At 67.7% G+C, this 226,470-nt stretch carries 214 protein-coding genes, 2 tRNA genes and 2 pseudogenes (2 of these 218 cut by a window edge); 101 read left to right on the forward strand and 117 right to left on the reverse strand.

Annotation, left to right across the window (positions count from 1 at the left end; genetic code table 11):
• On the reverse strand, positions 1-134 hold the 5' portion of the coding sequence (locus tag AC5Y31_RS07500) for a hypothetical protein (RefSeq protein ID WP_499979723.1). 340 nt of this gene lie to the left of the window's left edge; 134 of the gene's 474 nt are visible here — the first part of the coding sequence; its start codon is at positions 132-134; the stop codon falls past the left edge of the window.
• 225 nt (positions 135-359) lie between these two features.
• Between AC5Y31_RS07500 and AC5Y31_RS07505 the strand changes: the two genes are divergently transcribed.
• Genes AC5Y31_RS07505 through AC5Y31_RS07515 form a run of 3 tightly spaced genes read left to right on the forward strand, consistent with a single transcriptional unit; the run spans position 360 to position 2,985 of the window.
• Positions 360-674, forward strand: a complete 315-nt coding sequence (locus AC5Y31_RS07505; protein ID WP_499979347.1) for a DUF2563 family protein — start codon at positions 360-362, stop codon at positions 672-674.
• The gene (locus AC5Y31_RS07510; RefSeq protein ID WP_499979349.1) at positions 656-2,509 is read left to right on the forward strand and encodes a TNT domain-containing protein; all 1,854 of its coding nucleotides are present in this window, start codon (positions 656-658) and stop codon (positions 2,507-2,509) included. Before AC5Y31_RS07505 ends, AC5Y31_RS07510 begins: the two co-directional genes overlap by 19 nt.
• The gene (locus tag AC5Y31_RS07515; RefSeq protein WP_499979351.1) at positions 2,509-2,985 is read left to right on the forward strand and encodes an Imm61 family immunity protein; all 477 of its coding nucleotides are present in this window, start codon (positions 2,509-2,511) and stop codon (positions 2,983-2,985) included. The genes AC5Y31_RS07510 and AC5Y31_RS07515 overlap by 1 nt, the downstream gene beginning before the upstream one ends.
• A gap of 57 nt (positions 2,986-3,042) precedes the next feature.
• Here the strand turns inward: AC5Y31_RS07515 and AC5Y31_RS07520 are convergent, their stop codons facing one another.
• The 3 genes from AC5Y31_RS07520 to AC5Y31_RS07530 form a co-directional block, all read right to left on the reverse strand.
• Positions 3,043-4,590: an acyl-CoA synthetase gene (locus tag AC5Y31_RS07520; protein ID WP_499979353.1), complete on the reverse strand. Its 1,548-nt coding sequence runs from the start codon at positions 4,588-4,590 to the stop codon at positions 3,043-3,045.
• Between the two features lie 21 nt (positions 4,591-4,611).
• Positions 4,612-5,025: a hypothetical protein gene (locus AC5Y31_RS07525; protein ID WP_499979355.1), complete on the reverse strand. Its 414-nt coding sequence runs from the start codon at positions 5,023-5,025 to the stop codon at positions 4,612-4,614.
• Between the two features lie 128 nt (positions 5,026-5,153).
• Positions 5,154-6,185 carry an LLM class F420-dependent oxidoreductase gene (locus AC5Y31_RS07530; protein WP_499979359.1) on the reverse strand — a complete coding sequence of 344 codons (1,032 nt, stop codon included), beginning with the start codon at positions 6,183-6,185 and terminating at the stop codon, positions 5,154-5,156.
• Between the two features lie 58 nt (positions 6,186-6,243).
• On the opposite strand from AC5Y31_RS07530, the gene AC5Y31_RS07535 reads away from it, so the two are divergent.
• From AC5Y31_RS07535 to AC5Y31_RS07550, 4 genes are all read left to right on the forward strand, one after another.
• On the forward strand, positions 6,244-7,236 hold the full coding sequence (locus tag AC5Y31_RS07535; protein WP_499979362.1) for a Zn-ribbon domain-containing OB-fold protein: 993 nt from the start codon (positions 6,244-6,246) through the stop codon (positions 7,234-7,236).
• 8 nt (positions 7,237-7,244) lie between these two features.
• A complete protein-coding gene (locus AC5Y31_RS07540; protein WP_499979364.1) occupies positions 7,245-8,309 on the forward strand; it encodes a thiolase family protein in 1,065 nt (354 codons plus the stop codon).
• 90 nt (positions 8,310-8,399) lie between these two features.
• Positions 8,400-9,575 carry a thiolase family protein gene (locus tag AC5Y31_RS07545; protein ID WP_499979367.1) on the forward strand — a complete coding sequence of 392 codons (1,176 nt, stop codon included), beginning with the start codon at positions 8,400-8,402 and terminating at the stop codon, positions 9,573-9,575.
• A 181-nt stretch (positions 9,576-9,756) separates the two neighbouring features.
• Positions 9,757-10,167, forward strand: a complete 411-nt coding sequence (locus tag AC5Y31_RS07550) for a nuclear transport factor 2 family protein (RefSeq protein WP_065024243.1) — start codon at positions 9,757-9,759, stop codon at positions 10,165-10,167.
• Between the two features lie 13 nt (positions 10,168-10,180).
• On the opposite strand, the gene AC5Y31_RS07555 is transcribed toward AC5Y31_RS07550, so the two are convergent.
• Positions 10,181-10,714, reverse strand: coding sequence for a gamma carbonic anhydrase family protein (locus tag AC5Y31_RS07555; RefSeq protein WP_065024242.1), 534 nt, complete (start codon positions 10,712-10,714; stop codon positions 10,181-10,183).
• Positions 10,715-10,826: 112 nt separating this feature from the next.
• Between AC5Y31_RS07555 and AC5Y31_RS07560 the strand changes: the two genes are divergently transcribed.
• Positions 10,827-11,984: a 3-ketosteroid-9-alpha-monooxygenase, oxygenase component gene (locus tag AC5Y31_RS07560; protein WP_301633268.1), complete on the forward strand. Its 1,158-nt coding sequence runs from the start codon at positions 10,827-10,829 to the stop codon at positions 11,982-11,984.
• 7 nt (positions 11,985-11,991) lie between these two features.
• Positions 11,992-12,474 carry a hypothetical protein gene (locus AC5Y31_RS07565; protein WP_065024240.1) on the forward strand — a complete coding sequence of 161 codons (483 nt, stop codon included), beginning with the start codon at positions 11,992-11,994 and terminating at the stop codon, positions 12,472-12,474.
• 86 nt (positions 12,475-12,560) lie between these two features.
• Here the strand turns inward: AC5Y31_RS07565 and AC5Y31_RS07570 are convergent, their stop codons facing one another.
• The 3 genes from AC5Y31_RS07570 to AC5Y31_RS07580 are packed head-to-tail and all read right to left on the reverse strand — an operon-like array spanning position 12,561 to position 15,627.
• Positions 12,561-13,715, reverse strand: a complete 1,155-nt coding sequence (locus tag AC5Y31_RS07570; protein WP_499979377.1) for a sulfotransferase family protein — start codon at positions 13,713-13,715, stop codon at positions 12,561-12,563.
• On the reverse strand, positions 13,715-14,497 hold the full coding sequence (locus AC5Y31_RS07575; protein WP_499979726.1) for an SDR family oxidoreductase: 783 nt from the start codon (positions 14,495-14,497) through the stop codon (positions 13,715-13,717). The genes AC5Y31_RS07570 and AC5Y31_RS07575 overlap by 1 nt, the downstream gene beginning before the upstream one ends.
• Before the next feature lie 2 nt (positions 14,498-14,499).
• Positions 14,500-15,627 (reverse strand): hypothetical protein, encoded by a 1,128-nt coding sequence (locus AC5Y31_RS07580; RefSeq protein WP_499979381.1) that lies wholly within the window; start codon positions 15,625-15,627, stop codon positions 14,500-14,502.
• A 97-nt stretch (positions 15,628-15,724) separates the two neighbouring features.
• Here AC5Y31_RS07580 and AC5Y31_RS07585 point away from each other — a divergent pair, with 97 nt between their 5' ends.
• From AC5Y31_RS07585 to AC5Y31_RS07600, 4 genes are read left to right on the forward strand one after another with little or no spacing between them, the layout of a single operon-like run.
• Positions 15,725-16,645 (forward strand): IclR family transcriptional regulator, encoded by a 921-nt coding sequence (locus AC5Y31_RS07585; protein WP_499979382.1) that lies wholly within the window; start codon positions 15,725-15,727, stop codon positions 16,643-16,645.
• Positions 16,642-17,109, forward strand: a complete 468-nt coding sequence (locus tag AC5Y31_RS07590; RefSeq protein ID WP_499979384.1) for a nuclear transport factor 2 family protein — start codon at positions 16,642-16,644, stop codon at positions 17,107-17,109. Before AC5Y31_RS07585 ends, AC5Y31_RS07590 begins: the two co-directional genes overlap by 4 nt.
• Positions 17,106-18,035, forward strand: coding sequence for a TIGR03619 family F420-dependent LLM class oxidoreductase (locus AC5Y31_RS07595; RefSeq protein WP_499979386.1), 930 nt, complete (start codon positions 17,106-17,108; stop codon positions 18,033-18,035). The genes AC5Y31_RS07590 and AC5Y31_RS07595 overlap by 4 nt, the downstream gene beginning before the upstream one ends.
• A gap of 8 nt (positions 18,036-18,043) precedes the next feature.
• Positions 18,044-18,760: an EthD domain-containing protein gene (locus AC5Y31_RS07600; RefSeq protein WP_499979389.1), complete on the forward strand. Its 717-nt coding sequence runs from the start codon at positions 18,044-18,046 to the stop codon at positions 18,758-18,760.
• Here AC5Y31_RS07600 and AC5Y31_RS07605 read toward each other — a convergent pair.
• The 6 genes from AC5Y31_RS07605 to AC5Y31_RS07630 all read right to left on the reverse strand — a co-directional run bounded on the left by AC5Y31_RS07605 (position 18,735) and on the right by AC5Y31_RS07630 (position 25,331).
• Entirely contained in the window at positions 18,735-19,004 is a 270-nt protein-coding gene (locus tag AC5Y31_RS07605; protein WP_499979391.1) for a hypothetical protein, read from the reverse strand. The genes AC5Y31_RS07600 and AC5Y31_RS07605 overlap by 26 nt on opposite strands.
• Positions 19,005-19,025: 21 nt before the next feature.
• A complete protein-coding gene (locus AC5Y31_RS07610; protein WP_499979394.1) occupies positions 19,026-21,122 on the reverse strand; it encodes a RecQ family ATP-dependent DNA helicase in 2,097 nt (698 codons plus the stop codon).
• Between the two features lie 30 nt (positions 21,123-21,152).
• A complete protein-coding gene (gene dmpG, locus AC5Y31_RS07615; protein WP_065024230.1) occupies positions 21,153-22,184 on the reverse strand; it encodes a 4-hydroxy-2-oxovalerate aldolase in 1,032 nt (343 codons plus the stop codon).
• Between the two features lie 5 nt (positions 22,185-22,189).
• A complete protein-coding gene (locus tag AC5Y31_RS07620; RefSeq protein WP_499979401.1) occupies positions 22,190-23,119 on the reverse strand; it encodes an acetaldehyde dehydrogenase (acetylating) in 930 nt (309 codons plus the stop codon).
• Between the two features lie 10 nt (positions 23,120-23,129).
• Entirely contained in the window at positions 23,130-23,915 is a 786-nt protein-coding gene (locus tag AC5Y31_RS07625) for a 2-keto-4-pentenoate hydratase (protein WP_499979405.1), read from the reverse strand.
• 159 nt (positions 23,916-24,074) lie between these two features.
• Complete coding sequence (locus tag AC5Y31_RS07630; protein ID WP_065024227.1) at positions 24,075-25,331, reverse strand: cytochrome P450; 1,257 nt, start codon at positions 25,329-25,331, stop codon at positions 24,075-24,077.
• 262 nt (positions 25,332-25,593) lie between these two features.
• Between AC5Y31_RS07630 and kstD the strand changes: the two genes are divergently transcribed.
• The 3 genes from kstD to AC5Y31_RS07645 all read left to right on the forward strand — a co-directional run bounded on the left by kstD (position 25,594) and on the right by AC5Y31_RS07645 (position 29,742).
• Entirely contained in the window at positions 25,594-27,288 is a 1,695-nt protein-coding gene (gene kstD, locus AC5Y31_RS07635; protein WP_064856254.1) for a 3-oxosteroid 1-dehydrogenase, read from the forward strand.
• 3 nt (positions 27,289-27,291) lie between these two features.
• Entirely contained in the window at positions 27,292-28,152 is an 861-nt protein-coding gene (gene chsH3 / locus AC5Y31_RS07640; protein ID WP_065024226.1) for an enoyl-CoA hydratase ChsH3, read from the forward strand.
• A 150-nt stretch (positions 28,153-28,302) separates the two neighbouring features.
• Complete coding sequence (locus AC5Y31_RS07645; RefSeq protein WP_065024225.1) at positions 28,303-29,742, forward strand: PPE family protein; 1,440 nt, start codon at positions 28,303-28,305, stop codon at positions 29,740-29,742.
• Between the two features lie 11 nt (positions 29,743-29,753).
• On the opposite strand, the gene ltp2 is transcribed toward AC5Y31_RS07645, so the two are convergent.
• The 7 genes and pseudogenes from ltp2 to AC5Y31_RS07680 all read right to left on the reverse strand — a co-directional run bounded on the left by ltp2 (position 29,754) and on the right by AC5Y31_RS07680 (position 37,062).
• On the reverse strand, positions 29,754-30,911 hold the full coding sequence (ltp2, locus tag AC5Y31_RS07650) for a 17-hydroxy-3-oxo-4-pregnene-20-carboxyl-CoA lyase (protein WP_065024224.1): 1,158 nt from the start codon (positions 30,909-30,911) through the stop codon (positions 29,754-29,756).
• Complete coding sequence (locus tag AC5Y31_RS07655; protein WP_065024223.1) at positions 30,911-31,324, reverse strand: MaoC family dehydratase; 414 nt, start codon at positions 31,322-31,324, stop codon at positions 30,911-30,913. The genes ltp2 and AC5Y31_RS07655 overlap by 1 nt, the downstream gene beginning before the upstream one ends.
• A complete protein-coding gene (locus AC5Y31_RS07660; RefSeq protein ID WP_499979410.1) occupies positions 31,321-32,283 on the reverse strand; it encodes a bifunctional MaoC family dehydratase N-terminal/OB-fold nucleic acid binding domain-containing protein in 963 nt (320 codons plus the stop codon). Before AC5Y31_RS07660 ends, AC5Y31_RS07655 begins: the two co-directional genes overlap by 4 nt.
• Positions 32,284-32,311: 28 nt before the next feature.
• Positions 32,312-33,475: an acyl-CoA dehydrogenase FadE29 gene (gene fadE29, locus AC5Y31_RS07665; protein WP_499979729.1), complete on the reverse strand. Its 1,164-nt coding sequence runs from the start codon at positions 33,473-33,475 to the stop codon at positions 32,312-32,314.
• A gap of 57 nt (positions 33,476-33,532) precedes the next feature.
• A pseudogene (locus AC5Y31_RS07670) lies at positions 33,533-34,522 on the reverse strand (acyl-CoA dehydrogenase family protein); the annotation flags it as partial.
• A gap of 15 nt (positions 34,523-34,537) precedes the next feature.
• A complete protein-coding gene (locus AC5Y31_RS07675) occupies positions 34,538-35,785 on the reverse strand; it encodes a cytochrome P450 (protein ID WP_499979412.1) in 1,248 nt (415 codons plus the stop codon).
• Between the two features lie 32 nt (positions 35,786-35,817).
• Complete coding sequence (locus AC5Y31_RS07680) at positions 35,818-37,062, reverse strand: cytochrome P450 (RefSeq protein WP_499979414.1); 1,245 nt, start codon at positions 37,060-37,062, stop codon at positions 35,818-35,820.
• Positions 37,063-37,180: 118 nt separating this feature from the next.
• On the opposite strand from AC5Y31_RS07680, the gene AC5Y31_RS07685 reads away from it, so the two are divergent.
• The 7 genes from AC5Y31_RS07685 to AC5Y31_RS07715 all read left to right on the forward strand — a co-directional run bounded on the left by AC5Y31_RS07685 (position 37,181) and on the right by AC5Y31_RS07715 (position 43,369).
• On the forward strand, positions 37,181-38,332 hold the full coding sequence (locus tag AC5Y31_RS07685; protein ID WP_499979415.1) for a steroid 3-ketoacyl-CoA thiolase: 1,152 nt from the start codon (positions 37,181-37,183) through the stop codon (positions 38,330-38,332).
• A complete protein-coding gene (locus AC5Y31_RS07690; protein ID WP_065287629.1) occupies positions 38,332-38,745 on the forward strand; it encodes a DUF8021 domain-containing protein in 414 nt (137 codons plus the stop codon). The genes AC5Y31_RS07685 and AC5Y31_RS07690 overlap by 1 nt, the downstream gene beginning before the upstream one ends.
• A 69-nt stretch (positions 38,746-38,814) precedes the next feature.
• Positions 38,815-39,231 carry a nitroreductase family deazaflavin-dependent oxidoreductase gene (locus AC5Y31_RS07695; protein ID WP_499979731.1) on the forward strand — a complete coding sequence of 139 codons (417 nt, stop codon included), beginning with the start codon at positions 38,815-38,817 and terminating at the stop codon, positions 39,229-39,231.
• A gap of 658 nt (positions 39,232-39,889) precedes the next feature.
• On the forward strand, positions 39,890-41,062 hold the full coding sequence (locus tag AC5Y31_RS07700) for an acyl-CoA dehydrogenase family protein (protein ID WP_065287627.1): 1,173 nt from the start codon (positions 39,890-39,892) through the stop codon (positions 41,060-41,062).
• A 13-nt stretch (positions 41,063-41,075) separates the two neighbouring features.
• Positions 41,076-42,209 carry an acyl-CoA dehydrogenase family protein gene (locus AC5Y31_RS07705; RefSeq protein ID WP_065287626.1) on the forward strand — a complete coding sequence of 378 codons (1,134 nt, stop codon included), beginning with the start codon at positions 41,076-41,078 and terminating at the stop codon, positions 42,207-42,209.
• Between the two features lie 113 nt (positions 42,210-42,322).
• Positions 42,323-42,979: a TetR/AcrR family transcriptional regulator gene (locus AC5Y31_RS07710; protein WP_084013999.1), complete on the forward strand. Its 657-nt coding sequence runs from the start codon at positions 42,323-42,325 to the stop codon at positions 42,977-42,979.
• A gap of 99 nt (positions 42,980-43,078) precedes the next feature.
• The gene (locus tag AC5Y31_RS07715) at positions 43,079-43,369 is read left to right on the forward strand and encodes a DUF732 domain-containing protein (protein WP_065287624.1); all 291 of its coding nucleotides are present in this window, start codon (positions 43,079-43,081) and stop codon (positions 43,367-43,369) included.
• A 54-nt stretch (positions 43,370-43,423) separates the two neighbouring features.
• Here the strand turns inward: AC5Y31_RS07715 and AC5Y31_RS07720 are convergent, their stop codons facing one another.
• The 17 genes from AC5Y31_RS07720 to AC5Y31_RS07800 all read right to left on the reverse strand — a co-directional run bounded on the left by AC5Y31_RS07720 (position 43,424) and on the right by AC5Y31_RS07800 (position 59,100).
• Positions 43,424-43,996 (reverse strand): hypothetical protein, encoded by a 573-nt coding sequence (locus AC5Y31_RS07720; protein WP_131813809.1) that lies wholly within the window; start codon positions 43,994-43,996, stop codon positions 43,424-43,426.
• A 38-nt stretch (positions 43,997-44,034) separates the two neighbouring features.
• Complete coding sequence (locus AC5Y31_RS07725) at positions 44,035-44,430, reverse strand: hypothetical protein (protein ID WP_065287622.1); 396 nt, start codon at positions 44,428-44,430, stop codon at positions 44,035-44,037.
• The gene (locus tag AC5Y31_RS07730) at positions 44,427-45,023 is read right to left on the reverse strand and encodes a hypothetical protein (RefSeq protein ID WP_205634574.1); all 597 of its coding nucleotides are present in this window, start codon (positions 45,021-45,023) and stop codon (positions 44,427-44,429) included. The genes AC5Y31_RS07725 and AC5Y31_RS07730 overlap by 4 nt, the downstream gene beginning before the upstream one ends.
• Before the next feature lie 26 nt (positions 45,024-45,049).
• Positions 45,050-45,712, reverse strand: coding sequence for a hypothetical protein (locus tag AC5Y31_RS07735; protein WP_084013997.1), 663 nt, complete (start codon positions 45,710-45,712; stop codon positions 45,050-45,052).
• A gap of 33 nt (positions 45,713-45,745) precedes the next feature.
• Entirely contained in the window at positions 45,746-46,375 is a 630-nt protein-coding gene (locus tag AC5Y31_RS07740) for a hypothetical protein (protein ID WP_499979418.1), read from the reverse strand.
• A gap of 60 nt (positions 46,376-46,435) precedes the next feature.
• A complete protein-coding gene (locus AC5Y31_RS07745; RefSeq protein ID WP_065287619.1) occupies positions 46,436-47,389 on the reverse strand; it encodes an MlaD family protein in 954 nt (317 codons plus the stop codon).
• Positions 47,386-48,381: an MlaD family protein gene (locus AC5Y31_RS07750; RefSeq protein WP_084013996.1), complete on the reverse strand. Its 996-nt coding sequence runs from the start codon at positions 48,379-48,381 to the stop codon at positions 47,386-47,388. The genes AC5Y31_RS07745 and AC5Y31_RS07750 overlap by 4 nt, the downstream gene beginning before the upstream one ends.
• A complete protein-coding gene (locus AC5Y31_RS07755; protein WP_084013995.1) occupies positions 48,378-49,475 on the reverse strand; it encodes an MlaD family protein in 1,098 nt (365 codons plus the stop codon). Before AC5Y31_RS07755 ends, AC5Y31_RS07750 begins: the two co-directional genes overlap by 4 nt.
• Positions 49,475-50,434 (reverse strand): MlaD family protein, encoded by a 960-nt coding sequence (locus AC5Y31_RS07760; protein WP_065287618.1) that lies wholly within the window; start codon positions 50,432-50,434, stop codon positions 49,475-49,477. The genes AC5Y31_RS07755 and AC5Y31_RS07760 overlap by 1 nt, the downstream gene beginning before the upstream one ends.
• Positions 50,431-51,489, reverse strand: a complete 1,059-nt coding sequence (locus AC5Y31_RS07765; RefSeq protein WP_065287617.1) for an MlaD family protein — start codon at positions 51,487-51,489, stop codon at positions 50,431-50,433. Before AC5Y31_RS07765 ends, AC5Y31_RS07760 begins: the two co-directional genes overlap by 4 nt.
• A complete protein-coding gene (locus AC5Y31_RS07770) occupies positions 51,486-52,466 on the reverse strand; it encodes an MlaD family protein (protein ID WP_065287616.1) in 981 nt (326 codons plus the stop codon). The genes AC5Y31_RS07765 and AC5Y31_RS07770 overlap by 4 nt, the downstream gene beginning before the upstream one ends.
• 73 nt (positions 52,467-52,539) lie before the next feature.
• Positions 52,540-53,409, reverse strand: a complete 870-nt coding sequence (locus AC5Y31_RS07775; protein WP_084013994.1) for an MlaE family ABC transporter permease — start codon at positions 53,407-53,409, stop codon at positions 52,540-52,542.
• Positions 53,409-54,275 carry an ABC transporter permease gene (locus AC5Y31_RS07780; protein WP_065287615.1) on the reverse strand — a complete coding sequence of 289 codons (867 nt, stop codon included), beginning with the start codon at positions 54,273-54,275 and terminating at the stop codon, positions 53,409-53,411. The genes AC5Y31_RS07775 and AC5Y31_RS07780 overlap by 1 nt, the downstream gene beginning before the upstream one ends.
• 308 nt (positions 54,276-54,583) lie before the next feature.
• On the reverse strand, positions 54,584-55,627 hold the full coding sequence (locus AC5Y31_RS07785; protein WP_499979421.1) for a TIGR03617 family F420-dependent LLM class oxidoreductase: 1,044 nt from the start codon (positions 55,625-55,627) through the stop codon (positions 54,584-54,586).
• A gap of 46 nt (positions 55,628-55,673) precedes the next feature.
• Positions 55,674-57,233 (reverse strand): aldehyde dehydrogenase family protein, encoded by a 1,560-nt coding sequence (locus AC5Y31_RS07790; protein WP_084013993.1) that lies wholly within the window; start codon positions 57,231-57,233, stop codon positions 55,674-55,676.
• A gap of 13 nt (positions 57,234-57,246) precedes the next feature.
• Positions 57,247-58,353, reverse strand: coding sequence for an NDMA-dependent alcohol dehydrogenase (locus AC5Y31_RS07795; protein WP_499979423.1), 1,107 nt, complete (start codon positions 58,351-58,353; stop codon positions 57,247-57,249).
• 54 nt (positions 58,354-58,407) lie between these two features.
• Positions 58,408-59,100, reverse strand: a complete 693-nt coding sequence (locus tag AC5Y31_RS07800; RefSeq protein ID WP_131813808.1) for a TetR/AcrR family transcriptional regulator — start codon at positions 59,098-59,100, stop codon at positions 58,408-58,410.
• A gap of 89 nt (positions 59,101-59,189) precedes the next feature.
• Here AC5Y31_RS07800 and AC5Y31_RS07805 point away from each other — a divergent pair, with 89 nt between their 5' ends.
• The 6 genes from AC5Y31_RS07805 to AC5Y31_RS07830 all read left to right on the forward strand — a co-directional run bounded on the left by AC5Y31_RS07805 (position 59,190) and on the right by AC5Y31_RS07830 (position 65,768).
• Positions 59,190-59,939, forward strand: coding sequence for an SDR family NAD(P)-dependent oxidoreductase (locus tag AC5Y31_RS07805; RefSeq protein ID WP_065287650.1), 750 nt, complete (start codon positions 59,190-59,192; stop codon positions 59,937-59,939).
• Between the two features lie 2 nt (positions 59,940-59,941).
• Positions 59,942-60,718: an enoyl-CoA hydratase/isomerase family protein gene (locus AC5Y31_RS07810; RefSeq protein WP_065287611.1), complete on the forward strand. Its 777-nt coding sequence runs from the start codon at positions 59,942-59,944 to the stop codon at positions 60,716-60,718.
• A 364-nt stretch (positions 60,719-61,082) separates the two neighbouring features.
• On the forward strand, positions 61,083-62,240 hold the full coding sequence (locus AC5Y31_RS07815; RefSeq protein WP_499979426.1) for a thiolase family protein: 1,158 nt from the start codon (positions 61,083-61,085) through the stop codon (positions 62,238-62,240).
• Positions 62,240-63,802 (forward strand): AMP-binding protein, encoded by a 1,563-nt coding sequence (locus tag AC5Y31_RS07820; RefSeq protein WP_065287609.1) that lies wholly within the window; start codon positions 62,240-62,242, stop codon positions 63,800-63,802. The genes AC5Y31_RS07815 and AC5Y31_RS07820 overlap by 1 nt, the downstream gene beginning before the upstream one ends.
• Positions 63,803-63,807: 5 nt before the next feature.
• Positions 63,808-64,950, forward strand: coding sequence for an acyl-CoA dehydrogenase family protein (locus tag AC5Y31_RS07825; RefSeq protein ID WP_065287649.1), 1,143 nt, complete (start codon positions 63,808-63,810; stop codon positions 64,948-64,950).
• Positions 64,951-64,985: 35 nt separating this feature from the next.
• On the forward strand, positions 64,986-65,768 hold the full coding sequence (locus AC5Y31_RS07830; RefSeq protein ID WP_065287608.1) for an alpha/beta hydrolase: 783 nt from the start codon (positions 64,986-64,988) through the stop codon (positions 65,766-65,768).
• Between the two features lie 11 nt (positions 65,769-65,779).
• Here AC5Y31_RS07830 and AC5Y31_RS07835 read toward each other — a convergent pair whose 3' ends face one another.
• Positions 65,780-67,276, reverse strand: a complete 1,497-nt coding sequence (locus AC5Y31_RS07835) for a flavin-containing monooxygenase (RefSeq protein ID WP_499979428.1) — start codon at positions 67,274-67,276, stop codon at positions 65,780-65,782.
• Between the two features lie 85 nt (positions 67,277-67,361).
• Here AC5Y31_RS07835 and AC5Y31_RS07840 point away from each other — a divergent pair, with 85 nt between their 5' ends.
• Both AC5Y31_RS07840 and AC5Y31_RS07845 read left to right on the forward strand, forming a co-directional pair.
• On the forward strand, positions 67,362-68,279 hold the full coding sequence (locus AC5Y31_RS07840) for an alpha/beta hydrolase fold domain-containing protein (protein WP_499979431.1): 918 nt from the start codon (positions 67,362-67,364) through the stop codon (positions 68,277-68,279).
• Positions 68,279-69,424 (forward strand): acyl-CoA dehydrogenase family protein, encoded by a 1,146-nt coding sequence (locus AC5Y31_RS07845; RefSeq protein WP_499979433.1) that lies wholly within the window; start codon positions 68,279-68,281, stop codon positions 69,422-69,424. Before AC5Y31_RS07840 ends, AC5Y31_RS07845 begins: the two co-directional genes overlap by 1 nt.
• Positions 69,425-69,443: 19 nt before the next feature.
• On the opposite strand, the gene AC5Y31_RS07850 is transcribed toward AC5Y31_RS07845, so the two are convergent.
• Entirely contained in the window at positions 69,444-70,349 is a 906-nt protein-coding gene (locus AC5Y31_RS07850; RefSeq protein WP_499979435.1) for an SDR family oxidoreductase, read from the reverse strand.
• A gap of 15 nt (positions 70,350-70,364) precedes the next feature.
• Positions 70,365-71,141: an SDR family oxidoreductase gene (locus AC5Y31_RS07855; RefSeq protein WP_029248849.1), complete on the reverse strand. Its 777-nt coding sequence runs from the start codon at positions 71,139-71,141 to the stop codon at positions 70,365-70,367.
• A 77-nt stretch (positions 71,142-71,218) separates the two neighbouring features.
• Here AC5Y31_RS07855 and echA20 point away from each other — a divergent pair, with 77 nt between their 5' ends.
• From echA20 to ipdC, 4 genes are read left to right on the forward strand one after another with little or no spacing between them, the layout of a single operon-like run.
• Positions 71,219-71,974: a (7aS)-7a-methyl-1,5-dioxo-2,3,5,6,7,7a-hexahydro-1H-indene-carboxyl-CoA hydrolase gene (echA20, locus tag AC5Y31_RS07860; protein WP_019735388.1), complete on the forward strand. Its 756-nt coding sequence runs from the start codon at positions 71,219-71,221 to the stop codon at positions 71,972-71,974.
• A complete protein-coding gene (gene ipdA / locus AC5Y31_RS07865; protein WP_019735387.1) occupies positions 71,971-72,864 on the forward strand; it encodes a cholesterol ring-cleaving hydrolase subunit IpdA in 894 nt (297 codons plus the stop codon). The genes echA20 and ipdA overlap by 4 nt, the downstream gene beginning before the upstream one ends.
• Positions 72,861-73,613 carry a cholesterol ring-cleaving hydrolase subunit IpdB gene (ipdB, locus tag AC5Y31_RS07870; protein WP_065287602.1) on the forward strand — a complete coding sequence of 251 codons (753 nt, stop codon included), beginning with the start codon at positions 72,861-72,863 and terminating at the stop codon, positions 73,611-73,613. Before ipdA ends, ipdB begins: the two co-directional genes overlap by 4 nt.
• Positions 73,610-74,680 carry a (3aS,4S,5R,7aS)-5-hydroxy-7a-methyl-1-oxo-octahydro-1H-indene-4-carboxyl-CoA dehydrogenase gene (gene ipdC / locus AC5Y31_RS07875; RefSeq protein ID WP_499979441.1) on the forward strand — a complete coding sequence of 357 codons (1,071 nt, stop codon included), beginning with the start codon at positions 73,610-73,612 and terminating at the stop codon, positions 74,678-74,680. The genes ipdB and ipdC overlap by 4 nt, the downstream gene beginning before the upstream one ends.
• A 64-nt stretch (positions 74,681-74,744) precedes the next feature.
• Here ipdC and AC5Y31_RS07880 read toward each other — a convergent pair whose 3' ends face one another.
• Together AC5Y31_RS07880 and AC5Y31_RS07885 are read right to left on the reverse strand one after the other, a co-directional pair.
• Positions 74,745-75,134, reverse strand: coding sequence for a VOC family protein (locus AC5Y31_RS07880; protein ID WP_499979442.1), 390 nt, complete (start codon positions 75,132-75,134; stop codon positions 74,745-74,747).
• 19 nt (positions 75,135-75,153) lie between these two features.
• The gene (locus tag AC5Y31_RS07885) at positions 75,154-75,840 is read right to left on the reverse strand and encodes a DUF899 domain-containing protein (protein ID WP_499979444.1); all 687 of its coding nucleotides are present in this window, start codon (positions 75,838-75,840) and stop codon (positions 75,154-75,156) included.
• Between the two features lie 82 nt (positions 75,841-75,922).
• On the opposite strand from AC5Y31_RS07885, the gene AC5Y31_RS07890 reads away from it, so the two are divergent.
• A complete protein-coding gene (locus AC5Y31_RS07890) occupies positions 75,923-76,549 on the forward strand; it encodes a TetR/AcrR family transcriptional regulator (protein WP_499979445.1) in 627 nt (208 codons plus the stop codon).
• 10 nt (positions 76,550-76,559) lie between these two features.
• Here the strand turns inward: AC5Y31_RS07890 and AC5Y31_RS07895 are convergent, their stop codons facing one another.
• The 5 genes from AC5Y31_RS07895 to ipdE1 are packed head-to-tail and all read right to left on the reverse strand — an operon-like array spanning position 76,560 to position 80,933.
• Positions 76,560-77,216 carry a TetR/AcrR family transcriptional regulator gene (locus AC5Y31_RS07895; RefSeq protein WP_499979446.1) on the reverse strand — a complete coding sequence of 219 codons (657 nt, stop codon included), beginning with the start codon at positions 77,214-77,216 and terminating at the stop codon, positions 76,560-76,562.
• A 23-nt stretch (positions 77,217-77,239) separates the two neighbouring features.
• On the reverse strand, positions 77,240-78,394 hold the full coding sequence (gene fadA6 / locus AC5Y31_RS07900) for a steroid 3-ketoacyl-CoA thiolase FadA6 (RefSeq protein WP_499979737.1): 1,155 nt from the start codon (positions 78,392-78,394) through the stop codon (positions 77,240-77,242).
• 1 nt (position 78,395) lies between these two features.
• Positions 78,396-78,983, reverse strand: a complete 588-nt coding sequence (kstR2, locus tag AC5Y31_RS07905; protein ID WP_499979448.1) for a TetR family transcriptional regulator KstR2 — start codon at positions 78,981-78,983, stop codon at positions 78,396-78,398.
• A gap of 4 nt (positions 78,984-78,987) precedes the next feature.
• Positions 78,988-79,788 (reverse strand): (5R,7aS)-5-hydroxy-7a-methyl-1-oxo-2,3,5,6,7,7a-hexahydro-1H-indene-carboxyl-CoA reductase, encoded by an 801-nt coding sequence (ipdF, locus tag AC5Y31_RS07910; protein ID WP_499979449.1) that lies wholly within the window; start codon positions 79,786-79,788, stop codon positions 78,988-78,990.
• Complete coding sequence (gene ipdE1, locus AC5Y31_RS07915; protein WP_499979452.1) at positions 79,785-80,933, reverse strand: acyl-CoA dehydrogenase IpdE1; 1,149 nt, start codon at positions 80,931-80,933, stop codon at positions 79,785-79,787. Before ipdE1 ends, ipdF begins: the two co-directional genes overlap by 4 nt.
• 62 nt (positions 80,934-80,995) lie before the next feature.
• Here ipdE1 and fadD3 point away from each other — a divergent pair, with 62 nt between their 5' ends.
• From fadD3 to AC5Y31_RS07960, 9 genes are all read left to right on the forward strand, one after another.
• On the forward strand, positions 80,996-82,522 hold the full coding sequence (gene fadD3, locus AC5Y31_RS07920; protein WP_499979454.1) for a 3-((3aS,4S,7aS)-7a-methyl-1,5-dioxo-octahydro-1H-inden-4-yl)propanoate--CoA ligase FadD3: 1,527 nt from the start codon (positions 80,996-80,998) through the stop codon (positions 82,520-82,522).
• A complete protein-coding gene (locus AC5Y31_RS07925; protein WP_499979456.1) occupies positions 82,523-83,656 on the forward strand; it encodes an acyl-CoA dehydrogenase family protein in 1,134 nt (377 codons plus the stop codon).
• Positions 83,653-84,609, forward strand: coding sequence for an acyl-CoA dehydrogenase family protein (locus tag AC5Y31_RS07930; RefSeq protein ID WP_499979460.1), 957 nt, complete (start codon positions 83,653-83,655; stop codon positions 84,607-84,609). The genes AC5Y31_RS07925 and AC5Y31_RS07930 overlap by 4 nt, the downstream gene beginning before the upstream one ends.
• A complete protein-coding gene (ipdE2, locus tag AC5Y31_RS07935; protein WP_499979462.1) occupies positions 84,610-85,569 on the forward strand; it encodes an acyl-CoA dehydrogenase IpdE2 in 960 nt (319 codons plus the stop codon).
• 20 nt (positions 85,570-85,589) lie between these two features.
• Positions 85,590-86,576, forward strand: coding sequence for a linear amide C-N hydrolase (locus tag AC5Y31_RS07940; protein ID WP_499979463.1), 987 nt, complete (start codon positions 85,590-85,592; stop codon positions 86,574-86,576).
• Between the two features lie 62 nt (positions 86,577-86,638).
• Entirely contained in the window at positions 86,639-87,778 is a 1,140-nt protein-coding gene (locus AC5Y31_RS07945) for an alpha/beta hydrolase family protein (protein WP_499979741.1), read from the forward strand.
• On the forward strand, positions 87,775-88,941 hold the full coding sequence (locus AC5Y31_RS07950) for a pyridoxal phosphate-dependent aminotransferase (protein ID WP_499979465.1): 1,167 nt from the start codon (positions 87,775-87,777) through the stop codon (positions 88,939-88,941). The genes AC5Y31_RS07945 and AC5Y31_RS07950 overlap by 4 nt, the downstream gene beginning before the upstream one ends.
• Positions 88,942-88,980: 39 nt before the next feature.
• On the forward strand, positions 88,981-89,376 hold the full coding sequence (locus AC5Y31_RS07955) for a heme-binding protein (RefSeq protein WP_064856151.1): 396 nt from the start codon (positions 88,981-88,983) through the stop codon (positions 89,374-89,376).
• A gap of 7 nt (positions 89,377-89,383) precedes the next feature.
• Positions 89,384-90,628 carry a hypothetical protein gene (locus tag AC5Y31_RS07960; RefSeq protein ID WP_499979468.1) on the forward strand — a complete coding sequence of 415 codons (1,245 nt, stop codon included), beginning with the start codon at positions 89,384-89,386 and terminating at the stop codon, positions 90,626-90,628.
• Positions 90,629-90,707: 79 nt separating this feature from the next.
• On the opposite strand, the gene hsaB is transcribed toward AC5Y31_RS07960, so the two are convergent.
• The 3 genes from hsaB to hsaA are packed head-to-tail and all read right to left on the reverse strand — an operon-like array spanning position 90,708 to position 93,398.
• Entirely contained in the window at positions 90,708-91,259 is a 552-nt protein-coding gene (gene hsaB / locus AC5Y31_RS07965) for a 3-hydroxy-9,10-secoandrosta-1,3,5(10)-triene-9,17-dione monooxygenase reductase subunit (RefSeq protein ID WP_207511680.1), read from the reverse strand.
• A 29-nt stretch (positions 91,260-91,288) separates the two neighbouring features.
• On the reverse strand, positions 91,289-92,191 hold the full coding sequence (gene hsaC, locus AC5Y31_RS07970) for an iron-dependent extradiol dioxygenase HsaC (RefSeq protein WP_499979470.1): 903 nt from the start codon (positions 92,189-92,191) through the stop codon (positions 91,289-91,291).
• A 16-nt stretch (positions 92,192-92,207) separates the two neighbouring features.
• A complete protein-coding gene (gene hsaA, locus AC5Y31_RS07975) occupies positions 92,208-93,398 on the reverse strand; it encodes a 3-hydroxy-9,10-secoandrosta-1,3,5(10)-triene-9,17-dione monooxygenase oxygenase subunit (RefSeq protein WP_499979472.1) in 1,191 nt (396 codons plus the stop codon).
• A gap of 172 nt (positions 93,399-93,570) precedes the next feature.
• Between hsaA and AC5Y31_RS07980 the strand changes: the two genes are divergently transcribed.
• From AC5Y31_RS07980 to AC5Y31_RS07990, 3 genes are all read left to right on the forward strand, one after another.
• Positions 93,571-94,659 (forward strand): 2Fe-2S iron-sulfur cluster-binding protein, encoded by a 1,089-nt coding sequence (locus tag AC5Y31_RS07980; protein ID WP_499979743.1) that lies wholly within the window; start codon positions 93,571-93,573, stop codon positions 94,657-94,659.
• Between the two features lie 23 nt (positions 94,660-94,682).
• On the forward strand, positions 94,683-95,240 hold the full coding sequence (locus tag AC5Y31_RS07985) for a hypothetical protein (RefSeq protein WP_499979474.1): 558 nt from the start codon (positions 94,683-94,685) through the stop codon (positions 95,238-95,240).
• 118 nt (positions 95,241-95,358) lie between these two features.
• A complete protein-coding gene (locus AC5Y31_RS07990) occupies positions 95,359-95,574 on the forward strand; it encodes a hypothetical protein (protein ID WP_065024749.1) in 216 nt (71 codons plus the stop codon).
• Positions 95,575-95,588: 14 nt separating this feature from the next.
• On the opposite strand, the gene treZ is transcribed toward AC5Y31_RS07990, so the two are convergent.
• From treZ to glgX, 3 genes are read right to left on the reverse strand one after another with little or no spacing between them, the layout of a single operon-like run.
• Positions 95,589-97,310, reverse strand: coding sequence for a malto-oligosyltrehalose trehalohydrolase (gene treZ / locus AC5Y31_RS07995; protein ID WP_499979476.1), 1,722 nt, complete (start codon positions 97,308-97,310; stop codon positions 95,589-95,591).
• A complete protein-coding gene (treY, locus tag AC5Y31_RS08000) occupies positions 97,303-99,600 on the reverse strand; it encodes a malto-oligosyltrehalose synthase (RefSeq protein WP_499979478.1) in 2,298 nt (765 codons plus the stop codon). Before treY ends, treZ begins: the two co-directional genes overlap by 8 nt.
• Before the next feature lie 4 nt (positions 99,601-99,604).
• Positions 99,605-101,812: a glycogen debranching protein GlgX gene (gene glgX / locus AC5Y31_RS08005; RefSeq protein WP_065024746.1), complete on the reverse strand. Its 2,208-nt coding sequence runs from the start codon at positions 101,810-101,812 to the stop codon at positions 99,605-99,607.
• Positions 101,813-101,983: 171 nt separating this feature from the next.
• On the opposite strand from glgX, the gene malQ reads away from it, so the two are divergent.
• The 3 genes from malQ to AC5Y31_RS08020 are packed head-to-tail and all read left to right on the forward strand — an operon-like array spanning position 101,984 to position 107,163.
• Complete coding sequence (gene malQ, locus AC5Y31_RS08010) at positions 101,984-103,984, forward strand: 4-alpha-glucanotransferase (RefSeq protein ID WP_499979480.1); 2,001 nt, start codon at positions 101,984-101,986, stop codon at positions 103,982-103,984.
• Between the two features lie 30 nt (positions 103,985-104,014).
• Complete coding sequence (treS, locus tag AC5Y31_RS08015; RefSeq protein ID WP_499979481.1) at positions 104,015-105,814, forward strand: maltose alpha-D-glucosyltransferase; 1,800 nt, start codon at positions 104,015-104,017, stop codon at positions 105,812-105,814.
• Positions 105,811-107,163, forward strand: a complete 1,353-nt coding sequence (locus tag AC5Y31_RS08020; RefSeq protein ID WP_499979482.1) for a maltokinase N-terminal cap-like domain-containing protein — start codon at positions 105,811-105,813, stop codon at positions 107,161-107,163. The genes treS and AC5Y31_RS08020 overlap by 4 nt, the downstream gene beginning before the upstream one ends.
• A gap of 39 nt (positions 107,164-107,202) precedes the next feature.
• Here the strand turns inward: AC5Y31_RS08020 and glgB are convergent, their stop codons facing one another.
• Genes glgB through AC5Y31_RS08035 form a run of 3 tightly spaced genes read right to left on the reverse strand, consistent with a single transcriptional unit; the run spans position 107,203 to position 113,686 of the window.
• Entirely contained in the window at positions 107,203-109,443 is a 2,241-nt protein-coding gene (gene glgB, locus AC5Y31_RS08025; protein WP_499979484.1) for a 1,4-alpha-glucan branching protein GlgB, read from the reverse strand.
• A 7-nt stretch (positions 109,444-109,450) separates the two neighbouring features.
• Complete coding sequence (locus tag AC5Y31_RS08030; RefSeq protein ID WP_499979485.1) at positions 109,451-111,517, reverse strand: alpha-1,4-glucan--maltose-1-phosphate maltosyltransferase; 2,067 nt, start codon at positions 111,515-111,517, stop codon at positions 109,451-109,453.
• A 57-nt stretch (positions 111,518-111,574) separates the two neighbouring features.
• The gene (locus AC5Y31_RS08035) at positions 111,575-113,686 is read right to left on the reverse strand and encodes an acyl-CoA dehydrogenase family protein (protein WP_499979487.1); all 2,112 of its coding nucleotides are present in this window, start codon (positions 113,684-113,686) and stop codon (positions 111,575-111,577) included.
• Between the two features lie 283 nt (positions 113,687-113,969).
• On the opposite strand from AC5Y31_RS08035, the gene kstR reads away from it, so the two are divergent.
• The 4 genes from kstR to AC5Y31_RS08055 are packed head-to-tail and all read left to right on the forward strand — an operon-like array spanning position 113,970 to position 118,004.
• Positions 113,970-114,575 (forward strand): cholesterol catabolism transcriptional regulator KstR, encoded by a 606-nt coding sequence (kstR, locus tag AC5Y31_RS08040; protein ID WP_301633164.1) that lies wholly within the window; start codon positions 113,970-113,972, stop codon positions 114,573-114,575.
• Positions 114,576-114,607: 32 nt separating this feature from the next.
• Positions 114,608-115,843 carry an MFS transporter gene (locus tag AC5Y31_RS08045; RefSeq protein ID WP_499979488.1) on the forward strand — a complete coding sequence of 412 codons (1,236 nt, stop codon included), beginning with the start codon at positions 114,608-114,610 and terminating at the stop codon, positions 115,841-115,843.
• Positions 115,843-116,763: an MBL fold metallo-hydrolase gene (locus AC5Y31_RS08050; protein WP_499979490.1), complete on the forward strand. Its 921-nt coding sequence runs from the start codon at positions 115,843-115,845 to the stop codon at positions 116,761-116,763. Before AC5Y31_RS08045 ends, AC5Y31_RS08050 begins: the two co-directional genes overlap by 1 nt.
• Positions 116,760-118,004, forward strand: a complete 1,245-nt coding sequence (locus AC5Y31_RS08055; RefSeq protein ID WP_499979746.1) for an SLC13 family permease — start codon at positions 116,760-116,762, stop codon at positions 118,002-118,004. The genes AC5Y31_RS08050 and AC5Y31_RS08055 overlap by 4 nt, the downstream gene beginning before the upstream one ends.
• A gap of 51 nt (positions 118,005-118,055) precedes the next feature.
• Here AC5Y31_RS08055 and AC5Y31_RS08060 read toward each other — a convergent pair whose 3' ends face one another.
• The 3 genes from AC5Y31_RS08060 to cysS are packed head-to-tail and all read right to left on the reverse strand — an operon-like array spanning position 118,056 to position 121,303.
• Positions 118,056-118,952 (reverse strand): glycerophosphodiester phosphodiesterase family protein, encoded by an 897-nt coding sequence (locus tag AC5Y31_RS08060; protein WP_499979752.1) that lies wholly within the window; start codon positions 118,950-118,952, stop codon positions 118,056-118,058.
• Entirely contained in the window at positions 118,952-119,893 is a 942-nt protein-coding gene (gene rlmB, locus AC5Y31_RS08065; RefSeq protein ID WP_499979492.1) for a 23S rRNA (guanosine(2251)-2'-O)-methyltransferase RlmB, read from the reverse strand. Before rlmB ends, AC5Y31_RS08060 begins: the two co-directional genes overlap by 1 nt.
• The gene (gene cysS, locus AC5Y31_RS08070) at positions 119,894-121,303 is read right to left on the reverse strand and encodes a cysteine--tRNA ligase (protein WP_499979496.1); all 1,410 of its coding nucleotides are present in this window, start codon (positions 121,301-121,303) and stop codon (positions 119,894-119,896) included.
• A 148-nt stretch (positions 121,304-121,451) separates the two neighbouring features.
• Between cysS and AC5Y31_RS08075 the strand changes: the two genes are divergently transcribed.
• On the forward strand, positions 121,452-122,261 hold the full coding sequence (locus tag AC5Y31_RS08075; RefSeq protein ID WP_499979499.1) for a hypothetical protein: 810 nt from the start codon (positions 121,452-121,454) through the stop codon (positions 122,259-122,261).
• 15 nt (positions 122,262-122,276) lie between these two features.
• On the opposite strand, the gene ispF is transcribed toward AC5Y31_RS08075, so the two are convergent.
• From ispF to carD, 3 genes are read right to left on the reverse strand one after another with little or no spacing between them, the layout of a single operon-like run.
• Complete coding sequence (gene ispF / locus AC5Y31_RS08080; RefSeq protein ID WP_499979501.1) at positions 122,277-122,753, reverse strand: 2-C-methyl-D-erythritol 2,4-cyclodiphosphate synthase; 477 nt, start codon at positions 122,751-122,753, stop codon at positions 122,277-122,279.
• Positions 122,750-123,415: a 2-C-methyl-D-erythritol 4-phosphate cytidylyltransferase gene (gene ispD, locus AC5Y31_RS08085; RefSeq protein ID WP_499979503.1), complete on the reverse strand. Its 666-nt coding sequence runs from the start codon at positions 123,413-123,415 to the stop codon at positions 122,750-122,752. The genes ispF and ispD overlap by 4 nt, the downstream gene beginning before the upstream one ends.
• Positions 123,416-123,431: 16 nt before the next feature.
• Complete coding sequence (carD, locus tag AC5Y31_RS08090; RefSeq protein WP_013830798.1) at positions 123,432-123,920, reverse strand: RNA polymerase-binding transcription factor CarD; 489 nt, start codon at positions 123,918-123,920, stop codon at positions 123,432-123,434.
• A gap of 259 nt (positions 123,921-124,179) precedes the next feature.
• On the opposite strand from carD, the gene AC5Y31_RS08095 reads away from it, so the two are divergent.
• Both AC5Y31_RS08095 and radA read left to right on the forward strand, forming a co-directional pair.
• Positions 124,180-124,716 carry a copper chaperone PCu(A)C domain-containing protein gene (locus AC5Y31_RS08095; RefSeq protein WP_065024732.1) on the forward strand — a complete coding sequence of 179 codons (537 nt, stop codon included), beginning with the start codon at positions 124,180-124,182 and terminating at the stop codon, positions 124,714-124,716.
• Positions 124,717-124,767: 51 nt separating this feature from the next.
• Positions 124,768-126,183, forward strand: a complete 1,416-nt coding sequence (gene radA / locus AC5Y31_RS08100; protein ID WP_065024731.1) for a DNA repair protein RadA — start codon at positions 124,768-124,770, stop codon at positions 126,181-126,183.
• 6 nt (positions 126,184-126,189) lie between these two features.
• Here radA and AC5Y31_RS08105 read toward each other — a convergent pair whose 3' ends face one another.
• Both AC5Y31_RS08105 and AC5Y31_RS08110 read right to left on the reverse strand, forming a co-directional pair.
• Positions 126,190-126,951 carry a hypothetical protein gene (locus AC5Y31_RS08105; protein ID WP_499979512.1) on the reverse strand — a complete coding sequence of 254 codons (762 nt, stop codon included), beginning with the start codon at positions 126,949-126,951 and terminating at the stop codon, positions 126,190-126,192.
• Between the two features lie 79 nt (positions 126,952-127,030).
• Positions 127,031-127,648, reverse strand: coding sequence for a carbonic anhydrase (locus tag AC5Y31_RS08110; RefSeq protein ID WP_065024770.1), 618 nt, complete (start codon positions 127,646-127,648; stop codon positions 127,031-127,033).
• A gap of 25 nt (positions 127,649-127,673) precedes the next feature.
• On the opposite strand from AC5Y31_RS08110, the gene AC5Y31_RS08115 reads away from it, so the two are divergent.
• A complete protein-coding gene (locus tag AC5Y31_RS08115; protein WP_499979514.1) occupies positions 127,674-128,570 on the forward strand; it encodes an HhH-GPD family protein in 897 nt (298 codons plus the stop codon).
• Here the strand turns inward: AC5Y31_RS08115 and AC5Y31_RS08120 are convergent.
• The gene (locus tag AC5Y31_RS08120) at positions 128,537-129,298 is read right to left on the reverse strand and encodes an alpha/beta fold hydrolase (RefSeq protein WP_499979515.1); all 762 of its coding nucleotides are present in this window, start codon (positions 129,296-129,298) and stop codon (positions 128,537-128,539) included. The genes AC5Y31_RS08115 and AC5Y31_RS08120 overlap by 34 nt on opposite strands.
• A 24-nt stretch (positions 129,299-129,322) precedes the next feature.
• Between AC5Y31_RS08120 and mhuD the strand changes: the two genes are divergently transcribed.
• Together mhuD and AC5Y31_RS08130 are read left to right on the forward strand one after the other, a co-directional pair.
• On the forward strand, positions 129,323-129,640 hold the full coding sequence (gene mhuD, locus AC5Y31_RS08125; RefSeq protein WP_064856072.1) for a mycobilin-forming heme oxygenase MhuD: 318 nt from the start codon (positions 129,323-129,325) through the stop codon (positions 129,638-129,640).
• A gap of 4 nt (positions 129,641-129,644) precedes the next feature.
• Positions 129,645-130,988: a serine hydrolase gene (locus tag AC5Y31_RS08130; protein ID WP_499979519.1), complete on the forward strand. Its 1,344-nt coding sequence runs from the start codon at positions 129,645-129,647 to the stop codon at positions 130,986-130,988.
• A 67-nt stretch (positions 130,989-131,055) separates the two neighbouring features.
• Here AC5Y31_RS08130 and clpC1 read toward each other — a convergent pair whose 3' ends face one another.
• The 14 genes from clpC1 to ftsH all read right to left on the reverse strand — a co-directional run bounded on the left by clpC1 (position 131,056) and on the right by ftsH (position 145,846).
• The gene (gene clpC1, locus AC5Y31_RS08135) at positions 131,056-133,575 is read right to left on the reverse strand and encodes an ATP-dependent protease ATP-binding subunit ClpC (protein WP_065024724.1); all 2,520 of its coding nucleotides are present in this window, start codon (positions 133,573-133,575) and stop codon (positions 131,056-131,058) included.
• Positions 133,576-133,841: 266 nt separating this feature from the next.
• The gene (gene lsr2 / locus AC5Y31_RS08140; protein WP_064856070.1) at positions 133,842-134,177 is read right to left on the reverse strand and encodes a histone-like nucleoid-structuring protein Lsr2; all 336 of its coding nucleotides are present in this window, start codon (positions 134,175-134,177) and stop codon (positions 133,842-133,844) included.
• Positions 134,178-134,293: 116 nt separating this feature from the next.
• Complete coding sequence (gene lysS / locus AC5Y31_RS08145) at positions 134,294-135,820, reverse strand: lysine--tRNA ligase (protein ID WP_499979525.1); 1,527 nt, start codon at positions 135,818-135,820, stop codon at positions 134,294-134,296.
• A 30-nt stretch (positions 135,821-135,850) separates the two neighbouring features.
• Positions 135,851-136,660, reverse strand: a complete 810-nt coding sequence (locus AC5Y31_RS08150) for a type III pantothenate kinase (RefSeq protein WP_301633128.1) — start codon at positions 136,658-136,660, stop codon at positions 135,851-135,853.
• A 2-nt stretch (positions 136,661-136,662) separates the two neighbouring features.
• Positions 136,663-137,079, reverse strand: coding sequence for an aspartate 1-decarboxylase (gene panD / locus AC5Y31_RS08155; RefSeq protein ID WP_064856067.1), 417 nt, complete (start codon positions 137,077-137,079; stop codon positions 136,663-136,665).
• Positions 137,079-138,020, reverse strand: a complete 942-nt coding sequence (panC, locus tag AC5Y31_RS08160) for a pantoate--beta-alanine ligase (RefSeq protein ID WP_499979527.1) — start codon at positions 138,018-138,020, stop codon at positions 137,079-137,081. The genes panD and panC overlap by 1 nt, the downstream gene beginning before the upstream one ends.
• Entirely contained in the window at positions 138,017-138,910 is an 894-nt protein-coding gene (locus AC5Y31_RS08165; protein WP_065024720.1) for a Rossmann-like and DUF2520 domain-containing protein, read from the reverse strand. Before AC5Y31_RS08165 ends, panC begins: the two co-directional genes overlap by 4 nt.
• Positions 138,911-139,034: 124 nt before the next feature.
• A complete protein-coding gene (locus AC5Y31_RS08170; RefSeq protein ID WP_499979528.1) occupies positions 139,035-140,528 on the reverse strand; it encodes a DUF6779 domain-containing protein in 1,494 nt (497 codons plus the stop codon).
• 102 nt (positions 140,529-140,630) lie between these two features.
• On the reverse strand, positions 140,631-141,116 hold the full coding sequence (locus AC5Y31_RS08175) for a DUF3180 domain-containing protein (RefSeq protein ID WP_499979529.1): 486 nt from the start codon (positions 141,114-141,116) through the stop codon (positions 140,631-140,633).
• On the reverse strand, positions 141,116-141,664 hold the full coding sequence (gene folK, locus AC5Y31_RS08180) for a 2-amino-4-hydroxy-6-hydroxymethyldihydropteridine diphosphokinase (protein ID WP_301633117.1): 549 nt from the start codon (positions 141,662-141,664) through the stop codon (positions 141,116-141,118). The genes AC5Y31_RS08175 and folK overlap by 1 nt, the downstream gene beginning before the upstream one ends.
• Positions 141,661-142,050, reverse strand: a complete 390-nt coding sequence (gene folB / locus AC5Y31_RS08185; protein WP_301633115.1) for a dihydroneopterin aldolase — start codon at positions 142,048-142,050, stop codon at positions 141,661-141,663. The genes folK and folB overlap by 4 nt, the downstream gene beginning before the upstream one ends.
• Positions 142,043-142,891, reverse strand: a complete 849-nt coding sequence (gene folP, locus AC5Y31_RS08190; protein WP_301633113.1) for a dihydropteroate synthase — start codon at positions 142,889-142,891, stop codon at positions 142,043-142,045. Before folP ends, folB begins: the two co-directional genes overlap by 8 nt.
• The gene (folE, locus tag AC5Y31_RS08195) at positions 142,888-143,466 is read right to left on the reverse strand and encodes a GTP cyclohydrolase I FolE (RefSeq protein WP_065024714.1); all 579 of its coding nucleotides are present in this window, start codon (positions 143,464-143,466) and stop codon (positions 142,888-142,890) included. Before folE ends, folP begins: the two co-directional genes overlap by 4 nt.
• A 16-nt stretch (positions 143,467-143,482) precedes the next feature.
• A complete protein-coding gene (gene ftsH / locus AC5Y31_RS08200) occupies positions 143,483-145,846 on the reverse strand; it encodes an ATP-dependent zinc metalloprotease FtsH (RefSeq protein ID WP_301633110.1) in 2,364 nt (787 codons plus the stop codon).
• Between the two features lie 193 nt (positions 145,847-146,039).
• On the opposite strand from ftsH, the gene AC5Y31_RS08205 reads away from it, so the two are divergent.
• The 3 genes from AC5Y31_RS08205 to AC5Y31_RS08215 are packed head-to-tail and all read left to right on the forward strand — an operon-like array spanning position 146,040 to position 149,211.
• Positions 146,040-147,002 carry an alpha/beta fold hydrolase gene (locus AC5Y31_RS08205; protein ID WP_499979531.1) on the forward strand — a complete coding sequence of 321 codons (963 nt, stop codon included), beginning with the start codon at positions 146,040-146,042 and terminating at the stop codon, positions 147,000-147,002.
• Positions 146,999-148,195 carry an LLM class flavin-dependent oxidoreductase gene (locus tag AC5Y31_RS08210; protein ID WP_499979533.1) on the forward strand — a complete coding sequence of 399 codons (1,197 nt, stop codon included), beginning with the start codon at positions 146,999-147,001 and terminating at the stop codon, positions 148,193-148,195. Before AC5Y31_RS08205 ends, AC5Y31_RS08210 begins: the two co-directional genes overlap by 4 nt.
• Positions 148,195-149,211, forward strand: coding sequence for a zinc-binding dehydrogenase (locus AC5Y31_RS08215; RefSeq protein ID WP_301633105.1), 1,017 nt, complete (start codon positions 148,195-148,197; stop codon positions 149,209-149,211). The genes AC5Y31_RS08210 and AC5Y31_RS08215 overlap by 1 nt, the downstream gene beginning before the upstream one ends.
• A 6-nt stretch (positions 149,212-149,217) precedes the next feature.
• Here the strand turns inward: AC5Y31_RS08215 and AC5Y31_RS08220 are convergent, their stop codons facing one another.
• Positions 149,218-150,072, reverse strand: coding sequence for an SCO6745 family protein (locus tag AC5Y31_RS08220; protein ID WP_499979535.1), 855 nt, complete (start codon positions 150,070-150,072; stop codon positions 149,218-149,220).
• A 61-nt stretch (positions 150,073-150,133) separates the two neighbouring features.
• On the opposite strand from AC5Y31_RS08220, the gene AC5Y31_RS08225 reads away from it, so the two are divergent.
• Positions 150,134-150,877: an SIMPL domain-containing protein gene (locus AC5Y31_RS08225; protein ID WP_499979537.1), complete on the forward strand. Its 744-nt coding sequence runs from the start codon at positions 150,134-150,136 to the stop codon at positions 150,875-150,877.
• Positions 150,878-150,956: 79 nt separating this feature from the next.
• On the opposite strand, the gene hpt is transcribed toward AC5Y31_RS08225, so the two are convergent.
• The 4 genes from hpt to dacB are packed head-to-tail and all read right to left on the reverse strand — an operon-like array spanning position 150,957 to position 154,964.
• Positions 150,957-151,601 carry a hypoxanthine phosphoribosyltransferase gene (gene hpt, locus AC5Y31_RS08230; protein ID WP_109470771.1) on the reverse strand — a complete coding sequence of 215 codons (645 nt, stop codon included), beginning with the start codon at positions 151,599-151,601 and terminating at the stop codon, positions 150,957-150,959.
• A 17-nt stretch (positions 151,602-151,618) separates the two neighbouring features.
• Positions 151,619-152,578, reverse strand: a complete 960-nt coding sequence (gene tilS / locus AC5Y31_RS08235) for a tRNA lysidine(34) synthetase TilS (RefSeq protein WP_499979539.1) — start codon at positions 152,576-152,578, stop codon at positions 151,619-151,621.
• Positions 152,557-153,591: a zinc-dependent metalloprotease gene (locus AC5Y31_RS08240; protein WP_301633097.1), complete on the reverse strand. Its 1,035-nt coding sequence runs from the start codon at positions 153,589-153,591 to the stop codon at positions 152,557-152,559. The genes tilS and AC5Y31_RS08240 overlap by 22 nt, the downstream gene beginning before the upstream one ends.
• Positions 153,588-154,964: a D-alanyl-D-alanine carboxypeptidase/D-alanyl-D-alanine endopeptidase gene (gene dacB, locus AC5Y31_RS08245; protein ID WP_499979540.1), complete on the reverse strand. Its 1,377-nt coding sequence runs from the start codon at positions 154,962-154,964 to the stop codon at positions 153,588-153,590. The genes AC5Y31_RS08240 and dacB overlap by 4 nt, the downstream gene beginning before the upstream one ends.
• Before the next feature lie 232 nt (positions 154,965-155,196).
• Here dacB and AC5Y31_RS08250 point away from each other — a divergent pair, with 232 nt between their 5' ends.
• Positions 155,197-157,245 (forward strand): transposase, encoded by a 2,049-nt coding sequence (locus AC5Y31_RS08250; protein ID WP_499979542.1) that lies wholly within the window; start codon positions 155,197-155,199, stop codon positions 157,243-157,245.
• A gap of 9 nt (positions 157,246-157,254) precedes the next feature.
• Positions 157,255-157,743 (forward strand): inorganic diphosphatase, encoded by a 489-nt coding sequence (locus AC5Y31_RS08255; RefSeq protein ID WP_065024704.1) that lies wholly within the window; start codon positions 157,255-157,257, stop codon positions 157,741-157,743.
• Here the strand turns inward: AC5Y31_RS08255 and AC5Y31_RS08260 are convergent.
• On the reverse strand, positions 157,737-158,492 hold the full coding sequence (locus AC5Y31_RS08260) for a TetR/AcrR family transcriptional regulator (protein WP_499979543.1): 756 nt from the start codon (positions 158,490-158,492) through the stop codon (positions 157,737-157,739). The genes AC5Y31_RS08255 and AC5Y31_RS08260 overlap by 7 nt on opposite strands.
• 106 nt (positions 158,493-158,598) lie before the next feature.
• Between AC5Y31_RS08260 and AC5Y31_RS08265 the strand changes: the two genes are divergently transcribed.
• Positions 158,599-159,036 carry a nitroreductase/quinone reductase family protein gene (locus AC5Y31_RS08265; RefSeq protein ID WP_065024702.1) on the forward strand — a complete coding sequence of 146 codons (438 nt, stop codon included), beginning with the start codon at positions 158,599-158,601 and terminating at the stop codon, positions 159,034-159,036.
• Here AC5Y31_RS08265 and AC5Y31_RS08270 read toward each other — a convergent pair.
• The gene (locus tag AC5Y31_RS08270; protein ID WP_065024701.1) at positions 159,025-160,035 is read right to left on the reverse strand and encodes a TerC/Alx family metal homeostasis membrane protein; all 1,011 of its coding nucleotides are present in this window, start codon (positions 160,033-160,035) and stop codon (positions 159,025-159,027) included. The two genes, AC5Y31_RS08265 and AC5Y31_RS08270, sit on opposite strands and share 12 nt — an antisense overlap.
• A 102-nt stretch (positions 160,036-160,137) precedes the next feature.
• Here AC5Y31_RS08270 and AC5Y31_RS08275 point away from each other — a divergent pair, with 102 nt between their 5' ends.
• The 4 genes from AC5Y31_RS08275 to AC5Y31_RS08290 all read left to right on the forward strand — a co-directional run bounded on the left by AC5Y31_RS08275 (position 160,138) and on the right by AC5Y31_RS08290 (position 162,745).
• Positions 160,138-161,409 carry a hypothetical protein gene (locus AC5Y31_RS08275; RefSeq protein WP_499979754.1) on the forward strand — a complete coding sequence of 424 codons (1,272 nt, stop codon included), beginning with the start codon at positions 160,138-160,140 and terminating at the stop codon, positions 161,407-161,409.
• A gap of 8 nt (positions 161,410-161,417) precedes the next feature.
• On the forward strand, positions 161,418-162,143 hold the full coding sequence (ppgS, locus tag AC5Y31_RS08280; RefSeq protein WP_301633086.1) for a polyprenyl-phospho-N-acetylgalactosaminyl synthase PpgS: 726 nt from the start codon (positions 161,418-161,420) through the stop codon (positions 162,141-162,143).
• Entirely contained in the window at positions 162,140-162,499 is a 360-nt protein-coding gene (locus AC5Y31_RS08285; protein ID WP_065024699.1) for a DUF2304 domain-containing protein, read from the forward strand. Before ppgS ends, AC5Y31_RS08285 begins: the two co-directional genes overlap by 4 nt.
• Positions 162,500-162,571: 72 nt before the next feature.
• Entirely contained in the window at positions 162,572-162,745 is a 174-nt protein-coding gene (locus tag AC5Y31_RS08290) for an Rv1535 domain-containing protein (protein WP_165607336.1), read from the forward strand.
• A 12-nt stretch (positions 162,746-162,757) separates the two neighbouring features.
• Here the strand turns inward: AC5Y31_RS08290 and AC5Y31_RS08295 are convergent, their stop codons facing one another.
• Together AC5Y31_RS08295 and AC5Y31_RS08300 are read right to left on the reverse strand one after the other, a co-directional pair.
• Complete coding sequence (locus AC5Y31_RS08295; RefSeq protein ID WP_499979548.1) at positions 162,758-167,293, reverse strand: HAD-IC family P-type ATPase; 4,536 nt, start codon at positions 167,291-167,293, stop codon at positions 162,758-162,760.
• A gap of 146 nt (positions 167,294-167,439) precedes the next feature.
• Positions 167,440-168,384 (reverse strand): NAD-dependent epimerase/dehydratase family protein, encoded by a 945-nt coding sequence (locus AC5Y31_RS08300; RefSeq protein WP_499979549.1) that lies wholly within the window; start codon positions 168,382-168,384, stop codon positions 167,440-167,442.
• 44 nt (positions 168,385-168,428) lie between these two features.
• Here AC5Y31_RS08300 and AC5Y31_RS08305 point away from each other — a divergent pair, with 44 nt between their 5' ends.
• The 6 genes from AC5Y31_RS08305 (at position 168,429) to AC5Y31_RS08330 (ending at position 175,549) form a co-directional block, all read left to right on the forward strand.
• Positions 168,429-170,210 carry a hypothetical protein gene (locus tag AC5Y31_RS08305; protein ID WP_499979756.1) on the forward strand — a complete coding sequence of 594 codons (1,782 nt, stop codon included), beginning with the start codon at positions 168,429-168,431 and terminating at the stop codon, positions 170,208-170,210.
• Between the two features lie 110 nt (positions 170,211-170,320).
• Complete coding sequence (locus tag AC5Y31_RS08310) at positions 170,321-171,625, forward strand: PPE family protein, SVP subgroup (protein WP_499979551.1); 1,305 nt, start codon at positions 170,321-170,323, stop codon at positions 171,623-171,625.
• Between the two features lie 23 nt (positions 171,626-171,648).
• A complete protein-coding gene (locus AC5Y31_RS08315) occupies positions 171,649-171,948 on the forward strand; it encodes a PE family protein (protein WP_301633076.1) in 300 nt (99 codons plus the stop codon).
• A 14-nt stretch (positions 171,949-171,962) separates the two neighbouring features.
• Positions 171,963-173,258, forward strand: a complete 1,296-nt coding sequence (locus AC5Y31_RS08320; protein WP_301633074.1) for a PPE family protein, SVP subgroup — start codon at positions 171,963-171,965, stop codon at positions 173,256-173,258.
• A 30-nt stretch (positions 173,259-173,288) separates the two neighbouring features.
• A complete protein-coding gene (locus AC5Y31_RS08325; protein ID WP_499979553.1) occupies positions 173,289-174,050 on the forward strand; it encodes a response regulator transcription factor in 762 nt (253 codons plus the stop codon).
• Positions 174,047-175,549, forward strand: a complete 1,503-nt coding sequence (locus AC5Y31_RS08330; protein ID WP_499979555.1) for a sensor histidine kinase — start codon at positions 174,047-174,049, stop codon at positions 175,547-175,549. Before AC5Y31_RS08325 ends, AC5Y31_RS08330 begins: the two co-directional genes overlap by 4 nt.
• Here AC5Y31_RS08330 and AC5Y31_RS08335 read toward each other — a convergent pair.
• Both AC5Y31_RS08335 and AC5Y31_RS08340 read right to left on the reverse strand, forming a co-directional pair.
• Positions 175,537-175,612 (reverse strand) — tRNA-Thr (locus AC5Y31_RS08335). The two genes, AC5Y31_RS08330 and AC5Y31_RS08335, sit on opposite strands and share 13 nt — an antisense overlap.
• Positions 175,613-175,643: 31 nt before the next feature.
• Entirely contained in the window at positions 175,644-176,867 is a 1,224-nt protein-coding gene (locus AC5Y31_RS08340; RefSeq protein WP_499979557.1) for a DNA polymerase III subunit delta', read from the reverse strand.
• Between the two features lie 27 nt (positions 176,868-176,894).
• On the opposite strand from AC5Y31_RS08340, the gene AC5Y31_RS08345 reads away from it, so the two are divergent.
• Positions 176,895-178,562: an adenylate/guanylate cyclase domain-containing protein gene (locus AC5Y31_RS08345; protein WP_499979759.1), complete on the forward strand. Its 1,668-nt coding sequence runs from the start codon at positions 176,895-176,897 to the stop codon at positions 178,560-178,562.
• A gap of 1 nt (position 178,563) precedes the next feature.
• Here the strand turns inward: AC5Y31_RS08345 and topA are convergent, their stop codons facing one another.
• From topA to AC5Y31_RS08360, 3 genes are all read right to left on the reverse strand, one after another.
• The gene (gene topA / locus AC5Y31_RS08350) at positions 178,564-181,350 is read right to left on the reverse strand and encodes a type I DNA topoisomerase (RefSeq protein ID WP_499979762.1); all 2,787 of its coding nucleotides are present in this window, start codon (positions 181,348-181,350) and stop codon (positions 178,564-178,566) included.
• Between the two features lie 132 nt (positions 181,351-181,482).
• Complete coding sequence (locus tag AC5Y31_RS08355; protein WP_301632978.1) at positions 181,483-182,094, reverse strand: hypothetical protein; 612 nt, start codon at positions 182,092-182,094, stop codon at positions 181,483-181,485.
• A 135-nt stretch (positions 182,095-182,229) separates the two neighbouring features.
• On the reverse strand, positions 182,230-182,433 hold the full coding sequence (locus AC5Y31_RS08360; protein WP_005138711.1) for a cold-shock protein: 204 nt from the start codon (positions 182,431-182,433) through the stop codon (positions 182,230-182,232).
• Positions 182,434-182,756: 323 nt separating this feature from the next.
• Between AC5Y31_RS08360 and AC5Y31_RS08365 the strand changes: the two genes are divergently transcribed.
• The gene (locus AC5Y31_RS08365) at positions 182,757-185,114 is read left to right on the forward strand and encodes a DEAD/DEAH box helicase (RefSeq protein WP_065024592.1); all 2,358 of its coding nucleotides are present in this window, start codon (positions 182,757-182,759) and stop codon (positions 185,112-185,114) included.
• A 351-nt stretch (positions 185,115-185,465) separates the two neighbouring features.
• Entirely contained in the window at positions 185,466-186,500 is a 1,035-nt protein-coding gene (locus AC5Y31_RS08370) for a PAS domain-containing protein (protein WP_065024591.1), read from the forward strand.
• Between the two features lie 58 nt (positions 186,501-186,558).
• Here the strand turns inward: AC5Y31_RS08370 and AC5Y31_RS08375 are convergent, their stop codons facing one another.
• The 6 genes from AC5Y31_RS08375 to AC5Y31_RS08400 all read right to left on the reverse strand — a co-directional run bounded on the left by AC5Y31_RS08375 (position 186,559) and on the right by AC5Y31_RS08400 (position 189,062).
• A complete protein-coding gene (locus AC5Y31_RS08375) occupies positions 186,559-186,876 on the reverse strand; it encodes an Rv3654c family TadE-like protein (RefSeq protein WP_234787394.1) in 318 nt (105 codons plus the stop codon).
• Positions 186,877-186,892: 16 nt separating this feature from the next.
• Positions 186,893-187,195 (reverse strand): TadE family type IV pilus minor pilin, encoded by a 303-nt coding sequence (locus tag AC5Y31_RS08380; protein ID WP_499979765.1) that lies wholly within the window; start codon positions 187,193-187,195, stop codon positions 186,893-186,895.
• 51 nt (positions 187,196-187,246) lie between these two features.
• Entirely contained in the window at positions 187,247-187,438 is a 192-nt protein-coding gene (locus AC5Y31_RS08385) for a DUF4244 domain-containing protein (protein WP_109470760.1), read from the reverse strand.
• A gap of 93 nt (positions 187,439-187,531) precedes the next feature.
• A complete protein-coding gene (locus AC5Y31_RS08390) occupies positions 187,532-188,107 on the reverse strand; it encodes a type II secretion system F family protein (RefSeq protein ID WP_499979561.1) in 576 nt (191 codons plus the stop codon).
• Positions 188,104-188,889, reverse strand: coding sequence for a type II secretion system F family protein (locus tag AC5Y31_RS08395; protein WP_499979563.1), 786 nt, complete (start codon positions 188,887-188,889; stop codon positions 188,104-188,106). The genes AC5Y31_RS08390 and AC5Y31_RS08395 overlap by 4 nt, the downstream gene beginning before the upstream one ends.
• Entirely contained in the window at positions 188,886-189,062 is a 177-nt protein-coding gene (locus AC5Y31_RS08400; protein WP_207511661.1) for a hypothetical protein, read from the reverse strand. The genes AC5Y31_RS08395 and AC5Y31_RS08400 overlap by 4 nt, the downstream gene beginning before the upstream one ends.
• A gap of 172 nt (positions 189,063-189,234) precedes the next feature.
• Here AC5Y31_RS08400 and AC5Y31_RS08405 point away from each other — a divergent pair, with 172 nt between their 5' ends.
• The 5 genes from AC5Y31_RS08405 (at position 189,235) to AC5Y31_RS08425 (ending at position 195,104) form a co-directional block, all read left to right on the forward strand.
• Positions 189,235-189,936, forward strand: coding sequence for a hypothetical protein (locus AC5Y31_RS08405; RefSeq protein WP_046284843.1), 702 nt, complete (start codon positions 189,235-189,237; stop codon positions 189,934-189,936).
• Between the two features lie 64 nt (positions 189,937-190,000).
• Entirely contained in the window at positions 190,001-191,254 is a 1,254-nt protein-coding gene (locus AC5Y31_RS08410) for an ImmA/IrrE family metallo-endopeptidase (RefSeq protein ID WP_052741218.1), read from the forward strand.
• A 22-nt stretch (positions 191,255-191,276) separates the two neighbouring features.
• On the forward strand, positions 191,277-192,482 hold the full coding sequence (locus AC5Y31_RS08415; protein ID WP_109401152.1) for a tyrosine-type recombinase/integrase: 1,206 nt from the start codon (positions 191,277-191,279) through the stop codon (positions 192,480-192,482).
• Entirely contained in the window at positions 192,466-194,694 is a 2,229-nt protein-coding gene (locus tag AC5Y31_RS08420) for a tyrosine-type recombinase/integrase (protein ID WP_046284844.1), read from the forward strand. Before AC5Y31_RS08415 ends, AC5Y31_RS08420 begins: the two co-directional genes overlap by 17 nt.
• Complete coding sequence (locus tag AC5Y31_RS08425; RefSeq protein WP_046284845.1) at positions 194,691-195,104, forward strand: hypothetical protein; 414 nt, start codon at positions 194,691-194,693, stop codon at positions 195,102-195,104. Before AC5Y31_RS08420 ends, AC5Y31_RS08425 begins: the two co-directional genes overlap by 4 nt.
• A gap of 112 nt (positions 195,105-195,216) precedes the next feature.
• On the opposite strand, the gene AC5Y31_RS08430 is transcribed toward AC5Y31_RS08425, so the two are convergent.
• The 3 genes from AC5Y31_RS08430 to AC5Y31_RS08440 form a co-directional block, all read right to left on the reverse strand.
• Complete coding sequence (locus tag AC5Y31_RS08430) at positions 195,217-198,333, reverse strand: MMPL/RND family transporter (protein WP_082108291.1); 3,117 nt, start codon at positions 198,331-198,333, stop codon at positions 195,217-195,219.
• A 69-nt stretch (positions 198,334-198,402) separates the two neighbouring features.
• Positions 198,403-198,837 carry a DUF6188 family protein gene (locus AC5Y31_RS08435; RefSeq protein ID WP_046284846.1) on the reverse strand — a complete coding sequence of 145 codons (435 nt, stop codon included), beginning with the start codon at positions 198,835-198,837 and terminating at the stop codon, positions 198,403-198,405.
• Positions 198,838-198,927: 90 nt separating this feature from the next.
• Complete coding sequence (locus tag AC5Y31_RS08440; protein ID WP_046284847.1) at positions 198,928-199,386, reverse strand: PaaI family thioesterase; 459 nt, start codon at positions 199,384-199,386, stop codon at positions 198,928-198,930.
• A gap of 206 nt (positions 199,387-199,592) precedes the next feature.
• On the opposite strand from AC5Y31_RS08440, the gene AC5Y31_RS08445 reads away from it, so the two are divergent.
• Positions 199,593-200,282 carry a TetR/AcrR family transcriptional regulator gene (locus AC5Y31_RS08445; RefSeq protein ID WP_046284848.1) on the forward strand — a complete coding sequence of 230 codons (690 nt, stop codon included), beginning with the start codon at positions 199,593-199,595 and terminating at the stop codon, positions 200,280-200,282.
• Between the two features lie 181 nt (positions 200,283-200,463).
• Here AC5Y31_RS08445 and AC5Y31_RS08450 read toward each other — a convergent pair.
• Positions 200,464-201,450, reverse strand: a pseudogene (locus AC5Y31_RS08450) (TadA family conjugal transfer-associated ATPase); the annotation flags it as partial.
• On the reverse strand, positions 201,447-202,529 hold the full coding sequence (gene ssd / locus AC5Y31_RS08455; protein WP_499979567.1) for a septum site-determining protein Ssd: 1,083 nt from the start codon (positions 202,527-202,529) through the stop codon (positions 201,447-201,449). The pseudogene AC5Y31_RS08450 and the gene ssd, both read right to left, overlap by 4 nt.
• 457 nt (positions 202,530-202,986) lie before the next feature.
• On the opposite strand from ssd, the gene AC5Y31_RS08460 reads away from it, so the two are divergent.
• Positions 202,987-203,805 (forward strand): HAD-IB family hydrolase, encoded by an 819-nt coding sequence (locus AC5Y31_RS08460; protein WP_065024600.1) that lies wholly within the window; start codon positions 202,987-202,989, stop codon positions 203,803-203,805.
• A gap of 418 nt (positions 203,806-204,223) precedes the next feature.
• Here AC5Y31_RS08460 and AC5Y31_RS08465 read toward each other — a convergent pair whose 3' ends face one another.
• A complete protein-coding gene (locus AC5Y31_RS08465; RefSeq protein ID WP_301632942.1) occupies positions 204,224-204,970 on the reverse strand; it encodes an oxidoreductase in 747 nt (248 codons plus the stop codon).
• 39 nt (positions 204,971-205,009) lie between these two features.
• Between AC5Y31_RS08465 and acs the strand changes: the two genes are divergently transcribed.
• The gene (gene acs / locus AC5Y31_RS08470; protein ID WP_499979568.1) at positions 205,010-206,974 is read left to right on the forward strand and encodes an acetate--CoA ligase; all 1,965 of its coding nucleotides are present in this window, start codon (positions 205,010-205,012) and stop codon (positions 206,972-206,974) included.
• A 4-nt stretch (positions 206,975-206,978) separates the two neighbouring features.
• Here acs and AC5Y31_RS08475 read toward each other — a convergent pair whose 3' ends face one another.
• Complete coding sequence (locus AC5Y31_RS08475) at positions 206,979-207,695, reverse strand: chymotrypsin family serine protease (RefSeq protein ID WP_499979570.1); 717 nt, start codon at positions 207,693-207,695, stop codon at positions 206,979-206,981.
• Between the two features lie 158 nt (positions 207,696-207,853).
• On the opposite strand from AC5Y31_RS08475, the gene AC5Y31_RS08480 reads away from it, so the two are divergent.
• Together AC5Y31_RS08480 and AC5Y31_RS08485 are read left to right on the forward strand one after the other, a co-directional pair.
• Positions 207,854-208,411 (forward strand): phage holin family protein, encoded by a 558-nt coding sequence (locus AC5Y31_RS08480; RefSeq protein ID WP_065024585.1) that lies wholly within the window; start codon positions 207,854-207,856, stop codon positions 208,409-208,411.
• The gene (locus tag AC5Y31_RS08485) at positions 208,411-209,361 is read left to right on the forward strand and encodes an alpha/beta fold hydrolase (RefSeq protein ID WP_499979572.1); all 951 of its coding nucleotides are present in this window, start codon (positions 208,411-208,413) and stop codon (positions 209,359-209,361) included. The genes AC5Y31_RS08480 and AC5Y31_RS08485 overlap by 1 nt, the downstream gene beginning before the upstream one ends.
• A 55-nt stretch (positions 209,362-209,416) precedes the next feature.
• Here AC5Y31_RS08485 and marP read toward each other — a convergent pair whose 3' ends face one another.
• From marP to nth, 4 genes are all read right to left on the reverse strand, one after another.
• Positions 209,417-210,610, reverse strand: coding sequence for an acid resistance serine protease MarP (marP, locus tag AC5Y31_RS08490; protein ID WP_065024583.1), 1,194 nt, complete (start codon positions 210,608-210,610; stop codon positions 209,417-209,419).
• A complete protein-coding gene (locus tag AC5Y31_RS08495; RefSeq protein ID WP_234787396.1) occupies positions 210,607-211,299 on the reverse strand; it encodes an NUDIX hydrolase in 693 nt (230 codons plus the stop codon). Before AC5Y31_RS08495 ends, marP begins: the two co-directional genes overlap by 4 nt.
• Before the next feature lie 106 nt (positions 211,300-211,405).
• Positions 211,406-212,026: a TlpA family protein disulfide reductase gene (locus AC5Y31_RS08500; RefSeq protein ID WP_499979573.1), complete on the reverse strand. Its 621-nt coding sequence runs from the start codon at positions 212,024-212,026 to the stop codon at positions 211,406-211,408.
• Positions 212,027-212,048: 22 nt separating this feature from the next.
• Positions 212,049-212,729, reverse strand: coding sequence for an endonuclease III (gene nth / locus AC5Y31_RS08505; protein ID WP_499979772.1), 681 nt, complete (start codon positions 212,727-212,729; stop codon positions 212,049-212,051).
• A 132-nt stretch (positions 212,730-212,861) separates the two neighbouring features.
• Between nth and AC5Y31_RS08510 the strand changes: the two genes are divergently transcribed.
• Positions 212,862-213,002, forward strand: coding sequence for a hypothetical protein (locus AC5Y31_RS08510; RefSeq protein WP_165606145.1), 141 nt, complete (start codon positions 212,862-212,864; stop codon positions 213,000-213,002).
• A gap of 105 nt (positions 213,003-213,107) precedes the next feature.
• A complete protein-coding gene (crp, locus tag AC5Y31_RS08515) occupies positions 213,108-213,782 on the forward strand; it encodes a cAMP-activated global transcriptional regulator CRP (RefSeq protein ID WP_013830875.1) in 675 nt (224 codons plus the stop codon).
• A 96-nt stretch (positions 213,783-213,878) separates the two neighbouring features.
• On the opposite strand, the gene AC5Y31_RS08520 is transcribed toward crp, so the two are convergent.
• From AC5Y31_RS08520 to sp36, 3 genes are read right to left on the reverse strand one after another with little or no spacing between them, the layout of a single operon-like run.
• Positions 213,879-214,658, reverse strand: a complete 780-nt coding sequence (locus tag AC5Y31_RS08520; protein ID WP_499979574.1) for an MBL fold metallo-hydrolase — start codon at positions 214,656-214,658, stop codon at positions 213,879-213,881.
• A gap of 2 nt (positions 214,659-214,660) precedes the next feature.
• Complete coding sequence (locus tag AC5Y31_RS08525; protein WP_499979576.1) at positions 214,661-215,116, reverse strand: RidA family protein; 456 nt, start codon at positions 215,114-215,116, stop codon at positions 214,661-214,663.
• The gene (sp36, locus tag AC5Y31_RS08530) at positions 215,113-215,274 is read right to left on the reverse strand and encodes a Sp36 family protein (RefSeq protein WP_019737648.1); all 162 of its coding nucleotides are present in this window, start codon (positions 215,272-215,274) and stop codon (positions 215,113-215,115) included. Before sp36 ends, AC5Y31_RS08525 begins: the two co-directional genes overlap by 4 nt.
• 47 nt (positions 215,275-215,321) lie before the next feature.
• Here sp36 and bagA point away from each other — a divergent pair, with 47 nt between their 5' ends.
• Both bagA and bagB read left to right on the forward strand, forming a co-directional pair.
• Entirely contained in the window at positions 215,322-216,344 is a 1,023-nt protein-coding gene (gene bagA / locus AC5Y31_RS08535) for an ATPase BagA (protein ID WP_065024577.1), read from the forward strand.
• A complete protein-coding gene (gene bagB, locus AC5Y31_RS08540; RefSeq protein ID WP_065024576.1) occupies positions 216,341-217,483 on the forward strand; it encodes an ATPase BagB in 1,143 nt (380 codons plus the stop codon). Before bagA ends, bagB begins: the two co-directional genes overlap by 4 nt.
• 12 nt (positions 217,484-217,495) lie before the next feature.
• On the opposite strand, the gene AC5Y31_RS08545 is transcribed toward bagB, so the two are convergent.
• A complete protein-coding gene (locus AC5Y31_RS08545) occupies positions 217,496-217,867 on the reverse strand; it encodes a WhiB family transcriptional regulator (RefSeq protein WP_065024575.1) in 372 nt (123 codons plus the stop codon).
• 332 nt (positions 217,868-218,199) lie between these two features.
• Here AC5Y31_RS08545 and ponA2 point away from each other — a divergent pair, with 332 nt between their 5' ends.
• The 5 genes from ponA2 to AC5Y31_RS08570 all read left to right on the forward strand — a co-directional run bounded on the left by ponA2 (position 218,200) and on the right by AC5Y31_RS08570 (position 223,593).
• Positions 218,200-220,614 (forward strand): transglycosylase/D,D-transpeptidase PonA2, encoded by a 2,415-nt coding sequence (ponA2, locus tag AC5Y31_RS08550; RefSeq protein WP_065024574.1) that lies wholly within the window; start codon positions 218,200-218,202, stop codon positions 220,612-220,614.
• A 38-nt stretch (positions 220,615-220,652) separates the two neighbouring features.
• Positions 220,653-221,618 carry a metallophosphoesterase gene (locus AC5Y31_RS08555; RefSeq protein ID WP_065024573.1) on the forward strand — a complete coding sequence of 322 codons (966 nt, stop codon included), beginning with the start codon at positions 220,653-220,655 and terminating at the stop codon, positions 221,616-221,618.
• Positions 221,615-222,721 (forward strand): L-cysteine desulfhydrase Cds1, encoded by a 1,107-nt coding sequence (gene cds1, locus AC5Y31_RS08560; protein WP_065024572.1) that lies wholly within the window; start codon positions 221,615-221,617, stop codon positions 222,719-222,721. Before AC5Y31_RS08555 ends, cds1 begins: the two co-directional genes overlap by 4 nt.
• Before the next feature lie 360 nt (positions 222,722-223,081).
• Positions 223,082-223,155 (forward strand) — tRNA-Pro (locus AC5Y31_RS08565).
• A gap of 180 nt (positions 223,156-223,335) precedes the next feature.
• Complete coding sequence (locus tag AC5Y31_RS08570; protein ID WP_065024571.1) at positions 223,336-223,593, forward strand: DUF3297 family protein; 258 nt, start codon at positions 223,336-223,338, stop codon at positions 223,591-223,593.
• A 226-nt stretch (positions 223,594-223,819) separates the two neighbouring features.
• Here the strand turns inward: AC5Y31_RS08570 and AC5Y31_RS08575 are convergent, their stop codons facing one another.
• Complete coding sequence (locus AC5Y31_RS08575) at positions 223,820-225,622, reverse strand: glycoside hydrolase family 15 protein (protein ID WP_499979583.1); 1,803 nt, start codon at positions 225,620-225,622, stop codon at positions 223,820-223,822.
• 6 nt (positions 225,623-225,628) lie between these two features.
• Positions 225,629-226,093 (reverse strand): GatB/YqeY domain-containing protein, encoded by a 465-nt coding sequence (locus AC5Y31_RS08580; RefSeq protein ID WP_065024569.1) that lies wholly within the window; start codon positions 226,091-226,093, stop codon positions 225,629-225,631.
• A gap of 25 nt (positions 226,094-226,118) precedes the next feature.
• On the opposite strand from AC5Y31_RS08580, the gene AC5Y31_RS08585 reads away from it, so the two are divergent.
• Positions 226,119-226,470, forward strand: the 5' portion of a protein-coding gene (locus AC5Y31_RS08585) for a DUF7847 domain-containing protein (protein WP_499979586.1). Its footprint extends 869 nt past the window's final position; 352 of the gene's 1,221 nt are visible here — the first part of the coding sequence; it begins with the start codon at positions 226,119-226,121; its stop codon lies beyond the right edge, outside the window.

A 226,470-nucleotide genomic window follows, 5' to 3' on the forward strand; every position in this document is an offset into this window, starting at 1 on the left:
GACCCCGATCCAGACCGGGTGAGCGCCACGATCAACGCCGCTGCAGCTAGGACTACGGCCACGCCGGCCAGCGTCACTGTCAGCCAGTTGCGGGATCGGACTGGTGCGGGCGGTGCGGGCCAGGGCTGTGTCATGGTCACTTCACGGATGGTAACTCCGAGTGCCGATTCTTCGCTTACATCATCGTTTCCCAAATGCGGCCACAGGTCCAAACAATGGGCCGTCGTACTGCGACTGCCCTGGCCGCCCGCAGTCGAGGAGACCGGCGACAAACGCACTCGTAGACGATCGCAAACTGAATTGACGCCGAAGGGCCGCCCTGTCAGGGTTGATAATGTCCGATCTGAGAGGGGTTCGGGATGTTCGTCGATCCGGCGATGCCGCGGTCAGGGGCGGTGGATGCGCGCGACGCCAGCGAACACGCCCATGCCGGGGCGGCCCGGCTGAACCAAACCGCCGTGGCATCAAACATTTTCGGAGGGCTCGGCGCCGCAGACGTCTTCCGCAACGCGATCTCCGCAGCGCACACCGAGCACATCACCACCCTCACCGACCACCGCCGGACCCTGGCCGAAGTCGGCGACAAGGCCCACCATGCCGCGCGCGAGTTCACCGGTATGGATCAGCACAACGCGGCCCAGCTTCGTGCGGTGCGGTGCAACTCCAGCACATAAACCTGGCGCTGTTGATCGAAGCCGCCGGCGGTGACCCGTGGCAGGTCAACAACACCGTGCAAAGCGGTAATCCGGCCGCCGTCGACGAGTTGGCGCAGGCCTTTCACGACGCCGGGTCATGTACCGCCGAATCCAGTGCCGCGTTTGCCCAAGCCCGCCAACGATTCCAGGCCGCCTGGAACCGCGAGAACGGCGAACACCCCATCAACGACTCGGCCGAAGTGCAGCGCGCCACCAGCAGCTTGCATCTGCAACAAACCCAACTCACCGCGATCGGCACCGATCTGGAATCCATCGCCGCTGCGCTCGCCGCGGCCCAGAAGTCCGCGGCCGCGAAGATCCACGCCCTCGAGATCCAGCTTCAAGACATCGACAACCGCATCGGGATGTACCAGCAGGCTGACCTGGACACCTCCGAGCTGGAACAGATAGCGATCGATGACACCGCCGGCATCCTGCATCAGATCGAAAAGCTCCGCGACGACTACGCCGGGATACTTCAAGCTTCGACGACCAAGCTGCTGTCCCATGGCTATGACGCAGAACCGCTGCGCGGGCCCCTGGACCCCGCGCCGACCGCTCCGGCCGACCAGTCCGCATTCGAGGAGTTCTTGCGCGCCAACGACCAAGCGGTACTCGATGCGATGGCCCGGGTGCGGGCCGCCCAAAAGGAACTCGATGACGCCGCTGCCAAGGCATATGCCCATGGCGCCGGCAGCGATGATGCTCAAGAGTCGACGAAGCGGCTGCCGGCATTGAAGAAGAACATTGCCGACGCCCTCGATGACCTGGGCAAGATCCCCGACTACTCGAGCATTGATCCCGCCTCCGTACACCTGGGTCCCGACGGCGCCGTGTCGTTCGCCTACACCCTCGAGGGCCAGAAGATGGTGGTGACGGGCACTCTCAAAAACGGCACCGGCGAGATCTACGACCAGGGCGCCGCCAGCGGTAGTAGCGCCTACTTCACCTACCAAGACGGCAAGCTGGTCGCCTCCCGGTTCCTCGACCCCGGCCGGGTCACCCCTGACGACGCGCTGCTGCAGAACGTCATCTTCACCGCGGTGGGTGCCGGACCCGCTGTCACCGCCGGCAAGGCCGGCGTCGAAGCCGGCTGGCAGGGCATGCGGTCGTTATTCGCCCGCGAAGCCCTGGAAGCCGGCGGCGGCACTGCCGCCGGCCTGAGCGCCGACAATGTGCTGCCACGGGCGATCACCCAAGCCGAAATCCGCGCTCAGGCCGCCGCCGACGATCTCGCGATTCACCATCCGGGAGTACACAGCCCGGTTACCACCAGTGGCGACCACATCCCACCGGCAATCACCCACGACCATGTCCCGCACAGCGGCCCACACGCGCCGGCCCCGGCAGCCGAAGTCCATCCGCTACCCGCGGAGTCACCGCTATTTGACGGCTACCACCCAATCGAACCCGGACCGCAATTCACCGACTCGGCCGGGCACCTGATCTACCCCAACGACAGCCTGGTCAGCAAGCCATACGCGATACCCGGCACCGTCGTCCCGGACGCGGACTTAGCCGCCGGAACCGAACTCGGACGCTTCGGCTCTGAATACGGCGGTTACATGGCTCCGGAAGGGACCCCCTTCGCGCAGTTGTCGCTGCCGCCGGAAAGCGCGACAAGGCCGTATCTTCGGTATGTCGTCGACGATCCCGCAGCGCTGCCACCCGGTTGGCACATCGAGCAGTCACAAACGGCGCCATGGTTCCACCAACCCGGTGGCGGTACACAATTCCGAATAATTAATGAATTCGGAGATACCGGAAGTGTTGAGGAACTGATCCGTTCCGGATTTCTGAGGAGGCAACAATAATGACAGACATGTCGCGCCTAACCCAGCATTGGCTGCGTTGGGCACCAATGTTTAGCGGCGGCAACGTGTCGGTTTCGACGACTTGTGACGACTGCCAAATCGCCTTCAGGTCCGATGATTATTCGGTCCATCTGCGCCCAGAGTCTTCTTGGTGGATAGCGGACACAGTAGATGATCGTGGCCGGCGAACGAACGGCGCGGCCAAGTTTTCGAATTTCGATCTAGCGGAGAAGTACCTGATTTGGGACTGGGGAACAACAGCGCGTCCGAGCCTTGCATCCGGGCCATTGGGAACAGACCTCTATCGACTGGGTTACGCTCCCGGCATCAAGGTCACGCGGGTCGACCGCGGCTATGAAATCTGTTCAAACGGCGACCGGGTCATATCGTCCGCGGTGAATGCGACGATTTTCAGTCATCTAATAACGAAATCGGCAGAGGAAATTGAACAGATGGTAAGTGAGGGCGCCAATTAACGCGGTCTCCCCTGCTGCCAGTGCAGCGGCCTCGTTCGCACAGTACCGACACACCCCCTAAATCTTCGCGCCCCGCCCCTCCCAGTACGGGTCCCGCAATTTCCGCTTGTACAGCTTGCCGTTGGGGTCGCGCGGCATCTCGGCGATGTAGTCAATGGACTTGGGCAACTTGAACTTCGCCAGCCGCGCGCTCGCGTACTCCATCAGCTCGGCGGTCAGCGCGTCATCACCGACCACACCCTCGGCGGGCTGCACGACGGCCTTGATGGCCTCGCCCCAGTCCTCGTCGGGCACCCCGAACACCGCGACGTCGAGCACCTTGGGGTGCATGATCAGCTCGTTCTCGATCTCGGCCGGATAGACGTTGACCCCGCCGGAGATGATCATGTTCGTCTTGCGGTCCTGCAGGAACAGGTAGCCCTCTTCGTCGAGGTAGCCGACGTCGCCGACGGTGAACAGGTCACCGGCGCGATTCTCCTCGGTCTTCTTCTTGTCGTTGTGATAGGCGAAGCTGGATCCGCCCATCTGCATGTAAACGGTGCCGACCTCACCAGCCGGCAACTCGTTGCCGTCGTCGTCGAGCACCTTGACCACCGAATACGGCCAGGCCTTGCCGACCGAGCCGGGGTGGACCAGCCACTCCTCGCCGCTGATCTTGGTGCCGCCGCCCTCGGTGGCGGCGTAGTACTCGGTGATCACCGGGCCCCACCAGTCCAGCATCTGCCGCTTGACCTCAGGCGGGCACGGCGCCGCGCCGTGGATGACATTGCGCAGCGACGACACGTCGTAGCGGCCCCGCACCTCGGCCGGCAACGCCAGCAGCCGACGGAACTGGGTGGGCACCATGTGACTGTGGGTCACCTTGTGGTCAGCAATGAGGCGCAGCATCTCCTCGGGGTCCCACTTGTCCATCAGCACCACCTTGTGGCCCAGCTGAATGGAGATAGCCGAAAAGTTCAGCACCGCAGTGTGATAGAGCGGGGAGCCGCAGATGTGCACGTGGTTGTCGAACGGCGCCAGGTCATACAGCGCGAAGAAGCCCGCGGAGGCCACCGGCACCGCGTCGGGGTCGGCGCCGGTCAGCGGACGCTTGACACCCTTGGGCTTGCCGGTGGTGCCCGAGGTGTAGAGCATCGCCGCACCCATGGTGCGCACGTCGGGCCGGCCCTCTTCGGCCGCGCCCAGCGCCGACAGCGCGGTGAAGCCGTCGATGTCGCCCACGGCGAAGCGGCGGTCGGTGGCCAGGCCGGCCTCGTCGGCGGCGATCTTCGACGCTTCGGCGAACCGTTCGTGGGCGACAAGGGCTTTGGCGCCGCTGTCGGCGAGGATGTAGCCGATCTCCGGGCCGGTCAGGTGCCAGTTGATGGCGACGATGTACAGCCCGGTCTGCATGGCGGCGAAGTACACCGCGAGCGTGTCGACGATGTTGGGCAGCACCATCACCAGCACGTCGCCGGGCTCCAGGCCCAGCGCCTGCAGGCCGCGGCCGTAGCGGTCGGCGCGGGCGGCCAGCTCACCGTAGGTCAGCTCACCCCCCAGGACGTCGACCACCGCAGCGGCGTCGGGATTGTCACGGGCGATGTTCCACAGGCCGGCTTCGCTCATCCGGCCAATCTAGAACGTGTTCTAGTCCGCTTGCAAGGCGAGGTCCCGGATCGCCCGCAACATGAAGTTGGTGGCCACGACGTGCAACCGGGTGCCGATGACCAGGGCACGGTACGCGCGGCCATGGAGTCCGGGGAAGGCCGCATAGCTGCGGGCGCGCACCAGGGTGCCGCCCCCGGGCGCGTCGGCGAGTTCGAATACCAGCCGGTAGCGCGAGAACCGATGCCGCCCAACCAGAACGATTCGCTGCTGTTCGGTGCTCTCGGCGACCGCGAAGCCAGCGCGGGGTTGCGGGCCGAGCAGAACCACCAGCGGATTGCGTTCGGTGCTGCGGAGCAGGGACGTCGTGTACCGCTGCAGCGCGGCCCATACCGGCCTTCGTGGGGCATCGACCTCCACCGTGTGCGTGTCGATAAACGGCAGTTCGTCGTCCATGTTGCGTCCTCCCGCGGTCAAGTCGGGTAGTCAACCCCTCACTGCGGTAGACGATCCAGCGCCGTCGGTTGTGACAGCACACCGTTTCAGTGGCCAACTAACGGCTGCTCGGCTGAGCCGCGCCGACCTCAGATCAGCGACGCCAGCTGCTGAACCTGCGCGGTGTCACGCGCGGTGACCACCATCATCGTCACGCCGGCGGCCTCCCACACCTTGATCTGCTTACGCACGTAGTCGATGTCACCGACGATCACGGCGTCGTCGACCAGTTCGTCGGGAATGATCTTGGCCGCCTCGTCTTTACGGTCGCTGCGGAACAGCTTGGTCACGTCGTCGACGACATCGGAGTAGCCCATCCGGCGGTAGACCTCGGCGTGGAAGTTGGTGTCCTCCGACCCCATCCCGCCCATGTACAGCGCCAGGTACGGCTTGATCCCGGCGAACGCCGCGGCGCGGTCCTCGGTGATGACCACCTGGGCGGTCGCGCAGATCTCGAAGTCCTCGCGGGTACGCCGCGCGCCGGGACGGGCGAAGCCCTCATCGAGCCACTCGTTGTACATGCCGGCCAGCCGCGGCGCGTAGAAGATCGGCAGCCAGCCGTCGGCGATCTCGGCGGCCAGCGCGATGTTCTTCGGGCCTTCGGCACCCAGCATCACCGGGATGTCGGCGCGCCGCGGGTGAGTGATCGGCTTCAACGCCTTGCCCAGCCCGGTGGTGCCCTCCCCGGAAAGCGGCAGCGGGTAGTGCGGGCCGGCGCTGGTCACCGGGGCCTCGCGGGCCCACACCTGACGCAAGATGTCGATGTATTCGCGGGTGCGGGCCAGCGGTTTTCCGAAGCGCTGGCCGTACCAACCCTCCACCACCTGCGGGCCCGAGACGCCGAGCCCGAGGATGTGTCGGCCGCCGGAGAGGTGATCCAGCGTCAACGCAGCCATCGCACACGCGGTCGGGGTGCGCGCCGACAGCTGCACCACCGAGGTGCCCAGCCGCACGCGGGAAGTCGACGAACCCCACCACGCCAACGGCGTGTAGGCGTCCGAGCCCCAGGCCTCGGCGGTGAAGACGGCGTCGAAGCCGGCTTCCTCGGCGGCGCCGACGAGTTCGGCGTGGTAGGCCGGCGGCTGTGCGCCCCAATAGCCCAGCTGCAGTCCCAGCTTCATCCTTGGCTCCTTGCTCGCATGCTTGCCACCATTGTTAGAACCTGTTCTACTCGATGCCGTGACTGCCAGCCAACGCCACCGCGCGCAGATCGATGAGCACGAGCCGCCCCTTTCCGCGCCGCTGAAGTTGTCCTTCGACTACACACGTTCAGTCGGCCCCACCCTCGGCGCATTCTTCACCGCTCTGCGTGAGCGCCGCGTCGTCGGCGTCCGAGGTTCCGACGGTCGGGTGTACGTGCCGCCTGCCGAGTACGACCCGGTCAGCTACGAACAGCTCACGGAGATCGTACCGGTGTCCAGTGTCGGCACCGTGGTGTCGTGGACCTGGCAGCCGACCCCGCTGGAGGGCCAGCCGCTGGACACCCCGTTCGCCTGGGCGCTGATCAAGCTCGACGGCGCCGACGTGCCGTTGCTGCATGCGGTCGCGGCGGAGAGTCCCAAAGCGATCGGCACCGGCACCCGGGTGCGCGTGCACTGGGCCGACGAGACCGTCGGAGCGATCACCGACATCGCCTACTTCGAGATCGGTGAGGACGCAGAGCCCGAAGCCGACACCCCCGATGGGCGTGATCCGGTGACCATGGTGGTGATCCCGTCCAGTCTGGAGATCCAGCACACCGCCTCGCTACCGGAGAGCGCGTACCTGCGCGCCCTGCAGGAGGGCAAGCTGCTCGGGGCGCGCACCGGCACCGAGGGCAAGCTGTATTTCCCGCCCAAAGAAGCAGATCCGGCCACCGGCCTGCCGTTGGACAACTTCGTCGAGCTGCCCGATAAGGGCACAGTGACGACGTTCGCCATCATCAACATCCCGTTCGCCGGGCAACGCATCAAGCCGCCGTACGTGGCGGCCTATGTGCTACTCGACGGTGCCGACATCCCGTTCCTGCACTTGGTTTCCGACATCGACGCCCACGAGGTGCGGATGGGGATGCGGGTCGAGGCGGTGTGGAAGCCCCGCGAGGAGTGGGGCCTGGGCATCGACAACATCGAATACTTCCGGCCTACCGGCGAGCCGGACGCCGACTACGACACCTACAAGCACCACCTGTGAGGGGCAGCATGACGCAACGCGATGTCGCGGTGGTGGGGTTCGCCCACGCCCCGCACGTTCGCCGCACCGACGGCACGACCAACGGCGTCGAGATGTTGATGCCGTGTTTCGCTCAGCTCTACGCCGAGCTGGGTATCGCCCAGACCGACATCGGCTTCTGGTGCTCCGGTTCATCGGATTACCTTGCCGGACGGGCCTTCTCGTTCATCTCGGCGATCGACTCGATCGGCGCGGTTCCGCCGATCAACGAGTCGCATGTGGAGATGGACGGCGCCTGGGCGCTGTATGAGGCCTACATCAAGGTGTTGACCGGCGAGGTCGACACCGCGCTGGCCTACGGGTTCGGCAAGTCCTCGGCCGGGCAGCTGCGCCGGATTCTCGCCTTGCAGACCGACCCCTACACCGTCGCTCCGCTGTGGCCCGACTCGGTCTCGATCGCCGGGCTGCAAGCCCGCCTCGGTCTCGACGGTGGCCAGTGGACCGCCGAGCAGATGGCCCGGGTGGCGCTGGATTCGTTCGTCGTCGCCGACCGGGTGGACTCGGTCGAGTCATCCACCAGCCTCGATGAACTGTTGGATCGCCCGTTCTTCGCCGAACCCCTGCGCCGGCACGACATCGCGCCGATCACAGACGGCGCCGCGGCGATCGTGCTGGCCTCCGGCGACAAGGCCCGTGAGCTGTGCGAGAACCCGGCCTGGATCACCGGTTTCGAGCACCGGATCGAGTCGCCGGTGCTGGGCAGCCGGGATCTGACCCGTTCGCCGTCGACCACTGTCTCGGCGCGCGCGGCCAGCGGCGACGACATGCCCTCGGTGGACGTCGCCGAGATCCATGCCCCGTTCACCCACCAGCACTTGATCCTGACCGAGGCGATGCGACTGCCGTCGAGGGCCAAAGTGAACCCGTCCGGCGGTGCCCTGGCGGCCAATCCGATGTTCGTCGCCGGTTTGGAGCGCATCGGCTTTGCCGCGCAGCACATCTTCAATGGTTCGGCCGGCCGGGTACTGGCCCACGCCACCAGCGGGCCTGCGCTGCAACAGAATCTGGTCGCGGTGATGGAAGGACGCAACTGATGCGCGCCACGACGATGCAGTGGGGGTGCCCCCAGCCGCGCAGCGGCGAGGGGGACGGAGCTTGCGGAGCGATGAGGAGGAGTGGGGCCAATGGGTAGCGCACTCGCTGCGGTGCTGGGCACCGGGCAGACCAAGTACGTCGCCAAGCGCCAGGACGTGTCGATGAACGGCCTGGTACGCGAAGCCATCGACCGCGCCCTGGCCGACTCGGGCTCGACGTTCGACGACATCGACGCGGTAGTGGTCGGCAAGGCGCCGGACTTCTTCGAAGGCGTCATGATGCCCGAGCTGTTCATGGCCGACGCCGTGGGCGCCACCGGCAAGCCGCTGATCCGGGTGCACACCGCCGGTTCGGTGGGCGGGTCGACCGCGATCGTGGCGGCCAGCCTGGTCAAGTCCGGCAAGTACCGGCGAGTGCTGGCGATGGCTTGGGAGAAGCAGTCGGAGTCCAACGCCATGTGGGCGCTGAGCATCCCGGTGCCGTTCACCAAGCCGGTCGGCGCAGGCGCCGGCGGTTACTTCGCCCCGCATGTGCGCGCCTACATCCGCCGTTCCGGCGCGCCGACCGACATCGGTGCCATAGTCGCGGTCAAGGACCGGCTCAACGGCGCCCGTAATCCGCTCGCTCACCTGCACCAGCCCGACATCACCGTGGAGAAGGTGATGGCGTCCCAGATGCTGTGGGACCCCATCCGTTTCGACGAGACCTGCCCGTCGTCGGACGGTGCCTGCGCGATCGTGATCGGCGACGAGTCCGCCGCACAAGCCCGAGTCGACGCGGGCCAGCCGGTGGCCTGGATTCACGCCACCGCGCTGCGCACCGAACCGCTGGCCTACTCCGGCCGCGATCAGGTCAATCCGCAGGCGGGCCGCGACGCTGCGGCCGCGTTGTGGAAGGAAGCCGGGATCACCAGCCCGATCGACGAGATCGACGCCGCGGAGATCTACGTTCCGTTCTCCTGGTTCGAGCCGATGTGGCTGGAGAACCTGGGATTTGCGGCACCCGGCGAGGGCTGGAAGCTCACCCAGGCCGGCGAGACCGCGATCGGCGGGAGGCTGCCGGTGAACGCCTCCGGCGGGGTGCTGTCCTCCAACCCGATCGGCGCGTCGGGAATGATCCGCTTCGCCGAGTCGGCGATCCAGGTGATGGGCAAGGCCGGTGACCACCAGGTCCCGAACGCCCGAAAGGCCTTGGGGCACGCCTACGGCGGCGGTTCGCAGTACTACTCGATGTGGGTCGTCAGCGCCGACAAGCCCGACGGTTAGCGAGGCTCGACGAAGGAGAGCCGAAGCTGGACCGTCGCATCAAGCCCGACGGTTAGCGAGGCTCGACGAAGGAGAGCCGAAGCTGGACCGTCGCATCAAGCCCGACGGTTAGCGAGGCTCGACGAAGGAGAGCCGAAGCTGGACCGTCGCATCGAGCCCGCCAAGTGAGAGGACTACCCGCATGAACGCAGATCACCCCGCCCACGTAGCAGGTAAGCGCTCCCGTGACGCGGTAATCGCCCGCGATAAGGAAGCGTGGCTGGCCAACTTCGCCGACGACGCGATCGTGCAAGACCCGATCGGGCCGTCGCACTTCGACCCTGAGGGCAAGGGCCACCGGGGCCGGGACGAGATCTCGGCGTTCTGGGACAAGGCGATCGCCAGCACCGACAAGATCGAGTTCAACTTCTCCGACACCTTCCAGTGCGGCGATGAGGAAGCCAACACCGGAAACATCACGATCACCATGGGCGGCCACCAGATCGTCACCGAGGGTGTGTTCACCTACCGGGCCAACGAAAAGGGTGAGCTCGTCGCGCTGCGCGCCTACTGGGAGTTGGACCGCGCCGCCAAGTCCGCACGCAAAATCTAGGCGCTGGAGCCGGTCACTCCTGCGTGACCGGCTCAAGCCCGTCGCGGTAGCGCTGCGCGAGGTCCTGGTAGTACTTCGGGTTCACGTTGATCCACATCTCGGCGCCGGTTCCGGCAACTGGACCTTTGACGACGGCGGGCGCACCGGCGACCAAAACCCCGTCGGGGATCGTGGTACCGGCGAGCACGGTGGCACCGGCCGCGATCAGGCTGCGGCTGCCGATGACCGCACCGTCGAGCACGGTGGCGTGGTTGCCGATCAGCGCCTCGGCACCCACGTGCGCGCCGTGGATCAGGCACATGTGCGCCACCGTCGCGCCGGGTCCGATGTCCACCGGTACCCCCGGCGGCACGTGCAGCACCGAACCGTCCTGCACGTTGGCGCCTTCGCGCACCACGATGGGGGCATCGTCGCCGCGCAGCACGGCACCGAACCACACCGAGGCGCCGGCCTCAATGGTGACGTCGCCGATCAGCGTGGCGGTCGGGGCGACGAAAGCGGTGGGGTCGATCCGCGGGGAACGTCCGTTGAAGGAGAAGAGCTGCATTGTCCAGATATATCCCAGGGCCGAAAGACCCCGAACCAGCAGGCTTTATTGCGCAACCGGGTGGAAAAACTGTAACGTGTTCTAGTTAGAAGCAACGGGTTGGAGGCAACAGGTGAGCACTGACAACGCCGACGTCGGCGTCCGCGAGATCGACACGGGGACACTGCCGGACCGCTACGCCCGGGGCTGGCACTGCCTGGGGCCGGTGAAGGAGTTCCAGGACGGCAAGCCGCATGCGATCCACGCGTTCGGCGCCAAGCTGGTGGTGTTCGGTGACTCGCACGGTGACCTGCACGTACTCGATGCCTACTGCCGGCACATGGGCGGCGACCTGAGCCGCGGCACCATCAAGGGCGACGAGGTCGCCTGCCCGTTCCACGACTGGCGCTGGGGCGGCGACGGCCGCTGCAAGCTGGTCCCCTACTCCAAGCGGACCCCGCGGGTGGCACGCACCCGCTCGTTCCCGACCGATGTGCGCGGCGGCCTGCTGTTCATGTGGCACGACCCGGAGGGCAACCCGCCGCCGGACGAGGTGCGCATCCCGGAGATCCCGGAGTGGGGCAGCGACGACTGGACCGACTGGCGCTGGAATTCGATGGTGATCGACTCCAACTGCCGCGACATCATCGACAACGTCACCGACTTCGCGCACTTCTTCTACATCCACTACGGCCTGCCCACCTCGTTCAAGAACGTCTTCGAGGGCCACATCGCCTCCCAGTACCTGCACAACATCGGGCGACCCGACGTCCCGGGTCTGGGCACCAGCTACGGCGGCGCAGAACTGGACTCGGAGGCCTCCTACTTCGGACCGTCGTTCATGATCAACTGGCTGCACAACAGCTACAGCGGCTTCAAGTCCGAGTCGATCCTGATCAACTGCCACTACCCGATCAGCCAGGACCAGTTCCGGTTGATGTGGGGCGTCATCGTGCAGAAGCCCAAGGGCCTGGACGAGGCGACCACCGAGAAGCTCGCCGACGTGATGACCGACGGTGTCAGCAAGGGCTTCCTGCAGGACGTCGAGATCTGGACCCACAAGAGCCGGATCGAGAACCCGCTGCTGGTCGAGGAGGACGGTGCGGTCTACCAGCTGCGCCGCTGGTACTCGCAGTTCTACGTCGACGTCGCCGACGTCACCCCGGAGATGACCGATCGCTTCGAGATCGAGATCGACGCGACGGTGGCCAACGAGAAGTGGAACGCCGAGGTCGAAGCGAACCTGCGCGAGCAGGCCGACGCCGACGCCGAATCGGTGAAGGCCGAGTAACACCGCCATGGCCCAGGAGGTGCCGGACGTCCCCGAGGTTGAAGCTCTGGCTCGGTCCATGCTGGTGCTGTACGGCCCGCACGACGACCACGACGAGCACGGCGATGAGCCGACCGCCGATTCCGGACCCGACACCCGCTACGCGCGGCAACCGCTGTTCCCGGTCGACCCGGCACGCTACGAGGCGATACGTGCTGCGACCGAACGGGATTCGGAGCGCTACCTGCACTCGGGCTTGGTGCCGGTGGAGTGCCGGCACTGTCGGGCCACGGTCGAGGTGAAAAAGCTCGGTCCCGGGTATACCTCGGTGCAGTGGAATTCGGCTTCGCTGAACCAGTGCGCGTATTTCGCGGCCGAACGCGATGCCGGCCATGACAGCAGCCGTAATCGCGGCTGTCCGAACCTGGCCAAGAGCATTCGGCACGCGGTCGCCGAAGGGCATCTGGAGGAAAGGTCCAGTGCTCCACCGCCCGGCGACGCCATCGACTAAGCGCACCGTCCCTACCCCGCGAACAGACGCGAAAGCCCCCAAATCGAGCAGGATTTGGGGGCTTTCGCGTCTGCTCGACGAGAAATCTACAGCCCGGCGAAGCGCTCCTGCACCTGCTCGGTGGTCAGGCCGTAATCCTCCAGCGCGTAATGGTGTTTGGGCGCGCGCGGCCCGGTCTTGCTCGCGGCGTAGTCATCCGCCATGGCCTGTCGTGCCTCCTCCGACAACGGAAGGCCGAAGCGCTCGTAGATGCCCGCCGCGGCGGCCACCGGATCGGCGACGAACTCGTGATAGTCAAGATCGCAGAACTGCGCCGGATCGTATTTGGCGCGTTGGGAATTGAACAGCTCCAGTCCACGGGCCCAAGTCTCCATCTCGTCCGCGCCGATCTGCGCGCCGACGAAGGTGTTGGACTGGCCTTCGGTGGTGTGCTGAGCCAACGAGCACATGGACGCCAGGATGGTCGCAGGCGGCCGGTGGCACTGCACGATGAGCGCATCCGGGTAGACCGCCATGATCGCGTCGAGTGCGAACAGGTGGCTGGGGTTCTTGAGCACCCAGCGCTTGCCCGGGTCGTTGAGCCCGATCAGCTGCAGGTTACGGCGATGCCGCCGGTACGACGGCGTCCAGTCCCGCTCGGACAGCCACCGCGAGTAGCTCGGCAGGTGTGCCAGCGTCTCGTAAGACACCGAGTGCAGCGACTGGCGCAGCAACTGCCAGCACTCCTCCAGACCGTCGGCGGTCATGAAGTGCAGCCCGGTGTAGTCCGGGTTCTCCTCGTGGTGCCGGGCGAACTGGGCCTGCATCTGCTGGTACACCGGGTTGGAGTCCCAGGTGTCGCGGGGCGGGCGAGGCTGTGGGAACTCGGCCAGCCACATCTGAAGGCCCTGGTGCGCAGGGTCGGCACCCAGCAGCCGGTGCAGCGCGGTGGTGCCGGTCCGGGGCAACCCGGTGACAAATATCGGCCGCTCGACGGCGACGTCGGCGTATTCGGGATGCTGGTTCCAGCCGGCTTGCGAGAGCAGCCGGGCCACCAGCGCGCCGCGCAGGAAGAACCGGTTCATCTTGCTGCCCAGCTCCGTCAGGTCGGCCTCACTGCGGTAGGAGTCCAGCAGAACGCCGAGTGCTTCGCGGTAGTCGTCGTCGTCCGGACCGAAGTCATCAAGGCCGACCATCTTGGTGGCCGAGGCGTGCAGATCCTCGACGGTGCCGACATCGATACGGCCGCTGTGCTCGGTCATCAGTTGTGGTACTCCCCGCAGTTGACGTCGATAACCTGGCCGCTGATGCCGCTGGCCAGATCGCTGGCCAGGAAAAGCACCGCTGAGGCCACCTCGTCCTCGGTGGGCAGGCGTTTGAGATCGGAGTTCGCCGCGGTGGCGGCGTAGATCTGCTCGACGGTGGTGCCGTACTTGCCGGCCTGGTGGGCGAAGTAGCCCTGCAAAGTGTCACCCCAGATGTATCCGGGCGCAACCGAGTTGACCCGGATACCCTGCTCACCCAGTTCGGATGCCAACGACTGCGACATAGCCAGCAGCGCGGCCTTGGCCATCTTGTAGGCGCCGTACTTGGGCTGCGAGTGCCGGATCACCATCGAGTTCAGGTTGACGATCGAGCCGTTGGCCGCGGCCAGAGCCGGCGTGAAGCCCTGGGTAAGGCGCAGCGCGCCGAGCCCACTGAGCTCGATGGCGTCGCGGATGTGCTGAAACGTGGTCTGTGCCAAAGGCTTCATCGACGGCACCCGGAAGGCGTTGTTGATCAAGACGTCGATGTGGTCGAACTCAGCCGAGGCTGCCTGCACCAGGTTCGCCACCTGGTCGTCCTCGGTGATGTCGGCCGGGACCACCAGGGCGCGACGCCCGGCGGCCCTGACCTGCTTGGCCACCTCTTCCAGGCGATCGGCGCTGCGCGCGACCAGCACCAGGTCGGCACCCTCGGCCGCGAACCGATTGGCCATCGTGCTGCCGAGCCCCGGCCCGACCCCGCTGATCACCACGACTTTGCCGTTGAGCATTCCGGTCATCTTCACCCCAGCATTCTGTTAGCGATCTGCTGCTGCCGCTGCGCGATACGCGCACGCCAAGCCTCTTGCGTGATCTTGTTGTCGTTGTAATAGGGCAGTGCCGACGCCACCTTGTCGGCGTCGACGAGTTCGACGGTCGGGCCGTCGGCCTCGGTCAGCTGTCGAGACACCCGCTGCCAGCGGAACTGCAGGAAGCCGCGGCGATGCCCCAGGGTTTCGACCCAGTTGGTGACGCCGGGGTCGGTGTCGGAGACCACGATGCGGATCTTCCCATCCGGATCGGCTTGTGCCTGAGTGCCATTCAGCGACGTCTGGTGGTTGATGTAGTCCAGCGAGATGTACCACAGGCTGCCCAGCTGGAACCCCAGGTAGGGCGCATCGGTCACCGGCAGCGTGATCACCAGTGCCTCGCCGGGCTGCAACTCGTAATGCCCGGCCGACGAGTACTGCGTGGCCAGGCCACCCGGGGTGAGCCGCGGTGCCACCATCGTGTTGACCGGCAGGTTCAGATAGAACCACTGCGGGAAGGCCAGCCAGGTCTTGATGCGGTTGATCAGTTGCTTTCCCGCTGCCGCATAACGCTTCTCGACGAGCTGACGGGTCAGGGGCGGCGGAGCGGTGCCTTCGGTGTCGGTCCGGGCGATCGAGAGCGTGCCGCGCTGGGCGGCCCAGTCGTTGTAGACCTCGCGGATCACCAGTTGCGCCGGCGTCTTCGGCTGGAAGCGCCAGGTGAAGGTGCCGTCGGCGGCGACATCGAGTTCGCGATCATCGAAGGCGGCCTCACTGGCCGGGACGTTGTCGTCGGTGTACTCGCCGCCGAGCAGCTGGAAGCTCAGGTCGGTCGTGGTCCCGCGCCGGCCGGTGACCACATAGTCGTTGCCGGGGCGCACGACGGTGCCGAAGTACAGCGTGTCGGGGTTGTCCAGGCCCATCTTGGTGAACGGCCCAGTGCCCGACAGCAAGAACGGGTGGTCGCGCTCGGTGTTGAAGGCGGCGTGCACACACGCCTCCACCCCGCCGGCCAGGTATTGCAGGCCCTCGAGCAGGTCGGCCTCGGTCTCGATGTGCGGGGCCGCAGCAACCAGCTTCTCCGCCTCGGCGATCGCGGCCGAAAGTGGCTCGGAATACATCGCGCCAGCACCTCACTCATCGTTCAGTCGGTCCATTATTGAACCGAATCGGTAGATATCTTGAACCGACTTTAGACTGTCGCGGTACCATGCGGCAATGCCGGAACCCCTGCAATCCGCGCGGTCGTCGCCTCCGGCCGACCGGGTGGTGACCATCCTGGACTTTCTGGCCCGCCACCCCGACCAGCGCTTCGGCCTGTCCGAGCTGGCTCGCCGGACCGGCGTGTCCAAGTCGACCTGCCTGGGAATCGCCACCTCGCTGACCGATGCGGGCTACCTGTTGCGCGACGATCCGGACAAGACCTACCGGCTCGGGCCCGGGCTGATTTCGCTCGGGCGGGCCGCTCAGCAATCGCTGCGAGTCGGCCTCGAAGCCCGCGAGCAACTCCTGCGCCTTTCCGAGGACTTCGCCACCTCCGCTGCGCTGAGCGCGGTGGTCGACGACCGGATCACGGTGCTGGAGCTGGTGGCGGCGCCCAACGCGCACCTGGGCGTGCAGGCCGGCCAGAGCTATCCGTTTGCCCCGCCGGTCGGGCTGATGTTCGTGCTCTGGGACGACCACGCCCTGCAGGACTGGCTGGCCCGGCAGCCCACCATCCCGCTGCGCTCCGAGAGCGAGCGCCTGCAACGCGTGGTCGCCGAATGCCGGGCGGACGGCTACCTGGTCGAGCGGCTGACCCCGGGCGGGCAACGCCTCTACTCCCTGATGGCAGGCCTGTCCAGCGACCTGCCGGACGAATTGCGTGCCCTGCTCGGCGAATTGGTCTCCGATATCGGCGAACGGGTGTATCTGCGTGGCGAAGCCGGCGCCCGGGGCCGCCACGACATCAGCGTCATCTCGGCGCCGGTCTACGACGATCACCAACGCCAGGCGATGGTCGTGTCGCTGCATGCTCAGCGGGCGCTCACCGACACCGAGATCACCCGGTGGGCCCGCGGCCTGCTGCGCGCCGCCGACGCGCTTACCGCGCAACTCGGCGGCACCAAGCCGAAACCGCTGTTAGGTTCGGCGCCATGACTGCGTCCGTCTTGTCCGTTGCCGACCAGCTGGAGCTGTCCGGACTCGTGCACCGCTACGCCGGATACGTCGACGCCCGCCGCTTCGACGATCTGGGCGAATTGTTCACCGCCAACGCAGAACTGATCCTGCCGAAGCCGCCGGAACACCTGGAGCCGTGCGTGCGCCACAACGGACCCGCCGGGGTGCTCGACGCGATGTCCGCGTTGGCCGGAGTCACCCGGACCCAGCACGGCATCCTCGGCGAGTTCTACACCGGTGGCGCCCCGGGCGATGTCGCGAGCGGATCCATCACCGGGGTAGCGCATCACTGGGTCGACAGCGGCGGGCAGATCACCGATCATGTCTGGTACCTGCGCTACAGCGATGTCTACCGCCGCGGTGGGCAGGGCTGGCGGATCGCGGTGCGCACGCTGTCGATCGACGCTATCGAAACCCGGCCGGCCCGGCAGGTGCGATCATGAGCACGCCCCAGATCTCGCTGCAGCTCAAGACTTTCACCGACGATCCCGGCCACGACTGGCACAGCACCCTGGCGCTGGGCGCCGCGATGGATGCCGCCGGGGTGGATCGCGTCGTCGTCTCCGACCATGTGGTGTTCGGTGAGAACCCGGAGGCCTACGCCGATCCCCGGCTCGGCGGGATGGCCGGCGGTCGCCAACCGACCGGACCCGACGGCCAATGGCTGGACCCGCTGATCGTGCTGACCGCACTGGCGGCCACCACCACCCGCATCCGGCTCGGCACCGCGATCCTGCTGGCGGCGCTGCGTCGCCCGGCGGTGCTGGCCAAGCAGTTGGCTACCCTGGATGTGCTGTCGGGCGGACGACTCGACCTCGGTGTGGGCGTCGGCTGGCAGCGTGAGGAGTACGAAGCCGCGGGACTGCCGTTCGAGCGCCGCGGCCGACTGCTGGATCACACCCTGGAGGTGTGCCAGACACTCTGGACCGAGCAGCGCAGCAGCTACCACTCACCGGAGCTGTCCTTCGAGAACATCCATCAGATGCCCAAACCGAGTCGGGCAGAAGGTGTTCCGATCTGGGTCAGCGGCACCGTCAACGACGCCGTGGCACGCCGGCTGACCCGGTTCGGCACCGGTTGGATTCCGTGGGGACCGGCGATCCAGGACCCGGCCGGCGCCATCACCGAGATGAAGGACCGCATCGCCGGCCACGGTGGCGACCCGACCGGCTTGCAGGTGCTGGGACACGCGAAGACCGTCAAGCGCGCAGACGGTTCCCTGGATGCCGCGACCACCGTGGCCTCGGCGCCGGCGTTGGTGGCCGCCGGCGTCACCGATGTGCGGGTCACCTGCTCACTGCCGCGCGACGCCAACCGGGCCACCGAGGTGCTGAGCGAACTCGTCGAGGCGTTCCGCGCCGCAACCTAGGAGCATTGATGGAAAAGGTCATAATCGTTGCCCGGACAGCCGATTTCAGCGAGGAATGGTGCCGCAAACTGCGCGGGCCGGTCGCCGCGGAACTGCTGGATCTGGGGCTTCCGGGGCTGGCGGTCAACGTGCGTGACGAGCCGGTGCGCGACGCCATGATGACCCTGACGACACTGGATCCGCCGGCCGCCGCGGTCATCAGCCTGTGGACCGAGCAGTATTACGGCACCCAGGCCCGGGCCGCCATCGCGCTGATCGAGGCCGAATCCGACTCGGCGCCAGCGTATCTGGTGACCGAATCGACACCCATGGCACCACCGGACCCCGGTGACGGCACGCGCACTCCGGGATTGGCCAACGTGGCCCTGCTGCGCCGGCCCGCCGAGTTGGACCACGCCACCTGGCTGCACCGCTGGCACATCGACCACACCCAGGTGGCGATCGACACCCAGGCGACCTTCGGCTACACCCAGAACGTCGTGGTCCGCGCGCTCACCGAGCATGCGCCGGCGATCGACGGCATCGTGGAGGAACTGTTCCCCGACGAAGCGGTGTCGGATCCGTACGCGTTCTACGGCGCGGCCGACGAGGCCGATCTCACCGACCGGGTGGGGCGGATGATCGCCAGCGTCAGCGCGTTCGGCGCGCACCAGAACATCGACACGGTGCCCACCAGCCGCTATCTGTTGCGGTCACCGTTCACACGCACTGCTGCGACAACCTGATCAACGCCTCGCGCACGTGCGGGTGCCGTTCCAGGTACGACAGCGTTGGATTCGGCGCGCCGGGGTCTTCCTGCCGTCCCTTCGCGTCCAGCTCGGCCCGAACGTCCGGGTGCCGGTTCAAATACGCGTCGATCGAGTTGCCGAACGTCTGCTCGCACTGTTGCGGTGCGGCGTTCGCTGCCGGGGCCAGGGCCAGCGCCGCACCCACCAGGGCCGCGGCGGTGGCTCGAATGATTGCGTTCATCACTCGACGGTACCCGCGTTGTCAGTTCCCGCTGGCCAGCGCGAACGGCAGCACCTGCGGGGCACCGGCGGCGCGCAGCACCCGCGCCGCCATCGTCAGCGTCCACCCGGTGTCGGCGACGTCGTCGACCAGCAGCACCGGGCCGATACCCGCCGGCAGTTCGGCGGGCGGCTGCCAACAGCCGTGCAGGGCCGCGACCCGGTAGGCCGAGTTCGCTGCGGTGCTCGCCCGCCGCCCCGGTGCATAACGCAACGTGTCCAAGCGGGTCAGTCGGCCCAGCTCGGCCAGCCGGTCCACCAGCGACTCGATCAGCTTCGGATGGGTGGCCGAATCCAGCCCCAGCACCGCGGCCGGCCTGCTCTGCCAGTCCCAGCCCGCCAGCACCGCGACCGCCGCGCGAACCACCTCCTCGGGGACCTCCTGATCCGGCCCGTCGAGCAGCCGCCGCAGCCGGGCACCCCAGCCCAGGTCGGTGAGCCGGCCGATCACCCGGCCCGGCTCCGGCCCGTCGGTGATCCGGCCGGACAGGTCGATCCCGAGTTTCGCCAGCCCGGACGGCCACTGGCGGCGCGGGGTCAGCTCCACTCCGGGACGCATCAGCCGCTCCCGGGTGGCCGCGGCGGCGGCCGCATCCACGTCGGCGTCAAACCGCGGCCCGGCGCAGTTGTCGCACCGCCCGCAGCGTTCCCCGGCGCGCAGTTGCGGGTCGTTGAGCTGGACGCGCAGGAACGCCATCCGGCATTCGGCGGTGCTCTGATAATCGAGCATCGCCTGCTGTTCGGCCCGGCGCAGCTCGGCGAGGTTGCGGTAACGCTGCTCGTCGTAGGTCCACGGCTCCCCGGTACCCAGCCAGCCGCCCTTGACCCGGCGCACCGCGCCGTCGACGTCGAGGACCTTGAGCACCATCTCCAGTCGCGACCGATTCAAGTCGACCAGCGGTTCCAGCGCGGGTGTCGACAGCGGCCGTTCGGCCGAGAGCTCGCCGATCACCTTGCGCACCAACGCTTCCGGCGGGAACGCCAGGGACGCGAAGTAACGCCAGATGTCCTGATCTTCCGGGCCGGGCAGCAGGATGACTTCCGCGCTGGCCGTGGAGCGCCCCGCCCGTCCCACCTGCTGGTAGTAGGCGATCGGCGAGGATGGCGCACCCAGGTGGATGACGAACCCGAGGTCCGGCTTGTCGAAGCCCATCCCCAGCGCCGAGGTGGCGATCAGCGCTTTGACCCGGTTGGCCAGCAGATCCGCCTCCAGTTGTTCCCGGTCGGCCGCTTCGGTGGAACCGGTGTAGGCCGCGACCGCGAACCCCTGCGCACGCAGATCGGCGGCGACATCGTGGGCCTGGGCCACGGTGAGCGTGTACACGATCCCGGACCCCGGCAGTGCTTCCAGGTGCGCACCGATCCAGGCGGCCCGCTGCGCCGGACCACCGGCGTGCACCACCGACAGCCGCAGCGACTCGCGATCCAGGCCGCCGCGCAGCACCAGCGTGTCGCCACCACCCACCCCGAGTTGGCCGGCGACATCGTCGACCACCCGATCATTGGCGGTCGCCGTGGTCGCCAGCACCGGGATGCCGGCGCCCAGCTCGGCGATCAGCGTGCGGATGCGCCGGTAGTCCGGCCGGAAATCGTGGCCCCAATCCGAGACGCAGTGCGCCTCGTCGACCACCACCAGCCCGGCCCGGGCCGCCAGCGCCGGCAGCACCTCATCGCGAAAATCCGGGTTGTTGAGCCGCTCCGGGCTCACCAGCAGCACGTCGAGATCACCGGCGACCACCCTGGCCTGCACCTCGGCCCACTCGGTCACGTTGGAGGAGTTGATGGTGGCCGCATGCACCCCGGCCCGTTCCGCGGCGGCGACCTGGTTGCGCATCAACGCCAACAGCGGCGACACGATGACCGTCGGCCCCTCGCCACACCGGCGCAGCAGCTTCGCGGCGATGAAGTACACCGCCGATTTGCCCCAGCCGGTGCGCTGCACCACCAGGGCGCGGCGACGCCTGACCACCAGCGCGTCGATCGCTGCCCATTGGTCGTCGCGCAGGCGCGCATCGGGGCCGGCCAGCTGCTCCAGGATCGCCTGGGCGTCGTCGCGCGTCGGGGTGGTCGAGGAAGACACAAGCCTCATCGTGCCCGAGGGCTCCGACAGCTACTCGGCGGCAGCCCGCTCCCGCTGGATTTCCAGGGCGATGTCGATGAGTTGGTCTTCCTGGCCGCCGATCAGCTTGCGCTGGCCGGCCCGGTGCAGCAGCTCATGGGCGGGCACGCCGTAGCGCTCACCCTGGCGCACCGCGTGCTTGAGGAAGCTGGAGTACACCCCCGAGTAGCCCATGATCAGCGCGTTGCGGTCCAGCACGCACTCAGCCGGCATCGCCGGGCGCACCACCTCCTCGGCGGCATCAGCGATGTCGAAGAAGTCGATACCGGTCTTGATCCCGACCTTGTCGAACACCCCGATCAACGCCTCCACCGGGGCATTGCCCGCCCCCGCGCCGAACCGGCGCACCGAGCCGTCGATCTGCTTGGCACCAGCGCGCACCGCCTCCAAAGAGTTGGCCACCCCCAGCCCGAGGTTCTCATGGCCATGAAAACCCACCTGCGCGTCATCACCGAGCTCGGCGACCAGCGCCTGGACCCGATCACGCACCCCTTCGAGCACCAGCGCACCGGCCGAATCCACCACATACACACACTGGCAGCCCGCATCGGCCATGATGCGGGCCTGGGCGGCCAGCTTCTCCGGGGACACGGTGTGAGCCATCATCAAAAACCCGACGGTCTCCAAGCCGAGTTCGCGAGCCAGCCCGAAGTGCTGGATCGACACGTCGGCCTCGGTGCAGTGCGTAGCGATCCGGCAGATCACACCGCCATTGCCCTGCGCGGTCTTCATGTCTTCCTTGGTGGCCACCCCGGGCAGCATCAAAAACGCGATCTTGGCGTCCTTGGCGGTCTGCGCCGCCAGGGCGATCAACTCCTGATCGGGAGTCTTGGAAAATCCGTAGTTGAAACTGGATCCGCCCAGCCCGTCGCCATGGGTCACCTCGATCACAGGCACGCCGGCAGCATCGATCGCCGCCACGATCGCGGCGACCTCCTCAGGCGTGAACTGGTGGCGCTTGTGATGGCTGCCATCACGCAGGCTGGTGTCGGTGATCCGAACGTCGAAAATGTGATCAGACATAGCAGCTACACCCCTTGAGCCTTGGCGGTGGCCATCTCGCGGGCGATCTCCTCGCCCACCTTGGTGGCGGCCGCGGTCATGATGTCCAGGTTGCCCGCATACGGGGGCAGGTAATCGCCGGCGCCCTCGACCTCGACGAACGTCGTGACCACCGCACGCCCACCCGAGTTCAGCGACGGCTCGTCGAACTGCGGCTCGTTGAGCAACCGGTAACCCGGCACATAGGTCTGCACCTGCTCGACAACGCTGAGGATCGACTTGGTGATCGCATCCCGGTCGATGTCCTCGGGGATCTGGCAGAAGATGGTGTCGCGCATGATCATCGGCGGATCCGCCGGATTCAGGATGATGATCGCCTTGCCCTTTTGCGCCCCACCGATCGTCTCCACCCCACGCGAGGTGGTCTTAGTGAACTCATCGATATTGGCCCGGGTGCCCGGCCCCGCCGACACGCTCGCGACGCTGGCCACGATCTCCGCGTAGGGCACGGTGCCGCCCTGCTCGGCCACCGCACGCGTCACCGCGTACACGATCGGGATGGTGGCCTGCCCACCACAGGTGATCATGTTGACGTTCGGAGCGTCCACATGGGCGTGCAGATTCGCCGGCGGGATCACTGCCGGACCCACCGCAGCCGGAGTCAAATCGATCGCCCGGATCCCAGCCGCCTCATACTTAGGCGCGTACGCCTTGTGCACATAAGCGCTGGTAGCCTCAAAAACGAAGTCCGGCAACTCATCCTGGGCCAGCAGCCAATCCGCCCCCTCGGCCGAGGTCTCCAGTCCGAGCTTGCGGGCTCGGGCCAGGCCCTCAGACTCAGGATCGATGCCGATCATCCAGCGCGGCTCCAACCACTCCGAGCGCAACAATTTGTACAACAAGTCGGTGCTGATGTTGCCCGACCCGACGATCGCGACTGACGCTTTGTCGGCCATGAGCGCTCCTCTATTCGAAAACCAGCCGGACCGAACCCAGTCCGGAGAAATCGGCGACACAGTCGTCGCCGGCGTGCACGTCGATGGCCCGGGTGGCGGTGCCGGGCAACACGATGTCGCCGGCCTGCAGCCGCACCCCGAAACTCTCCACCTTGCGGGCCAACCACGCCACCGCGGTGACCGGATTACCCAGCACCGCGTCACTGCGGCCCTCGGCGACCACCTCGCCGTTCTTGGTCAACGAGGCGTCGATCCGCTTGATATCGATGTCGCCCGGCTTGACCCGCTGTTTGCCGAGGACGAACCCGGCCGAGGAGGCGTTGTCGGCGATGGTGTCGCAGAGCTTGATCTTCCAGTCGGTGATCCGGCTGTCGATCAACTCAATCGCCGGGGCGAACGCCTCGGTGGCGGCGAGCACGTGCTCCTCGGTGCAGTCCGCGCCCGGCAGGTCCTCGGCGAGGATGAACGCCACCTCGACCTCGACCCGCGGGTACAGGTAGTTCGCCGCTTTGATCGGTTTGTCCTCGAACACCTGCATCTCGTTGAGCATGTGCCCGTAGTCCGGCTCGTCGACGCCCATCATCTGCTGCATCGCCTCGCTGGACAGGCCGACCTTGTGGCCGACCACCCGGGCGCCCTCGGCGATCCGCTGGCGAATGTTGATCAGCTGGATCTCGTAGGCGTCGACGACGTCGATGTCGGGATGCGCCGCCGTCAGAGGGGAGATCGGTACGCGGCTGCGCTCCGCTTGCGCCAATTCGGCGGCGAGTTCGTCGCGGATCTGGGCGCTGAGCATCTTTGAAGAGTCCCCTCGGGTGTTGGGATGCGGGTAAAACCGAGCCGCTGACCGAATTCTATAACGTGTTCTAACTTTCAGCTCGGGCGGTCTCGGGCGGTCCGGTGGCGACGGAGGGCCGGCGGCATGGTCGCCGCCGGCCCCCCACCGAAGCGTGAACTAGGACTTGCCGGTGTAGTCGACCTGCCAGTGCTTGATCCCGTTGAGCCAGCCCGAGCGTAGCCGCTGGGGGCTTTCCAGCGGCTTGAGGTCGGGGATGTGGTCGGCGATGGCGTTGAAGATCAGACCGATCGTCATCCGGGCCAGGTGGGTGCCGATGCAGTAGTGCGCACCGGTGCCGCCGAAGCCGACGTGCGGGTTGGGGTCACGCAGGATGTTGAACTGCTGCGGGTTGTCGAACACCTCGGGGTCGAAGTTGGCAGCGCGGTAGAACATCACCACCCGCTGGCCCTCCTTGATCAAGGTGCCATTGAGCTCGTGGTCCCGAGTGGCGGTGCGCTGGAACGACGTCACCGGGGTGGCCCAGCGCACGACCTCGTCGGCGGTGGTCTCCGGGCGCTCCTTTTTGAACAGCTCCCACTGGTCGGGGTTCTCGGTGAAGGCCATCATGCCCTGGGTGATGGAGTTACGGGTGGTCTCGCTGCCCGCCACCGCCAGCAGGATGATGAAGTAGCCCAGCTCGTCGTCGTTGAGCTTCTCGCCGTCGATGTCGGCCTCGATCAGCGTGGTGACGATGTCCTTGCCCGGGTTCTGGCGCTTCATCTCGGCCAGCTGCAGGCCGTAGGTGATGATCTCCAGCGCCGACGCCGCCGGGTCGTAGTGAGCGTATTCCGGGTCGTCGTACGAGGTCATCTGGTTGGTCCACTCGAACAACTTGCCGCGGTCCTCCTGCGGCACCCCCATCAGACCGGCGATCGCCTGCAGCGGCAGCTCGGAGGCCACCTCCACCACGAAGTCACCGGATCCCTTGGCCAGCGCCTCTTTGGCGATGCCCTGCGCGCGCTGCTCCAGCTCCTCGTGCAGCGGCAGGATGTGACGCGGGGTGAAGCCGCGCGAGATGATCCGGCGCTGGCGGGTGTGCCGCGGCGCGTCCTGGTTGAGCATGATGATCCGCTGCGCCTCGATCGCGTCGCGGGTGATGTCGTCGTTGAACCGCGGGATGGCGGTGTTGATCTCACTGGAGAACACGTCGTCGAGGCGGGAGACCTCTTTGACGTCCTCGTGGCGGGTGATCGCCCAGTAGCCGCCGTCGTTGAAGCCGCCGACACCTTCCGGCTGCTCGATCCACTTGATCGGCTCGCTCGTGCGCAGCGCCGCCAGCTCCTCGTCCGGAATCCGCTCGGCGTAGATCTCCGGATCGGTCGGGTCGAAACCCGCGGGAACATTGAAGGCGGAAGGGACAGTGGGGCTGGCCACGGCGAAGACTCCTAACTCAGGGCATGTGCAGCACGATGCATGCTCGTGCCAGTAAAACATGCCTTCGCTGCAGAAGAAAGGCGAGAACGCGTCCGCGCGGGCCGCAAAATTGAAACGCGTTCTACCAGGTCCGCAACTCCGCCTGACCTGGTCGGTCCCGGCGCCCTACCCGCAGGGTAGGAAGTGGTCGTCCGGGCGAGCGGGGTAACCATACCGCCAGCCAACTGGCGCCCGGGTGGGGCAATTCTATAACGTGTTCTACATGGCTGAGCAGGAGTACGACGTCGTCGTGGTCGGAAGCGGTGGCGCCGGGATGGTCGCCGCCCTCACCGCCGCCCACCGGGGACTGTCCACCATCGTCATCGAGAAAGCCGCCCACTACGGCGGTTCGACCGCCCGCTCCGGCGGCGGCGTGTGGATCCCCAACAACGAGGTGCTCGCACGCGCGGGCGTCAAGGACACCCCCGAGGCCGCCCGCACCTATCTGCGCACGATCGTCGGTGACGTCGTTCCGGCCGAGAAGATCGACACCTACCTGCAGCGCGGGCCGGAGATGTTGTCGTTCGTGCTGAAGAACTCGCCGCTGAAGATGTGCTGGGTTCCCGGTTACGCCGACTACTACCCCGAGCAGCCGGGCGGCAAGCCCACCGGCCGCTCGATCGAGCCGAAGCCGTTCAACGCCAAAAAGCTCGGCGCGGATGCGGCCGGCCTGGAACCGGCCTACGGCAAGGTGCCGCTGAACGTCGTCGTCATGCAGCAGGACTACGTCCGGCTCAACCAGCTCAAGCGCCATCCGCGCGGCGTGCTGCGCAGCCTGAAGGTCGGCGCCCGCACCATGTGGGCCCAGGCCACCGGCAAGAACCTGGTCGGGATGGGCCGCGCGCTGATCGCTCCGTTGCGGATCGCCCTGCGCAATGCCGGCGTGCCGGTCGAGCTGAACACCGCACTGACCGACCTCTACGTCTCCGACGGCGTGGTCCGCGGCGTCTACGTCCGCGACAGCAATGCCTCGGAGGCCGTCGAGCCCCGGCTGATCCGGGCGCGGCGCGGGGTCATTCTGGCCAGCGGCGGATTCGAGCACAACGAGCAGATGCGGGTGAAGTACCAGCGCGCTCCGATCACCACCGAGTGGACGGTCGGCGCGAAGGCCAACACCGGCGAGGGCATCCTGGCCGGCGAAAAACTCGGTGCCGCACTGGACGTCATGGAGGACTCCTGGTGGGGCCCGACGGTGCCGCTGCCCGGAGCACCGTGGTTCGCGCTCTCGGAGCGCAACTCGCCCGGGTCGATCATCGTGAACATGGCCGGCAAGCGGTTCATGAACGAGTCGATGCCCTACGTGGAGGCCGTCCACCACATGTACGGCGGCGAATACGGGCAGGGCCCCGGCCCCGGCGAGAACATCCCGGCCTGGCTCGTGTTCGACCAGCGCTACCGCAACAACTTCATCTTTGCGGGTCTGCAGCCGGGCCAACGGATTCCGAAGAAGTGGCTGGAGTCCGGCGTGATCGTCTCGGCGGACACCCTGGAAGAACTGGCGACCAAGATGGGCGTGCCGGCAGCGGGGCTCAATGCGACCGTGGAGCGGTTCAACGAGTTCGCCCGCACCGGCGTCGACGAGGACTTCCACCGCGGTGAGAGCGCCTACGACCGCTACTACGGCGACCCGACCAATAAGCCGAACCCGAACCTGGGCCCGATCGCGCAGGGGCCGTTCTACGCGGCCAAGATGGTGCCCGGGGACCTGGGCACCAAGGGCGGGATCCGCACCGACGTGCGCGGTCGGGCGCTGCGCGACGACGACAGCGTCATCGAGGGCCTCTACGCCGCGGGCAATGTGAGCGCCCCGGTCATGGGCCACACCTACCCCGGGCCCGGCGGCACCATCGGACCCGCGATGACGTTCGGTTACCTGGCCGCTCTGGACATCGCCGACTCACCAGCCGAAAGGGCCTAGGACATGCCGATCGATCTCGATGTCGCACGGGGTGCGGAGTTCGGCCGGGTCGAGTTCTCCTGGACCGCAACCAATGTGCAGCTCTACAACCTGGCGCTGGGCGCCGGCTCGGATCCGATGGATCCGCGTGAGCTGAGCTACGTCGTCGACGGCACCCCGCAGGTGTTGCCGACGTTCGGCTGCGTCGCGGCGTCGTTCAACGATGTCGACCCGCCCAAGGTCAGCTGGCCCGGCGTCGAAATCGATCTGGCCAAGATCCTGCATGCCTCCGAGAAGGTGATCGTGCCCGCGCCGCTACCGCCGTCCGGCAGCGCGCAGGCCGTCAGCCGGATCGTCGACGTCTGGGACAAGGGCAAGGCCGCCGTCGTCGTGCTCGAGACCACCGTCACCAGTACCGACGGCACGCCGCTGTGGACGCAGCAGCGGTCCATCTTCGCGCGCGGCGAGGGCGGCTTCGGCGGTGAGCGCGGCCCGGCCTCGGCAACCGAACGTCCCGACCGCGCACCGGATTTCGAAGTCGACATCCCGGTGGCGCCGCAACAGGCGCTGCTCTACCGGCTCTGCGGAGACCGCAATCCGCTGCACTCGGACCCTGGATTCGCGGCGGCTGCTGGATTCCCGCGGCCGATCCTGCACGGGCTGTGCACCTACGGCATGACCTGCAAGGCGGCCGTGGACACGGCACTGGACGGCGATGCGGGCGCGGTGCGTTCGTTCGGCGCGCGGTTCGCCGGCGTGGTCTTCCCCGGCGAGACCCTGCGGGCTCACCTGTGGAAAGAGGACGGCCGGTTGCTGGGCAACGTGGTGGCGCCCTCGCGTGACAACGCCGCGGTGCTGAGCGACGTCGAGCTGGTTACGGCCTAGCGACGCCGGTCGGCGGCGTCCTTCGTCGCCCGGCCTTATTGAAAACGATTGTCATCTCCGCTAACGTCTGTCGGGACCACGTAACGCAACACGAAGAGGTTGCGTCGCGAACCGACAAGCGAGGACGACCCTGTGACGGCTGCGGTATGGATGGCGTCGCCACCGGAGGTGCACTCGGCAGCACTGACCAGCGGCCCCGGACCCGGACCGCTGTTGTCGGCGGCCGGCGCATGGGCATCACTGAGCCTGGAGTACACCGCGACCGCAGATGAGTTGCGCGCCTTGCTGGGGTCCACTCAGGCGGCGGCGTGGCAGGGGCCGAGTGCTGAACAGTATGTCGCCGCGCATGCCCCTTACCTGGGGTGGCTGTCGAAGGCCAGCGCCGACAGCGCCGCCCTGGCGGCGCAGCACGAAACGGTGGCCAGCGCCTATGTCAGCGCGCTGGCGGTCATGCCCACGATGCCGGAACTGGCCGCCAATCACGCCACGCACGGTGTCCTGGTCGCGACCAATTTCTTTGGCATCAACACGATTCCGATCGCACTCAATGAAGCCGACTACCTGCGGATGTGGATCCAGGCCGCGACCACGATGGCCAGCTACGAAGCGGTCTCCGGGGCGGCGCTGGCCTCGGCTCCACAGCCCACCGCGGCACCACCGATCGTGCTCCATGACGAGTCCGACCACGGCGATCATGACCACGACCACGACCACGACCACGACGGCATCCACGACGGCGAATTGGACCCGTCCGACCCGGAATGGTGGCAAGATTTCTTCGGCGAACTGGGCGAGTACGGCAACACCATCATCACGGACTTGCTGACCAATCCGGCGGCGCTGCTGAACGATCTCCCGTTGATAATGGCCGATCTGACCTTCCATGCCAGCCAAATCGCCTCGAGCCTGAGCCAGTTCGCTCCCGCGCTGCTGCAGCCGGCGCTGGGCCTGGTGCTCGCCAACCTGGGATGGGCGGCCGGCCTGGCCGGGCTGGCCGGAATTCAGCCGACCCCGGTCGCACCCGTCGCTGTGGATCCGATCTCGGAGACACCTCCGGCGTTGCCGGCTGCAGGTGCCTCGTCGAGCACCCCGTCGGTTCCCGCCTCGACCACGGCGACAGTGCCGTCGTCCGCGTCGGTGCCGACGACCAGCGCGGCTCCCGCCGCGCCACCGCCTTCGGTTCCCCCGGCCGGCGCAAGCCCGGGATTCTTCCCGCCCTATGTGATCGGGCCTACCGGTACGGCCGACCGGATCCGTGCCAAGGGCCGCGCCCAGGCCGTCAAGAAGGCGCCGAATCCGGATGACGCCAGTGCGGCGGCTGCCGCGGCCGCGCAAGGTCGGGACCGGGTCCGGACTCGCCGGCGCCGGCGTGCTCGCGATGAGGCGAACGAGTTCGCTGACCTGGTGGCCACCAGCGCCTCGGCCACCGGGGCCGGTGCCCTGGGTTTCGCCGGGGCACAGGCTAAGCCGGATAGGGCTGCGGCGGGGCTGACGACGTTGGCTGCTGAGAGCTTCGGCAGCGGCCCGACGGTTCCGCTGCTACCCGAAAGCTGGAGCGAGGCCGGCGACGAACGTCACGCTCGGCGGTAGGGTGCGCGAAGCTAGCCCAGGATCAGACCCGACGTCGGCACCCCGGTACCGGCGGTGACCAACACGTGCTCGACACCGTCGACCTGGTTGACCGAGGTGCCGCGTAGCTGGCGCACCCCTTCGGCGATGCCGTTCATCCCGTGGATGTAGGCCTCGCCGAGCTGCCCGCCGTGGGTGTTGATCGGCAGCCGGCCGCCCAGCTCGATCGCGCCACCGGCGATGAAGTCCTTGGCCTCGCCCTTACCGCAGAACCCCAACTCCTCCAACTGGATCAGCGTGTAAGGGGTGAAGTGGTCGTAGAGCACCGCGGTCTGAATGTCGGCCGGCGTCAGGCCCGATTGCGCCCACAGCTGCTTGCCCACCAGGCCCATCTCGGGCAGCCCGAGCTCGTCGCGGTAGTAGGAGTACATGGTGAACTGGTCGGCCCCGGCTGCCTGCGCGGCCGCCTCGATCACCGCCGGCCGATGCTTGAGGTCGCGGGCCCGCTCGGGCGTGGTGACGACGATCGCCACCCCGCCGTCGCTCTCCTGGCAGCAGTCCAGCAGCCGCAGCGGTTCGGCGATCCACCGCGAGTTCTGGTGATCCTCGATGGTGATCGGCTTGCCGTAGAAGAACGCCTTGGGGTTGGTCGCCGCGTGCTTGCGATCTGCCACCGACACCACACCGAAATCCGCACTGGTGGCACCGTATTCATGCATGTAACGCTGGGCGATCATCGCCACCGACGCGGCCGGGGTGCTCAGGCCGTGCGGGTATGACCAGCTGTACTCCACGCCGCGGGAATCGGCGTTGACCGTCAGCCCGGTCATCACCTGACCGAACCGGAACTCCGAGCGCTCATTGAAGGCCCGGTAGGCCACAACGACTTCGGCGATCCCGGTCGCCACCGCCATCGCCGCCTGCTGCACGGTCGCCGCGGCGGCGCCACCGCCGTAGCCGATCTGGGAGAAGAACTTCAGCTCGCCGATCCCGGTGGCACGTGCGACGGCGGTCTCCAGGTTGGAGTCCATGGTGAAGGTGACCAGACCGTCGACGTCGGACGGCGCCAAGCCCGCATCGTCGAGTGCGTCGAGCACCGCCTCGGCGGCCAGACGCAGTTCGCTGCGCCCGGATTCCTTGGAGAAGTCGGTCGCCCCGATGCCGGCGATGGCAGCCTTACCCGACAGCATTACACGTCCCCGATCGTCAATGTGGCGGTGGCGATCACGTGGTCGCCAAGACTGTTGTTACCAACGACTTTCACGGTTACCAGAGGTCCGTCCGCGGTGTTTTCCAACCCGGTCACCTCACCGCTGAAGGTGACGGTGTCGTAGGCGTACCACGGCACGCCCAGGCGCAGCCCGATCGAACGGATCACCGCATTGGATCCGGCCCAGTCGGTGAGGTAGCGCTGCACCAGGCCGGTATCGGTGAGAATGTTGACGAAGATGTCCTTGGATCCCTTGGCCTGCGCCTTGTCCCGGTCGTGGTGCACGTCCTGGTAGTCGCGGGTGGCGATCGCCGTGGAGACGATGAACGTCGGGTCGCCGTAGATCTTCAGCTCGGGCAGCTTGGTGCCCACTTCCACGGTCGGAGCGCTCATGCCCCGTCTCCTTCCACAGGCTCCCAGGCGTACAGGGTCCACGCCGGGCGGGCGTCGCTGGCAGGAAAGTCGAGAAACGTTGCGCGGACCGGCATCCCGATCTTCACCGCATCGGCATCAACGCCGCGCAGTTCACCGAGCATCCGCACGCCCTCCTCCAGCTCGACCAGCGCGATCACGAACGGCAAGCTGCGGCCGGGGACTTTGGGGGCATGGTGCACCACGTGGCTGAACACCGTTCCCTTGCCGCTGGAAACGACGTAGTCAGTGGTCTCCGTCTTGTCCTTCCAGACCGCGGGCACCGGCGGATGCTGCAGGCTGCCGTCAGGGCGGCGCTGAATGCGCAGCTCGTGGGCGGCCACCCCGTCCCAGAAGTACTTGGAGTCCCTCGACCAAGACGGGCGCATCATCTTGTCCGGGTCGAGATCCTCGGGCACCTCGACGGATTCGGCGCGATCTTTCGGCAAGAACTTGAGGATGCGCCAGTTCATATCGGCGACATTCTCTTCTCCGACCCACCAACGGATCTTCTGGGTGACGAAGTACCCCTCACCGAGGCCGGTCGACTTCGGGCCGACGATGTCGGTCACCTCGGCGGTGACACTGACCTCTTCGCCGGGCCGCAGGTAGCGGTGGTAGGTCTGCTCACAGTTGGTGGCCACCACCCCGACGTAGCCTGCGCCGTCGAACAATTCCATGACCTTGCCGAGCGGGTCGTCAGCGGGGCGCTCCCCACCCAGGCCCATCATCGTCCACACCTGGATCATCGCCGGCGGAGCGACGAGCCCCGGGTGACCGGCGGCGCGCGCGGCGGCGTCGTCGGTGTAGATCGGATTGGCGTCACCGATCGCATCGACCCAGTGCCGGATCATCGGCTGGTTCACCGGATCCCGGCCCGACCGCGGCTTGCTGCGGCCCGACGCCAGGATCTGCTCGATACCTGCTTGCAAATCGCTCATCTGTGTCCTCGACTCTTCGCGCAAGCGCTCATCGTGGCACCCGCGGAACCTTCAGACCGGAGGCGGCGATCATCTCGCGCATCACCTCGTTGACCCCACCGCCGAAGGTGATGACCAGGTTGCGCTTGGTCTGCACGTCGAGCCAACGCAGCAGCCCGGCGGTGGCCGGGTCGGCCGGGTTGCCGTAGCAGCCCACGATCTCCTCGGCCAGCCGCCCGGCGTACTGGATCCGCTCGGTGCCAAAGACTTTGGTGGCCGCGGCGTCGGCCACGTCGATGATCTCGCCGGCCGCGGCGACCTGCCAGTTGAGCAGCTCGTTGATGCGGAACATGGCATGGATCTCGCCGAGGCCGCGTTTGACCGCCTCGTGGCTGATCGGGATGATCCCGTCGCTGCCGGGCTTGGTGGCCCACGCGTACACCTTGTCGTAGATGGCGCCGAACCGGCCGGCCGGGCCGAGCATCACCCGCTCGTTGTTGAGCTGGGTGGTGATCAGCTTCCAACCGCCGTTCTCCTCGCCCACCAGCATGTCGGCGGGCACCCGCACGTCGTTGTAATAGGTCGCGTTGGTGTGATGTGCGCCGTCGGACAGGATCATCGGAGTCCAGGAGTAACCCGGGTCCTTGGTGTCGACGATGAGGATCGAGATCCCCTTGTGCTTCACCGCGGTCGGGTCGGTGCGCACCGCCAGCCAGATGTAGTCGGCGTCATGCGCGCCGGTGGTGAACACCTTCTGGCCGTTCACGATGTAGTGGTCACCGTCGCGAACGGCGGTGGTGCGCAGGCTGGCCAGATCGGTGCCCGCTTCGGGCTCGGTGTAGCCGATCGCGAAATGCACTTCGCCGGCCAGGATGTCGGGCAGGAATTTCTTCTTCTGCGCCTCGTTGCCGTACACCTGCAGGGTCGGTCCCACCGTCTGCAGCGTCACGGCGGGCAGCGGAATGTCTGCACGCTGCGCCTCGTTGACGAAGATCTGCTGCTCGATCGGTCCGAAGCCCAGGCCGCCGAACTCCTTGGGCCAGCCGACTCCGAGTTTGCCGTCGCGGCCCATCCGGCGGATCACGGCACGGTAGGCCTCGTTGTGCCGGTCGGTGGCCATCGCCTTTTCCTCATCGGGCGTGATCAGGTTGGCGAAGTATTCCCGCAATTCGGCTTGCAGCTTGCGCTGCTCGGGGGTCAGATCGACGAACATGGAGCCCGCTGCTGCCGGCTGCTGCCCCTCCCCGGGCTCCGCGGCGTTCGCGACCTCCACCAGGTCGAGACGATGCGACCGCCCGCCCAGCAGGCGGTTCAGGTCTTTGATCGTGGAGTAGTAGCGGTCCATCGGGTAGTCGACATCCATACCCATCCCGCCGTGCAGGTGATGGCAGAGTTGCATCACCGGGGGCGCCTGCGAGGTGATCCAGTAGCCGAGCACCCCGAGGTCGTCGCCGGCGTCCAGGCCGTTGGCCAGCCGCCACACCACCGACGTCGCCGCCAGGGTGATGGTGCGCGAGACGATGTAGACCTCGGAGAGTTGCGCGGCGACCGTCTGGAACGTCGACAGCGGCCGGCCGAATTGCTCACGGCTGCCGACGTAGTCGGCGGTCAGCCGCAGTGCACCGGCCACCAGCCCGGAGGTGTACGCGCCGATCATGGCCAGTGCCAACTGGTTAACCCGGTGTACCGACGCCCCGTCGAGCACCGCGTCGGCCTCGGCGCCGTCGAAGACCACCACGTACTCGTCGCTGTGGTTGGCGGTCGGGGTCTTGGTCAGCTGCACTCCGGGCGCCTTCGGTGAGATCACCGCGACACCGGAGTCGGCGGTGACCAGCATCCACTCGGCCTGCGCGGCGAAGGGCACACCGATTTTGGTGCCGGACAACCGGTTACCGGAAAGCCGAACTCCGGGCTGCTCCGGCAGCGCGGCGGCCGGCTCGTCGAGCGCAGCGGTCAGCACCGCACCCTTGGCCACCCCGGCCAGGTAGCGGTCCTGCTGGGCCTCGCTGGCCAGCTCCAGTAGCGGCACCAGACCGAACCCGAGGGTGGCCAGCGCGGGGCTGATGGTTCCGTGCCGGCCGATCTCGGTGAGCGCCGTGGCCACCTCCGACAGGCCGACACCGTCACCGCCGAGCCGCTCGGGCACCGCGAGTGCCGTCACGCCGCCGGCGACCAGCGCCTCCCAGTTGTTGTCCCGGTCGAGCACCGACGTGACGACGTCGGCGACTGCCTGCTGTTCCGGATCTGGACTGAAGTCCACCGAATCTCCTTAAAACTAGTGGCCCACCGGGCATTTGCCGGTGTAGTCCATCTGCCAATGCTTGATGCCGTTGAGCCATCCGGACCGCAGCCGTTCCGGGGAGGCCAGCGGCGCGAGGTCGGGCACGTTGTCGGCGACCGCGTTGAAGATCAGGTCGATCGTCAACCGGGCCAGGTGGGTGCCGATGCAGTAGTGCGCACCGGTGCCGCCGAACCCGACGTGCGGGTTCGGATCCCGCAGGATGTTGAAGCTGAATGGTTCGTCGAAGGCGTCCTCGTCGAAGTTGGCCGAGCGGTAGAACATCACCACCCGCTGGCCCTTTTTGATCTGAGCTCCGGACAATTCGTAGTCCTCCAGGGCGGTGCGCTGGAAGCAGATCACCGGGGAGGCCCACCGCACGATCTCGTCGGCGGTGGTCGCCGGGCGCTCGGACTTGAACAACTCCCACTGCTCGGGGTGCTCGGAGAACGCGATCATGCCGTGGGTGATCGAATTGCGGGTGGTCTCGTTGCCGGCCACCGCCAGCATCACCACGAAGAAGCCGAACTCGTCGTCGGAGAGCTTCTCGCCGTCGATGTCGGCGTTGATCAGGGTGGTGACGATGTCTTCGCCGGGGTTCTCCGCCTTGGCGGCGGCCAGTTGCATGGCGTACTGGATCAATTCAACCGACGAGGCCTGCGGGTCGATGTCGGCGTATTCCGGGTCCTCGCTGCCGGTCATCTCGTTGGACCACTGGAACAACTTGTCCCGGTCCTCCTGCGGCACCCCGAGCAGTCCGGCGATCGCCTGCAGCGGCAGTTCGCAGGAGACCTGCTCGACGAAGTCACCGCTGCCCGCCGCGGCGGCGTCCTTGACGATCGCCTGCGCCCGTTCGTGGAGTTCGTCGCGCAGCCGGCCGATGGCCCGCGGGGTGAAGCCCCGCGAGATGATCCGGCGCAGCCGGGTGTGGTGCGGCGCGTCCATGTTCAGCATCACGAACCGCTGAACCTCGATGTTCTCGCGCTGCATGTCGTCGGGAAACCGTGGGATCACACAGTTTTCGTAGCTGGAGAAGACATCGCTGCGCAGCGACACCTCTTTGACGTCGGCGAGCTTGGTGACCGCCCAGTAACCGCCGTCGTTGAATCCGCCGCCCTTGCCAGGGGCTTGCTCGATCCAGCACACGGGCGCCGTTTTGCGCAGCTGCGCGAACTCCTGCTCGGGGATGCCCTCGACGATGACGTCGGGGTTGAGGAAGTCGAATCCGGGGGGAAGGGTGGACATGACAGAACTAACCTCCGTGTTGGTTCGGTGGTTCAGACGGATTTGCCGGTGTAGTCGACCTGCCAGTGCTTGATCCCGTTGAGCCAGCCCGAGCGCAGTCGTTCCGGAGCGCCCAGCGGCTTGAGGTCGGGGATCTGGTCGGCGATGGCGTTGAACATCAGGTTCACCGACATCCGGGCCAGGTGGGTGCCGATGCAGTAGTGCGCACCGGTGCCGCCGAAGCCGACGTGCGGGTTGGGGTCACGCAGGATGTTGAACTGCTGCGGGTTGTCGAAGACCTCGGGGTCGAAGTTGGCCGAGCGGTAGAACATCACCACCCGCTGGCCTTGCTTGATCTTCACCCCGGACAGCTCGTAGTCGCGAGTTGCGGTGCGCTGGAACGACGTCACCGGGGTGGCCCAGCGCACCACCTCGTCGGCGGTGGTCTCCGGGCGCTGAGACTTGAAAAGCTCCCACTGCTCGGGGAATTCGGTGAACGCCATCATGCCCTGGGTGATCGAGTTACGCGTCGTCTCGCTACCGGCGACCGCCAGCAGGATGATGAAGAATCCCAGCTCGTCATCGTTGAGCTTCTCGCCGTCGATGTCGGCCTCGATCAGTGTGGTGACGATGTCCTGACCGGGGTTCTGCCGCTTCATCTCGGCCAGCTGCAACCCGTAGGAGATGATCTCCATCGACGAGGTCTTCGGGTCGTAGTGGGCGTACTCGGGGTCGTCGTAGGACGTCATCTGGTTGGTCCAGTTGAACAGCTTGCCGCGGTCTTCCTGCGGCACCCCCATCAGACCGGCGATCGCCTGCAGCGGCAGCTCGGAGGCCACCTCCACCACGAAGTCGCCGGTGCCCTTGGCCAGGGCCTCCTTGGCGATGCCCTGGGCCCGCTCCTGCAACTCGTCGTGCAGCGGCAGGATGTGGCGCGGGGTGAAACCGCGCGAGACGATCCGGCGCAGCCGGGTGTGCCGCGGGGCGTCCTGGTTGAGCATCAACAGCCGGCCGACGTCGATGTTCTCCCGCTCGATGTCGTCGTTGTAGCGCGGGATGGCGCCGTTGATCTCGCTCGAGAAGACCTCGTCGAGCCGGGACACCTCTTTGACGTCGTGGTGGCTGGTGATCGCCCAGTAGCCGCCGTCTTTGAATCCACCGCTCTTATCGTCCGGCTGCTCGATCCAGGTGATGGGGGCGGCGGCGCGCACTTCGGCGAACTCCGCATCGGGGAGCCGTTCGGCGTAGATCTCCGGGTCAGTGAAGTCGAACCCCGGAGGCAGTTTGATACTCGACATCGACGGACTCCTAAATGCAACGCGTTCTAGTAGCAGTAAAACATGGCCTCACCATAGACCAAAGGGGTCTTCACATCGTCGCTTGTCAGACTAATGAAACGTGTTCTAGCCTGGCCCCATGGGTAAACCTGTCATCGTCGAAGCCACTCGCAGCCCCATCGGTAAACGTAACGGCTGGCTGTCCGGCCTGCACGCCACCGAACTTCTCGGCGCGGTCCAGAAGGCACTGATCACCAAGGCCGGGATCGACGCGGGCAGCGTCGAGCAGGTCATCGGCGGCTGTGTCACCCAGTTCGGCGAGCAGGGCAACAACGTCACCCGGCAGTCCTGGCTGGTGGCCGGGCTGCCCGAGCATGTCGGCGCCACCAGCATCGACTGCCAGTGCGGCAGCGCGCAGCAGGCCAACCACCTGATCGCCGGCCTCATCGCCACCGGCGCCATCGACATCGGCATCGCCTGCGGCATCGAGGCGATGAGCCGCGTGCCGCTCGGCGCCAACGGCGGCGGCGCTCGCGCAGCGTCCTGGGACATCGACCTGCCCAACCAGTTCGAGGCCGCCGAACGGATCGCCAAGCGCCGGGGCATCACCCGCGCCGACGTGGACGCGCTCGGGCTGCGGTCTCAGCAGCTGGCCAAGCAGGCTTGGGCCGAGGGCCGGTTCGACCGGGAGATCTCCCCGATCGAGGCCCCGGTGATCGACGAGAACAAGCAGCCCACCTCCGAGTGGAACACCGTCAGCCGCGACCAGGGCCTGCGTGAGACCACGGCCGAGGGCCTTGCGGCACTCAAGCCCGTCATGGAGGGCGGTATCCACACCGCCGGCACCTCGTCGCAGATTTCCGACGGCGCCGCCGCGGTGCTGTGGATGGACGAAGACAAGGCCAAGGCCCTGGGCCTCAAGCCGCGGGCCCGGATCATCAGCCAGGCCAACGTCGGCGCCGAGACCTACTACCACCTGGACGGCCCGGTGCAGTCCACCGCCAAGGTGCTGGAGAAGGCCGGGATGAAGATCGGCGACATCGACCTGGTCGAGATCAACGAGGCGTTCGCCTCGGTGGTGCTGTCCTGGGCCGCGGTGCACAACCCCGACATGGCCCGGGTCAACGTCAACGGCGGGGCGATCGCCCTGGGGCACCCGGTGGGTTCCACCGGCAGCCGGCTGATCACCACCGCGCTGCACGAGCTCGAGCGGACCGACTCCTCGACCGCGCTGATCACCATGTGCGCGGGCGGTGCGTTGTCGACCGGCACCATCATCGAGCGGATCTAGTGGCGGCGGTGTCGGAGCCTGTCTCGAAGCCGGTTTCGAAAGCCGATCGCATCGCGGCGGCCCAGGCCTACATCGACGCGCTGGTCAGCCACGATGCCTCCGCGGTCCGGTTCTCCCCGGACTGCACCCGAATCGAAGTCGGCCTCAAGACCGGATTCTCCGGAAAACACTTGCGCCGCAGCTTGAATCGCGGGCCACAGTTCCGGCTGATCGCGGCCGCCACGCTGCCCGACTACAGCGTCGACGGCGACGAGGTGCGGGCGGTCTACGACATCATCACCAAGCCGTCGCTGTTCGGGCGGCGCGTGTGCGCCCATGTCGACGAGGTGTTCGTCATTCCCGCCGACAGCCCGGACGGGACCGCCGTCATCCACCACATCCGGGCCGGGATCCGTCCGTTCGTGCAACGTTAGGGTGCTGTGGAGACACCAGAGAAGCCGAAGTCACTGGACTCGCCGGTCACCGGCACCATCATCAAGTGGATGTCCCGGGCCAATACCTGGGCCTACAAGGCCACCGGCGGCCGGATCGGCGGCAAGTGGCGGTTGGGTACCAAACATTTCGGAGAGGTCCCCGAAGTCGGCATCCTCACCACCACCGGACGCAAGACCGGTCAGCCCCGTGAGTCTCCGTTGCTGTTCCTGCGGGAGGGCGACCGGGTGATCCTGGTGGCTTCCCAGGGGGGTCGCGCCACCAACCCGATGTGGTACCTGAATCTGAAAGCCAACCCGCAGGTGTCGTTCCGGATCCGCAACGAGGTCCTGGCGCTGCGCGCCCGGGACGCCAGCGAGTCGGAGCGGGCCGCCTACTGGCCGAAGCTCGACGCGATGTACCCCGACTTCGTCAACTACCGGGCCTGGACCGACCGCGAGATCCCGATCGTCATCTGCGAGCCGTGACAGCGGTGCGGGCAGCCAGGTTGCTGCTGCGCATGCCGACCCACCGGTTCGTTGCCATCGCCGCTTCGGCGGCCGCACTGGCACTGTTCGCAGGCACTGCGACCGCGCACGCAGCGTCGCTCGTGTTCTGATGTTGATGAACGTCAAGAACTCCGATTTTCCGCTGGCCTCAACCAGGCCCTCACCACCGGACCGTGGCTGTCCCGACCGGCGTCATCGAGGTGCGAGGCGATCCGACTGACGGCTGGACATGATCAGTTGGGGCGGGCACCCAGTGCCGAAGAATCCGGGATTACTCACCAAACTTTTCGTCCACTTCCGGACCTGATCATTGCGCCGCAACTGGCTGACCCACCACCCCCAGCCAGGCCGCCCTGGGCGGTGACCCCAGACGATCACCGCGGTGATTCTTGGCCCGCGTAGACGAGCTCGGCTTCGCTTTAGCCTAGTTCGCGGCCGCCGTATTCAACGAGCTCGCCGCCGTCTGGGACCGGCAAAGCCCGTCGCGCCACCGGCCAGGTCTGGTGGCCGGGCAGCACCGGCGTTGTTGACCAAGACATCCGGCCGCCCCTCTTGACAGACCGCGGTCAGCCGGGGCACGCTTTAGCCGTTAAGTATGTGCATACTTACTTACTCGTCCCTTCCTGGAAAGCACGCAATGAACCTGAAGCTCACCGCCGAAGAGCTCGCCTTCCGCGATGAAATGCGCGCGTTCTTCACCACGCAGGTACCCGCCGACCTCCGGGCTCGCGTGGCAAACGGCGACGAATTGAGTCGCGAAGACTTCGTCACGTCCCAACAGATCCTCAACGCGCACGGCCTCGCCGTTCCGCACTGGCCGACGGAGTGGGGCGGCAAAGACTGGACGCCGGTGCAACGGCACATCTGGCGTGACGAGATGCAGTTGGCATCGGTCCTGGATCCACTGTCGTTCAACACCGACATGGTCGGCCCCGTGATCGCAGCATTCGGCTCGCAAGAGCAGAAGCAGCGATTCCTGCCCGGCACCGCGAATCTCGATATCTGGTGGTGTCAGGGATTTTCCGAGCCGGAGGCCGGTTCCGACCTGGCCTCGCTCAAGACCCGCGCGGATCGCGACGGGCAGGACTACGTCGTCAACGGCCAAAAGTCCTGGACCACCCTCGGCCAGCACGCCGACTGGATCTTCTGTCTGGTACGCACTGACCCGAACGCCCCGAAGCGCCAGGCCGGAATCTCGTTTCTACTAATAGACATGACCACCCCCGGCATCACCCTGAGGCCGATCAAGCTGATCGACGGCAGCTACGAGGTCAACGAAGTCTGGTTCGAGGACGTGCGGGTGCCGGCCGAAAACCTTGTCGGCGAGGAGAACGCCGGATGGAACTACGCGAAGTTCCTGCTCGGAAACGAGCGGACCGGCGTCACCCGCGTCAGCGCCTCCAAAGTCCTGGTGTCACAGGCAAAAAAACGTGCCGCCCATATCCGGCTCGGCGATCGCCGTTTGGTCGACGACCCTCTGTTCGCCGCCCGGCTGGCAAGGATTGAGAACGAGCTACTGGCTTTGGAGTTGACTCAGCTGCGGGTGGTGGCCGGCTCCGCGAACGGCAAGCCCAATCCGGCGTCCTCGCTGCTCAAGTTGCGCGGTTCCGAGCTGCAACAGGCCGCGACGGAGATCCTGATGGACACCGCGGGCCCCGATGCGCTCCCCTACTTCGCCGACGCCATCGCGTCACCGACGTGGGCGCAGCGCGCCACACGCCGCTACCTGAACTATCGCAAGGTTTCCATCTACAGCGGTTCCAGCGAAGTCCAGCGCAATATCATCTCATCCTCGATCCTCGGACTGTGAGCGTCTACCACCCATGAATTTCGAACTCAATGTCGAACAAGCCATGTTGCGCGACACTACGCGCGAGCTTCTCGCTCGCACCTACGATATCGAGACCCGCAACGCCGTCAGCACCACCGCACGCGGATGGAATCCGACGGTGTGGAATCAGTTCGCCGAACTCGGAATTCTCGGCCTGCCTTTCCCGGAAGCGGCTGGCGGAATGGGAGCCGGGCCGGTCGAATGCATGTCTGTGATGACCGAGATCGGTCGCGCACTGGCGCCGGAACCCTTCCTGGACACCGTCATCACCTGTGGCGGGCTCATCGCCGACGCCGGCTCGCCGACGCAGCACGCGTACTACCTTCCCCTCATCGCCGAAGGCGCAATGCTGATGGCTTTCGCCCACAGCGAGCCTGGCAGCCGCTGGCCTTACGACAATGTGGCCACCTTCGCCACCCACACCAGCGAGGGCTGGGTGATCACCGGGACCAAGAATCCGGTGCTGCGTGGCGACTGCGCGGACGACCTGGTTGTCACAGCCACACGCCCGGACGGCGGGATCGGACTGTTTCTGACTGCGGCCGAGGGTGCCGGTGTGTCCCGCCACGGCTACGCGACCCACGACGGACTTGGAGGCGCGCAGTTCACCTTCACGGACGCGCCCGCAGTTCCCCTCGGCAACGGCGGGGATGCATCCGCGGCGGTCACCGGCGCGCACGTTCGCGCCCAGACCGGCCTGTGCGCCGAAGCTATCGGTGTGATGACCGAGGCGCTGAGGCTGACGGGCCAATACCTTAGGCAGCGAAAGCAGTTCGGTGTTTCACTCGCCAAGTTCCAAGCCCTCGCCCAGCGCGCCGCTGATATGTACGTCTCGTTGGAACTGGCGTCCAGCATGAGCCTTTACGCGACAATGTCGCTGGCCGACGGCATCGTCGACCCGCGCGTCAGCTCACGAGCGAAGCTCCAGATTAGCAGCGCCGCACGGCATATCGGCCAGGAAGCCGTCCAGATGCACGGCGGTATCGGGATCACTGCCGAATACCCGGTAGGCCACTACCTCTCACGCCTGACGGCCATCGGACACACCCTCGGCGGCGAGGAAGATCACCTCCGCTTCCTTGCGGCTGATCTCAACGGCCACGACATGATCACCCTTGCCGGATAGCCGCTTGCCCATGCCCAGTCCTACCCCGTCGCCGGCGCTGCATTCGCGGAATGGCTTGACGCTGCGGGGTAAGCTCACTGGCGTGAAGTATTCACTTACCCCGTCGCGCTCCGATGCCGTCTAAATCAGCCGGGGGCCGCGATTCGTACCCAAACCCGCAATCTCGCCTGTCCGCAGACCAGCGCAGGGAACAGATCATCAATGCGGCACGCCAGGTCTTTGAGCAATCCGGCTTTGATGGAGCCCGTACCCGTGATCTAGCGGCGGCAGCTGGCGTAAACGAGGCACTGCTCTACCGCCACTTCGGGTCGAAAGAGGACCTGTTCGAAGCTGCGGTTGCTGCACCTCTCGAAGAAGCAGTGGGCAAGTTGGTCGAGTTGTCCGGTGACCCTCCGGAGGAATTCGACGTCAGTGGCGTCGTGATGTACGAACGCACCTACCAGTTTCTGTACGACCTGCTTGGTGTGATGGACGAGATCGGGTCGCTCCTGGGAGTGATGCTATTCGGGCAAGCGGACCGTGCTGCGGAGTACTTCCGCAATCGCATTGACCCCTCACTGAAGGACGTCGAGCGTGTCGTCCAAGCCAACTTTTCGGCGTGGCGGCACAAGGAGTTCGATGTCGACCTGCTAGTGCGGTCAACGGTGGGGATGACGTGGTTTATCAGTACCGCCGACCGACTGTGTGGGCATACCCGCGACCGAGCAGAGACGGCGAGGGCTATCACATCGATGCTTCTCGAGGGCGTAGGCGCAGACCATGATGTGTGAACGACACGCGAGCCACGCCGCTTAGCGCTGCCGGCGAAAGGACTGAACATGAGACAGCTGGCACGACCGGCACGGGCCTGTACTCTCGCCGCCGTTTTGGTGACTGCCCAGCTGTCGCCGACGGCGCCGGCACGCGCCGACGACCAGGGCTGGGTATTCAACGGCTACCTGACCGCCGAGGAATCCAACTTTCTAGCGAGATTACGGGAAGAACGAGTTTCGATACCCTTGCCGGCCGGAGAGGTAGTACACGACGGGCAGATGATCTGCGACTCCCTGCATCGCGGCCTCGGCCCCGAGGACACTGCATACCGCTACCTGCCAGTGAGCCACCTGGCGCAGGTGATCGCCGCCGCACAGGCAGAGCTGTGCCCGGACACTCTCGGTTGAGGTGCGGCCTGAAACCGGCTGGGGCCCAGGATAACGAGGCGGAACACTGTCGATTCACCAGTCCGGGACACAGGACCCATAAGCATTACAGGCCTGGGACCGTCGATCATCCCAACCCTTGAACCAGGTGCCCTGCGACGTGATCATGAACTTGTTCGCACCATGTTCGCAATAGGTGTTCCCGTCGGGCGTGACGGCACACGTCGTCGACTCGAATGTCACGTAGCTTCGGGGCGGCAGCGCCCGCACCGCTTGTCCGGCGGGGAACTGCATGGCTGCCGTCCAGCCGTGGTGAACCGATCGGTTGCCGTTGAACCACGCGATGTGATTGTCGCCTGGAGGCGCACCCGGGATTTGGCCTTGGCAGCCGAAACTTCCCCAAACCCAGATCCCACAATTGAGTCCAGCCGGCGACAGAAACCAGATCCCAGGACGACCGGCAACGACGAACTCATCCGCTGCGAGGTGTTCATACCACCCGGTGATGTGCTCGATCTCCGGAAAAGGGCTCGCCAATGCACCACCGGCCGGATCGGCCGGTGCGGGTGTCGCCATGTAGAGCAGCGAGCCGATCAATCCCGCACCCACTGACCACCCCCGGGCCCTACGCATCGCGATCACCGCCATCTCTGGTACGGTCTCCCGTCTTCGCCCACACCCGACAGTCACGATTTGAACGACGTGCTGCCGTAGCATGCCGCGTTACCAACATCCAAGGTGTTCTGGCAGCGCAGTTGATTGCCGATGTAGATGCGGACTGTGACCCACTTGCCCGGTCGCCACACTGGAGTCGCGATACTCTTTCGCCAATCCGCCCGAATCTCTGCGCCGTCTGTGGCCCAGCTGCGCGGATTGGATATGGCAGCCTCGGTCCGCCACGGTAGCGGCACATCTTCGAGTGATCTGCGCGTCATACCATCGAAATACTCCAGATTCGCGCTGGTGACGGAATCTGAAACAACCTCGTACGTCACGTTGTCGTCGGCGCATGCGACTGGATTCGGCGCGACGACGGAGATACCGGCCACCAACACAGCCACGAGGAGCGTGCTGCGGGTCATTGATCCTCCTCCATATCAGCAACATCGGATCGGACAACCGAACCGATCGAGTGAAAGTGCTGGGGCGCCGCCAGGATCACCGCGGCCAGGTTATAGCCTGTCCGTTCGTTGTAGCGCATGCTCACGCCGAAGTCGGTGTAAGAACAGTCGTCGATCTTGCCGGCCGCGTACCCCTGCAGCAGCGCGGCTTTAATCGCGGATGCGCCGTTGTGGTTGGCACCCTGAAGCAGGAATGCCTTGGTGGCGGGGTAGCCGAGATCCTTTAGGCCTGGTACGGGGTCGGGAATCGAACCAGGCCGCGTATCCTTATTCTGCACTCGGGTTGCGGTGTGATCGAGGTAATCGTCCGTCATTCGATTGAAGACCTCGGCAGCCTGCTCAACAACCAGGTCATATCGCAGGGCCGCGCATGATGTTTCATCGCGCGCTGATATGACCGCAGCTTTCACCGCCGCCACCGAATCCGCGTGCGCCGGCGGCGCGAGGACGAGACCGACAAAGCAGACCGCCACCGCGCCGAGTTGAGCGGTCCCACTACCTATCGGGCCACGGATGCGAAGGCCGCCAAAGTCAACCGCGCGGGTAAGAATCACTTGTTCTCCTGTGTTCGAGTTTCCGTCTAGTCGCAGACATGCGAACGACTGATCCTGGTACCCCAGCGCTTCACCCTGAGGACGGACGGGCCGGTGAACCAATCGGGTTGATGGGCCTTGATACCATCGTTCACGTTGGAAAGGTGCTGCCACAGTAGATAGAAGCTTTCTCCTTCGTAGATCGGGAAGTAGGTGTCTCCGGTGGCGTCGTGACTCTGAGTCAGCGCCTGCGCCCTTGGGGCGAGGAACTCGACCGCCTGGTCGATATTTGCAGTGACGATGTCAACCTGCTCTTGGATGCCATTGGCGCTGTACTCCCAGTCACTGCCTGCGCCGCTGATGACACCCGGTCCGTTGGGAGTGATCCGGTTGAACTGCACCCTGTCGATCTGACGTCTCAGCGTTTCGTACTGGGCGGTGTACCACTGACACATCTCCCGTTGTGCGGTGATGTCGGCGTCGGTGACGTTTTCCCTGGTTTGGTCGTAGGGGAAAGGAAATTTCGGTTTCCAGTTCGACGGCCCCGGGGCGATCACAGGTAGTGGCCGGATGAGTTCGTCATCGGGCGCGGGATCCGCATGAGAAGTGGGCCCAGCTAGGACACCCGCCGTCGACAGCACCGTGATTGCGAAGGCGGCGAGGGCGCTGCGATCCCCCACACTCGTTGAACGGAAACGGCTATCGGTCATCGGTATCTCCTTGGCTCGCGTGCCCCGCCTCGCCTACTTCTGCTCCACCACAGCGCCGATCCCGCCAACATCACTGATTTGCCAATCGTTGTTGCTGTCGATGGTGATGCTGTACGTCGCGGTCGACTGCAACGGTTCTGAGCTTTGGACCGTCTTAGTCAGGACGCTGACGAAACAGTCGACGACATAGATCCCACCGGTATCCGACCGAACCTTGGCGGCAAGGGGACGCGCTGTCGAGCTCCATTCGAGGGGAGCGAGAATCTGTTCCATTTCCCGCCCCGCTTTGGTGAGCTTCTCCTTGAGCTCGGGTCCGGTACCGGCGGTGAGTTTCGCCTGCCACGAACCCAGGTCTTGAAAATTGATCTCTGCAGCCTCGACGGCGTAGTCCAGAGCGACCTTCTCGGCGTGCGCTTGGCCCTGGGCCTGGTGGGCCTGGGCGGCAAGTTTGCGCTCCGCGCCAACGTATAACCACACTGGCACACCAATGGAAACAATCAGCGCGACGACCGCCGCAGCGGACCGCAGACTGCGCAGCGAGATGGTGAATCGCAGTTGCCGCATGGGTTTCGCATCAGCCGGCACTTCCTCCGTATCCGCATTCGCTAGGACCTCGCCGGACACATCTAATTCATCCACGCCGGATTCCTCAATCGTCGTCATGGGCCCCTTCTCCACTTCGCTCGATGACTCTGAGTGCAAGAACCGTTCACCGCTGCCCCGCTAGCTCCCTGGAAGGCTGACATGCAGGGTGACGGCTCCATCCTCGGGAACGCTGGCCAAGATGTTCGCCAGCATCTGACCGGTGTCGAAGTTCAGCAGCGCACCGGCAATACCCTTGATGTGTGGGAGAAATCTGTCACCTATCACTTGGAAGTCGCCACCGTTGTCGTCCAACATCTTCTGAATCCGCGCGAGGAACGCATTGAACTTCACCAGCGGCTCGGGGGCACCTACCGCGATAAGGGGCGGAACAGTGCTGAACAAAGTTCGAAGGTGCGGGCTGTAGCTGTCGATCTGGAAGGTGAGGTCGGCGAGCACGGGGCCAAGCCACCCAGAATTACCTAGCAATATCTGGAAGTTGGTGAGCAGTTCACGTCCGCGACCGTTCATGTCCGCAGCGGTGTTCCTGAGCATCCTGCTCGTGCGTGACAGATTGGGCAACACCGCGTTTGTATCGGGTAATGCACTATCGGCCTCACCGACGATGCGTTCGAGTGCCCCGGGGTCCAGTTGATTAAGGACCCGCACGACGCTAGTCGCCAGTTCCGATATCGACGGTGGCGCCGCGATGGATTCCTTTGCGATCCGGTGCCCGTTGCCCATCATTGGCCCGTCTTGAGTGCGGGGCACCAGGCTCAGGTAGGTTTCCCCCAACGCGGACAGGTTTTCGAGCCGCACATCACTGTCAACCGGAACGTGAAATCTGTCGCCGATGTAGAAATCGACGACGGCCCCGTCCACAGCAGACTCGATACGATCGACCACACCGATCGGCGCACCGCGGAGCAGGACTTTGGACCCGACAACCAGTCCGTTGACGTCATCCACCACCATCGAGATGTCGGTGCGGTGGGAAGGCGGTCCGATCCGGACACCGAGCGCGCCTATGTAGCTGACACCGAATGCGATCATCACCCCGAAAGCCAGGAACGACAAAATGTCTCGGACTCTCATGGCGCTGCTCCAATGATTCGCAGCACGTCTTGTACGTTGCCGGACAGTTCGCGACCGTCGGGGCCCAGGATGGACGTGATGTTGATCGCCGGATACTTGTCCTGCGGTAGGAAGTTCTCGTAGAACAACCGCCGCCAAGCCGGCACTTCTGCTTCGAACGCCCGTTTGTCACGCTGCATCGCGCCCATGGCATCGGCGACCGATTCCAGCAATGGCACCAGCCAGTAGCCGTTCGCGTAGATGCTGCCGACAGATGGCAGTAGCTTGCCGACATACCCGGCGGTGACCGTCAGCCGGTCGAACCCCGTCATTCCCTTCGGCGAGAACCAGTCCTGGAACGTCGGGATCCGGTTGTGCAGTACCTGAGCGGTCCCGGCAACTCCGGTGAGCCATTGGTCGACCGTCTCGATACCGTTCGAGAGGTCGGCGAGGTCGGCGGCCACGCGTGACGCGATCTGGCGCGCGGTTTCTGCTTGAGGCGTCACGCGATTGATGCCGATGATGGTGTTCTGCGCCCGCTGGATGGACCCGCTGGACACGAAGTTCGCCAAACTTGCGATGGTGTCTTCGACTTGTGGCGGCGAGACGGTCTGGGCGAGCGGAATTATCGAGTCCGGCCCCAACGGAGGTGTCGCCGACTGTTCGGCGTGAGGACGCTCGAGGGCGACGTAGATGTCGCCCAGCACCGTGGCCTGTTGCAGTGAGGCGCGGATGTCGGCCGGCACCACCACGTTCGGGTCGATTCGAGACGTGACGTCCACGCGATCGCTGTTCAGTGTCACCTTGGTGACAACCCCGACGGTTGTGCCCTCCATCACCACCTTTGCCCGATCTGGGAGGTTGAGCACGCTCTCGAATTCGAGGACCAATTCGTAGCCGTTGCCGTACGAGACTCCGGGCTGGGGCAGAACGTTGACGTCGACGGCCGCACACGACGACACCGCAACGGCACTCGCGGCGACCAGAGCAGCGATTCGGATCCAGCAGTTCATCGGTTCGCCGCCGCATTGAGCACGTACTGGAGCAGCGCGACGTCAACGGCGTACGGCTGCCCTTGGACGTTGGCACAGCTGCCGGCCATCGACGCATTCATGACGTTGCACAGCGCAACACCGTCTGGAGTGTGGATGCGATACAGCGGCGGCCGGTAGCGCAGAGTGCTGATGGGTCGGTTATTGAAATGGTTGGCCGCCGTGTTGATCCACCAGGGAATCGGATTCAGCAGGTTTGCGGTGCGGGGCGCGTGCTCACTCAGCTTCCTCAGCGCCACCCCGGTCGCATCGAGGGTGAATTGAATCTCCTGTCCAAGATTGACTTCCAGATCCTCCACAAGCGGGGTGACCCAGACGACCCCTTCAACTATCCGTCGGCCACCCTCGGACGCCTCGTCGATGTTCGGCATGGTTTGTACTGCATCATGCAGAATCTCCTTCAGTGGGCCCCGGAGCTCTTTGAGTATCGACGTCAAGTTTCCGAGGTTGGTGATGATCGATCCGATGTCGTCGATAGCGCGATCTGGGCTGCTCAGTAACGCCGAAGACGTGGTCAGCAGCGCATTGATTCCGGCGCCGTTGTTGTGGACCGCTTGGTCGACCCCGCGCACGATGTCGCCGATGTTCGTCGATCCGTTCGGGTTGACGGTGTTGATGAAGTTTGTCGCCGAGCCGATTACTTCGGACAGGCTCTTGGGGGTGGACGCTCGTTGCATCGGAATGCACTCGCCGGCTTGGAGCCGCGGCCCCGCGTCATAGTTGCCGACCAGTTCCAACGACCGGTCGGCGAGTATCGATGTCGACCTGATGATCGCCCTCACATCGTGTGGAAACAGCCGGCGTTCCGCCACCGTGAAATCGACGCGGACATTTAGCGACCCGGGGGTGATGGCCGTGACCTTGCCGATCCGATAACCCATCTGCGTCACCGGGTTGCCGGCATACAGTCCGACACTGTCGGGGAGGATCGCGCAATAACCGGTGTGCTGACTGTCCGGACGCAGTGCGCACGAACCGGCAGCCACGGCCAGCACTCCCGCCGCAACCGTGGTTGCGGCGGTTCGGCAAGCCCGGCGAAGGCCCGCGGTGGCCATCAGCAGGCACCTCCCGGAACCGGCATGCACAGGTCGGTGGCCAGCAGTTCTGGCGGCGCAGTCTCCGCCTCCAGGACCTGTTCGAGCTTCCGGCGCACCAACCTGATCGTCCGAACTATTACGCCACTGCGTTCGACCCAGTACCGCGCGGTTTCTTGGTAGTGACGGACCTTTTCCAGGAAGTCGTCCCGATGATTCTCGTAGAAGACACCGACCGGCGCTAACGCATCGAAGACATCGGCGATACCCTTGAGCGAGTTGCCGAATCGCTCGCCGTACAGCACGAGAGTCTGTTCGACGATAGAAGCTTTGCGGACAAGCTCTCTGAGGCCTTCGCGGTAATTGCTGAGGGACCTGATGTATTCGTCGGACAGGTCGAGGATGGCGGACAATTGACCACGTTGTCTGTCTATGGTGGTCACGAGACCGTTTCCGGCATCGATGATTGACGAGAGTGAATCGAGGTTGCTGCCGGTAAGCGCTCGCTGCAACTGGTCCAGTGACTGATTGATGGGTTCGGGGTCCACCTTGTCGGTGATCTTCGGTGTGTCGGCGAGGGTCTGCATCAGGTTGTAGGGCATCGTCACGCGTTCGACCGGAAGGGGTTTGTCGCCCAGCGGGGAATCACCCAGCGATACGAGGTCTACGTAGTAACCACCGACCACGGTGAGCATTCGCACCTGGATCTGTGATTGGTCGCCGACGAACGCATCCTGGTCGACCTGTGCCCTCACCCGCACCCGATCGGGCTCTAAGGCGAGGTCCTTGACCTTGCCGACCGTGATGCCGGCGATGCGGACCTGATCACCGGGACGGACCGATGCTGCGTCCTCGGTGTAGAAGGTGACGGTCTTCTCGCCCGGCGGATTGATGTAGAGCATGGCCGCGACCAGTGCCACAACGGCGGCCGAGCACAGCGCCCCGATTCCCCACAGCGTCGGGTCCCGCAGCAGCTTCATCGATTGCACAGGACCACCTTCTGGCCGTTCACCAGGACATCCATGGGCGTCGGTAGCTCAAAGCGACCGCGAGTGCACCCGAATGGCGCCCCGGACTCCGGTGGCTCCGGGATATTCTCTGCCACAACCGGAACGAGCTTGAACGCGTCGATATAGTTGTCGACATTGCTGATCGCACGGTCGAGCGCCAGATCGATATCGCTGGGAGCATCCACTGCGGCATCGGGTCCGAGCCGCCAACGCGTGGCAGCATTGAAGACCGGCGGAAACCCCAGGTTTGTCATCAAGCGGACCACGGTGTCGGTGAACTCGGGGCCGTATAGTTCGGATTTCCGGAATTCGTCGATGGCGTCGAGGGCGCCGTCCAACGGCCGATTGACCCAATCCAATATCTGCACCAGGTCCTGTGAATGCTCGCCGATGGAATCTGCGACGTCGGACAGATTGCGCATTAATGCCGCCACCACATGCTGACGATCCGACACGAACCTCGTCAGCCGGTGGATGCTGTCGAGCATCGGCGCCAGGCCGCCACCGTCGCCGGACAGATATGAGACGGCATTACTGGCGAAGGCGTTGATCTCCTCGGGACTGAGCGTTGCGATGACCGGTTGCAGCCCATTGAACAATGCGGTGATGTCGAATGACGGCTGGGTCATAGCGATGGGGACCCGCGTCACGAGATCAGCCGTCGCGTACTCCTCTGCCGGATTGACGACATCGACATACCGCAACCCGGTCAAGGCTTGATACTTGATGGCAAGGCGACTGGCGGGCACGACTCCGTAACGCTTGTCGAGCGTGAAAGCGACTACGGCGATACTGTGGCCGCCCTGCCGCTCGAGTTGAACGGAGCGGACCTTTCCCACCCGTACTCCCCGTACCCGCACATCGGCATCCAGATGTAACCCGGATACATCTGTGAACTCGGCGGTATAAGTCCGTTCCGCCGCGGCCACCGGTTGCCGAATGACATTGACCATCAACATGAACAGAACGGCTGCGACGACGCCACTAATCGCGAGCCGCCACAAGGCTGCCGTTGCCGACATCACGGCCCCCCCATCGCACCGACGGGCGCGGCTACACCCGGAAGACTGTCGAGAGCGATCTGGATTTGGACCATGCGTTGATCAGGAGTGCCGCCGTACATCCGCTCAAACCGGGTCCGCAACTCCGCCAGCATCTCCGCGAAGCCTTCGGGCCTGATCAACGGCGGTACCACATCGGTCAATGCCTTGACCGTGTCGGTTACCGGGAGCAACTGACCCAGGTGACTCGACTCCAGCTTGCCGATGTCGGCGAAAAGCCCCCCGGACGCCAACTCGAGCGTCGGAATGAACAGGTGCTGCCATTCCTCCTCGGTGTAGTCCGAGTGAATCCGTCCCTGGATATTGGCATCGTCGTGAATGAGATTGTGGCCGGCTCCCATCAAAGCGTCGACCGCCGGCGGGAACACCACACTGACCCCCGTCGCGTTTGCGAGAAGTTTCTCGGTGGTCACTGTTTGCACCTGGGCGACGGTATTGGCTGCGATCAACGCGGTTTCGATCAACGGATCGAGCGCGTCGGTGTAGCGGGTGGCCCGGTCGATCACCTGGATGAGCTGAGGTGTCAGCACTCCGGTGGACACCTCACCAAGGCGGGACAGCAACGCCTGGAGGGTGAAGTTGCCTTCCGGCACCGCGGTCAGCCGCATACCGTCGTGAAGTACCTGACCGCCTGGGCCCGCAATGAGGTTGACACCCGTGACACCGAAGTAGTTCACGGGCCGGAAATCTATGCGCAGCCTGTCGGTCAATCCCGCAACCGGTTTCCGTTGCAGGTCCGCATCTAGCCGGACACCTCCGCCGGGCCGACTGGTAACTGCCGTAACTTCCCCAACCGTCACCCCGTGCATGACCACCGCGGTACCGCGGGCGACGCCCTGACCCGCGTATGGCGTATCGATAATCACCGAAATCGTGTCCGCCGGTCGGCCCCCGAACGGATTGGTCACGCCCAGAAGCGCGGTCACAGTGGCACACAACATCGCCGTTATGCCAACGACGGTCAGCGTCCGCTTTTCGTGCTCCGCCGATCCATGTATCAACAACGTTTCCCACCTACCCCTTGAATACGAAGTCAGGCCGGATGCCCCACAGCATCACGGTGGTTACGAAGTCCAGGACCATGATCGCGACCAGGCTCGCCCGCACGGCGCGTCCCGAGGCCAAACCGACGCCTACCGGGCCGCCACTGACGAAATACCCGTAATAGCAATGGATAACCGTCGCGGCCACGCAGTATACGGCTACTTTGATAACCGAATAGCCGAGATCGGTCGGATTGAGGAACTCGACGAAGTAGTGACTGTAGGTGCCGCCGGGTACATCGTGAAACACCCGGATTACCGCGTCCATGACGTAGAACGTTGTCACCAGCGTCACGAGGTATCCGGGGATCACACACACCAGCCCGCCGATCAGCCGGGTTCCGACCACGTAGGGTATCGGCCGCAGTCCCATCGATTCGACGGCATCGATCTCGTCGGCTATGCGCATGGACCCGATCTCGGCGGTCATCCGGCACCCGGTTTGACAGGCAAACGCGATGCCCCCCACCAGCGGTCCGATCACGCGTACCGCCCCCACTCCGGCGACAATCCCCGACAGCGAACCAAATCCGATGATATTCAAGACCGAGAACGCCTCTACGGCCAAAGAGGCGCCCACGGCGACACCGAGGATCAGCAGCACACTCACGACGCCACCGTCGACGATCAACGAACCCCGCCCCCAGGCGAGGCTGTTCATCTGTTGCAGCGTTTCCCGCCGATATTTTCGGAGCGTTATCGAAAGTAGCCCGAATGTCTTGGCGATGAAGACGATCCACTGCCCTACGGCGCGGACGACTCGGCCGGCCTGCTGAACAGGCTGCGCTATCAACCGGGTATTGATGTGCCCGGAGGGCGCCGCCGTACCGGCGGGAATCATCAGGCCACCTCCATCGGAAAGAACATGGTCTGCAATTGCGTGATCGCCAGGTTGGAGAAGACGATGCAGACAACATTGAGGACGACCGACGAGTTGACGGCATCTGCGACGCCGCGCGGACCTCCTTTGGCCTCCATGCCGCGAAGCGTTGACACGATCGTCACAATCACCGCGAAAACGGCGGTTTTACCGACGGCAAACCAGATGTCGGTCACCTTCGCGAAGGTGCCGAAAGACTGCCAGAAACTTCCTGACGACATTCCGCTAGCTGACACCGCCAGGACAAAGGCGGCGCCGGTTCCGGCCGCGATGATGAAGATGCACAGCATCGGGGCCAACACCAGTAGGCCCAGGAACCGCGGTACCACCAGGCGACGTACCGGGTCGACCCCCATGACGCGCATTGCCTCTAGCTCTTCACGAATCGCGCGTGCCCCGAAATCCGACGCGATGGCCGACGCCGCCGCACCGCCGATCAACAGTCCCGCCGTGATCGGGGCGCCCTGCCGGACTACACCGACGCCACTCGCTGCGCCGAGCAGCGAAGTCGCGCCGACTTGGTTGACTAGTCCCGACGTCACAACCGTCACCATGGCTCCGAATGGGATCGCCATCAGCAGGCCGGGGATCGCGGTCACTTTGAGCAACGTCCAGGCCTGTACGAGAAGCTCGCGAACCGGGAGCCGCAACGACACTGCGTCGGTGACCGTGTATCGCAACACGTCCACGAGCAGCTGCACAGCTCGACCGGTCGTGGCCGCGCTGCGCCGCGGGATGCCACTGAGGTGCGATGCGCGACACCGCGCCACGTCGAACGCACGCTTCGGGATGGCCGGCAATCCATCGCTGTTGACGCGCGTAGTCATTAATGACCAGCAAACCGATGAGACAAGCCCGCCGCGGCCAGGCCGACACGCCCCTGCCGATGGGCCGGCCAGGCGACGCCCGGAACGCCGCAAGAGCAGCTGCTATGCGATTCGAGGGGGCGCTGCAGTGACTCATCGCCGAGCGGTTGGCATGCAGAAAGTGTCCTGTGACCCATGACACGCACCTTACGTCAGTAACTACTTACTCTGTCAATCGATTGCAGAACTCCACGAACTCTGCAACTCGGCTTCATAAGTAGATATATACTTACTATGCGGAGGGTCGTAACGCAACCGAAATCGCCCCGTCAGTTCCGGTCGGTGCCACCACCGCCGGCACGGACACCGGTCCGCACCTCATACATGATTGGCTGCCAGAACCCTTCGGGCACGGGATAGGGGGCGTAGCAGCCGGTGCGGGTTAAGACGTCGCCATACCTGGCGAGCACCTCCTCGGCTACGCGCCGGGGTGGTGCGACGATCGCGAACTCGTGGAGCATCTCGTCGGTGATGCGGCGGCCCATTTCGTCCCATGCGTTGCGCTTGGAGAGCACGCTCAGATCCTCGGCGAGATCGCCCCAGCCGTGCACGTCCAGCACCGGCCGATATGCCGGGGTCGAGCCGTAGAAGGCGATCTGCCTACGCACCGCCGCGTCGGCCACCCGCACGGCCGCCGAGTCGGTCCCCGTGACGATGAAGGGCAGTCCGCTGATCTCGAAACCGTCGCGGGTGTCCTCTCCGCCGGCTGCGCGGCCCCGGCGCAGTGCGGGGAGGGTCGTCTCGCGTAGATAACGCTCAGTGGTGAAGGGGTGCACGAAAAAGCCATCGGCGACCTCACCGGCCACCTCGGTCATCCGCGTGCCGACACCGGCCAGCATGATCAGCGGGTTGCCATATGGGTTCGGTCCCGGACTGAAGAACGGCGTCATCAGGGTGTGTGTGTAGTACTCGCCAGTGAACTGCAGTGGCTCGCCAGTGGCCCAGCTGCGCCAGATTGCACGTACGGCCAGCAGGTACTCGCGCATTCGCGGGGCGGGGGCCGACCACGGCATGGAGAACCGCCTGGTGATGTGCGCCTTGATCTGCGAGCCGACGCCGAGCACGAACCGTCCGCCCGAGTAAAGCTGCAAGTCGTTGGCGACCATAGCCAGTGACATCGGATTGCGCGCGAACGCCAAAGCGATCGAGGTACCTAACTGGATTGTGGCCGTATGGGTGGCGGCAACCGCCAGCATCGGGAACGGGTCATGAGTTATCTCCGGGAGCCACACCCCGTCGTATCCGTGCTGTTCGGCCCAGGCGGCTCGTTCCCAGTCCCCTGCTTCGCCGACGACGAAGTAATCGACCTTCATAGGCAAGTCCTTTCGTCGCAATCCCAGCGTCTGCGGTGTTCGCTCCTCAGAGTCCGAGTCGTCGCCGCCAGTCACGGGCCTGAAGCAGCCGCGACGCGGCGGACTGGATCCTGCCCTTTCGTGACGAATGCGGATACCAGAACGGCTCGCGCTTCAGCGCGACCCGATCGGCGGCGATTCCCTTGGTGCGGCAGTATTTTCGGATGCCATGCGGTCCGCCGGCGCGTGAGCCCGGCCCCGAGTCCTTCCAACCCTGCATCGGTAGCGGGTACTGGAAGACCGACAGAATCGCGTTGTTGATGTTCACCGATCCGGTGTTCATGAGTTTGGCCAGCGCCATCCCCTTGGATTTGTCGCGGGTCCAGACGCTGCCGGACAGTCCGTAGCGGGAGTCGTTGGCTCTTTGTACCGCTTCGCGGGCGTCGTACACCTTCATCACCGGGAGCGTCGGCCCAAAGGTCTCCACGCGCATACAGTCCATATCGTGATCGACGTCGACCAATACGGTCGGTTCGTAGAACAGCGCGTTGTCCTGAGCCTTCCCGCCGATCAGCACCCTGGCTCCCTTGGCGACTGCGTCGTCGACGTGCCCGGCGACGATGGTCAGCTGCGCTGCGTTGGCCATAGCGCCGACGTCGCACGAGTAGTCATGATCCGCGTCCATGCCCTGGCGCAAGGTGGCCGTCTTGGCCACTAGTTTTTCGACGAATTCGTCATAGACCGGTGCCTCAACATACACTCGCTCGACCGAGACGCACGTCTGTCCGGCGTTGAAGAAACCGGCCCACACGGCACCGTCGACAGCCCTATCGATATCGGCGTCTGCGCAGACGATCATGGCATCTTTTCCGCCCAATTCCAGGCTGCACGGGATCAGCCGTTGCGCGGCGGCCACCGCCACCCGGCGGCCGGTTTCCACCGAGCCGGTGAACATCACATAATCAGCGACATCAACTACCGCCGCCCCGATTTCGCCAGCACCGATGGCAACTTCCAGTACGTCGGGAGCACCGATCTGTTTCCAGCCCAGGACTGCGGTCCGCCAGGCCAACGGAGTGACCTCCGAGGGTTTGGACAACACCGCGCAACCGGCCAGGAGCGCCGGCGTGATATCGCTGAGCGGCATCGCCAGCGGATAGTTCCAGGGCGTGATGACCGCTACCAGTGGATACGGCTCGTAGCAGATGGTCAGTCGCTTGGCGATGTTCGTCGGACCGGCCGGACGGACCTTCTCGTCCGCCAGGAACGCAGCGGCATGCTCAATCCAATAGTTGACGACGTCGGTCGCCATCGTCTCGACGTTGGCGTCACCCCAGGACTTGCCGGACTCCTGCTGTACCAGTCCCACCAACTCGCCGGCGTGGTCGAAAATCCAGTCACGCCACTTGGCCACCCATCGGGCCCGGCCCTTGACTTCGAGGGCCTGCCACGCGGGCTGGTTTGCACGTAGCCGGGCGGCGATGGAATCGACTTCGGCCGGCCGGGTGACGGGTACGCTGCCGACCACGTCACCGGTCGCAGGGCAGGTGACGACGATTGGGGCAGGCCCTTGCTCTGACCGCGCGGCTGCGGATTGTGAATCCTTTTGCACGTGAACTACCTCCATGCTCGTATGACTGTCAGAACCGGATCAGACCGCGTAGGTTGGCGCCCGCATGCATGTCTGCATAGCCCTGGTTGATCTCCTCGAGCGCGTACTCGCGAGTGACCAACTCATCGAGTTTGAGTTGTCCACTGGCGTACAGCCCCAGAATCCGAGTGATGTCGTAGTGAGGGTTCGACGAGCCGAAAAGTGATCCGCGGACCTGCTTTTCGAACAGGATGAGGTCGACGAGCGACATTGCCACCGTGTTTTCGGTGAGGTGGGGTGTCGCGGTCATCACCACGCGGCCACGTTTGCCGACCAGGCTCAGCGCCTGCGCGACATAGCCGCCTTCGGCGCAATCGGTGGCGACCACACAGACGTCGGCCATCTCGCCAGACGTGAGTTGTGCGATCAGGGTGAATGCTTCACCGACCGTGGACGCGGTGTGAGTTGCGCCGAATTCGTGCGAACGCATGCGCTTGTATTCCACGGGGTCGAGTGCCACGACATGGCGAGCGCCAACGATCCGGGCACCTTGCACGGCATTGATTCCGACACCACCGACTCCCATCACAACCACGGTGTCACCGTCTCGGGTCTCGCCGGTCCGCACCGCGCTGCCGTAGCCGGTGGTGACCCCGCACCCGACCAGGGCGGCCTTGTCCAAGGGGAGTGCAGGATCAATCTTGACCACCGATGACGTTGGCACCACCGTGTATTCGGAGAACGTTCCGAGCATGCACATCTGGCCCAAGTCCCTACCGCGGGCATGGAACCGGTGGGTGCCGTCGAGCTGAGGACCGGCAATAAGTGCCGCTCCTTGCACACACAGATTGGCCATACCTTTCACGCATGGTATGCAGCGGCCGCAGGACGGCACGAAACTGAACACCACCGGATCCCCTTCAGCGACTTCAGACACTCCCGGTCCGACCTCGACGACGACGCCGGCACCTTCGTGTCCGCCGATCGCCGGCAACACTAAGGGCATGTCTCCGGTGATGATGTGATTGTCGGAGTGGCACAGCCCGCTGGCGGTGAGCCTGACCATGACCTCAGCCTGCTTGGCCCCGTCGAGCTCGACTTCTTCGATCTCCCACTTCTGGTCTCTATCCCATAAGACCGCCGCTTTGGTCTTCATCGTTATCGCCCTCCGCTAACTCGGGAGTCATCTAGGTGGTGCTACGGCAATTTCTCAATCGACGTCGAGTTCCCGATCACCTTGCAGGCCACTGAATATCAGCGCTGTCAGTTGTTTACTGGCCGCATCCACATCAAGCGTTTCGCCACGCATGCGGCTGTCCAGTGCGGTGAACCAGCACATTCCGAAGACCGCCACCGTCGTCCGGCGCGGGTCGAACTCATTGTGCCGCCAGTTAGGGAGGCCGCGATCGATGAGGTTCACGATGCCGTTAAGCGTGGGTTCCAAACGGTCCCGGTAGAACGCCCTACCGACTTCGCGGTCACCGAACAACACCGTCCCGAACAGCGGGCCCAACTCGACCATGATGCGCAGCACCTCGCGCACAAACTCCTCCGTCGTCCGCTGATGGATGTTGCCCGCTCCACTGACCAGCATTCGAGTCTGCTGTTCGGTGCGAGCCAGCAACTGTTCCAGCGGATACACCACAGCTTCGCTGAAAAGCTCCTCCTTGGAACTGAAGTGCTGATACATCAGCGCAGTGTTGATCCCGGCTGCATCGGCGATATCGGCGACACGGGTGGCACCGACGCCGTGGCTGAGAAACACTTCTCGAGCCGCCTCCAAGATCAGCGCGCGTCGTTCTGCCTTGGGTAGTCGTCGCCGTAGCGGACCTGACATCTCTTCCCCACCGATCTTCGCAGTTACCTGACGATCTGACTCAACCACGACCGCCGTCTCGGCCACCTCTGCGGGGAAACTGCGCAGGGCGAGGTTGACACCACCAAGACAGGCATTGTAAGTATATCATTACTTATAAACGCGGAGGAGGCGTGATGTCTGAGCGGGTTGCCTTGGTCACCGGAGCCGGGGCAGGTGTCGGCAGGGCGGTCGCATTGCGAATGGCCCGAGAACGGACCGTAGGCACTGTGTTGGTGAACGACATCAACGGCGAGTCGGCCGACAGGGTGGCCGGCGAGGTGGCGAAGCTGGGCGCACGCGGAATTGCGGCGACGGCCGACGTGACGTCCTGGGACGCTGTCGTCGACCTGGTCGACCGGCACGGCCCGGTAGACGTGCTGGTGAACAATGCCGGAGTGCCCCTCGTCGGCTCCGACCCTCTCCCGTTTGTGGCAACGCAGCCGCCCCAGTGGGAGCCATGGTTGATGCTGAACTTGCAGGCGGTGATGCACTGCACGCGTGCCGTGCTACCCGGGATGTTGGAGCGTCGAGGGGGCCGAGTGATCACAGTGGTTTCCGACGCCGCACGCGTCGGCGAAGCCGGTCTGGCTGTCTACTCTGCGGCGAAAGCCGGTGCGGCCGGCTTCATGCGGGCCGTGGCCAGGGAAGCGGGCCCCGCCGGGATCACCTGCAACTGCGTCGCACTAGGCACCATCAAGCACGGCCGGGTCGCCGAGTTCATCACCGCCGACCTGGAACGCAAAATGGTGCGCGCGTACCCGTTGTCGCGCCTAGGAACTCCCGACGACGCCGCGGGGATGATCGTATTCTTGGCCGGAGCCGACGCCGACTGGATCACCGGCCAGACCTACCCGGTCAACGGCGGATTCTCGATGGCAGTTTGAGCATGACCGCATCGAGCGAACCCGTCATCGTCACCGAGCGCGACCGCACCCTGCATATCTGCTTGAACCGGCCGACCGCCGGTAATGCCTTGAATTGGGCCACGTTGGAGGGTCTTCACCGGGCCTTCACAGTGCTCAACGACGAGGAGCGACTGTGGGCCGGGGTTCTGACCGCCACGGGCGACACCACGTTCTGCGCAGGAGCCGATCTGAAAACCCTGCCGCAAGAAGTCGCCGCGAAGCAAGCCGAGGGCATACCGTTACCCGAGACGATCATGCATGGATTGCGGATACGTAAACCACTGCTGTGCGCCATCAACGGCGATGCATACGGTGGCGGGCTGGAACTCGCGTTGGCATGCGACATGAGATTGGCATCGGAACATGCGCGGCTCGCCCTGCCCGAAGCCCGCGTCGGCATGATCCCTGCCGGTGGGGCCACTTACAGACTGCCACAGCTGGTTGGTAAGGGAAGAGCCCTGCGCATGATGATCGCCGGTGAGCCGATCACCGCTGCCGAAGCGCTGACATGGGGGTTGGTCGACCGCGTGGTGACGAAGGGTGAGCTTGGGTCCGCCATCGAGGAGTGGACCGAGATGATTCTGCGCAGTGCTCCACTAGCGGTCCAAGCCATCAAAGAACTCGTGGACGGCTCCGATAACAAGGAAGCACACCACGCCGAAGCGGCGGCGATAGCTCGCATTCAGCGCACCGCGGACGCCGCGGAGGGCCCGCGCGCATTCCGCGAACGTCGGAAACCCACGTGGTGTGGCCGATGAACCCATCTTTTGATCCCACGATCCTGGTGACCGACGGTCAAGCTACGACACTGATTTCGGGGGAATGCCCAGACTGCGGCGCCGTGGCGTTCCCCCGTCGGCCGCATTGCCCGCGGTGCTGCGCGGCGACCCGTGAGCACCCGCTACCGACTGTCGGTGTGGTCCGAAGCTATTGCCACATAGGCTTTCCGTTGCCGGGCGCCGAGCCTCCGGTAACTCTGGTGCGAGTCGAGCTGGGCCCACAATGCATCGTCCAAGGTGTCATGGATGGCGGGGTGGAAATCGGTGATCGCGTTGCACTGGTGCCGCGGCACATTGACGGCACGGACAGCCGCACCGGATTCGGCTTCACCCGGTGCACATCATGAGCGGCCACCTGGCGGCGGTGCGCCGTCCGGTCTATGTCACCGGGATCGGAATGACCGCGTTCGCCCGTACCCATGAGGCCACGAGCCACGAACTCGGCACTTCCGCCATCCGAGCTGCATTGGCCGACGCGAAGATCGCCTGGCCAGAGGTCGAACTCCTTATCGCCGGTGTTGTTGGCGGCGACTTGGGAGCAGCGCCGAAGATCGTTCAAGATCTGGGCTTCACCGGAGTGCCTGCGCACGTGGTGGAAAACGCCTCAGCGAGCGGTTCGGCCGCATTCAACGGCGCGTATGACGCCGTGGCTGCCGGCTATGTCGACTGCGCAGTCGCGGTCGGATGTGGCAGCCTCGCTAGCGCCCTCGGTCATGCGGTCGCTTCGCAAGCGCGGCTGGATCTCGCGGCGGTATCGGGCGCGAACCTTCCGCCGACAGCTTTTGCCATGCTCAAACGGCAGCGCATGCACGATCACGGCGAACCCGACGACGCAGCGCTGGCGGTGGTGGCAAAGAATCTACGCAACGCGAGCCGTAATCCACTGGCACAGCGGCGCACTGCCACCTCGGTCGCCAGACTCAAGGAATCGCCCATGTTCGCCGATCCGCTACGCAGGGCCGAGTGCTGCCCGATCGGTGACGGCGGCGCCGCCGTCGTTTTGTCCGCCCAACCGCCGCGCCACGGCGGAGCGACGATACGGGTGGCCGCAGCGATCTCGGCGACCGACCAATGGCATCCCGCAGCAGCATGTGCGCCCGATCCCGGGATAACCCGCCACGTCGCGGATGCTGCCTATCGAACCGCGGGTATCACTGCCGACGATCTGGACCTGGTCGAAGTTCACGACGCCTTCAGCGTCGAGGAATTGCAGTATCTCGAAGACCTCGGCTTGTGTCCGACCGGACAGGCGGGAGCGCAGGTGCTCGACGGTCAGTTCGATATCGGCGGCAGGGTCGCAGTCAGCCCGAGTGGCGGGTTGATCGGCCGTGGCCACCCGGGTGGCGCAACAGGTCTAGCCCAGATCATAGAACTGACAACACAACTGCGCGGTGCCGCCGGAGAGCGTCAGCACACCCAAGGGCGAACTGCCCTGGCACACATGATCGGTGCCGGCGGATCCTGCTATATCCAGATTCTCCAGTGTGAGGAGCCGCTCTGATGACGTCCTTCCCCGCCACCCTGCAGACCGACACCTACCCAGGACTGATCGCGACGTTCGCCGACCGTCCGGCGACCGCGGTGGCAGTCCGTGACGAAGATACGACACTGACCTACCGCAACCTCTACGGCCGCATCGGGGCACTTGCAGGCTGGCTCTCCGAGCTCGGAGTGGCGCCCGGTGACACCGTCGCGATCATGATCACCAACAGCGCGGATCTGCTCATCACCGAACTCGCCACCCAGGCTATCGGGGCGTTAGGTGCACTGATAAACAGCAATCTGGAGGGTCAGCCGCTGCGCCATGTCGTCGAGCTCTGCACGCCCGCGACCATTATCGCCGACCCGAAATCCGCGGTGCGGTTGCGAAATGAATCGCTCAGCGCCCATAGCACGCACGATCCCGACCTTGCGGCTGCGTTGCGCGGCGACTGCGATCCCGCATACTGGCTGCACCAGCGGGAGTGCTCGGCCGGGGACCCGGCATTCATCAACTTCACATCTGGAACCACCGGGTATCCCAAAGGCGTGGTACTCGACCAGCGAACGAGCTCTCGAGCGACGATGATCGGTGCCGCACTGGGTCTTCGCGACGGCGAGGAATCGTTCTACATCCCGACACCTGCCTACCATGCCATGGGTTTGGTATGGGCGTCGCTCGGCTTGCGCCTGGGCGCCACGCTAATCCTGCGCCGGCATTTCAGCGCCAGTCGCTTCTGGCGGGATATCCGGGAAAACCGCTGCACACTGGCATATTACGTGGGGACGATCCCGCGTATGCTCTTCAACCAGCCGCCCGACGCGCTGGACGCCCACCACCACCTGAAGGCCTTCCTGGGCGGTGGAATGCCTGCCGACATCTGGGAAGAATTCGCCACCCGATTCGGCGTCACAATCATCGAGTCATACTCGGGCAGTGACACTATCGGCACCATCGTCAATTTCGGCAATGCTCCCGCCGGCTCCATCGGACGACCTAGCCCCGACATCGAAACGCGCCTCGTAGATGCCGACGGTGCTGAGGTCGAGGTCGGCGTACCGGGCGAACTACTCGTCCGGCCGAAGCAACCCAGCGAAGGTCCTGCAGTGGTCTACTACGGCGACCCAGAAGCGACTGCAACCAAGAACGAAGACGGTTGGGTGCACACCGGCGACCTGCTGCGGGCCGACGCCGACGGCAATTACTACTTTGTCGACCGGCTGCGCCATATGATCCGCCGCCGCGGAGTCAACATCGCTTCGGCCGAACTAGAGAACATCCTTTCGGCGCACTCTGCCATCGCCGAGTGTGCCGCCATCGCGGTACCTGCCCAGCTGGGCGAAGATGACATCAAGCTGCTGGTGCGCCCGGCCGTTGCATCGCTCAGCGAAAGCGAGGTCGCCAAGATCGCGGCCACGCTGCTGCCGGAGTACATGCACCCTCGCTACATCGAGCTGGTCACCGAGTTGCCACGCACAATTACGCAGCGGGTAAAGCAGTTCGAGCTCAAGAGGGACTGGGACAGCCCCCGCACGTGGGACGTCGAGCTGCAGCTCTACCCCTTCAGGCCGGCAGAAGCGTGAGCAGCATGCTGTCCCGCGAGCAGCGCCAGCTCCGCGCCACGATCGAAAAATTCGTTGATACCGAGCTGATCCCGAACGAACGCGAGCCGATGTCCCCCGACGTCGAGAAGCGTATCTACGCCGGTCTACACCGGCTGGGAATCTGGGCCCTCGGCGTACCTGAAAGCGTTGGCGGGGCGGGCGGCAGCCACGTCGACCGGATCGTGATGATCGAGCAGTTGTCTCGCTCATTGTTGGGGCCCGACCTAATCGGCCGGATGGGGGAGCCGTTGTCCGTCCTCTACGCGGCGAGCCCTGACCAGCAGCGGCGCTACCTGCATCCCGTTGTCCGAGGCGAGAAGCTAGGCGCATTTGCGCTGACCGAATCGACCGGTGGAACCGACCCGGTGGGCAATATGACCACAACCGCGGTACGCAACGGCAACGGCTGGATCGTGTCCGGACGAAAATGCTTTGTCAGTTTGGGCGACATCGCCGACTACGTAGTCGTTTTCGCACGAACTGACCGTAACGCGGGCGCCAAGGGTATTACTGCGTTCATCGTCGATGCCGACACCCCGGGCTTCAGCGTTATTCGCCGCATCGCGACTATGGGATCGATGGCGCCCGCCGAGATCGATCTTCAAGACTGCTACGTGACCGACGACAACCGACTCGGTGAACCGGGCCAGGGATTCATGTTGGCTCAACAACTACTCGGCACGGCACGTTTGGAGATCGGCGCCCGCGCCGCCGGCGCCTGCGAACGGCTAATCGACCTCGCTGTCGACCACGTGAACAACCGCGAGTCCTTCGGGACCACCCTCGCCACCCAGCAGGGCGTCCAGTGGACCCTGGCCGACTGCGCGCTGGATCTGGAAATCGTTCGCAACCTCACCTACAGCGCCGCCAGTCGCGAAGGAGACGGTGTCGTGGCCCAGCGGATGCGTCACTCGATTACCAAAGTAGTAGCCTCCGAAGCGGTCTGCCGCATCGCCGATCGCGTCCTACAGCTTTTCGGCGGCTGGGGGTACAGCACCGATCTTCCGGTCGAACGCTTCTACCGCGAGGCGCGTCTGTGGCGTATTGTCGAGGGTCCCAACGAGATACACCGATCTCTAATAGGCCGACTGCTGGCCCAGAACGGCGCTCGAGCGCTTCGGCCCTGAACCCCCGATTCGCAGACTTCGACCTGGAGAGGCGGATGTTAGAGATCCTTGACAGCGGCGCATCGGCCGCCACACATGAGACACCGCTGTTGTTCATCCACGGCACTTCCCATGCCGCTTGGTGTTGGGATGAGCACTTCTTGAGCTACTTTGCCGAACACGGGTACCGCGCCCTCGCACTGAATCTGCGAGGGCACGGCCGCAGTCCCGTCGACGGCTCGATACGCAAGGTCACGCTATCCGATTTCGCCGAAGACCTGCACACTGCCGTTTGCGCCTTGGAGACCCTGCCGGTTCTAATCGGGCACTCGCTGGGCGGCTTTGTCATCGCCAAGTATCTGGAACGCTACGATGCGCGCGGCGCCGTCCTTGTCGCCTCCGCACCTCCGCATGGTTCGTGGGGGACGTTGGCCCGGGCCTTGCGTCACCATCCCGGCGTAATGCTCAGGGGGCTGTTGCGCGGAAAGCTAGGTCCAGATTTCTCAGTGCCCGAACTCGCCAGAAGTTGGTTCTTCTCACCGGATATGCCCGAGGAATTGGTGGCCCGCTACGCGATGCGCCTGCAACAGGAGAGTGACCGCGCACTTGTCGATTGCCTGTTTCGCGGTCCGGTGCCGGTACGACGCCCCATCCCTATGTTGGTCCTCGCCGCAGAACTCGATTTCGTGTTCAGCGCGCGCGCAACCGCTGCCACTGCCCGAGCGTACGGCGCCGACTGGCAGCTGATCCCACACCTCGCACATGACGTGATGCTGGACAGCCGATGGCGCACTGCGGCGGGAGCAGTCCACCGGTGGCTGGATGCGCAACGATTGTAAGTTGCGATAGCTCAGCACACCGGAGTGGTATCCGGGTGATAGATAGGGTCGTACGACTCGAGATCGAATGTGCTCAATCGCCGGGTCAGCGAGTACATCGTCCCCGGCCAGGGCAGTGATGCCCGACGATGACCGTCTGCCAGGTAGTAGCTGTCACAGCCGCCCAGGATAAAGGTCGACTTGTTCAACATCTTGTCCGCTTCGGCGATGAAGCCGTCCTGCGCCGCTGCGGTCACATCGAGGCCGGCAACACCCAACCTTTTGGCTGCCGTGATGGCCCCTACGATGTACTTGGTCTGCGCCTCGGCCATCGTGAATCCGGAGAGTGTTCCGACATTGGGTCCAAACATCATGTACGCGTTGGGGAATCCACTGATAGCAGTTCCCATATGGGCTTTGGGGTCACCTTTCCAGACTTCGGCGAGGGTCTTTTCCGTTCGGCCGCGGATACGCTCAGCAATCGGGTGATGTTGCAGGGTCTGGAAACCGGTGCCGTAGACAATGACGTCCGCAGGCAGTTCACTTCCGTCGGCGGTCACTACAGAATCCTCGCGCACCGCGACTGCCGGCGAGACGACCAGATTGACGTTAGGTTGAGCTAGCGCCCGGTAGTAGTCGTTTGAGAAGCACAGCCGTTTGCAGGTGGGAGCATACCTAGGCGTCAGCGCCTGTTGACGCCAGGGATCCTTGATGTGGCGCCGAATGTGCAATCTCCCCAGCACCCCCAGCGCTCGGGCGAAGCGTTGCGAACGGATCGCAGCGGTCGTGAAGGTGTCCAGAAGCAACCAAGTGAACACTCGGATCACCTTCATCAGCAACGGGATTCTGGCCAGATACCGCTTGGACGTCTCACTGATGTCCCAATCAGGCTTTGGCAATACCCACGACGGCGTGCGCTGCACCAGATTCAGCTGGGCCACCCGCGGCTGAATCGCCGGAACGAACTGGATGGCGGAGGCGCCGGTTCCGATGACCACGACGTTTCGGCCGGTGAGGTCAAGATCCGCGGGCCATTGCGAGGAATGAAACGCTTGGCCCTGGAAAGTGTCTCGACCGGGCAGATCCGGAAACACCGGTTCGTGTAGCGGGCCGGCCGCGATCACGAAGAACCGTGCCGAGATCACACATTGATCGGTGGTGATCCGCCAGCGACGGGCGTCGGCATCCCACCGAGCGTCAAGCATCTCGTTATGGGTGCGCACCAGGCCGCGCAGGCCGAAGTCATCGACCACGCCGACGATATATTCCTCGAGCTCCGCACGTTTCCCGTACACCCTCGACCAATCGGCCTTGGGCGCGAACGAGAACGAGTAGACCTGGGAGGGGATATCGACGGCACACCCCGGATACCTGTTGTTATGCCAGGTACCACCGACGCTGCCTGAACGCTCGACGACGATCACGTCGTCGATACCCGCCTGCCTCAGTCCGATCGCCGCAGCAATACCGCACAGCCCTGCACCCAGGATCAGCACCTCGACCTTTTCATCGTCAGGTGTGGTGTCCATGTCCAACATCCCTGCCCCTGCCGTTGTAAACCATGACGTGAAATATTATCGTAGCAAGTACTTACTTAACTAGTAGGAGTCGCTGTTGAAGATTTCCCCAGCAGTCCTTCGGGTTGGGCTGCGATCACTGCGAACGGTTTTCATCTCCCATCGGTTTTCGATAGCCCGAAAGCGAAGAATCATCGAACTGATCGCCGGAATGTCGAAGGTCCCCGCCGGTGTCACCGTTGAATGCGATTCGCTTGCCGGTGTGCCTGTCGAGCGCCTCACGCCACAGACCGCCCGGCCGGAGGCCGCAATCCTGTTCCATCACGGCGGCGGATACGCCGCCGGGGGCCCACCCGGCTATCGGGGCTTCGCCGGCGCGCTCGCCGCCGCGGCGGGAATGCAGATCGTCGTCACCGACTACCGGCTGGCGCCAGAGAACCCGTTCCCGGCCGCGCTGGAGGACGCTCTAGGTGTCTACGGCGCGCTTCTTGACCAAGTCGGGACGATTGCCGTCGCCGGAGACTCGGCCGGCGGCGGGTTGACCCTCGCGTTGGCCCAGCGTATTCGGGACATGTCACTGCCCGCTCCCGCAGCGCTCGCCTTAATCTGCCCCTGGCTGGATCTGGCTATCGACCAAGCTGCCGCACGCCTTGCGGCCAATGATCCGCTGATCATCCCCCCACTCACCTCCCAGTGGTGCACCTTCTACTGCGGACAGCATGACGCCCACGACCCCCGCATTTCGCCCGTCCACGGCGATCTCGCCTCGCTGCCACCGATTGTCATGCATTCGGCCGGTGACGATCCCTTGGCCGTTGACGCGGATCAGCTTGAGCGCAAGTTCACGCACGGGTCCGCTGACGGCTTGCTGATCCATCGGCGATACACCAAGAGGTGGCATGACTTTCACCTACAGGTCGGTCTACTAGCCGACGCAGACAAGGCCGTCGCTCTGTTGGGGACACAACTCGCCGAACTGGTTGCGCGAGCACAGACCGACAAGGAGCAGCCGTAATGCGATTGACCGATCAGCAGGCCGACATCCGGGAACTGGCCCGATCGTGGGTGGACTGTGAAGTTGTTCCCCATGCCACCGAATGGGACCGGGCCGAACTCGTGGACCGCGGAATCGTTCGCAAACTGGGCGCGGTCGGCTTCCTCGGCATGGGAGTCGAGGAAGCCTACGGCGGTTCCGGCGGGGACACGTTGAGCTACTGCCTGATGATGGAGGAACTGGGCCGCGGCGACACCGCCATCCGCGGCATCGTGTCGGTATCGCTGGGCCTTGTTGCCAAAACCCTTGCGGCGCATGCCGCCGACGAGATCAAGGCGGCGTATCTACCCGGCCTGTGTTCGGGTGCGATGCTGGCATGCTTCGCACTAACCGAACCCGGGAGCGGATCCGACGCGGCAGCGTTGCGCACAACGGCGGTTCGGGACGGCCAGGATTGGCTTCTCAGCGGGTCGAAGGTGTTCATCACCAATGGGACCTGGGCTGACATCGCCCTGGTGTTTGCCCGCACCGGCGGGCCCGGCGCGAAGGGCGTCACCGCGTTCCTGGTGCCGACAGACCGGCCCGGTTTCACCCGCCGCGAGATTCACGGGAAACTCGGGTTACGTGGCCAGGCAACCGCAGAGCTGTTTCTCGATGAGGTTCGAATACCCGACACACTGCGTATAGCCGACGAGGGTGCAGGTTTCAAGATCGCAATGACCGCGTTGAACAGGGGCCGGGTGTCGGTGGCAGCCGGCTGCGTGGGGCTGGCACGCGCCTGCCTGGAAGCCAGCCTGACTCACGCCTACGAACGCGAACAGTTCGGTCGGCGCATCGCGGGATTTCAGTTGATCCAGGAACTGTTGGCGGATATGGCCGTCGACACCGATGCGGCACGATTGCTGGTCTGGCGGTGCGCGGAGCTCATCGACGCCGGTCAACCGTTCGCCACCGAGGCGTCGATGGCGAAGCTGTTCGCCAGTGAGACCGCAGTGAAAGCCGCCAACAGCGCCATCCAGATCTTCGGCGGTTACGGCTACATCGACGAGTACCCCGTCGGCAAGTACCTGCGGGATGCGCGGGTCACCACACTTTACGAAGGCACCAGCCAGGTCCAGCGCTTGCTGATCGGCCGTGCATTGACGGGCGTCAACGCATTCTCCTGATGCGCCCGGGCGGCCCGGATTACGCCCCGTAGACCGGGACCGGCGGACGGGCCTTGGCCAGCAGATCGGCGACGACCGGCCCCAACTCCGCCGGGTCCCAACGGGCACCCTTGTCGACCTGCGGCCCGTGCGCCCAGCCCTCGGCGACGCGGATCTTGCCGCCCTCGACCTCGAAGACCTTGCCGGTCACGTCCTTGGACTCCACGCTGCCCAGCCACACCACGAGCGGGCTCACATTCTCCGGGGCCATCGCGTCGAAAGCCTGGTCCTGCGTCGCCATCATGTCGGCGAACACGGTCTCGGTCATCCGGGTGCGCGCCGACGGGGCGATCGCGTTGACGGTGACGCCGTAACGGCCCATCTCGGCGGAGGCGACCAGCGTCATCGCGGCGATGCCGGCCTTGGCCGCCGAGTAGTTGGCCTGCCCGACGCTGCCCTGCAGGCCGGCGCCGGAGCTGGTGTTGATGATGCGCGCATCCACGGTCTCGCCGGCCTTGGACCGGGCCCGCCAGTACGCCGCGGCCTGCCGCATGGTGGCGAAGTGCCCCTTGAGGTGCACGGCGATCACGGCGTCGAATTCCTCTTCGCTGGTGTTGGCGAACATCCGGTCGCGAACGATTCCGGCGTTGTTGACCAAGACGTCGAGTCCACCGAAGGTGTCCACCGCGGTCTGGATCAGCGCGGCGGCGGCATCCCAGTCGGCCACGTTGGAGCCGTTGGCGACGGCCTCCCCGCCGGCGGCAACGATCTCATCGACCACGGCCTGGGCAGCGCTGCCCCCGCCGGCCGGTGACCCGTCCAGCCCGACGCCGATGTCGTTGACCACTACCCGGGCGCCCTCGGCGGCGAACGCCAGCGCGTGTGCCCGCCCGATTCCACCGCCGGCTCCGGTGACGATGACCACGCGGCCGTCGAGAAGTCCCATGTGTGTGTCTCTCCTTTATTTGTTGGCGCTCGAAACGTCGAGGTAGACCGGCGGCTCGCCCCCGCCGTGGGTTTCCAGGCTGGCGCCGCTGATGTAGGACGCGGCATCGGAAGCCAGAAAAGCTGCCGCCCAACCGACATCGGCGGGCTTGGCGAGCCGGCCCAGCGGCACGGTGGCGGAGATGGCGGCGATCGACTCGGCGTCGCCGTAGAACAGCTCGGACTGCTCGGTCTCGACCATGCCGACCACCACCGAGTTCACCCGGACCTTGGGTGCCCACTCGACGGCCAGGGTGGCGGTCAGGTTGTCCACGCCGGCCTTGGCGGCGCTGTAGGCCGCGGAGCCCGGCGACGGGCGATGCCCGCTGACGCTGGTGATGTTGATGATCGACCCGCCACTGTCCTGGGTCTGCATGACGGCGTTGGCGTGCCGGGCGACCTGCAGCGGCGCGATCAAGTTGAGCTCGATGATCTTGCGGCTGAAGTTGGCCGAGGCCTCCGCGGTCAGCGCGTGCGGTGAGCCGCCGGCGTTGTTGACCACCACGTCGAGCCGCCCGTGGCGGTCGACCACGGCGTCGATCAGTCCCTTGACCGCGTCGTCGTCGCGGACGTCGCAGGCGTGGAAGTCATACGGCAGGCCCTCCACCGGCCGCCGGGCGCAGGTCACCACCGTCGCACCCTGATCGGCGAAGACGGCGCTGATGCCCGCGCCGACGCCGCGGACCCCGCCGGTCACCAGGACCACTTTGCCGGTCAATCCAAGACAGAGCGCGGCGGGCTTGGGATCAGACATTGTGCTAGCGTACCAAGCAAGTGCTTGCTTAGGTAGCTCAGGTACCCCACGCCCCAATACGACAGGGAAGTCCGCCCATGCCGATCACATCCAAGACCGTCGAGCCCGGGATCGTCGCGGTCACCGTCGACTACCCCCCGGTCAACGCCATTCCGTCCCGCGGCTGGTTCGAGCTGGGTGAGGTCATCACCGCCGCCGGCAACGACATGGCCACCCATGTCGTGATCCTGCGGGCCGAGGGCCGTGGCTTCAACGCCGGCGTAGACATCAAGGAGATGCAGAACACCGAGGGCTTCACCGCGCTCATCGACGCCAACCGGGGTTGCTTCGCCGCCTTCAAGGCCGTCTACGAGTGCGCGGTGCCGGTGATCGCCGCGGTGAACGGGTTCTGCGTCGGCGGCGGAATCGGCCTGGTCGGCAACGCCGACGTCATCGTGGCCTCCGACGACGCGAAGTTCGGCCTGCCGGAGGTGGAACGTGGCGCCCTGGGTGCGGCCACCCACCTGTCCCGGCTGGTGCCGCAGCACATGATGCGCCGGCTCTTCTACACCGCCGCCACCGTCGACGCCGCCACCCTGCACCAGTACGGCTCGGTGCACGACGTGGTGCCGCGCACCGAGCTCGACGAGGCCGCCCTGCGGGTAGCCCGCGACATCGCCGCCAAAGACACCCGGGTGATCCGGGCCGCCAAAGAAGCGCTCAACCTCATCGACGTGCAGAAGGTCAATTCCAGCTACCGGATGGAGCAGGGCTTCACCTTCGAGCTCAACCTCGCCGGGGTCGCCGACGAGCACCGCGACGCGTTCGTCGGGACCGAGAAGGGGAAGAAGTGACGACCAAGGTAACCACTCTCGACGCGGCCGCCGCCGAGCTGCGCGACGGCATGACCATCGGCATCGGCGGCTGGGGCTCGCGCCGCAAGCCGATGGCGTTCGTCCGCGCCATCCTGCGCACCGACGTCAAGGACCTGACCGTCGTGACCTACGGCGGACCGGATCTGGGGCTGCTGTGCTCGGCGGGCAAGGTGCGCCGGGCCTACTACGGATTCGTCTCGCTGGACTCCCCGCCGTTCTACGACCCGTGGTTCTCGCGGGCACGGACCACCGGTGCGATCGAGGCCCGTGAGATGGACGAGGGCATGCTGCGCTGCGGGTTGCAGGCCGCCGCCCAGCGACTGCCGTTCCTGCCGATCCGGGCCGGCCTGGGCAGCTCGGTGATCGACTTCTGGGAGGGTGAGCTCAAGACCGTCACCTCGCCGTACCCCGTGGAGGGCGGTACCGAGACGCTGATCGCGATGCCGGCACTGAACCTGGACGCCGCCTTCGTGCACATGAACCTCGGCGACGAGCGCGGCAACGCCGCCTACACCGGCATCGACCCGTACTTCGACGACCTGTTCTTGATGTCGGCGCGGCGCCGCTTCCTGTCGGTGGAGAAGATCGTGCCCACCGACGAACTGGTCGCCACCACGTCGCCGCAGACCCAGATCATCAACCGGATGATGGTGGACAAGGTGGTGGAAGCACCGGGTGGAGCCCACTTCACCCTCGGCGCAGCCGATTACGGCCGCGACGAGAAGTTCCAGCGGCACTATGCCGAAGCCGCCAAGTCCGACGAGACGTGGGCGGAGTTCACGGCCACCTACCTGTCCGGCAGCGAAGACGACTACCAGGCTGCGGTGAAGAAGTTCGGATCCGACCAGGAATCAGGGGCCCAAGCATGACCGATTCACCCACTCGCGCCGAGATCTGCGCGGTCGCCTGCGCCGAGTTGTTCCGCGACGCCGGCGAGATCATGGCCAGTCCGATGGCCACGGTGCCCACCGTCGGCGCGCGCCTGGCCCGCCTCACCTTCTCCCCCGACCTGGTGCTCACCGACGGCGAGGCTCGCATCCTGGCCGATACCCCGGCGATCGGGAAGGTCGGGGCGCTAGAAGGCTGGATGCCGTTCAACCGGGTCTTCGAGACCCTGGCCTGGGGCCGGCGTCATGTGATCATGGGCGCCAACCAGATCGACCGCTACGGCAACCAGAACCTGTCGGCGTTCGGTCCGCTGCAGCATCCGACGCGCCAGATGTTCGGGGTGCGCGGGGCACCCGGCAACACCATCAACCACACCACCAGCTACTGGGTGGGCGCCCACTCATCGCGGGTGTTCTGCGAGACCGTCGACATCGTGTCCGGGATCGGTTACGACAAGGTCGATCCGGCCAACCCGGCGTTCCGGTTCTTCAACCTGGGCGGGGTGGTGACCAACCTGGGCGTGTTCGACTTCTCCGGCCCGGACCACCAGATGCGCGCGGTCTCGCTGCACCCGGGTGTCAGCGCCGAGGAGGTCGCCGAGAACACCTCGTTCGAAGTCCACGGGCTGGCCGACGCCGCGACCACTCGGTTACCCGAGGTCGAGGAGCTGCGGCTGATCCGCGAGGTGATCGACCCCAAGTCGCTGCGGGACAAAGAAGTACGGGCATGAGCCGCCTCAAGACCCCGCTGACCGAACTGATCGGTGTCGAACACCCGGTGGTGCAGACCGGGATGGGCTGGGTGGCCGGCGCCCGGCTGGTCGCGGCCACCGCCAACGCCGGCGGGCTGGGCATCCTGGCCTCGGCGACCATGACGATCGACGAACTGGCCACCGCGATCGCCAAGGTGAAGTCCGCGACCGACAAGCCGTTCGGGGTCAATATCCGCGCCGACGCGTCCGACGCCGGCGACCGCGTGGACCTGATGATCCGCGAGGGTGTGAAGGTGGCGTCGTTCGCGCTGGCCCCCAAGGCCGAGCTGATCGCCAAACTCAAAGAGGCCGGTTCTGTGGTGATCCCGTCGGTCGGCGCGGCCAAGCACGCCAAGAAGGTGGCGTCCTGGGGCGCCGACGCGGTGATCGTGCAGGGCGGCGAGGGTGGCGGGCACACCGGCCCGGTCGCCACCACCCTGCTGCTGCCGTCGGTGCTCGACGCGGTTGCCGGTACCGGTGTGCAGGTGATCGCCGCCGGCGGGTTCTTCGACGGCCGTGGCCTGGCCGCCGCGCTGTCCTACGGTGCGACCGGCGTCGCGATGGGCACCCGGTTCCTGCTCACCAGCGACTCCACCGTTCCGGACGCGGTCAAGCAGCGCTACCTGGCCGCCGACCTGAGCGGCACCGTGGTCTCTACCCGGGTCGACGGCATGCCGCACCGGGTGCTGCGCACCGAGCTGGTGGAGAAGCTTGAAAGCGGCTCGCGGGTGCGTGGTTTCAGCGCGGCGATCCGCAACGCGGCGAAGTTCAAGAAGATGTCGCAAATGAGCTGGCCCACCATGGTCAAAGACGGGCTGGCGATGCGGCACGGAAAGGAACTCACCTGGTCGCAGGTGCTGATGGCCGCCAACACCCCGATGCTGCTCAAGGCGGGTCTGGTGGAAGGCAACACCGAGGCCGGTGTGTTGGCCTCGGGCCAGGTGGCCGGCATCCTCGAGGACTTGCCGTCGTGCGCGCAGCTGATCACCTCGATCGTCGACGAGGCTGTCGAGCACCTTCGCGCGGCATCGTCCCTGGTGGTTTAGCCGTGAGCAGACGCGAAAGCACCCAATTTCACTGCGAAATGGGGGCTTTCGCGTCTGCTCGGCGTTAGGGCTGCACCACCATCAGGGTGTGCCCGGTCGGGTCCCGGAACCAGAACATCGGCGGAACCGGGTCGCCCATCCGGGCCACCTGCGCGTCGACGTCAATTCCGAGTTCCTTCATCGCGGCGTGGGTGGCGTCGATGTCGTCGGTGGTCAGCGTGATGCCTGTTTCCATTGGCACCACCGGCACGCCCTCCTGCGGCGGCGCCAGCGCGATGCCGGTCGAGCCGGTGGGCGGGTAGACCTCGATCCACCGGTAGCCGCCGCCGAATTCCTCGTCGGTGCGCTTCTCGAAGCCCAGCGACTCGTAGAACGCAACCGCTTTGTCCTGCTCGGGCGTGGCCATGCACACCAGGTTGATGGTCTTGATGCCGGTCTTGGTGGGGGTCATCATGCTCCTTCGTGGGTTGGGGTTAATCGGTGCCGTATGCCCGGGCGATCTCCGGAGAGCTCGCCCAGCGACTGAAGGTGGGATATTGCGGCCAGCCGTCCGGAGAGTCCTGCCAGACTTCCTGGCGGCCGTAGGGCAGGACGTCGAGCAGGCCGAAGATGTGGCCGAGCTGTTCGCAGCCACGGCGGTTCGTGTGCCAGGTGCGGTACACCGTATCGCCGTGGCGCAGAAAGACGTTCAGCGCGAACTGGCCACCGGGCGGGACGCCGACGTCGGCGCCGAACGGGCTGTTGGCGGTGCTGTACCAGTCCATCCGGTTGCCGACCCGTCGCTTGTAGGCGATCGCGTCGTCGATCGGGCCCTGGGTGACGATGACGAACCGCGCGTCGTAGTCTGCCAAAAATTCCAGCCGGGTGAACTGCGAGGTGAACCCGGTGCATCCCGGGCACTGCCACTCCTGGCCGGGAAACCACATGTGGTGGTAGACGATCAGCTGCTGTTTGCCGTCGAACACATCGACCAGCCGCACCGGCCCGTTCTCGCCTTCGAGCACGTAGTCGGCCATGGCGACCATCGGCAGCCGGCGACGTTGCGCGGCGATCGCGTCGAGTTCGCGGGTGGCCGCCTTCTCCCGCACGCGAAGGGCGTCCACCTCACGCTGCCACGTCGCCTGATCCACGACCGGCGGCAACCCCAAAGTCGTCGTCACGGAAAGCCTCCCTCTGATGTGTACGGTGTCTACATTGGGTATGTTGACACCGTACACTTAGTCCCGAGGGGGTTGTCAAGAGGTGGCTGAGGCAAAGACCGGTTACCACCACGGCGATCTGCGCGCCGCGCTGATCGAGGCCGGCTTGCAGCTCACCCGGACCGGCGGACCGGATGCGCTGACCGTTCGCGAAGCGACCCGGCGCGCCGGGGTCTCCCCCAACGCCGCCTACCGTCACTTCACCGACCGCGAGGCACTACTGAGCGCGGTCGCGATAGCCATCCAGGACCGGATGGCCGCACGCATGCGCGACCCGGTGAACCGGCGCGGTTCGGCGCAGACGCGCGCGCGCAACCAGCTGCGCGCGGTAGGTCTGGGCTACATCGAGTTCGCCCTGGACGAGCCCGGGTGGTTCGCCGTCGCGTTCTTCGGCGCCTCAGCGAAGCTGGGACCGCCGCATGAACCCGCCCTGGGCGACGAGTGGGTCCCGCCGCCGTTTCGCGCGCTGGTGGAAGCCCTCGATGCGATGACGGATGCCGGTGTGCTGCAACCGAACCGGCGCGCCGGCGCGGAGTGGCCCTGCTGGTCCGCGGTACACGGATTCGCCGAGCTGGCCCTACGCGGACCGCTGCACGGCGCCAGCCGCCGCGAACTGGATGCACTGGCCATCCGCACGGTCGACGACATCATCGCCGGGCTGGTGGGTTAAGCCAACCGGTTCAGCCGGAGGCGGTCGGCCGGTGGATGCCGTTTCCGACCGCGAGCACGAATGAGGTCAGGTCGCGGGTGAGATCGTCGATCGAGCGCGGCGGATCGGTTTCGTACAGAAAATCCGCCACGGTCTCGAACAGCCCCCCGACGGTGGCAACCGACATCGCCCGGTAATCGATGTCCTCGCCCGGCCGCGCCTTGCTGCGCCAGAACGCCTCGATGAAACCGGCTGCCCACTTGCGGTGGGCCCGCCGCTGCGCTTCCACCCGCGGCGAGATACCGGTGGATTCCCGGAACGTCACTACCGCCACTCGCGGGTCGTCGACCAGCGCATGCGCGAACGCGGCGGCGACCCGGCGCACCGTGAGCTCCTCCGCCTCGTCGGGGCCGATTCGCCGCAGCTCCGCCTCGACTTGTCCCTCGAGGCGTTCCCCCATCTCGCCCATCAGCGCCAGATAGCAGTCTTCCTTGCTATCGAACAGTTCGTAGAACGCCTTGTTACCGACATAGGCCGTCTGGCAGATCTGCTCGATCGAGGTGTTGACATAGCCGTCCCGCGCAAACAGGTCAAACGCCGCAGCCAAAATTTGATCACGGCGCTGAGCACGCCGCTGTTCGGCGTCCAGCCCGCGAATCCTGCGCCCCTGGGGGGCCGGAGTCGTCATTATTCCGCCCATGGCGAAGTAGTTTAGCTGCCTAACCGTTCAATGATAGTCACGTTGGCCGTGCCGCCGCCCTCACACATTGTCTGCAATCCGTACCGGCCGCCGGTGCGCTCGAGTTCGTGCAGCATGGTGGTGAACAGTTTGGCGCCGGTAGCCCCCAGCGGATGCCCCAGCGCGATCGCCCCGCCGTTGGGGTTGACCTTGGCCGGGTCGATCGGGAACTCCTTCATCCAGGCCTGCACCACCGGCGCGAACGCCTCGTTGATCTCGACGACATCGATGTCGTCGATGCTCAGCCCGGTCTTCTCCAGCGCGTAGCGGGTGGCCGGGATCGGGCCGGTCAACATGAACACCGGGTCGTCGCCCCGGGCACTGATGTGGTGGATGCGGGCACGCGGGGTCAAGCCGTGCGCCTGCACTGCGCTTTCTGAGGCCAGCAGCACCGCGCTGGCCCCATCGGAGATCTGGCTGGCCAGTGCGGCGGTGAGCCGGCCGCCTTCGACCAGCGGCTTCAACCCGGCCATCTTCTCGAGGGTGGATTCCCGGGGTCCCTCGTCGACGCGGAAATCGCCCACCGGAATGATCTCCTTGTCAAAGCGGCCCTCGCGGATGGCGGTGAACGCCCGTTCGTGGCTCTGCAGCGCGAAGCGTTCCATTTCCTCGCGGGACAGGTCCCACTTCTCGGCGATCATCTCGGCGCCACGGAACTGGGAGATCTCCTGGTCGCCATAGCGTTCCAGCCACTTCTTGGACTCATTGGTCGGCGAGGTGAAGCCGAACTGCTCACCGACGATCATCGCCGACGAGATCGGCACCCAGCTCATGTTCTGTACGCCGCCGGCCAGGATCAGATCCGCCGTCCGGGACATGATGGCCTGCGCGCCGAACGAGATCGCCTGCTGACTGGAACCGCACTGCCGGTCGACGGTGACGCCGGGAACCCCTTCGGGGTAGCCGGCGGCCAGCCACGCCAGCCGGCCGATGTTGCCGGCCTGGCCCCCGATCGCATCGACGCAACCCACGATCACGTCGTCGACGGCCGCGGGGTCGACGCCGACCCGGTCCAGGAGTCCGCGGAACGCCAGCGCGCCTAGGTCGACCGGGTGCACACCGGCCAGCGACCCGTTGCGCTTGCCGACCGCGGTGCGGCCCGCGTCGATGACGTAAGCCTGTGAGATTTCAGCCATCTCGATTTACTCCTTCACTGATTCCACCCAGCACGATGGCGAGGTATTGTCTGCCGACCTGTTCGGCGGTGAGCGGTCCGCCCGGTTGATACCAGCGCACCGAAACCCAGGTGGTGTCGCGGATAAAACGGTAGACCAGGTCGACGTCGAGGTCGGGCCGGAAGCATCCCGCCTCGACGCCCTGCTGCAGCACGTCGATCCACATCTTGCGCTGCTGACGGTTGCGTTCGTCGACGTAGGCGAAGCGATCCTGCGCCGACAGTCGCTTGGCTTCGTCCTGATAGATGACGACCTGGGCGTGCCGGTGCTCGATCGCATCGAACGACGCCAGGAACAGCCCTTTGAGGCGCGCCAGCGGATCGGACTCGGTGTCGATGATCTGCTGGTAGCGCTCGAACAGCCAATCGAGGAAGTCGCGCAGCACCTCGTCGACCATCTCCTCCTTGGAGGAGAAATGGTGATACAGACTGCCGGACAGGATCCCGGCGGCGTCGGCGATGTCGCGCACGGTGGTGGCGCGCAGGCCACGCTCGGCGATCATCGCCGCAGCCAGGTTCAGAAGTTCGTCACGGCGCGTCATGGCATCAGGCGCGCTGGCTGGAAACCGAGATGATTTCGCCGGTCAGGTAGCTGGAGTAGTCGCTGGCCAGGAACGCGATGGTGGTGGCGATCTCCCACGGCTCGGCGGCCCGGCCGAACGCCTCGCCGTCGGCAAGCCGGTCCAGCAGCTCGGCCGAACTGGTCTTCTCCAGGAACTTGTGCCGGGCGATCGACGGTGAGACGGCGTTGATCCGCACCCCGTACTCGACGGCCTCGATCGCGCTGCACCGGGTCAGGGCCATCACGCCGGCCTTGGCCGCGGCATAGTGCGACTGGGAATGCTGTGCGCGCCAACCCAACACACTGGCGTTGTTGACGATCACCCCGCCGTGCTCGACGTCGCGGAAGTAGCGCAACGCCGCCCGGGTCGCCCGCATCACCGAGTTGAGCGTCACGTTCAGGACGCGGTCCCACTCGTCGTCGGTCATGTCGATCACCGGGGTCTGCCCGCCCAACCCGGCGTTGTTGACCAGCACATCGAGCCGGCCCATCTTCGCCACGGCGGCTTCGAACAGCGCGTCGACCGCGGCGGTGGAGGTGACATCGCAGACCACCGCCTCCACCCGGCCCAGCCCGAGGCCGGCCAGTTCGTCGCGGGTCCCGGAAAGCCGGCGCTCGTGGTAGTCGGAGACGATGACGTCGGCGCCTTCGAGCAGCGCACGCCGGGCGGTGGTGGAGCCGATCCCGGTGCCGGCGGCCGCGGTCACCAGCACCGTCTTACCCTTCAGCAGGCCGTGTCCGGCGATCTCTTCCGGCGCCTTGGACAGATCCGAAACCGAGCTCATCCCTTTGCCTCCCGGGGTAGGCCGAGAACCCGCTCGGCGATGATGTTGCGCTGAATCTCGTTCGACCCGCCGTAGATGGTGTCCGAGCGGGTGAACAGGTAGAGCCGCTGCCACTCGTCGAACTCGCCGTCGGCGAGCACCATCGAGTCGCGCCCGATCACGTCCATGGCGAGCTCGCCCAGGTCACGATGCCAGTTGGCCCACAACAGCTTCGAAACGTTGTCCTGGCCGGGTTGCTCGACATCCATGGTGGCCAGCGCATACGACCGCATGGCCCGCAAGCCCACCCACGCCCGGGTCAGCCGCTCACGGATCAGCGGGTCCTCGGCGGCGCCGTTGCGCTGCGCGAGCTCGGCAAGCGCGGAAAGCTCACGCGCATAACGGATCTGCTGGCCCAGGGTGGACACGCCGCGCTCGAAGGTGAGCGTGCCCATCGCCACCTTCCACCCGTCACCGGGCTCCCCGACCACCAGGTCGGCGTCGGTGACCGCGTCGTCGAAGAACACCTCGTTGAACTCCGAGGTGCCGGTCAGCTGCACGATCGGGCGGATCTCGACGCCGGGCTGGTCCAGTGGCACCAGCAGATACGACAGTCCGTTGTGCCGTTTGGAGCCCTTTTCGGTGCGGGCCACCACAAAGCACCATTGCGACAGGTGCGCCAGCGAGGTCCACACCTTCTGGCCGTTGATCTTCCACTTGCCGTCCTCCAGGACGGCGGTGGTGGCCACATTGGCCAGGTCGGAACCGGCGCCGGGCTCCGAGTAGCCCTGACACCACAGCTCGGTGACGTTGCGGATGCCCGGCAGAAAGCGCTGCTGCTGTTCGGGCGTGCCGAACGCGATCAGCGTCGGGCCGAGCAGCTCCTCGCCGAGATGGTTGACCTTGTCGGGCGCGTCGGCGCGCGCGTACTCCTCGTAGAAGGCCACCCGGTGCGCCACCGACAGGCCGCGCCCGCCGTGCTCCACCGGCCAGCCCAGGCAGGTCAGCCCGGCGTCGGCGAGATGGCGATTCCACGCCATCCGCTCTTCGAACGCCTCGTGTTCGCGACCGGGACCGCCGAGGCCCTTGAGCTTGGCGAACTCCCCGACCAGGTTGTCGTCCAGCCATGCGCGGACCTCAGCCCGGAACTCCTCGACTGCTTGCACCCCTGTAGGCTAACCTACCAAGCACTTGCTCGGCTACGAGCCTTTCGACTTCAGGGAGTCCCATGTCCAGCCACCCGCAGACGACGCCTGCGGCCCTGGACCACATTGCCCGTGCACTCCCCGACCATGACGCACTGATCGCCGACGACACCCGGTTCACCTACGCCGAACTGCGCCAGCAGGTGCGCCGCGCCGCCGCCGCGCTCATCGCGCACGGCGTGGCACCCGGCGACCGGGTCGCGCTGTGGTCGCCCAACACCTGGCACTGGGTGATCGCCTGCCTGGGTACGCACTACGCCGGTGGCGTGCTGGTGCCGCTGAACACCCGCTACACCGCCTCGGAGGCCACCGACATCCTGGCCCGCAGCGAAGCCAAGGTCCTGCTCGGGATGGGCCGCTTCCTCAAGGCCGACCGGCTCGCCGAACTCGACCGTGCAGCGTTGCCGGCGCTCGAGCACGTCGTCCGGATACCGATCGACTCGCAAGACGGGACCTGGGACGAGTTCATCGCCGCCGGTTCCTCGATAACCGACGGCGAGATCGACGCGCGGGCGGCAGCTGTCGGCCCCGACGACCTGTCCGACATCCTGTTCACCTCGGGCACCACCGGCCGCAGCAAAGGCGTGCTCTGCGCGCATCGGCAGTCGCTGGCCGGTCCGGCGGCGTGGGCGGCGTGCGGGCAGATGACCGCGCAGGACCGCTACCTGTGCATCAATCCGTTCTTCCACAACTTCGGCTACAAGGCCGGGATCCTGGCCTGCCTGCAGACCGGGGCCACGCTGATCCCGCAGCTGACCTTCGACCCGGCCGGTGCGCTGCGCGCCATCGCCGAGCACCAGATCACCGTGCTGCCCGGGCCGCCGACGATCTACCAGACCCTGCTGGACCACCCCGATCGCAACCGCCATGACCTGAGTTCGCTGCGGTTCGCGGTCACCGGGGCCGCCACTGTCCCGGTGGTGCTGATCGAGCGGATGCAGACCGAGCTCGACATCGACATCGTGCTCACCGCCTACGGGCTGACCGAGTCCGGCGGGTTCGCCACCATGTGCCGCGCCGACGACGACGCCGTCACCGTGGCTACCACCTGCGGGCGCCCGATCGCCGACTTCGAGCTGCGCATCGGCGAGTCCGGGGAGGTGCTGCTGCGCAGCGCCAACATCATGCTCGGCTACCTCGACGACGCCGACGCCACCGCCGCGGCCATCGACGGCGACGGCTGGCTGCACACCGGCGACGTCGGCACCCTCGACGAGGCCGGGAACCTGCGTATCACCGACCGGCTCAAGGACATGTACATCTCCGGCGGCTTCAACGTCTACCCGGCCGAGATCGAGCAGGCGCTGGCTCGGCTCGACGGGGTTGCCGACGTGGCGGTGATCGGGGTGCCCGACGAGCGTCTCGGCGAAGTGGGCCGGGCGTTCATCGTGCGCCGGCCCGGGGCGGAGTTGGACGAGCAGACCGTAATCGGCTACGCCCGTGAACATCTGGCGAATTTCAAAGCGCCGCGATCGGTGACCTTCGCCGACTCCCTGCCGCGTAATCCCGGCGGCAAGGTGGTCAAGCATGAGTTGAGAGAGTGGGCCTGAATGGACCTGAACCTGGATGCCGAGGTCGAAGAGTTCCGCTTGGAGGTCCGCGACTTCCTGGCGGCGAACTCCGACAAGTTCCCGACTGAGTCCTACGACACCGCCGAGGGCTTCGAGCAGCACCGTCGGTGGGACAAGGTGCTTTACGACGCCGGCCTGTCGGTGATCGCCTGGCCGAAGAAGTACGGCGGGCGCGACGCCAGCCTGCTGCAGTGGGTGGTGTACGAGGAGGAGTACTTCCGCGCCGGCGCGCCCGGCCGGGCCAGCGCCAACGGCACCTCGATGCTGGCGCCGACGCTGTTCGCGCACGGCACGCAAGAGCAACTGGACCGGATTCTGCCGAAAATGGCGTCGGGCGAAGAGATCTGGGCGCAGGCCTGGTCGGAGCCGGAGTCCGGCAGCGACCTGGCGTCGCTGCGCTCGACGGCCACCAAGGTCGAGGGCGGCTGGAAGCTCAACGGGCAGAAGATCTGGAGTTCGCGCGCCCCGTTCGGTGAGCGCGGCTTCGGGCTGTTCCGCTCCGACCCGGAAGCGCAGCGCCATCACGGGCTGACCTACTTCATGTTCGACCTCAAAGCCGACGGGATCACCGTGCGGGCCATCGAGCAGCTCGGCGGGGAGACCGGTTTCGGCGAGATCTTCCTCGACGACGTGTTCGTGCCTGACAACGACGTGATCGGCGAGCCGAACGAGGGCTGGCGCGCCGCGATGAGTACCTCGAGCAACGAGCGCGGGATGAGCCTGCGCAGCCCGGCCCGCTTTTTGGTGGGTGCCGAGAAACTGGCCGGGCTCTGGCGCGAGCACGGCAGCGACCCGGTGTTCACCGACCGGGTGGCCGACGCCTGGATCAAGGCGCAGGCCTACCGATTGCAGACGTTCGGCACCGTGACCCGGCTGGCCGCCGGCGGTGAGCTGGGCGCGGAGTCGTCGGTGACCAAGGTGTTCTGGTCGGACCTGGACGTCGCGCTGCACCAGACCGGCTTGGATATCCGCGGCGCCGACGGCGAGCTGGCCGACGCCTGGACCCACGGCTACCTGTTCGCACTCGGCGGGCCGATCTACGCCGGCACCAACGAGATTCAGCGCAATATCATCGCCGAGCGGCTGCTGGGCCTGCCCCGGGAGAAGAAGTGAAATTCGATCTAGACCAAGAACAGCGCGACTTCGCGGCCAGCATCGACGCCGCCCTCGGTGCCGCCGATGTCCCCGGCGCGGTGCGCGCCTGGTCGACCGGTGACACGGCGGCCGGCAAGCGGGTATGGAACCAGCTGTCCGAACTCGGCGTCACCGCCTTGGCGGTGCCGGAGGAGTACGACGGCATCGGCGCCCACCCGGTGGATCTGGTTCTGGCCATGGAGGCGCTGGGCCGCTGGTGTGTGCCGGGGCCGGTGGTGGAATCGATTGCGGTGGCGCCGGTGCTGCTGGCCGGTCAGGCCGAGCGGCTAGCGGCATTGGCCGCCGGTGAGCTGATCACCACCGTGGCGCTGCCCCCGCACACCCCGCGGGCCGTGGACGCCGAGACCGCCGACCTCGTTCTGCTGGCCGAGGCCGGCAAGGTCAACCAGGCCCAGGCCGGTACCCGACACGCCTCGGTGGACCCGAGCCGCGGCGTCTTCGACGTCACCGCGACCGGCGAATCCTGGGACGCCGACACCGCCCGCGCCTACGAGGTCGGGGCGCTGGCCACCGCGGCACAGCTGATCGGCGCCGGGCAGGCCATGCTCAATACGGCCGTCGACTACGCCAAGCAGCGCACCCAGTTCGGCCGGGTGATCGGCGGCTACCAGGCGATCAAGCACAAGCTGGCCGACGTGCACATCGCGATCGAGCTGGCCCGCCCGCTGGTGTACGGGGCCGCGCTCTCGCTGGCTGACGACTCGGCTGACACCGCCCGAGACGTGAGCGCCGCCAAGGTAGCCGCCAGTGATGCGGCATTGCTCGCCGCCCATTCCGCATTGCAGACCCACGGCGCGATCGGCTTCACCAGTGAATGCGACCTGTCGCTGTGGCTGCTGCGGGTGCAGGCCCTGCGCCCGGCCTGGGGTGATGCGACCGCCCATCGGCGGCGAGTGTTGGAGGCGATCTAAGTGGCCCACAACGAAGAACGCGACCTGCTGCGCCAGACCGTCGCCGCGCTGGTCGACAAGCATGCCGGACCCGAAGCGGTCCGGACGGCGATGGAGTCCGAACGCGGCTACGACGCGACGCTGTGGCAGCTGCTGTGCGAGCAGGTCGGTGCCGCCGCCTTGGTGGTGCCCGAAGAGCTCGGTGGGGCCGGCGGCCAGTTGGGTGATGCCGCAGTCGTTCTCGAGGAGCTCGGTAAGGCGCTGGTACCCACGCCGCTGCTGGGTACCGTCCTGGCCGAGCTGGCGCTGCTGGCCGCGCCGGAACCCGACGGCGACACGCTGGAGCAGCTGGCGGCCGGTGAGGCCATCGGCGCGGTCGTCTTCGATGACGCATACACCGTCAACGGTGATGTCGCCGATATCGTCGTCGGCACCGACGGCAGCCGGCTCACCCGCTGGACCAACTTCAGCACCGAGCCGGCAGCCACCATGGACCCCACCCGCCGACTGGGCCGGATCACCGCCGAGCAGACTCAGCAGATCGGAACCGACCCCGGCATCGCCGACTACGCCGCGATCCTGCTGGCCGCCGAGCAGGTCGGCGCGGCCAGCCGGTGTCTGGAGTTGACCGTGCAATACACCAAGGACCGCGTGCAGTTCGGCCGGCCGATCGGCAGCTTCCAGGCGCTCAAGCACCGGATGGCCGACCTGTATGTGGCGGTCTCTGCTGCTCGCGCCGTCGTCGAGGACGCCATCCAAGAAGCCGAGACCGCACCGTCGCCGTCCTCGGCAGCACTGGCCAGAGTCGTTGCCAGCGAGGCGTTCTCCAAGGTAGCCGGCGAGGCGGTGCAGCTGCACGGCGGCATCGCGATCACCTGGGAAAGCGATATCCAGCTGTATTTCAAACGTGCGCACGGTAGTTCGCAGCTGCTCGGTCGGCCCGCCGAGCACCTGCGCCGGTTAGAAGCCGAGGTGTTCTAGAACTCCCGTACGGTGGACACGTGTGTACCCGATTGGTTTACCTGGGCCCCAACGGCAACATCATCACCGGACGCTCGATGGACTGGAAGCTGGATCTGGCGACCAATCTCTGGGCGCTACCGCGCGGAATGCAGCGGACCGGGCAGGCCGGGCCGAACTCCATTGAATGGACGGCGAAGTACGGCAGCGTGGTCGCCACCGGCTACGACATCTGCACCACCGACGGCCTGAACGAAGCCGGCCTGTCGGCCAACCTACTGTGGCTGGCCGAATCGGAGTACCCCCGCTACGACGATTCCCGGCCCGCGCTGTCGATCGCAGCCTGGGCACAGTATGTCCTGGACAACTTCGCCACCGTGGCCGAGGCCGTCGCCGCCTTGAGCACCGAACCCTTCGTCGTGGTCACCGACGGCGTCCCCGGTGAGGACCGCCTGGCGACCCTGCACCTGTCGATGTCGGACGCCGACGGCGACAGTGCGATCGTGGAATACGTTGGCGGCAAACAGGTCATCCACCACAGCCGCGACTATCAGGTGATGACGAATTCGCCGACCTTCGACCAGCAGCTCGCGGTCAACGCCTACTGGGAGCAGCTCGGCGGCACCGTCATGCTGCCCGGGACCAACCGGGCAGCCGACCGGTTCGCGCGGGCCTCGTTCTACGTCAACGCGATACCCAAGTCCGAGGATCCGAAGATCGCGCTCGCGTCGGTGCTCAGTGTGGTGCGCAACGTGTCGGTGCCGTTCGGCATCTCCACTCCCGACGAGCCCAATATCTCCTCGACCCGCTGGCGCACCGTCGCCCACCACACCCGCAGGCTGTACTGCTTCGAATCCGCCCTGACGCCCAACGTGTTCTGGGTGGACCTGAAGAAGCTCGACTTCGCGCAGGGGGCCGCGGTGCGCAAGCTCGACCTCGGCTCCGATGACAGCAACGTCTTCGCCGGTGAGACCTCAGCGGACTTCGTTGTCGCCGAACCGTTCTCCTTTCTCGGCATGGACACGTGAGGTCGGTTCGCCACGCTCGGCGGCTGGCCGGCGCCGCGCTGTCGGTAGGTCTGGCCACCGTGATGCTGGCCGCACCGGCCGTCGCGGAACCGGTGCCCCAGTGGTCGGGACTGGACGCGCGCGCCTATGCCGGCAGCATCCCCGCCGCAGGGGGCTTGATCACCTCGGTACCGCTTGATCCAGCACTGTCGGTGACCGGCGCCGCCAACGCATTTCGCATCCTGTATGCCACCGTCGATCAGCACGATCGGCCGGCGGTGAGCACCGCGGCGGTGTTCGTGCCGCGCGGCGCGGCACCGGCCGGAGGCTGGCCGGTGATCGCCTGGGCGCACGGCACCGTCGGTCTCGGGGACGACTGCACCCCGTCGGCGCTGCCGCGCAGCCCCCGCGACGACCAGTACCTGTCGCACTGGCTCGACCAGGGCTACCTGGTCGTCGGCACCGACTACGCGGGCTTGGGCACCCCCGGGCTGATGATCTACCTCAACAGCGTCGCCGAGGCGCATTCGGTGGTCGACTCGGTGCAGGCCGTGCACCAGATGGACCTGCCGCTGTCCCCGAAATGGGCGATCGTGGGTCAGTCCCAGGGTGGCGGCGCGGCGGTGAACAGCGCCTGGTGGGCCGATCGATTGACCGGCGATAGTGGGCTCGACTATCGCGGCGTGGTGGCCACCGGCACCCCGGCCAACATCGAACGGGTGGTCCTTGCGGCCGGTCCCGATCTGCCGCCCCGTCCGACGCCGCCGTCGGCCATCAGCTACGCCTCCTACATTCTGGCCGCCCTGCGGGAGGCCCGCCCCGACCTGGGAATCGATCAGGTGCTGACCCCGCGGGGACGGGAGCTGGCCGACATGGCGCAGGACCTGTGTAAACCCGCACTGGATCAGCAGGCAGCCGGTACAACCGTCAACGACTTGTTCAGTGCCCCGATCGACACCCTGCCGGGCATCGCCAGCGCCCTGGAGGCGTTCATGGGCACTCCGGTCGACGGCTACGACCGGCCGATCTTCTTGGGCCAGGGCATGCTGGACACCGACGTGCCGCCGCTGTCCACCCAGACCCTCTACCAGCAACTGCTCGACCATCATCAGGACGTGGAGTTGCACCTGTACCCCGATCAGGACCATTCCGGCACCGTGATCGCCTCGATGCCCGACTCCACCCGCTTTTTGCACCGCGCCATGACGGAGGAAAGCCCATGACCGATCGTGTCGCGCTGCGCGCCGGCATCCCCCCGTTCCACGTGATGGATGTGTGGCTGGCCGCCGCGCAGCGCCAGCGCAGCCACGGCGACCTGGTGAACCTGTCCGCCGGGCAGCCCAGCGTCGGGGCGCCGGCACCGGTGCGCGCTGCTGCCGCCGAGGCTCTGCAGGCCAACCAGCTCGGCTACACCGTCGCGCTGGGCATCCCGGAGCTGCGCTCGGCCATCGCCGGCTCGTATCAGGATCGCTACGGCTTGACCGTCGACCCCGACGACGTGGTGGTGACCACCGGCTCGTCGGGCGGCTTCCTGCTGGCGTTTCTGGCCTGCTTCGACGTCGGGGACCGGGTGGCGATCGCCAGCCCCGGCTACCCGTGTTACCGCAACATTCTGACCGCGCTGGGCTGCGAGGTGGTCGAGATCCCGTGCGGACCGGAGACCCGCTTCCAGCCCACCGCGGCAGCGCTGGCCGAGATCCCCGGGCCGCTGGCCGGGGTGATCGTAGCCAGCCCGGCCAACCCAACCGGGACCGTCCTGGAGCCGCAAGAGCTGGCCGCGATCGCCCGCTGGTGCGACGACGCCGGTGTGCGGCTGATCAGCGACGAGGTCTACCACGGCCTGGTCTATGACGGCGCCCCGCAGACCAGCTGCGCCTGGCAGACCTCCCGCAACGCGGTGGTAGCCAACAGCTTCTCCAAGTACTTCGCGATGACCGGCTGGCGGCTGGGCTGGCTGCTGGTGCCGCCGGCGCTGCGGCGCGCGGTGGACCGGCTGACCGGCAACTTCACCATCTGCCCGCCGGTGCTGGCCCAGTACGCGGCGGTCGCCGCCTTCACGCCTGCGGCGATCGCCGAATCCGACGGCCACCTGCGCCACTACGCCGCCAACCGGGAGCTGCTGTTGGGCGGGCTGCGAGGCCTGGGCATCGAGAAGCTGGCGCCGACCGACGGGGCGTTCTACGTCTACGCCGATGTCGGTCAGTACACCGACGACTCGCTGGCGTTCTGCGCACGATTGCTCGCCGACACCGGTGTCGCGCTGGCGCCGGGGGTCGACTTCGACACCGAGCGCGGCAACACGTTCGTCCGGTTGTCGTTCGCCGGCCCGACCGCCGATATCTCCGAAGCGTTGCATCGAATCGGCGGGTGGCTGGCACTCCGGTAGGTTTACTCACAAGCTCGACCGACCGAAGGGACCACAGCAATGCGCACAACCACGACTTCTCGCCTGGCGATCGGCGCGGCAGCCGTCGGCATCCTCGGCGCGGTGGCCGCCTCCACGACCGGAACCACCGCGCCGGCCGACGCCGCGCCGGCGCCTTGCACCGCTGCCGGCTTGAGCACCACCGCCAGCGGCGTGCTGAGCCAGGCCGGTGGCTTCCTCAACGACCACCCGGAGGCCAACGACGTGCTGACCGCCGCGGCCACCATGCCCGCGGACCAGGCCAAGTCCTCGGTGCAGGGCTACTTCATCGGCCACCTCGACCAGCTGTCGACCCTGCAGGGCATCGCCGCACCGCTGACCGACCTGAAGAACCAGTGCGGCATCGCGGTCTCCCCGACCCAGTTGGCCATGCTGCTGGAGACCGTCAGCAAGTAGATCCGCCATGGGCCTGGCGATCAGCGACCACGAACGGGCCGCGCTGGCCCAAGCCGCCGGCTTCGGCCTGTTCGCCGCGATCACCGGACGCCGGTCCCGGCGGTTCCCGGTCGGCGGCGCCATTCCGGCCGGCGCGCTGGCCTACACCAGCCGGCGGCCGGTGCAGCCGCTCTCGGAGGTGGAACGGGCGCTGCTGCTGTCGCTGATGGCCGGGGTCACCGGCTGGCACGACGGCATCGCGCACCATCCCGGATACGCCCCGGCGCTGCCCAATTATCCCGGCAGCGCCACCGGCCGGGCAATGCCGTCGGCGGCGGGCTTTCACACCAGTCAGCTGTTCTTCACCGACGACACCGGTTGCTATCTGCTACCTACCCGCGACCAGCAACCGCGGCAGCTCGACACCATCGAGGATTGGATCAGCCACACCGCGGATTCCTGTGTGCGGCTGTCGGATTCTCGCTTGGAGCTTCCTCGCGAGGAGCCCTACATGGAGGGCCACAACACCTGGATCGGCAACCATCCAGGCAGCCTGCTGGCGTTCGCCGTGGCCGATCTGGCCGAGCATCTGCTGGAGAACCTGTGGTTCTTCGCGGCCAACGGCTACCGCATCACCGACGACATCAACGGCCGTGATATCCCTGGCCTGCAAGCCTTTTCGCATTTGGCGCACGCGGATGACCCGATCCCGCTGTCGTTCGTGGAGCAGTACAGTCTGACCGAGGCCAGCGCCGAGCTGTCCATCGCCGCCCACAATGGGGCGCTGGGGTTGCAGGCGATGGGCTTGGGCGGCTGGATCTTCGACGGGCTGGACCGGGTATCGGTGCTGCGCGCGTTCGGCTTCGTCGCCGACGACGATCCGCGCTGGCCGTTCCCCAACGTCACCGGGCTGCCCGGCCATTTCGAGACGCTCAGCCCGCCGCATGTGGCGTCGGTCGCCGAGGGGGTGGACAAGCTGGTGGCCCGAAAGTTCGGTCCCGGCGGGCCATCCCACCCCGACACCCCGGGGCCCTGGTCGGATACGCCTCGGGTGCGCAGCTCGGCGCTGCCCCCGGACGGTATCGCCGAACTGGTCACCCTGCAGGCGTCCTACATCTACGACACCTTCGGCAAGCTGCCCGGCACCGTACCGACCGTGCACGTGTTGATGTACCTGCAGGCCCAGCACCTCGACACCGACTTCTACGACGAGTTCTACGGCCCGGGTGCGTACCTGCGCACCCACGCCGAACATCAGCAACGCTGGCATTAAGACCGGCGAGGAGTCGCGAAAGCCCCCAAAATCAGGTCGATTTGGGGGCTTTCGCGACTGCTCGCGGGAAAGAAAGAACCTACAGCCAGGTGTCGTCGGTGGTGGCGGTCAAAAACGCCTCCAGGTCATCACGCCACTGCGCCGGCGTGGTCTTCTCCGGCTCGATACCGGTGTAGTCGCCGCGGTAGAACAGCAGCGGCCGGGGCTTCACCTCGGGGACATCGGAAAGCGATTGCACCGCACCGAAAACCACGAAGTGATCGCCGCCGTCGTGCACCGAGGCGACCGTGCAGTCGATGTGGGCCAGCGACCGGGCCAGGATCGGCGAGCCCAGCGGGGAGGGTTTCCAGTCGACCCCGGCGAACTTGTCCGGTTCACGGGAGCCGAATCGGGCGCAGACGTCCTTCTGTTCCTCGGCCAGGATGTTGACGCAGAACGTTCCGCTGGCCTCGATGGCCTGCCAGGACCGCGACATCTTGGTCGGGCAGAACAGCACCAGCGGCGGGTCCAGCGACAACGCGGCGAACGACTGGCAGGCGAACCCGATCGGCGCACCGTCGTGGACGGTGGTGATGATCGTGATCCCCGTACAGAACTGACCGAGGACGTTGCGGAACGCGCGCGGGTCGATCGGAAGTTCGTCGGTCGGTTCGGAGCCCACTATTTCTCGATGCCCACCGTGAAGTCATGCCCCCACAGGCTGACCGCGGTGCTCTCCCGGGCCACCCAGTCCTCGTCGTCGACTTCCAGCCCTTCGCAACCGAATTCGATCTGAAAACCGCTGGGCGACTTCATGTAGAACGACAACATCTTGTCGTTGACGTGCCGGCCCAGGGTGGCGGCCATCGGCACCTTGCGGCGGTAGGCCCGGTCCAGGCAGAGCCCGACGTCGTCGGCCTCCCCCACCTCGACCATCAGGTGCACGATGCCGGTCGGGGTGGGCATCGGCAGGAACGCCAGGCTGTGGTGGCGCGGGTTGCAGCCGAAGAACCGCAGCCACGCCGGGTCGCCGTCGGCCGGGCGGCCCACCATCTGCGGGGGCAGCCGCATCGAGTCGCGCAGCCGGAAGCCCAGCACGTCGCGGTAGAAGTGCAGCGCCTCGGCGTCGTCCTTGGTCGACAGCACCACATGGCCCAGGCCCTGCTCCTCGGTGACGAACCGGTGCCCGTAGGGGCTGACCACCCGACGGTGCTGCAGGGCCACACCATGGAAGGCCTCCAGCGTGTTGCCGGAGGGGTCGTCGAAGGTGATCATCTCGACGACGCTGCGCTCGGCCAGTTCGGCTGCGGTGCCCTCCTTGTAGGGCGTGCCCTCGGCCTCCAGGCGCTGCCGGACCTCGGCCAGCCCCGCGGCGTTGGCGCACTCCCAGCCGGACGACAGCAGCCGGTCGGTGTCGCCGGGCACGACCACCAGCCGGGCGGGGAAGTCGTCCATCCGCAGGTACAGCGCACCCTCGGTGGTGCCCTGACCCTCGACCATGCCGAGAACCTTGAGGCCGAACTCTCGCCAGGCCGCCATGTCGGTGGCCTGGATCCGCAGATACCCCAGCGAACGGATACTCATCGGTGCTCCCTCCAGATCAGACCATTGTGTCGCCGGGCGGCAACCCGAACTCGTGATTGCCGAAGATCATGTACGCCCGCTCCGGGTCGTTGGCGGCGTGCACCCGGCCGGCGTGCGCGTCGCGCCAGAACCGCTGCACCGGAGCGTCGTTGGACAGTGCAGTCGCGCCGGCCGCCTCGAACAGCCGGTCGATGGAGGCGATCGCCCGACCGGTGGCGCGCACCTGGTCGCGCCGCGCCCGGGCCCGCAGGTCGAACGGCACCTCCTGGCCGGCCGCCAGCAGGGCGTACTCGTCGGCGACGTTGCCGATCAGCTGCCGCCAACCGGCGTCGATGTCACTGGCCGCCTCGGCGATCCGGACCTTGGCGAACGGGTCGTCCTTGGCCTTCTCCCCGGCGAACGCCGCCCGGACCCGCTTGCCCTGGTGCTCGACGTGCGCGGCGTAGGCGCCGTAGGCCATGCCCATGATCGGGGCCGAGATCGTGGTCGGGTGCATGGTGCCCCAGGGCATCTTGTAGACCGGCGCGGTGTTGGTGGCGTAGCCGCCGGCGGTCTGGTCGTTCATCGCCTTGTAGGACAGGAAACGGTGCCGCGGCACGAAGACGTCCTTGACCACGACGGTGTTGCTGCCGGTGCCGCGCAAGCCGACCACATGCCAGACGTCGTCGATGGTGTACTCGCTGCGCGGGATCAAGAAGCTGCCGAAGTCCACCGGCTTGCCGTCCTTGATGACCGGGCCGCCCAAAAACGCCCAGGTGGCGTGGTCACAACCCGACGACCAGTTCCAGGACCCGTTGACGATGTAGCCGTCGGCGTTCTCGGTCACCACACCGGCGCCCATCGGGGCATACGAGGACGACACCCGCACATGGGGGTCCTCGCCCCACACCTCTTCCTGGGCCTGCTGGTCGAACAGCGCCAGGTGCCAGTTGTGCACGCCGATGATGGAGGCCACCCAGCCGGTGGAGCCACACGCGCTGGCGATGCGGCGGACCGCCTCGTAGAACACCGCGGGGTCGCACTGCAGGCCGCCCCACTGCTCGGGCTGCAACAGCGTGAAGAAGCCGATCTCCTCGAGCGCCTTGATGTTGGCGTCGGGAATCTTGCGCAGGTCCTCGGTTTCCTGGGCGCGTTCGCGCAACTGCGGAAGCAGGTCGTCGATGGCGGTGAGCACCGACTGCGCGTCACGCTGTTGAATGGACGTCACTAGATTGCCTCCCAGGAGTGAGCAGGTTAGCGGCCCGTTTTTTCAACCAGCCTAGACTGAGATTAGAACACGTTCCGATTTGTGTCGAGCGGGGTGTTCCTGCGGCTGGTAGCGATCCCGGACCGGTTTTCTGTAACCTGTTCTAGTTATGACCGAAGATGAAGGGCGGGCTGTGGCGGAGACCATTCCGGACGAACCACTGGGTAGTCACGTCCTGGAATTGCAGATCATGCAAGTCGTCGCCGAAACCGACGACGCGTGTTCGCTGGTGTTCGGGGTGCCCGATGGGCCCGACGATCCGGAGATCCCCGCGACGCGGCTGAAGTACTCGCCGGGGCAGTTCCTGACGCTGCGGATCCCCAGCGAGCGCACCGGCTCGGTGGCCCGGTGCTACTCGTTGTGCAGTTCCCCGTTCACCGACGACTCGCTGACCGTGACCGTCAAACGGACCGCGGACGGCTACGCGTCGAACTGGCTGTGCGACCACGCGAAGCCCGGGATGCGGGTGCACGTGCTGGCGCCGTCGGGCACCTTCGTGCCCAAGTCGCTGGACACCGACTTCCTGCTGCTGGCCGCCGGCAGCGGCATCACCCCGATGATGGCGATCTGCAAATCAGCGCTGTCGCAGGGCAGCGGCAAGGTGACGCTGATCTACGCCAACCGCGATGAACGGTCGGTGATCTTCGGCGCCGTGCTGCGCGAGTTGGCCGTCAAGTACCCCGATCGGCTGACCGTCGTGCACTGGTTGGAGTCGCTGCAGGGCTTGCCCAGTCCCGCCGCACTGACCCAGCTGGCCGCCCCCTACACCGACCGCCAGGCCTTCATCTGCGGCCCGGGCCCGTTCATGCAGGCGTCGCGGGACGCCCTGGAGGCGTTGAAAGTCCCCGCCGGGCAGGTTCATCTCGAGGTGTTCAAGTCGCTGGACAGCGACCCGTTCGCCGCGGTCACGATCGCCGATGCGCCGGAGGGCGCGGAGGAAGCCCCACCGGCCACCGTCACCGTCGAGCTGGACGGCGAGACCCATGAGGTGGCCTGGCCGCGCCACGTCAAGCTGCTGGACCTGCTGCTCGACAAGGGCCTCGACGCCCCGTTCTCCTGCCGGGAGGGGCACTGCGGCGCCTGCGCCTGCGTCTTGAAGAACGGCAAGGTCAGCATGGAGGTCAACGATGTGCTCGAGCCCCAAGACCTGGCCGAGGGGCTGATCCTGGCCTGCCAGGCCCATCCCGAGACGGATTCGGTGGAAGTAACCTACGACGAGTGATCTCGGGTCTAGGTTGGTGCGACATGAAGCGGTTGCTGATGATGCCGGCGGCGTTGACGCTGCTGGCCGCGCTGATCCCGCCCGCGATCTCCTCGGCGGCAAGTGACACCAAGACCAGTCTGATGCCGGTCAACGAGTTCGATCAGCTGCAGACCCACAGTTGGGTGGACTGCGCCGCCCCGCCGCTGTGTCGTTTCACCGTCGGGGTGCGGCTGCAGACCCCGGAGGGGTTGGCCGGCTTCCCGCCCGACCTGTGGGCCCGTCAGAGCACCGAGATCCGCTCCTCGAAGCGCACGGCATACCTCGACGTGCACACCGACGGCGGTGAGGGCTGGTTCAAGGACCGCGGCGGGCCGGGAACCAAGGTGTTCAAGGACGGCACCGGTGCGGTGATCCAATCGATGTACTACGGCGAAGGCCCGCCGGAGAAATACCAGACCAACGGCAGCATCGACGTCCTGGAGTACTCCACCGGCCGGCCCAAGACCGACGCCAACGTGATCGTGTGCACCCACATCCAGGTGGTCTACAGCGGGGTCAACCTGACCACGCCGGCCACCTGCGCCCAGACGGTGTTTTAGCCGGGTTTACGCGGGTTCGCCCGGGGCTACCCGCCGAATGTGTACGCAGTGCGAGATTTTCGCGAAAAATCCGCGCTGGTTGCACGCTCGCCGAGAAACCGACGACGGGAGGAGCGCGATGACGGCCGGCGATGACTTCAAAGTAGGGGACGCCGTCTACTTCAACTACCGGTCGGCAAGCGACCTCGAAGGCCGCATCGTGGGCGTGGCGAAGCAGGCGAAGACCTCGGCCGCCACCAGCTACGAAGTGATGCCGTTCAAGAAGCACATCCACCCGGGCGAGAAGGTTCCGATCCACCGCACCGGAGCCCATCTGCGGCACCGCAGCACCTGAGGCTGGACGGGCAGTCACGCCGTCTGCAGCACCGCGACCGAGTGTCCCGGCAGCCGGGTGGTGTCGTTCTCGAATGTCGGTACTCCCCAGGCCAGTAGCAGCTCTCCGCGCACCGGCACGACTACCGCATCCTCGTTCAGGTTGCCGACGACCGTGATTCGCCCGCGGCGCATGGCGATCCAATGCTGATCCTCGTCATAGTCGACCTCGAGGTGGCTCAGGCAGGGATCGGCCAGCTCGGCATGCCCGCGCAGCCTGATCAGTGCTTTGTAGAAGTCGAGCAGGTGCGCATGGCCTTGCCCGTCGACCTCGTCCCAGTCCAGCTTGGAGCGCTGGAAGGTTTCGGGGTCCTGCGGGTCCGGGATCTCCTCGGCGTCCCAGCCGTGCTCGGCGAACTCGGCTTTGCGGCCTTCGGCGGTGGCTTGCGCCACCTGCGGGTCCTCATGCGAGGTGAAAAACTGGAACGGGGTCAGGGCGCCCCATTCTTCGCCCATGAAAAGCATTGCGGTGTACGGGGAAAGGAGTGCGAGTGCGGCTTTGACCGCGAGCTGTCCGGCGGACAAGTTCTGCGACGGCCGGTCGCCCAGGGCCCGGTTGCCGATCTGATCATGGGTGCAGGTGTAGGCCAGCAGCCGGGTCGCCGGAATCTGCGAGTCCGGCAGCGGCCGACCATGCCGCCGGCGGCGAAACGACGAATAGGTGCCCGCATGGAAAAACCCGTGCCGCAACGTGGTTGCCAGCGTGGCGAGGCTGCCGAAGTCGGCGTAGTAGCCTTGGCGCTCCCCGGAGACGGCGGTATGGATGGCGTGGTGGATATCGTCGTCCCATTGCGCGGTGATCCCGTAGCCGCCGTCTTCGCGACGGGAGATGGTCCGGGGATCGTTGCGGTCGCTTTCGGCGATCAGCGCCAGCGGACGGCCCAATTGGGCCGCCAGCGCGTCGGTTTCAGCGGCCAGCTCTTCGAGGATATGGATCGCGGTGGTGTCCACCAGCGCGTGCACGGCATCCAGTCGTAGCCCGTCGACGTGGAAGACCCGCATCCAACGCAGCGCGCAGTCGATGATGTAGCGGCGTACTTCGTCGGAGTCGGCGCCGTCGATGTTGATGGCGTCGCCCCACGGGTTGCGTGCCTCCGACAGGTACGGCCCGAAGCGGGGCAGGTAATTGCCGGACGGGCCGAAGTGGTTGAAAACGGCGTCGATCAGCACGCCCAGGCCGCGGCCGTGGCAGGCATCGACCAAGCGCGCCAAGCCATCCGGGCCGCCGTAGGGCTCATGCACCGCGTACCACAGCACACCGTCGTATCCCCAGCCGTGTGTTCCGGAGAAGGCGTTGACCGGCATCAGTTCGACGAAGTCGACGCCGAGATCGACCAAATGATCCAGCTTCTCGATGGCGGAGTCGAAGGTGCCGGCCGCAGTGAAGGTGCCGATGTGCAACTCGTAGATCACCGCACCTTCGACCTTTCGCCCGGCCCAGTCGTCGTCGGTCCAGGTCAGGCCGGCCGCATCCCACAACGCCGAGCGGGCGTGCACGCCGTCGGGTTGGCGCGCAGACCGCGGATCCGGCAGCACCTGCGGGTCGTCGTCGATCAGATACCCGTAGCGGGCATCAGGCGGCGCCTCCACACTCGTCTGCCACCAGCCGCCGTCTGCTTTGGTCATCGGGTAGGTGACCCCGTCGATATCGAGGCCGACGACGGCGGGGTTGGGCGCCCAGACCGCGAAATCAGTCATCGACCCGCTCCAACAGCGCGACCGGGAGCTCGGAGAACACTTCGCCGGCCGGGGCCGGCCCGCGGTGCCGGGAGCCGGAGAGGGCGTCGGCCCACGTGCCGGGTGGCAGCGCAATGTCGGTGTCGCGCCATCGCTCCTCGGGCAGGCGCACCGTCCAACGGCTTACCGCCACCACCACGTCCGCGCCCCGGCGAAACGCAACGACGTGTTCGGCGGCCGGGCCCGACGCCAGCACGGGGTGATAGCCGCCGTGCAGGAAGGTGTCGGGACGCGCTCGCCGCATTCGCAGCGCCGCGGCGACCACCCGCATTTTCGGGTGGTGCAACGCCTTGAGCGCCTCGCGGCGCGCGGCGTAGTCAACTTCCCGCCGGTTGTCCGGGTCGACCAGGCTGTCGTCGTAGAGTTCGGTGCCCTGATACACATCCGGAACGCCGGGAACGGTCAACGCCAACAGCTTCTGGCCCAGGATGTCGCTGTCGATGTGCGGAGCAAGTTCGGCGACGAGTTCGGTCAGCTGCTGCGCGATGGGCCCATCGAGTACGTCATCGAGCCAGCGGTGCACCGCCGCCTCGAACTCGGTGTCGGGGTCGTGCCATGAGGTGAGCCGGGCCGCCTCGCGAACGGCCTTTTCGGCGTAGGCGTGCAGTCGCTCGCGCAGTGCGGTGCTCACCTGGCCGTCGACCGGCCATACCCCGAAAACGTTCTGCCACAGAAAGAGCCCGGTCGCCAGATCCGGCGATGGGACAACGGCCTCCCAACGGGCGACGAATTCGGCCCACAGCGACGGCACCTGCGACAGCACCCCGATGCGGGCCCGCACGTCCTCGCCGCGTTTGGTGTCGTGGGTGGACAGGGTGGTCATCGTATGCGGCCAGCGCCGCGCCCGGGTAGCGGCCCGATCATGAAACTCGGCCGCCCCCACCCCGAAACACTGCGGATCACCGCCGACTTCGTTGAGCGAGACCAACCGCGCGTCGCGGTAGAACAGGCAGTCTTCGATCGCCTTGGCCGTCACCGCCCCGCACAATTGTTGCAACCGGACCGCGCATTCCCCGCCGCCGGCGATCGCGGCCGCGACCAGTTGAAGCGGTTCACCGAGTTCCGGTCGCTGCGACTGAGTTTCGGCCAGCGCCACCGACAGTCTCGCCGCCAGGCCCGGGTAGTCGCTGCGATAAACACCGACCTGACCGAGCAGCGCCACGAGGGCGTCGGCCAGCAGCGGATGGTCGACGCCGGTGGTGCTCACCACACAGCGGCGCAACCGCGCCAGCTCGCTACCCAACGTCGCCGACGCCGCGAACTCCTTCTGTTCGACCACCAATGTCGGCATCGCGCGGTAATCGACACCGGCGGTTTCGAACAGCTCGGTCAAGGCCGGCTCACCGTTGGGGTCGATGAACAGCCCGCCGATTTCCCGCAGCACGTCGTAGCCGGTGGAGCCCGCTACCGGCAGGGTCGGTTCCAGCGACTCGTCCACGGCAAGAATCTTTTCCACCACGATCCAGGCGTCCGGTCCCACCAGCGCACGCAGCCATTGCAGGTACCCACCGGGATCCGACAGCCCGTCCGGGTGATCGACCCGCACGCCGTCGACGAGCCCGGTGTCGAGCCAGCGAGACAGCTCGGCGTGCCAGGCATCGAACACTGTCCGATCCTCTTGCCGCAGGCCCGCCAGCGACGTGATCGAAAAGAAGCGCCGGTATCCACAAGTGCCGGTACGCCACCCGACCAGTCGATAGTGCTGGCGGTCGTGGACCTGCGCCCCGCTGCCGACGCCGGTTCCGCCGGCGATCGGAAAAACCAGATCGCCCAATCGCAGCACCTCGCCGTCGACGGCCAGGTCGGCGACGTCGGCGTCGGACCCCAGTACCGGCAGGATGATTCGGCCGTCACCGAGCTCCCAGTCGATGTCGAAGAACGCCGCATACGGCGAGGATCTCCCCTGCCTCAGCACGTCCCACCACCACGGGTTCTGCTCCGGTTTTGCCACGCCGACGTGATTGGGCACGATGTCGACGATCAGACCCATGCCGCGGGCCTGCGCTGCCGCTGACAGCCGGGCCAGACCCTGCGGCCCGCCCAATTCAGCAGACACCGTGGTCGGATCCACGACGTCGTAACCGTGCGCCGATCCGCTGACCGGGGTCATGATCGGTGAGAGATACAGGTGCGAGACACCGAGTTCGTCGAAATAGTCCAGTAGCTGCTCGGCGTCGGCGAAGGTGAACGCGAAACCGCTTTCACCGCCATGCAGCTGCAAGCGGTAGGTGGACAGCACCGGACGCGCCATCGCCTCAGCGCACTTTCCGCATGACCAGCAGCGAACGCCCCGCAACGGGTATCTCGTTCCCGGCCTGCACCGCTCGATCGGCCGGAAACTCCGGCTCCGGCGAGTCCGCAGTGTCCAGCTCGACGGTCCACTCTTGGGCGTAATCAGCGCCGGGAACGGCGAATTCGACCGCAGCGTCGTGCGCATTGAAGCACAGCAGGAACGAGTCATCGACCACCCGCTCGCCACGGGCGTCCGGCTCGCGGATCGCCTCACCGTTGAGGAAGACCATGATGCATTTGTCGAAGCCGTTGTCCCAATCGTCTTGGCTCATCGCCTGACCGGCGGGGGTGAACCAGGCGATGTCACCGATCTCGTCGCCGTGGCGCACCGGACGGCCCTCGAAGAACCGGCGGCGACGAAACACCGGGTGGTCCTTGCGAAGCTGCGTCACGCGGCGGGTGAAGGCCAGCAGGTCGGCATTCTTCTCGGTCAGCGACCAATCCATCCAGGCCAGTTCGGAGTCCTGACAGTAGGCGTTGTTGTTGCCGTGCTGCGTGCGGCCCATTTCATCACCGTGCGCGATCATCGGCGTGCCTTGGGACAGCACCAGGGTGGCCATGATGTTGCGCATCTGCCGAGCCCGTAGTGCCAGAACGGCCGGATCGTCGGTGGGGCCTTCGACGCCGCAGTTCCACGAGCGGTTGTGACTCTCGCCGTCGGTGTTGTCGTCGTGGTTGGCCTCGTTGTGTTTTTCGTTGTAGGACACCAGATCGTGCAGGGTGAACCCGTCGTGGGCGACGACGAAGTTGATGCTGGCGCCGGGCCGGCGTCCGGTGGCTTCGTAGAGGTCCGACGAACCGGTGAGGCGGGAGGCGAACTCCCCCAGCGTCTCCGGTTCGCCGCGCCAGTAATCACGCACGGTATCTCGGTACTTTCCGTTCCATTCGGTCCACAGGCCGGGAAAGTTGCCGACCTGGTATCCGCCTTCACCGACGTCCCACGGCTCGGCGATCAGCTTGACCTGGCTGACCACCGGATCCTGCTGGATCAGGTCGAAGAATGCCGAAAGGCGGTCGACGTCATAGAACTCGCGAGCCAACGTCGATGCCAGGTCGAAGCGGAACCCGTCGACGTGCATCTCGGTCACCCAGTACCGCAGTGAATCCATGATCAGCTGCAGCGCATGCGGGTGGCGCGCGTTGAGGCTGTTTCCCGTTCCGGTGTAATCCATATACATGCTGCGGTCGTCATCGACGAGCCGGTAGTAGGCGGCGTTGTCGATTCCGCGGAAGTTGATGGTCGGGCCCAGGTGGTTACCTTCGGCGGTGTGGTTGTAGACCACATCGAGGATCACCTCGATGCCGGCCTCGTGGAAGGTGCGCACCATCGTCTTGAATTCCGCGACCGCCGCGCCGGGCTGCCGGTTCGCCGCGTACTGGCTGTGCGGGGCGAAGAACCCGAACGTGTTGTAGCCCCAGTAGTTTCGCAGGCCCAGCTGCAGCAGGCGGTCGTCGTGCATGAACTGGTGCACCGGCATCAGCTCGATCGCCGTGACGTTGAGTGCCTGCAGGTGGTCGACGACGGCCGGGTGAGCCAATCCCGCGTAGGTGCCGCGCAACTCCTCCGGGACGCCCGGATGGGTCTGCGTCATGCCCTTCACATGGGTCTCGTAGATGATCGTTTCGTGGTAGGGGGTGTTAGGCGGCCGATCGGACGCCCAATCGAAGTACGGGTTGATCACCACGCTGGTCATGGTGTGCCCCAGCGAGTCGATCATCGGCAGGGTCTCGGCTTGGGGCGCGTCGCCACCGGCGGTCATGTCGTAGGAGAACAGCGGCTGACCGAAGTCGAAGTCGCCGGCGAACGCCCGGCCGTAGGGGTCGAGCAGCAGCTTGCTGGAGTCGCAGCGGTGTCCGGCCGGCGGGTCGAAGGGCCCGTGCACCCGGAAGCCGTAATGCTGTCCCGGCGCCACCGTCGGCAGGTAGGCGTGCCAGACGTAGCCGTCCACCTCGTCGAGTGGGATGCAGGTCTGCTCACCGTGCTCGTCGATCAGGCACAGATCGACCCGCTCGGCGATCTCGGAGAACAGGGCGAAGTTGGTTCCCCCGCCGTCGTAGGCGGCTCCCAGCGGGGCGCTGCTGCCGGGCCAGCTGCTCCGCAACACCGGCGGGTTCGCATGCGAGTCTCTGGCAGCAGTGACCTCGTTCGCCGGATTTCGGGTAACGGCCATATTCACCCAATCTCGTCAGGACTTTCGGTACTTCGATGCTGCGGCACTCCCGCCGAGTGTGGCCTACCCGCCTGCCGAGCGGTCAAACTATGCCCGTCTACGACAGTACGGTCAGATGCACCGCCCGGCAGCCGCTGTTGAAAGTCCCCCGACCCGGGTATAAGCGTTGTCGTGGTCTCTGATGACCTGCGTCGGCTGGCAGCGGCCCACGGCGTAGCCACCGCCTATCGCAACGAGCGGCGCGAGCTGGTGCAGGTTGATGCCGACGTCGTCATCCGGGTGCTCCGGCTACTCGATGTCGAAGCCGGCAGCGAAACCGACTGCCGTCATGAGTTGGCCAGGCTGGACGAGCGCGACCGTGCGGGGCTGTCGCCACCCACGGTGGCGGTGCGGGTGACCGGGCGTCCCCAGCCGTTGTCCGGCGCCGTTGCGCTGGTCGACGAGGACGGTGTCCGCAGCGCCGTGCGCGATGAACTGCCCGCAGATCTGGCGCCAGGCTGGTATGACCTTGCGCTGCGCAACGGCCAGCAGGTCACGCTGGTGGCGGCTCCGGCCCAGGTGCCGCAGGCCCCGGCGACCTGGGGATGGATGCTGCAGTTGTACGCACTGCGGTCCGCCCGTTCGTGGGGCATCGGCGATCTGTCCGATCTGCGGGATTGGGTGAGGTGGACCGCCGCCGAGCACGGCGCTGGAGCGGTGCTGCTCAACCCGCTGCACGCGCCGGGGCCGACGCATCCGGTGCAGCCGTCGCCATATACGCCGTCGAGCCGGCGATTCGCCAACCCGCTGGCACTGTGCATCAGTGACCTCGACGGCTATCGGCGCGCCGACCCGGCCACCCGGGCGGAAATCGATGCGCTGCAGGTCGCTGCGGACACCGCGCGCGTCGACTACGACCTGGTTTGGTCGGCCAAACGCGCAGCCCTGGAGTTGCTCTGGCGTGCCGAGGGCCGCCCGTCCGGGCTGGACGAGGCGCCGGACAGCGGTGCGTTGCGGGACTGGGCGACCTACTGCGCGCTGGCCGAGCGCCACGGCGCTCGGTGGACGACATGGCCGGCGCCGCTGCACGACGTGGCCGGGAGCGCCGTCGCGGCGGCGCGAACCGAGCTCGCGCCGCGGGTGGCGTTTCATGCCTGGGTGCAGCAACGCTGCGCCGAACAGCTGCACGCCGTGCAGCAGGCCGCACACGACTCGGGCATGGCGGCGGGGGTGCTGCACGATTTGGCCGTCGGCGTCGATCCCGACGGCGCCGACGCTTGGGCGCTGGCCGGTGTGCTGGCCGGTGCAGCCAGTGTCGGGGCGCCCCCCGACACGTTCAGCCCTCGTGGGCAGGACTGGTCTCTACCGCCCTGGCGGCCGGACCGCTTGGCGGACACCGGCTACACCGCGATGCGCGACATGCTGCGAGCCGTCCTGGCCCACGCGGACGGTGTGCGTATCGATCACGTCGCCGGCTTGTGGCGGCTGTGGTGGATCCCGCCAGGCGAGAGCCCTGATCGCGGCACCTACGTCGGTTACGACGCTGATGTCATGCTCGCGGTGCTGGCACTGGAAGCCCATCGAGGCAGTGCGGTCGTCATCGGCGAGGACCTGGGCACCGTCGAACCGGAAGTCACCCGCGCCTTGGCCGACAACGAGATGCTGGGCTGCGCGGTGTCCTGGTTCACCCGTGACGAAGCGGCGCCCGGCCAGCCGTTGCTTCCGCCGGCGAAGTGGCCCTCGCGGGTGGCTGCCAGCATTTCCACCCACGATCTGCCCACCGCAGCTGGATTCTTCCGCGGCGAGCACGTACGGGCACGCGCCGAGCTGGGTCTGCTCGACGACGTGGCGGCCGCACAAGGCGCCGCCGAGCAGGAGCGAGCCGAATGGCTCGCCCTGCTGCGTTCAGAAGGTTTTCTCGAGCAGGACGACGGGGCCCCGGATGAGCGGCAGATCATCGACGCCCTGCACCGGTTCTTGGCGGCCACGCCGAGCCGGCTGAAACTGGTCTCCCCGTACGACGTGCTGGCCGAACTTTGTCAGCCCAACCTGCCGGGCACCGTCGACGAATATCCGAACTGGCGGCTGCCACTGCGCGAGCCTCTTGAGCAGCTGCGCACCGACCCGAGAATCGCCCGCACCGCGGCGATGTTCTCGGCCGGCGAAGGCCGCAATGCCGCATCCGGCAGGTAATCGCGTCCCGAATCGGGTACAAGTCGAAACATGACCGCCGACGTTGACGACGAGTTTGGTCAAGACCTCCCAGACCCCACAGCGGGTAGCCACGTCGAAGATGGCGTTGTCGAACATCCCACCGCCGACGACTTCGGCGATGCCGCGGCCCCGCCGGCGGATCCCGTCTGGTTCAAGCGTGCGGTGTTCTACGAGGTGCTGGTCCGGGCGTTTTACGACTCCAACGGGGATGGGGTCGGTGACCTGCGCGGGCTGACCGAGCGACTGGACTACCTGCAGTGGCTCGGAGTCGATTGCCTGTGGCTGCCACCGTTCTACGATTCGCCGCTGCGCGACGGCGGCTATGACATCCGGGACTTCTACAAAGTGTTGCCCGAGTTCGGCACGGTCGATGATTTCGTCGAACTGATCGACGCCGCGCACCGGCGCGGGATCCGGGTCATCACCGATCTGGTGATGAACCACACCTCCGACAGCCATCCGTGGTTTCAGCAGTCGCGTCACGACCCGGACGGCCCGCACGGTGACTACTACGTGTGGAGCGACACCAGCGAGCGCTACGCCGACGCCCGGATCATCTTCGTCGATACCGAGGAGTCCAACTGGACGTTCGACGCGGTGCGCAAGCAGTTCTATTGGCACCGGTTCTTCTCCCACCAACCCGATTTGAACTATGACAATCCGGCGGTTCAGGACGCGATGCTCGACGTGCTGCGGTTCTGGCTGAACCTCGGCATCGACGGTTTTCGGCTGGATGCGGTGCCCTACCTGTTCGAGCGAGAAGGGACCAACTGCGAAAACCTGCCCGAGACACACGATTTCCTCAAACGCTGCCGCAAGGTGGTCGACGATGAGTTCCCGGGCAGGGTGCTGCTGGCCGAGGCCAACCAATGGCCGACCGACGTCGTCGAATATTTCGGTGATCCCGCGACCGGCGGCGACGAGTGCCACATGGCATTCCATTTCCCCTTGATGCCACGCATTTTCATGGCGGTACGCCGCGAGTCTCGCTTCCCCATTTCGGAGATCATGGCGCAGACGCCGCCGATCCCCCACCTGGCGCAGTGGGGCATCTTCTTGCGCAACCACGACGAGCTGACCCTGGAGATGGTCACCGACGACGAGCGCGACTACATGTACGCCGAGTACGCGAAAGATCCGCGTATGAAGGCGAATGTGGGGATCCGGCGCCGGCTGGCCCCGCTGCTGGACAAAGACCGCAACCAGATCGAGTTGTTCACCGCACTGTTGCTGTCGTTACCCGGTTCACCCATCCTCTACTACGGTGACGAGATCGGCATGGGCGACATCATCTGGCTGGGTGACCGTGACGCGGTGCGCACCCCGATGCAGTGGACACCCGACCGCAACGCCGGTTTCTCCACCGCGAACCCCGGCCGCCTCTACCTGCCTCCCATTCAAGACGCGGTCTACGGACATCAGTCGGTCAACGTGGAATCACAACGCGACACGTCGACGTCGTTGCTCAACTGGACCCGCACCATGCTCGCCGTTCGGCGTCGGTACGACGCATTCGCGCTCGGTGAGTTCCGCGAGTTGGGCGGATCCAACCCGTCAGTGCTGGCGTACGTGCGGGAGCTCGCCGGCGATGACGGGGCTACGGTTTTGTGCGTCAACAACCTGTCGCGGTTTCCCCAGCCGATCGAGCTGAATCTGCAGCACTGGGACGGCCACACGCCGGTGGAACTGACCGGGTCGGTGGAATTTCCCCGGATCGGAAAACTCCCGTATCTACTCACCCTGCCCGGATACGGCTTCTACTGGTTTCAACTGTGCGAGCCGTGCGAGCCGAAGGAGGACATGTCATGACTGGTGGCAGCGGCGAACCAGCGGGCCTGCCGTGGGCGGAGTGGCTGGCGACCCGACGCTGGTACGCGGGGCGTAATCGAGAGCTGGCCGGCGCCGACCCCATCCTGATGGTGACGCTGGAAGACGGACTGGATCTGGTGTTGATCGACGTCTCCTACACCGAAGGCGCCCCCGAGCGCTACCAGGTGATCGTCAGCTGGGATGTCGAGCTGCCACCGGAGTACGCGCAGATCGCGATGATCGGAACCGATCGTGGACGCACCGCCTATGACGCGCTGTATGACGCTGCGGCCACTCGGACCTTGTTGTCGTTGATCGATTCGTCGGCTCAGCGTGGCGACGTCGCGTTCACGCCGGAGGCCGGGGTGTCGCTGCCGGCCGGGGCGGGCGCTCGGGTGTCGGAGGCCGAGCAGAGCAACACCAGCGTGATCGTCGAGGAGGAGGCGGTCCTCAAGGTGTTCCGTCGGCTGAAGGAAGGCATCAATCCCGACATCGAGTTGAACGCGGCGCTCGGTCAGGCAGCCAACCCCCACGTGCCGCGGTTGCTGGGCTCCTACCAAATCGAGTTGCCCGGCGATTCCGAGCCCTACGCGTTGGGCATGGTCAGCGAATACGCGGTGAATTCGGCCGAGGGGTGGGCGATGGCTACCGCCAGCGTGCGCGATCTGTTCGCCGAAGCCGATCTGTACGCCTACGAAGTAGGTGGCGACTTCGCCGGCGAGTCCTATCGGCTCGGTGAGGCGGTCGCGTCGGTGCACCGCACGCTTGCCGACAGCTTGGGAACCTCGGAAGCGGACTTTCCGGCGCAGGCTCTGCTGTCACGGTTGTCGGCCACGGCGGCGGCCGTGCCGGAGATCCGCCCGCACGTCACCGCCATCCAACAGCGATTCCAGGAGTTGGCCGGGGAGAAGATCACGGTGCAACGAGTCCACGGCGACCTGCATCTGGGGCAGGTGCTGCGTACCCCGAACGGTTGGCTGCTCATCGATTTCGAAGGCGAGCCGGGCGCACCGCTCTCGGAGCGCCGCCGGCCCGATTCGCCGCTGCGGGATGTCGCAGGTGTGCTGCGGTCCTATGAGTACGCCGCGTACGGCAAGTTGGCCGACCTGTCCCGTGACGGGCAGGACCGGCAACTGGCCACCCGCGCCCGGGAATGGCTGGACCGCTGTCAGAGCGCCTTCTGCGACGGCTACGCCGCAGAATCCGGCGCCGACCCGCGTGACTCGGTGGCGCTGCTGGCCGCCTACGAAATCGACAAGGCGGTCTATGAGGCCGGCTATGAAGCCCGGCACCGGCCCGCCTGGCTGCCGATTCCGCTGCGGGCGCTGACCCGGTTCACCGCGGCGTGATCGCAAGCGCGGCGGAGCCGGGCGAAGCGGGTCACGCCATCAGCTCGGCGTGATCGCGGTGACGCTGCGTTCTTCGGGCTCCAGCCATAGCGCCGACAGCGGGGGCAGCACCAGCACCGCGGAGGCCGGCCGGCCGTGGCGGGGCTCATCGACGGCGTCCACGCCACCGAGGTTGCCGGCGCCGCCGCCGCAGTAGTCGACGGCATCGGTGTTGAGTAGCTCGCGCCACCGGCCGACGAACGGCAGGCCGAGGTGGTAGCCGGCGTGCGCCACCCCGGAGAAGTTGAACACCGCGGCCAGCACCGATCCGTCCGTCCCGTAACGCAGGAAGCTCAGCACGTTGTTGGTGGAGTCGTTGGCGTCGATCCAGGAATAGCCGGCCGGGCTGAGGTCTTCGCTCCACAGTGCGGGGTGTTCGCGGTAGATGGCGTTGAGATCGCGTGTCAGGCGCAGGATTCCGGCCGAGAACCCGGTTGCCTCCCGTTCTGTATCGAGTTGGAACCAATCCAATCCGCGCTCTTCGGACCATTCGGCGCGCTGGCCGAACTCCTGGCCCATGAACAACAACTGCTTGCCGGGGTGGGCCCACTGGTAGGCCAGCAGACTGCGGACCCCGGCGGCCTTGGCGTGGTCGTCGCCAGGCATGCGGCTCCACAGCGTGCCCTTGCCGTGTACCACTTCGTCATGGCTGATCGGCAGCACGAAGTTCTCGCTGTAGGCGTAGAGCATCGAGAAGGTCATCTCGTGGTGATGGAAGGAGCGGTGCACCGGGTCGTGGCCGAGATAGGCGAGCGTGTCGTGCATCCAGCCCATGTTCCATTTCATCGAAAAACCCAGCCCGCCAAGGCTGGTCGGCCTTGACACTCCCGGCCACGAGGTCGATTCCTCGGCAATGGTCGCGATGCCGGGCGCCGACTTGTGCGCGGTCGCGTTCATCTCCTGCAGGAACTGCACCGCTTCCAGATTCTCCCGGCCGCCGTAGACGTTGGGCGTCCAGCCGCCCTCGGGCCGCGAGTAGTCCAGATAGAGCATCGACGCCACCGCATCGACGCGGAGCCCGTCGATGTGGAACTCGCTCAACCAGTACAGCGCGTTGGCGACCAGGAAGTTGCGGACCTCCGGACGGCCGAAGTCGAACACATAGGTACCCCAGTCGAGTTGCTCACCCCGACGCGGATCGGCGTGCTCGTACAGCGGGGTGCCGTCGAACCGGCCCAGCGCCCAGGCGTCTTTGGGGAAGTGCGCCGGAACCCAGTCCACGATGACGCCGATACCGGCGCGGTGCAGCGCGTCGACCAGCGCGCGGAATTCGTCCGGCGTGCCGAACCGGGCGGTCGGGGCATAGTAGGAGGTGACCTGGTAGCCCCAGGATCCGCCGAACGGATGTTCAGCGACCGGAAGAAGTTCGATGTGGGTGAAGCCCTGTTCCACAACGTAATCCGTCAGCTCAGTGGCGAGCTGGCGATAACTCAGGCCGGGACGCCAGGACCCGAGGTGTACTTCGTAGACGCTCATCGCTTCGAATGACGGATTTCCGGTGGCGCGCCGGCTCATCCACTCGTCGTCGCTCCAGGCATGACGGCTGGTGGTGACCCGGGACGCGGTCTGCGGCGGCGTTTCGGCGGCGAACGCCATCGGGTCGGCCCGCTCGGTGACGACGTCGTCGGCGCCGTGAACCCGGAACTTGTACAGGCCGCCGACCGGGAAGCCGGGCCAGAACAGTTCCCACACACCGGAAGATCCCAACACCCGCATCGGCGCACCGATACTGTCCCAGCCGGTGACGTCACTGATCAGAGCGACTCCCTTGGCGTTGGGCGCCCACACCGCGAACGACACCCCGGTGACCGTCCCGTCCGGCGTGGTGAACGTGCGGGGATGGGCGCCGAGCACCTCCCACAGCCGTTCGTGCCGGCCTTCGGCGAACAGGTGCAGGTCGATCTCACCCAGCGTGGGCAGGAAACGATAGCCGTCGGCGACGATCTGGGGCTCCGCTACGTCCGGGTAGTCGAACTGCAGCCGATAGTCGATCAGGTCGGCGAACGGCAATGTCGCGGCGAATAGCCCGTTGCCCAGGTGTTGCATCGGCACCCGGTCGCCGCCCACCAGCACCGCGGCGGCGGCCGCGCCCGGCCGCAGCGTCCGGATCACGGTGCGTTCGCCGTCGTCGTGGGCGCCCAGGATCGCGTGCGGATCATGGTGCGCGCCGGACACCAAGCGGTCGACGTCCTCGGGCGCCAACGCCAGCCCTGGCCTCGGTGTGGGTTTGCTTCGGGTCATCGGGTTCTCACCTCCGAAGCAACCGTGCCCGCGCGTCGGCGTTGATCACGGGCATATTGACGATATGGGCGACCGCTCGGCTCGGCTCGAGTCGTACGTAATTGTCTTGCCCCCACTGGTATTCCTCCCCGCTGATCTCGTCCCGTACCCAGAACCGTTCGTAGGGCTCCATACCCAACGCCGCCATGTCCAGCGACAACGTCGCCTCCTCGGCCGCGAACGCGTTCAGCGTCACCACCACCAGGACCGTGTCTCCGCTGACCGGGTCGAACTTGCTGTAGGCCAGCAGTGCGTCGTTGTCGAGGTGATGAAAATGCAGGGTGCGCAATTGCGCCAAGGCGGGGTGGCGCCGGCGAATGGCGTTGAGGCATGCGATGAACGGCTCCAACGACCTGCCCTCGTGCACCGCGGTGGCGAAGTCGCGCGGACGCAGTTCGTACTTCTCCGAGTGCAGATATTCTTCGCTGCCTTCGTGCAGAGCCTGGTGTTCGAACAACTCGTAGCCGGAATACACCCCCCACGAGGGGCCCATGGTGGCGGCCAGCACCGCCCGGATCGCGAACATGCCGGGACCGTGATGCTGCAGGCTGGCATGCAGGATGTCCGGCGTGTTGACGAACAAATTCGGGCGGCGGAAGTCGGCGATCTCAGCGATCTCTTCGCCGAACTCCACCAGCTCGGACTTCGAGGTGCGCCAGGTGAAGTAGGTGTAGGACTGGGTGAAGCCGAGCTTGGCCAGGCCGAACTGGCGTACTGGCGGAGTGAACGCCTCGGACAAGAACAACACATCCGGATCGGCGGATTTGATCCGCGCGATCAGCCAGGCCCAGAAGCCCGGCGGTTTGGTGTGCGGGTTATCGACCCGAAACACCTTGACGCCGTGGCCGATCCAATGCTGCACCACGCGAAGGACCTCGGCATACAGCCCGGCGGGATCGTTGTCGAAGTTCAACGGATAGATGTCCTGGTATTTCTTCGGAGGGTTCTCCGCGTAGGCGATCGTGCCGTCCGGTAGCTCGGTGAACCACTGCCGGTGCTCACGCGCCCAGGGGTGATCGGGCGCGCACTGCAACGCCAGATCCAGGGCGACCTCCAAACCGAGCTCGCCGGCGCGGGCGACGAAACGGTCGAAATCCTCCAGCGTCCCCAGGTCGGGATGCACCGCGTCGTGGCCGCCCTCGTCGCTGCCGATCGCCCACGGCGACCCGACGTCACCCGGTTCGGCGACAGCGCTGTTGTTCGGGCCCTTGCGGTGCACCTTTCCGATCGGGTGGATCGGCGGCAGATACACCACGTCGAATCCCATCTCGGCGATGCGCGGTAGCTCCGACGCCGCGGTGGCCAGCGTGCCGTGCACCGGCTCGCCCGCGGAATCCCATCCGCCGGTGGAGCGCGGAAACATCTCGTACCAGGCGCTGAACCGGGCCAGCGGCCGGTCCACCCACACTTGATACTGCTGTCCCCGCGTGCAGTGGTCCCGCAGTGCGTAGCAGCTGATCAGTTCGGACACCTGGTCCGACAACGCCGGCGCCGACCGGGTCACCGGGTCTCCCGGCTCGCGCAAGGCGGCAGCAGCGGCCAGCAGCGGCTCCCGCTTGCTGCGCGGCACCCCGGCGGCGGCGCGGTCGAACAGCTCGGCGCCGATCAGGAGATCGTTGGACAGCTCGGCCTCGCCCTGACCGACGTCCAGTTTCGCGACCACCGCATCACGCCAGGTGCCGATGGAATCGGTCCAGCCGTCGACCCGGAAAGCCCATAACCCGACCTGGTCCGGGACGAACTGGCCATGAAAGACGTACGGCTGCGCACCGGCGCTCATCGGCAGCAGCAACGGCTTGCCCCGACAAGACTCGGCAACGGCCTTCTGCTCATCGCCCTGCATACCGGATGAACCAGTCGGTCGCGGGTAATCGGACCCCAGGTAGCGCACCACCAGCGTCGCCGCGACCACTTCATGTCCCTCGCGCCAGACGCTGGCCGCGACCGGCACCACCTCTCCGACCACCGCCCTGGCGGGCTGCCTGCCGCAGGACACACTCGGCGTTACGGCATCGACCTCGATTCGGCCCGGCACCCACTACTCCGTTCGTCGGCTGCGATTCCGACAGTGGGTACCCGCGCCGACCGGAAGCTACCCCCGGGGCAGCCCCAGTAGCCGCTCGGCGGCCAGAGTCAGCAGGATCTGCTCAGTGCCACCGGCGATAGACAGGCAGCGGGTGTTGAGGAAGTCATGCACCTCACGTCCGGCCACGGCGCCGGCCCCCTCGGTCAGATCCATCCGGTACTCGGCCAGGTCCTGGCGGTAGCGCACCCCGATCAGCTTGCGCACCGAGGACTCCGAGCCGGGGTCCTGGCCGCCGACGGCGAGCTGGGCGATGCGCTGGTCCAGCAGCGAGCCGGCCTGTGCGGCGATGATCAGCCGGGCCAGCCGGTCCGCGGTGGCGGTGTCGGGTTCCCGGTCTGCCAGGGTTTTCAGCAGTTCTTCCATCGGGTTGCCCAGCGCCGTGCCGCCGGCGATCGCGACCCGCTCGTTGGCCAGCGTGGTGCGGGCCAGCCGCCAGCCGTCGTTGACGCCGCCGACCACCATCTCGTCGGGGACGAACACGTCGTCGAGGAACACCTCGTTGAACAGCGCATCGCCGGTGATCTCGCGCAGCGGCCGGATGTCGATGCCCTCGGCGGCCATGTCGAGCAGGAAGTAGGTGATGCCCTTGTGTTTCGGCGCGTCGGCGTCGGTGCGGGCCAGGCAGATGCCCCACTGCGAGTCGTCCGCCCGTGAGGTCCACACCTTCTGCCCGGTCAGGCGCCAGCCGCCGTCGACCTTGACCGCCTTGGTGCGCAGCGCGGCCAGGTCCGAGCCGGCGCCCGGCTCGGAGAACAGCTGGCACCAGAAGATCTCGCCGGTCAGCGTGGGAGGGATGAACCGCTCGATCTGCTCGGCGGTGCCGTGCTCGAGGATGGTGGGCGCCGCCCACCAGCCGATCACCAGGTCGGGGCGAGCGACACCGGCCGCGGCGAGCTCCTGGTCGATCACCAACTGTTCGGCCGGGCCGGCGGCGCGCCCATAGGGCGCCGGCCAGTGTGGTGCCAGGAGGCCCGATTCGGCCAGCGCCGCCTGGCGCTGCTCGGCTGGCAGCGCGGCGATCCGGGCCGCCTCCGCGGCGATCTCGGGCCGGACGTCGGCGGTCTCACCGAGGTCGACCTCCAGCCGGCGCCGTACCCCGGCCCGGGTCAGCGCGGCGACCCGGCGCAGCCAGTACTCCGATCCGCCCAGCGCCTGGCCGATGCCGTAGGCCCGGCGCAGATACAGGTGCGCGTCGTGCTCCCAGGTGATACCGATGCCGCCGAGCACCTGGATGCAATCCTTGGCGTTGGCCTTGGCGGCGTCGATGCAGATGGCGGCGGCTACCGCGGCCGCGATCGCGAACTGCTGCTCATCGGGGTCGGCGGCCGCGCGAGCCACATCGGCGGCCGCCACCGCAGCCTGGTCGGCCCGGCACAGCATCTCCGCGCACAGGTGCTTGACGGCCTGGAAGCTGCCGATCGGCTTGCCGAACTGCTCGCGCACCTTGGCGTATTCGACGGCGGTGTCCAGTGCCCAGCGGGCGACGCCGGCCGCTTCGGCGGACAGCACCGTGACCACCAGGTTCTGCACCCGGCTACCGGCCTCGAGCACGATCGCAGGCGCGGCGGTCAATGTCGCCTTCGCCAGCGGCCGGGAGAAGTCGGTGGCGGTCAGCGGCTCGACCTGTACCCCGTCGGCACGGGCGTCCACCAGCACCCAGTTCTCCCCGGCCGGCAGCACCAGCAGCCCGTCGGCGGTTGCGCCCAGCACCCGCTCGGCGGTGCCGGACACCTGCGACGTCGCGGCGTCGAGCTGTAAGTCGGCGTCGATAGCGGCCCCGGCGACACGTTCACCGTTCGCGAGGGCCTCGGCCAGCTGCGGCTCGGTGACCACCAAAGTGGCCAGCGCGGTGGTCGCGACCGGACCGGGAACCAGTGCCTTGGCGGCCTCGTCGACCATCGCGCACAGGTCTTCGAGCCGCCCGCCGGCGCCGCCGCAGTCCTCAGAGACGGCCACCCCGAACAGGCCCAGGTCGGCCAGACGCGCGAAAACCGGCTCCCAGGCATCGGTTTGGCCCAGTTCGACGGCACGGATCGCCTCGGCGGTGCCTGCTGCGGCGGCCCAGTCGCGGACCAGCTCACGAGCGGCGAGCTGTTCGTCGTTGATGGTCACGGGCACGCTGGGCTCCTCCGGGTGATCTCGGTGTTGTGCTTCGGCGAGTGAGGAAGTCCACCTCGCTCACTAGAACGTGTTCTAATAGTGCCAGCGTCCGAGCGTCAAGTCGAACCGTTGTGGCAGGACACATCGCGTCCCGTCGGTGTTGGGAGCGCGAGATTCGGCTACGTGATGCGTATCGTTACTGGCGAGTAAGCCGATTGAAGGAGCTGCCCCCCACATGTCGTCACCAGCCGACAGCAACCCAGCTCGCGGATCGCGGACCCAGCCGCGCGAGGTCACCAGCGTGGCTGTGCTGACCGAGTCCGACCTCGGCTCCGAGGCGCAGCGTGAACGCCGCAAGCGCATCTTGGACGCGACGCTGGCGATCGCCTCCAAAGGCGGCTACGACGCGGTGCAGATGCGTGCGGTGGCCGACCGGGCCGACGTGGCCGTGGGCACCCTGTACCGGTACTTCCCGTCGAAGGTCCACCTGCTGGTCTCGGCGATGGGCCGCGAGATCGCCCGCGTCGAGACCAAGACCGATCCGGCCACCTACGCCGAAATGACCCGGCACCAGCGGCTCAACCTGGTGGTCAACAAGCTCAACCGCGCCATGCAGCGCAACCCGCTGCTCACCGAGGCCATGACCCGGGCCTACGTCTTCGCCGACGCGTCGGCGGCCGGTGAGGTCGACCACGTCCAGAAGCTGATCGACTCGATGTTCGCCGGGGCGATGAGCGATGGCGAGCCGACCGAGGAGCAGTACCACATCTCCCGGGTGATCTCGGATGTGTGGTTGTCCAACCTGCTCGCCTGGCTGACCCGGCGAGCATCGGCCACCGACTTCAGCACGCGGCTGGACCTGGCGGTCCGGCTGCTGATCGGCGACGACGACCGCCCCAAGGTCTGACCGATGCCCACCGGTTCGGGGACATAGAACCGGTGACAACCACTGCGGTGGAAGCGGTCCCGCGCCGGCTGGCGCATGCGCTGGACCTGTTGAACTTCACCGTGGCCGACGTACGGGACGGGCTGGGCCCCTACCTGGCGATCTACCTGCTGGTGACCCACCATTGGGACCAGGCGTCGATCGGCTTCGTGATGGCGGTCGGCGGTATCGCCGCGGTCGCGGCCCAGACCCCGGTGGGCGCGCTGGTCGACCGGACCATCGCCAAGCGGGCGTTGCTCATCGGCGGTGCGTTGGCCGTCACCGCGGGGGCTCTGGCGATGCCGCTGTTCCCCGGTTTCTACAGTGTCGCCGCCCTGCAGGCGCTGACCGGCGTCGCCGGTTCGGTGTTCGCGCCGGCGCTGGCCGCGATCACCCTCGGTGTCGTCGGCCCACCCCGGTTCGCGAAACGGGTGGGCCGCAACGAATCGTTCAACCACGCGGGTAATGCCACGGCCGCCGCCGCCACCGGTGGCCTCGCCTACTTCTTCGGTCCGGTGGTGGTGTTCTGGATGCTGGCCGCGATGGCCGCGCTCAGCATCGTGGCCACGCTGCGAGTTCCCGCGGCGGCGATCGACCACGATGTGGCCCGCGGGATGGATCATCGTGCCGGCGAGCCGCATCGGCAGCCGTCGGGATTCGCTGTGCTGCTGCGAAACCGGCGGTTACTGGTATTCGCCGCCATCGTGGTGACGTTTCATTTCGCCAATGCGGCCATGCTGCCGCTGGTCGGCCAGGAACTGGCGCTGCACAACACCGAGTCCGGCACCGCCCTGATGGCGGCGTGCATCGTGGCGGCGCAACTGGTGATGGTTCCGGTCGCCTATCTCACCGGCGCCAAAGCCGATGTCTGGGGCCGCAAACCGATCTTCCTGGTGGGATTCGCGGTGCTGACGCTGCGCGGGCTGCTCTACCCGGTCTGGGACAACCCGTACTGGCTGGTCGGCGTGCAGTTGCTCGACGGCGTGGGCGCAGGGATCTTCGGTGCGTTGTTCCCGCTGGTCGTCCAGGACGTCACGCACGGCACCGGGCGCTTCAACGTCAGCCTGGGGGCGATCACCACCGCATGGGGGGTCGGTGCCGCACTGTCGAACTTCGTCGCCGGCCAGATCGTGGTGGCCGCGGGCTACAACGCGGCGTTCGTCACCCTGGCAGCGGTGGCCGCCACCGGTTTCGTGCTCTACTTGACCGCGATGCCCGAAACTGCCAGAACTCCGAACCGGATCCGCTGATGCGGTTGCGTCCAGGCCGACCTGATGTGGGCCGCTTCGCCCACCGCTTCACGGTGCCGGTGGCCGAACCGGGTGCGCCGTTGGCGGTGACGTGGCTCGGGGTCACCAGCATGCTGATCGACGACGGGTCGTCGGCGCTGATGACCGACGGCTACTTCTCGCGCCCGAGTCTGGCGCGGGTGGCGCTGCGCAAGGTATCGCCGTCGGCGGCTCGCATCGACGGCTGTCTGGCCCGGGCCGGAGCGCGTGAGCTGGCCGCGGTGATCCCGCTGCACACCCATATCGATCACGCGCTGGACTCCGCGGTGGTGGCCGAACGCACCAGTGCGGCACTGGTGGGTGGTGAATCGGCGGCGAATATCGGCCGCGGCCAAGGGCTTTCGGATGACCGCTTGATCGTCGCCGTTCCCGGGACGCCCATCACGCTGGGCGCCTACGACGTGACCCTTCTCGAGTCGCGGCACTGTCCGCCGGACCGCTTCCCCGGTGTCATCACCAGCGCGATAGTTCCGCCGGTCAAGGCGTCGGCCTACAAGTGTGGTGAGGCCTGGTCGGCGCTGGTGAGCCACCGGCCCTCGGGGCGAGGGCTGCTGATCGTCGGCAGCGCCGGGTTCGTCCCGGGCGCGCTGGACGGGCATCGTGCCGACGTCGCGTATCTGGGTGTCGGGCAGCTCGGTGTGCAGCCGCGGCAATACCTGACCGACTACTGGACGGAGACGGTGCGCGCCGTCGGCGCCAATACCGTCGTGTTGACCCATTGGGACGATTTCTTCCGTCCGCTGTCGAAACCGTTGCGTGCCTTGCCCTATGCCGTCGACGACCTGACCGTCACGATGCAGATCTTCAGCGAGTTGGCCGACGCCGACGGAGTGGGCCTGCACCTGCCCACGGTGTGGCGGCGCGAAGACCCGTGGACCTGAAGCCGGCTCTTGCACTGTTGCTGCTCGCCGTGGTGCTGGGCTTCGCGGTGGCCCGGCCGCGGGGCTGGCCGGAGGTGTTCGCGGCGGTGCCGGCCGCTGCCGTCCTGGTCGGCACCGGAGCGATCTCGGTGCACGACGCTGCCGCCGAGGCCGCCACCCTGCTGCGGGTCGTTGCGTTCCTGGGCGCGGTGCTGGTGCTGGCGCAGCTCTGCGACGACGAAGGCCTGTTCGATGCCGCCGGCGCGGCGATGGCTCGGGCCGACGTCGGGCCGCCGCAGCACCTGCTGCGCCGGGTCTTCGTCATCGCGGCCTGTCTGACCGCGGTATTGAGCCTGGATGCCACGGTGGTGCTGTTGACCCCGGTGGTGCTGATGATGGCCCGCCGCCGTCGGGCACCGCTGCGCCCGCACGCGTATGCGACCGCGCACCTGGCCAACACCGCATCACTGCTGCTGCCGGTGTCCAACCTGACCAATCTGCTGGCGTTCCAGACGGCCGGCCTGTCCTTCGCCAGGTTCACCGCGCTGATGGCGGCGCCGTGGCTGGCCGCGACGGCGGTGGTGTATCTGATCTTTCGGTGGTTCTTCCGCGCCGATCTGCGCGCGACCCCGGAGCACCGCCACGCCGGCCCTCCCCCGCCGGTGCCGGTGTTCGCGCTGGCGGTGGTGGCCCTGACGCTGGCCGGTTTCGTGCTCGCGGAGACGTTCGGCGTCGCTCCGGCATGGGCGGCGGTCGCCGGTGCCGCCGTGCTGGCCGTACGCGGTCTGGCGCTGCGGCGCAGCACACCGGCCGGCATCCTGCGGGCAGCCAACGTCGGTTTTCTGGTGTTCGTGCTGGCACTGGGGGTGGTGGTGCGCGCGGTCGTCGACAACGGGCTGGGCGACCGGATGAGCGCGGTGCTGCCGGCGGGCGCGGGACTGATGGCACTGTTGGGTATCGCGGCGGTGGCCGCGGTGCTGGCCAACGTGGTCAACAATCTGCCCGCCACGCTGGTGCTGGCGCCGCTGGTGGCGCCGGCCGGTCCGGTGGCGGTGCTGGCGGTGCTGATCGGGGTCAACATCGGACCCAACCTGACCTACGCCGGCTCGCTGTCGAACCTGCTGTGGCGCCGGGTGCTGCGCCGCTATGGCGTTCCGGCCGGGGTCGGCGAGTACACCCGGCTGGGATTGTGCACGGTGCCGCCGACCCTGCTGGCGGCGGTGCTGGCGCTGTGGGCCGGCGCCCGGCTGCTGGGCGTCTAGCGGTGATCGCAAGCGCGGCGGAGCCGGGCGCAGCGGGTCACCGCCACCGGATCAGCTTCGCCGATAGGCCGGTGGCAGCGGCATCCCCAGCTCGGCCATCACGGTGCGGGCGCGCTGCGGATAGTCGGTGATGAGTCCGTCTACGCCGGCGGCGATCTGCTCGCGCATCTCAGTGGCGTCGTTGACCGTCCACGGGATGATCTTGAGCCCGGCGTGGTGCGCCCGGTCGACGAACGCCCGATCGACCACCGAGTAGTGCGGGGAGAGGGTGCCGGCGCCGGCCGCGGCCGCACCGGCGATCGGGTCCGGCCCCCGTTCCCACAGCGCGACCAGGGGAATCGCCGGCTCGATGGCGTGCACCAGCGGCAGGGTGCGCCAGTCGAAGCTCTGCATCGCCACGGCGTCCAGCTTGCCGGCGGCCCGCACCGCCGCCAGGGTCACCTCGACGATCTGCTGCTGATTTTCTGCGTCGACCTTGGTCTCGATGTTGTAGCGCACATCCGCGTGATACGAGTCGGCCAGGGCGAACACCTCCGGCAACGTCGCGATCACGTTGCCGGGCGGCACTTCCGCCTCGGGGAACTCCGGCAGCGGCTGACCGCAGTCCAGCGTGTGGACCTGCGTCACGGTGAGGTCGGCCACCCGCTTGCCCACATACGGGTATTGCGGGTCACCGGCAACGACCGGGCCGGTGTCGGCGCACTTGGACGGCTCGATCACCGGATCGTGCCAGACCAGCGGTTGCGCATCCCGGGTCAAGACAATATCCAATTCCAGTGTGCTGACGCCTGTTTCGATCGCCTTGGCGAAGCCGCGCAGCGATCCCTCGGTGGTCTCGCCCCGGCCACCACGATGCGCCTGCAGATCGAATGTGTCCGGCTGCGCCTGCGCCCCGGCGGCCGCAGCCACGGCGAGGATCAGCGTCACGGCGATGATGGCGCGGCGGATCACCGCCGCTGACGGGCGATTTCGGCCAGCACCACCCCGGCGGCCACCGAGGCATTCAGCGACTCGGTGGGCCCGGCCATCGGGATCGACACGATGGCGTCGCAGTTCTGCCGGACCAGCCGGGACAGGCCCTTGCCTTCGGAGCCGACGACCAGCACCATCGGGCCGGCGCCATCCAAGTCGTCGACCACGGTGTCGCCGCCGGCATCCAGCCCGACCACCTGCAGGCCGCGATCGGCCCACGCCTTCAGGGTCTGGTTCAGGTTGGACGCGCGCGCGACCGGGATTCGCGCTGCGGCACCGGCACTGGTGCGCCAGGCCACCGCGGTGACCGACGCCGAGCGGCGCTGCGGGATGACCACGCCGTGCCCGCCGAATGCCGCCACCGAGCGCACGATGGCGCCGAGGTTGCGTGGATCGGAGATGTTGTCCAACGCGACCAGCAGCGCCGGCGCGACGTCTTGGCGCGCGGCGGCGAGCAGGTCGTCGGGATGGGCGTACTTGTACGGCGGAACCTGCAAGGCGATGCCCTGGTGCAGGCCGTTGGTAGTCATCTTGTCCAGGTCCGAGCGGGGGACCTCCAGAATCGGCAACCCGGAATCGGCTGCCCGGGTGACTGATTCGGTCAACCGCTCGTCGGCTTCGGCACCGAGCGCCACATACAGCGCGGTGGCCGGGATACCGGCCCGCAGGCATTCCAGCACCGGGTTGCGGCCCAGCACGGTCTCGCTCTCGTCGCTGCGCTTGGCCGTCCGGTAGGCCCGCTGCTTGGCGGCGCGTTTGGCGGCTTTGGCGGCCGGGTGGTATTCCCGCTGGTGGGCCGGCGGAGTGGCGCCGCGGCCCTCGAGCCCGCGGCGGCGCTGACCGCCGGAGCCGACGGTCGGGCCCTTCTTGGTCCCGGGTTTGCGCACCGCGCCCTTGCGCTTGGAGTTGCCGGCCATCTAGCCCGCCCCGTCCAGCAACAGCGACCACTGCGGGCCGTCGCCGGTATCGGTGACGTCGATGCCGGCATCCTTGAGCCTGCCGCGGATCTCGTCGGCGAGCTGCCAATCCCGTTCGGCGCGAGCGGTTTCCCGGCGTTGCAGCTCGGCGCGCACCAGCACGTCGACCGCCGCCAGCGCCGCCGAGGTCTCGTCGCGCGACTCCCAGCGTTCGTCGAGCGGGTCACAGCCCAGCACGCCCATCATCGCCCGGATCGCGCCGGCGGCCGCCAGCGCGCCCTCGTGGTCGCCGGCGTCCAGCGCCCGGTTGCCCTCCGCGCGGGTGCGGTGCACTTCGGCCAGCGCGATCGGCACCGACAGGTCGTCGTCGAGTGCGGCGGCGAACCGGTCCGTCCAGCTGCCGGGAAGCACTGCGCCCACCCGGCTGCGCACCCGGTGCAGGAAGTCCTCGATGCCGACGTAGGCGTTGACGGCGTCGCGCAGGGCCGCCTCGGAAAACTCCAGCATGGAACGGTAGTGCGCGCTGCCCAGGTAGTAGCGCAGTTCGGCCGGCCGGACCCGTTGCAGCACCGCCGACATCGACAGCACGTTGCCCAGCGACTTGCTCATCTTCTCGCCACCGAGGGTGACCCAGCCGTTGTGCAGCCAGTAGTTGGCGAAGCCGTCGCCGGCGGCTCGACTCTGGGCGATCTCGTTCTCGTGGTGGGGGAAGATCAGATCCATTCCGCCGCAGTGAATGTCGAACTCAGGGCCGAGATAGGACCGGGCCATCGCCGAACATTCCAGATGCCAGCCCGGGCGGCCGGATCCCCACGGTGTGGGCCAGCTGGGTTCACCGGGCTTGGCGCCCTTCCAGAGCGTGAAGTCCCGCGGGTCGCGTTTGCCGGTGGCCAGGCCCTCGCCCTGGTGCACGTCGTCGATCTTGTGGCCGGACAACTGGCCGTATTCGGGGTAGCTGAGTACGTCGAAGTAGACGTCTCCGCCGCCGGCATAGGCGTGGCCGGAGGCGATCAGCCGGTCGATCAACTCGACCATCTGGGTGATGTGGCCGGTGGCGCGGGGTTCGGCCGAGGGCGGCAGCACGCCCAGCGCCTCATAGGCGGCGGTGAACTCGCGCTCGTAGGTGGCGGCCCATTCCCACCAGGGCCGGCCCGCCGCGGCGGCCTTGTTGAGGATCTTGTCGTCGATGTCGGTCACGTTGCGCACGAAGGCGACGTCGTAACCGCGCGCGGTCAGCCACCGGCGCAGCACATCGAAGGCCACACCGCTGCGGACGTGGCCGATGTGCGGGGGCGCCTGCACGGTTGCACCGCACAGATAAATCGACGCGTGACCGGGCCGCAGCGGAACGAAGTCACGAACGGCGCCGGTTGCCGTGTCGTGCAGCCGTAGGCTGGGGCGATCGGTCACGACGGGCCAGCTTACCGGGCCGGAAGGACGTCGCCGCCGTGGCCGCTGCCCGCGATCGTCGAACCCCTTCCTATCAGGCAATTACCAGGTACGGACACCACTTGCCACATGTGTGGACAGGCGGTCACCGGTCGCATATATTGCCAAAGTGACCAGACGTCTGGCGGTAGCCTCGGGAACTTTCCTGGCTGTGGCCGCAATAGCTTCAGCAGCAACGGTGTACGCCGACGAGCCGAATGATCAGAACGGGCAGGTCTCGACGCAGTCGGCGCCCGGCGCAAACCTGACCGGCGCGGTACAGCAGGCCGACCCCGGCGGCGCGCACCCGGGCGATGCCGGGACGCTCGCTCCGATCGGCGACAGCGCGGCGAACTCGCCCGCGGCGAACCCGGCCGGCGACGGTGCGGGGAACCCGGCTCACGACGGCACGGCGCGGCCGGCCGACGATGGGGCGGCCCACCCCGGCGACGACGGTATGGCGGCCGCTCCTGCTGCGGGCGGGATGAACAATATGGGTGCCTCCATCGGTAGCTCGATGGCGATGATGGCTCCGATGATGGCGATGTACGTGCCGATGTTGGGCGCACCGCTGCTGATGTCGGGCCTGGGCAGCCTCGGTGCCGCCCCGTCTACCGGCGTGGACGCCGCTACCGCCGCTTCGGCTGCGGCGTCGTTACCCTTCGGTCTCGACGAGGGCCTGACCCCTGCCCTCGACCCGTCCATCGTTTCGGACGCGCTCGGCGGTGCCGGAGGCGACGCCATCACCGGTGTGACCGGCGACGCGGCCGCTGATGCCGCCGCTGCTGCGGCCGCCGCTGCTGCCGATGCTGCGGGCGGTGCCGCTGGCGAGACCGCCGGTATCGCCGCAGACACCACCGGAGACCTTGCCGGCGCCGGCGTGGGCGTCGGCACCGAGGTCGCCTGTGGCGTCGTCGGCATCATCTTCAGCGCCTGCTAGCCCCGGCGGAACGAATTACCCCGGCACCACCAGCGCGGTAGCGACTGCGGCCAGGCCCTCGCCCCGGCCGGTCAGCCCCAGCCCGTCGGTGGTCGTCGCTGACACCGATACCGGTGCACCCAGGAGATCGGACAGCAGCTGCTGCGCCTCGGCACGCCGCGGTCCGACCTTCGGCCGGTTCCCGATGACCTGCACCGCGGCATTGCCGACCGTGAAGCCGGCCTCGCCGAGCAGGCCGCGGACATGGCCGAGCATCACAGCACCGGTTACTTGTGCCCAGCGTGGATCGTCGACGCCGAAAACCGCGCCGAGGTCCCCCAACCCTGCCGCCGACAGCAGCGCGTCACACAGCGCGTGTACGGCGACATCGCCGTCGGAGTGGCCGGCGCAGCCGTCGGCGTCGGGGAACAGCAACCCCAGCAGCCAGCAGGGCCGCCCCGGCTCGATCGGATGCACATCGGTGCCCGCTCCGACGCGGGGCAGCACGCTCACCGGCGCACCACCGCCTCGGCGAGCAGCGCGTCCAGTTTGGTAGTGATCTTGAAGGCCAGCGGGTCGCCGTCCACGGTCTGGACCTGGCCGCCGATGTGCTCGACCATCGAGGCGTCGTCGGTGAACTGTGTTCCGGCCCCGGCCTGCTGATAGGCGCGCAATAGCAGGTCGGCGGCGAACCCCTGCGGCGTCTGGACCGCCCGCAGACCGTCCCGCTCCGGCGTACCCAGCACCACCCCGTTGGCGTCGACCGCCTTGATGGTGTCCGAGACCGGCAGGACGGGCACCACCGCGCGGTGCCCGTCGCGCAACGCCGCGACCACCCGGACCACCAGGTCCGGCGGGGTCAACGGACGTGCGGCGTCGTGGACCAGAACGAAATCGGGGTTTCCGGCGCTCTCCAGGGCAAGCCGAACCGAGTCGACGCGGCTCGCCCCGCCGACGACCACGCTGGCCGTCCCGCCGAGGATCAGTTTGGCCTCATCGGTGCGATCCGGCGGGACCGCGACGACCACCTGGTCGATGACGCCGGATTCCCGCAGACCCGCCACCGCACGCTCGACCAGCGTCTGCCCGCCGAGCAGAAAGAATGCTTTGGGGACGCCAGCCCCTAGCCGCACACCCGAACCCGCGGCCGGAACCACGGCTACTGTGCTTGCCACCGAAAACCCCGGCGGCTCAGGACGCCGCGGCGAGCACCTCGTCGAGGATGGTCTCCGCCTTGGCGTCGTCGGTGTTCTCGGCCAATGCCAGCTCACCGACCAGAATCTGACGTGCCTTGGCCAGCATCCGCTTCTCGCCGGCGGACAGACCGCGCTCCTGGTCGCGGCGCCAGAGGTCACGAACGACTTCAGCTACCTTGTGCACGTCACCGGAGGCGAGCTTTTCCAGGTTGGCCTTGTATCGGCGAGACCAGTTGGTCGGTTCCTCGGTGTGTGGGGCACGCAGCACCTGGAAGACCTTGTCCAGGCCTTCCTGACCCACTACGTCACGCACGCCGACATATTCGGCATTTTCTGCGGGAACTCGAACGGTGAGGTCGCCCTGCGCCACCTTGAGGACCAGATAGTCCTTCTGCTCGCCTTTGATGGTCCGGGTTTCAATCGCCTCGATTAACGCTGCACCGTGGTGTGGATATACGACGGTGTCTCCGACCTTAAAGATCATCTGATTTGAGCCCCTTTCGCTACCCCATGCTAACACGTCGATCAGACGGCGGACGATCAACGGTGCAGGTCAGGGGCATCGCAGGCCCGGGCAAGGGCTTGACAGCAAGGATAAACCGTGCATGACGTGGGCCACCATGGACCGCTTCGGGGCGGTCGATCACCCGTTAAAGGCGAGCCCGAACCCTGAACTACCGCCGCTATGAGCGTGCTACTACAGTGCATAGTCACAAACCGCAGCGCCGAGCAGGAGGCCTCAAGTGAACCGGTTCAACAGGGTCGTTACCGCGTTGGCCGTCGCCGCGGCACTCGCCGGGTGCGGTACCGGTCAGATCTCCCAAAGCGCCGACCAGGCGTCCGCGGTCAACGGCGCCTCGGCCACCGTGGGCGAGCTGGCGCTGCGGGATGTCCGGATCCAGGCGGTGCAGGCCGGCGACGCGCTGGAAGCCGGCCAGACCGTGGACCTGGTGTTCGTCGCCAGCAACCAGTCGACCGACACCGGCGATGAGCTCACCGGGATCAGCAGCTCGGTCGGCAAGGTGTCGGTGATCGGCGCCAAGTCGGTTCCCGCCGGCGGTGTCCTGATCGTCAGCGCCCCGGCCGGCCCGGACCAGCCGACCGCACCGGCGTCCAAGGCGCTGCCCGAGGTCTCCAACGCCAGCACTGCGGCGGCCGCGGTGACGCTGGACAAGGCGATCTCCAACGGGCTGACCTACGACTTCACCTTCGACTTCAAGAAGGCGGGCCCGATCCGGGTGGCCGTGCCGATCTCGGCCGGCGCCCTGACGCACCACTGACTCCTCGCGTAGCCCGCACTCACTGTCACACCCACCGGATACCGTCAGCGGGTGGCTAAAACCTCCAGGGCTCGATCGCTGTATCGCTGTGCGGAGTGCGGGCACACCTGCGCGAAATGGCTGGGCCGCTGCCCGGAGTGCGGCAGTTGGGGCGGCATCGATCCGGTGGCCGAGGCGGCCGTACCGTCGCACGGACTGCAGCCGGCAGCGCCGGCCCGGCCCGCCGTTCCGATCAGCTCCATCGCGCCCGGCCGCGCACACCCGCAGCCGACCGGCGTGGCCGAGCTCGACCGAGTGCTGGGCGGCGGGGTGGTTCCCGGCTCGGTGACCCTGCTGGCCGGAGATCCCGGCGTCGGCAAGTCCACACTGCTGCTCGAGGTGGCACACCGGTGGGCGCTGGCGGGGCGGCGGGCGCTGTACGTCTCCGGCGAGGAGTCCGGCGGGCAGATCCGGCTGCGCGCCGAACGCACCGGGTGCAGCCACGACGAGATCTACCTGGCCGACGAATCCGACCTGCAGACCGTGCTGGGCCACATCGAGGCCGTCCGGCCCACGCTGGTGGTGGTGGACTCGGTGCAGACGATCTCCGCGGCCGACACCGACGGGGTGGCCGGCGGGGTGACCCAGGTGCGGGCGGTCACGGCCGCTCTGACCGCAGCCGCCAAGGGTGGCGATGTGGCGCTGATCCTGGTCGGCCATGTGACCAAGGACGGGGCGATCGCCGGCCCACGTTCACTGGAACACCTCGTCGACGTCGTGCTGCACTTCGACGGCGACCGCAACTCGGTGCTGCGAATGGTGCGGGCGGTGAAGAACCGCTTCGGCGCCACCGACGAAGTGGGCTGTTTCCTGCTGCGCGACAACGGAATCGAGGGCATCGCCGACCCGTCGGGGCTCTTCCTGGAACAGCGCAGCGAACCGGTGCCCGGCACCGCGATCACCGTCGCGCTGGACGGCAAACGTCCATTGATCGGCGAGGTGCAGGCACTGCTGGCAGACCCGGTGGGCGGGTCGCCGCGCCGGGCGGTCAGCGGCATCGACCACGCCCGGGCCGCCATGATCACCGCGGTGCTGGGCAAGCACGCGCAGCTGCCGATCGCGGCCGCCGACATCTACCTGTCCACCGTGGGCGGCATGCGGTTGACCGATCCGTCGACGGATCTGGCCGTGGCAATCGCGCTGGCGTCGGCCTACTCCGGTCTGCCATTGCCGGCGACCACGGTGGTGCTGGGCGAAGTGGGGCTGGCCGGCGACCTGCGCCCGGTCAGCGGCATGGATCGCCGGCTGGCCGAGGCCGCCCGGCTCGGGTTCACCACCGCGCTGACGCCGCCGGGCGCCCCGGCCACCGTGGGCGGCCTGCGCACGGTCGCGGCGGCCAATATCGTTGCGGCGCTGCGCAGTCTGGTCGACATCGCCGGCCATCGCCCCACCAGGCCGGCGCCGCTACGACTGCTGGACCCGAGTTAGGGCCGATCAGTTGCCCGGCGGCAGGGCGTCCGGCGCCGGGAAGTTCTCGACCGGCGGCGGAGCATCCGGCGAGGCCTCGGTCAGCATGAACGGCACCGTCGCCGATCTCAGATTGCCCAGTTGAACCACGAGGTTGTAGGTGCCCGGACCGATCGGCTGTCGCGGCAGCGGGCATTGCGGCGCCGAACCCATTCCCGTCCAGGTCACCGTGGTCGTCACCTGCTCGCCGGGATCGAAGGTCTTCACCAGGGTCTCGTTCGAGGGCGCGCAATCGAGGTTCGACCACAGCCGCTGGTTGTCCAGGGAGTAGACATAGGCCGCCAGCACGGCCGCCCCCACGTCCCGCTTGCAGGCGACCAGGCCGATGTTGGTGACCACCATGGTGAACTGGGGCTGCTCGCCCACCACGTACTGCGGACCGGTGATGCCCTTGACCGCCAACGTCGAATCGGGGCAGTCGTCACCCTCCTTGAGCACCGGAGGCGGGATCACCGCCGCGGTCGGGGTCGCCGAAGGCGGCGGCGCCTGCTCGGCGGGCGGCACGACGGGTGTCTTGGCCTCTTCGGGTGCGGCGCCTTGCGGCTTGGCGTGCTGCCCGGCGGCCGGCGTCTTCGTGTCGGTGTTCTCGGCGCCCGCGCTGCCGTGGACGACAGCGAAGACGATGGCCGCAATCACCCCGATCACGGCGACGGCGATACCCAGCGCCAAGCCGCGGCGTCGCCAGTAGATCTGCGATGGCAGCGGGCCCTGCGGTTCCAAATCGAGCACGTTCTCACGGTAGGACGTGCTCAGGCAGAGTTGTCCGACCCTTCTCGGCGTGTCGTTGCCGCGTTGTGACCTTCGGCGACTATTCCCCGATGTCGCCGAGATACTCGCGGGCCTGCACGCGCCCGTCGGACAGGTGGTAGGTGGCGCCTACGATCGCCAGCGTCCCGGCCTCGATCTGCTCGGCGATGACGGTCGACCGGCTCGCTAGTTGCCGCACGGTCTCGTTGACGTGGCAGGTCTCGAACTCATCGATGCTGCGCAAGCCTTCGCGCCGGCCCACCAGGATCGACGAAGCCACCCGTTCGGCGATATCACGCAGGTAGCCGCCTGGTACGGCACCGTCGTCGAGAGCCGCCAGCGCGGCCTTGACCGCCCCGCAGCTGTCGTGACCGAGCACCACAATGAGCGGCACGTCGAGGACCGCCACCCCGAACTCGATCGAACCGAGCACAGCTGCATCGATGACATGGCCGGCGGTGCGGACCACGAACATGTCGCCCAGGCCCTGATCGAAGATGATTTCGGCCGCGACCCTGCTGTCGCCGCAACCGAACACCACCGCGGTCGGCTTCTGGCCGCCGGCCAGCTCGGCGCGGCGCGCGACGTCCTGGCTGGGGTGGAGGGGTTCGCCGGCGACGAAGCGCTCGTTACCCTCCTTGAGTGCCTTCCACGCGGATATCGGGTTCGAATTCGGCATACCCGACATTGTGCACGGCCGGCCGATGAGCATCGACGCCGGCGACCTGCTCGGCTGGTTCGACGTCGCCGAACGCGACCTGCCCTGGCGCGCGGACGGTGTGACCCCGTGGCAGATCCTGGTCAGCGAGTTCATGCTGCAGCAAACCCCGGTGGCGCGGGTGCTGCCGCTCTGGCCGGAGTGGGTGGCGCGCTGGCCGACACCCTCGGCGACAGCGGCCGCGACCCCCGCCGAGGTGCTGCGGGCGTGGGGAAAGCTCGGCTACCCGCGCCGGGCCAAACGGCTCCATGAGTGCGCGACGGTGATCTCCCGCGAATTCGCCGACGTGGTACCCGGCGACGTCGAGGTCTTGGAGCAACTGCCGGGGATCGGTAGTTACACCGCGCGGGCGGTGGCCTGTTTCGCCTACCGCAAACCGGTTCCGGTGGTCGACACCAATGTGCGCCGGGTGGTGGCCCGCGCCGTGCACGGACGCGCCGACGCCGCAGCCCCATCAGCGAAACGTGACCATGCCGATGTCGGTGCCCTGCTGCCTGATGCCGCTCGGGCCGCCCGCTTTTCGGCGGCGCTGATGGAATTGGGCGCCATGGTGTGCACGGCCCGGACGCCGCGCTGCGCCGCATGCCCGTTGCGTTCCTGCGCGTGGCGAGACCGCGGATTCCCACCCGGCAGCGCCGCCAAGCGGCCCGCCCAGCGCTATGCCGGCACCGACCGCCAGGTCCGCGGGCGCCTACTGGATGTGTTGCGGGACAATGCATTTCCGGTTACCCGGGCCGAACTCGATGTGGCATGGCCGGTCGATGAGCTCCAGCGCGAACGCGCTCTGGCCTCCTTGCTGGACGACGGCCTGGTCGAACGGCTCACCGACGACCGCTTCGCGCTGCCCGGTCAGGACAGAAACGACTCGACGGCCTCCCGATAGAGCTGCGGCGCCTCGTCGTGCACCAGGTGACCGGCATCAGGAACGCGCAGGTAGGTACTGGCGGAGGCGATGCGATGCATCTCGCTCATCTGGCCCGGGGGCGTCACCGAGTTCCCGGCCTCGATCAGCAACGACGGCACCTGCACCGCACGCCACTGGTCCCAGTAGTCGCGGGTGCCCCACTCGGCGGCGATCTGCACCCAGCGCGCGGGTTGACCGTGCAGCCGCCAGCCAGTCGCGGTGCGGTCGAAGGCTTCCAGGAAGTACCGCCCGGCGATGTCGCCGAATTCGGCCACCACCTCATCTGCCCGGGCGAACTCGACGGGCAGGGCATGCACCCACGGTTCCCACGGCCCGGTGGTGCGGCCCCGGAAGTCTGGCGCCATGTCTTCGACCACCAGCGCGGAGAGCAGCTCCGGATGGCGGGCCGCCAGGCACCACGAATGCAGCGCACCCATCGAGTGACCCACCAGGCGCACCGGGCCCGGCAGCTGCTGTACCGCGGCGGCCAGGTCGGCCACGAAGCGCTCGGTGGAGATCGGATGCGGGTCGACGATGTCGCGGCCACGGTGCCAGGGCGCGTCGTAGGTGTAGACCGCCCCCAGCCGGGTCAGCCACGGCAGTTGCCGTGGCCAGGTGCTGCCGCGGCCCATCAGCCCGTGCACCAGGACCAGCGGCGTCCCGTGGCCACCGCGATAGGTCAGCAGCTCGCTCGGCCCGGTGTCCACCCGGGGCACGGTAGCCTAGGCCGCATGGCAGTGGTGAAGATCAACGCAATCGAGGTCCCCCCGGGCGCCGGTCCCGAGCTGGAGAAACGGTTCGCCAACCGAGCGCACACGGTGGACTCTTCACCCGGTTTCCTGGGATTCCAGCTGCTGCGGCCGGTCAAGGGCGAGGACCGCTACTTCGTGGTCACCACGTGGGAATCCGATGAGGCGTTCCAGGCCTGGGCTACCGGGCGCAGCGCCGAGGCTCACGCCCAGGCCAGCAAGAACCCCGTCGCTACTGGTGCCAGCCTGCTGGAATTCGAGGTTGTGTTGGACGTTGCCGGAACCGCCGCCCAGGCGTAGGCCCGTGCGGCGACACCTGGCGGTATGGACGGCCACGGTAAGCCTGGCGGCCCTCGCTGCCATATCCGCTGCCGGCTGCGCGCCCTCCCCCGCATCACCTTCGGAGCCGGATACCGGCCCGGTGACGATCTCCACCAAGACCCCGCCCGGGCTGCGCGCCAAGCAGACCATGGACATGTTGAACTCCGACTGGCCGATCGGCCCGGTCGGGGTGGCCACCCTGGCCGCACCGGACAAGGTGGACCAGGTCGTCACCACCATGGAATCGCTGTGGTGGGACCGACCGTTCCGCCTCGACGGCGTCGACATCCGCGCCGGCGCGGCCACGCTGCACCTGACGACCTCCTACGGTGCCCGCCAGGACATCCGGATCCGCACCGACGACAACGGGATGGTGGACCTGTTCAAACCCACCACGGAGGCCCCACCCATCCACTCCTGGCGGGACGTCGACGCGGTGCTGAGTAGGACCGGCGCCCGCTACTCCTACCAGGCCTCGCGCATCGAGGGCGGTGCGTGCACGCCGGTGGCCGGCACCAACACCAGCCAGTCGCTGCCGCTGGCATCGATCTTCAAGCTGTACGTGCTGCTGGCGGTGGCCAACGAAGTGAAGGCCGGAAGGGTGTCCTGGGACGACCCGCTGACCATCACCGGCCGGGCCAAGGTGGTCGGGTCATCCGGGCTGGAGAAACTGCCCGAGGGCGCCCACGTCTCGGTACGCAAGGCCGCCGAGAAGATGATCGCCACCAGCGACAACATGGCGACCGATCTGCTGATCGGCCGGGTGGGCACCCGTGCCGTCGAGCGGGCACTGGTGACGGCCGGGCACCACGACCCGGCCAGCATGACGCCGTTTCCCACCATGTACGAACTGTTCTCGGTGGGCTGGGGCAAACCGGACCTGCGCGAGCAATGGCAACACGGCTCACCGCAGCAGCGGGCGAAACTGCTGCAGCAAGCCAACTCCCGGCCGTATGAACCGGACCCGGTCCGCGCGCACATTCCGGCCTCGGCGTATGGCGCCGAGTGGTACGGCAGCGCCGAGGACATCTGCCGGGTGCACGTCGCGCTGCAAGCCGGTGCGGTGGGCAAGGCCGCGCCGGTCAAGGAGATCCTGTCCGCGGTGCGCGGCATCGACTTGAGCCGCGCCGCCTGGCCCTATATCGGCGCCAAAGCCGGTGGGCTGCCCGGCGATCTGACCTTCAGCTGGTACTCCATCGATGCGACCGGCCAGCCGTGGGTGGTCAGCTTCCAGCTCAACTGGCCGCGTGACCACGGCAAGAGCGTCGGCAGCTGGATGCTGCAGATCGCCAAGCAGGCTTTCGGCCTGCTGCCGGTAGCGCGCTGAGCGGGCGAACAGACGCGAAAGCCCCCAATTCCTCACGGAAAAGGGGGCTTTCGCGTCTGCTCGGCGGCTATTCGGCCGGCGCGCCTGCCTGAGCGAGGTCCGCCTCGGCCGGCTTCTGGCTGCCGACGAAGGTGAACACCGCGCCCTCGGTGGGACCCTCGCCGTCCCAGTTGTCGACGTCGACGGTGACCAGCTGGCCGGGGCCGACCTCCTCGAACAGGATCTTTTCGGAGAGCTGGTCCTCGATCTCGCGCTGGATGGTCCGCCGCAGCGGACGCGCACCCAGCACCGGGTCGAAGCCACGCTTGGCCAGCAAGGACTTGGCCTTGTCGCTCAGCGCGATGTCCATGTCCTTGGCCCGCAGCTGCTTGGCCACCCGTCCGATCAACAGGTCGACCATCTGGATGATCTCTTCCCTGCTGAGCTGGTGGAAGACGATGATGTCGTCGATGCGGTTGAGGAACTCCGGCCGGAAGTGCTTCTTGAGCTCGTCGTTGACCTTGAGCTTCATCCGCTCGTAGTTGTTCTCCCCGCCGCCCTGGGTGAAGCCCAGCCCGACCGCCTTGGAGATGTCGGAGGTGCCCAGGTTGGAGGTGAAGATCAGCACGCAGTTCTTGAAGTCGACCGTGCGACCCTGACCGTCGGTGAGGCGGCCGTCCTCGAGCACCTGCAACAGGCTGTTGTAGATCTCCTGGTGCGCCTTCTCGATCTCGTCGAACAGCACCACCGAGAACGGCTTGCGTCGCACCTTCTCGGTCAGCTGGCCGCCCTCCTCGTAGCCGACGTAACCCGGAGGAGCACCGAACAGCCGCGACGCGGTGAACCGGTCGTGGAACTCGCCCATATCGATCTGGATGAGCGCGTCGTCGTCGCCGAACAGGAACTCCGCCAGCGCCTTGGACAGCTCGGTCTTACCGACCCCGGACGGGCCGGCGAAGATGAACGAGCCAGACGGCCGCTTCGGGTCCTTCAGCCCGGCCCGGGTGCGGCGGATGGCCTTGGAGACCGCGTTGACGGCGTCGTTCTGGCCGATGATCCGCTTGTGCAGCTCGTCTTCCATCCGCAGCAGGCGGGTGGTCTCGGCCTCGGTCAGCTTGAACACCGGGATACCGGTCCAGTTGCCCAGCACCTCGGCGATCTGCTCGTCGTCGACTTCCGCGACCACGTCCAAATCGCCGGAGCGCCACTGCTTCTCGCGCTCGGCGCGCTGCGCGACGAGTTGCTTCTCCCGGTCCCGCAGGCTGGCGGCCTTCTCGAAGTCCTGCGCGTCGATCGCAGACTCCTTCTCCCGGCGAGCGTCGGCGATCTTCTCGTCGAACTCGCGCAGGTCCGGCGGCGCGGTCATCCGGCGGATCCGCATCCGGGCACCGGCCTCGTCGATCAGGTCGATCGCCTTGTCGGGCAGGAACCGGTCGTTGATGTAGCGGTCGGCCAGGGTGGCTGCCGCCACGATGGCCGAGTCGGAGATCGAGACCCGGTGGTGAGCCTCGTAGCGGTCCCGCAGGCCCTTGAGGATCTCGATGGTGTGCTCGACGGTGGGCTCACCGACCTGCACCGGCTGGAACCGGCGCTCCAGTGCGGCGTCCTTCTCGATGTACTTGCGGTACTCGTCGAGGGTGGTGGCGCCGATCGTCTGCAGTTCGCCGCGGGCCAGCTTGGGCTTGAGGATCGAGGCCGCGTCGATGGCGCCCTCGGCCGCGCCCGCCCCGACCAGGGTGTGCAGCTCGTCGATGAACAAGATGATGTCGCCGCGGGTGTTGATCTCCTTGAGGACCTTCTTCAGGCGCTCCTCGAAGTCACCGCGGTACCGGCTGCCAGCGACCAGCGAACCCAGGTCCAGGGTGTAGAGCTGCTTGTCCTTCAGTGTCTCGGGGACCTCGCCGGCCACGATCGCCTGCGCCAGCCCCTCCACGACGGCCGTCTTGCCGACCCCGGGCTCGCCGATCAGCACCGGGTTGTTCTTGGTGCGCCGCGACAGCACCTGCATGACCCGCTCGATTTCCTTCTCCCGGCCGATCACCGGGTCGAGCTTGCCCTCCATGGCCGCGGCGGTGAGGTTGCGGCCGAACTGGTCGAGCACCAAAGAGGTGGACGGCGAGCCGGACTCCCCGCCCCTGCCGCCCGTGCCGGCCTCGGCGGTCTCCTTGCCCTGGTAGCCGCTCAGCAGCTGGATGACCTGCTGGCGCACCCGGGTCAGGTCGGCGCCCAGCTTGACCAGCACCTGGGCGGCGACGCCCTCGCCCTCCCGGATCAGGCCGAGCAGAATGTGCTCGGTGCCGATGTAGTTGTGGCCGAGCTGCAGCGCCTCACGCAGGCTCAACTCGAGCACCTTCTTGGCGCGCGGGGTGAAGGGGATGTGCCCGGACGGCGCCTGCTGGCCCTGGCCGATGATCTCTTCGACCTGGCTGCGCACGCCCTCCAGGGAGATGCCCAGCGACTCCAGCGACTTGGCGGCCACGCCTTCGCCCTCGTGGATCAGGCCAAGCAGGATGTGCTCAGTCCCGATGTAGTTGTGGTTGAGCATCCGCGCCTCTTCCTGCGCGAGGACGACAACCCTGCGGGCCCGGTCGGTAAATCTTTCGAACATCGGCGGCTACCTGCTCTCCCTCACCATCGGTACTTGGTCGGCCTCGGCTCGGCCTCGCGTACCTGCCGTCCACTGTAGTGGGCGGCCGGGCGCGCTGTGACCTGCCGGGCGCTGCGTACTGAATCGACAACATGCGGTGGCAGACCCAGAAGGCCCAGCACCTGATGCAAGAGAGCAACGCTGGGGCCCCGGAATGCGTTCCGATGGGGCACCCGGTTCGCCAGGAGCGAAAAGCCCGGTTCGTCGAGCCTCGCTAAACCGCCGGGTCAGGTGGCAGCGTGAAATGCGTCGATGATATCGGCCGGGATACGGCCGCGGGTCGACACGTTGTGGCCGTTGCGGCGGGCCCATTCGCGGATGGCGGCGCTCTGTTCACGGTCGATCGTTCCGCGGCGGCCGCCCCCGGACCGTCCCCGCCGGCGCCCACCGACCCGACGGCCCGCGTCGGCCCACTTCTTCAACTCCGCGCGCAGTTTCGAGGCATTCTTGCTTGAAAGGTCGATCTCATAGGTGACCCCGTCCAGCCCGAATTCGACCGTTTCGTCGGCGGCACCCTCACCATCGAAATCATCGATCAAGGTGACGGTCACTTTTTTCGCCATTGGTAGCCCCTCGGTTAGCTTTCAGCGTGCAAACTGTGCGCAAAGCCGCATTCGACCTCGCGGACCAATGTGCCATAAAAATACGCCTGCTTCAACACAACCGGCGAGCGGGCCGATCAGTTGCCGTGACGCCGAACAATCGGGAACAAAACAGTCTCGCGAATTGACAGACCCGTCAAGACCATCAGCAGGCGGTCGATACCCATTCCGGTGCCCGTGCACGGCGGCATCGCGTGTTCCATCGCCGCCAGGAAGTCCTCGTCGAGCGGCATCGCCTCGTCGTCGCCGGCCGCCGCGGCACGCGCTTGGGCGGCAAAGCGTTCGCGCTGCACCACCGGGTCGATGAGCTCGGAGTAACCGGTGGCCAGCTCGACGCCGCGCATGTACAGGTCCCACTTCTCGGTGACACCGTCGATACTGCGATGCTGGCGGGTCAGCGGCGTCGTCTCCACCGGGAAATCCCGGACGAAGGTGGGTGCGCTCAGGGCATTGCCCACCGCGTGTTCCCACAACTCTTCGACCAGCTTGCCGTGCCCATAACCACGGTCTCGGGGAATTTCGACTCCCCGCTCGTCGGCGACGGCCCATAACCGATCGACGGGGGTCGCCGGAGTGATCTCCTCACCGATCGCTTCGGACAGTGACGGATACATTTCAACCGTCGCCCATTCGCCGTCAATGTCGTAGATGCTGCCATCGGGCAACGGCAGTTGACGAGTGCCGATCACCTCGTCGGCGACGTCTTGAATAATCTCCCGGGTAGCCACGGCCGAGTCGTCGTAGGTGCCATAGGCCTGGTAGGTCTCCAACATCGAGAACTCGGGCGAATGGGTGGAATCGGCGCCTTCGTTCCGGAACACCCGATTCAGTTCGAAGACCCGGTCGAAGCCGCCGACAACGCACCGTTTCAGGAACAGTTCGGGTGCGATTCGCAGGTAAAGGTCGGCGTCGAGCGCGTTCGAATGGGTGACGAACGGCCGGGCGGCCGCCCCACCGGCCAACGTCTGCAACATCGGTGTTTCGACTTCGAGGAATCCGCGGCGCTCCAGCGCGGAGCGGATGGCCCGAATCACCAGGATCCGCTGGCGGGCCACGGTGCGCGCCTCCGGGCGGACGATCAGGTCGACGTAGCGCTGCCGAACGCGGGATTCCTCGCTCATCTCCTTGTGCGCGACCGGCAGCGGCCGCAACGACTTGGACGCCATCTGCCAGGCGTCCGCCAGCACCGACAGTTCGCCGCGGCGGGAGCTGATCACCTCACCGCGCACGTAGACGATGTCGCCGAGGTCGACGTCGGCCTTCCACGCCTCCAACTCCTGTTCGCCGACGCTGGCCAGGCTGATCATCACCTGCAGTTGCGTTCCGTCGCCCTCCTGCAGGGTGGCGAAGCACAGCTTGCCGGAGTTGCGGGCGAACACCACCCGGCCGGCAACGCCGACGACATCGCCGGTGGTGGTGTCGGCGGCAAGCTCGGGGTAGGCGGCCCGGATCTCGGCGAGCGTGTGGGTGCGATCCACCGCGACCGGGTACGGGTCCCGGCCCTGCTCCAGCAACCGCGCCCGTTTGTCGCGGCGGATCCGGAACTGCTCGGGGAGGTCGGGATCCTGTTGCGGCGACGTGTCTGGGGTATCGGCGGAGCTCACGACGTGCCAGCTTAATCAACCGGCAAAAGCTCAGCGCGCCGGCCGCAGCCTGCCCCGTTGACTGTCCCGGTTGCGTTCGAAGACCAATCGCAGCCCGTCCAGGGTGAGGTTGGCGTCGTAGTGGCCAACCGTTTCCAGATCGGCGAGCAACAGCGGCGCGGTGTGCCCGGTGGCCACCACGGTGGCGTCGGCCAGACCGGGCGTATCGTCGCGCACCCGGCGCACCAGCCCGTCGACCAGTCCCGCGAAACCGAACACCGCACCGGCCTGCATGCATTCGACGGTGTTCTTGCCGATCACCGAGCGCGGGCGGGTGAGCTCCACCCGGCGCAGCCCCGCCGAGCGGGCCGCGGCGGCATCCGAGGAGATCTGGACACCCGGTGCGATGGCGCCGCCCAGGAACTCCCCCTTGGCCGAGACGACGTCGACGCAGATCGACGAACCGAAGTCGACGACGATCGCCGCCGTGTTGAACTTGTGGAAAGCGGCCAGGCAGTTGACGATCCGGTCGGCGCCGACTTCCTTGGGGTTGTCGACGAGCAGCGGGATCCCGGTGCGGACGCCCGGCTCGATCAGCACCGAGGGAACCGAAGGCCAGTACTGGTCGAGCATCAGCCGCACTTCGTGCAGCACCGACGGCACGGTGGACAACGCCGCAGCGCCGGTGAGCTGTTCGCCGTCGTCACCGATCAGGCCGTCCAGGGTCAGGGCCAGTTCGTCGGCGGTGATCTCCGCTTCGGTGCGAATCCGCCACTGCTGCACGACGTTTCCGTGCTCACCCGACCCGGCGATCAGACCGATGACGGTGTGGGTATTACGGACGTCGATAGCCAGCAGCACGGCTACCCCACGCTTCTGGGCGAAAGCAGGTCGGCTACGTCATCCGGAACGAAGGCCGGGTCGTTGCCGAGGTCGACCTGCTTGTTGTCGGAGTCGACGAACACGATCCGCGGCTGGTAGCGGCGCGCCTCGGCGTCGTCCATGGTGCCGTAGGCGATCAGGATCACCAGGTCACCGGGATGCACCAGATGCGCTGCGGCACCGTTGATTCCGATGACACCGGTGCCGCGCTTCCCGGTAATGGCGTAGGTGACCAGTCGGGCGCCGTTGTCGATGTCGACGATCGTCACCTGCTCGCCCTCGAGCAGGTCGGCGGCCTCCATCAGATCGGCGTCGATGGTCACCGAGCCGACATAGTGCAGGTCGGCGTGGGTCACCGTGGCACGGTGGATCTTCGACTTGAGCATCGTCCGAAACATCAATTCCTCCGGTTTTGTGCGGCGGGATATCCATCCGAACCGACCGACGCCGAGGCGGCGGTGGTGGAAAGTCCGAGCGTTATGGCGGCGTTGTCGATCAATCGGGTGGTACCGACACGGGCGGCGATCAGCAGCCGCGCCGGCCCTTCGTCGGGGACCGGACCGAGATCGACACCGCGCACCTGCACGTAGTCGACGTCGACCCCCGGCACCGCGGACAGCACCGCGGTAGCGGCATCGAGCGCCGCGGCCGCCCCCGCCGACGCGGCGTGCTCAGCGGCGGCCAGCGCCGCCGACAAGGCCGCCGCGGCTTCGCGCTGCACCGGGTCGAGGTAACGGTTGCGCGACGACATCGCCAGGCCGTCGGGTTCGCGCGCTGTCGGCACGCCCACCACGGTCACGTCCAGGTTGAGGTCGGCGACCATCTGCCGCACCAGCACCAGCTGTTGATAGTCCTTCTCGCCGAAGAACACCCGGTCGGGTCGCACGATCGACAGCAGCTTGCCCACCACGGTGAGCATGCCGGCGAAGTGTGTGGGGCGGGCGGCGCCTTCGAGCTCGGCCCCCAGCGGACCCGGGTGCACCGCGGTGCGCGGACCGTCGGGATACATCGCACCGGCGGCCGGGGTGAAGGCCAACTCGACACCTTCGCCGCGCAGCAGCGCCAGGTCGTCTTCGAGGGTGCGCGGATAGGCGTCGAGGTCCTCGCCGGCGCCGAACTGAAGCGGGTTGACGAAGATCGACACCACCACCACCGAGCCGGGCACCTTGCGTGCGGCACGCACCAGCGCCAGATGGCCGTCGTGCAGCGCCCCCATCGTCGGCACCAGCATCACCCTGCGGCCGGTCGAGCGCAGCGCCCGGGTGACGCGGGCGATCTCGTCGGGCCGCGAGTACACGTTGAGCCCACCGGGGGTGAAGCTGGGCGCGTTCGGCCTCACCGGGCCAGCACCGTCAACACGTCGTCGGCGGCGTCCGCGCAGTGCGCCGTGCGCAACGCGTTGGTGCGGTAGGCCTCGGCCAGATCGGGATCCACGTCGGCCAGCGCTTGCAGGTGCCGGGCCAGGGTGGCCGAGTCGCCCCGGGCCACCGGCCCGGTCAACGCGGCCCGCCCGTCGAGCAGGGTGTTGGCCAGTGCGGCCCGCACCAGCGGCCCGAGCACCCGCTCGGCGACGCCGTCGGGGTCGTTGATCCCCAGGCCACCGGGCAGTGCGGCCCGCAATGCTGCCAGGGCGTCGTCGATCACGGTGACCACGTGGTTGCCGCCGTGACACAGCGCAGCGTGGTAGAGGGTGCGCGCGGTTTCGTCGACCCGGAACGGCTCGGCGCCGATCTCCAGGGTCAGCGCCTCGGCGATGGCATAGCCGATTTCGTCGCCGGCGGTGATGCCGAAGCAACTCTCCGTCAGCCGGTCGATGTCGGAGTCCGCACCGGTGAACGTCATCGCGGGGTGGATCGCCAGCGGCAGACAGCCCTGCTCGGTCAGCGGCGCCAGCACGCCGATCCCGGTGGCACCGGAGGTGTGCACGACGATCGTCCCGGCCCGCACCGTGCCGGTGGCGGCCAGGCCGGACACGATGCCGGCCAGTTCGGTGTCGGGAACCGACAGCAGCAGTAATTCCGCGTCGCCGGCGACATCGTGGGCCGGCCGCACCAGGGAGTCGGGCAGCCGCCGTTGGGCGCGCTGGCGCGACTCTTCGGAGATGGCGCTGCACGCCACCACGACGTGGTCGGCCCGCTCCAGGGCGACACCCAGGGCGGTGCCGACCCGGCCCGCCGAGATGACGCCTACCTTGAGTCGGGCGGGCCGCAGTCCGTCGAACTGCACCATCGCAGACGACCTCGCAAGTTCTCTTGGTTCGTTCCAGTCCCGCGCTGCGGGTACCGGACGGTCGGGCAGAGTCTATCCCGCTCGGCCACGGCCCGGGGAGTGACGTTCGTCGCAGGCGCGGGTGTTACTCCTCGCGACGGCGGCGCCGGCGGCCCTCGCTGGGGGTGGCCTGCAGCCGCGCCAGCAGTTCGGCCACCGACTGTCCGCCGGTGGTCGGGTCGGCCTCGGCTCCCGGCTCGGCGCCGGCGGAATGCCGGGCCGCGGGGGCGCTGGCGGGCTCCGCCGGCACCGGCTGGGCAGGGCTGCCGGGCGCGTCCGCCGCGTGCCGGGAGCGCGCCCGCCGGCGTCCCTCACCGTCACGGGGTGCGGCTGCGTCGGCACCGTTCACCGGACCGCCGGCCGGCTCCCCGGGTTCGGCGTGGCGACCGTGGCGGGACGGCGCCTCGGCGCTGCGCTCCGGCGCCGGTTCGCCGGCATGCCTGGGCTCGGTGACACCGTGCCGGCCGGAGTCCGCGGGAGTAGCTGGGGTTGCCGGGGTTTCTGGGGTTTCTGCGGCCCAGTTGCTGCCCGGCGTGCCCGGCGGAAGCCATTCGCCCTCGGCGCCAACCGGTTTCCAGGTGGGAGCCGATGCCGCCGGCGCGACCCAGGGTGGCGGCGGCGCCGTCGGAGCGGGCGGCGGTTCGGGCTCGCGGCGGGACTCGGACTCCCTGCGGGGCTCGGGCGGGACGAACGGCTGCGGCGGTTGCCCCCAACGACCCGCGGGTTGCTGGACTTCTTCCGCGGCCCGGCGCGGCGGCTCTTCCGCGGCCCGGCGCAGCGGCTCTTCCGCGGCCCGGCGCGGCGGCTCTTCCGCGGCCCGGCGCGGCGGCTCTTCCACGGCCCGGCGCGGCGGTTCTTCGGCGGCCCGGCGGTGCGAACCCCGGTAGGGGGTCTCGGCGGCCGGCGCCTGGGGCGCCTGGGCCGCCTGCGGCGTCTGCGGCTGAGGCATCGGGATTCCGCCGGTCGGTATCCGCACCTCGGGAACATCGATGATGGGGTTCTCGGCGGTTTGGCTGACCGAGTCCTCGGGGTAGAACGACGCGGCGGCCGGTGTGACCCGGGTCGGGCCGGATTCGCCGCCCGAGCGCGCCCAGTCGCTATAGGCCCGAACTGTGGTGCGGTCGGGCTCCAACGCCGGCCGGTGACTCAGGTCGGCGTCGAAGAGGATCTCCAGATTGGTTCGTAGCGCGGCCAGCTCGCTGCGCAACCCGGCGACCTCGTCGGCGGCCTGAGCCCGCAGCTCGGAGGCCAGCTCGCGGCGCAGCTGCGACTCCACGGTCAGCTCGTATTCACGGCGCGCTGAGATCTCCCGGTCCAGTTGCAGGTCGTAGACCAGCTTCAGGTCGCGGGCCCGAGCCTGGTCCACATCGCTTTGCCGCCGGTAGATCACCGAGACGAACGCGGCGGCGACCGCAGCCCACAGCGCCACGATGACGGCGAGCTTCAACAGCTCCACCCGGCTGGTGAACACCAGTGCCGAACTGGCCGCGATCGCAAGGATCAGCAACGCCGTCATCAACGTCCAGCCGGGCCTGCGAGCACCACGCCGACTTGGGGCGCGGGACAGGACCGAATTCATCTGCGCCGCTCCACCTCGTCGCTTCGCTCATCGTTGCCGGCCGGCATTGCCCGACTGTACCTGGACGAGGTCACTTGGCGTGTCGCCCCGCTCCGGCGATTCTCAGCCGGGTTGGTTTCCGGTCAGTTGCCCGGACTGGCCGGGATCCTGCGGAGACTTGCAGCAGTTCTGCAGCCACAGCGCGGCGACGAGCAAAGCCAGCGCGCTGGCCGCGGCGACCACAGCGCCGGCGGTGTCCTCGGCGGCGACGTGCAGGGTGGACCGGTGCGGCAGCAGGTAGCCCAGCACGCCCAGCCAGAAGCCCAGCACCAGCGCCCCCATCCAGGCCGAGGCCTTGGCGACCACCACGGTGCGGGCCACCGCCAGCGGATGCAGCCACCCGGACCCGACGCCGATCTGGCCGTCATCGATCTTGGCGCGGACGTAGCGGCCCCAGGCCGCCTCGGCGATCGCCGCCACCAGCAGCGATATCCCGGTCCACACCGTGATCGGCGGGAACCAGCGGTACAACAGCTGCACCGCCAGGTAGCTGAGGACGGCGGCAGCCGCGGCGGCCGCGGCCACGTCTCGTTTACGGGTCGGGCCCATCAGCCGTCTCCAGGCACGTCGCGCCGCTGCAGCACCAGATCGGTCCGCCGCAACCCGTCGCGGTCGGCGGGGTCCAGTTGCTCGAGCAGGTCGGTCACCGCGCAGCGCCGGCCGGCCACCGTCAGCTGCGCCTCCGGTTCGACCTCCAGCCACGGGATCATGACGAAGGCCCGCAGATGGGCCAGCGGGTGCGGCAGGGTCAGCCCCTGGTCGCGGGAGATCAGCTCGGTCGATGCGCCGGCCTGGGTGTCGTGGCAGCTGATCACGTCCACGTCCAGGGTGCGCGGCCCCCACCGTTCGCCGCGTACCCGGTCGGCGGCGTCTTCGAGTTCGTGCGCCCGGCGCAGCCAGCCGTGTTCATCGATCGCCGGATCTTCCACGATCAGCACCGCGTTGAGGAAGCGGCCCTGGTCCAGGACGCCCCACGGTTCGGTCTCATACACCCCCGACACCGCGCGCACCGCCGCGCCGAACCCGTCGAGGGTCGACTGCAGCCGGGCCAACCGATCACCGAGGTTGGACCCGATAGACAAGACAGCGCGCGTCACGCCGGCACCACCGTCCCGCGCCGGTCGCGCCGGGAGCGCCGCGCCACCACCGCGACGTCGGCGAAGGTTAGCGGGATCGGGGCGTGCGGTTTGTGCAGCGTCACCTCGACGGCCTGCACCCGGGTATCGGCCATGACCTCTTCGGCGATCTCGGCGGCCACGGTCTCGATGAGATCGCGGGCCGGGCCGGTGATGATGTCCGCGGCCCGCCGGGCCAGCACCCCGTAGTCGTAGGTGTCGGCCAGGGCGTCGCTGGCGGCCGCGGCGGACAGGTCCATCCACAGCGTGATGTCGACGATGAAATCCTGACCGTCGGCCCGCTCGTGGGCGAACACGCCGTGGTTGCCGCGAACCTTCAGACCCCGCAATTCGATTCGATCAGTCATCGCTTGTGCCTCCTTGGCCCCGGGCTGCAGTCCAGGCTTCGACGACCCTAAGCGCGTCGACAGAGCCCCGCACGTCGTGCACCCGTACGCCCCAGGCGCCGTGCAGGGCGGCCAGCGCCGAGATCACCGCGGTGGCCGTCTCCCGCTCGTCGGGCGGCCGCGGCGCGCCATCGGCCCCGGACAGCAGCGTACCGAGGAACCGCTTGCGTGACGCCCCGACGAGCACCGGTAGGCCGGCATCGACCAGCTGCGGCAGGCCGTTCAGCAGAGCCCAATTGTGTTGCGCCGTTTTGGCGAAGCCCAGTCCCGGATCGACGATCAGCTTTGCCGGATCCACGCCGGCGGCCACCGCGGCGTCAACGGAGGCGAGTAGGTCCTTGCGGACCTCGGCGACGACGTCGCGGTAGTCCGGTACGCGATGCGGGTGTCCGGGATCGACCGGGCGCCAATGCATCAGCACCCACCGGGCGCCCGAGGAGGCCAGCAGCGACGCCATCGCCGGATCGGCGCGCCCCCCGGAAACGTCGTTGACGATCCTGGCACCGCAGTCCAGCGCGGCTTCCGCCACCGCGGCGTTCATCGTGTCGATGCTGACGGTGATGCCCTGGGCGGCAAGTTCTTTCACTACCGGAATAACCCGTTGCGCTTCCGCGCGCGGATCGGCACGCACCGCGCCGGGTCGGGTCGATTCACCGCCGACGTCGATGATCGCCGCGCCCTGGGCTGCCAGCGCCAAGCCATGCTCGACGGCGCGACCGGCGTCCAGATAGCGCCCGCCATCGGAGAACGAGTCGGCGGTGACGTTGACCACCCCGACGACCTGGGCGCGTGTGGGGCTCACCTCCGCCGGATGAGTTCCAGGGCTTCGGCGCGCGACGCGCTGTCGGACTTGAACTGGCCGCGCACCGCCGACGTCGTGGTGATCGCGCCGGGCTTGCGCACACCCCGCATCGCCATGCACAGGTGCTCGGCCTCCACCACCACGATGACGCCGCGCGGGTCGAGTTTGCGCATCAGGGCGTCGGCGACCTGACCGGTCAACCGTTCCTGCACCTGGGGCCGCTTGGCGTAGAGGTCGACGACCCGCGCCAGCTTGGACAGGCCGGTGATCCGGCCGTCGTCGCCCGGGATGTAGCCGACGTGGGCGACGCCGTGGAACGAGACCAGATGGTGCTCGCAGGTCGAGTACAGCGGGATCTCCTTGACCAGCACCAGTTCGTCGTGCTGCTCGTCGAAGGTGGTCTCCAGCACCGTGTCCGGGTCGGTGTAGAGCCCGGCGAACATCTCCTGGTAGGCCCGAGCCACCCGCGCCGGGGTGTCGAGCAGACCCGGGCGGTCCGGATCTTCCCCCACCGCATACAGCAGTTCACGCACCGCCGCCTCGGCGCGCGCCTGATCGAAGACTGTCGAAGCCATCGCCGATCCCACTTTCTCAGTCGCCGGACGGCGGTTCAGACCGGTTCTTCTCGGCGCCACGCTGGTGGCCGTCGCCCTCGCCGGGCGGTCCCGGCGGTGGCGGCGGGGCTGCGGGATACGGCTGATAGGGCGGGTAGTGCTGGGCGGGCGGGTAACCCTGCTGCGGCCACTGCTGAGGCGGGTACCAGTACCCGCCCTGCTGCCCCTGCTGCTGCGCGGGCGGTGGCCAGCCCGGCGCATGCCAGCCCGCCGGGGCGCCGTAGTCGGGCTGGGTGCCCGCCGCGGCGTCGCCGGCGGGCGAGCCGTTGCTGCCACTGGGCGGGCGACCGGCGGCTTCAGAAGACCGAGCCGCCTCCCGCGAGGCCTGGGCGATAGCGGCCTTGAACGCCGGCTCCGGGATCGGCTGCGGCCACGGCTCGCCGCGCTCGATGGCCAGCTCGCCGGGAGTCTTGATCGGCGGCTTGTCGGACGGGACCCGCCCGCCGAAGTCGTCGAACATGGTCAGCCGGGGCCGCTTGCCGACGTCGCCGAAGATCTTCTCCAGGTCGGCGCGGTGCAGCGTCTCCTTCTCCAGCAGCTCCCCGGCCAGGGTGTCGAGCACGTCGCGGTACTCGGTGAGAATTTCCCAGGCCTCAGTGTGGGCCGCCTCGATGAGCTTGCGCACCTCGTCGTCGATGTCGCGGGCCACCTCGTGGGAGTAGTCGGGCTGGGTGCCCATGGTGCGGCCCAAGAACGGGTCGCCGTGTTCGCTGCCGTAGCGCACCGCGCCAAGCTTGGCGCTCATGCCGTACTCGGTGACCATGGCCCGCGCGACCGCGGTGGCCTTCTCGATGTCGGAGACCGCGCCGGTGGTCGGCTCGCGGAACACCAGTTCCTCGGCGGCGCGCCCGCCCATGGCGAAGACCAGCTGGGCGATCATCTCCGAGCGGGTGCGCAGTCCCTTGTCCTCCTCGGGCACCGCCACCGCGTGCCCGCCGGTGCGGCCGCGGGCCAAGATGGTGACCTTGTAGACCGGGTCGATGTCGGGCATCGCCCACGCCGCCAGGGTGTGGCCGCCCTCGTGGTAGGCGGTGATCTTCTTCTCGTGCTCGCTGATGATGCGGCTCTTGCGGCGCGGACCGCCGATCACCCGGTCCACCGCCTCCTCCAGTGCCGCGCCGGTGATGACGGTGCCGTTCTCCCGCGCGGTCAGCAGCGCGGCCTCGTTGATCACGTTGGCCAGGTCGGCACCGGACATGCCGACGGTGCGCTTGGCCAGCCCGTCCAGGTCGGCGTCGGGACCGATCGGCTTGCCGGCCGAATGCACCCGCAGCACCGCGCGCCGGCCGGCGATGTCGGGGTTGCTGACCGGTATCTGCCGGTCGAAGCGGCCGGGGCGCAGCAGGGCCGGGTCGAGGATGTCGGGCCGGTTGGTGGCCGCGATCAAGATGACCCCGGCGCGTTCCCCGAAGCCGTCCATCTCCACCAGCAACTGGTTGAGGGTCTGCTCGCGTTCGTCGTGCCCGCCGCCCATCCCGGCGCCGCGCTGGCGGCCGACGGCGTCGATCTCGTCGACGAAGATGATGCACGGATTGTTCTGCTTGGCCTGCTCGAACAGGTCACGCACCCGGGATGCGCCCACCCCGACGAACATCTCCACGAAGTCCGAGCCGGAGATGGTGAAGAACGGCACGCCCGCCTCACCGGCCACCGCGCGCGCCAGCAGTGTCTTGCCGGTGCCGGGCGGGCCGTAGAGCAGCACGCCCTTGGGGATCTTGGCGCCCAGCGCCTGGTAGCGCGACGGGTTCTGCAGGAAGTCCTTGATCTCGTAGAGCTCCTCGACCGCCTCGTCGACGCCGGCGACGTCGGCGAAGGTGGTCTTGGGCATGTCCTTGCCGAGCTGCTTGGCCCGCGACTTGCCCATGCCAAAGCCCATCCGGGCGCCGCCCTGCATCCGGGAGAACATCACGAACAGCCCGATCAGCAGCAGCATCGGCAACATATAGATCAGCAGTGAGCCAAGCATGCTGCCCTGGTTGACGACGGTGTTGATCTCCGCTTTCTTCTTGGTCAGCGCGGTATAAAGCGGCACCGCGTACCCGGTCGGGTATTTGGCGATCAGCTTGTCGACCTTCTCGGCCTTGCCGGATTTGGCGGGCTTCCCGTCGGTGTCGGACACATCGGCGCTGTCCAGCGGGTTCTTCAGGACCAGCCTCAGCTGCTGCTCACGGTCGTCGATCTGCGCGCTTTTGACGTTGCCGCTGTGGATCTGGGCGACCGCGAGCGAGGTGTCGACCGGCTTGTATCCGCGGGTGTCGTCACTGAAATAGAAGAACGACCAACCGAGCAGCAGCACCACTGCGATCGCGGTGATGGTTCGGATCACGTTTTTGCGATTCATCAGACATTGGCCGAACTCGGCCCAAATCCTTCCAGTACATGCAGCTGGGCATGTTCAGGCTACCGTTCCGCGGCAATTGCCAGCTCGGCGGAGCCGAGCGCAGCAGTTTGCCACTATCAGGTCGGGTTCCTGCGTCGGGTCCAGACCGGGCAATCCCTTCTCCGCCGGAGTCCGGGTGTGCTTTGGTGAGACCGTGGTCGGTACAACCCAGCGCCTTGTCGACACCAACGGCGTGACCCTGCGGGTCACCGAGGCCGGCGAGCGCGGCGCCCCGGTGGTGTTGCTGGCGCATGGTTTCCCGGAGCTGGCCTACTCCTGGCGACACCAGATTCCGGCGCTGGCCGACGCGGGCTTCCATGTGCTGGCCCCCGATCAGCGCGGTTACGGCGGTTCGTCGCGGCCGGATGACATCGCGGCCTACGACGTGGCCGCCTTGACCGGGGACCTGGTCGGTCTGCTCGACGACATCGGGGCCGACCGAGCGGTCTGGGTCGGTCACGACTGGGGCGCTCCGGTGGTGTGGAGCGCCGCGCAGCTGCACCCAGAACGGGTCTCGGGTGTGGTCGGCCTCAGCGTCCCGCCGGTGCCCCGTCCCCAGGTTCCGCCGACGGCCGCCTTCCGCAGCATCTTCGGGGAGCACTTCTTCTACATGCTCTACTTCCAGCAACCCGGTGTCGCCGACGCGGAACTGGACTCCGACCCGGCGCGCACTATGCGCCGGATGATGGGCGGGCTGCGTCCCCCCGACGCCGACGCGGCGGCGCGGATGGCCGCTCCCGGGCCGATGGGCTTCATCGAGCGGCTGCCCGAGCCGGCTGCCTTACCGGACTGGATCAGCACCGAAGAGCTGGACCACTACATCGCCGAGTTCACCCACACCGGTTTCACCGGCGGACTGAACTGGTACCGCAACCTCGACCGCAATTGGGAGATCATGGCGAATCCGCCGTCGGCCACCATCGACGTCCCCGCATTGTTCATCGCCGGCACCGCCGACCCGGTGCTGGCTTTCACCCGGCGCGACCGGGCCACCGAACTGGTGAGCGGCCCCTACCGGGAGGTGATGATCGACGGCGCCGGCCACTGGCTGCAGCAGGAACGGCCCGGCGAGGTCAACGCGGAGCTGCTGGAGTTCTTGGGTGGGGTGCAGCTGTGAGCCCGCCGCTGCGCTTCGGGGTTTTCATCACCCCCTTTCACGCGCTGGGGCAATCACCTACGGTCGCACTGGAATACGACCTGGAGCGGGTAGTCGCCCTGGACCGGCTGGGCTTCGACGAAGCCTGGTTCGGCGAGCACCACTCAGGTGGCTACGAGCTAATCGCCTGCCCGGAGGTGTTCATCGCGGCGGCCGCCGAACGCACCAAGCACATCCGGCTCGGTACCGGCGTGGTCTCGCTGCCCTACCACCACCCGCTGATGGTGGCCGATCGCTGGGTGATGCTGGATCATCTGACCCGCGGCCGGGTGATGTTCGGCGCCGGACCGGGCGCGCTGCCCACCGACGCCTACATGATGGGTATCGATCCCGTCGAGCAGCGCCGGATGATGCAGGAGTCCCTGGAGGCGATCCTGGCGCTGTTCCGTGCCGAACCCGGCGAACTGGTCACCCGGCACTCGGACTGGTTCACGTTGCGCGACGCCGCGCTGCACATCCGGCCCTATACCTGGCCCTACCCGGAGGTCTCCTGCGCAGCAATGGTTTCCCCGTCCGGTCCGCGGCTGGCCGGTGCGCTGGGCACCTCACTGCTGTCGCTGTCGATGTCGATCCCGGGGGGCTTCGCCGCGATCGAGAGCGCCTGGGAGGTGGTGCGCGAGCAGGCCGCAAAGGCCGGCCGCGACGAGCCGGACCGGGCCGACTGGCGGGTGCTGAGCATCATGCACGTCGCCGACACCCGCGAGCAGGCACTGGACGACTGCACCTACGGCCTGCAGGATTTTGCGGACTACTTCGGCGCGGCCGGGTTCGTCCCGCTGGCCAGCTCCGTCGCGGGCGAATCGCAGTCGCCGCGGGAGTTCGTCGAGGCCTACGCCGCCGCCGGAAGCTGCTGCATCGGCACCCCCGATGACGCGATCGAACACATCACCGACCTGCTGGACCGCTCCGGCGGGTTCGGCACCCTGCTGTTCCTGGGTCACGACTGGGCGTCTCCGGAGGCCACCTATCACAGCTACGAGCTGTTGGCCCGCAAGGTGATTCCGCACTTCAAGGGCCAACTCACCGCCCCTCGGGCGTCGCACGAATGGGCCAAGGGCATGCGCGACACCTTGTTCGGCCGAGCCGGCGAGGCGATCAAGAACGCTGTGGTGGAGCACGCCGCCGAGCACACGGACGGAACCGGACCGCGTTGATGCGTGCGGCGGTGCTGCGCGACGGCCGCATGGTCTACCGGGACGACGTTGCCGAACCCACGCCCGGCCCGGGCCAAGTGCTGGTCGAGGTGACCGCCTGCGGGATCTGCGGTTCCGATTTGCACTTCGCCACACACGGCGAGGCGGTGCTGGCCACGACGAGGTCGATGAGCGGCATCCCGGCCGCCGACACCGCCGTCGACCTGGGTGCCGATGTCTTCATGGGCCATGAGTTCAGCGCGCGGGTGTTGCAGGCCGGACCCGGCACCGATACCTTCCCCGTCGACACGCCGGTCACCTCTATTCCGGTCCTGTTGGCCGCCAAAGGCATTGAACCCATCGTGTACTCCAACACCACCATGGGCGGCTACGCCGAGAAGATGTTGTTGTCGGCTCCGCTGCTGCTGCGGATTCCCAACGGCCTGGATCCACGACACGCCGCGCTGACCGAACCGATGGCGGTGGGACTGCACGCGGTCAACAAGTCCGGTATCGCCCCCGGCGAGACGGCGCTGGTGCTGGGCTGCGGCCCGATCGGGATGGCGATCATTGCCGCCCTGCGCGCCGGTGGCGTGGAAGACATCGTGGCCGCGGATTATTCGCGCACCCGACGTGAACTCGCGAGCGTGATGGGGGCGCATCGCTGCATCGACCCGGCCGAGGGGTCGCCGTTCGACACGGTCAAGCCGAAGGTGATCTTCGAGGCGGTCGGTGTGCCGGGCATGATCGACGACGTGCTGCGCCGCGCGCCGGCCGGCAGCAGGCTGGTGGTCGCCGGGGTGTGCATGCAGCCCGACACCGTGCACCCGTTCTTCGGGATCGCCAAGGAGATCAGCGTGCAGTTCGTGCTGGCCTACGAGCCCGCGGAATTCGCCGCGTCGCTGCAGGCCATCGCCGAGGGGCGGATCGACGTGGCGCCGCTGATCACCGGCGAAGTCGAACTCGACGGCGTCGGGGCGGCGTTCGATGATCTGGCCGACCCCGACCGGCACTGCAAGATCCTGGTCACACCTTAGGGCCGGTCATCCCCTGGGAAAGGCGCCGGCCGCACACAGCCGCTTCGACCACCCGCCGACGAGTGCGACCAGCTCACCCAAGTCGTCGCCGAGGCGGGCGACGATCCGGGCGCACGCCGCATCGGTGGCCGTCTCGACCGACTCGCGAGCCGCGCGCCCGGCGTCGGTGAGTGCGCCGTCGCGCGCCAGGCCCCGCTGCGCCAGCCGCTCCTCGCCGGCGCTGAGTTCGTCAGCGGACCAGGCCCTGGATCGGACGTAGGTGCGCGGCGGAAAACCGCGGTAGAGCTCGGTAATCAGGCCGATCTCGACTCCGTCGAATCCCTCTGCTGTCCAAGCGTTCACGTGCGCGTCGCCGCGGTATTCGCGCAGCTGATCGGCCAGCTGCCAGGCATCGGTGAGCGGATCGCCTGCCAGTCCGTCGGCGACGAGCCCGGCGAATAATGGCTTACCGGCCAACGAGAGTCCGTCCGCAGCGCGGCACAGCAGCTCCACCGCGCGATCGAGACCCGCTGGGGACTCACCAAGGACCCGCCGTAGCTGGGCCACCGAGCCGTCGGTGCGGGCCGCCCGGATGGTCGTCGCGTCGGTCAGCGTCCAGCCATAGTCGACGGCGGGCACCACCACCGCCGGGTTGAACACCGCGAATGTCGCGGCGATCACCGCACCGGGTGCCTGCCCCAGCGCCGAGCCGCGGCTGCAGAAATAGGCCGGCCCGTCCGGCATCTCCACGCCACCGGACGTTGCGGGGCTGGGCCGAAAACCCAGTGCCGCGTAGCCGCGGTGACACTCCGGGGCGAAGTACACCTGCCCGGCGAAGGCCTCGATGGCCTTGGCCAGTGCTCTCGCGGGAGCGGCGGTCATCGGTTCAGTGTGCCGCATCCTTTGGCGCAGACTTGCGATCGACTCCGCTAGGGTGCCACTCATGCCGACACGCAGCGCCCGGAAGGTTCTCCGCTGGTCGACGATGCTGGCTTTGGCCGGCCTGGTAGGCGTCGCGACGGCCGGCTGCGACTCCGCGCCGGGTGTCGTCGGCGCGGACCAGGCCCGGCAGGTGACCGTCGTGGGATCCGGTGAGGTACAGGGCATTCCGGACACGTTGACCACCGAGGCGGGTATCGAGTTCGTCGCCGGCGATGTCACCAACGCGATGAACCAGACCAGTGAGCGCCAGCAGGCGGTGATCGACGCACTGGTGGACGCCGGGGTGGACCGCAAGGACATCAGTACCACCCAGGTGAGCCTGCAGCCGCAGTACGGCAACGCCGAGCCGGGCGGGTCGGCGAACATCACCGGCTACCGCGCCAGCAACACGATCCGGGTCAAGGTCGAACGCGATTCCGCCTCCCAGGTGCTGGCCGTGATCGTGCGGGCCGGCGGGGACGCCACCCGGATCAATGGGGTCAGCTACTCCATCGAGGACGATTCGCAGCTGGTGCGCGACGCCCGCGAGCGCGCCTTCCATGACGCCAAGGACCGCGCCGAGCAGTACGCGCACTTGTCCGGGTTGCGCCTGGGCCGGGTGCTCTCGATCTCCGAGGTGGCCGATGGCACGCCGCCGCCGTCGCCGGTCGGGATGCCGATGCCGCGCGCGATGGCCGCTCCCCCCATGGAGCCCGGCCAGCAGACGGTGAGCTTCTCGGTGACCGCAGTGTGGGAGCTGGACTGACCCCGCTGTCACCGCTGCGGGACGTGAGCCCGCCGCGTGTCGGAGAAAACCGCGCGACCCGCCGCCCTTCTGAGCGCGTTCAGCTCTGGTAGATCCGCGGGTCCAAGGTGCCGATGTAGGGCAGGTCGCGGTAGCGCTCGATGTAGTCCAGGCCGTAGCCGACCACGAAGTCGTTCGGGATGTCGAAGCCCACGTAGGCGATGTCGACGGCGGCGCGCGCCGCGTCGGGTTTGCGCAGCAGTGTGCACACGCGCAGCGACCGGGGCCGCCGGGCGGCCAGGTTGCGCAGCAGCCACGACAGGGTCAGTCCGGAGTCGACCACGTCCTCGACGATCAGCACGTCGCGGTCGCTGATGTCACGGTCGAGGTCCTTGAGGATGCGCACCACTCCCGACGACGACGTGGATGACCCGTAGGAGCTGACCGCCATGAACTCGAACTGGGTGGGCAGCGGGATCGCCCGGGCCAGGTCGGTGACGAACAGCACCGCACCCTTGAGCACGGTGATCAGCAGTAGGTCCCCGCTCTCGGCGCGGTCGCGCCCCTCCGCGTAGTCGGCGGCGATCTGTGCACCGAGCTCGGCGGTGCGTGCCCGGATCTGCTCTTCGGTCAGCAGTACCGATTTGATGTCACCGGCGTATGACTCGGGTGTCTCTCCCGGCGAGAACGCAGCCACCAGCACAGCGTGCCATGCGCGATGTTCGACAACCAACTTCCACCGCACAAAATCACGCCCGATGCTCAGATCGGCTCCCGGTGCAGCCGCAGCACACCCTTGCCACGAACCGCGAACAGCCGCTGTTCGCGCAGCTCCGATCCGACCGCCACACCGCCCTGTCCGCGCCAGTGCGTGACCAGCCGCTCCACCGCCCGGATCTGCTGGTCGGTCAACCCGCGGCCGCCGCCGGCCAGCAGCCAGCGCCGGATCACCGCGCGGCGCACCGGGCCGGGCAAGGCGGCCAGCGGGGTGGTGTCCAGGCCGTCCGCGACATCGGGCAGCGCGTGGGCGGCCAGCGCATCGATGAGCTCGGTGTTCTCCCGCAACGCGGTCGCGGTGCGGGCCAGCGCCTGCGCGACCCCGCCACCGAGTACGTCCTCCAGCAGCGGCAGCACCTCGGAGCGCAGCCGCGCCCGGGTGAACCGCCGATCGCTGTTGTGCGGGTCGTGCCACGGCGTCAAGCCCAGCTCGGCGCAGGCATCCCGGGTCACCTCCCGGCGCACCCCCAGCAATGGCCGACACCACGGTGGGTCGTAGGGCCGCATCCCGGCCATCGAGCGTGGCCCCGAGCCGCGGCCCAGCCCCAGCAGCACCGTCTCGGCCTGATCGTCGAGGGTGTGACCCAGCAGCACGGGAGCCTGGTCGCGGGCCTGGTCCAGGGCGGCGTACCGGGCAGTGCGTGCCGCCGCCTCCAGGCCGCCCCGAAAACCGTCGATGGTCACCGGGATGATTTGTGCGGCAACGCATCCCAGCTCAAGGGCGCGGCTTTGGGCGAGCTCGGCCACCTGCGCCGAGTCGGCTTGCAGGCGGTGGTCGACGATGAGCGCCGTGGTGGGTCGCTCGCGCGCGGCGACGGCGGTCAGGGCCAGCGAGTCCGGGCCGCCCGACAGTGCCACACACCAGCGGCCGCCCTCGGGCAGCTGCTGGTCGGCGAACGCCACCAGCGCGGCGCGCAGCCGGGCTAGAGCACCCGATCGATCCACTGCTGCGGCTCTTCGATCTCGGCGGGCAGCGGCAGGGTCTGCGGACCCGACCAGACCGCGTTGAACCGGTCCATGCCGACCCGGCCGACCACGGCGTCGACGAACGCCTTGCCGCGGGTGTACTGACTCAGCTTGGCGTCGAGGCCGATCAGCGCCCGCACCAACCGTTGCAGCGGCGGCTGGCTGCGCTGACGACGTTCCTCGAAGCGGTCGCGGATCATCGCCACCGAGGGCACCGCGGCCGGCCCGACAGCGTCCATCACGTGGTCGGCGTGACCCTCGAGCAGCGTGCCCAGGGTCAGCAGCTGGTCCAGGGCGGTGCGCTGCTCCTCGGACTGCACGGCCCGCACCAGGCCCAGGATCCCCGACGGCGCAGTGCCATCGGCGGCATCTCGGCCGCGGCGCAGGTAGTCGGCCAGCCGGCCCACCACCTGGGTGACATCGGGGGTGCTCTCGCCGGTCAGCACCGCCAGTGCGTCTGACATGTAGCCCGGCAGCCACGGGTTCACCGAAAACTGCACCCGGTGAGTCACCTCGTGCAGGCACACCCACAGCCGGAAGTCGGCCGGTGTCACCCGCAGCTGCCGCTCGACGGCGATCACGTTGGGGTAGACCAGCAGCAGCGCGCCGCCGCCGGGACAGAACGGGTCGTACTGGCCGAGGATGCCCGAGGAGACGAACGCCAGCAGCGCGCCGGTCTGCGCCCCGGCCAGCCGGCCGGTGAGGAACCCGGCGGACTTCTCGGTGCCGCCGGTCATCAGCCGCATCGACTCCGCCGCCGCGGCGATCCACTGGGGCCGGTCGATAACACGCGCCTCCGGGACCGGACCGTCGGCGCCCAATCCGGTCACCTCACGCACCAGCGGTTCGGCGGACGCGGCGCTGCGGTGCAGGTCGCCGATCACCTGTTCGCGGGTGTAGTCGGTCATCGGCGGCGCCGGGCGCGCCAGCCAGCCGCCGACGGTTGCGGCGAACCCCCAGTCCACCGCGCGTCCGATATCGAGCTCGCTCATCCGCATCCGCAGGTCCGAAGCACCGCGGCCAGCGCGTCGATCGCGGTGCGCCCGGTCGGCCCGGCGTCGTTGGAGATGAACGCGAACGTCAGCACCCGACGGTCGCGGTCGGTGACGACTCCGGCCAGCGCGTTCGTGCGGGTCAGCGAGCCGGTCTTGGCCCGCAGCCAGCCGGCCGCGCCGCGCCCGGCTTTCGGGTTGAGGAAACGCTCGGACAGGGTGCCGCTGCCGCCGGCGACCGGCAGCATGTCCAGCAGCGGCCGCAGCTCGGGCTGGTCGGGACCGGCCGCCGCCTGCACCACAGCGTCCAGTGTTCGCGCCGACAAGCGGTCGTCGACGGACAGCCCGCTGGCGTCCATCAGCGTGGCCCCGCTGACCGCGATGTGGGCGGTGGCCAGCCGGTTGGTGACTGCCTCGACCGCACCGGCGAAGGACCGCGGCCGGCCCATCGCCGCGGCCACCTCCCGGGCGATGCTTTCGGCCATCACGTTGTCCGAGGCGTTCATCATCTCGCCCAGCCGCACCACCAGCGGCGCCGAGGAGACCGAACCCAGTTCGCGGCCGGTCACCGAACTTGTTGCGATGCTGACCTTGCCGGTGTCGACGCCGAGCGCCGCGGCCAGCGCCTGTCCGGCGTCCAGAGCCGGGGTCAGCGACCGCCGGGACTCCACGGTGGTCGGCTGGGTGCGGCCGCCGTCGACCATCACCGACTCGATCGGGGCGATGTCGCCCCCTTCGATGTCGTCGGGATCCCAACCCGGCGCCATGCTGGGGCCGGTGAACGCCGACGTGTCGACCTGGACCTCGGTAGGCGTCACTCCGCTGCGGCGGACCTGATCGGCCAGGTCGCTGATCCGGGCGGCGTCGCGGTACCAGGTGTCTTGGCCGACCTCGGCCGTCGACAGCGTCGGGTCGCCGTCGCCGACCAGCACCACGACGCCGGGCTGGTCCCCGGTGATCACCCTGGTGGTGACGCGGGCGCCGAGATCCAGCGCCAGTAGTGCGGCCGCCGCGGTGAGCACCTTGTTGGTCGACGCCGGCTGCATCGGCAGATCTTCCTGCTGCGTCCACAGCGCCTTGCCGCTCAGCGCGTCGGTGATCCGGCCGGTGAGCCGGCCCAGGTTGGGGTCGGCCAACGCGGCCGACATGGCCGCCGCCAAGGCGCTGCCCGTCGGAACCGGGGCATCGTCGGTGACCGGCACCACCCCCGGGTTGGCGGTCGCCAACGGCGCCGGCGGCATGGAATGCGCGCCCGCACCGGACTCATCCGGAAGCACGACTGCTGCCAGCACCACCACGGCCGCGGCCAGCGCCAGGACCGCTGCGGCAATACCCAGCCGGGTGCTGCTGCGTCGCCACCGAGTGGAGTCCATGTCTCTCCTGCCTGTCGGGGCCAATTGTGCCGGACGGGCGGAGTCCGGGCATGAATGCGGGCCGCTCTCGGAGTTGATTCAGAGATGAGTCAGCCTGAGATTCCGAGGAACGCGACGCATGGGACAGCGAGGTTGATTGCGTCGCAACGTGGGTTAGGGGGTTAGGGGAGCTTCCGCAAGTCCGCCACCCGTGCGCGGGGGATGTGTCAGACACCCACGACACAATCAGGACGTGATTCCCTCCGCGCGGACCGCTACTGGGGCCGGTGCCTTAGTCCTGCCGCGCACGCGCGGCAAGTCGAAGGCCGCGAACTGGCGTCGGCCCGAGCAGGTGGCCGTGATCGCGCTGCAACTCGACTTGTCCGGTGACCCCGTGATGCGGCGCCGATTGGAAAGGCACTGGGATGCGGTCTTTCGGCTACGACGCGCATTGCAGCGCGGCGCAGGTGCTTCATGTCGCGCCTACCTGGCCTCATCGCATGAGCGCAGCGCGGCTGGCGCGAAGGCCACGCGCGGGCGGCTGGGGTTGAATCGCAAGGCCGTTGAGGAACGGGCGAAGGTCCACGTGGAGCGAGCCGGTTGGATGCGTCACCACTTCACCAAGGCAACGGCCCTGCATGTCGCCGATGAGGTGTGGGAGTCGTGCGACCGGTTCTTGTTCGGGGACTCGACCGGCAGGCGGCACGGGATGCCCAGGGTCGGGTCGTGGTGGGACTTCACCCGCATTCCCGGGCGTGCTCGCTCGCACACGAAGCCGCAGCCGGTGTGGGAAACTTACCGGCTCGTCGGCTCGCTGCAAGGCCACCTCAACCAGTTTGGGGACGAGCGCACCGTGGACGAGGCCGCCGCACTTGAACCCGGCAGCAGTGCCATGGCTCAGCCCAAGTGCCTGCCGACCCCAACCCGGGGAGTCGGCTCGTGGTGGGAGTACGACGGGCCGCTAGCGGTGATCTATACCGGGCTGCCCGGCGGAGACCTTGTGCTTTCGGTTCGGCTGGCGCAAGGGTCGGGCCAGTTCAACCGGGTGGCGCATTTCCTGCACGACCGGTCCGCGTGGCACAAGATCGATTTGTGTCGGGTTCGGGATCGGCGGGCTCCTGGCGGTTGGCGCTATCAAGCCCACCTAATGATCCTTGGTGCCGGCTGGGCCGGACCCACCACCGCCGCGATACGTGCCCAGGCGCCCAGGGGCCGACTCGGGGGTGTGGACGGCAACGTCTCCAGCATCGCCGTCGTCAGCATCGACGCCGACAGGGACGAGCCGGGGCTGCGCACCTCTCATGTCACCGCCACCGAGACCCAACGTGAGGCGACCAGGCGGGAAGCCAAGAAGGCCCGCGACCGGATGCGTGCCCTGGACCGTTCACGGCGGGCCAGCAACACCGGCCAGTATCGGTTGTCAAACAAGCAGCAGGCCAGAGCCGAACGCCGCCACGGCGCAGCACTCACGACGAAGGCCGTGGACGTACCGGGCGGTGCCCGAGTCGCCAACAGCCGAGGTATCCCGAAGCAGGCCTACCGGCGAGACTCAGTCTCGCGCGCCTATCGGCGCGTGCGGGCCGACCACGCCGCGGCTGCGTCGGCGACGAGTCGCCGCAAGGATGCCTTTGCCCGTCAGACCGCCCAGGCGATCGTCGCCGTGCACGGGCCGCGCCTGGTCACCGAGGACGTCAATATCGGCACGTGGTCGCGGTACTGGGGCCGGGCCATCGCCGTGTTCACACCTGGCCGGATGGTCGCCCACCTCGCAGACGAATGCATTGCGACCGGTGGCGCACTCTTGCGGGCATCGACGTTCGCCACCGCCTTGTCACAGCACTGCACCTGCGGTGCCCGCGCCAAGAAGGACCTCTCCCGACGGTGGCACGCCTGCCCGTGCGGTGTCGAAGGCGACCGCGACCTGGTCAGTGCCGCGATGGCTTCGACCGTCACACTCGCCGATCCCGCCGACCCGCGCACCGCCACCATCGACCACGCCCTGCGCGAACGACTGCACACCACTGTGCTCGCCGGTCGCGCCCAAGACTTCCCGGTCATCCGGGAGACGGCCCAGCAAGAGGGGCCGGTCCGGTCAACCATCCACCACAACCCGGCTGCAACAGCCGGAAATGGTGAGGATGGCAGCCCCAGCGGTGGGGCCGCTGCCGGACAAGGGCAACGCACCGCCCTACCCCGCAACAGATCCCACGGCTACACCTGGGGACGTCGGCGGCACAGGCGGACCAGCAAGAACCCGACGATTCAGCAGTCCGCGCGAGCCGACTCACGAACCGACTCTTAGACTGACGCGGTGCAATTCGACGTGACCATCGAAATCCCCAAGGGCCAGCGCAACAAGTACGAGGTCGACCACGCCACCGGGCGGGTCAAGCTCGACCGCTACCTGTACACGCCGATGGGTTACCCCGCCGACTACGGCTTCATCGAGGACACCCTCGGCGAGGACGGCGACCCGCTGGACGCCATGGTGCTGCTGCCGCAGTCGGTGTTTCCCGGCGTGCTGGTGGAGGCCCGCCCGGTCGGGATGTTCCGGATGACCGACGAGGCCGGCGGCGACGACAAGGTGCTGTGCGTGCCGGCCGGTGACCACCGCTGGGACCACATCTCCGACATCGGTGATGTCCCGGAGCACGAACTGGACGCGATCAAGCACTTCTTCGTGCACTACAAGGACCTCGAGCCGGGCAAGTTCGTCAAGGCCGCCGACTGGGTGGGCCGCGCCGAGGCCGAAGCCGAAGTCTCCCGGTCGATCGAACGGTTCAAGACCTCGGGTCACTGATCCGGCGGTTTAGCGAGGCTCGACGAAGGAGAGCCGAAGCTGGAACCGTCGCGTTGATCCGGCGGCTGCGCGAACACCTGCAGCAGCAGTCCGAGCTGGGCGTCGAACACCGCCCCGGGTTGCGTCAGGGTGTCGGCGCCGTACCCACCGAACACTTCCAGGCTGGTCGCGCCGACGACGGCGGCCCAGAGCAAAAAGCACTTCGCGACGACGGCGTCATCGCCGGCGAAGCCGAATTCCTCGCGAACGCGATCGAAGTCCGACGACACCGGTTGCGCCGCAACGGCATTCACGGAGACGATGTCTCCGGCGTCGATGCCGTCGCAGACCGCGTCGAAGAACACCCGCACCACCCGGGTGCCCGGGGCGACGGTGCGTTCAGCGGGCGCGTGATATCCAGGGACCGGGCTGCCGTACAGCAGTGCCCACCGGGCCGGGTGCGCGAGCGCCCAGTCCCGCACGGCGTGGGCGATGGCGACGACGTCGCCGCGCCACGATGACGAGGGCGGCGCCGAGGCGCGGGCGGCGTCGACCGTGTCGGCCAAGTCCGAATAGGCGTCGACCAGCAGCAGGGTGAGCAACTCGTCGCGGCTGGCCACGTAGCGGTAGACCGCCGATGACACCATCCCGACGTCGCGCGCGACGGCGCGCAGGGACAGCCCCGCCGCCCCGTGGCTCAGCAGATGGCGCCGACCGACCTCAACGATCTGCGCTTCGATGCGTTCCCGCGACTCCTGCCGTTTGCCCACTCGGGCCAGTCTGCCAGATCCGCGAGCACCGCTCTTGTTTTTTCAAGGCCGCCGTGTCAGGATCGCTCTAAACGAGAGCACTGCTCTCATAACGGAAGGACGCGAGATGGCCACCCGATACGACCGACCCAGCGCACCGGCCCGGTTCGCCAACGCTGTGATCCGCCGGCTCGCCGAAGCGGGCCTCAGCATTGCCGGCACCCGCGCACTCGCCGTCCGCGGCCGCAAGACCGGCAAGCGCCGCGGCGTCGTGGTCAACGTGCTGACCGTCGACGGCATCGACTACCTCGTCGCGCCGCGCGGCAACACCGAATGGGTCCGCAACGTGCGGGCCGCCGGCCAGGTGCAGCTCGGCCCACGCTGGCGCCCCGCAACCACCCGGGTCACCGAAGTCGGCGACGACGACAAACCGGCGCTGCTGCGCGCCTATCTGCAGCGCTGGTACTGGCAAGTCAAGGGACACATGGCGGGTCTGACGCCGCAGTCCAGCGACGACGACCTCCGTCGTGCGGCGGCCTCGCTGCCCGTCTTCTCACTCGGGTGACGGGCTGGTGGAGGCCCCCCGGGTCCGGTACAAGCTGGCCACGGTCGTCAGCACCAGCACCCCGACCACGACAGCCAGACTCGCCGGCGTGGGAATCTCCGGGACGTTGAAGTTCCGGCCGCCGTTGATGAACCACACCTCGTTGGTGCGTAGCGCGTGCAGCACCATCCGCACCCCGATGAACCCCAGGATCAGGGCCAGGCCCATGGACAGGTACACGAACCGGTTCAGCAGCTTGCCGAGAATGAAGTAGAGCTGACGCAACCCCATCAGGGCGAACACATTGGCGGTGAACACCAGGTAGGGCTGGCGGGTCAGCCCGTAGATGGCCGGGATGGAGTCCATCGCGAACACCAGGTCGGTGGTGCCCAGCGCCAGCGCCACCAGGAACATCGGGGTGACGGCCCACGCCCCGCTGCGGTCGCGGACGAAGAACCGCACCCCGGCCCACCGATCGGTGACGTTGAAGTGGGTGCGGGCGAACCGCACCACGATGTTGTTGCCGCCGGTTCCGCCGCCGTGGTCGCCGCCGGCCACACCGTGGTCGCTGTGGCGCAGCAGTTTGATCGCGGTGTAGGCCATAAAGGCGCCGAACAGGTAGAACGTCCAGGACAGCCGTTGCACGGCGACACCGCCCAGCGCGATGAACACCGCCCGAAACGACAGCGCCAGAACGATGCCGACGAACAACGCCTCCTGCCGGTACTTCTTGGGCACGTTGAAGCTGTTCATGATGATCACGAAGACGAACAGGTTGTCCACCGACAGGCTGTACTCGGTGAGCCAGCCGGCGAAGAACTGCATGCCGTACTTCGCGCCGTGGTGCCACCACACCCAGACGCCGAACGCCACCGCCAAGCTGATGTAGAACGTCAGCCGGGTCGCGACCTCACGGATCGACGGCTCATGCACCCGGCGGGCGACCAGGAACAGGTCGAAGCCGAGTACCGCGGCCAGTCCCGCGAACGTGACCAGCCATTCCAACAGCGACAGGTCCAAGGTGGCCTCCGGTCGTTGAGCAGTGTCGAATTGGGGCTTGTGCCACCTTGTGCAGCGGGACGCCCGACCGTACCCCGCAGCCCGCTTAGTATTTTCGCCGTGGTGACCGATATCGGGGGTACCGGCGTCCCCAGTGGCGTGCCCGCCGGCCCCGTCACCCGCGCAAGTGTGGCCCGGGTCGGTACCGCGACGCTGCTCAGCGCATTGTGCGGCTACACCGTGCTGTACCTGGCGGCACGCGACCTGGACCCGGCCGGCTTCTCGGTATTCAGCGTGTTCTGGGGGGCATTCGGCCTGGTCACCGGGGCAGCCAACGGCCTGCTGCAGGAGACCACCCGCGAGGTCCGGTTCGCCCGGGAGGGCGGGGCGAGCCGCCCATCGACTCGGCCTCGGCACACCCGGCCGCTGTGGGTGGCCGGGCTGACCGGACTGGTGGCGGCCGGGCTGGTCGCCGCCAGCTCGCCGCTGTGGAGCAGCCATGTCTTCGTCGAGGCGCGCTGGCTGTCGGTGGGGCTCCTCAGCTTCGGGCTGGCCAACTTCGCCGTGCACGCCGCCCTGCTGGGCACGCTGGCCGGCACCAATCGGTGGACCCAGTACGGGGCGTTGATGGTGACCGACGCGGCAATCCGGGTGGCGGTGGCCACCGCGACCTTCGTCATCGGCTGGGGCCTGGTGGGATTCTTGTGGGCCACCGTCGCGGGCGCCGTGGCTTGGCTGCTGCTGCTGGTCACGTCTGCCGCGGCCCGATCGGCGGCACGGCTTTCGACCGCGGTGGGCACCGCGGACTTCCTGCGCGGCGCGGCGCATTCGATCACCGCGGCCGGGGCCAGCGCGATCCTGGTGATGGGTTTTCCGGTGCTGCTGCAGGCCACCTACGGCGAACTGGGCGCCGAGGGCGGCGTGGTGATCCTGGCGGTCACCGTGACCCGCGCGCCGCTGCTGGTGCCGCTGACGGCGTTGCAGGGCAACCTCATTGCGCACTTCGTCGACCAGCGCGGACGGCGACTGCGCGCGCTGGCCACGCCGGCGGCCTCCGTCGCCGCGCTGGGCGCGGCAGGTACGGTCGCAGCCGGCCTGGCCGGCCCGTGGCTGCTGCGCACGGTATTCGGCCAGGACTACAACGCCGGCGGGCTGCTGCTGGCCGGCCTGACCATCGGGGCGACCGCGATCGCGCTGTTGACGCTCACCGGCGCAGCGACCGTGGCCGCGGCACTGCATCGCGCCTACGCGCTGGGCTGGGTGGGCGCGACGGTGGCGTCCACGTTGCTGTTGCTGCTGCCGCTGGACCTGCCGACCCGAACCGTCGTCGCACTGCTGTGCGGGCCGCTGGTGGGAATCGCCGTGCATCTGGCCGCGTTACGCGCGGCGCCCTGAGTGCGGACGTGTATTTTTTAGGCATCGATACCAGGTCAGAGACCCCTCACCCCGACGTCTGGATCATCGTCCCGGCCTTCGGCGAGGCAGCCGTCATCGGCGACGTGATCACCGGAATCCGGTCGGTTTTCGCTTCGGTGGTCTGCGTGGACGACGGCAGCACCGACGACACCGCGGCGATCGCCCGGCGCGCCGGCGCCTACGTCGTGCGCCATCCGGTCAACCTCGGCCAAGGCGCGGCCATCCAGACCGGGGTGGAGTTCGCCCGCCGGCAACCCGGCGCCCGGCTGTTCGCCACCTTCGACGCCGACGGTCAGCACCAGGTGGCCGACGTGGTACGCATGATCGAGCGTCTCGACAGCGCGGACCTCGACATCGTCATCGGCACCCGGTTCGCCGCGCCCGAGGCCGCCGCCGCGGTGCCGCTTCTCAAACGTCTGGTGCTGCGGGCCGCGGTGGCGCTGAACCCGCGGATCCGCCGGCTGGGGCTCTCCGATGCCCACAACGGCCTGCGGGTGTTCAACCGGCGGGTCGCCGATGGGCTGGACCTCACCATGAACGGGATGAGCCACGCCGGGGAGTTCATCGCGTTGATCGCCGAAAACGGTTGGCGGGTAGGCGAAGAGCCGGTCGAAGTGCTCTACACCGACTACTCCAAGGCGAAGGGCCAACCGCTGCTCAACGGCGTCAACATCATGTTCGACGGCTTGCTGCGCAAGAGGATGTCGCGATGAACTGGATCAAGGTGTTGCTGATCGCAGCGGTGATGGCGCTGTTGATCTACCTGCTGCTGTCCCGGCGGTCCGCCCAATCGCGAGCCTGGGTGAAAGTGGGATACCTGGTGTTCGTGGTGGCCGGCATCTACGCGGTGCTGCGCCCGGACGACACCACCGTGGTGGCGAACTGGCTCGGGGTGCGCCGCGGCACCGACCTGATGCTTTACGTCCTGATCATCGCGTTCGCCTTCACAACGCTGAGCACCTACATGCGCTTTCGGGACCTGGAACTGCGCTATGCCCGGCTGGCGCGGGTGATGGCGCTGGCGCAGGCCCAGCCGCCGGAACCGCCGCATCAACCACAAACACAGTAATTCGGCGACTCTTGGCCTGCTGGTAACAAAAGATTTGCCCCGCGTCTCGCTGCGGCGGCCACCCTGGGGCTCATGAAGGCGACCGAAATCCTGGCGGATCCGCTGGTCGAAGTCACGGCGACGTTATTGACGGTGCCGGCCCGGGAGTTGTACGCGTTGCTCTGGCGTGCCGGGGTGCTCGAGGTGCGGCATCCCGCACCCGCGCGCCCGGCGGCCGAAGTCCGAGAACTTCGGCCGGCCGGATGAAGCGGCTGGGTCTTAGCGCACCAGTTCGAGCTTCGCGGACGTCTTCTTCGCGGACGTCTTCGTCGCGGTGGCCTTCTTCGCGGTGGCCTTCTTCTTGGCCGCCGCGGTCTTCTGCGCCGGAGCTTTCTTGGCCGGAGCTTTCTTGGCCGCCGGAGCTTTCTTCGCCGGGGTCTTCTTGGCCGCCGCAGCTTTCTGCGCCGGGGCCTTCATGGCCTCCAGCGCCTTGTTCGGCGTAGCCGCCTCTACCGGGGCCGCTACCAGGCCGGAGTCCTCTTCCGCGGGGGCCGCGAACCGGCTCGCCACGGCCACCGCGGCGGTGGCTGCCGCGGCCGTGCCCAGGGCCTGCGCCCAGCCGATCGGACCGACCGGCGTGCAGCCCAGCAGCTGACTGACACCCGGTGTGCTCACCATCGCGGCGAACGCGGCGAACGAGCCGGCCGCGGTGAGCAGCACCAGCGGCGCCCGCGAATCGACCACGGTCTGGCCCAGCTCGGTGGAGACCAGCGAGATCAGGGCCACCGTGGCGGCCCGCTGCGGCATGCCCGTCACCGAAGCCATCGCCCAGGCAGCGGTGCCCGCGGCCGCGGTGACCCCGCCCCGGAAGGCCACCGCACGCCACAGCTTCTTCTCGTCGAGACCGCGGACCGCACCGCCGATCGGGCCCGCCGGCGTGCTGACCGCCACCGCGGTGGCCGGCAACGCGTCGGTCAAGGTGTTCATCAGCAGCAGCTGCCGAGTGTTCAGCGGCGAGTTACCGGTGACCGCCGTGCCGATGACGGAGAAGATCACCTCACCGGCGTTGCCGCCGAGCAGCCCGGAGATCGCCAGCTGGACGCCCTTCCACAGCCGGCGGCCCTCGTCGATCGCGTCGATCAGCGACCCGATCTTGCCTTCGGTCAGCACCACGTCGGCGGTGGTGTGCGCCGAGTCGCTGCCGTGCGCCACCACACCGAGTCCCACCGTGGCGGCCCGGATGGCGGCGGCGTCATTGGCGCCGTCACCGACCATCGCCGAGACCCGCCCGGCGCGCTCCAGCGTCTGGACGATCTGCACCTTGTTCTCCGGGGACATCCGGGCAAAGATCACCCGCTCGCAGACCACCCGCTCTTGTTCCTTGCGGTTCAACGCATTCCACTCCGAGCCGGTGATGACCTGATCGGCGTCGACGGTGACACCCATCTCGGCGGCGATCGCGGTCGCCGTGATCGGGTGGTCGCCGGTGATCATCCGGATGTCCACCCCGCGGGCGGTGAGATCGGCCAGCAGCTGCGGCGCGTCGGCCCGGGGGGTGTCGGCCAGACCGAGGAACCCGATCAGCGTCAGCCCCGAGCCGGCCACCTCGACGATCCGGTCGGAATCCTGCGACACCGTGCGCACCTGTGCGGCGGTCAGCGTGCCCTGCGCCACCGCGATCACCCGCAGACCCTGGGCGGCCATCGCGGCCACCTGCTGTTCCTCGGCGGCACCGGCGTTCTTGCAGGCCTGCAGCACCACTTCCGGTGCTCCCTTGACCAGCAGCTCCGACCCCAGCACCGACGCCGAGAACGCCCGGCCCGACCGGAACGGCAGGTGCGCGTCGGGCTCGGTCCATGCGCGGGCGCCGGACGCGGCGGCCGCACCCTCGACGATGGCCTGGTCGGTGGCGTGCGCATGCGCCGCACCGTCGGGCGCCGGCGCTGCCTGAGCCGCGGTGCCGAGCACGTCGTCGTCGGAATATCCGCGCAGCGGGCGCACCGTGGTGACCCGCAGCCGGTTCTCGGACAGCGTTCCGGTCTTGTCGAAGCAGACCACGTCGACCCGGCCGAGCGCCTCCACCGAGCGCGGGATGCGCACCAGCGCACCGGATTTGCTCAGCCGCTGCGACGACGAATGCTGGGCCAGGGTTGCCATCAGCGGCATCCCCTCCGGGACCGCGGCGATTGCCACCGCGATCGCGTTGCCGAGCGCCACCCGCAGCCCGCCCTGGCGCAGCAGGCCCAGCGCGCCGACCGCCACGCCGCCGGCCGCACTGACCGGGAAGGTCCGGTACATCAGTTGCGACAGGTGGTGTTGCAGACCGACCTCGGGCAGCTCACCGGAGGCCAGTTCGGAGGCCCGGCGGGTCTGGGTGTCGGCGCCCACCGCGGTCACCATGGCCAGCGCCTTCCCGGCGATCACGGTGGAGCCCGCGTAGAGCATGGAGCTGCGCTCGGCCAGTTCGGCGCCCGGCGTGGGTTCGAGTTGTTTGCCGACCGACAGCGATTCGCCGGTGAGCGACGACTCGTCGACCTCGACGTCGGTCTCCTCGATCAGGCGGGCGTCGGCGGGCACCACCTCGTTGCTGCGCACCTCGATCAGGTCACCGGGCAGCAGTTGCTCGGCGACGATCTCGCGGTACTCCCGGGTGCCGTCGGCACCGGCCAGCACGACCCGCGCCGGCGGGGCCTGCTGCGCCAGCAGGATGTTCAGCCGGTTCTCGGCCCGCAGGCGCTGATAAGCCGCCAGCATGGCGTTGCCGGTGAGCACCGTCCCCACCATGACGGCGTCGATCGGCGAACCCAACATGGCCGTCGCCGCCGAACACAACGCCAGGATTGGGGTCATCGGGTCGGACAGTTCGGCGCGCACGGCGTGCAGGAACGGCCAGAACATGCCCTGCGACGCCGTCTCGGCCGGCGCCCGCTCGGCCAGTGGTGTCAGCTGCTCCGGGGTCAGCAGTTCCCGCACCTGCTCGACCGACATGGCGTGCCACTCGTAGGCCGGCGCCGGCTGCGGTGCGCGAGCCCGCAGCGTGCGGCGGGCCAGCAGGTAGCCCGACAGCATCCCGGCGCCCGCGCCGATGGTCACCGGTCCGGGGCCGCGGCCGTGGCCAGACCCGAGACCGGGGATCGTCGCCCGGACCCCGCGCACCAGCAGCAGCCCGGCGATCGTGGAGGCGCCGATCGAGATCGCGACACCGCGCTCGCTGGCCTCGCGCGCAGCCGGCAGTGCGCGCAGCACCTGCCAGGCGCCGGCCAGGTCGGCCAGCAGCAGGTCTGCGTAAAACGGCGGTGCGGTGTCGGCGCCGGCCTCCGGCATGACGCCCAGGCCCAGATCGGCCGACGCCAAGGCCTGCGCCGCGACACCGGATAGCACCGCCACGGTGCGGCCGGCCTGCTGCAGCTCGGTCACCGCCGTGGCCAGTGCCGCGTCGATGTCCTGGTCGGCGGGCAGCGCATGCACGTCGTCGAAGCCGGGGCGCAGCTCGCCCAGGATGTCGGTGTCCACCGTGACCAGTTCTGCTCCGGAGGCACGCGCCTCGAGCACCACCGCCGAGGCCAACGCGTGGTGCGCGGGCAGGATCAGCGCCTCCACCGGATCCTTGCGGCCCGCGCCTCGTGCGGTCATCCGCGGTACCCGGTGCCAGCCCGGACGCAGCCCGGGCTTGTCGAGCAGGCTCTGCGCGTGTCGCCACGCCAGCGGCAGCTCATGCTCACCGGCGCCACGGATCTGCACCACCCGGCGTTGTTCGCCGGCCAGCACCCGCGGGTCGATGAGCAAGGTGTCGACCTTGTCGAGGCGGCGCAGGCTGTCCGGCCGCAGCGGCAGCACGCCGTGCTGGTCCGCCAGGCCCTGGCCCAAAGTCGCGGCGAAGGACTCGCAGCTGGTGCGCACCGCTTTCGGGGAGGCCGCCAGGATCGCGTTCGAGGTCATGTCCAGGTTGCGGGTCAGCGCCCCCACCACTCCGGCCCCGACCACCTGCGCCAGCGCCGTACGTTTCAGGTGGCGTTCCACCGCGCCGTCCGGACGCGGGACCGGACGCGCAGCGGTGTAGACGTCGGGGTGCTCGGCATAGCGGGCCAGTTCCGGCTCGTAGCGGTTCCACGCCACCGCGCCGGCGCGGGACTCGGCGGCTTTGAGTCCCTCCACCATCAGGTCCACCGCGAGGATCGCCGGCGACATGGTGATGACGTGCGATCCGAGCGAGGCCAGTGAGAGCACGGTGTCGGTTCTGGCGCGCCCGATCCGGCTTTCCAGCGCGTTGCGGACCAGCGGCTGATAGCGGGCCACCGACGCTGCGGCATCGAAGATCTTGGGCGCGGCCGGCCAGCGCAGCACGCTGCCCGCCGTCGCGATTGCCAGCCCGACCGCGTTGGCGCCGACCATTGCTCCCTTGGCGGCCAACAACAGCCCGTCGCCCGGCAGCGCAGCACCGTCGGTTGCGCTGAGCTCGGCAGCGTTTTCGACGCCTTCGACCGCGGCGCACAACTCCGCCAGGGATGTGCCGTCATCGATCTCGACGACCACCCGGGACAGCGGGCGGTTCAGCCGCACCGAGGTGACCCCCGGCCGGTCTTGCAGGGCTTCGAGCACCGCGGGGCCGAGGTCGGGGCCGTCGCCGTCGAGCCCCCGGACTTCGATCCAGGCCCGCCCGGCACCCCGCCAGCTACGCCGGCGGGTCAGGTCGGAGCGCTCACCGGCCAGGATTTTGGCGCCTTCGCGCAGCGGGATGGCCGCGAGGTCCAGGCTGGCCGATGCCACCGTGCCGACGGCGTCCAGACCGAAGCGGCCGATCGAGAACACGTCCATGGGTTACCTCCAGCGTCTGTGATGCGCTGGAGGTCTCTTCCGCCGGCCACCGGCCCGCAGCACCGGTCGTCCGATGACGGGCGACGAGTTGACGACACTGCAGCGAAGGAATACTCCCCTCCGTCGACGAAGTATGCCACAAAAGTTCAGGCCGACTTCACCTGCCGGAAATAAGCCACCGTGCGCGCCACCCCGTCGGCCAGCGCGACCTGCGGTTGCCAACCCAGCACCTCACGCGCCCGGTCGATGTTCAGACAGGACCGCTTCAGGTCACCCAGCCGCGGCGGGTGGAACTCCGGGTCATCGGGTGCGCCGACCGCGGCGGCTACCGCCGAATGCAGTTGCCGGTCCGAGGTTTCCACCCCGGTCCCGACGTTGAACCGCTGCCCGTCGCCTCCCCCGCCGGCCGCCCGCACGAAGGCGTCCACCACGTCGTCGACGAACACATAGTCGCGGGTGTTGGATCCGTCCCCGAACACCTTGGTCGGCGCGCCCTTCAGCAGGGCCTGGGCGAAGATCGCCACCACGCCGGCCTCGCCGTGCGGATCCTGCCGGGGGCCATAGACGTTGGCCGGCGCGATGTGCGAACACTGCAGCCCGTAGAGGTGCCGGAAGGTGTTGAGGTAGATCTCACCGGCCACCTTGCCGGCGGCATAGGGCGAAGCCGGGTCGGTGGGATCGTCCTCGCGGGTCGGATAGCGCGGCGGGGTGCCGTAGATCGACCCGCCCGAGGAGGTGTGCACGATCTTGCGCACGCCCGCGGCGCGGGCCGCCTCGGCGAGCCGGATGGTCCCGACCACGTTGACCGAGGCGTCGTGCTGTGGGTCAGCCACCGAATGGCGCACGTCGATCTGGGCGGCCAAATGGAAGATCACCTCCGGGCGGGAGCGCTCCAGCACCTCGCCCAGGTCGGCGGTGACGATGTCGGCCTCGACAAAGCTGAAGTCAGCGTCTCCGGTCAGGTGCTCGATGTTGGTGGCCCGCCCGGTCGCGAAATTGTCCAGTCCGACGACCGGGTGCCCGTCCGCCCGCAGGCGGTCGACCAGCGTTGATCCGATGAATCCGGCTGCTCCGGTGACCAGTGCTCGCACCGGGCCACCATACCGACAGGTAAGAAAGACGGATGCGCACCCGGATGGCCGCCCTGCCCTGGGTCTGCTGGGCGGCGGTGGTGTTGCTGGCCGCGCAACTGGTGGTCCGGGCGGTGGTGGCCTTCGGCGGCTACTTCTACTGGGACGACCTGATCCTGATCGGCCGGGCCGGCACCCACGATCTGCTGTCACCGGCATATCTGTTCGACGATCACGACGGTCATGTGATGCCGGGGGCGTATCTGGTGGCCGGTGCGCTGAGCCGGGCCTGGCCGTTGCAGTGGGCGGCGCCGGCGGCCAGCCTGGTGGTGCTGCAGCTGCTGGCGTCCGGTGCGCTGCTGCGGGCGCTGTGGGTGATTCTGGGCTGGCGGCCGGTGCTGCTGGTGCCGCTGACCTTCGCACTGTTCTGTCCGCTGGGCCTGCCGGCGTTCGCGTGGTGGGCGGCGGCGTTGAACGCACTGCCCATGCTGGCCGCGCTGGCCTGGGTCTGCGCCGACGCGATCCTGTTGGCGCGCACCGGAAGCCGCCGCTACGCGCTCACCGGCACCTTGGCCTACGCAGGCGGCCTGCTGTTCTTTGAGAAGGCCGCGGTGATCCCGTTCGTGGCGTTCAGCGTGGCGGCACTGCTGCGCTACGTGGCCGGGGAACGGCCACTGAGTGCGATCGCGCAGGCCTGGCGGGCCGGGCCCCGGCTGTGGACGGCGACGCTGGCGGTGACCGGTGGCTGGATCGCGGTATACCTGGCGGTGGTCAACCAGAAGCGCTGGACCTTCGACCTGGACATGACCCGCGAGCTGCTCCTGCGCTCGATCACCCACGGCATCATCCCGAGCCTGGCCGGTGGCCCGTGGACGTGGGCGCGCTGGGCGCCGGCCTCGCCGTGGGCCCTACCGGGCCCGGTGGTGATGACGCTGGGCTGGCTGGTGCTGGCGGGGCTGCTGGCGGTGTCGCTGGCGCGCAAGCATCGGCTGGCGCCGGTGTGGCTGGCCGCGCTTGGCTACGCCGCGGCCTGCCAGGTCCCGATCTACCTGATGCGGTCCTCGGCGTTCACCGCGCTGGAGCTGGCCCAGACCCTGCGCTACCTGGCCGATCTGGTCGTGGTGCTGGCGATCCTGGGCGCCGTCGGATTGTGTGCGCCCAACCGGGAGTCATCGCGGTGGCTGGACGCCTCGCCGTTGCGCACCGTGGCGGTGACCGGCCTGGCGGTGGCCTTCACCGCCAGCAGCCTGTACTCGACGGTGACGTTCCTGGCCCGCTGGCGCGATGACCCGGCCCGGGCGTATCTGACCAACGCCCGGCACGGCCTGGCCGCGGCCCGCGCCGACTCCGATGCGCCGCTGCTCGATCAGGAGGTCGACCCGCTGGTGCTGCAGCGGGTCGTCTACCCGGAGAACCTGGCCAGTCACCTGTTCGCCCTGGTTCGTGACCGGCCGGAATTCGCTTCGGCGACAACGCAGTTGCGGATGCTCACCAGCGCGGGGATGCTGACCGACGCGCAGGTGACCTGGGTTCGGTCCATCGTGGCCGGGCCGGTGCCGCGCTGCGGCTATCTGGTGCAGCCGGACCTGCCGGCCACGCTGGGGCTCGACGGTCCGCTGCTGCCGGCCGACTGGACCGCCGAGATCAACTACCTGGCCAACGTCGACGGTGCGATGACGCTGGCGCTGTCCGACGGCCCCGAGGTCCGGGTCAAGGTGCGCCCGGGACTCAATCGGGTCTACGTGCGGCTTCCCGGCGCCGGCTACAACCTCACCGCGCGCGCCGATACCGCGGCACTGTCGGTGTGTATCGCGTCGGGACCGGTCGGCTACGTCGCACCGCGCTAACGCGCTGCGAACAAGCGCAGATATGCGTTTCCTATGAGTCTCGGCTCTTGAGTTGCCCGGCCACTGCGGCCGGAAATACCTTCGGATATCGGCGATTTGAGGAGTAGCCGATGAATTTTGCAGCGTTGCCGCCGGAGGTCAACTCTGCGCTGATGTATTCCGGGGCCGGATCCGGCCCGATCCGCGCCGCCGCCAGTGCCTGGAAAACCATGGCCGCCGAACTGGAATCAGCAGCCAACTCCTACCGCACCGTCATCGCCGGACTCACCGACGAAACCTGGCAAGGCCCCGCCGCCACCGCCATGGCCGCCGCCGCAGCCCCCTATGCCGCCTGGATGAGCACCACCGCCGCCCAAGCCGGCCAAGCCGGCACCCACGCCAACGCCGCCGCAGCCGCCTACGAAACCGCCTTCGCCATGACCGTGCCACCGGCCGTCATCGCCGCCAACCGCACCCAGCTGGCCACCCTGACCGCCACCAACCTCCTCGGCCAAAACACCGCCGCCATCGCCGCCAACGAAGCCCTCTACGCCGAAATGTGGGCCCAAGACGCCACCGCCATGTACGGCTACGCCGGCACCGCCGCCACCGCCACCCAACTGCCCACCTTCACCGCACCGCAACACAATTCGCAGCCCCTCGGCCCCACCGACGCATCGGGGTCGTACGAAGGCGCCGGCGCGCCCGGCTTGTTGCTGGACCTGCTGGTCGCGGTCATCGAGGTGGACAGCATCGCTCCCTTCGAGGGCGGCGGCGCGGGTCTGGAATTCGGCGGGCTGGCGATCGAAGCTGCCAGCCTGGGGCCGTTCGCCGGTCTGGGCATCACCGGTGAGTTCGGCGCCGCGAGCGGGCTGGGCCTGATCGGCCAGACGACACCGGCCGGCGGACTGTTGGGGCTGGCCCCGCCGGTGGGCGGTCTCGGCCCCGCCGCCGCGCTGCCGGCGGCCGGCCTGAGCGGTGCCGGCCGGGTGGGTGCGATCTGGGCCAGCATGGGCAAGGCGGTGCCGCTGGGCGGGCTGTCGGTGCCCCAGGCCTGGGCGGCCGCCGCCCCCTCAGCGCTGCGCGAAGTCGCTTTGCTGTCAGCACAATCCAGTACCGCCGCAGCAGCCGCCGCGGCTGCCGGAGCCGAAGCGCCTTATGCCGAGATGGCTCTGGCCACCATGGCCGGCCGCGCCATGGCCGCCACGGTGGCCCCGGGCCGTCGAGCAGCGGTGATCACCCAGCCCAACCCCACCGCGGCGGCCAAAGCGGTCCCAGAAGACAAAGAACCCGCAGCACGCCCCGATGAGGTGACCGGCGTCGAGGTTCTCGCCGAACTGCGCGGCCTGGCAGAACTGCGCGACTCCGGCGTGCTGACCGACGATGAGTTCCACAAACAACGCGAACGCGTCATCGAACACTTTGTTGACGAATGAATTTCACAAGGGGAGGTAAATAGATGTCTTTCGTGGTGACCCAACCGGAGATGCTGTCCGGGGCGGCCGGCGATCTGCAGGGAATCGGTTCGGCGGTGCAGGCACAGAGCGCAGCGGTGGCGACACCGACAACCGCGATGGCCGCACCCGCCGCCGATGCGGTCTCGACGTCGATTGCCGCGCTGTTCAACGCCAACGGTGCGCTGTTTCAGAGCGTGGCCGCTCAAGCGGCGGCCGTCAATCAGATGTTCGTCGCCGCGCTGAGCGGCGGCGGCGTCTCGTATGCGACCGCCGAGGCGGCGAACGCGGCCGCTGCCGGCTGATCGCGGAGTAGCCGATGAATTTTGCAGCGTTGCCGCCGGAGGTCAACTCTGCGCTGATGTATTCCGGGGCCGGATCCGGCCCGATCCGCGCCGCCGCCAGTGCCTGGAAAACCATGGCCGCCGAACTGGAATCAGCAGCCAACTCCTACCGCACCGTCATCGCCGGACTCACCGACGAAACCTGGCAAGGCCCCGCCGCCACCGCCATGGCCGCCGCCGCAGCCCCCTATGCCGCCTGGATGAGCACCACCGCCGCCCAAGCCGGCCAAGCCGGCACCCACGCCAACGCCGCCGCAGCCGCCTACGAAACCGCCTTCGCCATGACCGTGCCACCGGCCGTCATCGCCGCCAACCGCACCCAGCTGGCCACCCTGACCGCCACCAACCTCCTCGGCCAAAACACCGCCGCCATCGCCGCCAACGAAGCCCTCTACGCCGAAATGTGGGCCCAAGACGCCACCGCCATGTACGGCTACGCCGGCACCGCCGCCACCGCCACCCAACTGCCCACCTTCACCGCACCCCACAACACCGCCACGCCCAACCCCACCACCACCAGCTCGGCCGTCCAAACCGCCGGCAACGCCGCTGCCACCCACGCCCTGAGCACCGCCGGCCACCTTGCCGGCTCCACAGCCGAATCCGCCGATGCCATCTCCCCCGGCTTGGCCTTCGATCTGGCCGGCGCGGTTCTGGAGGTGGCCAGCGTCGGCCCGTTCGGCGGAATCGGGCTGGGTGGAGCGTTCGGTGGTCTGGCGATCACCTTGGGCGAGTTGGCCTTTCCCGAAGGCGCGGAAGGCCTGGGAGCGCTGGGCGGCTTGGGTCTGATCGGCCAGGCCACCCCTGGCGTCGGCGCGCTGGGATCCGCGTCCGGCCCGGTCGGTGCGACGTGGGCCAGCGTGGGCAAGGCGGTGCCGCTGGGCTCGCTGTCGGTGCCGCAGGCCTGGGCCGCCGCCGCACCCTCGGCCCTGCGCGAAGTCGCCTTGGTCTCAGCGCAATCGGGCACCGCCGCAACGGCCGCTGCCGGAGCCGAAGCCCCCTACGCCGAGATGGCCCTGTCCAGCATGGCCGGGCGCGCCATGGCCGGCTCGGCGGCACCGGGGCGCGGAGTAGCGATCGCCAGCCAGCCCAATCCCAAGCCGGCGGCACCACCCAAGCCCGCCGAGGAACCCGAAGAGCCGGACAAGCCGGACAAGGCGAAGGCGATCGGCGTCGTCGCCGAACTCCGCGCCCTGGTCGAGCTGCGGGACTCGGGAGTTCTGACCCAGGAGAGGTTCATTCAGCGGAAGCAACGGCTCCTGGGCGAATGATCTCGACTCCGGGGTGGAAAATGGGGACCGATGTCGGGTAACACGGACCACCGGAGTCCGCGCAAGGCGATCCTCGGGCAACTGCCGCGGATCAATCGGCCCGACGGGTCCCCGATCCGGGTGCTGCTGGTCGACGACGAGCCGGCGCTGACCAATCTGGTGACGATGGCCCTGCACTACGAGGGCTGGATGGTCGACGTCGCGCACAACGGCCGCGACGCCGTCACCAAGTTCCACAGCGGCGAGCCCGATCTGCTGGTTCTCGACATCATGCTGCCCGACGTCGACGGGCTGCAGATTCTGCAGCGGGTCCGCGAATCCGACGCCTACATCCCGACGCTTTTCCTCACCGCCCGCGACTCGGTCACCGACCGGGTCACCGGTCTGACCTCCGGCGCCGACGACTACATGACCAAGCCGTTCAGCCTCGAGGAGTTGGTGGCGCGGCTGCGCGGACTGCTGCGCCGCTCCGCCCAGCTGATGCCACCGGTCGACGAGGTGCTCACCGTCGGTGATCTCACACTCGACGGCGCCAGCCGGCAGGTCAGCCGCGGGCGTGTTCCGGTTTCGCTGTCCACCACCGAGTTCGAGCTGCTGCGGTTTTTGATGCGCAATCCCGGGCGGGCGCTGGCGCGCGCGGAAATCCTGGACCGGGTCTGGAATTACGACTTCGCCGGCCGCACCAGCATCGTCGACCTGTATATCTCCTACCTGCGCAAGAAGATCGACGTCGACCCCCCGATGATCCACACCGTGCGCGGGGTGGGGTACATGCTGAAGCCGCCGCAATGACGCACTCCTCGCCGTGGTGGCGCCCGCGGGCACTGCGCCGGCAGTTGGTGCTCGGCGTGTCAGCCGTGGTGACGGTGGCGTTCGTGGCCGTGGGCGTGGTGTCGGTGCTGAGCCTGCGCAGCTACGTCACCGCGACCAGCGACGCCGATCTTTCCGAGTCGCTCAACGCCTTCAGCCACTCCTTTGCCAAGTATCGCCGCGTCGAGAACGTCACCGGCCCCGACGGTATGTCGAACATCGGGCGGGCCATGTTGGGTTTCAACGATCAGACGCCGGGCAACGTGCTGGCGGTGCTGCGCAACGGCAAGGTGATCGGTTCGGCGGTGTTCACCGAGGAAGAGCCTTATCCGGCACCCGCGAACGTGGTCGCCGCCATCGACGCCCACCACTGGCACAACGGCCCACCGCAGTCGATGGAGTTGGGCGGTCTGGGGTCCTACCGGGTGGAGACCCGCGTCGCCGACGAGGACGACCTGTTGTTCATCGGCGGGTCGCTGAACCTGGCGAACCGCACCGTTGCCCGCCGAATGGCCTCGGCGGCAGGGCTTTACACGGTGGCGCTGCTGATCACCGCCGGTCTGACGATCACTGTGGTCAGCTACGCGTTGCGCCCACTGCGCCGGGTCGCGGCCACCGCCGCCTCGGTGGCCGCGATGCCGCTGACCGACGGCGACGAACGCATCACCATCCGGGTCGCCGCCACCGATGTCGATCCCGACAACGAGGTCGGTATCGTCGCTGGCGCATTGAATCGCTTGCTGGACAACGTCGATAGCGCACTGGCGTATCGCAGTGAAGCCGACCGGCGGATGCGGCAGTTCATCACCGACGCCAGCCACGAACTGCGCACGCCGCTGGCCGCCATCCAGGGCTACGCCGAGCTGACCCGTCAGGACAGTTCCACGCTGCCACCGACCACCGAATACGCGCTGGCCCGTATCGAATCCGAGGCGCAGCGGATGGCGTCGCTGGTCGACGAGCTGCTGCTGCTGTCCCGGCTCAGCGAAGGCCAAGACCTGGATATCGAAGACGTCGACCTGGCCGATTTGGTGCTCGATGCGGTCAACGACGCCGCGGCGGCCGCGCCGAGCCACCACTGGGTCAAGAACCTGCCCGAGGCCCCGGTGTGGGTGCGCGGTGACCGCGCGCGGCTGCACCAGGTCGTGACCAACCTGCTGAAGAACGCCTGGGTGCACACGCCGCCCGGGGTGACAGTCACCACCGCCATCGCCGAGGACCGCTGCGGGGTGGGCGGGCCGGTCGCGGAGTTGACGGTGGCCAACGACGGCCCGGCGATCGATGCCGACATGGTGCCGCACCTGTTCGAGCGGTTCGTGCGCGCGGACAAGGCCCGCTCCGGCGAGCTGGGCAGCACCGGGCTGGGGTTGGCGATCGTGGCCTCGATCGTCGGCGCGCACCGCGGCTCGGTGGGGGTGGAATCCGCCGACGGCGCCACGGTGTTCCGGGTTCGGCTGCCGGTGGTGGGTGGAGCCGCCTAGGAGAATCGAACTCCTGACCTATTCATTACGAGTGAATCGCTCTACCGACTGAGCTAAGGCGGCGCGCCCCGACCGAGACCGGGACCAGCCGAGTTTACAGGTCGGCCCGCAGCGCCTGACCGATGGTGGCGACCATGGCGCCGACAGCGAACCGGGGCTTGACGTTGACCGCCAACGCCTCGCGGCATTCCAGCACCGCCTCGATGCAGCGCAACAGCGCAGCCGCCGGCGCATGCGCGGCCATCGCCGCCACGGCATCGGCCATGTCCGGATGGCTGGGCCGGGCGGTATCGACCCCGGACGCGGCCAGCAGGGCATCCCGGAAATAGGTGGCCAGATCGATCAGGGCCCGGTCCAGCGCGTCGCGCGATGCCCTGGTCTGGCGCGACTTCTGCCGGCGCTCCAGGTCCTTGATCACCCCGGCGGTGCCACGCAGCGTTCCGGCGGTGCCCTTGCCGGTGCCGCCGGCCCCCAGCGCGGTGCGCAGCTCCTCGGTCTCAGCCTCGGCGCGCTCGACGGTCAGATCACGCGCCTCGGACTCCGCGGCGGCCACCAGCTCGTCGACCGCGGCGAACGCCCGCGACGGGGTGGCCGCATCGCGGGCCAGCGTCAAGGCCCGCTGACGGCGTTGGCGGGCCTCGGGATCGGTGGCCAGCCGCCGGGCCCGGCCCACGTGGCCGCCGCTGACCGCCGCCGCCCAGTCCGCCGTCTCGGCGTCGAGCCCGTCGGTGGCGATCAGCACCTGCGCGATCGCCGCCGGGGCCGGCGTCACCAGTGCCACATGCCGGCACCGCGAGCGCAGGGTGATCGCGATGTCCTCCGGATCGACCGACGGGGCGCACAACAGGAACACCGTCGAGGGCGGCGGCTCCTCGACGACCTTGAGCAAGGCGTTGGCCGCACCTTCGGTGAGCCGGTCGGCGTCCTCGATCACCACGATCTGCCACCGACCGGTTCCGGGCCGACGGGAGGCGACCTGCACGATGGCCCGCATCTCGTCGACGCCGATGGACAGCCCCTCGGGCACCACCCGCCGCACGTCGGCGTGCGTCCCGGCCATCGTGGTGGTGCAGGCCCGGCACCGCCCGCAGCCCGGCCCGCCTTCGGCGTCCTCGGCGGTGCACTGCAGCGCTGCCGCAAAGCACACTGCCGCAATCGATCGGCCCGAACCCGGCGGCCCGGTGATCAGCCAGGCGTGCGACATGCCCCCGGCGGTCACCGCGCTGTGAGCAGAATCACGCCGGGATGACCGTGCGGCGGCCAGCAGCGCGGCCTCCACCGTCTGCTGGCCCACCAATCGTGCGAAAACCCCGGACATCATGGGTCACAGTAGTGGCTGGCCGCGATAATCGAACTCCGGCTTTGTCGTCCCGCCGGATACGGTGTGCTGGTGAGTACCACGACCTTGGGCGGGCGGATCAGCCGATTCGTCCGGTGGGTGGTGCGTACGCCGTGGCCGGTGTTCACCCTGAGCATGCTGCAGGCCGACATCATCGGTGCGCTGTTCGTGTTCGGCTTCCTGCGGTTCGGGCTGCCGGATGAGGATCGGATCAACCTGCAGGACCTGCCGCGCGCCAACCTGGTGATCTTCGCCGTCACCCTGCTGTGCTTGTTCGCCGTCGGCTTCACGGTCAGCACCTCGGTGCTGATGCCGGTGTTCCGCTGGCAGCGCCGGGAGGCGCGGCTCACCGGCCCCGACCCCGACGCCGACTCCGCTGACACCGAACTCGCGCGGTCCCGGGCGCTGCGGATGCCGTTCTACCGGTCGCTGATCAGCATCGGCTACTGGACGGTGGGCGGAGTGGTGTTCGTCATCATCAGCTGGCCGGTAGTGAACGACGTAGTGCCGGTGGTGATCACCGCGACCGCGCTCGGTGCGGCGGCCACGGCCATCATCGGTTATCTGCAATCCGAGCGGGTGCTGCGCCCGGTCGCCGTCGCGGCGCTGCGGGGCGGGGCGCCGGAGAACCTGCGGGCACCCGGGGTGCTGTTGCGTCAGCTGCTGACGTGGGTGCTGTCGACCGGGGTGCCGTTGGTGGCAATCGTGGTGTCGGTGCTGGCCGGCAAGACGTCACTGCTCGACGCCTCACCGGACAAGCTGTTCACCCCGATCCTGCTGATGGCGCTGGCCGCGCTGATCATCGGGCTGGCGGGCACCGCGCTGGTGTCGATGTCGATCGCCGACCCGCTGCGCCAGCTGCGCTGGGCGCTCGGGGAGGTGCAGCGCGGCAACTACAACGCGCACATGCAGATCTACGACGCCAGCGAACTCGGCCTGCTGCAGGCCGGGTTCAACGACATGGTGCGTGATCTGGCCGAGCGGCAGCGGCTGCGCGACCTGTTCGGGCGCTACGTCGGCGAGGATGTGGCCCGGCGTGCGCTGGAGCGCGGCACCGAGCTGGGCGGCCAGGAACGCGATGTGGCGGTACTCTTCGTCGATCTGGTCGGCTCCACCCAGCTCGCCTCGACGCGACCGCCCAGCGAGGTGGTCAACCTGCTCAACGAGTTCTTCCGGGTGGTGGTCGAGGCCGTCGGGCGGCACGGCGGTTTCGTCAACAAGTTCCAGGGTGACGCCGCGCTGGCGATCTTCGGCGCGCCGATCGAGCACCCGGACGCCTGTAGCTCCGCGCTGGCGGCGGCCCGCGACCTGCACGATGGGCTGCTGCCGGTGCTGGGGTCGGAGGAGTTCGGTATCGGCGTCTCGGCCGGCCGGGCCATCGCCGGGCATATCGGCGCCCGGGCCCGCTTCGAGTACACCGTGATCGGCGACCCGGTCAACGAGGCCGCCCGGCTGACCGAGCTGGCCAAGCTGGAGGCGGGGCACGTGCTGGCGTCGGCGGTCGCGGTCAGCGGCGCGGTCGACGCCGAGGCCCTGTGCTGGGAGGTCGGCGAGATCGTCGAACTGCGCGGCCGCGCCGTGCCCACTCAGCTGGCTCGGCCATTGAACCTTGCGGTGGCCGAAGCGATTCCGGCCTCAAACGACAAGGCCGCAGAAACCTCAGCCGCGGACTGACTCAGCGCCCGGTTGCCTTCTTCGCAGCAGCCTTCTTCGCCGGCGCCTTACGGGCGGTCTTCTTGGCGGCCTTCTTGACCGGCCCCTTGGCCCGCCGGTCGGCGAGCAGCTCGGCGGCGCGCTCGTCGGTGATCGAGGCCACCTCGTCGCCCTTGCGCAGGCTGGCGTTGGTCTCCCCGTCGGTCACGTACGGACCGAACCGGCCGTCCTTGATGACCATCGGCTTGCCGCTCGCCGGGTCGGCACCCAGTTCGCGCAGCGGCGGCGCCGAAGCTGCTTGGCGGCCACGGCGTTTCGGCTCAGCGTAGATCTTGAGCGCTTCCTCGAGGGTGATCTCGAAGATCTGTTCCTCGCTGGACAGCGATCGAGAGTCGGTGCCGCGCTTGAGGTATGGGCCGTAGCGGCCGTTCTGCGCGGTGATCTCCTCATTCGAGCCCGGGTCGAGCCCGACCACCCGCGGCAGCGACAACAGTTTCAGCGCGTCCTCGAGCGTGACGGTCTGCAGGTCCATGCTGCGCAACAGCGACCCGGTGCGCGGCTTGGGCCCGGTCGGCTTCTTGCCCTTCTTGGCGGTAGCGCCCGAGTCGTCGTCCGGCGGAGGCGGCAACACCTCGGTGACGTACGGGCCGTACCGGCCGTCTTTGGCGACGACCTCATGCCCGGTTTCCGGGTCGATGCCGAGCGACCGGCCTTCTTGCGGGGTGGCGAAGCGTTCCTCGGCCATCGCCAGGGTCAGTTCGTCCGGCGGCAGCGAGTCGTCCAGGTTGGCCCGTTGCGGGGTCGGCTCGCCGTCGTCGCCGGTGATCATGCGCTCCAGGTACGGGCCGTTCTTGCCGACCCGGACATACACCGGGCGGCCCTGCTCGTCATCGAACAGCTTGATCGAGTTGATCTCGCGGGCGTCGATGCCCTCCAGGTTGACCCCGACCAGTTTCTTCAGGCCGCCGGCGCGGGCGATCGAGTCGTCCACGCCGTAGTCGCCGCCGAAGTAGAAGTTGTGCAGCCAGTCGGTGCGGCGCTGCCGGCCGGCGGCGATCGCGTCGAGCTCGTCTTCCATCGCCGCGGTGAAGTCGTAGTCGACCAGCCGGCGGAAGTGCTGTTCGAGCAGCCCGATGACGGCGAACGCGACCCAGGACGGGACCAGCGCGCTGCCCTTCTTGTAGACGTAGCCGCGGTCCTGGATGGTCTTGATGATCGACGAGTAGGTCGAGGGCCGCCCGATGCCCAGCTCCTCGAGCGCCTTGACCAGCGAGGCCTCGGTGTAGCGGGCCGGTGGGTTGGTGGAGTGCCCGTCGGGGGTCAGCTCGGTGGCATCCACCCGCTGGCCCTGGCTCAGTTGCGGCAGCCGGCGCTCGGCGTCGTCGGCCTCACCCCCGGCCAGCTCGTCGACCGTCTCCACGTAGGCCTTGAGGAACCCGGCGAAGGTGATGGTGCGCCCGCTGGCGGCGAACGTCACCTGCTGAGCGCCGGACTGCCCGCCGATTCGCAGGCTCAAGGTGGTGCCGCGGGCGTCGGCCATCTGGGAGGCGACCGTGCGCTGCCAGATCAGCTCGTAGAGCCGGAACTCGTCGCTGCCCAGCTCGTTGCGCACCGCGTCGGGGGTCGCGAAGGTCTCCCCGGCCGGCCGGATCGCCTCGTGGGCCTCCTGGGCGTTCTTGACCTTGCGGGTGTACTGGCGCGGCGACGGCGAGACGTACTCCTCGCCGTAGAGCTGGCGGGCCTGGGTGCGGGCGGCATCGATCGCGCTGGCCGACAGCGTCGTCGAGTCGGTCCGCATGTAGGTGATGTAGCCGTTCTCGTAGAGCCGCTGGGCGATGCTCATTGTCCGTTCGGCGGAGAACCGCAGCTTGCGGCCGGCTTCCTGCTGCAGCGTCGAGGTCATGAACGGCGCGTAGGGGCGACGGGTGTAGGGCTTGTCCTCCACCGAGGTCACCGACAGCGAAGCACCGCGCAGCCCGGCCGCCAGCGCGGTGGCCGCGGCCTCGTCGAGCACCGTGACTTCGGCGGGCTTCTTCAGCGCACCGAGTGAGTCGAAGTCACGGCCGCTGGCCACCCGCAGCTCGTCGACGGCGACCAACCGGGCGCTGAAGGTGGGCGGGGACGCCGTCGGGTCGGAGACGCTGGAATCGAGTTGGGCGACCACGTCCCAGTAGGAGGCGCTGCGGAACGCCATCCGCTCGCGTTCGCGCTGCACGATGATGCGGGTGGCAACCGATTGGACCCGGCCCGCCGACAGCTTCGGGGCGACCTTCTTCCACAGCACCGGGCTGACTTCATAGCCGTAGAGCCGGTCCAGGACGCGCCGGGTTTCCTGGGCGTCGACCAGGTCGATGTCCAGGTCACGCGGGTTCTCGGCGGCGTTGCGGATCGCCGGCTCGGTGATCTCGTGGAACACCATCCGCTTGACTGGGATACGCGGTTTGAGGGTCTCCAGCAGGTGCCAGGCGATCGCCTCGCCCTCCCGGTCACCATCGGTGGCCAGGTAGAGCTCGTCGACATCCTTGAGCAGGCCCTTGAGTTCGGTGACGGTGCTCTTCTTGTCCGGACTGACGATGTAGAGCGGTTCGAAGTCGGCGTCGACATTGACGCCCAGGCGCGCCCACGACTCGGTCTTGTACTTCGCCGGCACGTCCGCGGCGTTGCGCGGCAGGTCGCGGATGTGCCCGCGAGACGACTCGACGACGTAGTTACTGCCCAGGTAACCGGCAATTTTTCGTGCCTTGGTGGGCGACTCGACTATGACGAGTCGCCGCACGGGTGAGTCCTTGTCGCCGTTGCGGGCATTCACCGTCTTAGAGTCAGCCAACTGCGCTTACGCTCCACTTCTGTCCGCACCGCCACGTCGCGCCGCCGGTGGACAACTGACAATCTCGCACTCACGGCCATGCCGACGCAAACCGGCGTACAGCGCTGAATTGTCTCAAAGGTGACCGAGATGGCCTGGGATCGGCGCCTCGACACGCGGCCACTGAGCCAACGCCTGGGGATCAGGCGGTGATTCCCCGACGTTTTCCACCAGCCGTGCGAGCCGGCGCCGACCGGTGATCCGCAGCGCGGGCCTGCTGCCGCGGGTGCCGATCAAGGTGGGGGCGATCCCGGCGCGCATCATGGCCGAGGCCAGCGGCGCGAAGGTGTCCGGTGCGTGCGGATCCAGGCCGAGCAGGTAGCGGTCGGCTTCTGCGGCGCCCGCCGCCAGCGTCCAGGCCCGCAGTTCGCGCGGGCCCGGCAGCCACTGCGGCGGCACGTTCTTCACCGCTCCGCGGGTCCAGGCATCGGCCAGTACGCGCAGCCGCGGATCCACCGCGGTCCGCACCAGCGGGGTGTCCTCCTCGGTGCGGGTGATCTCGGGCAGCAGACCGGCCTCACTGATCAGCTCGGCCAACGCCACTGCCCGCCAGTGGGCATCGACCACGACCGAAACCCGCGCGGCGCCGCCCGTCACGACGATCTGCCCCGGGCCAGCCAGCAACCCGGTGAGGTCGGTGACGCTGGGCGGCACCGACTCTGCCGAGAAGAAGGAAAGCTGGCTCACGTCAAGAACCGTAAGCCGGTCCACCATCCGGCGGCGTCCGGGTCGGCCGAACCGGTCCGACCCGCCCGAAACGAAACCCCCCGGTTCTGCTCCGTTGGGAGGAGCTGCCCGGGGGGTGTCGCCGAATCCAGTTGCTTAGACGGCGCGGACGCCCGTGGCCTGCGGACCCTTGGGGCTCTGCCCGACCTCGAACTCCACGCGCTGGTTTTCCTCGAGGGTGCGAAAGCCGGACCCTTGGATCTCCGTGTAGTGGACAAACACGTCCGCTGACCCGTCTTCAGGCGCGATGAAGCCGAAGCCCTTCTCCGCGTTGAACCACTTCACAGTTCCCTGTGGCATTTGTCGATCTTTCCTTACTCTTCTTGCCCGGTGCATTGCACCGTTGTTCGGGGCACCGCCCTTCGCTGCCCCGGGCCTGTTCCGGCCGCCGTACCCTGGCGGTCGATCAGTGCTGCCACCGACCACTACCCTGCGGGTACTGCGGCCGCAACCACAGATCCTGCGAAGGCTTGACACGAACACAGAAGCTACGACCGCCCATCAGTCAACCATGTTCATCGCCTCAGGGACAGACTGCGGTGCCGAAATCGCCGGTCGAACGTTTGAGGCAGCGGGCGCAATACGGCAGCGGACTTCTATGCAGGCGATTAAGGACAGAGCCAATGACGGTGAATTTCGGCGGTGAATTGCTGGCCGCTGCCCTCGCCGGCAATGAACCGGGCGAAAATCCGCTGCGCCACGTCGCCGACCTGCCGTCATCGGCGGGTCAGGTGGGCGCCTGGCCACAGTGGGCCCAACCCGAGGTCATCGGCGCGTTCACCGCCCGTGGGATCGACGCGCCGTGGTCACATCAGCTGGCCGCCGCCGAGCTCGCCCACGCCCGGCGCCACGTGGTGATCAGCACCGGCACGGCGTCGGGAAAGTCGCTGGCCTATCAACTTCCGGTACTGGACGCGCTGGCGAGCGATCCACGCGCCCGGGCGCTGTATCTGTCGCCGACCAAGGCGTTGGGCCATGACCAGCTGCGCGCGGCGCACACGCTGACCGCAGCGGTGCCGCGGCTGGCCACCGCGGCGACCGCGGTCGCGCCGACCGCCTATGACGGCGACAGCCCCGCCGAGCTGCGCCGCTTCGCCCGGGAACGGTCGCGCTGGGTGTTCTCCAACCCGGACATGATCCACCTGTCGATGCTGCGCAACCATGCCCGCTGGGCGGTGTTTCTGCGCGGGTTGCGCTTCGTGATCGTCGACGAATGCCACTACTACCGGGGCATCTTCGGATCACACGTGGCGATGGTGCTGCGGCGGCTGCTGCGGTTGTGCGCGCGCTACTCGGGATCTGGGGCGCCTGCGCTTCAGGGCCCTACGGTGATCTTCGCCAGCGCCACCACCGCGGAACCGGGGGCCAGTGCGTCGGCGCTGATCGGGCAGCCGGTCACCGAGGTCACTGTCGACGGCTCTCCACGCGGCGCGCGGACGGTGGCGCTGTGGGAGCCCGCCCTACGCACCGACGTCACCGGAGAGAACGGCGCACCGGTGCGCCGCGCCGCCGGGACCGAGGCGGCCCGGGTGATGGCCGATCTGATCGCCGAGGGGGCGCGCACCCTGACCTTCGTGCGGTCCCGCCGCGGCGCCGAGCTCACCGCGCTGGCGGCCCGCACCCGCCTGGAATCGGTCGCCCCGGCGCTGGTCGACAAGGTCGCCTCCTACCGGGCGGGTTATCTGTCCGAGGATCGCCGCGCCCTGGAACGCGCGCTGGCCGACGGCGAGCTGTACGGCTTGGCCACTACAAACGCCCTGGAGCTCGGGGTGGACATCGCCGGGCTGGACGCGGTGGTCATCGCCGGCTTTCCCGGCACCGTGACGTCGTTCTGGCAGCAGGCCGGGCGCTCCGGCCGGCGCGGTCAGACGGCGCTGATCGTGCTGATCGCACGCGACGACCCGCTGGACAGCTACCTGGTGCACCATCCGGCAGCGCTGCTGGACAAACCGATCGAGCAGGTGGTGATCGACCCGGCCAACCCCTACGTGCTGGGGCCGCAGCTGTTGTGCGCGGCGGTAGAGCTGCCGGTGACGGCCGCCGAGGTGGCGCAGCTGGGCGCCGAGCAGGTCGCCGAGGACTTGGTCGACGACGGGCTGCTGCGCCGCCGGGCCGAGAAGTACTTCCCGGCGCCCGGGCTCGACCCGCACGCGGCCGTGGACATCCGGGGATCGGCCGGCGGGCAGGTGGTGATCTTGGAAGCCGACACCGGCCGGCTGTTGGGCAGCGTCGACGCCGGCCGCGCGCCGGCCACCGTGCACACCGGGGCGGTGTATCTGCACCAGGGCGAGAGTTACCTGGTCGACTCGCTGGACACCGAGCGCCAGATCGCGTTTGTGCACGCCGAGGATCCCGGCTATGCGACGTTCGCCCGCGAGATCACCGACATCGACGTAACCGGTTCGGGCGAGCGGGCCTGGTTCGGGGCGGTCAGCCTGGGCCTGCTGCCGGTCACGGTGACCCGCCAGATCATCGGCTACCTGCGTCGCCTGCCGACCGGCGAGGTGCTGGACTTCATCGAGCTGGACCTGCCCCCGGCGACGCTGCCGACCACCGCGGTGGTCTACACCGTGACGCCCGAAGCGTTGGCCGAGTGCGGAATCGCCGAACCACGGATCCCCGGGGCGCTGCACGCCGCCGAGCACGCGGCGATCGGGCTGCTGCCGCTGGTGGCCAGCTGCGATCGCGGCGACATCGGCGGGCTGTCCACCGCGTTGGGGCCGGGCGCGCTCGGCGGGCTGCCCAGCGTGTTCGTCTACGACGGGCACCCCGGCGGCGCCGGCTTCGCCGAGCGTGGATTCCGCGCGGCGGCGAGCTGGTTGGCGGCCACGGCGGCGACGATCGAGTCCTGCGAATGCCCGCACGGCTGCCCGTCGTGCGTGCAATCACCCAAGTGCGGAAATGGCAACGAACCCTTGGACAAGGACGGCGCGGTGCGGGTGCTGCGATTGGTGCTCGGCGAGCTGAGCCGCGGCTGCTAGGCGATCGCGAGCGCGGCGGAGCCGGGCGCGGCGGGTCGCCGCATTCGTACCGCACCGACTGCGGGAGTCGGCCGACCCCCCGAACGGCCGACTCCCCCGAGCCGGTACTCCGCGGGCTCGCTGTGGCACAGCGCGCCACACACCAGCCGACGAAGCAGCAAGACGAACGGTCGAAAAAAGCGGACCATTCCTCAAACCCGGTACAGAGCCGGACGCGGCCGTAAGTTACCGGCTGTATCGGACCAGCGCAACTCGAAAACCGAATAGGCTACCCGTAGCCCGTCGGCGAAACAGGGAAAACGGCCGCTGTAGGTGCTGGTAGCGCACCGCCGGCCGTAAAATCCGTAGGTTATGGCCCACGACTGGTTGCTGGTGGAGACGCTCGGCGAGGAACCGGCAGTCGTCGCGCAGGGGCGCCAGGTCAAGAATCTGGTGCCGATCGCCCAATTCCTGCGTCGTAGCCCGCATCTGGCGGCGATCCAGACCGCGATCGCCGAATCGGTGCGAACCGGGCAGAGCCTGGCCAGCATCACCCCCCGGCGCGACCGGGTGATCCGCACCGAGCCGGTGGTGATGTCCGATGGGCGAGTGCACGGCGTGCACGTCTGGAGCGGGCCGGCCGACCTCGAACCACCCGAGCGCCCCACCCCGGGCCCGCTGAAGTGGGACCTGACCCTGGGGGTCGCCACCGACACCAAGCAATCGCTGGCCAACAGCGGCAAGGATCCCGAGGTGGAGGCCACCCACGGTCGCGCCTTCGCCGAGGAACTGCCCACCCGGGACTTCAGCCCGAACGAGAACAAGGTGCTGGCGCTGGCGATTCGAGCCGAGCCCGGACAGACCGTCTGCAGCAGTTGGGATATCGCCGATTTCCGTGGCGACACCATCCGGGTGAGCTTCGTGGCGCGCACCGCGTGGGAATCCGATCCGGCAAGCGGGCGCGAGCATTTGGTGTCGCGGGGCATGAACTGGCGTGGGCAGCTCGACGGCACCGTACAGCGGCCCGATTTTTTGGCGCAGCAGATCCTGCACGGACTGGCCCAGCCCGGCGTACACCGGGCCATGGTGGACCTGACCGACTGGCGGCTGCTGAAGTGGCTGGACGACCCGTGTCCGTTCTACGACTGGCGCGGCACCGTGGACTCTCCCCGGGCTCACCCCGACGACGAAGCCCTGATCGCCCGCATGACAAGCGATTTCACCCAGGGGCCGACCACCGGAGTGCTGCGGCTGCGCCAGGCCGGCGGGGGCTGGGCGCCGGTGCATGTGACCGTGAACCGGGTGGAACTCGAAGAGGGCACCTACGCCGGGCTGATCGCGCTGCGGCTGCCTACCGAGCGGGAGCTGGCCGACGCCGGCCTGGATCCGGCCGCCGGCGCGTCCTAAATCAACGCGTCCCAGGCGGCCGCAAGCACCGCGGAGCCGGGCGCGGCGGGTCGCCGCATTAGCTCGAGTCGACCGGCCCGGCTCGGGCGGTGGCGCGGGCCGGACCGATCCGCCAGCCGGGTAGGGCCACGGCGACGGTGACCACCAGGTCGAGTCCCTCTACCGCACAGGAGCTTTCAACGGCGCCCATGCGCGCGGCCAGTCGCTGGGCTTGCGTGCAGGCCGTCGCCGGCCCGGCGGGCATGACGGCCGCACCGGCGACGGCGGCCAGGTCGGCGGCCGCCTGTGCCCGGTGCCGGGCGATGACCACCGCGCCGAGCAGGACGCCGCCGCCGGTGAGGCTCAGCACCACCGCGACCATCGCCGCGGCGGCCACGGTGGCCGCGCCGGCCTCACCGGGACGGCTCGGCGGCCGACACCGCCTCGGCGCTAACGGCAAGCCCGGGCAGCAGCGTCGGCCGAACGGTGACCTTCGCGACCACGAACTCGCCGTCGGAGCGCAGCTGGATCGCCGCGCCGGCGGGTGCGATCCGCCGGACCACCGCCGTTGCCGCCGGGGTGTCACCGCGCGCCGCCAGCCGGGCGGCCTCCCGGGCGGCGTCGAGGCAGCGGACCTGGGCGGACACCGCGCTGATCCCGGCCAGGCACAACACCAGCACCGAGACCAGGGCCGCCAGCGCGAACGCCGCCTCCACCGTGCTGGCGCCGGCATCGTCGGCACATCGACCACGACCGGCCACCGCCCGTCAGACCTTGGTGTTCAGCGCGCGCCCGATCACCCGGGTCAGCGCTGAGACGATCGAATCGCCGGTGACGACGGTATAGAGGATCGCGCCGAAGGCGGCGGCGGCAATGGTGCCGATCGCGTATTCGACCGTCGACATCCCGGACTCCTCCGTCGCCAGCAACAGCATTCTGAGCTGGACGATTCGAAACATGTTGCGCACCTGCGATACCCGTGTGTCCACCGCACCTCCTTCATTCCTCACCCGGTCTGGGTTGTCGCGGCTCTTCCGCGAAGCATCTCCTGCTCACAACAGGCCCGACCGCAGCACGTCGCCGGCTAGCCCGGCCACCACCGGCACGATGCCCAGGCAGACGAAAGCCGGCAGGAAGCAGATCCCGAGCGGCCCGGCGATCAGCACCCCGGCCCGCTCCGCGGCGGCTGTCGCAGCGTGCGCCGCCTCGTCGCGGCAGTGCGCGGCGAGTTCGCCCAGCCCGGTCGCCAAGGCCGCGCCGGAGGAGCCCGACCGCCGAGCCAATCGGAGCACCGCGATCGTCGACGGGTCGAGCGCATCGCCCGGCGGCGGCGACCACGCGATCGCCGGATCGGCGCCCAGCGCCAACAGATCCGCACCGCGGCGCAACGCCTCGGCCAGCGGCGACGGCGCCGAGCGGGCGGTGGCGGCCGCCGCGCCCGAAACCGGCATCCCGGCGCTCAGGCAGAGCGCGAACACTTCCAGGCCGGCGGCCAACGCCAGCGCGTCGGTGCCCGGCACCGCCCGGTGGCGCACCCGACGTTCCGGCCGGGACATCCCGGCCCGGGCGCGCACCGTCGACGGGGCGGCCAGCAGGGCCACCGCGAGCAACACCGCGGCGGTAGTCACGGGGCGGCACCCACAGTGATCCGGTCCGACCACAACAGCCCGGTGCAGACCAGGCTCACCCCGACCACCGACAGCACCCCGCCAGGGCGGCCGAGCAGGAAGCCGATCGGGCGGGCGCCGATCAGTTGCCCCAGCAGCACCCCGAGCATGGGCAGGCAGCCCAGGATGGTCGCCGAGGCTCGCGCGCCGGCCATCCCGGCATCGGCCCGTGCCGACAATCGTTGCCGAGCAGTGATATCGCTCTGCGCGGCCTGCATCAAGGTGGCTACCGCCAGTCCGTGCTCGCCGCCGAGTTCCCAGTAGACCGCAAGCCGTTCCCAGTAGAAGGGCAGCGCCGAGGCCCGCGCCGCCTCCCGCAGGCCGGTCGCGACGTCGGCACCCAGCCGGGCCCGGGCAACCACGCCGCGCAGGGCAGCGGCCACCGGGCCGTGGCCGGTTTCGGCGGCCGCAACATCGAACGCCCGCACCGGATGTGCGCCGATGCGCAACTCACCGGCCAGAACATCCAGCGCGCTCTCCAGGGCGCGGGCCTCCGCGACGGCACGCCGGCTGCGGCGACGGCGGCGCTGACGCAGCGCCACCGTGGCGGCCAACACCGCTCCGGCCAGGCAGGTGCTCGCCGGCAGCATGATCGCGGCCAGCACGGCCGCGGCGCCGCCCAGCGGTCCGAGCACTCTCAATCGGCTGACCCGGCGACCGGCGCGGCCGACCGGTTGCAGCCGTCGGCGCGGGGAGGCGCCGAGCAGCGCCGCCGCGGCCAGGGCGAGCGCCGCGACGATCATGCCGGCATCCGATCACGCAGCAGGGCACGGAATTCGGGGACGTTCTCGCCCAGTCCCCGCTCGACCTGCCATACCGGTGCGGCGACCACCATGCCGGAAGCGGTGCGGCGCAGCAAGGAGATGTCGGTGAGCTGCCGGCGGCCGCTGCGGTCGCGCCCGACGTGCAACAGCATTTGGCACCTCTTATCAGAGGTTTAACACGTTCTATTGGTCAATCAGCGTGTTTACCTGCACATTAATCATCGTATACATGTATCCTCTTAGGTATGGTTGGCCAAACATTTTCCAAGTTTGCACGGCGTGGCGCGCCGGCCGATGTGGGATACCGGGGTAAAAATTCACCCCATGGACCTACACGACAATCCACAACTGCTGGTGGAGAAGTTCGTCGAGCAGCATGCTCTCGTGTTGGGCGAAACGCATGGCGATCTGTGTGCGAGGTTGGCGGAGGTTCCGGACCGGTACGTCGATCAGGGGAACGATCCCCGAGGAATCACCGTGTCATGCACGCTGCTGGAGACGTTGCTGTTCTCGAGGTGGCGTCGCCAGACCGAGGACTCGACTTTGAAGGCGATCAAGGGCAACGGGTTTGGGATTGTTCTGGTCGACGGGAAGGGGTCTCGTATCGGGGTGCGCAAACATCCACGCAACTGGGACGGCAGCCTGCTCGAATCGGTGGAGTATGTGCCCGGCGAGCATCAGCTGAGTATCGAGGAGGAATTGGGGTACCCAATCGGCGGCGGGGATGGCATTCCGGAGCCTCCCGGGTATCGGCAATACGTACTGTGGTGGCCAGGCAATCTGGGCTTGGGTGGTGCGGTCTTGGCTGCGGGCATACTCACCGACAAGGTTCAGGTACTCTACGCCAGCACTCCGCTGCCGCCACCGATCATGGAGCAGCGTGCGAAAACGGCACCCACCATGGATCCGTTCACGCAGGCTACCGAGGTTGCAATGCCCGGAAAGCGGCGCCGGGACGAGGACTTCGCGGATGCCGACGGCGTCACCGAGGAGACACTGAACGAAGCGCCGCCGGAATCGTCGTAGCCCTCGTGCACACTGCTGGGTGCATGCGGGGCTCCCACTCGGGTGATGTTGAATCGAGCGCACGATGATCGAGGTTTTTGGTGCACGGGTCCGGCAGGCCCGGCTATTGCGGCGCATGACGGCAACTTCTGTGGTGGGCCTGGTTGGCTGGAGCAATGCCCGCCAGACGAAGATCGAGAAGTCTTCGACGATCATGTTGTCCGTTGATGAGGTTGCGGGGCTGTCGGAGTTGTTCCGCTTTCCTGCACGGTTTTTCAGCTCGGAACCGCAGTCTCGCGTATCGGCGGGTGAGTTGCTTTTCCGGGCGCCAAAGTCGATGACTGTTGGCGAGCAGGACTTCTTGGCGACGTTCGCTTCGCTCGCCGGCGATTTTCTCGGCGACCTGGATGAGCGGTCGAAATTGCCTCATGTGAAGGTCCCGTCGATCTGCGGCAAGGATCATCACCGGCCGAGCGCGGTCCAGGCCGCAGGGTGGCTGCGCGAGGCGATGGGGCTAGAACCTCATGAGCCACTGGATGATTTGATGTATGAAACTGAGCGATTGGGTGCACCGGTGATCGTCCGGCGGCGCACTCCGGGTGAGTGGGAGAGCGAGTTCGCGGCCACACCGGGGAGAGCGCGTGACGAGAAGCACTTGGGTTATTCGAGTTGGGTGGGACGACACCGGGATCGCCCGCTCGTAGTGTTGCGCGAATCCGAGTCGTGGGAACGGACCCGATTCACCGTTGCCCATGAGTTGGGGCATTTGGTGTTGCACAGCCGTGGGCACTGCTCGGTGAACTCGGGCGAGGAGTTGGAGGCCAACCGGTTCGCCACCGAGTTGTTGGCGCCCGTCGCCGCGCTGGCGCCGGAGTTGCCACAGGTGATGTCACTGTTGAACCTCAAACCGCTCAAGGACAAGTGGGGCTTGTCGTTGGGTTCGCTGATCATGCACATGCGTGACTCGGGATTGATCGACGCTGATCGCGCAAAAATGCTTACCACACAACTGTATTCACGGATCAATCCTGAGACTGGGCATACCTGGGGTATGACGGAACCCGGATGGAACGAACGTGACCCCGAGCGGCCCAGGCTGCTGCGCAAGTGGGTGGAACGCTGCTACGGGGATGCCTCGGTGCCGATGCTGGCCGCACGCGAGTCAATGATATTTCCATCGGATCTGCTCGAATGGTTCCTGGCTACGCAACGGCCTTCACCTGCATCTGACAGGCGCCCGATGGCTGCCGTCGGGATGCGCGGTGCTAGCGGATCAGCCCCGGAAGAGCGGCATCAAGTGGTCCGCCTCGACGATTTCCGTCGCGGTAAAACTCCATGAACGGCGCGAGAGGCTGCTGAACGTGGCGCGGGTGCAGCGGCTGTGTTTCCCGGACCGGCCTGATACCTACACGGTGGTCGGCGCCGATCGGCTACCCGTTGCACCTGCCCGAGAGTACTTGCGGTTCCTCGCAGATCAGGGCGCGTCTCCAAATACGGTGCGTGCCTACGCATACGGGCTATCGGCGTGGTGGACGGTGCTCGAACACACCGGCGCGGCCTGGGATGATTTTCCCACTAGCCTGTTTGGCGAGTTCCTGTGTTATCTGCGGACTGGGGATCTGCCGGGCATGGTCCGTATCGGTGAGCCCGGGCCTGGGATGGCCGAGTCGTCGTTGCAGCCGCGGGGGGCTGCGGTGTTGTCGATGTACCGGTACTTCGCCGACGCCCACGATTTGACCCGCCCGTACCGCCGCTTGTTTTCCTCCCACGCCCGATCCTCGCGGCGCCGCTATGCCCCCACCCTGGCTGGTGTCGGACCGCGACGTGATCAGGAGGTGCCTGTGCACCGCCGGCGTGCACCCAATCGCAGCGAGACGCCGGTGTTGTTGCCCGATCAAGTCAACGCCATCCTGGATGGCTGCAGTGTGCAGTCGCCGTCGGGTGAGTGGACCGGCAGCGAGGCGGGTTTGCGTGACCGGTTATTCTTCGCCGTCCTGGCCGAGACCGGAATGCGAATAGGTGAAGCATTATCTTTGCGCCACAATGATTTCCATATCACCGGGGGTGAGACTCCGTCGATTCTGGTGGCCGGCCGCGACGATCACCCCCATGGGGTACGAGCCAAGTCCGGTGCACGCCGGATCTACATCGGCGATGATCTGGTAGCCCTCTACAGCGAGTACGTGTGGCAGCTGATCGGGTGGGCCGCCGACGTCGCGGTTGCCGATCTGGCGTCGCACTTCGTGTTCGTCAATCTGGCACGCGGCCAGCGCTATGCACCGTTGCGCCCGGAAACCGTCTACGACAAGGTGGACACCCTCACGGCCGCCCATGCTGATGTGTTGCCGCAGGACTGGACTCCTCACTGGCTGCGCCACACCCACGCTACAGCTCTGCTGTTGTCTGGGGTGCCTGAACACGTGGTGATGCGCCGTCTCGGCCACGCCGATGTGCAGACCACGCTGTCGATCTACGGGTGGGTGACCGCCGACGCCGAGATGCGCACGGTCGCGCAGTGGAAGAGCTTCGTCGCCGGCTGGAAGGTGAGCCATGACTCAACCCCGTAACAGTCACGTCGATTCTGCAGGATCCGCGGCGGCCACCGTGTGGGATCGGCAATGGCAGCAGGTCCCTGAATCGTGGCGAACTTTGCACTACCGCATCGACGCTGCACCGTTCGACGCCGTGTTCGTGCGCAACCAGCGCTACCTGAACAATCCCGACGGCCACGACTTCACCCCCGCCGATGTCCCAGAACGCTTTCGCCAAGAAATGGCGTGGTGGGTGTGGTTGTGCGGCCACGAAGGAATCCGCAAGATCGAGCCGTTCCTGCTGAAGTGGACGGCCGTCGCCTTGACCGACGCCGCCGCCGAGCACCAGCAGCGGTATCACCGGCCTCCAGTGAGCATTGCAGACCTCGCGGCCGAGGATGTCGTACGTCACGCCGTGGTGCGCTTTGAGCGCCGCAACGCCCGCCTGCCCTCCGCGGGGGCTCGGCGCCAGGTCGTGGCCTTGATCGAGCACCTGCATCTTTACGTATCGGTGCGCTGCACCGATGCCCCGTGGTGGGCCCATGACATCTGGGATCTACGGGCTGATCCCCGCATACCACAGCGCGAACATGAACCCAGCCATGACCAAGTCGTCAAACTTGCCGCGATCCACCCGCCCTGGCTGCGTGAGGGCGTGCGGTTCTGGCTGCGCACCTCCATAACCGCGGAATTGCTGCGCTGGTCATCGGTAGCCGATCGTGCTCGCAACATGGCCAGGCACCTCGGCCCGTTCTTGGCCGCCCGCAACATCAGCACCCCACTGTTGGCCGATGACCGCGCCGCCCTGCGGTTGTTGTTCACCGAGTTCTCCAACTACCTGAAATCCCCATCCGCACAGTTCAAACCAGACCGGCCGTTGTCAGCATCCGCGGTGGACTCGACCCAGTCGCAGGCCCAGGTGTTCTACGCCTTCATGGTTGATCACGCCGAGGAAGCCGCTGCGGCGACCGGCGACCCCCGGTGGGCTCAGATCACCGACACCTACACGCGTCTGTGGGGCGCGGCGTTTCGAACGCGCCGCGCCAACCGGCAGCGGGAGCTGACGTGGTTCTCCACGTCGGAATTGCAGCAGATGCTGTGCTACCTCGATGTGCTGGCGGCCGATCGCGGTATGCCGGTGGCCATCACTCACCCTGATGCAACGATCTCGGTTGTCGCCGGCCTCGGAGACCCGCAAGCCGCGCGCGTCTGGCTGCTGCAGGCGCTGACCGGACGCCGAGCCTCGGAGATACTGATGCTCGACTTCGACCCTCTGACCGCTATTCCCGGCCCGGAACGCCCCACAGATTCCGATGACCCCAACGCATTCGTCGCCAAGTTGCGCTACCAGCAGACCAAGGTCGACGGGGTACTGCCGTCGATCCTGGTTGAGAAGGCGGTGGTCAACGTGATCACCGAACAGCAACAGTGGGTTCGCCGCCGCTACCCTGGGCTGAGCCCGAAGTACCTGTTCCTCGGACTGCGCCACCAGCATCAGGGCCACCGGGCCCGCACCTACCAGTCCTACGGTGTGGCACTGAACAAACTCGACAAGGTTCACGGCCTGGCCGACTCGGCCGGGCGTCCGCTGCGGTTCAGCCAGACCCATCGGCTGCGCCATACCCGGGCCACCGAGTTGCTAAACGACGGCGTTCCCATTCACGTGGTACAGCGATACCTTGGGCACGCATCCCCTGAGATGACCCTGCGCTACGCTGCGACGCTTGCTGCAACAGCTGAGTCAGAATTCCTGCGGCACAAGAAGGTCGGCGCACACGGCACCGATATCGCAATCAGTCCATCCGATATTTATGACATGACTCAACTGGCGGCCCGCACGGATCGGGTACTTCCCAACGGCGTGTGCCTGCTTCCTCCGCTGAAGAGCTGTGACAAAGGAAATGCTTGTCTGTCATGCGGGCATTTCGCCACCGACGCCACTCATCTCGACGAATTGATCGCGCAGCGCGCCAAGACCGTCAACTTGATCGAGGTCCGCCGCGAACAGTACCGGCGACGTAGCGGGCGGGAACTCACCGACGACAACGTGTGGATTCACGAACGGCGCCGGGAGATCGCCTCTCTGGACGCGATCATCGAGCGTCTGCACACCGACACCGAGGGCCTCGCGAACGGAGCCAGTGTGGGCGGTGCTGGTGCCTCAAACCGGTTGCCGCTGTTGAAGGTCAAGACCCGCGGCAGCCACGAATCTGTTCTACGCAAAGCCGACCCCAACGCACCCGGATGAGGCAACGCCCCCCTCCCCCTTCGGATAACGCCCGCCGCGCCCTGGCCGACTACCGTAAGAACATCTCCCAGACCAAGCGCCGGGATATCGAACGCGCCATCAAACACCTGCGCAAGACCAACGCCATCATCAACATATCCACCGTCGCTGCCCGCGCCGGCGTAGAACGCAAGACCGTCTACAAGCACCGCGACCTCGTCGCGATCATCGACGCCTACCGACGCCAGCCGCCTTCGCTCGACGCCGCGACGGGCCGCGAGAGCACCGTCGTAGCCGCCCTACGTGCCCAACTGGTCGCCAAGGACGGTGAGATCCGCGCACTGAGAACCAAGCTTGCCGAACAAGAATCGACAATCGCACTGCTCTACGGACAACTCGACGCCGGAAACGGTGCAGGGGGCGGCGGCTAATGGGTGCCATCGCAACAACGGCTTGGGGCACCGCCTGCACTTCACTCGCGATTCCAGCCATTGTGGCGCCGAAACCACGCACCCGTAGCCGTAATCCCCCAATCTGCGGCGGTTACAGGGTGCCTGTGTCGTAATACGGATCGCTCAGGCGGGCCTGACGGTGTGGAGGTGGGATAGAGCGCGGCGTGTTGGGCCACCAGCTGGCTTCGCGCAGGAGTGTGGCGATGGCGGGGACGGTGAGGGTGCGAACGAGGAATGTGTCGAGTAGGAGTCCGCAGCCGATGATGAGGCCGACTTGGATCATGATCGCGATGGAGCCGAACATCAGTCCGAACATGCTGGCGGCGAAGATGATTCCGGCCGAGGTGATGACCGAGCCGGTGCGGGCGACGGTGCGCAGTACCCCTACGCGAATGTTGTGTTTGGATTCCTCCCGCAGCCGTGAGACGAGCAGCATGTTGTAGTCGGCGCCGACGGCTACCAGGATGATGAAAGCCAGCAACGGGACGGGCCAGGCGATTTCGTAGCCGAGTCCCCATTGGAAGACCAGCACTCCGATGCCCAGTGAGGCCAGGTAGTTCAGCACGACCGTCCCCAGCAGGTATAGCGGGGCGAGCAGGGCGCGCAAGAGCAGGATGAGGATGAGTCCGACGATGACCAGGGTGCTGATGGCCAGTTGGGTGAAGTCAGCCGACAGGAGCCGTTGGATGTCGGAGTTGACGGCGGGGAACCCGGCAACGGCGATAGTGGCGTTGGCCAGGGTGGTGTTGGGGCGGGCGGTGTCGGCGGTCTCGACGATCTGGCGGGCGAGGGTGATCGCCTGCGCGCTGTAGGGGTCGTAGCTGGATTCGACGACAAAGCGGGCGGTTTTGCCATCGGGTGAGAGGAATTGTTTGGCAACGTCGGTGAATTGACGGTTATCGAAGGCACTGGCGGGCAGGTAGAAACCGCTCGCTGCGTCAGAGCCGGCGCTGGCGCGGGCCGAGTTCTGCAGTTGGGCGGCGACCTGGCCCATCCGAGCCAACATTTCGATGTTGCTGTCGGCCAGGGCGTGCACACCGGCGGCCAGCGCTTGCGCCCCGGAAGCGAGTTGGCCGACGCCCTCTTGGAGCCGGCCGATGTTGCCGGCCGGGTCCGCGGGATCACCCTGAGTTCCGAAGGCCTTGTCAAGTGCTGCGGCAGCGGCTTGTATGTCGGCAAGGGTGCCAGCAATGGTGGCGTCGGTGTCAGGGTTGTAGCGATCGCCGAGGGTGGCGACTTCGGTGAAGAATCCGTTATCGCGCAAACTCACCAGGATCCGGACCTGGTTACGGATTTGCGCGCATTGCGGCGTGGTGGCACACCACTCGGAAGTGTTCAGGCCATCGACGAGGGGGGCCAGCACGGCGAGGGCGGTTTCGGCTTGATCCGCCCGCGACCGCAGCCCGGGGCCGGATTGGATGGCTTGGTCGACGGTGGGTGCGGAGGCCGAAAGTTCTTGCAGCAACGGTCGAGATGACCACAGCAGGGTGTCACCGGATTGGGCTCGGGCCAGTACGCCCGACAGCGGGGTCAAGATCGCGTGCAGGGCGGCATCGAGCTGGGCCAGGCCGCCAGCGAGTTGATCGGCGCCGTCGGTGAGTTGAGTGAGGTCGCCTTTTCGTGCGTCGCCATCGGCGACGGCGTCGGCCATCTTGTCGCCGATCTGCCTGTTCTGCCAAGACAGTTGGGCTTGTTCGAGACGGGTGCCGGTGGGGCGGGTTATCCCGATGACTTTGGTGACCCCGGATACTTGGGCGACCCGGGAGGCCATCTCGTCGAGGTCGGCCAGACCTTTGCTGGTGCGCATGTCGTCGGGGTTCTCCACGACGAGAAATTCGGTGATGACGACGTCTTTGGGGAAGTGGCGATCCAGCAGTTGGTAACCCTGGTTGCTGGCGGTGGTGGCAGGCTGGCCTTTGCGGTCGTCGTAGCTGATCTTCATCGTGGTGGCGATGGCCGAGAGGGCCAGCAGGATCACCAGGCTCACGGCCAACAGTGGCACCGGCCGGCGGACCACCGCGACAGCGACACTGTTCCAGTAGCGGCGGGTTCGATCGGATTTCGGCTCGCCGATTCCACGGCGGGCGGCCAGCGCCAGCACCGGCGGCAACAGGGTCACGGTGGCCAGGAATCCGACCAGCACGGCGACCGCGCAGGCCGGGCCGAGCCCGGCGAAAACACTGAGGCGAGCGAAAACCATGGCAAAAAAGGCCAGCGCAACGGTGGCCGCCGAGGCCAGGATCACGCGCCCGATGCTGGCGGTGGCATGAATGACGGCCTGATCGGCGGGGACATGTGCGCGGCGCTGTTCGTGGTAGCGGCTGATCAAAAACACCGTGTAGTCGGTGCCCGCCCCGAGCAGGATCACGGTCATGAACGCCACGGTGAACTGCGAGACGGGCATGCCGCTCTCGCCGAGGACAGACAGCACACCACGGCCGACGGCCAGGCTGACCCCGATCACCAGCAGGGGCAGCAAGGCGGTGAACACCGACCGGTAGACAATCAGCAGGATCAGTGCGATCAGCGCGGCGGTGGCGATCGAGATCAGCAGCAGGTCGTGTTCGGCGGCAGCGATCTGGTCGTTGAAGGTGGCCGCCGGGCCCGTCACGTGCACGGTCGTCGGTGAACCGGCGAATAAACCGGCGGCGATGTCGCGCACGGCTTGGACGGATTCGGCGGCCTTGGGGTCACCCAGGGTGCCGGCCACACCCACCGGCAGATACCAGGCTTTGCCGTCATTGCTGGTCGCATGCGCCGCGGTGACCGGGTCGGCGAGCAGATCTTGAACCAGCAAGACGTGGTCGGTATCGGCGCGCAGCTGCACCACCAACTGCTCATAGCGGTTGCGCACCGGCGCGGTTAAGCCGTCGGGGTCTTCCATCGCCACGACCAGCATCGTTTTGGAGCCCTGTTCACCGAAGGCCGCGCTCATGCGGTCCACGGTTTGAAACGACGCGGCGTCGCGGGGGATCAGGTTCACCGATTGCTGCCGTACCACCGTTTCCAGCTGCGGGAACACCAGTGCAAGCAGCACGGCGACGGCGATCCAGCCGCCGATGACCAGTGCTTTATGACGCACCGTGAACCCGGCCAGTGTTGCTAACCGGCTGCTGTACTCACTGGATTGGCCCGGATCGGCCACCCCGTTGCGGGCCCGCACAGGCAGGGTTGCCGTGCCCGCACCGCCCGGGTTGTCCGCACTCACCGCGCCTGCGCCCACGAAAGACGCTGCCGCCGGTCACAATGACTCGGCTGCCGGCGATGACGAAGATCCTTAGTTGGGGGTCGTTGCACCGGCATTGTCGTCCTCGTCGTAGGGGATGTCATGGCGGACCACCTTGACCCTGCCGTGCGGCAGGCACGCCATGTAACCGTGGTGTTTGCCGTAGAGCTCCCAGGCGGTGGCGCGCTCGTTGGCGCTGACCTCGATGCGCAGGCCGTTGGAGAAGCTCAGGAGTAGCCGACCGGAATCGTCGTGGCATGCCTTCGTGCACACCGCACCCGCCAGATCCAGTAGCGGACGTTGGTGGGCGGCGACCTCGCGCGGGTCGATGAGCACTTCCTCGGCCGGAAACTCACCGCTAGCCGGCAGGGCAAGCCACAGCAGGCAACTGATGACTACCTCGTTGGCGTCATCAAAGCTCAACACCAGATCACCCTGCAACGACATCCGCTGCACGGTGCAACCTTCGATCCACGTGGTGTACATCGCGCACCTCCGTCGACGCCCAACCGGTCTGCACTGAAATGGTACGGCAAGTAGCGCTGCGCTACTAGTAATAGCGTTACGGGTTGCGGGTCAGGATTCCGGATCGCTCGGCGCCCCGTTGTCCCCGAGCCGCCGAAGAAGATGTTCGAACGCTGCTACGTCGCCATAGGCGGCGAAGTGATCGGCGGTGACCACGACGAACACCGCATTTGCGGTGAATCGGGTGGCCCCCTCGGGGTCGGTGCCGGTTGCGCCGATGTGCAGCACGCGGCCTTCCCGGGAGGCAATGTGCGCGGTGATGCGGTGGGATCGATGCAGCACGACCGGCTGGAGGTATTCGACGGTCAGGCTGCGTGTCACAGCGGGCGCGCCGGCAATCCACAGCGCGAACCCCAGCACGTCGTCGCAGGCGGCGGCGACCGCCCCGCCGTGCGCCAGACCGGGCGCGCCGACGTGGCGTTCGTCGAAAGTCACGTCCGCGTACACCGTGTCGCCGCTGCGGTAAACCACCAGCTGCAGACCGTGCGGATTCTGCGGTCCGCAACCCATACACGTCCGAGTATGTGCGGGCAGCAGCTCAGGCCGTGCCGCACCCGAGCGGCCGGACGCGACATCGTGATGCGGTGAGTGATCGGCCACCAACGACACCTTCGGTACACATAGTTTCGCTGCGCTACCGTTGGTACGGTACCCGTTACGGGCGGTGACGCGGGTAATTGGTCGGGAATCTGGAATGAGGCGAGGGGTGAGTGGGTGTGAGCAGCGAGCAGGTACCGCCGGTGCCCGATGACGACGATATTGACCCCCGCCGGACCCGGTCGCGCAACCGCTTGCTCGACGCCGCGACCGCGCTGCTCAGCAGCGGTGGCATCGAAGCCGTCACCATCGAGGCGGTCACCAAAGCTTCCAAGGTGGCCCGCACCACCCTCTACCGCCATTTCGGCAGCTCATCGCAGTTGCTCGCGGCCACCTTCGAGCGACTCTTACCTCAAGTAACCCCACCCGGGCCGGCCAGTGGGACATTGCGCGAACGACTCATCGAACTGCTCACCCGACAGTCTGCGCTGTTCGCCGACGCCCCAGCACACATCACCATGCTGGCCTGGCTCGCCCTGGGCCCGACCACAATCGATCACGCCAGCACCGAACATGCCCCGCAGGCGCTGCGAGCGCGGGTCATCAACCAATACCGGCAGCCCTTCGACGCCATCCTGCAAGACATTGAGGCCGCTGCTGAATTCGACGGCCTGGACCCGGATCTCGCACTGTGCCAACTCATCGGACCACTCGCGTTCGCACGAATGACCGGCCTGCGATCCATCACCGCACACGACTGCGCCCGCATCGTCGACGACTTCCTGGCCACTCACCGGACCCAGGAAGCCCAATCCGCAGTTCCACAGCCCGACGGTCAAAGGGGCACAGACGACAACCGCCCGGGGTGAGCCCTCTCCCGGGGCGCAATCAGTGCAACCGGGCAGGCGACAGGAGAAACGGGCCGGGATGGCAGCCGCGCAATCCCTAGGCGGGCACACCGTGCGATTCAATCGTTCCCGATTAGGCTGATCGGCACGGGACGCACCTAATCGGTAACAGTCATACACACATGCTCGCGACACCAGATAAGACGGCCGCGGCCAATTGGCTGTGCAGCCCGGCGCGGTCCAGCCCGCCGAGCGCGGCGAGTGCTTCCAGGCGGGCCGGGACCTCAGCCGGGCTGTTGGCGTGCACGGTGCCCGCACCGCCGTCGTGCCCGGTGTTCAGCGCGGCCAGCAGGTCGACCACCTCGGCGCCCCTGACCTCGCCGACCACCAGCCGGTCCGGCCGCATCCGTAGCGCCTGCCGGACGAGGTCGCGCAGTCCCACCTCGCCGGCGCCTTCGACGTTGGCCGCACGCGCCACCAGCCTGACCAGATGCGGGTGGCGGGGCTGCAATTCGGGCGCGTCCTCGACGCAGACCAGGCGTTCCCGGGACTGCACCGCTCCCAGCATGGCCGCCAGCAGGGTGGTCTTGCCGGCGCCGGTACCACCGGAGACCAGAAACGCCAGCCGGGCATCGATGATGTCGGCCAGCAGTGCTGTCGCCGGTGGTGTGATGGCGCCGGCGGCGGCCAACGCGGCGAGGTCCTGGGTGGCCGGCCGTAGCACCCGCAGCGAAAGGCACGTCCCGTCGGCGGCCACCGGCGGCAGTATCGCGTGCAGGCGCACGGTGAACTCACCGGTGCCGATACCGCTGAGGTGACCGTCGACCCACGGTTGGGCGTCGTCGAGCCGGCGTCCCGCGGCCACCGCGAGCCGTTGGGCCAGCCGGCGCACCGCTGCCTCGTCGGCGAACCGGAGCTCGGTGCGCCGCAACCCGTCTCCGTCGTCGACCCACACCGCATCGGGTGCGGTGACCAGCACATCGGTGGTGCCCGCCGCGCACAGCAGGGGTTCCAGAATGCCGGCGCCGCTCAGTTCGGTCTGCAGCACCCGCAGGTTGGACAACAGCTCGGTGTCGCCGAGCACCCCGCCGGATTCGGCCCGGATCGCCGCGGCCACCGTCTGCGGACGCAGTTCGCCGGACTCGGCAGCCAGCCGTTCCCGGACCCGGTCGATCAACGAGTCCCTCATACCGCCGCGGCCTTTCGCGTGGGCAGTACGTCGAGAACCCGGTCGGCGGCCATCGCCAGTGCGGATCGGCGGTGCAGGCGCAAGCCCGCGTGTTCGAGTCGCTCGGCCAGCCGCGGCTCGGCTCGCAGGCTCGCCAGCAGCGGTAACCCGATGATCTCGGCGACCTCGGCAGCGCGAAGTCCGCCCGGAGCCGGCCCGCGCACCACCACGCCCACGTTGGGGTTGGCTGCGTGCAGTCGTGGCGCGATCGCGGCGCCGGCCGCGCACGAGCGCACATCGCAGGGACTGACCACGACCACGAGATCGGCTGCGGACAGGGCGGTCTCGACCGGGTCGGTCAACGTGCGGGGAAGATCGCAGACCACGGTGATCCCGCCGCGGCGGCCCGCATCCAGCACGGCGTCAACGGGTCCGGCCGCAACCTCGCGGATCTCGCGGGCTTCGAGGCCGTGCCGGGTGCCGGACAGCACGCTCACACCGCGCCGGCGGGGCAGCGCTTCGCGCAGCGCCGGCCAGGTCAGCCGCCCACTCTGCGCGGTCAGGTCGCACCAGCGCAGACCGGCGGCGTTCTCGGTGCCGGCCAGCAGGTCGATACCGCCGCCCCAGGCGTCCAGGTCGACCAACAGCGCGTCTCCGGCACGCTGCGCCAGCGCGGTCGCCAGCAGCGATGCGCCGGCTCCGCCGCGGGCGCCGATCACCGCGATGGCCTCGCCGCGGCGCCCGCCGTCACGCACCGCGTCAGCCGCCTCGGCGAGTTCGGCCACCAGTTCGTTGCCGTCGGCGGGCAGGGCCAGGACGCGCTGCGCCCCGGCCGCGACGGCGGCCTGCCAGCTGGCCGCGCTGGGCTCGGCGGCGGTGAGCACGATGACGTGCGCGCGGCGCGGTAGCCGGGCTGCCGGACAACAGGCGGCCGCGGCTTCGTCGAGCACCACCGCTGCGGCCGCCGCCCAGGCCTTGCGGCTCGGTATCGCGCCGCCGAGGTGAATGACCCGCACGCCCACCGCCGCGCCCACCCGATCCAGTTCGTCACGCAATCCGGGTTGGGTGACAAGGGCCAACAGGCCGGCGGCGGTGCTCACGCCTTCACCGTGGCGGCGAGATCCCTGCCGCGCCAGCCGTTAGGCGACAGATGTGGATGGGGGCTGCGACTGTGTAGAACTGCCGGACAGCAGAAGCCGCAATATCAAGTCGGATCGGATCATAATTCGGGTTCTGGACGACGTTCGGGAACGATTTGAGTCCGTTCCAGCGAAGAATGACCGGTTAAAAAAGACGACCCCCGCCAGGGGGGGAGGAGGCGGAGGTCGTCGCGTATCAGCCCCGGGGGGTCGGGCCGATACACCCTCAGCATAAGCCGAGTGATGCCACTATACACACGACAGGCCGGTCCGGCGCAAGTGTTGCCGCCAAATGTCGGCACTTCGGCTCCACGGCCGCTGAAGTGCTCTTTCCGGCATAGCAGCGGGCCGGCCGGCCCCTCGCCCCTATGCTGTACCGGTGACCGCTTCCGACCCGGGCACCCGCCAGCCGCAGTCGCTGCGATCGCCGGGGCAGGCGGGCAGTCGAACCCGCACCGCAGCCTTCCTGGACCTCGACCACACCGTGATCGCCAAGTCCAGCGCACTGGCTTTCAGCAAACCTTTTATGGACCAGGGACTGATCAACCGCCGCACCGTACTCAAGTCGAGCTACGCCCAGTTCCTCATGCTGTTGTCCGGCGCCGACCACGATCAGATGGAGCGGATGCGCACCCATCTGACCAACATGTGCACCGGCTGGAACGTCGAACAGGTCAAGGCGATCGTCAACGAGACGATGCATGACATCGTCACCCCACTGGTGTTCGCCGAGGCGGCGGAGCTGATCACCGACCACAAACTCTGCGGCCGCGACGTGGTGGTGGTCTCGGCCTCCGGCGAGGAGATCGTCGCGCCGATCGCCCGGGCACTGGGTGCCACGCACGCCATGGCGACCCGCATGGTCGTCGCCGACGGCAAGTACACCGGCGAGATCGCGTTCTACTGCTACGGGGAAGGCAAGGTGCAGGCCATCCGGGAGCTGGCCGCTCGGGAGGGCTACCCGCTGGAGCACTGCTACGCCTATTCGGATTCGATCACCGACCTGCCGATGCTGCAGGCGGTCGGCCACCCCTCGGCGGTGAACCCGGACCGGGCATTGCGCAAGGAGGCGATCGCGCACGGGTGGCCGGTGCTCGCCTTCTCCCGGCCGGTGTCGCTGCGCGACCGCATTTCGGCGCCCTCCGGTGCGGCGGTGGCCACCACCGCGGCGGTCGGCATCAGCGCTGTCGCTGCCGGGGCGCTGACCTACTCGCTGCTGCGCCGGCTGGCGTTCTGACCCTCCCAGCAAACACCGCCGGTCACAATCGGGTGACGTCATTCCGGCCGACCGCAATTGGGCCTTGCTGTGTCGTGGATCACGTAGTACAAAGGAAGCACGGAAGCCCGGCGAGGCCAGGGTCGACCCGGAAGAGAAGGATCGATCTCCCGAGCCGCACTTCCCAGTACGGATAGCGGTACCCACGCGGAGCCATAGCCGCGAAGATGGCAGAAGTGTTGCGGGCCTGCGTAATTGCGGAACGTAAACGGTGTCGACAGCCCTTTGGGTGGGGCAGCAGCCGAAGAACACCGCACGAGCGCCGAGGCCACCCACGCAGCCCACGTTGGACGCTTGGTAACCGTGTACCGTACTAGCGGGCGGCGAGCCGAATCTTTCGGCACGCCGCCCGCTTCGTTCTTGCCAGCCGGCCGTCGGATCAGCGCTTGGCGCCCGCTTCAGCTATCCCGAGAGCATCCAGAGCGCCGGCGTGCATCGCGGCGCAGCAGCCCTGTAGCCAGGCGGTCACCCCCTCGGTGGAACCGCCGGCGAATCCTTGCGCCGCGCGACGGTACTCGCCGGCCTTGCGCATCCAGGTCACCTCCGGAACCCCCAGCCCGCGGCGGTCCAGCCCGCTGGCGATCGTCACCAACCGGGACGCCCCCCGGGCGACCACGCCGTCGGCGCTGCCGAACGGCGCGAGCGTGAGCAGCTCGCCGTGCACCACCGCGGCGAACACCGGCGCCGGCACCGTGGTGCCACCGGTGGCGAGGTCGGCCAGCATCTCCAGCCTGCGGCCCACCTCTGCGCCGCCGCGCGGGCGGCCGAGGTTGTCTTCGTCGACCAGATCGGCGGCGGCCAGCACGTGCAGCCGGGCCAGCGCTTGCAGCGGGGCCCGCCGCCACACCTCGACCAGCGAGCCTTCCCCGCCCTCCAGGGCCTGGGCGACCCGCAGCGCCCCGGCGAACACCGGATCGCCTGCCGCGCGCGCGTCCACCGTGGTGGGGCCCCCGTCGAGCACCGACGACGCCCGGGCCGCCCGCAGCGACGCCTCGGCGGCACTGACCGGCCAACCCCGCACGTTGGTCTTGTGGCGATGAGCCCGCGCCAGCTCATCGCGGACCTTTTCGCTGGCCTCGGCGACACCGGGCAATTCGAGCAGCGGTGCCAATGGGTCGGTGATCACGGGCTGTGACACTACCGGCGGGTGGCTAGGCTGCTGACCGTGAGCCAGAACGCTGATAGCGCCGCCGCCGATTCGCTGCCCTCGTACCCGCCCTCCCCCGAGTTCGCCGCCCGCGCCAATACCGGCGCCGAGGCCTACCGCGCCGCCGAGCAGGACCGGCTCGTGTTCTGGGCCGAGCAGGCCAACCGCCTGCACTGGGACAGGCCGTTCACCGAGGTGCTGGACTACTCCCGGCCGCCGTTCGCCCGCTGGTTCGCCGACGGCAAGCTCAACGTCGCCTACAACTGCGTGGACCGCCATGTGCAGGCCGGCCACGGCGACCGGGTGGCCATCCACTGGGAGGGCGAGCCGGTCGACGACGCCCGCACCATCACCTATGCGGAGCTGCTCGCCGAGGTGAGCCGAGCCGCCAATGCGCTGAGCGGTCTCGGTCTGGTCGCCGGTGATCGGGTGGCGATCTATCTGCCGATGATTCCCGAGGCGATCATCGCGATGCTCGCGTGCGCCCGGTTGGGTGTGCTGCACACCGTGGTGTTCGCCGGGTTCTCCGCACATGCGCTGCGATCCCGCATCGACGACGCGCAGGCGAAGGTGGTGATCACCTCCGACGGGCAGTACCGGCGCGGCCAGGCTGCGGCGCTCAAGCCGGCGGTCGACGAGGCGGTCACCGGTGCCGAGTCGGTACAGCATGTGCTGGTGGTGCGACGCACCGGTGGCGAGGTGGCGTGGGCGCCGGGCCGCGACCTGTGGTGGCACGACGTGGTCGACGCGGCATCACCGCAGCACACCCCGGAGGCGTTTGAGGCCGAGCAGCCGCTGTTCCTGCTGTATACCTCGGGCACCACGGGCAAGCCGAAAGGCATCGTGCACACCAGCGGCGGGTATCTGACCCAGGCCGCCTACACGCACTACTGCGTGTTCGATCTGCGAGCCGACACCGACGTGTTCTGGTGCACCGCGGACATCGGCTGGGTCACCGGCCACACCTACGCCGTCTACGGACCGCTGGCCAACGGCGCCACCGAGGTGATTTACGAGGGCACCCCGGAGTATCCGGACCAGCACCGGCACTTCCAGATCATCGAAAAGTACGGTGTGACAATCTATTACACCGCTCCCACGCTGATCCGCACCTTCAAGAAGTGGGGCCGCCAGGTGCCGGACGCCCACGACCTGTCCAGTCTGCGGCTGCTGGGTTCGGTCGGTGAGCCGATCAACCCGGAGGCCTGGCGCTGGTACCGGCGGGTGATCGGGGCCGACGCGGTACCGGTGGTCGACACCTGGTGGCAGACCGAGACCGGCGCGACGATGATCTGCCCGCTGCCCGGGGTGGCCGCGGCCAAGCCGGGTGCCGCGATGCGGCCGCTGCCCGGGATCTCCGCACGCATCGTCGACGACCACGGCGATCTGGTCTCCCCCCAGGACTCCGGCGGCGAACCGGTGTCGGGATATCTGGTGATCGATGCGCCCTGGCCGTCGATGGCCCGCGGCATCTGGGGCGATGAGCAGCGCTTCATCGACACCTACTGGGCGCGCTTCGCCGAGCAGGGCTGGTATTTCGCCGGTGACGGCGCCCGCTACGACGCCGACGGCGACATCTGGGTGCTGGGCCGCATCGACGACGTGATGAACGTGTCGGGGCATCGCATCTCCACCGCCGAGGTGGAGTCCGCGCTGGTCGGTCATGCCGCGGTGGCCGAGGCCGCCGTGGTCGGGGCCCTCGACGAGCAGACCGGTCAACGGATCTGCGCGTTCGTGGTGCTGGCGGCGTCGCACCGCGAGGTCGGCGGGGCGATCATCGACGAACTGCGCCAACGGGTCACCGTCGAGATCTCGCCGATCGCGCGCCCCCGCAACGTGCACCTGGTCCCGGAACTGCCCAAGACCCGCAGCGGCAAGATCATGCGGCGACTGCTGCGTGACGTCGCCGACGGACGCGAACTCGGCGACACCTCAACCCTGGTGGACCCTAGCGTGTTCGACGCGATCCGGGCCGCCGACTGATCGCCTAGGGGACCGGGACGAAACCCGTGCCCGGCCGGTCTTTTTCGCTGATGTCACCGAGTACGGCGTTGATCGACACCACGACCGCGGGTGTGTGCAACGGAATGTACTTGACCACGCAGGTGGGCAGCGCCTCGCTGAACGCCCCGTGAATCATGCCGACCAGCATGTTGTTCACCACGACGGGCCCGCCGGAATCGCCTGGGCGGCCGCACACCTGCATCACGATGGTTCCCGGGTCCTGGCCCGGTCCCCAGGTGACACCGCAGGAGTTGCCGGTGGTGCGGCCCTGTTTGCAAGCGATCTGGCCGAAGGAGGGGTCCGGTCCGATGCCGCCGATGATGAAGCCGCCGAAGTTGGACACCGGCGTCACCTTGTCGGGGTCGAACTCGATCACCGCATAGTCCAGGCCGTCGTTGCCCGCCACCATGTGGCCGATCGTGCCGTTGGCCTCTGCCCCCTCGGCGGCGACCTCCGCACCCGGACCGCCGCAGTGCGCCGACGTGAAGCCGATCAGTGCACCGGTCTTGTCGTGGCCGATCGCTGTCAGCGTGCACATCGTGTCGCCGTCGACGACGATGCCGGCTCCACCGCCCATCAGCACCTTGGCGTCGGCGCTGACCACTGGGACCGGGGCGGCAAGCGTGGCCACGGCGGCGCACGCCGTCCATGTCAGCAGCGGCGCCATAGCGCGCAGCAACCAGCGGTGTGCAATCTGCACAGCGGCTCTCCCGTCCGATCAGCTCCACCCCCGAGGGGGATAAAACAGCCTAACGCGCGCACCGCTCGATCCGTCCGCAGCTTTAGCGGGGTCGCGCCTCGGCGCCGCCGCGGCATGGCAACATTAAGCCGCGACGACAGCGAACGGGAGGACAGCCAGTGAGCAAGGCCGATCGCAGAAACGCAAAACGCGCCGCGGCGAAGGCGGACCGCAACGGGGTGCCCAATACCCTGGCGACCATCCCGCTGGCCGATCCGCACGCACTGCCCGCCGACCCGTCGCTGGGTGATCTGGTCAAGGACGCGACGGCGCAGATGTCGACGCTGGTCCGCGCGGAAGTCGAACTGGCCCGCGCCGAGATCACCCGTGATGTCAAGAAGGGCCTGACCGGCAGCGTGTTCTTCATCGCGGCCCTGGTCGTGCTGTTCTACTCCACCTTCTTTTTCTTCTTCTTCCTCGCCGAGGTGATCGACATCTGGCTGCAGGACTGGGCCGCCTACCTGATCGTCTTCGGGGTCATGCTGACGTTCGCCGTGGCCTTGGCGTTGTTGGGCTTTCTGCGGGTCCGGCGCATCCGGGGACCGCGCCAAACCATCGAATCGGTGCGGGAGACGCGCGATGCGCTGCGCCCCGACCCCGCGCGGCTGCATGCGTCGGGGCCGCACGCGGTGGCGGCGCATGACGGCAAACCGACCACCGATCCCTCGGGCTGGTAGTGCCGCCACCGGATCCGTCGGTCACTCGCATCGACGGGCCGTGGCGACATTGGGACATCCACGCCAACGGCATTCGCTTCCATGTCGTCGAGGCCACACCGGACGACGCATCGGCCGACACGCCGCCGATGACGCGGCCGTTGGTGATGCTGCTACACGGGTTCGGCTCGTTCTGGTGGACCTGGCGTCATCAACTGCGCGGGCTGACCGGGGTGCGCGTCGTCGCGGTCGACCTGCGCGGCTACGGGGGCAGCGACAAGCCGCCCCGCGGCTACGACGGCTGGACCCTGGCCGGCGACACCGCCGGGCTGATCCGGGCCTTGGGGCACTCCTCGGCGATCCTGGTCGGCCACGCCGACGGCGGCCTGGTGTGCTGGGCGACCGCGCTGCTGCACCCCCGGCTGGTGCGCGCCATCGCGGTGGTCAGTTCGCCGCATCCGGCGGCCCTACGGAACTCAGCGCTGACCCGTGCCGATCAGGGCCGGGCGCTGCTGCCGTGGTTGCTGCGCTACCAGATACCGTTCTGGCCGGAGCGCACCCTGACCCGCCGCGACGGCGCCGAAATCGAACACCTGGTGCGCAGCAGAGCCGGCGCGAATTGGCATGCCAGCGAGGATTTCTCCGAGACCATCGGGCATCTGCGCACCGCGATCCAGATTCCGTCGGCGGCGCACTCCGCGCTGGAATACCAGCGCTGGGCGGTGCGCAGTCAACTGCGCTCCGAGGGCCGGCGGTTCATGAAGGCACTGGATCTGCGGACACTGGACATCCCGCTGCTGCATCTACGCGGCGCCGACGACCCCTACGTGCTCGCCGATCCGGTCGAGCGGACCCGGCGGTATGCACCGCACGGCCAGTACGTGTCATTGCCCGGCGTAGGGCATTTCGCCCACGAGGAAGCCCCCGATGCGGTCAACGCCCAGCTGATGCGGTTCCTGCAGCAGGCCTAGCGGCGGTCGCAAGCGCGGCGAAGCCGGGCGCGGCGGGTCGCCGCCATCGGCACAGTTACTCTCCGCCGACGCAGGTCTGGGTCGAGACCGGTGCGGTGTCGCCGATCCGGGCGAGTTGGTTGGCCACCTCTTCGGCGGTCATCACGAAGCCGGTGTCGGCGTCGTCAACGGCCGCGCCGAACACCACGCCGAGTACCCGGCCGTCCATGTCGATCATCGGCCCGCCGGAATTGCCTTGCTGCACAGTGCCTCTGATCGTGTAGACCCGGCGGGTGACGGTCGCGCTGCGGTAAATGTCGGGCCCTTCGAGGTTGATGATGTCGCGCACCCGGGCCGGGGTCGCCTCGAAGACCCCGCCGCCGGGGTAGCCCAGCACCAGTGCGTCGGTGTCGGGTTCGGCCGGCGAGGAGGCGAACGCCAACGGCGGCAACGGCAGATCCGGCACGGCCAGAATCGAGATGTCTTCCTTGGGGTCGAAGGAGATCACTGTGGCGTCATACGATTTGGTGCCACTTTCCACGGTGACGCTGTCCGAGCCGGCGACCACGTGCGCATTCGTCATCACCCGGTTGGGCGAGATCACAAAACCGGTGCCCTCCAACACTTTCTGGCAGTTGGGCGCCACACCGCGGATCCGCAGCACGCTCGGCGAGGTGGTCTCGACGACCGGGCTCGCGGCCAGTCCGGGGTCCGGCGCATCCACGGAGGCGATCGGGGTGCGGCTGAACGGTTCCAGCACGGCCGGCAGCCCGGAGTCGTCGAGCACCGCCGACAACCGTCGCGGCACGTTCTTGAGCCAGCCCGGCGCGATATCGTCGACCTGACGCAGGACTCGTGAGTCGTTGACCGCGGCAGCCAGATTCGGCTGATCGGAGGCGGTCAGCGGGGTGGCCAGCAACCAGGCCGCGATCAGCACCACCACCAACTGCAGCGCCACGCCGATGATCGAGTCCACGCCCCGGACCCCGGGGCTGCGGATCGCTCCGCGCACCGCCCGGCCCAACACCACCCCGGCGACCTCGCCGATCACAACCATGGCCAGGATCAGAAACAGTGCGGCGAACAGTTTCAGCCGGGCACCGGCGACGTGCTCGATCAGGTGCGGGGCCAGCAGCACCCCGGCCATCGCGCCGAGCGCCACGCCGACGAAGGACAGCAGCGAGCCGAGCGCGCCGGAGCGCCAGCCGGACACTGCGGCAACGAAGGCGATCGCCAGCACGGCGATGTCCAGCCACTGCGACGACGTCATATCCCAGTCATCCCCGTTCCACCAGGTTCTCCTCCAAGCAGAGCCATGGCCTCGTCCAGCCCGCGCACCTCGGTGTGGTCCCAGGGCTGCGCCCAGCCGGCCACGTCCAACATCGCCGAGATCACCTGGGCGGTGAAGCCCCAGACCAGCATCTCGTTGAGCCGGAACGCCGGCATGGCCCATCGCCGGCTGCGCGCATCACGGTAAACCATCAACCGGTTCTCGGGGTTGATGAATGCCCGGACCGGAACCCGGGCCACCACAGCGGTCTCGGCCGGGTCCACCACGCTCACCGGCCCGGGATCTTCGGAGTAGGCCAGCACCGGCACCACCTGGAATCCCGAGGGGGCGATGAAGATCTTCTCCAGCACCACCAGCGGGTGCACCCGGCCCGGGTCGATTCCGGTCTCCTCGTTGGCCTCTCGCAGCGCGGTGGCCACCGGGCCGGAGTCGCCGGGATCGACTGCCCCGCCCGGGAATGCGGCCTGCCCGGCGTGATGGCGAAGTGTCGAGGCGCGCACCGTGACCAGCAGGTCGGCCGAATCAATGCCGCTATCCGACGGCGGGCCGGAGAACAGCACCAGCACCGCTGCGTCGCGGCCGTGCCCGGTCACGCGGGCCTTGGCGCTGGCCGCGGTGACCATCGCGCGGACGTCGGCGGGCAGCCGGTGCAGATAGGCCTTCGGCATCTTCTCGACGTTGTCGACCAGCGGGTGCAGCCAGGACGGGGGCGACGGCCGCGATTCGCCAGCGCTCACCGCGTCTCCCTCTGTGCCGGATCCTGGCCGCCCCACGTCAGCGCCCGCTGCCCTCCACGGCGGCGGCGATCTCCTCGGCGGTGGCGAAGGACTGCGGCAGGATGCGGGCAACGCTACCGTCCGCGGCCAGCACCACGGTCGCGGGCATCACGTTGGGCACCCGCAACGCCGCCGCCACCTGACGGCGGCCGTCCTGCAGGGTGGGCAGCCGCACGCCCAGCTCGGTGAGCAGCGCCAACCCGGCAGTCTGGTTGTCATCCTGGTGCACGGTCACCACCGTCACGTCCGGCCCGGCACGGCGCTGGTATTCGGCGAGCGCGGGCAACTCCTCGCGGCACGGCCGGCACCAGTACGCCCACAGGTTCAGCACCACCCGCCGGCCGGCGACCATCGCCGCCACGTCGACGGGCGCACCGTCGGCTGCGCATTCGACGGTGACGTCGCGCAGGGCGGCCGGGCCGGCGCCGTCCGGGCCGACCCGGCAGGGCGGCAGGCCGGCACGTTTGCGCAGGTTGTCGAGGTCAGGTCCGGCCGCGGGTACCGGCGAGCTGCGGCCCGGCTGGACCGGCTCGCGGCGCAGTTCGGTCACCAGCCCGGCGAGCAGCGCGGCCGTCACCGCCAGGACCGCCACCACCGTCACGGTCCACCCGGTTCTCATCGGCCTCATCCGCGCGAGGCCGCTACAGCCCGGCCAGGGCCAGCAGGTGCTCGGTCTCGGGGCCTTTGACCAGCACGGCGGCCTCCATCGGATCGGTGGGCCCGAGCCCGAATGAGGGGCAGTCCTTGGCCAGCACGCAGACGCCGCAGGCCGGTTTGCGAGAGTGACAGACCCGCCGGCCGTGGAAGATCACCCGGTGCGACAGCAACGTCCATTCCTTGCGTTCGATCAGCTCACCGACGGCGTGCTCGACTTTGACCGGGTCCTCCTCGCGGGTCCAGTCCCACCGCCGCACCAGACGCCCGAAGTGGGTGTCGACGGTGATGCCCGGTACCCCGAACGCGTTGCCCAGGATTACGTTGGCGGTCTTGCGCCCCACGCCGGGAAGACGCACCAATTCGTCCATGGTGGCGGGCAGCTCACCGTCGTACCGCTCGACGAGCGCCTGACCGAGGTTGATCAACGACGTCGTCTTGTTGCGGTAGAAACCGGTAGGCCGGATGAACTCTTCCAACTCGGCACGGTCGGCCTGGGCGTAGTCCAGCGCGGTCGGGTACCGGGCGAACAGCGTCGGGGTCGTGAGGTTGACCCGCACGTCGGTGCATTGGGCCGACAACACCGTGGCTACGGCCAGTTCCAGCGGCGTGGTGAAGTCCAATTCGCAGTGGGCATCCGGAAACGCCTGCGCCAGAGAGCGATTCATCCGCCGAGCGCGTCGCACCAGCCCGGTTCGGGTCTCGTTGCGCGACGCTCGGGAGTCTTTGTCCACTGTCACCTCCGACAGGGTACTAATTTGTGACCGCAATGAGACCTTGCCCAGGTTTACTGTCACCTTGTGTCCTGGCTGCTGATCACCGCCATACCTGCGTTGCTGATGCTGGCAGCGGTGGGGCTGGAGCGCATTGAGACCGGGTTGAGCCAGGTGGAGACGACGAATCCGCAGTTTCCCCGGACTCGGCGCGCCAATCGTGTGTAGCGTTGGCACGTCTCTTGCCGCCTAGCCGTAGACTCAGATGGCTAGTCGGCTAGAGGCTGGCGCTTGCGCGATTCACATTTTCATCAAGAGCACTTAAGGGGCAACGTGGACGAGATCCTGGCGAGGGCCGGAATCTTCCAGGGAGTTGAGCCCAGCGCCGTCGCCGCGCTGACCAAGCAGCTTCAGCCCGTGGACTTTCCGCGCGGACATACCGTGTTCGCCGAAGGAGAGCCCGGCGATCGGCTGTACATCATCGTCTCCGGGAAAGTGAAGATCGGCCGCCGGTCGCCGGATGGCCGGGAGAACCTCCTGACCATCATGGGCCCGTCGGACATGTTCGGTGAGTTGTCGATCTTCGACCCGGGCCCGCGGACCTCGAGCGCGACCACCATCACCGAGGTGCGGGCGGTCTCGATGGACCGCGACGCGCTGCGGTCGTGGATCTCCGATCGGCCCGAGATCGCCGAGCAGCTGCTGCGGGTGTTGGCCCGCCGGCTGCGCCGCACCAACAACAACCTGGCGGACCTGATCTTCACCGACGTGCCCGGCCGGGTCGCCAAGCAGCTGCTGCAGCTGGCGCAGCGGTTCGGCACCCAGGAAGGTGGGGCCCTGCGGGTCACCCACGACCTGACCCAGGAAGAGATCGCCCAGCTGGTCGGGGCCTCCCGGGAGACGGTGAACAAGGCGCTGGCCGACTTCGCCCACCGCGGCTGGATCCGGCTCGAGGGCAAGAGCGTACTGATCTCCGACTCCGAGCGGCTGGCCCGCCGCGCGCGCTAACTCTCCCCCGAGCAGACGCGAAAGCCCCCAATTGCGGCAAGAAAAGGGGGCCTACGCTGGGGGCACCTCCCGCTTGCGGGGGACTGTTCGCGGTGACTAGGTAGCCCGCAGGTAGTTCAGTTGGGCCTGCACCGACCACTCGGCGGCGCCCCACAACTCCTCGTCGACGTCGGTGTAGACGTGTTCGACGACCTGGCGTGCGGTGGCGTCGTCTCCGAGCGCGGCCAACGCCGAGCGCACCTGGTCGAGGCGTTGCTCGCGATGCGCCAGGTATCCCGCGGCCACGGCGTCGATATTCGCCAGCTCCGGTCCGTGCCCGGGTAGCACCGTCCGCCCGCCCAGCCCGCGCAGCCGCTGCAGCGAGTCCAGGTAGTGCGCCAGGTCGCCGTCCTCGGTGTCGATCACGGTGGTGCCGCGGCCCAGCACGGTGTCGGCGGTCAAAACGGCGTCATCCAGCACGAACGACAGCGAGTCGGCGGTGTGGCCCGGGGTGGCGAACACCGTGATGCGCAGCCCGGCCGCGTCGATCACCTGTCCGTCGGACAGGCCGCCGCCGAGCCGGCGCTGAAACCCGCTGCCGGCCGAATACACCGGCACCCCGACCGCGTCGGCCAGCTTGTCGATGGCATCGGTGTGGTCGAAGTGCCGGTGGCTGATCAGCACCAGCGCGATCTTGCCGACCTCGGCGAGCCGGCTGATGTGTTCGTCGTCGTCGGGGCCGGGGTCGACGATCACCACTTCGTTACTGCGCGGACCCCGCAGCACCCAGGTGTTGGTGCCCTCCAGGGCCATCAGGCCGGGGTTGTCGGCCAGCAGCACCGACGCGGTCTCGGTGACCGGCCGCAGCTGCCCGTAGGCGGGATGAGTCGGTGACACGCCTAGCCGACTTCCAATATCAACTCCACCTCTACCGGGGCATCCAGCGGCAGCTGCGATACCCCGACGGCCGAGCGGGCATGCGCGCCGGCGTCGCCGAAGACCTCGCCCAGTAGCTCGGAGGCGCCGTTGATCACCCCGGGCTGGCCGTTGAAGGTCGGGCCGGAGGCGACGAACCCGACCACCTTGACCACCCGGGTCACCGAGTCGAGCCCGACCAGGGCGTCCACCGCGGCCAGTGCGTTCAGGGCGCAGATCCGGGCTAGCGCATACCCGTCCTCCGGGCTGACCTCAGCGCCCACCTTGCCGGTGCGGGCCAGTTTGCCGTTGTGCATCGGCAGCTGACCGGAGGTGTAGACCAGGTCGCCGGTCCGCACCGCGGGCACGTACGCGGCCAACGGCGCGGCTGTCTCGGGCAGCTCGATCCCGAGTTCGGTCAACCGGGCCCGCCAGCTCATTTCGGTCGCTTCAAGAAGGCGATGAGCTGCTCACCGGACGGCCCGGGAAGCACGGTGACCAACTCCCAGCCGTCCTCGCCCCACTGATCGAGGATCTGCTTGGTGGCGTGCGTGATCAACGGGACGTTGGCGTACTCCCACACGGTGCGTTCGCTCATGGGAGCGAGCTTATCGCTAGCACCCACAAGCGCTTGGTTAGCATGCAGTGGTGACAGCCACACCCAGCGGCGAGACCGCCATCGGCTGGCCTTCGCGTTTATCCAAGGCCCGGCTGCATTTCGTGACCGGCAAAGGCGGCACCGGCAAAACGACGGTGGCGGCCGCGCTGGCGCTATCGCTGGCGGCCGGCGGACGTCGGGTGCTGCTGGTGGAAGTCGAAGAGCGACAAGGCATTGCGCAGCTTTTCGACGTACCGCCACTGCCCATTGCCCCACTCAAGGTCGCGACCGCCGAGGACGGCGGACAGGTCGACGCGCTGGCGATGGACATCGAAGCCGCGTTCCTGGAATACCTCGACTTGTTCTACAACCTGGGTATCGCCGGACGGGCGATGCGCCGCGTGGGGGCCGTCGAGTTCGCCACCACCATCGCACCGGGCCTGCGGGACGTCATCCTCACCGGCAAGATCAAATACCACGTGATCCAGACCGACAAGAACAAGAAGCCGGTCTACGACGCGATCGTGGTCGACGCGCCGCCCACCGGCCGCATCGCCCGGTTCCTCGACGTCACCAAGGCCGTCTCACAGCTGGCCAAGGGCGGCCCGGTGCATTCGCAGGCCGACGGTGTCGTGAAGCTGCTGCACTCGGATCAGACCGCGATCCACCTGGTGACGCTGCTGGAGTCCCTGCCGATGCAGGAGACCCTGGAGGCCATCGACGAACTGCGGGAACTGGACCTGCCGATCGGCAGCGTGATCGTCAACCGCGACATTCCCGCCCACCTGGACCCCGCCGACCTGACCAAGGCCGCCGAAGGGGTCGTCGATGCCGACGCCGTGCGGGCCGGCCTGTCCGCGGCCGGGATCACCCTGGACGACGACGATTTCGCCGGCCTGCTGACCGAGACCATCCAGCACGCCACCCGCATTTCTGCCCGCACTGAAACAGCCGAGCAGTTGAAGCAACTGGACGTGCCGCGCCTGCATCTGCCGACGATCACCGACGGGGTCGACCTCGGCAGCCTCTATGAGCTCTCCGAGATCCTCGCCCGACAGGGGGTTCGATGACACCCGACCCGGCCGGCAAGCCGCTGGCACTGGACATGGCCGCAATCCTGGCCGACACCGCCAACCGCGTGGTGGTGTGTTGCGGCGCCGGCGGCGTCGGCAAGACGACCACCGCCGCCGCGATGGCGCTGCGGGCCGCCGAATACGGCCGCAGCGTGGTGGTGCTGACCATCGACCCGGCCCGGCGGCTGGCGCAGGCCATGGGTATCGACGCCCTGGGCAACACCCCGCAGCGGGTGCCGCTGGGTCCGGAGGTGTCCGGCGAACTGCACGCGATGATGCTCGACATGCGTCGCACGTTCGACGAGATGGTGACGCAGTACTCCGGCCCGGAGCGGGCGGAGGCCATCTTGAACAACCAGTTCTATCAAACGGTGGCCACTTCGCTGTCCGGCACGCAGGAATACATGGCCATGGAGAAACTCGGCCAGCTGCTCGCCGAGGACCGCTGGGATCTGGTGGTGGTCGACACCCCGCCGTCGCGTAACGCCCTGGACTTCCTGGACGCGCCGAAGCGCCTGGGCAGTTTCATGGACAGCCGGTTGTGGAAGCTGCTGCTGGGTCCCGGTCGCGGCTTCGGCAAGTTGGTCGCCGGCGCGCTGGGCTTGGCGATGAAGGCGCTGTCGACCGTGCTGGGCTCGCAAATGCTTTCCGACGCGGCCGGTTTCGTCCAATCCTTGGACGCCACGTTCGGCGGTTTCCGGGAGAAGGCGGATCGCACCTACGAACTGCTCAAGCGCCGTGGCACCCAGTTCGTGGTGGTGTCGGCCGCGGAGCCCGATGCGTTGCGCGAGGCGTCGTTCTTCGTCGACCGGCTCGCCGGCGAGCACATGCCGCTGGCCGGGCTGATCCTCAACCGGACCCATCCGATGCTGTGCGAGCTGCCCATCGAGCGCGCCATCGACGGTATCGAGACGTTGCAGGAAGCCAACGCCAACGAAGGGGCCAATGCGCTCGCCATCGCTGCCCTGCGGATTCACGCCGAGCGCGGCGCCACCGCCAAGCGTGAGGTCCGGCTGCTGTCGCGCTTCACCCGGGCGAACCCGCGCGTGCCCATCGTCGGGGTTCCGTCACTGCCGTTCGATGTCTCCGACCTGGAGGCACTGAGCGCGATCGCCGACCAGCTGACGGCGAAGTAGCCGTTCGGCGGTTCAGCCGGCGTCGCGCTGTTTGCGCTGGGCGGCGAAGTACTCCCGCCAGGAGGTGACCTCGGGGTGCTGTTTGAGCAGCGCCCGGCGTTGCCGCTCGGTCATGCCGCCCCACACGCCGAACTCGACCCGGTTGTCCAGGGCGTCGGCGAGGCATTCGAGTACCACCGGGCAGTGCCGGCAGATCACCGCCGCCTTGCGCTGCGCGGCACCACGTACGAAGAGTTCATCGGGGTCAGCGCCCCGGCAGAGCGCCTTGGAGACCCAGGCGATCCTGCCCTCGTCCTGAACACCGCGGAGGACGGTTCGGGGAGGCTGGGAAGGTGCAGCCACTGGTGTGCTGGTCTTTTGAACCGCTGGCCGTGTAAGAGACACTGACGATCCTCCGTCCCGGCCGCCCCGGCAGCCACCTATTCAACATCAACGTCGACCGCTAGTGCGATCTACGCCACATCGTGTCATCAGTGTTACCTGAATCGCACTCGATGTCCAAGTTAGGTGGTCAGGTGGCATCTGCGCAACTGGTAGATGCCCCCTTTTTTGGGACAACCGTGCCGTCCGATCATGATCTACGCGGCCACGAGCCGCTGCGGACGCGGTCGACCCGGCCTTTTCTGACGTCGGCGGCAATTCAGCGGATCCGGCCGTTCGGGTTCTGCTGGGGACTTCGGTGAGCGCCACCGGCTACCGGCGTTAGGGTGTTAGCCATGTCGGAGCGTCCCCCGACCGGCCCCACCGTGCTCAAACTGGCCGGGTGTTGTTTGCTGGCCGCCGTGCTGATGGCGGCCTTGCTGTTCCCGGTCGCGGGCGGTATCGGCCTGATCTCCAACCGGGCCTCCGACGTGGTGGCCAACGGATCGGCCCAACTGGTCAGCGGTGAGGTGCCGGCGGTGTCGACGATGGTCGACGCCAAGGGCAACACGATCGCGTGGTTGTACTCGCAGCGCCGCTTCGAGGTTCCCAGCGACAAGATCGCCGACACCATGAAGCTGGCGATCGTCTCGATCGAGGACAAGCGGTTCGCCGAGCACAGCGGCGTCGACTGGAAGGGCACGTTGACCGGGCTGGCCGGCTACGCCTCCGGGGACATCGACACCCGCGGCGGGTCCACCCTCGAGCAGCAGTACATCAAGAACTACCAGCTGCTGGTGCTGGCCCAGACCGATGCCGAGAAGCGCGCCGCGGTCGAGACCACCCCGGCGCGCAAGCTGCGCGAGATCCGGATGGCGCTCACCCTGGACCGCACCTTCAGCAAGCCGCAGATCCTGACCCGCTACCTGAACCTGGTGTCGTTCGGCAACAACTCGTTCGGCATCCAGGATGCGGCCCAGACCTATTTCGGCGTCGACGCCTCGGATCTGAACTGGCAGCAGGCGGCGCTGCTGGCCGGGATGGTGCAGTCGACCAGCGCGCTGAACCCCTACACCAATCCCGAGGGGGCTCTGGCACGGCGGAACCTGGTGCTGGACACCATGATCGAGAATCTGCCCGACCAGGCCGACGCGCTGCGGGCGGCCAAGGAGGAGCCGCTGGGCATCCTGCCGCAACCCAACGAGTTGCCGCGAGGCTGCATCGCAGCCGGCGACCGGGCCTTCTTCTGCGACTACGTGCAGGAGTACCTGACCCGGGCCGGCATCAGCAAAGAACAGGTGGCCCGCGGCGGCTACGTCATCCGCACCACGCTGGACCCCGACGTGCAGGGCCCGGTCAAGCAGGCGATCGACAATTTCGCCAACCCGAACGTGCAGGGCGTCGCGAGCGTGATGAGTGTGATCAAGCCCGGCAGCGACGCACACCCGGTGTTGGCGATGGCCAGCAACCGCACCTACGGGCTCAACGGTGAGATCGGCGAAACCATGCGGCCGCAACCGTTCTCATTGGTCGGTGACGGTGCCGGGTCGATCTTCAAGACCTTCACGGTGGCCGCCGCGCTGGAGATGGGCATGGGCATCAGCGCCGACCTGGAGGTGCCGGGCCGGTTCCAGACCAAGGGCATGGGCAGCGGCGGCGCCAAGGGCTGCCCGAAGGAGACCTGGTGCGTGGTCAACGTCGCCCCCTACCGGTCGCCGATGAACGTCACCACCGCGCTGGCCACCTCGCCCAACACCGCGTTCGCCAAGCTCATCTCCCAGGTCGGGGTGGGCCGCACCGTCGACATGGCGATCAAGCTGGGGCTGCGTTCCTACGCCGATCCCGGCACCGCCCGCGACTACGATCCGGACAGCAACGAGAGCCTGGCCGACTTCGTCAAACGACAGAACCTGGGGTCGTTCACCCTGGGCCCGATCGAGGTCAACGCGTTGGAGCTGTCCAATGTCGCCGCCACCCTGGCCTCCGGCGGCGTGTGGTGCCCGCCGAATCCGATCGACAAGGTCTTCGACCGCAACGGCAACGAGGTGGCCGTGGCCACCGAGACCTGCGACCGGGTGATTCCCGAGGGGCTGGCGAACACCCTGGCCAACGCGTTGAGTAAAGACATCGCCGGCGGCGGCACGGCGTCGCCCGCGGCCGGCTCGGTGGGCTGGGACCTGCCCATGTCGGGCAAGACCGGCACCACCGAGGCGCACCGGTCCTCGGGCTTCCTGGGCTTCACCAACCGCTACGCGGCGGCCAACTACATCTTCGACGACTCCAGCTCGCCGTCGGACCTGTGTTCGTTCCCGCTGCGGCACTGCGGTGACGGCGATCTGTACGGCGGCAACGAGCCGGCCCGCACCTGGTTCGCCGCGATGAAGCCGATCGCCACCGACTTCGGCGACGTCGTGATGCCGCCGACCGACCCGCGCTACGTCGATGGCGGACCCAACTCCCGGGTGCCCAGCGTCGTCGGCCTGGAGGTCGACGCCGCGCGGGCACGACTCAAAGAGGTCGGCTTCCAGGTCGCCGACCAGCCGAACTGGGTCAACAGCAGCGCCCGCTCCGGAGCGGTGGTCGGCACCTCGCCGAACGGCCAGACCATCCCCGGATCCATCATCACCATCGAGGTGAGCAACGGCATCCCGCCGCCACCACCGCCGCCGCCGGAGGGCATGCCGCCGCCGGTGGGCTCGACGGTGGTGGAGATTCCGGGGCTGCCGCCGATCACCATTCCGCTGCTGCCGCCTCCCGCGCCGCCGCCATAGGCGCGGGAGGGCTGCCGCGGCGCAGTAGGCTGGCGTTCATGGCTGCATCACCCGCCCTGACCCGGTCACTGGTCGCCGCATCGGCTGCGCTCGGGCCGGCGGCCCTGGCGATCGGCTACGGCGCGATCATCGAACGCAACGCCTTTGTGGTGCGCGAGGCGACGCTGCCGGTGCTGACGCCGGGCTCGTCGCCGCTGCGGGTGCTGCACATCAGCGACATCCACATGCGGCCCGGCCAGCGCCGCAAACAGGCGTGGCTGCGCGAGTTGGTGCGTCTGGAACCGGACCTGGTGGTCAACACCGGCGACAACCTGGCCCACCCGAAGGCGGTGCCGGCCGTGGTGCAGGCCCTGGGCGATCTGCTGTCGGTGCCGGGGGTGTTCGTGTTCGGCAGCAACGACTACTTCGGGCCGCGGCCGAAGAACCCGGCGAAATACCTGACCAAGCCGACGCATCGCATCTACGGCACCCCGCTGCCGTGGCAGGACCTGCGGGCGGCGTTCACCGAACGCGGCTGGCTGGACCTGACCCACAACCGTCGCGAATTCGACGTGGCCGGTCAGCGGATCGCCGCGGCCGGGGTTGATGACCCGCACATCGAACGCGACCGCTACGACACCATCGCCGGCCCGGCCGACCCGACCGCCAATTTGCGGCTCGGGCTGACCCACTCGCCGGAGCCGCGGGTGCTGGACCGGTTCGCCGGCGACGGCTACCAGCTGGTGATGGCCGGCCACACCCACGGCGGGCAGCTGTGCGTGCCGCTCTACGGCGCGCTGGTGACCAACTGCGGCCTGGACCGCTCGCGGGTCAAGGGGCCCTCCCAGTGGGGCGCCCAGATGCGGCTGCACGTCTCGGCGGGAATCGGCACCTCGCCGTTCGCGCCGGTGCGGTTCGCCTGCCGTCCGGAGGCCACCCTGCTGACTCTGGTCCCCGCGCCGACCGGCGGCGACGACGCACGCCTGACCCGCGGATCCACGCAGCCGTCCATATCGGCCAGTTGACCACCCGGATCGCCAACCGCGGCCATCCCCGCCGCTGGGCCGACAACGCGATCCGGCTGATCGAGGCCGACGCGCGGCGCAGCGCCGACACCCACCTGCTGCGCTACCCGCTGCCCTCGGCGTGGGCCGCCGATGCCGATGTCGCGCTGTACCTCAAAGACGAGACCACCCACATCACCGGAAGCCTCAAGCACCGGCTGGCCCGTTCGCTGTTCCTCTACGGGCTGTGCAACGGCCGGATCGCCGAGGGCACCACGGTGGTGGAGGCGTCGTCGGGGTCCACGGCGGTGTCCGAGGCCTACTTCGCCGCCCTGCTGGGCCTGCCGTTCGTCGCGGTGATGCCGAGCTCGACCAGCGCGTCCAAAGTGGCGTTGATCGAGGCGCAGGGCGGGCGGTGCCATTTTGTGGAGCATTCCGCCGACGTCTACGCCGAAGCCGAGCGGATCGCCGCCGACACCGGCGGGCACTACCTGGATCAGTTCACCAACGCCGAGCGGGCCACCGACTGGCGCGGCAACAACAACATCGCCGAGTCGATCTTCTCCCAGCTGCGCGAGGAAGCCCATCCGATTCCGGAGTGGATCGTGGTCGGGGCGGGCACCGGCGGCACCAGTGCGACGATCGGGCGCTACATCCGGTATCGCCGGCACGCCACCCGGCTGTGCGTGGTCGACCCGGAGCATTCGGCGTTCTACCCGGCCTACGAGCAGTGCCGGTATGACCTGGTGATCGAGGAGTCGTCGCGCATCGAGGGCATCGGGCGGCCGCGGGTGGAGCCGTCGTTCCTACCCGATGTGGTGGATCGGATGGTGGCGGTGCCCGATGCGGCGTCGGTGGCCGCGGCGCGGCACGTCAGCGCGGTGCTGGGCCGGCGGGTGGGCGCCTCGACGGGAACCAATGTGTGGGGCGCGTTCGGGTTGCTGGCCGAAATGGTCGCCGACGGGCGCAGCGGGTCGGTGGTGACGCTGCTGGCCGACAGCGGTGACCGCTACGCCGACACCTACTTCTGCGACGACTGGGTGGCACAGCAGGGGCTGGACCCGACCGGTCCTGCTGCGGTGCTGGCCGAGTTCGAGCGGTCCTGCCGCTTCGCGTTCGCCTGAGCGTCGGGGTTGGTGGCTACCAGCCACAGCGCCGCCAGTGCGAAGAAACCGGCATACACCGCTCCGCCCAACAGCGTCATGATCTGGCTCCTTCGCTAGACGTTATTAGCCAGTCTGCCTAGTTTTGGCCGCGTTTGCAGCTCCCCACGCCGGTTTGTGGGGCGTTTCATGCTGGTGGCGGCGGGGTGACCTGCGCCGCTGGGGAGCCCGGCACGTCGAGTGTGCGTTTTGGTCAGCAGAACGGCGATTTTGCCTGCCAAACCGCACACTCGTGACGTGCTCATCTCTCGCGCCGGGGCAGGACGGGCAGCGCGTTTGGGTCGCTGCGGGGGCGGTGCGATACGCTGTCGTGGCTTCACACGGGGTGTGGCGCAGCTTGGTAGCGTGCTTCGTTCGGGACGAAGAGGTCGTGGGTTCGAATCCCGCCACCCCGACTCATTTTGTTGCAGCCAGACGGCTCTGACCGGTCAATCCGGTCGGGGCCGTTTCGCGTCGTGGTCCGGGCGTCGGGCGCGGCCTGCCTAGGCCTACGCGGAACCCGCTACTACAGGCTCGCGTAGGTTCTTGGAGAATCAAATCCGAGAACTCAACGCAGCATCCCAACGAAAGCCATCATGTCCGAGGATCAGAACACAGACGTTCCACCGAATCACCTCTCCATCGATCCGCGCAGCGCCTTCTATAGCGAAGAGGTGCTCCGCCGCGACGTGGGGATTCGCTTCAACGGCGTCGAGAAAACCAATGTGCACGAATACAACGTGGCCGAGGGTTGGGTGCGTGTGGAAGTCCCTACCGCCAAGGATCGCCGCGGCAATCCGATGGTCGTCAAGCTCAGCGGCACGGTTGAACCGTATTTCCGCCCAGCAGAATAGCGGGCGCCCCTTGGGTTACCGGCCCGGCTCTGACCGGTCAATCCGGTCGGGGCCTTTTTCCGTTACGAGGCCTACCCTGGCGTTGTGATGGACGTACTGCCGTGGGCGGTTCCGATCGTCGCGATCCTGGTCATCGTGACGATCCTGATCGCGCTCTCGGCGCATTTCAACCACGACTGAGCAGGCGTGGCCCCAGCGACATCGATGCGGGAACTCCCCCGGACCGCTAGTGGTTTCGCGTCCGCGTCGTCTCCCCGCTGAGCCCTCGGGCGGTGTTGACCAGCCCCACCATCGAGAATGCCTGCGGGGTGTTGCCGACCTGCCGGCGCGCGGCGGTGTCGTACTCCTCGCTGAGCAGCCCGACGTCGTTGCGCAGGCCCAGCAGTCGCTCGAACAGCGCCCGGGCCTCGTCGCGGCGGCCGATGCCGTGCAGCGCATCGGCCAGCCAGAACGTGCACACCAAGAACGCGCCCTCGGTGCCGGGTAGCCCGTCGACGTCGCCGTCGGAATCGGAGTCCTCGGTGTCATAGCGCCGCAAGAAGCCGTCGCTGGACAGCTCGCGCTGCACCGCGTCGACGGTTCCGACCACCCGCGGGTCGTCCCACGGCAGGAATCCCACCCGGGGAATCAGCAGCAGCGCCGAATCCAGGCCGGCCGAGCCGTAGGACTGGGTGAACGTGCCCCGCTCGGTATCGAAGCCGTGCTCGCAGACGTCGGCGTGGATGGTCTCGGCCAGCGCCCGCCACGCCTCGACCGGGCCTTCCCGGCCGTGGGCCTGCACCGCGTGCACCGCTCGGTCCACGCCCGCCCAGGCCATCACCTTCGAATGCACGAAATGCCGTTGCGGGCCCCGCACTTCCCACAGGCTGGCGTCGGGCCGGTCCCAGTTGCCCTCGAGGAAATCCAGCAGCGCGCGTTGGATGTCCCAGGCGGTGTCCTCGCATTCCAGACCGGAATCCAGCGCCAGGTTCAGCCCGTCGAGCACCTCGCCCCACACGTCGAGCTGGAACTGGCCCGCGGCACCGTTGCCCACCCGCACCGGCGCCGAACCCTCGTAGCCCGACAGCCAATCCAGCGTCTGCTCCGGCAGCCGGCGGGTGCCGTCCAGGCCATACATGATCTGCAGCTTGGCCGGGTCGCCGGCCACCGCGCGCACCAGCCATTCCCGCCAGGCCTTGGCCTCGGCGACGTAGCCGGTGCCCAGCAGCGCCTGCAGGGTGAAGGTGGCATCCCGCAACCAGCAATAGCGGTAATCCCAATTCCGCACCCCGCCAAGGCATTCCGGCAGTGACGTGGTGGCGGCGGCGACGATACCGCCGGTGGGGGCGTAGGTCAGCGCCTTGAGGGTGATCACCGCACGGCGCACCGCATCGGACCACTGGCCGCGATACGAGCACTGGTCGATCCAGTTCTGCCAGAACGAGATGGTTTTCCCCAGCGCGCGCATGGCCTCCGAACGCGCGGCGTCGGGCAGCAGGTGCGACGCCACGTGGGTCAGCACGAACGGCACCTTCTCCCCGGCGGACACCTCGAATTCCGCTACCGTCGTGAGGTTTTCACCCCGCATGGTGACCGGGCTGGTCAGACAGACCGTGTCCGGTCCGGCGACCGCGATCAGCCCGTCGTCGCTGCGGCGCATCCAGGGCACCACATTGCCGTAGTCGAAACGGATCGCCAGATCCATCCGCATCGGCACCCGCCCGGACACGCCTTCGACGATCCGGACCACGTCGGCGGACTTACCCCGCGGCGGCATGAAGTCGGTGATGCGCACCGTGCCGCCGTCGGTGTCCCATTCACTGTCGACGATCAAGGTGTCGCCGCGGTAGCCGCGCCGGGTGGCCGGGCCGCCGGCCGCCGGTGCGAGGCGCCAATAGCCGGCGGACTCGTCGTGCAGCAACGCGGCAAAACAGGCCGGTGAGTCGAACCGCGGCAGGCACAGCCAGTCGATGCTGCCGTCACGGCCCAGCAGTGCCGCGGTGTGCAGGTCACCCAGCAGCGCGTAGTCCTCGATCGGCGCCGACCCCATCGGCGACTAGAGGCGGTCCTTGACCGCGGCCGACAGTCGGGAACCGTCGGCCTTGCCCGCCGCGATCTCGGTGGCGGCCTTCATCACCAGACCCATGTGCTTCATGTGCGGGCGCTCGCCGATCTGCTCGGCCACCTGCGCCAGCGCGGTGTCGACGACGTCGGCCAGTTCGGCCTCGCTGAGCGGTTCGGGCAGATACTCGGCGATGATCCGGGCCTCGGCGTGTTCTTCGGCGGCGAGCTCACCGCGGCTGTTCTGGGTGTAGATCTCCGCCGACTCCGCCCGCTTGCGGGCCTCGCGATTCAGCACCTTGAGCACCTCGTCGTCGGTCAGCTCACGGGCCTGCTTGCCCGAGACCTCTTCGGACTGGATAGCGGCCAGCAGCATTCGTAGGGTCGCGGTGCGCAGCTTGTCCTGCGCCTTCATCGCTTCGGTCAGGTCCGCCCGCAACTGCGATTTGAGTTCCGCCATGCCGCATAACGCTACGCTCAGCCCCATGGTGAATCCGCCGCCCGGCTACCCCGGCCCTGGTTTTCCTCCGCCCGGTTACGGGCCGCCGCCACCGGGTTGGGGTCCGCCCCCGGGTTATGGGCCACCGCCGCCGGGCTACGGCCCGCCACCGGGTTATGGTCCCCCGCCTCCCGGGTATGGGCCGCCGCCGGGCTACGGCCCGCCACCGGGTTACGGCCCGCCGCCGGGTTACGGTCCCCCGCCGGGTTACGGGCCGGGTTATCCGCAGCCTGAGCTCAAACCCGGTGTGATCCCGCTGCGCCCGCTCAGCCTGACCGACATCTACAACGGCGCCGTCGGCTACGTCCGGGCCAACCCCGCCGTCGTGCTCGGGCTGA

Source organism: Mycobacterium sp. NGS18, assembly GCF_059813185.1.

Excerpts from the sequence above, each read along its gene's own strand:
- AC5Y31_RS07505 (WP_499979347.1), top strand. The coding sequence starts at position 360 with ATGTTCGTCGATCCGGCGATGCCGCGGTCAGGGGCGGTGGATGCGCGC.
- AC5Y31_RS07515 (WP_499979351.1), top strand. The coding sequence starts at position 2,509 with ATGACAGACATGTCGCGCCTAACCCAGCATTGGCTGCGTTGGGCACCA.
- AC5Y31_RS07520 (WP_499979353.1), bottom strand. The coding sequence starts at position 4,590 with ATGAGCGAAGCCGGCCTGTGGAACATCGCCCGTGACAATCCCGACGCC.
- AC5Y31_RS07525 (WP_499979355.1), bottom strand. The coding sequence starts at position 5,025 with ATGGACGACGAACTGCCGTTTATCGACACGCACACGGTGGAGGTCGAT.
- AC5Y31_RS07530 (WP_499979359.1), bottom strand. The coding sequence starts at position 6,185 with ATGAAGCTGGGACTGCAGCTGGGCTATTGGGGCGCACAGCCGCCGGCC.
- AC5Y31_RS07540 (WP_499979364.1), top strand. The coding sequence starts at position 7,245 with ATGACGCAACGCGATGTCGCGGTGGTGGGGTTCGCCCACGCCCCGCAC.
- AC5Y31_RS07545 (WP_499979367.1), top strand. The coding sequence starts at position 8,400 with ATGGGTAGCGCACTCGCTGCGGTGCTGGGCACCGGGCAGACCAAGTAC.
- AC5Y31_RS07550 (WP_065024243.1), top strand. The coding sequence starts at position 9,757 with ATGAACGCAGATCACCCCGCCCACGTAGCAGGTAAGCGCTCCCGTGAC.
- AC5Y31_RS07555 (WP_065024242.1), bottom strand. The coding sequence starts at position 10,714 with ATGCAGCTCTTCTCCTTCAACGGACGTTCCCCGCGGATCGACCCCACC.
- AC5Y31_RS07565 (WP_065024240.1), top strand. The coding sequence starts at position 11,992 with ATGGCCCAGGAGGTGCCGGACGTCCCCGAGGTTGAAGCTCTGGCTCGG.
- AC5Y31_RS07570 (WP_499979377.1), bottom strand. The coding sequence starts at position 13,715 with ATGACCGAGCACAGCGGCCGTATCGATGTCGGCACCGTCGAGGATCTG.
- AC5Y31_RS07575 (WP_499979726.1), bottom strand. The coding sequence starts at position 14,497 with ATGACCGGAATGCTCAACGGCAAAGTCGTGGTGATCAGCGGGGTCGGG.
- AC5Y31_RS07580 (WP_499979381.1), bottom strand. The coding sequence starts at position 15,627 with ATGTATTCCGAGCCACTTTCGGCCGCGATCGCCGAGGCGGAGAAGCTG.
- AC5Y31_RS07585 (WP_499979382.1), top strand. The coding sequence starts at position 15,725 with ATGCCGGAACCCCTGCAATCCGCGCGGTCGTCGCCTCCGGCCGACCGG.
- AC5Y31_RS07590 (WP_499979384.1), top strand. The coding sequence starts at position 16,642 with ATGACTGCGTCCGTCTTGTCCGTTGCCGACCAGCTGGAGCTGTCCGGA.
- AC5Y31_RS07595 (WP_499979386.1), top strand. The coding sequence starts at position 17,106 with ATGAGCACGCCCCAGATCTCGCTGCAGCTCAAGACTTTCACCGACGAT.
- AC5Y31_RS07600 (WP_499979389.1), top strand. The coding sequence starts at position 18,044 with ATGGAAAAGGTCATAATCGTTGCCCGGACAGCCGATTTCAGCGAGGAA.
- AC5Y31_RS07605 (WP_499979391.1), bottom strand. The coding sequence starts at position 19,004 with ATGAACGCAATCATTCGAGCCACCGCCGCGGCCCTGGTGGGTGCGGCG.
- dmpG (WP_065024230.1), bottom strand. The coding sequence starts at position 22,184 with ATGTCTGATCACATTTTCGACGTTCGGATCACCGACACCAGCCTGCGT.
- AC5Y31_RS07620 (WP_499979401.1), bottom strand. The coding sequence starts at position 23,119 with ATGGCCGACAAAGCGTCAGTCGCGATCGTCGGGTCGGGCAACATCAGC.
- AC5Y31_RS07625 (WP_499979405.1), bottom strand. The coding sequence starts at position 23,915 with ATGCTCAGCGCCCAGATCCGCGACGAACTCGCCGCCGAATTGGCGCAA.
- kstD (WP_064856254.1), top strand. The coding sequence starts at position 25,594 with ATGGCTGAGCAGGAGTACGACGTCGTCGTGGTCGGAAGCGGTGGCGCC.
- chsH3 (WP_065024226.1), top strand. The coding sequence starts at position 27,292 with ATGCCGATCGATCTCGATGTCGCACGGGGTGCGGAGTTCGGCCGGGTC.
- AC5Y31_RS07645 (WP_065024225.1), top strand. The coding sequence starts at position 28,303 with ATGGCGTCGCCACCGGAGGTGCACTCGGCAGCACTGACCAGCGGCCCC.
- ltp2 (WP_065024224.1), bottom strand. The coding sequence starts at position 30,911 with ATGCTGTCGGGTAAGGCTGCCATCGCCGGCATCGGGGCGACCGACTTC.
- AC5Y31_RS07655 (WP_065024223.1), bottom strand. The coding sequence starts at position 31,324 with ATGAGCGCTCCGACCGTGGAAGTGGGCACCAAGCTGCCCGAGCTGAAG.
- AC5Y31_RS07660 (WP_499979410.1), bottom strand. The coding sequence starts at position 32,283 with ATGAGCGATTTGCAAGCAGGTATCGAGCAGATCCTGGCGTCGGGCCGC.
- fadE29 (WP_499979729.1), bottom strand. The coding sequence starts at position 33,475 with ATGTTCGTCGATCTGACCCCCGAGCAGCGCAAGCTGCAAGCCGAATTG.
- AC5Y31_RS07675 (WP_499979412.1), bottom strand. The coding sequence starts at position 35,785 with ATGTCCACCCTTCCCCCCGGATTCGACTTCCTCAACCCCGACGTCATC.
- AC5Y31_RS07680 (WP_499979414.1), bottom strand. The coding sequence starts at position 37,062 with ATGTCGAGTATCAAACTGCCTCCGGGGTTCGACTTCACTGACCCGGAG.
- AC5Y31_RS07685 (WP_499979415.1), top strand. The coding sequence starts at position 37,181 with ATGGGTAAACCTGTCATCGTCGAAGCCACTCGCAGCCCCATCGGTAAA.
- AC5Y31_RS07695 (WP_499979731.1), top strand. The coding sequence starts at position 38,815 with ATGTCCCGGGCCAATACCTGGGCCTACAAGGCCACCGGCGGCCGGATC.
- AC5Y31_RS07700 (WP_065287627.1), top strand. The coding sequence starts at position 39,890 with ATGAACCTGAAGCTCACCGCCGAAGAGCTCGCCTTCCGCGATGAAATG.
- AC5Y31_RS07705 (WP_065287626.1), top strand. The coding sequence starts at position 41,076 with ATGAATTTCGAACTCAATGTCGAACAAGCCATGTTGCGCGACACTACG.
- AC5Y31_RS07710 (WP_084013999.1), top strand. The coding sequence starts at position 42,323 with ATGCCGTCTAAATCAGCCGGGGGCCGCGATTCGTACCCAAACCCGCAA.
- AC5Y31_RS07720 (WP_131813809.1), bottom strand. The coding sequence starts at position 43,996 with ATGGCGGTGATCGCGATGCGTAGGGCCCGGGGGTGGTCAGTGGGTGCG.
- AC5Y31_RS07725 (WP_065287622.1), bottom strand. The coding sequence starts at position 44,430 with ATGACCCGCAGCACGCTCCTCGTGGCTGTGTTGGTGGCCGGTATCTCC.
- AC5Y31_RS07735 (WP_084013997.1), bottom strand. The coding sequence starts at position 45,712 with ATGACCGATAGCCGTTTCCGTTCAACGAGTGTGGGGGATCGCAGCGCC.
- AC5Y31_RS07740 (WP_499979418.1), bottom strand. The coding sequence starts at position 46,375 with ATGACGACGATTGAGGAATCCGGCGTGGATGAATTAGATGTGTCCGGC.
- AC5Y31_RS07745 (WP_065287619.1), bottom strand. The coding sequence starts at position 47,389 with ATGAGAGTCCGAGACATTTTGTCGTTCCTGGCTTTCGGGGTGATGATC.
- AC5Y31_RS07750 (WP_084013996.1), bottom strand. The coding sequence starts at position 48,381 with ATGAACTGCTGGATCCGAATCGCTGCTCTGGTCGCCGCGAGTGCCGTT.
- AC5Y31_RS07755 (WP_084013995.1), bottom strand. The coding sequence starts at position 49,475 with ATGGCCACCGCGGGCCTTCGCCGGGCTTGCCGAACCGCCGCAACCACG.
- AC5Y31_RS07760 (WP_065287618.1), bottom strand. The coding sequence starts at position 50,434 with ATGAAGCTGCTGCGGGACCCGACGCTGTGGGGAATCGGGGCGCTGTGC.
- AC5Y31_RS07770 (WP_065287616.1), bottom strand. The coding sequence starts at position 52,466 with ATGTTGTGTGCCACTGTGACCGCGCTTCTGGGCGTGACCAATCCGTTC.
- AC5Y31_RS07775 (WP_084013994.1), bottom strand. The coding sequence starts at position 53,409 with ATGATTCCCGCCGGTACGGCGGCGCCCTCCGGGCACATCAATACCCGG.
- AC5Y31_RS07780 (WP_065287615.1), bottom strand. The coding sequence starts at position 54,275 with ATGACTACGCGCGTCAACAGCGATGGATTGCCGGCCATCCCGAAGCGT.
- AC5Y31_RS07785 (WP_499979421.1), bottom strand. The coding sequence starts at position 55,627 with ATGAAGGTCGATTACTTCGTCGTCGGCGAAGCAGGGGACTGGGAACGA.
- AC5Y31_RS07790 (WP_084013993.1), bottom strand. The coding sequence starts at position 57,233 with ATGGAGGTAGTTCACGTGCAAAAGGATTCACAATCCGCAGCCGCGCGG.
- AC5Y31_RS07795 (WP_499979423.1), bottom strand. The coding sequence starts at position 58,353 with ATGAAGACCAAAGCGGCGGTCTTATGGGATAGAGACCAGAAGTGGGAG.
- AC5Y31_RS07805 (WP_065287650.1), top strand. The coding sequence starts at position 59,190 with ATGTCTGAGCGGGTTGCCTTGGTCACCGGAGCCGGGGCAGGTGTCGGC.
- AC5Y31_RS07810 (WP_065287611.1), top strand. The coding sequence starts at position 59,942 with ATGACCGCATCGAGCGAACCCGTCATCGTCACCGAGCGCGACCGCACC.
- AC5Y31_RS07815 (WP_499979426.1), top strand. The coding sequence starts at position 61,083 with ATGAGCGGCCACCTGGCGGCGGTGCGCCGTCCGGTCTATGTCACCGGG.
- AC5Y31_RS07820 (WP_065287609.1), top strand. The coding sequence starts at position 62,240 with ATGACGTCCTTCCCCGCCACCCTGCAGACCGACACCTACCCAGGACTG.
- AC5Y31_RS07825 (WP_065287649.1), top strand. The coding sequence starts at position 63,808 with ATGCTGTCCCGCGAGCAGCGCCAGCTCCGCGCCACGATCGAAAAATTC.
- AC5Y31_RS07830 (WP_065287608.1), top strand. The coding sequence starts at position 64,986 with ATGTTAGAGATCCTTGACAGCGGCGCATCGGCCGCCACACATGAGACA.
- AC5Y31_RS07835 (WP_499979428.1), bottom strand. The coding sequence starts at position 67,276 with ATGGACACCACACCTGACGATGAAAAGGTCGAGGTGCTGATCCTGGGT.
- AC5Y31_RS07845 (WP_499979433.1), top strand. The coding sequence starts at position 68,279 with ATGCGATTGACCGATCAGCAGGCCGACATCCGGGAACTGGCCCGATCG.
- AC5Y31_RS07850 (WP_499979435.1), bottom strand. The coding sequence starts at position 70,349 with ATGGGACTTCTCGACGGCCGCGTGGTCATCGTCACCGGAGCCGGCGGT.
- AC5Y31_RS07855 (WP_029248849.1), bottom strand. The coding sequence starts at position 71,141 with ATGTCTGATCCCAAGCCCGCCGCGCTCTGTCTTGGATTGACCGGCAAA.
- echA20 (WP_019735388.1), top strand. The coding sequence starts at position 71,219 with ATGCCGATCACATCCAAGACCGTCGAGCCCGGGATCGTCGCGGTCACC.
- ipdB (WP_065287602.1), top strand. The coding sequence starts at position 72,861 with ATGACCGATTCACCCACTCGCGCCGAGATCTGCGCGGTCGCCTGCGCC.
- ipdC (WP_499979441.1), top strand. The coding sequence starts at position 73,610 with ATGAGCCGCCTCAAGACCCCGCTGACCGAACTGATCGGTGTCGAACAC.
- AC5Y31_RS07880 (WP_499979442.1), bottom strand. The coding sequence starts at position 75,134 with ATGATGACCCCCACCAAGACCGGCATCAAGACCATCAACCTGGTGTGC.
- AC5Y31_RS07895 (WP_499979446.1), bottom strand. The coding sequence starts at position 77,216 with ATGACGACTCCGGCCCCCCAGGGGCGCAGGATTCGCGGGCTGGACGCC.
- kstR2 (WP_499979448.1), bottom strand. The coding sequence starts at position 78,983 with ATGACGCGCCGTGACGAACTTCTGAACCTGGCTGCGGCGATGATCGCC.
- ipdF (WP_499979449.1), bottom strand. The coding sequence starts at position 79,788 with ATGAGCTCGGTTTCGGATCTGTCCAAGGCGCCGGAAGAGATCGCCGGA.
- fadD3 (WP_499979454.1), top strand. The coding sequence starts at position 80,996 with ATGTCCAGCCACCCGCAGACGACGCCTGCGGCCCTGGACCACATTGCC.
- AC5Y31_RS07925 (WP_499979456.1), top strand. The coding sequence starts at position 82,523 with ATGGACCTGAACCTGGATGCCGAGGTCGAAGAGTTCCGCTTGGAGGTC.
- AC5Y31_RS07945 (WP_499979741.1), top strand. The coding sequence starts at position 86,639 with ATGCTGGCCGCACCGGCCGTCGCGGAACCGGTGCCCCAGTGGTCGGGA.
- AC5Y31_RS07950 (WP_499979465.1), top strand. The coding sequence starts at position 87,775 with ATGACCGATCGTGTCGCGCTGCGCGCCGGCATCCCCCCGTTCCACGTG.
- AC5Y31_RS07955 (WP_064856151.1), top strand. The coding sequence starts at position 88,981 with ATGCGCACAACCACGACTTCTCGCCTGGCGATCGGCGCGGCAGCCGTC.
- AC5Y31_RS07960 (WP_499979468.1), top strand. The coding sequence starts at position 89,384 with ATGGGCCTGGCGATCAGCGACCACGAACGGGCCGCGCTGGCCCAAGCC.
- hsaC (WP_499979470.1), bottom strand. The coding sequence starts at position 92,191 with ATGAGTATCCGTTCGCTGGGGTATCTGCGGATCCAGGCCACCGACATG.
- AC5Y31_RS07985 (WP_499979474.1), top strand. The coding sequence starts at position 94,683 with ATGAAGCGGTTGCTGATGATGCCGGCGGCGTTGACGCTGCTGGCCGCG.
- AC5Y31_RS07990 (WP_065024749.1), top strand. The coding sequence starts at position 95,359 with ATGACGGCCGGCGATGACTTCAAAGTAGGGGACGCCGTCTACTTCAAC.
- treZ (WP_499979476.1), bottom strand. The coding sequence starts at position 97,310 with ATGACTGATTTCGCGGTCTGGGCGCCCAACCCCGCCGTCGTCGGCCTC.
- treY (WP_499979478.1), bottom strand. The coding sequence starts at position 99,600 with ATGGCGCGTCCGGTGCTGTCCACCTACCGCTTGCAGCTGCATGGCGGT.
- glgX (WP_065024746.1), bottom strand. The coding sequence starts at position 101,812 with ATGGCCGTTACCCGAAATCCGGCGAACGAGGTCACTGCTGCCAGAGAC.
- treS (WP_499979481.1), top strand. The coding sequence starts at position 104,015 with ATGACCGCCGACGTTGACGACGAGTTTGGTCAAGACCTCCCAGACCCC.
- AC5Y31_RS08020 (WP_499979482.1), top strand. The coding sequence starts at position 105,811 with ATGACTGGTGGCAGCGGCGAACCAGCGGGCCTGCCGTGGGCGGAGTGG.
- glgB (WP_499979484.1), bottom strand. The coding sequence starts at position 109,443 with ATGACCCGAAGCAAACCCACACCGAGGCCAGGGCTGGCGTTGGCGCCC.
- AC5Y31_RS08050 (WP_499979490.1), top strand. The coding sequence starts at position 115,843 with ATGCGGTTGCGTCCAGGCCGACCTGATGTGGGCCGCTTCGCCCACCGC.
- rlmB (WP_499979492.1), bottom strand. The coding sequence starts at position 119,893 with ATGGCCGGCAACTCCAAGCGCAAGGGCGCGGTGCGCAAACCCGGGACC.
- carD (WP_013830798.1), bottom strand. The coding sequence starts at position 123,920 with ATGATCTTTAAGGTCGGAGACACCGTCGTATATCCACACCACGGTGCA.
- AC5Y31_RS08110 (WP_065024770.1), bottom strand. The coding sequence starts at position 127,648 with ATGCCGAATTCGAACCCGATATCCGCGTGGAAGGCACTCAAGGAGGGT.
- AC5Y31_RS08115 (WP_499979514.1), top strand. The coding sequence starts at position 127,674 with ATGAGCATCGACGCCGGCGACCTGCTCGGCTGGTTCGACGTCGCCGAA.
- mhuD (WP_064856072.1), top strand. The coding sequence starts at position 129,323 with ATGGCAGTGGTGAAGATCAACGCAATCGAGGTCCCCCCGGGCGCCGGT.
- clpC1 (WP_065024724.1), bottom strand. The coding sequence starts at position 133,575 with ATGTTCGAAAGATTTACCGACCGGGCCCGCAGGGTTGTCGTCCTCGCG.
- lsr2 (WP_064856070.1), bottom strand. The coding sequence starts at position 134,177 with ATGGCGAAAAAAGTGACCGTCACCTTGATCGATGATTTCGATGGTGAG.
- panD (WP_064856067.1), bottom strand. The coding sequence starts at position 137,079 with ATGTTTCGGACGATGCTCAAGTCGAAGATCCACCGTGCCACGGTGACC.
- AC5Y31_RS08165 (WP_065024720.1), bottom strand. The coding sequence starts at position 138,910 with ATGGTGCAGTTCGACGGACTGCGGCCCGCCCGACTCAAGGTAGGCGTC.
- AC5Y31_RS08170 (WP_499979528.1), bottom strand. The coding sequence starts at position 140,528 with ATGAATTCGGTCCTGTCCCGCGCCCCAAGTCGGCGTGGTGCTCGCAGG.
- AC5Y31_RS08175 (WP_499979529.1), bottom strand. The coding sequence starts at position 141,116 with ATGGGCCCGACCCGTAAACGAGACGTGGCCGCGGCCGCCGCGGCTGCC.
- folB (WP_301633115.1), bottom strand. The coding sequence starts at position 142,050 with ATGACTGATCGAATCGAATTGCGGGGTCTGAAGGTTCGCGGCAACCAC.
- folE (WP_065024714.1), bottom strand. The coding sequence starts at position 143,466 with ATGGCTTCGACAGTCTTCGATCAGGCGCGCGCCGAGGCGGCGGTGCGT.
- ftsH (WP_301633110.1), bottom strand. The coding sequence starts at position 145,846 with ATGAATCGCAAAAACGTGATCCGAACCATCACCGCGATCGCAGTGGTG.
- AC5Y31_RS08215 (WP_301633105.1), top strand. The coding sequence starts at position 148,195 with ATGCGTGCGGCGGTGCTGCGCGACGGCCGCATGGTCTACCGGGACGAC.
- AC5Y31_RS08220 (WP_499979535.1), bottom strand. The coding sequence starts at position 150,072 with ATGACCGCCGCTCCCGCGAGAGCACTGGCCAAGGCCATCGAGGCCTTC.
- AC5Y31_RS08225 (WP_499979537.1), top strand. The coding sequence starts at position 150,134 with ATGCCGACACGCAGCGCCCGGAAGGTTCTCCGCTGGTCGACGATGCTG.
- AC5Y31_RS08240 (WP_301633097.1), bottom strand. The coding sequence starts at position 153,591 with ATGAGCGAGCTCGATATCGGACGCGCGGTGGACTGGGGGTTCGCCGCA.
- dacB (WP_499979540.1), bottom strand. The coding sequence starts at position 154,964 with ATGGACTCCACTCGGTGGCGACGCAGCAGCACCCGGCTGGGTATTGCC.
- AC5Y31_RS08265 (WP_065024702.1), top strand. The coding sequence starts at position 158,599 with ATGGCCACCCGATACGACCGACCCAGCGCACCGGCCCGGTTCGCCAAC.
- AC5Y31_RS08285 (WP_065024699.1), top strand. The coding sequence starts at position 162,140 with ATGAACTGGATCAAGGTGTTGCTGATCGCAGCGGTGATGGCGCTGTTG.
- AC5Y31_RS08290 (WP_165607336.1), top strand. The coding sequence starts at position 162,572 with ATGAAGGCGACCGAAATCCTGGCGGATCCGCTGGTCGAAGTCACGGCG.
- AC5Y31_RS08295 (WP_499979548.1), bottom strand. The coding sequence starts at position 167,293 with ATGGACGTGTTCTCGATCGGCCGCTTCGGTCTGGACGCCGTCGGCACG.
- AC5Y31_RS08305 (WP_499979756.1), top strand. The coding sequence starts at position 168,429 with ATGGCCGCCCTGCCCTGGGTCTGCTGGGCGGCGGTGGTGTTGCTGGCC.
- AC5Y31_RS08310 (WP_499979551.1), top strand. The coding sequence starts at position 170,321 with ATGAATTTTGCAGCGTTGCCGCCGGAGGTCAACTCTGCGCTGATGTAT.
- AC5Y31_RS08315 (WP_301633076.1), top strand. The coding sequence starts at position 171,649 with ATGTCTTTCGTGGTGACCCAACCGGAGATGCTGTCCGGGGCGGCCGGC.
- AC5Y31_RS08320 (WP_301633074.1), top strand. The coding sequence starts at position 171,963 with ATGAATTTTGCAGCGTTGCCGCCGGAGGTCAACTCTGCGCTGATGTAT.
- AC5Y31_RS08325 (WP_499979553.1), top strand. The coding sequence starts at position 173,289 with ATGTCGGGTAACACGGACCACCGGAGTCCGCGCAAGGCGATCCTCGGG.
- AC5Y31_RS08330 (WP_499979555.1), top strand. The coding sequence starts at position 174,047 with ATGACGCACTCCTCGCCGTGGTGGCGCCCGCGGGCACTGCGCCGGCAG.
- AC5Y31_RS08340 (WP_499979557.1), bottom strand. The coding sequence starts at position 176,867 with ATGTCCGGGGTTTTCGCACGATTGGTGGGCCAGCAGACGGTGGAGGCC.
- AC5Y31_RS08360 (WP_005138711.1), bottom strand. The coding sequence starts at position 182,433 with ATGCCACAGGGAACTGTGAAGTGGTTCAACGCGGAGAAGGGCTTCGGC.
- AC5Y31_RS08365 (WP_065024592.1), top strand. The coding sequence starts at position 182,757 with ATGACGGTGAATTTCGGCGGTGAATTGCTGGCCGCTGCCCTCGCCGGC.
- AC5Y31_RS08370 (WP_065024591.1), top strand. The coding sequence starts at position 185,466 with ATGGCCCACGACTGGTTGCTGGTGGAGACGCTCGGCGAGGAACCGGCA.
- AC5Y31_RS08385 (WP_109470760.1), bottom strand. The coding sequence starts at position 187,438 with ATGTTTCGAATCGTCCAGCTCAGAATGCTGTTGCTGGCGACGGAGGAG.
- AC5Y31_RS08395 (WP_499979563.1), bottom strand. The coding sequence starts at position 188,889 with ATGATCGTCGCGGCGCTCGCCCTGGCCGCGGCGGCGCTGCTCGGCGCC.
- AC5Y31_RS08400 (WP_207511661.1), bottom strand. The coding sequence starts at position 189,062 with ATGCTGTTGCACGTCGGGCGCGACCGCAGCGGCCGCCGGCAGCTCACC.
- AC5Y31_RS08405 (WP_046284843.1), top strand. The coding sequence starts at position 189,235 with ATGGACCTACACGACAATCCACAACTGCTGGTGGAGAAGTTCGTCGAG.
- AC5Y31_RS08410 (WP_052741218.1), top strand. The coding sequence starts at position 190,001 with ATGATCGAGGTTTTTGGTGCACGGGTCCGGCAGGCCCGGCTATTGCGG.
- AC5Y31_RS08420 (WP_046284844.1), top strand. The coding sequence starts at position 192,466 with ATGACTCAACCCCGTAACAGTCACGTCGATTCTGCAGGATCCGCGGCG.
- AC5Y31_RS08425 (WP_046284845.1), top strand. The coding sequence starts at position 194,691 with ATGAGGCAACGCCCCCCTCCCCCTTCGGATAACGCCCGCCGCGCCCTG.
- AC5Y31_RS08435 (WP_046284846.1), bottom strand. The coding sequence starts at position 198,837 with ATGTACACCACGTGGATCGAAGGTTGCACCGTGCAGCGGATGTCGTTG.
- AC5Y31_RS08440 (WP_046284847.1), bottom strand. The coding sequence starts at position 199,386 with ATGGGTTGCGGACCGCAGAATCCGCACGGTCTGCAGCTGGTGGTTTAC.
- marP (WP_065024583.1), bottom strand. The coding sequence starts at position 210,610 with ATGACGTCGTCGCAGTGGCTGGACATCGCCGTGCTGGCGATCGCCTTC.
- AC5Y31_RS08495 (WP_234787396.1), bottom strand. The coding sequence starts at position 211,299 with ATGCCGAAGGCCTATCTGCACCGGCTGCCCGCCGACGTCCGCGCGATG.
- AC5Y31_RS08500 (WP_499979573.1), bottom strand. The coding sequence starts at position 212,026 with ATGAGAACCGGGTGGACCGTGACGGTGGTGGCGGTCCTGGCGGTGACG.
- nth (WP_499979772.1), bottom strand. The coding sequence starts at position 212,729 with ATGAATCGCTCTCTGGCGCAGGCGTTTCCGGATGCCCACTGCGAATTG.
- AC5Y31_RS08525 (WP_499979576.1), bottom strand. The coding sequence starts at position 215,116 with ATGAGCTGGCGGGCCCGGTTGACCGAACTCGGGATCGAGCTGCCCGAG.
- sp36 (WP_019737648.1), bottom strand. The coding sequence starts at position 215,274 with ATGAGCGAACGCACCGTGTGGGAGTACGCCAACGTCCCGTTGATCACG.
- bagB (WP_065024576.1), top strand. The coding sequence starts at position 216,341 with ATGACACCCGACCCGGCCGGCAAGCCGCTGGCACTGGACATGGCCGCA.
- ponA2 (WP_065024574.1), top strand. The coding sequence starts at position 218,200 with ATGTCGGAGCGTCCCCCGACCGGCCCCACCGTGCTCAAACTGGCCGGG.
- AC5Y31_RS08555 (WP_065024573.1), top strand. The coding sequence starts at position 220,653 with ATGGCTGCATCACCCGCCCTGACCCGGTCACTGGTCGCCGCATCGGCT.
- AC5Y31_RS08570 (WP_065024571.1), top strand. The coding sequence starts at position 223,336 with ATGTCCGAGGATCAGAACACAGACGTTCCACCGAATCACCTCTCCATC.
- AC5Y31_RS08575 (WP_499979583.1), bottom strand. The coding sequence starts at position 225,622 with ATGGGGTCGGCGCCGATCGAGGACTACGCGCTGCTGGGTGACCTGCAC.
- AC5Y31_RS08580 (WP_065024569.1), bottom strand. The coding sequence starts at position 226,093 with ATGGCGGAACTCAAATCGCAGTTGCGGGCGGACCTGACCGAAGCGATG.